This window comes from Kitasatospora sp. NBC_00458, from assembly GCF_036013975.1.
In the GTDB taxonomy this organism is placed as follows: Bacteria; Actinomycetota; Actinomycetes; order Streptomycetales; family Streptomycetaceae; genus Kitasatospora.
Genome location: NZ_CP107904.1, coordinates 344,536 through 575,221 on the forward strand (window position 1 = coordinate 344,536; position 230,686 = coordinate 575,221).

Genomic DNA, 230,686 nt, shown 5'->3' on the forward strand with positions numbered 1-230,686 from the left:
GGTGCATCGGTTTTTACGTGCAACCACGAAGGCGGGGGCGGGGAGACCGGCGGGGCGCACGCGCCCGGTGGTGCCCGAGTCGACGGGTGGCCGATGCGGCACGGCACGGTGGCGCGAAGATGGCCGCGAGCTTTCGCGGTCTTGTGGCGGACATGTCGCGCGAGCCATACTCCCAACACGGACCACATTGCGTGATCGACTCATGCCTCTTCGTGGCGACCATCGTCGGTTGTGGCGGCCCTGGACGGGCTCACCGCCGCCTGAAGTCTGGATGATCCGTGAATCCCCTTGAACCCTTTGCCGAACGATCCGTCGTGCCCGGCCGTGCACCCCGTCGACCGAAGGAGGTGGGTCGGTTCGGTGCCGCGATCTCCCGGAGGGCTTGAGACCCTCGACCCCACGCGACAACGGCAGTTCTCGGAATCCGGCTACCTGGTCCTCCCCGGCTTCCTGCCGGAACCCCTCCGGGCGAGACTCGTGCCCGAGGTGGACCACTGGGTGGACGAGGGCCTGCGCGCCCGTTCCATCGCCGCGTGCGCCGCCCCGGAGGCCGGCGGTCCGCCCCCGGTCCTGGAGCTGGAGCTGGCGGCCCACGGCGAACTCCTCACCCACCCACCGCTCCTGCGGACCCTCACGCAGCTCATGGGGCCGTCGTTCGTCTTCCACCACCTGCACAGCGACCGCCACGCCCCCGGCATCGCGGGCAAACCGTGGCACCACGACTGCGAGCCCAACGACCGGGGCGACCCGGCCCTGCGGATGATCCACGCGCTGCACTACCTCGGCGGCCTCGACGAGAAGGTCGGGAGCCTCGCGATCCTGCCCGGCTCCCACCGCCGCTCCGCCGACAAGACCGCGCTCGCCCACCTCGGCACCGGCGAAGTGCCCGGTGAGACGGTCATCGACCGGCTGCCGGCCGGTTCGACCGTGCTCCTCGACTCCGCCCTCTTCCACACCCGCAGACCGGCCCCCGACGGCCCCGGCGGTCCCCGGTACTTCATCGACGCGTCCTACTGCCAGACGGGTGCACGGTGGCGTCCGGTGAAGCCCTACTGGAGACACATGCTGGCCAGGGCCCGCGAACTGGGCCTCTCCGACAGCCGGTGGCCGGAGCTGTTCGCGGAACGGCACTTCACCGAGTACACCGGAACCGTCTGAGGAGAACCGCCGTGGAGATCGTCACCGCCGTCGCCTTCGCCGAGGTCGTCGACGCCTACCGGCGCGACCACCCGGCGGAACGCACCCACGAGGCGAACAGCAACCAGGCCGGGGAGGAGAACCTCGACCGGGCCGACCGGACCGCCGACGACTGGCGGCGGGTGCGGCTCTCCCGGGCGGACGTCCTCGGCGTGGTCCTGCCCTGGCACCTCAGCGAGGGCGGTGCGATCGAACTCGTCCCCCGGAGCGGACTGACGGTGGAGGAGGCGGTCGAGCGCGTCCGCGCGGGCGGGGCCGCGTGGGCGAACGCGAACCCCGTCTGCGCGGCGAAGCTCAGACTCCTGAGATGGGCACCGTTCACACCCGTCTACCTCAGCACCGATCCGGTCGACCACTCCGACTACACGGACCTCCGAGTCCGGGAGGGACTGATCCACCTGGACGGCCTGCACCGCATGATCGCCTGGGAACTGGCCGGACGGCTCCCCGCCCGGGCCCGGCTCGACGGGTACCTCGCGGGCGATCCACGGGCCGCCCACACCGCCCGGGTGGACGCACGGCCCACCCGGGCGGCACGGAAGGGGGACGAGCGGGCGTGACCTCCGCGACACGGCACGTCGGATCGACGCGGTCCACCGGGACCCTGCCCGGGCTGCTGTCGCGCATCGCCCGCCTCCACCCGCACCGGCCCGCCCTGGCGGACGGCGTCCGCGCGTTCGACTACCGGACGCTCGACGCCGTGACGGACCGGATCGCGGCCCGTCTGGGCCGGGCCGGAGTCGGCCGCGGCGACCGGGTGGCCCTGATCGGCCCCAGGGACGCCCGGATGCTCGCGCTGCTGCACGGCGTCCTGCGCTCGGGAGCCGCCGCGGTGATGGCCGACCCCCAGTGGTCCGCGCCCGACCTGCGCCGACGCCTCGACTCCGTCCGGGTCCGCCGGGCACTCACCACGGAGGCCCCGGTCCGCGGCCCGGGCGGCTGTCCCACCGAGTCGGTGGACGTCGACGCGCTGGCCGCCCACGGCCACCGGCCGCAGCGCACGGACCGTCCGCACCGCACGGACCGGCCGCACCGCACGGGCACCGTCGGCGCGAGCGGGGACCTGGCCTACCTCTCCTTCACCTCGGGTTCGAGCGGCGAGCCCAAGGCCGTGGCCGTCACCCACGCCAACGGCGTCCACTACGCCCGGGCACTGGCGGACCGGCTGCGGTTCACCGAGGCCGACGCCCCGCGGATCGCGCACGTCACCACGCTCGCCGCCGACCTCGGCCACACCGCCTGGCTGCTCGCGCTCGCGACCGGAGGATCGGTCCAGGTCGTGCCGGACGACGAGTCACGCGACCCGGACGCCTTCTGGGCGACCCTGAGCGGCGCCGGGGTGTCGGTGCTGAAGACGACGCCCTCCCACCTCACCGCGCTCCTGGAGGCCCGGGCGGTCACCGGCCGGCCGGCCGTACCCGCGCTGCACACCGTGCTCCTGGGCGGGGAGGCGCTGCCGCGCGCGCTCGCCGCCGACCTGCTCGACACGGGCGTCGCCGCCCGCGTGGTCAACCACTACGGCCCGACGGAGACCACCGTCGGCGCCACCTGCTTCCTCGCCACGACGACCGACCAACTGCCCCCGGACGAAGCCGCCGTCCCGATCGGCACGGCGATCGGCGAGGTGGTGCTCACGGTGGTCGACGGCGACGGGCGTCCGGCGGCCGACGGCGCCGTCGGGGAACTGCTGATCGGCGGCAAGGGGGTCACCGCCGGATACTTCGGCAGGCCCGCCGAGACCGCGCGCGGCTTCGCCCGGCACGACGGCCGGCTGATGTACCGGACGGGCGACCTGTGCCGGCGGCGACCGGACGGGAACCTCGTCTTCCTCGGCCGGTCGGACCGCCAGGTCAAGATCAGGGGATTCCGGGTCGACCTCGCGGAGGTCGAACGGGCCGTCGAGGGGTTCCCGGGGGTCCGCCGCTCGTCGGTCCTCGTCCGCGACACCGCCGTGGGCGGCCAGCTGCTCGCCGCGATCACCCTGGCCGACGGCGCCGCCCCGCACGGCGTGGCCGACCGGCTCGGCGCCCACCTGCGCGACCGGCTGCCCGGGTACTCCGTCCCGCAGCCGATCCTGGTGCTGCCGGACTTCCCCGTCGGCCCCAACGGGAAGCTCGACCGGGAGCGGCTCGGCGCCCTGGTGACCGAGGCCGTCGAGGCACGGGCCGCCGGCCCGCGAGCCCCGGCCGACGCGCGGCCCGGCGCCGTCGACGGCCGGCTCGGCGCGGTCGACGGCCGGCTCGGCGCGGTCGACGGGCGGCTCGGCGCGGTGACCCGGTCGATCACCGACTTCTGGGCGAGTGCGCTGGGCCTGCCCCTCGTCGGGCCGCACGCCGACGTGCTGAGCCTCGGCGGCGACTCGATCCTCGCCATGCGTACCATCGCGCTCCTGCGCAGGTCGGGCCTGTACGTCAGGCCCGACGAGTTCTACCGCCACCCCACCGCCACCGGGCTGGCCTCGGCCGCCACCCCCGCGCGCGCCGCCGCGACGGCCCCCGCCGCCGGCCCCGGCCGGGGCGACGACAGGGCGCTGCCGCTCGCGCCGGCCCAGCGGTGGCTGTTCCGGCAGCCCGTCGAGGACCCGCGCCACTGGAACCAGTCCGTCCTCCTGCGGTGCCGGGCGACGGTCGACCCGCCGACCCTGTCGGCCGCCGTCGCGGCCGTCCTGGCACGGCACCCGGCGCTGCGCCGGCCCGTCTCCCCGGACGGCTACGGCGACGCCCGGCCGGTGCCCGACCTCGACCCGGTGTCGTTCTCGCGGCTGCCCGGACCGGCCGGCCCCGTCGCACGGACCGTGACCGAGGTCTGCACCGAGCTCCAGCGCAGCCTGGACCCGGCCGCCGGGCGGCTGGTCCGCTTCCACCTGTTCTGCGGTCCGCCCGGCACCGACGACCGGTTGGCCCTGATCGCCCACCACCTGGTCGTCGACGGCCTCTCCTGGCGCGTCCTGCTGGACGACCTCGCCCACACCTACCGGGCGGTGCTCGACAACAAGCCGGCCGACCTCCCGCCGACCGCGGACTTCTACCAGTGGGCGGCGACGGCGCCACCGGCTCCCGCGCCCGAGCCCGCCACCGGGCACGCCGCGGATCCCGCCACCGGGGCCGCCTCGACGGCCGTGGCCGCAGCCGTGCCCCGGCCGCGGGCGGAGGCAGCGGCGACGGCCCGGACGGACGCAGGGACGGACGCAGGCGCGGCGGCGGGCCCGGACGCGCGCACCAAGGCCACCGGACGGACCCCCGCACCGGACCCGGCCGCCATCAGCTGGACGCTCGACGAGAGCGGCACCGCGGCGCTCATCGGCCGCCACGGCGCCGGTCCGGGCCTCGAAGCCTTCCTGCTGTCGGCGTTCGCCGACGCCGTGTCCGGCTGGACCGGCCGCCCCCGGCTCGCGGTCGAAGTCGAGACCCACGGCCGCGACGGCACCGCCGACACCGGTGAACACCTCGACACCGTCGGCTGGTTCACCGCCGTCAAACGACTCCAGCTCGAAGCCCCCGACGGACGGGCGGACTCCGCCGGCACCCGGGTACGGGAGGTCGGACGCCGCCTTGCGGAGTCTCCGGTGCTGCCGATGGACACGGCGGGAGTCCGCCCGGACACCGGCTTCAACTTCCTGGGCACCTTCCACCTGCCCGACGAACCCGCACTGGACTGGACCGTCGCGGACGAGCAGCCCGGTACCGCCCGCTGCGCCGGCGGCGATCCCCTGTACGCCCTGCGCCTCACCACCCGCATCGTCGAGAAGCGGCTGGTCGCCGACCTCGTCTACGCGCCGCCCGGACCGGCGCACCGGGCGGCGGAACGCATCGTCGCCTCCTTCGCCCGTACGGTGGCGGCGGCGGCCGGGACCACCGCGGCCGCACCGGTCCGGCCCCCGCTGTCCACCTCCGGCCACCTGCTCCACCGCGGCGGCCCCGCGCCCGCGGTCGGCACCACGGTCGGCCCCGCAGGCGGCACCACGGTCGGCCCCGCAGGCGGCACCGCGGTCGGCACCGCGGTCGGCCGCCTCACGGTGGCCGAACCCGCCCGGGTGCTGCTCACCGGCGCCACCGGCTACCTGGGCGGCCACCTGCTCACCGAACTCCTCCGGCGCGGCGCCCACGTCACCTGCCTGGTACGCGCGGAGGGCGACCTCGACGCGGCCCGTCGGCTCGACCGGGTCCGGCGGACCGGCGCCCGCCACGACCGGATCGAGGCCGTCGCCGGTGACATCGACCGCGAGGGGCTCGGCCTGTCCCGGGCCGGGCTCTCCCTGGCCCGAACCGCCCGGACCGTCCTGCACGCCGCGGCGGACGTCCGCCTGGTGGCCTCGCCCGCCGAGCTGGAACGGACCAACCACACCGCGGTCCGCCGACTGCTCGCCTGGATCGACGAGCACACCCCCACGGCCCGGTTCCACCACATCTCGACGCTCGCCGTCGCGGGGGGCGTCGACGGAGCCGCCCGCAGGTTCAGCGAGGCCGACCTGCGGATCGGCCAGCGCTTCCGCACCCCCTACGAACAGGCGAAGTTCCGCGCCGAGGAGGCCGTCCGCGCCTGGGCGGCGACGGGCCGCCCGTACTTCATCCACCGCAGCGGGCACATCGCGGCGCACAGCCTGACCGGGGCCTTCCAGCCGAACGTCGGGGACAACCGGATCTACCAGCTCATCCACGGCTACCTGCTGGCCGGCGCGGCGCCCCGGCGTCCGGCCGCCGGCTTCGCGTTCTCCCACGTCGACACCGTGGCCGCCGGGATCGCCGCGATCGCCGCCAACCCCTACGCCGCACCCGGCACCTACCACGTCGAGACCCCGTACGAGACGCCGCACGACGAGCTCGTCCGGTGGCTCGCCGCCCACGGCCACCCGGTCGTGCTCACCGGCGACGAGGAGTTCGCCGCCGCGATCGCCCGGGCCGAACGGAGCCACCCGACCGAGGCCGGACTGGCCGCGGCGTGGTCCCTCCAGGACGAGCGCAACGTCGTCGTCGACCGCTCCTACACGACGTCCGTGCTCGACCGGCTGGGCGTCCGGTTCACCGCTCCGACCCGGCAGTGGTGGTCCACGGCGCTCTCCTGGGCGGCCGAGGCCGGATACCTCCCGCCCGCCGGCGCCCCGACCGCACGCCCCGACCGCACGACCTGACCACCGCGACCGACCACACGACCGAACCACCGCACCGCCGCACCGCCGCACCGCCGCACCGCCGCACCGCCGCGAGTGAACGCAGCACCGCGCGACCGCACCACAGCGACCGATCGCACGGCCCGACACCGCGACCGACCGCCGCCGCATCCGCCGACAGAAGGCAGGCTCCGTGTCCCGACTCTCCCCGGTGCTCAAGCAGGCCACCCCCGTCGTCGCCACCCGCGGCGAGGGGATCCACCTCTTCGACGCCGACGGCCGACGCTACCTCGACTTCACCTCCGGCGTGGGGGTGACCGGCACCGGCCACTGCCACCCGCGCGTGGTCGAGGCGGTGCGCGACCAGGCCGGCAGGCTGCTGCACGGCCAGTACACCACCGTGCTGCACCACCCCCTGCTCGCCCTGACCGAACGGCTGGGCGAGGTGCTCCCGCCCGGCCTCGACTCGCTGTTCTACGCCACCGCCGGCACCGAGGCCGTCGAGGCCGCACTGCGGCTCGCCCGGCACGCCACCGGCCGGCAGAACGTGGTCGTCTTCGAGGGCTCCTTCCACGGGCGCACCATGGGCGCGGCCGCCCTCACCACCGCCGGTACGCGCTTCCGCGCCGGCATCGGCCCGGTGATGCCGGGCGTCGCCGTGGCCCCGTTCCCGTCCGCCTTCCGGCTCGGGCTGAGCGAGGAGGACGCGGTCGAGTACGCCCTGCGCGGGCTGGACCGGGTCCTGGCCACCGTCAGCGCACCCGCCGAGACCGCCGCGATGTTCGTCGAGCCGGTACTCGGAGAGGGCGGCTACGTACCGGCGCCGCCCGGCTTCCTGGCCGGGCTGCGGGACCGCGCGGACCGGCACGGGATCCTCCTGGTCGTCGACGAGATCCAGACCGGCTTCGGACGGACCGGCAGGTTCTGGGCCCACCAGCACGACGCCGGGACCGTGCCGGACGTCCTGATCACGGCCAAGGGGCTGGCCAGCGGTCTGCCGCTCTCAGCGATCGCCGCGCCCGCCGCGCTGATGCAGCGGGCCTGGCCGGGTTCGCAGGGCGGCACCTACGGCGGGAACCCGTTGGCCTGCGCCGCCGCGCTGGCGACGCTCGACGTCATCCGGGACGAACGGCTCGTCGAGAACGCCGCCGACCAGGGAGCGCGACTGCTCGACGGGCTCCGCGCGGTCGCGTCCGGCACCCCTGCCGTCGCCGACGTCCGGGGCCTCGGGCTGATGGCGGGCAGCGAGTTCCGTCACCCGGACGGCGCCCCGGACCCGGACACCGCCCGGCGCGCCCAGCAGGCGGCGGCCGAGCTCGGCCTGCTGCTGCTCACCTGCGGCATCGACCTGAACGTGGTCAGGATGGTCCCGCCGCTGATCGTCACGGCGGAGCAGGTCGACGAGGCACTGGCGGTCTGGTCGAAGGCCCTCGCCGTCGCCACGGACACGACGACCCGCTAGGGCGTGCTCGCGGGGTCGCGCCGGACCGGGCCGCGGCGCCGGGCGCGCGGCCTGGCGCGCGGCCTGGCGGGCGACCGGCCGGGGACGGACGCCCCGCGTCGCGGGCCAGGCGTGGCCCCGCACACGCGTCCCGGAACAGCCCGAGACAGACCGGAACAGACCGGAACAGACCGCCACAGGCCCGGCGAAGGTCCGGTGAGGACAACCGAGAACGGCCGAGGACAACGACGAAGGGAGTGGTCGCCCCATGCCGGACGACACCGTGCAGGAGATCGGCTGGAGCAGTGCGGGCCTGGCCGCACGGCGCGACACCTGGTCGCTCGCCCTCGGCGAGGACGACCGACGGCTGCTCCAGGCGGACGCGGGGGCCGGGCGGTGGGACCGGGCCGAACCGGTCCGCGCCAGGCTCCGCGCGTTCGTGCGGAGCAGCACCCGGTCCGCGGGTCTCACGCACATCGGCGGACTGCTGGACCCGACGGCACCGCTGGACGAGCTGGTGGCGGCGCTGTCGTTCACACTCGGCGACTTCGGCGAGATCGTCCCCCAGAACGGGCAGGGCGACCTGACCCAGGTGCTCCGCGACCAGGACGGCGACGGGAACACCGAACTGGGGTTCCACTGCGACACCTGCGACCTGCTCGTCCTGTTCTGCCTGCAACCCGCGGCGAGGGGCGGGGGGCTCACCAAGCTGGCGAGCGCGCGCCACGTCCGCGACATCATCGCGCGGGAGCGGCCCGACGCCCTCGCCACCCTCGGCGAGGACTGGACCTTCAACCGGACCGGCCGGGCGGGCCCGCAGGTGATCGTCTCCCCGATCCTCTTCACCCAGAAGGACGGGACCGTCGGCTGCTACTACCAGACCCGCACCGTGCGGTCCTCCCCCGAGCGGGGAGGACCGCCCCTGACGGAGCGCCAGTGGGAGGCCCTCGACGTGCTCGACGAGGTGCTCTACCGCCCCGAGATCGCCTTCGGCCTGCCGATGGCCGCCTCCGACCTGCTGATCATCCGCAACAGCCGTGTCCTGCACGGCCGTTCCCCCTACGTCGACGAGCCCGGACCGCGCTCCCGCCGCATGCTGCGGATCTGGATGAACACGGAGGACCTGTGACCGACCCCACCCCCACCGACGCCGCCACCCCCACCGCCGCCCCCGGAACAGCCCCCGCGGAGCAGCCCGGCCGGATCGCCCTCGTCACCGGTGGCGGCAGCGGCATCGGCAGGGCCAGCGCGCTCGCCCTGCTCGGCGCCGGCTGGTCGGTCGCCGTCGCCGGGCGGCGCAAGGACGCCCTGGAGGAGACCGTCGCCCTGGCCGGCGTCGAACCGTCCCGCGTGCTGGCCGTGCCGGCCGACGTCAGGGACGCCGCTCAGGTCGCCGAGCTCTTCGGGGCCGTCCGCCGCCGGTTCGGCCGGGTGGACCTGCTGTTCAACAACGCGGGAGCGGCCGCGCCGCGCCGGCCGATCGCGGACACGCCCGTCGAGGACTGGAACCTGGTGATGGACACCATCGTGACCGGCGGCTTCCTCTGCGCGAGGGAGGCGTTCCGGGTGATGGGCTCCCAGTCCCCGGCCGGCGGACGCATCATCAACAACGGTGCGCCGTCCGCCCACGTGCCCCGGCCGAACTCCGTCGCCTACACGGCCGCCAAGCACGCCCTCCTCGGTCTGACCCGGGTGCTGTCGCTGGACGGCCGCCGGCACGGCATCGCCGTCGGGCAGATCGACGTGGGCAACGTGGCTCCGCCCGACGGCCGCCCGCAGCCGGCGGCCATGCAGGCCGACGGATCGCTGGCGGTGGAGGCGACCATCCCGGTGGAGCGCTTCACCGAGGCGCTGCTGCTGATGGCCTCGATGCCGCTGGACACCAACGTCCAGTCCCTGACCGTGCTGCCGACCACCATGCCGTTCGTCGGGCGCGGCTGAGCGATGCTGGTCAGCGCCCGCTCCTTCGACGAGTACCGCGCCATGTTCGCGCTCACCGAGCACGACCTGCGGCTGGGGATCCTGGACTGCCCGGGCGGCGCCGCCGGCTTCGTCGCCGAAGCCGGACGGCGCGGCACCGACGCCGTGGCCGTCGACCCCGCCTACGCCGACGACCGGGAGGACCTCGGCGCGCTGGTCCTGCGCGAGATCCGCCACAAGCACGCGGCCCTGGTGCGGGACGCCTCCGAGTACGTCTGGACCCGGCTCGGCGGCCCCGAGCGCCTCACCCGGCTGCGCAGCCGGGCCGCCCGCGCCTTCGCCGCCGACATCGCCGCCCGCCCGGACCGCTACGTCGCCGGCTCGCTTCCCCGGCTGCCCTTCCCCGACCGGTCGTTCGACCTCGTGCTCGGCTCCCACCTGCTGTTCTCCTACGGGGCGCGGCTCGACGAGGACTTCCACCTGGCCTCCCTGCTCGACCTGGCGCGGGTCTCCCGGTGGCAGGTGCGGCTGTTCCCGGTCCTGCTGCACACCAGCAACGTCCGGTACGGCCCGCTGGACCGCGTCAGGTCCGCACTGGCCGAGCACGGCGTCCCGAGCCGGCTGGAGCGGGTCGGCTACGAGTTCCAGCCCGGCGGGGACGAGATGCTCGTGCTCTCGACCGCGGGCTACCGGCCGCCCGCCGCCGCGGCGCCACCCGTGCGCGACCCCGCGGCCGGGGCGCTCGACCCGGTGCGCTGGCGGCACCGGGAGGCGCCCGACGGCCGTGCGGGCCCGGCCCAGGCCCCGGATCCGGTCGGGGATCCGGGTCCCGGTCCGGGCCACCGGGGCGCCACCGGCCGGAGCGGTGCCTAGAAGAGCGCCTCCTGGGTGTCCGGGACCTCCGGGCGGACCCGCGAGCGCAGGGACAGGCCGGACGGCGGGCGGCCGGGCGCCGGGGAGAGCGTCCAGCCGGTGAGCAGGCGGGTGTCGAGGAGCAGCGGCTCGGACCCGTCGGCCTGGTCGAGCAGCAGGTGGCGCCCGATCGCGGGGCGCAGCAGTCCGGCGACCACCGCGCCCGGTGCGAGCGCGTCGATCTGCCGGTAGGCGGCCGGGGCGCCGCCGGTCAGGCCGTAGACCTCGACGTGGTCGGTGACCAAGTGGTCGGCCGACAGCTCCACCCCGTGGCCGTGGAGCAGCTCGTGGGCCCGGGTCCGGGCCTCGGTGAGCAGCGTGCGGCGGTGGGCGGTGTCGCCGTGCTCCCACCAGTGGTCGAGCTTGACCCGGCTGGTGAACCGTTCGCGTGCCAGTCCGGAGGCGGCGACGGTGAGTTCGGCCCGGCGGACGGCGGGGAGGCTGCCGCGTGCGGCGAAGGTCCAGGCCAGCGCGCCCTGTTCGAGCAGGCGGGTGGTGCCGCGCTGCTCGGCGGTCAGGCCGACCTTCAGCAGGCCCGGGCCGAACCAGGCGAGGTAGAGCCGGTAAGTGCGGCCGTCGTCGAGGATCTGGTCCCGGGCCAGGGCCAGGCCCCGGTCGACGCTCTGGCAGGGCGCGCACTGCACGGCGCCGCCGTCCGGGGCGATCTCGGCGTGGTGCGGGCACGGTGTGCGCTCGCTCCGGCCCGCCAGCAGGGCGCCGGTGCAGCGGCGCGGCCCGCCGAGGAGCCAGCCGACCGCCGTGCCGGGGGCCGCCTCGCGCTCGTGCACGAGGTGGCCGCGGGCGGCGCTCAGCACCGGCCGGCCGTCGCGCCACCGCAGGCCGGTGGAGATCCAGCCGGTCGCCGGGCCCGCCTGTCGTTCTGCCACGTTCACCTCTCCGCTCCGAGCAGTCGAGGCTACCCGCCGGGTCGGACAACGGGCCTCGGCGGGTCTCGCGGGCCCGGCCGGTGGGGCGCCCGCCGTGCCGTCGCACGGGCCGGGTCCGGCCCCGGCCCGGGCGACGGCACGCGCAGCAGCGGCGCCCGGTCGGTGCCGCGGCCCCGCGGCGGCCGCACCCGCAGGGCGGTGTCCGGGCGCCGGGCGCCGCCGCCCACCCGATACCGTCGCGGACATGATCACCGACACCGCCCCGCCCGGGCCCGTGACCCCCGACGACCTCGCCACCGTGCTCCGGCTCGCCGTCGCCACGCTGCGCTCCGCGCCCGCCGACGCCGACTGGTCGCGCCCCGCCGGCTCGATCAGCTGGGACTGCTGGAGCACCGTCGAGCACCTCGCGGACGACCTGCTCGCCTACGCCGCCCAGCTGGGGCCGGCGGAGCCGCCGCGCGACCGCTACGTGCCGTTCGTCTCGGTGCGCCGCTTCCCCGGCGGGCCGAACAGCTTCGTGTTCGCCGACCGCGCGGGCGGGCCGGACGCGCTGCTGCAGGTGCTGGAGGCGAGCGGCGCGCTGATGGTCTCGATCGCCCGCACCGCCTCGCCCGGGGTGCGGGCGTACCACCCGTGGGGTCTCGCCGATCCGGCCGGTTTCGGCGCGATGAGCCTGGTGGAGGCCCTGGTCCACCTGCACGACGTCGCCGAGGGGCTCGGGCTGCCCTGGCAGCCGCCGGCCGACGTCTGCCACCGCGTGCTGGCCCGGCTCTTCCCGGACGTCCCGCTCGACGGCACGGCCGGCCCGTGGCCGACCCTGCTGTGGGCCACCGGCCGGACCGACCTGCCCGGCCGGCCCCGGCGGACGGACTGGCGCTGGTACGCGGCGGTGCCCGGGGAGGCCCCGTCCGTCTGACCCCGCCCGCCCCGTCCGCTCCGTACGGCCCCGACCGCCCCCACCGGCGGTGACCGCGCCCCGCCCCGGGTGACGCCTCCTCACCCCCGGCAGCGCCGCAGGTCGCGGGCCCTTTGCACGGTCCCCCCGTCCACGTTCTATTGTGGCGGGCGCGGCGGCGGCGCGGCCGGGAGGCGGACGCAGCGCCGGACGGACGCGGAACGAAGGGGTGGACGTGGCGGGGCGGCGGAACGACGGGGTGCTGGCGGTCTGGGCGGAGGCGCAGCGACAGCAGCAGCGCCGTGAGGAGGCCCGCTGGCGGGCCCAGACCGCCGAGCAGCGCCGGCGGGAGCGGGAGGAGCGGGAGGCCCAGAAGGCGGCCGCCCGCGGCGAGCGGGAGGCGCAGCGCGCCTACCAGCAGGCCCGGGAGGCGGAGGCGGCCCGGCGGACGGCCGAACTGGACGCCCGGGTGGAGGAGTTGCGCGGTCTGCTGACGGCGGGGCTGGGGCGGGCGGCGTTCCGGGCGCAGTCCCTGCTGGCGCCGCGCCCGGTGCCGCCGTTCGAGCCGGGCCGGCTCGGTGAGCCGGTGCCGATGCCGGACCAGGCCCGCTACCAGGTGCCGCCGCCGGACCCGGTGCAGGCCCGCAACCCCGGGGTCTGGCAGCAGTACGAGCAGTACGTGGCGCAGGCCAGGGCCCGGTTCGAGCAGGACTGGTACGCGGCGCAGGCGGCCGAGGCGGACCGGCAGCGGCGCCTCGCCGACTACCACGGGCAGTACCTGGAGTGGGTGGCCCGGTTCCGCCGGGAGGACGAGCAACGGGCCTCCCGCACCGAGGAGTTGCTGCACCGGCTGCGGTCCGGTGAGGCGGAGGCGGTGCAGGAGTACTTCACCGCCGTGCTGTACGCCTCGGCGGCGTGGCCGGAGGGGTTCCCGCACCGGCTGGTGGCGGCCTGGGAGGCGTCGAGCCGTCAGCTGGTGGTGAACTGGGAGCTGCCCGGCCCGGAGGTGGTGCCGTCGGCGGGCCGGGTCCGGTACGTGAAGACCGACGACCGGGAGGCGGAGGTGGCCCGGCCGGCCACCGAGCGCAAGGCGCTGTACCGGGAGGTGCTGGCGCAGAGCGCGCTGCGGGTGGTGGCCGAGCTGTACCGGGCGGACGGGGACGGGCTGCTGGCCTCGGTGGTGCTGAACGGCTTCGTCCAGGGCATCGACCCGGCGACCGGCCGGGAGGCGGAGCGGTTCCTGACCACGGTGACGGTGGACCGGGGCGAGTTCGCCGGGCTCACGCTGGACCGGGTGGCGGCGGTGGAGTGCTTCCAGGGGCTGGGCGGTGTGCTGTCGGCCCGGCCCGAGCGGCTGGACGAGGTGCGTCCGGACCGCCTGCCGGAGACGGTCGGCGGCAGCGTCGCCGGGCAGGGCGGGGAGGACGAGCCCGACCTCTTCGAGATGGACCCGATCGAGTTCGAGGAGCTGATCGCCGAGCTGTTCCGGCTGCGCGGGTTCCGGGTGATGACCACAGCCCGCAGCGGGGACGCCGGGGTGGACGTGGTCGCCGAGGACCTCGACCCGGTGACCGGCGGGCGGATCGTGATCCAGGCGAAGCGCTACCGGTCGACGGTCTCCCCCACCGCGGTGCGCGACCTCGACTCGACGGTCCGCCACCACGGCGCGATCAAGGGGATCCTGGTGACCACGGCCGGTTTCGGGCCGGGCTCGTACGAGTACATCCGCAACAAGCCGCTGACCCTGGTGAGCGGGCCGGAGCTGGTGGAGCTGCTGGCCGAGCAGGGGCTGCGCGGCCGGCTGGGCGGCGGGAGCGGTTCGCCGGGCGGCGGCCCTGCGGGCGGTACCGCGGCGGGCGGTGCTGCGTCCGGCGGCGCGTCAGGGAACGGCACGTCAGGGGACGGCACGCCGGGGAGCGGTTCGCCGGGCGGCGGGCGGGCGGGCGGCGATCCGGCCGCGTCCGGCTCCGCCACCACGGTGGCGCTCTCCTGGCGGAGCCGGACGGCCGGCGGGGACGCGGTCGAACTCGACGTCTCGGCCTTCCTCTGCGCGGGCGGCAAGGTGCTGGACGACGAGCACTTCGTCTTCTTCAACAACCCGCAGGACCCGGACGGCGCCGTCCGTCTGCACGCCACCCGCTCGGTGCCCGGCGAGCCGGTGCGCCTGGCCGAACTCACGCTGGAGCCGGGCCGGTTGGCGCCGGGCGTGGACGAGGTGGTGGTCGCGGTGTCGACCGAGGAGGACGACCAGCCCGCACTGCCGCTCGGCTACGTGCACGGGCTGTCCGCGGCCCTGTCGTTCGGCGCGGCCGCGGCCGGGCCGGCGGCCTGGACGGCGGACACGGGCGGGGTGTCGGAGAGCGCCATGCTGGTCGGCTCCTTCCGGCGGCGCGGCGGTGTCTGGCACTTCGCGCCGGGCGGTGCGGCCGTGGCGGACGGTCTGGCCGGGCTCGCGGTGCGCTGGGGCGTGGCCATCGAGTAGCGGACGGCCGCCTCCTCAGGAGGGCCTCCTCAGGACCTCCTCCTCAGAACGGCCCCCTCCTCAGGGACGAGGTCATACCTGAGGAGGAGGAAGGCCCCCCGCGCCTACGCCGGGACGACGGGGGGCCGCCGTACCCGGGACCGACATTCCGGGCCGAACCGGTTGGGAGAATCGAACGGAACACATTCGTCCGTTTCCGTTCGCAGCCCTCAGGAGTCCCTCGTGACGATGTCCGCAACCGCCGTCCGCACCGGCCGGGCGGCCGCCCGCGCCACCGGCCTCAACAAGGTCTACGGGGAGGGCGAGACCCGCGTCGTCGCCCTGGACAACGTCAGCGTCACCTTCCCGCAGGGCGAGTTCACCGCCATCATGGGCCCCTCCGGCTCCGGCAAGTCGACCCTCATGCACTGCATGGCCGGCCTCGACACCGTCACCTCCGGCTCCTCCACCATCGGCGACACCGAACTCGTCGGCCTCAAGGACAAGCAGCTCACCCAGCTGCGCCGCGACCACATCGGCTTCATCTTCCAGGCCTTCAACCTGCTCCCCACCCTGACCGCCCTGGAGAACATCACCCTCCCGATGGACATCGCCGGCCGCAAGGCCGACAAGCAGTGGCTGGACCGCGTCGTGGACACCGTCGGCCTCTCCGGCCGCCTCTCCCACCGCCCCAGCCAGCTCTCCGGCGGCCAGCAGCAGCGCGTCGCCTGCGCCCGCGCCCTCGCGAGCAAGCCCGACATCGTCTTCGCCGACGAGCCCACCGGCAACCTCGACTCCCGCTCCGGCGCCGAGATCCTCTCCTTCCTGCGCAACTCCGTCCGCGAGCTCGGCCAGACCGTCGTCATGGTGACCCACGACCCCGTCGCCGCCGCCTACGCCGACCGCGTCGTCTTCCTCGCCGACGGCCGCATCGTCGACGAGCTCCACCAGCCCACCGCCGACACCGTCCTGGACCGCATGCGCCGCTTCGACGCCAAGGGCCGCACCAGCTGAACCGGCGCGCCGGCCGCACCGTCACGGCGGCCGAGCCACCGCACCGGCCCCGGGCCCGCCCGCCCGGCCCCGAACCGGCCCCCGTCCCCACCACCCTCCAGGACTGACACCACCCCATGTACCGCACCGCACTGCGCAACGTGCTGGCCCACAAGGCCCGCCTGCTGATGACGACGCTCGCCGTCCTCCTCGGCACCGCCTTCGTCGCCGGCACGCTCGTCTTCACCGACACGCTCGGCAACGCGCTCCGCTCCCAGAGCGCCAAGAGCTACAGCGACATCACCGTCACCGTCAGCGACCGCGAGGCCGTCAGCAAGGGCTACGACCACAACGGCGGCACGGCCGAGGCGGGCCCCACCCTCACCGAGGACACCCGCAAGGCGATCGCCGCCCTGCCCGGCACCGCCGACGCCCGCGGCGTGATCAGCGGCTTCGCCGGCATCGCCGACAAGAAGGGCGCGCTGATCGGCGACGGATTCTCCACCGCCGGCACCAACTACGTGCCCGGCGCCGACGGCACCGACCCGCGCTACCCGCTGGTCGAGGGCCGCGGCCCGCGCGGGGCCAAGGAGATCGCGCTGGACGCCAAGACCGCCGAGAAGGGCGGCTACAAGGTCGGCGACACCGTCCGCGTCGCCGTCAACGGCCCGGTCATGGAGCTCCACCTCACCGGCACCCTGCACACCAACGACCCGCGCGTGGTCTCCGGCGGCTCGCTCGCCGCCTTCGACACGGCCACCGCCCAGCAGCTCTACCTGAGCCCCGGCCGGTTCGCCGAGATCGACGTCAAGGGCAAGCCCGGCACCGACGACGGCGCCCTGCTCACCGCCGTCGAGCAGACCGTCCCCAAGGGCGACTCGATCGAGGCGCGGACCGGCCGCGCGCTCGCCGACGAGCAGGACCGGATGATCGCCGACGGCACCAAGGGGCTCTCCACCGTCCTGCTGGGCTTCGCCGCCATCGCGCTCTTCGTCGGCATCTTCATCATCGCCAACACCTTCACCATGCTGGTCGCCCAGCGCACCAAGGAGCTGGCGCTGCTGCGCGCCGTCGGCGCCAGCCGCAAGCAGATCACCCGGTCCGTCCTGATCGAGGCGCTGCTGGTCGGCCTCACCGCCTCGCTCGGCGGCCTGCTCGCCGGCATCGGCATCGCCACCGGGCTGCGCGCCGTGCTCAACGGCCCGATGGAGGCCAACCTGCCGGACGGCCCGCTGGTGATCGGCCCCTCCACGGTGCTCGGCTCCGTCGGCGTCGGCGTCGCCGTCACCGTGCTCGCCGCCTGGCTGCCCGCCCGCCGCGCCTCGCGGATCGCCCCGGTCGCCGCCATGAGCTCGGCCGAGCAGCCCGCCACCCAGAAGTCCCTGGTGGTCCGGAACGTCGTCGGCGGGCTGTTCGCCCTGGCCGGCGTGGGCGGCCTGCTCGCCGGCGCGTCCGCCCAGGAGGGCAAGCTGGTCGGCATCGGCGCGGGTGCGCTGATGATCGGTGTCTTCGTCCTCACCCCGCTGCTCTCCCGGCCGCTGATCGCCCTGTTCGCGCCGCTGCTGCGCAGGCTCTACGGCACGCCCGGCAAGCTGGCCCGCGAGAACGCCGTGCGCAACCCGCGCCGCACCGCCGCCACCGCCTCCGCACTCACCATCGGCGTCACCCTGATCACCGCCCTGACCGTCGTCGGCGCCTCGGTGAACAAGGCCGTCGACGAGGCCACCGCGAACGACCTCAAGGCCGACTACACCGTCGCCATGTCGAACTTCTCGATGCTCTCCCCCGAGGTCGCCCCGAAGATCGCCGGGATCCCCGGGCTCACCGCGATGAGCGTGGTGCGCACCGTCCCGGTCAAGGGCGCCACCGAGTACGACACCTCGTGGCTCACCACCGTGGACGCGGCCACCATCGACCGGCTGGTGGACCTGAAGGTCACCGAGGGCTCGGCCGACGCGCTCAGGCAGGGCAAGCTGCTGGTCGGCTCCGACTACGCGGAGCGGAACGGCCTCAAGGTCGGCTCGGCCCTGACCGGCACCTACCCGGACGGCACCAAGGCCGCCCTGACCGTCGGCGGCCTGGTCGAGCACAGCACCATGCTGTCCGGGCTGATCGCCCCGGACGGCGTGGCGGGCGCGCACGCCGCCCCCGGCACCGGCCTGGACAAGGTGTTCGTCAAGGGCTCCCACGGCCCGGACGCCGAGCTCAAGCAGGCACTGCGGGACGCCACCGGCGGCAACCCGCTGATCGCGGTCAAGGGCGACAAGGACATCAAGGCGGAGAACCGCCAGCTGGTGTCCGCCGTCCTGAGCATGATGTACGGGCTGCTGGGCATGTCCGTGGTGATCGCCGTCCTGGGCGTGGTCAACACCATGGCGATGTCGGTGTTCGAGCGCCGCCGGGAGATCGGCATGCTGCGGGCGATCGGCCTGGACCGGCGCGGCATCGGCCGGATGGTCCGGCTGGAGTCGCTGCTGATCGCGCTGTTCGGCGGCGTGGTCGGTGTCGTGCTCGGCATCGTCACCGCCTGGGCCGGCAACCAGGCCATCGCGAAGGCCTTCAAGAACATCACCACGGTGGTCCCGCCGGTGCAGGTCCTGGGCTTCCTGGTGGCCGCCGCGCTGATCGGCCTGCTGGCCGCGCTGTGGCCGGCCCGCCGCGCCTCCCGGCTGGACATCCTCAGCTCGATCAAGAGCGAGTAGCCGGACCGCGACCGCACGGACGGCGCCGCCCGCCGGGACTCCCTCCCGGCGGGCGGCGCCGTCGTCGGTCCTGCACCGAGCGAACGTTTCCTCAGCAGCCGGCGAGGATCGAGGAGAGCGCGCTCTTCTCGGCGCTGTCCACGGTGAGGCCGTAGTAGTACTTCACCTGCACCCAGGCGCGGGCGTAGGTGCAGCGGTAGGAGGCCTGCGGCAGCCAGTGCGCCGGGTCCTGGTCGCCCTTGCTGCGGTTGGAGCTCGCCGAGACGGCGATCAGCTGCGGGCGGGTCAGGTCGTTGGCGAAGCCCTGGCGCTGGCCGGTGGTCCAGGCCCAGGCGCCGGAGCGCCAGGCCTCGGCGAGCGGCACCAGGTGGTCGATGTCGAAGGACGAGGCGCTGGTGGTGCTCACGTTGTCGTAGACCGAGAACCAGCTGCCGCTGACGGAGGCGCAGGCGGAGTCGGTGACGACGTTGCCGCCGTCCCGCTTGAGGACCGTCTCGCGGGTGTTGCAGGTGCCGGAGACGGTGATCCAGTGCGGGAAGAGCGCCCGGTCGTAGGTGGAGGCGTGGGACTCGGCGGTCACCGCGATCGAGGCGAGGTAGCTGCGCGCGGTGGCGGCGGAGACCGGGGTCGGCAGGGCGGCCTGGGCACTGCCGGCGCCGGTCAGCAGGGTGGCGAGGGCGAGCAGCAGGGCGCCGACGGCGGCGGCCAGGGTGCGGCGGGGCGGACGCGGCACGGATATCGCGGACATGGGGGGACTCCTGTGTCGACGAGGGCAGGGAAAAGCCCCCGGGCGGAGCGGCCCGGGCTGCCGACCAGCATGCGGTCCCAGTGGTTTACGCGGGTAGAGCCGGGAGGTGAACTTTTTGACCGGGCGTCAGCACACCGCCTGTCCGGGTCGCCCGTGTCATGCGCGGAGCCCCGTCCGGCGTGCTGCCGGTCGGGGCTCCAGGTGGTGCGGTGAGGCCTGAACTCTTCGCTCTGGCGGTCGGGTCGACCGCTTCAGACGGGTCGGGTCGGCGGTCTCAGGGGGTCGGGGTGGCGGGTTTGGCGGGTTTGGCGGGGCGGTTGCCGAAGAGGCCGTAGAAGGCGGCGAGGGTCGGGGCGAGGTAGGCGGCCCAGACGGTGAGTTGGAGTGTGGTGGGGTCGGGTTGGAAGTTGAAGACGCCCTTGAGGAGGGTGCCGTACCAGCTGTCCTTGGGGATGGTGGTGCTGATGTCGAAGGCCCGGTCGTGCAGGCCGGGCAGCCAGCCGGCTTCCTGGAGGTCGTGGACGCCGTAGGCGAGGACGCCCGCGGCGACGACGACGAGCATGGCGCCGGTCCAGGTGAAGAACCGGGCGAGGTTGATCTTCAGGGCGCCGCGGTAGAACAGCCAGCCCAGCACCATCGCGGTGGCCAGGCCCAGGGCGGCGCCGATGATCGGGTTGTAGCCGTCGTCGGTGGCCTGGACCGCGGACCAGATGAACAGCGCGGTCTCCAGGCCCTCGCGGCCGACCGCGAGGAAGGAGGTGACCACGAGCGCGACCGTGCCCATGGCGACCGCGGCGTCCAGCTTCCCGTGGAGTTCGGCCTTCAGGTGCCGGGCGGTGCGGCGCATCCAGAACACCATCCAGGTGACCAGGCCCACCGCGATGACCGACAGCGTCCCGCCGAGTGCCTCCTGGGCCTCGAAGGTGAGCTGGGTGGAGCCGTACTGCAGCACCGCGCCGAACGCCATCGACAGCGCGACGGCGGCGCCGACGCCGGCCCACACGGGCGGGAGCCGGTCCCGGCGGCCGGTCTTGACCAGGTAGGCGATCAGGATGCAGACGACGAGGCTGGCTTCCAGGCCCTCGCGCAGGCCGATCAGGTAGTTGCCGAACACGGCACCTCCTCAGGGGGGTTCGCGGCAGGGGGTCGGGAGGTCAGCCGAACAGGGCCTGGCCCCACCACTCGCCGGGCTTGCGGATACCCGCCGGGCAGGCGAAGTGCGCCGAACCGACGTGCTGGATGTACTCGTTGAGCGCGTCGGACGCGGCCAGACGCTGCTGGAGCGGGACGAAACCGGTGCGGCTGTCGCGCTGGTAGGCCAGGAAGAACAGGCCCGCGTCCAGGCGGCCCAGGCCGTCGGTGCCGTCGGTGAAGGAGAACCCGCGGCGCAGGATCATCCGCCCGCCGTTGGAGTCCGGGTGGGCCAGGCGCACATGCGCGTCCGCGGGCATCGCGGCGAGGTCCGGGTCGTCGTGCTCCCGGGTCCTGCCGTAGGCCGCGCCCTCGCCCTTGGTACGGCCGAACACGTCCTCCTGCTCCTTCAGCGACGTCCGGTCCCACGTCTCGACGTGCATCCGGATCCGACGCGCGACGAGATAGGAGCCACCGGTCATCCACTCCGGACCCTCACCCGGCGCCACCCACACGTCCCGCGCCAGCCGGGCGGTGTCGCTACCCGCGATGTTGCGGGTACCGTCCTTGAAACCCATCATGTTGCGCGGCGTCTGGGCGTCGGGCGTCGTGGAGGACGTCTTGCCGAACCCCAGCTGCGACCAGCGGATGTTGACCGTCCCCATCCCGATCCGGGCCAGGTTGCGGATCGCGTGGACCGCGACCTGCGGATCGTCCGCGCACGCCTGCACACACAGGTCCCCGCCGCTGCGCTGCGGGTCGAGGTTGTCGCCCTTGAAACGGGGCAGGTCGATCAGCGCCTCGGGGCGCTTCGCCTTCAGGCCGAAACGGTCCGTGCCGTCCTTGTCGAACAGGGTCGGGCCGAAACCGATGGTCAGCGTCAGCCGGGACGCGGGCAGGCCCAACGCCTCACCGGTGTCGTCGGGCGGCGCCTCGGGCAGACCGCTCGCCGCACCGCTGCCCACCTCGCGCCCGCCCGTCATCGCGGCCGCGGCCCTCGTCCACTCCTTCAGCATCCGCGCCAGCGACTCACGCGTCGCGGACGCGGAGACGTCGAACGCCGCGAAGTGCAGACGGTCCTGGACCGGGGTCGCGATCCCCGACTGGTGCTCCCCGTAGAAGGGGACGTCCCCACCCACCGCGGCGGGCGCACCCGGGACGGGGTCGTCCCGGCGGGTCGCGGCCGCCACCGAACCGACACCCGCCGCACCCAGCGCGACACCCGCACCCGCCCACCCGATCACCACACGACGACTGAACCCACCCCCACCAACACCGGCCACATCCAAGGCCACATCCGAGGCCACATCCGAGGCCACGTCCGCGGCCACGTCCGAGGCGGCGTCCTGCTGTTCCTGCTCGGCGTCCATCGGCGACAGGCCCTTCTCTGTACTGGAACCGGGTGGTACGGGGTGGTGCGGTGGGCGGGCCCCGCCGGTGCGGTCGGCGGCCCGGTGGGGCCCGCCGACCGCACCGACGGGGCGACGACCTACTTCGGGGAGGTCTACTTCGAGAAGACCTACCTCGGGTCGGTCTACTTCGGGGAGACCGCGGCGGCGAGCTTGGACAGCGGCTCGGCCAGTGCGTTGACCGCGTCGGAGAAGGTCTTGCGCTCGGCTTCGGTGACCTTGTCGTAGGAGGTGTACGAGGCGTCGGCCTGCTTGTACTTGGCCAGCAGGCCCTCCAGCGCGGTGAACTCGGCGTCCAGGGTCTTCGCCAGCTCGGCGTCCTTCTCCGCGGCGACCGGCTTCAGCAGCTCGTACGCCTTCTTCGCGCCCTCGACGTTCGCGGCGAAGTCCGCGAGGTCGGTGTGGCTGTAGCGGTCCTCCTCACCGGTGACCTTCCCGGTGGCGACCTCGTCGAGGAGCTCCTTGGCGCCGTTGGCCATGCCGGTCGCGGTGATCTCCGCCTCGGGGATCTTCTTCTGCCAGTCCTTCAGGTCCGCGACCAGCTGGTCGGCGAGCCTCTTCTCCTCGTCGCCGATCTTCCCATCCGCCCACAGCGACTTCTCCAGGCGGTGCCAGCCCGTCCACTCCTGGCCCGGCTCCAGGCCGTCCTCGCGGGTGTCGGTCTTCGGGTCCACGTCGCCGAAGCTCTCCGCCACCGGCTCGGTGCGCTCCCAGCCGGTCCGCGAGGGCGCGAACAGCGACTTGGCCTTCTCCACGTCCCCGCCCTTGACCGCGGCGGCGAACGCCTCGACGGCCGGGATCGTGGCGTCCGCCTGCTCCTGCGCGTACGTGCGGTAGGCGCCGACCGCGGCCGTCAGACGCGGGTCGGCCGCCGCCGCGGAACCCTCCCCGCCGGTGACGGTGATCTTCTGGCGGATGCCGTCACCGACCATCCCCGGCTTGCAGGCGATCTCGTACGAACCGGCCTTGATCTCGGCGGTGATGCTCGCCTTCGTCCCCGGGCCGATGTTCTCCCGCTCGGTGACGATCTTGTCGCCCTCGGCGTAGACGTAGACCTCGGTGGTCTTCGAACCCTTGTTGGCGATGTCCAGGACGACGTGACCGGCCGGGAACGTGGTCTTCGAGACCTCGCAGGCGGTGTCGGTGGCATTGACCTTGACGGCGTCGGAGGAGGCCTTGTCGTCCTTCTTCTGCGAGCAGCCGGCCAACGCGGCGCTCGCCACAGCGAGGGTGAGCAGCATGGCTGCGGTGGAACGACGGGCGGACATGCAAGCTCCAGCGGTCAGGGCGGGGCGAATGAGGGCAGGGCTGAGCGTGGACGGGGAAAGGCACTGTCGGCCCCCCGCCCACTTAGCTTAGGCATACCTTATGGATATCGGATTTCGCCGTCCATTCCCGCGACGGTAAAGCTTAGGCAAGGTCGTCGATGCAGGTGGGAGTGGTTGCGGCACGGACTACCGGCCGGTAGGACGATCATTTTCGGCCATCGGGGCTCGCGGACGGCTCGCTCACCGGCGCGCCGAAGCGGGCAGGGGGCGCGTGCCCCGGGTGGCACGCCCGCAGCCGACGGTGCCCCCACCCCGGGCGGAGGGGGTGGGGGCACCGGACGGACGAGAGCGGAGCGGGCGGACGGCCGGGACCGGACGGGACGGTGGCCCCGCTCAGCGCCCGGGAGCCCGGCGGGCGGCGGCGCGGGCGGTCCAGCGGCCCTCGTGCCGACTGATCCGGATCGGGTGGCCGAAGGTCGCACTCACCAGCTCGGTGGTCATCGCCTCGTCGACCGGACCCGCGGCGACCGTCTCCCCCTCGCGCAGCAGCAGCGCGTGCGTGGTCGACTCCGGCAGCTCCTCCAGGTGGTGCGTCACCAGCACGCTCGCCAGGTCCGGGTGCTGGTGGCGCAGCAGGTCCAGGCTGTCCAGCAGCAGCTCGCGGGCGGTCAGGTCCAGCCCGGTGGCCGGCTCGTCGAGCAGCAGCAGGCGCGGGCTGGGCATCAGGGCACGGGCGATCAGCGCCCGCCCCCGCTCGCCCTGGGAGAGCGTGGTCCACGGCGACTCCGCCGCGGCCGCCATGCCCAGGGTGTCGATCAGGCGCTCGGCACGGTCGAGCTCCTCCGGGACCGGCTTGCGGTGCAGGTCCGGCTCGATGGTGTTGGTCAGGCCGGTGAGCACCACCTCGCGCACGGTCAGCGGCGAGCGGAGCGGGTGCCGCGGGTTGACGTGGCCGAGGTGGGCGCGCAGCTCGCGGACGTCGACCCGGCCCAGCCGGCGGCCGAGCACGTCCACCTCGCCCCGGGTGGGGTGGGAGACCGCGCCGAGCAGGGCGAGCAGTGTCGACTTGCCGGCGCCGTTGGGGCCGAGCAGCGCCCAGTGCTGGCCCGGGCGGATCTCCAGGTCGATCCCGCGCAGCAGGTGACGCCCGTCGCGTACGACGTCGACGCCGCGGGTGCGCAGCAGCGGGCCGGCGAAGGAAGGATCGGGCGTGCTCATGGCGGCGGGCCTCCGGGGGTGGGTGCCGGGCAGGGTCTCGGGCACGGCGCCGAACCGGGCGGGCGCGGCGCCGACCGTCCGCGTGCAGAGTACAACCGTCGGCCCGGGGACGGCCGGGGCGTCCGAGCGGTGGACACCGGTCACCTTCCGCACGCCCCTGTTGCAGAGCGGCAGTTGGCAGGAGGATCGGGGAACCGCGCGGGCCGGCCGAGCCGTCCCGCGAGGCAGGATCCGCACGGTGGAGGGGGCGTGGTCATGGCAGGGACGAACGAACCGGTGGAGACCGGTTCGGGGCGGGCCGGGACGCTGCACGGACGGTTCGAGGAGCACGCGCGGCGGACGCCCGACGCGGTGGCCGTCCGGTGCGCCGGGCGGGAGCTCGGCTACGCGGAGCTCGACGCCCGGGCCGACCGGCTGGCCCGCCACCTGGCCGGCCTGGGCCTCACCCCCGGCCGGCGCGCCGCCGTCGCGTTCGGCCGCGGCACCGAGGTGTACGTCGCGCTGCTCGCCGTGCTGAAGACCGGCGCCGCGTACGTGCCGCTCGAACCGAGCGCGCCCGACCCGCTGCTGCGGCACGTGCTGGCCGAGACCGACCCGGTGCTCGTCGTCACCGAGGAGAGCCACCGCCTGCGGCTCTCCGACGCGGGCGCGCGCACCGTGGTCTGCGTGGACTCGGCGGCCGCCGGGATCGCCGGACTGCCCGCCCTGCCGCGCACGGAGGGCGTCGGACCGGAGGATCCGGCGGTGGTGTTCACCACCTCGGGCACCACCGGCGAGCCGCGCTGCGTGCTGGTCGAGCACCGCAACCTGCTGGCCCTGCACCACGGGTGGTGCGAGGTGTACGGACTCTCCCCCGCCGACCGGATCCTGACGACGGCGAGCCTGGAGTTCGACGTCTTCACCGCCGACTGGATCCGCGCGCTCTGCTCCGGCGCCACGCTCGTCGTCGCCCCGCGCAACCACACCCTGGACCGCAGCGCCGAGATCACCGACCTGCCGGCGCTCGTCGCCGACGAGCGGATCACCGTGCTGGAGCTGAACGTCCGCAACGCGCGCCGCCTCGCGGCCCACCTCGCCGTGGCCGACGGGGAGCCCGGCGGCGCGAGCGGCCACCCGGACGGCGGTGCGGTCGGCGCGGTCGCCGCCGCCCGGGCCCGGGCGCGTGCCGCGAGCGGCTCCCGGCTGCCCGGCGTGCGGGTGCTCACCGTCGGCGCCGAGAAGTTCTGGCTGGACGAACACCTCGCCCTGAAGCGGCTGCTGGGCCCGGAGACCCGGGTGATCAACGTGTACGGGCTGGCCGAGGCCGCCGTCGACAGCACCTGGTACGAGCCGCCGGACGCGAACGACGTGCCGGACGGCGAACGGCTCTCGCTGGTCGGCGTGCCCTTCCCGGGCGTCAGGGTCCACGTCCTCGGCACGGACGGCTTCCCCGCCCCGCCCGGGACGGTCGGCGAGATCGCGCTCGCCGGCCCGGGGCTCGGCCGCGGCTACCTCAACCGGGCGGCCGAGACCGCGCAACGGTTCGTCCGGGCCGTCTACGACCCGGACGGCAGGGTCCTGCGCACCGGTGACTACGGCCGCCTCGGGCCCGGCGGGGTCCTGGAGTTCGTCGCCCGCGCCTCGACCGCCCTCGGGACGCCGGGCCTCGCCAGGCCCACCGCGCCGGCCGCGTCCATGGAGGCTGCGGAGGCCCTGGCCTACACCGTCGTGCGCGGGGTGGTGGCGGCGAACCGCGTCGAGGCCCTGCTGCGCGCGCATCCCGGGGTGCGGGAGGCGGTGGTCACCACGGTCCAGGTCTCGCCCACCCGGCGGGAGCGGGTGGCCTACGCGGTGACCGAGCCCGGGGCCCCCGACACCGACGGGTGGTCGCTCTCCGCCTACCTGAACGCCCGGCTCGCCGCCGAGTTCTCCGAGGGCGACGCTCCGGCGGCCGTGGTGCCGCTGCCCGAGCTGCCGCGCACGCGGGCCGGGAAGCTCGACCACGGCGCGCTGCCGCTGCCCGCCCCCGCCGACCACACCGCGCCCCGGCGCACCGTCGCGCGGAAGGGCTCGGGCGGCAAGGGCGGTGCCCGGCTGCGGGCCGCGGCCGGGCACGACGGCGCGACCGGCTGCGGCTGGCTGGCCGCGGCGCTGCCGTTCGCGGTGCTGGCGTGGGTGCTGACCGACCTGATCTGGCCGGGCTCCACGGACGTCTCCGCCGTCCCGGGGCCGTACGCCACGTACTTCCGGGTGCTGTACGTCTTCGAGTGGGGATCGTTCGGCCTCGGCATGGCCTGGCTCTTCGCGGGTCCGGTGGTGCTCGCCCGGCTGGAGCGGCCGGCGTGGCTGTCGGTGCCCGCGTACCTGGCGGTGTTCTGGCTGCTGGCCTCCTGGTGGCCGCAGGACAACACGTACCGGACCAGCGCGCCGACCGACTGGCCCCGGCAGTCGCTGCTGGTCTACCTCTTCAACGTCGCGCTGATGGTCTCGGCCGCCGTGGTGGTCCGGTTCCTGGCCTGGCGGCGTCCGAGCCCGACGAAGCCGAGGTGACGGTCCGCCCGTCGGCCGGCGGCGGGTGAACGGCCGGCCGGCGGTAGGTTCGGGGCCCGGAGCGGGTACGGCGCCGGGCGGGTGCGGGGCCCGGGCCGCCGTGCGGGTGGCTCAGCGCAGGGCCTCGAACATCCGGCCCAGCGCGTGGTGGCCCGCGCCGAGCAGTGCCTCCGCCGCGTCCAGCGCCTCGGTGCTGTGCGCGGCGAGCGCCAGGCCGACGGTCGGCTCCGGCTCGTACCCGGCCGTCACGATCAGCGGCAGGACGGTCGCGCCGAGCCGGGCGCACTGCGGGCGCAGCCGGTCCAGGTGCCGGTACAGCGCCTCCTGGGAGAGCCGGGCGCCCAGCGGCATCGCGTCCAGGGTGCGGACGAGGTGGCCCGGCCCGCGCACCCGGTCCAGCCGCTGCCGCAGCACGAACGCGACGGCCGGTCCGGTGAGCCGCAGGTTCACCTCGGTCGGGGCGGGCCGCCGCTCCCGGTCGGTCACGAAGTCCACGTCGAACCAGCCCCGGTGGCCCGCCGCGGCCAGCCGCTCGCCCACGGCCAGCCCGAACCGCTCCACGGTGGCCGCCGCTCCCGGCGGCACCACGCCCGGACCGACCGTCACCCCCTGGTACCGGGTGCCGTCCACGGCCATCTCACCGACGCCCACCGGGTGCACCCGGCCGTCCTCGCCGATCACCGCGTCGAAGGTGAGGTCGCGCAGCCGGCCGGAGCCCGCCGGTCCGCCGTCCACGTACTCCTCCAGCAGCAGGCCGCCGGCGGGCGGCAGCACCTCGTCCCGCTCCAGCCGGCGGAGCAGGGCCCGCGCCCCGCCGGCCGCGAACACCTCCTGCGGCGTGACCACCACCGTCCCGTACCCGCCCACCCCGTGCGGGCTCTTCACCACCGTGGTCAGCCCCCGGGCCGCCCGGAACGCCAGCCGGCGCGCGGCCCGGCGCGGACCGTCCGCGTGCTCCTGGCGGGGTACCCGCACGCCCGGGTGGTCGGGGGCGAGTCCGGTGAACAGTTCGTGTGCGGCCGCCTTCGACTCGTAGCGGCGCACCGCGGCCAGCTCCGGCCCCTCGCCCTGTGCCGGGGTCCGGCCCCAGAAGAGTGCCGGACCGCCGCCGTCCGCGATCCGCGCCGCCAGCGCGGGCCGCCGTTCCAGCGCCCGGGCGATCGTCTCCCGCTGCGCGACTCCGCTGTGCAGTTCGACCGGGCCCCACTCCAACTCGCGGGCCAGCCAGTCGATCCAGTCCCGCTCGACCTCCGCGGGGAGCACCAGCACCGCCGGTTCGGGGCTGTAGCAGGTCGCCATCCCCGCGTAGTGGTGGGCCTGTTGCAGCCGCCGCTCCCGCTGCTCCCGGTCCATCCGACCGTCGAGGAACTGTGCGTTGAAGTCGGCGACGTTGCCCACGTGCACGGCCCGCCGCCCGCCGGTCCAGGCCCCCACCCATCCGTCCATTCCGCGAGGGTACGGCCTGCGCGGGGGCGGTGGCGACGGGTCGGGGAGGGTGGTGCGGCGGGTGGTGCGGGCGGGTGGGCGGCGGCCCCGGGGAGCGCGGCGGCCCGGCGGGCGCGCCGGGTGCACCCACCGGCCGCGCCGGGCCCGCCCGGTGCTCAGAGGGCGAGGAGCCCCGCGTCGGTGGGCCGGAAGCCGCAGGCGCCGAAGTAGTAGGGGCGCAGGTGCGGTTCGAAGTCGACGTGGAGCCAGTCGCAGCCGGCCGCGCGGGCGCCCTCGGCGGCCGCGGCGACCAGCCGGGTGCCGATCCCGAGGCGGTGGGCCCCCGGGTCGACGGCGGTGTCGAGGAGGAAGGCGTGGACGCCGCCGTCCCAGAGCACGTTGACGAAGCCGAGCAGCGGGCCGTCGGGTGCGGGCCGGGCGCAGACCCACCCGGCGCTGTGGCGCTCCAGCCGGGCGCGCCAGGGGGTGGCGGCCGCCGCGGGGCTCCCGGGGCCGGTGGGACCGACGGGGCCGGTGAAGGCCGCGGCGTGCAGGGCGTCCAGCTCGTGGTCGGTGAAGGGACCACGCCAGACGTACTCCACAGTTCGGTGATCCTGGGGGGTTGTCATGGCGGGATCGTAGAGGAGGAGTTCACAACCGATCGATTTTGATCAGTACAGGCCACGACTTGGTCAAGAAATGACGCCTTCTCTAGCTCACCCTGACGGTCCACCGTCAATCTCGGGGCAGCTCCTTCCCTGCAGCTACCCCGACTGGAGTCAGAGTGAGCCCCACCTCCTCTTCCCGCCGCCCCCTCGCGGCCGGAGCCATAGCGGCCACCGCCGCCCTCCTCGCCGCCACCTTCACGGCCGGCACCGCCTCCGCCGCGTCCCCCTCCGACCGCGACGCGGCGATCGCCCAGGCCCGCTCCAACGTCACCCGCAACGCCGCGGTCTTCGGCTACGGCGACGGCCAGGACCTGGTCGTGAAGGACGTCGTGCTGGACGCCGACGGCAGCCGGCACGTGCGCTTCGACCGCACCTACCTCGGCCTGCCCGTCGTCGGCGGCGACCTGGTGGTGCACCAGGACGCCCGCGGCCGCCTCAAGGACTCCTCCCGCGCCGCCGCCCACGACGCCGCCGTGAGCTCGATCGTCCCCAAGGTCCCCGCCCAGCTCACCGCCGGCCGCGCACTCGAAGCCGCTCCCGGCGTCAGCGACGCCACCAGCTCCCCCGAGCTGGTCGTCTGGGCCGCCGACGGCACCCCGCGCCTCGCCTGGCGCACCACCGTCCAGGGCACCGGCGACCACGGCCAGCCCGCGGGCCGCGTCGTCGTCACCGACGCCCGCAGCGGCGAGCAGATCGAGTCCTACGACTCCGAGCACCAGGCCGCCGGCCTCGGCCACTCCGAGTACACCGGCGACGTCACCATCGACACCACCCCGCAGTCCGGCGGCTACGCCCTGATCGACCCGGTGCGCCACCACACCACCAGGGACGCGCACAACGCCGGCGCCGGCTCGCTCACCCCGACCTCGGGCACCCTCTTCACCGACGCCGACAACGTCTGGGGCGACGGGAGGAAGTTCTCCACCGACCGCGCCACCGCCGCCGTCGACGCCCACGCCAACACCGCCTGGACGTACGACTACTACAAGAACGTCTTCAACCGCAGCGGCATCAAGAACGACGGCAAGGGCGCCACCGTCTTCGTCCACGTCGGCACCAGGTGGGACAACGCCCAGTGGTCCGACACCTGCTTCTGCATGATGACCGGCGACGGCGACGGCAACGTCGACCCCGAGCAGGTCGACCTCGACACCATGGGCCACGAGATGACCCACGGCGTCACCAGCGCCACCGCCAACCTCCGCTACAGCGGCGAGTCCGGCGGCCTCAACGAGTCGACCTCCGACATCTTCGGCACCATGGTCGAGTGGTACGCCGACAACCCCGTCGACAAGCCGGACTACCTGTTCAGCGACCAGTCCACCCCGCCGTGGCTGCGCCGCTTCGACAAGCCGTCACTGGACGGCGGCTCGGCCGACTGCTGGACGAGGAAGGTCGGGCAGCTCGACGTCCACAACTCCTCGGGCGTCGGCAACCACTGGTTCTTCCTCGCCAGCGAGGGCAGCGGCGCCCGCACCGTCAACGGCGTCTCCTACAACAGCCCGACCTGCAACGGGTCCACCGTGACCGGCATCGGCAACCAGAAGGTCGCCAAGATCTGGTACCGCGCGCTGACCGTCTACATGACGTCCACCACCGACTACAAGGGCGCCCGCACCGCCTCCCTGAACGCCGCCAGGGACCTCTACGGCGCCACCGGCACCGAGTACAAGGCGGTCGCAGCCGCCTGGAGCGCCGTCTCCGTCGGCTGATCCCCGCCTCGCCGGACGTACGGCCCGTCACCCTTCCCCCGGGGGGTGGCGGGCCGTACCCGTGGCCGTGGCCGTACCCGTACCCGTGGCCGTGGCCGTGGCCGCGGCCGTGCGCCCGCCGGAGGCTCAGCCCAGCACCCGGACCGGCGCACCGGCCAGGAACGCCGCGATGTCCTCCACCGCATCGCCGTAGTACCGGCGGTAGTTGTCCTGCGACACGTACCCCAGGTGCGGCGTCGCCAGCAGCCGGGGAGCCGTCCGCACCGGGTGGCCGGCGGGCAGCGGCTCCTGGTCGAAGACGTCCACCGCCGCACCCGCGAACCGCCCCCCGGCGAGCGCCGCGAGCAGCGCCCCCTGGTCCACGATGGCCGCCCGCGAGGTGTTGACCAGGTACGCGGTCGGCTTCAGCAGCGCCAGCTCGGGCGCGCCGAGCAGCCCCCGGGTGCGGTCCCCGAGCGCCAGGTGGACGGAGACGAAGTCGCTCCCGCTCAGCAGTTCCTCCATCGACCCGGCCCGCCGCACGCCCACCCCCGCCGCCCGCTCCTCCGTCAGGTTGCGGCTCCACGCCACCACGTCCATCTCGAACGCGAGCCCCACCCGGGCCACCCGCGCACCGATCCTCCCCAGCCCCAGCAGCCCCAGCCTGCGGCCCGCCAGATCGGCCCCCACCGTGCTCTGCCACGGCCCGCCGCCGCGCAGCGCCGTGCTCTCCTCCACCAGCCCGCGCGCCAGCCCGAGGAGCAGCGCCCAGGTCAGCTCGACCGGCGGCGTCGAGGAACTCGCCGTCCCGCAGACGGTCACGCCGTGCGCGCGGGCCGCCTCGTGGTCGATCACCGAGTTCCGCATGCCCGAGGCCACCAGCAGCCGCAGCCGGGGAAGCCGGCCGAACAGCTCCGCCGGGAACGCCACCCGCTCCCGCAGCGTCACGATGATGTCGAAGTCGGCCACGGCGCGCACGAGTTCGTCCTCGGAGCCGAAGTGCTCCCGGAACGCGACCACCTCCACCCGGTCCGCGACCGGCGACCAGTCGGCGAGACTGGTGGCCACCCCTTGGAAGTCGTCGAGTACGGCGCAGCGAAGTTTCATGATCCGCACTCTTCCAGACGCCGCCCGCCGTCGTCCGCCCCCGCCCCTCCCCTCCCCTCCCTCCCCGCCCCGGCTCGCCCCGGCTCGGGCGTCAGAGGTTCGGCGCCAGGGGGTCGGTCGGAGGGATCGGTGGGAGGGGATCGGTGGGAGGGGGCGGACAAGGGACGGGGGCCGACCTAGCGCCTCGGGCCGCCGGTGGCGTAGACGGCGGTGCCCGCGACGGCGAGGAGCCCGGCCGTCCAGGTGGCGGCCGGCGTGCCGGGCGGCTGCAGCATCCAGGTCAGCACCTGCGTCGCCACACCCGTCCCACCCGTCGTGCCCGTCGCGGCCGGGGCGGCGAAGGCGAACGGCAGCCAGGCGAAGAGCGGGGTCCACGCGTACCGCTGCCCGCACCAGGCCGCCCCGACGGCGACCAGCCCCATCAGCCCCGCGCTGTTGCGCACGACGAAGGCGGGGGAGGCCGGCTCGCCGCCCACCGCCCGCACCGCCCAGAGGACGGCGGCGACGAGCACCCCGCAGAGCAGCACGTGCGCCGCCCTGCGCGGTACCCAGCGGATCGCGGCCGTCCGGTCCAGCGCGAGGTCCTGCCCGCCGAGTCCGACCGAGACCGCCGCCGCCCCCGCGGCGAGGACGAGCGTGGACAGCCGCGGATCCGCCGTCCCCCCGCCGCCGATCCCGGCGAGCGCCGCCACCGCGGCCGCGCCGGCCAGCACCGCGGCCAGCGAGGCGGGCACCTGCCGCGAGCGCGCGTACAGCGTCAGCCACCTCACCGGGACGCACCGCCCGTCAGCTCGGTGAGCAGGCCGCCCGAACAGGAGACGGCCGCGGCGTGCAGGGCACCGATCCGCCGCCGCTGCTCCGGCTGCGGCAACGCGATGAGCTGCTCCCACACCGGGCGGGCCTCGTCCGCCCAGTCCTTGGCGCCGTGCATGGTCCCTTCGAGCTGCCGGAGGTCCCCGAGGACCCAGGCGGCCGCGATGCTCTGTGCGACGGCCTCCTCCAGCGAGCCGCTCTCGACGCCGCTGCGGGCGTTGCACAACGGGACCACGCCCTGGGCGACCAGCGCCCGGGTCAGTTCCCCTCCCCCGGCCTCACCGATCGCCGCGTCGCCGAAGTCGAGGAGCAGCGCGTCGTCCGACCGCTCCGCCGGATCGAGGAGCCCCCGCAGGAGGGTTGTCTCGCGGATCCCCGTGGGCGCCTGGTCGCCCAGGGCGCCGCGCAGCAGGCGCAGCACCTCGGCACCGCGCCCCGCCAGATCGCCGAGCCGCGCCCGCTCGGCGGTCGTCACGCACACCGGGCCGTCGCACACCTGCGCCGCCGCGGCCCGGTCGACGACGTACGTGTCGCGGGGTCCGGCCGGGAGCAGGAGCAGGGCAGCGGCCCCGCCCGCCAGGAGCGGGGTGAGGGCGAGCACCCGCCCCCGCCGGGTGGCGGCGGCCAGCAGCGCCAGACCCGTCGCGGCCGCCCCGAGCAGCCAGAACGTCTGCCCGGCGTGCACGGGGGCGGAGAGCGTGAGGAGCGGCTGGCGCACCTCCGCCACCAGGGGCGACAGCAGCGCGAGACGGTTCGGCGCGCCGGAGGTCGGCACCTCGGCGTCCGTGGTCCGCCGCAGGAGGGTGACGAACAGGAAGGCGCCCACGGCCAGGGCGGGCGGGGTGAGGACGGACGGCAGGGCCCGCGCCACCCCCATGCCCAGGACCGCCCCGGCGGCCAGCGCGAGCGCCCCCACCAGCGAGATCGGGAGCCAGCCCAGGTGGGCGTACGCGGCGCCGCCGGCGAGCACCCGCACCGCGCCCACGAGGACGACCAGCGCGAAGGCCGACACCAGGGCGAAGGCCGTCGTACCCGCGAGGGCCGCCGCGCGGTGCCGGGCCGGACGCGGCGTGCTGCTCAGCAGTTCGGACATCCTCGAACGGGAGTCGCGCAGCCCCTGGAGCGCCCCGAGGCCCACCGCGAGCGGCCACAGGAAGACCAGCAGGAACCTGGTCCACAGGGCCATCGAGGTCCACTGCGCCGTCCACAGCGCCGGCCCCTTCCACCAGGCGCCGGGGACGAGGTGCAGGAACGCGAGCGCCGACACCAGGACGAGGACGCCGGCCCACGGGGCGACGGACCGCCGCAGCTCGATGCGCAGGACGCGGAGGTTCGTCCGGCCGGGGTTCGGGTTCACCAGGCCCCCCTCGTCCGGACGGGGTCGACCAGCAGCGCCGAGTAGCCGCGCTCCAGCGGGCTGTCCCCCACGTGTTCCGGACCGCCCGCCGCGGCCAGCTCGTCCGGGGTGCCCTGGAAGACCAGCCTCCCCTCGGCGAAGAGCACCACGTCGGTGCAGGCGGCGGCGACGTCCTCCACCAGGTGGGTCGAGACGACCACGCAGGTGTCCGTCCCCAGCTCCTGGAGGAGTCCCCGGAAGCGCAGCCGCTGCGCCGGGTCCAGGCCGACCGTCGGCTCGTCCAGCAGCAGCAGGGCCGGGTCGTTGACGATGGCCTGCGCGATGCCGACCCGCCGCACCATCCCGCCCGACAGCGCCTTCATCCGCTCGTCGGCCCGGTCCGCCAGGCCGACCCGCTCGACGGCGCGCTGCACCGCCCCGGGGATGTCCGCGGTGGGCACCTCCTTCAGCCAGGCCATGTACTCGACGAACTCGCGCACGGTGAAACGCCTGTAGTAGCCGAACTCCTGGGGGAGGTAGCCGATCCGGCGGCGCAGCGCGCGGTGCTCGCCCAGCCCGCCCACGGACTCCCCGAGCAGCTCCAGCTCACCCCCGGCGGGGCGCAGGACGGTGGCCAGGGCCCGGATCAGGGTGGTCTTGCCCGCTCCGTTGGGGCCCAGGAGACCGTGGACGCCGGTGCCCAGCGACAGGTCCAGTCCGTCGACGGCCATCCTCTTCCTGCCGACCCTGACCTTCAGTCCGGTCGCCCGGATCTCCCAGGCGTAGGCCGTGGGGGCGATGTCGGCCCTGCTCACTGCGGGCATCGTGCGTTCCTGTTCTTTCGGGGGACGGGGGACGGGGGACGGGGGACGCGGGTCGACGGGGCGGCCGGGGTCCGGCGGTCGGGGGACGGCGGTCGGGGGTGGGCGGCTCGACGCGGGGGGTTCGGCGGGATGCGGAGGGGCTCAGCGGTGGGCTCCCAGCACGGTGTAGGCACCCCGGCGGACGACCACGACGGCGACCCCGAGCACGAGGAGCAGCCCCCACACCGGCAGACCACCCGTCTGCAGGGCGAAGGCCGTACGGCTGGTGGCCAGCGTCGGCGCCGCCACCACCCCGGCCCATGCCGCCACCAGGACGACGGCGGCGCGGGTCACGCCGATCACCCCGCCGAGCGCCAGCGTCATCGAGGTGAAGGCCAGGCAGGGCAGCAGCCACTGCACGGCCGTCACCCCCGTCACCCATCCCCCCACCAGCAAGGCGGGGACCACCACGGCGAGCACGGAGGCGGTGCGCCGCAGCACCAGCTGGAGTCCCGCCCTCGGTGTGGAGGCCGTCAGCTCGTACGCCGGGTCCAGGCCGCGCGACCAGGAGGCCGCCACCCCGCACACCGGCAGGACCGGGGCGAGCAGCAGCAGCACGGACACCCGGCCGGGTCCGGCGCCCACCAGGTCCGGCAGCAGCGCGAGCAGCGTCACGGCCAGGAGCATGGCCGGCCACGGCAGGGCGGCGGGCGGCGCCCACACCGCCGGGCGCGCCGACCGCCACACCCTCCGGCGACGGCGCGCCGGTGCCGGGGCGGCCGCGGCCAGCTGCCGTTCGAGGTCGGACCAGACGGCCTCGGTCAGCGCCGCCAGGGCGGGCGCCCCGGCCGCGACGGCGGCCGACAGCCGGTCGCGGCAGGGCCGGCAGCCCTCCAGATGGGCCTCCAGGGCCCACACCTCGTCCGCGGCGAGGTCCGTGCCACCGCGGGCGTACCCGTCGATGAGCCGTGCCGACGCGTGTTCCACGTTCATGCCAGTGCCTCCCGCATCGCGATCCGGGCCCGGCGGGCACGGGTCTTGACCGTTCCTTCGGGCAGTCCGAGCAGCACGGCGGTCTCCCGGACGGACAGTCCGTCGAGCACCATCGCCTGCAGGACGTCCCTGAGCTCCGGCGCGAGGCGCCGCAGTGCGTCCCCGACGTCCCCGCCGACGGTCGCCACCAGTGCCTCCTCCTCGGCGGCGGGCGCCACGGGGTGCGGGGCGGCGGCGGCCGGCGGCTCCGCGTGGTGGGCCCTGCGCCGGAACGCGTCGACGAGGCGGCGGGCGGCGATCGTCCACAGCCACCCGACCGCCGTACCGCCGGTCCGGCCCCCGGCGAACGAGCCCGCCGCCCGCCACACCGCGAGGTACGTCTCCTGCATGACCTCGGCGACGATCTGCTGGTCGGCGCAGCGCCGGTTCAGGCGCACCGCCAGCCACGGCGACGTGCGCCGGTACAGCTCCTCGAAGGCGGCCCGGTCTCCCCGGGCCACCCGCCTCAGGAGGTGTTCCTCGTCCAGTTCCTGCGGCGCTGCCGCCCCAACCCGTTTCACACCTGCTAGACGCCCGGCCGGGCCTGCAGGTTTTCCCCGGGGCGTGATCCGCGTCACGCCCCGGGCGGACACCGCGAGGCGGCTCCGCGATCGGACCCCGCGTCCGGGCACCGCGGCACGGGGCGACGGGCGGGGGTGGCACCCGCCCGACTTCCGGACCACGACGTCAGCCGGCTGGCCGTCGAGGCGAACGTCAAGCGCTGGCACCTGCCCCACCAGCACTCCGACCAGAAGGACCATTTCCAGGCCGAGACCGCGAAGGCCGAGGCGAGGAGGTCGTCCCACGTCCGCTCCGCCGACGCGTTCGAGGAACCCAAGGAGGGGCACGCCGCCCTCCAGGCCCACTGTCAACAGCCGGAGGCACGGCTCCAGACCTGCGCGAACGCCCTCGATCCGCTCGCGTTGGAGAACGCCGCGCTCTCGGGCCGCGACGCGGACGCCGCGAAGGTGAGGGCGCTGCCCCGCCGGTCCCCGCACCTGTCCTGAGCACGGCAGGTGCGGGTCACGCGGCGACGCCGAGTTCGTGCCGGGTCCGGTGGACGAAGTCGCGGACGGCCGTCTCGCGGCGCCAGGGGGTGAGGGCGGCGTTGAACTCGCGGACGTAGTCCAGGGCCCGGCTGGACTGGACGCGGGCGAGGATGTCGACGGCCTGGTGACCGAGTCGCAGCCCCTGGTCGAGATCGCCGCCCTGGAGGTGAGCGGTCCCCACGATCGCCAGGCGCATGCCCACCGAGCGGGTGAACACGCCCGGTCGCATGGCCGCGGCCTGCGCGTTCCAGACGAGCGCCTCCTTCGGCTTCCGCAGGTCGCGGAACACCTCGGCAGCGTCGGCGGAGAGCCGGGCGTGGTGATAGAAGTCGATCCACGCCGGTTCCTCGCCGCCGTCGCGGGCCCGGCCGAGCAGGCTCTCGGAGGCGGTCAGCGCGGCCGAGGCCGCCCTGGCGTCGTTGTCGCGGGCATGGGCCCGCGCCTCGATGAGCTTGGTGAACGCCAGGACCCTGGGGGCGGCCTGGCCCTTGGCCCGCTCGAAGGCGCCCTGGGTCATGTCGACGGCCTCACTGGCGAAGCCCCGCAGCAGGGTCTGCATCGCCATCGTGGTGAGCACATAGCAGCCGAGCTGCACGTCACCGCCGGCCCGGGCAAGGCGGAGTGCCTGGATGAAGTGTCGCTGGGCGACCTCGTGCTGACCGACGTCGAAGGCGGTCCAGCCTGCCAGGCGGGACAGCTCCGCGGTGACCGAGAACAGCTCACGGCCCACCTCGTCGCCGAACGACCCGTTCAGCAGCGGCACCGCCCGCTCCTGCCGGCACGCCGTCACCGAGTTCGCCTTCCAGTTCCCGCCGCCGTACTTCGAGTCCCACCGCCGGGCGTCGTCGGCCGCCTCCCGCAGTTCGGCAAGGTCGACGGCGCCGACCCGGCCGCTGCCACGATGGGCGGAGGAGTCATCGGCCGGGCTCACCAGCCACCGGGTCACCGGCGTCGTGAACGAGGCAACGGCGAACCCGGATCCGGCGAGGAAGTCGCGGCGGTTCACGGAACTCCAGAACGAAGTGGCGACGCGCACGGCGTCGGCGGGGTCTCGCGGGAAATCCAACCCCGCCGCGGCGTCCGGTGTCTGCGCATCCGCCATACCGATCTCCGCCAACTGCACGGACCTGCCGAGCCGTTCGCCGATCGCCTGGGCCAACAGCTTGGGCACCGGCCAGTCGGGGACCATGCCCCGGCGGCACCAGTTCGCGACCGAGGTATGCGTGTACGTCGTGGTCAGCCCGGCCACATGGGCCAGCTGGTTCACACGATGGGCCAGCGACTTACTGATCGTTTCAGAATGACTTGGGCTCAAGGTCTTGCGCTCAGGCGATCTTGGTCGGCAGGGTGTGCGGGTGCGTGCTGATCTTGTTCCGGACGGTCTGTGGGAGCGTGTGGCTCCGCTGCTGCCACCCGCTCCCGCGCGGCGTCGGCGCTATCCCGGGCGACTGCGCGTTCCGGACCGGGCGGCGCTTGCGGGTGTGATGTACGTGCTGCGAACCGGTGTCGCCTGGCGCGACGTTCCCGCGGACGCCGTGGGCTGCTCAGGAGTGACTGCCTGGCGTCGCCTGCGGGACTGGACCGAGGCCGGCGTCTGGCCACAGCTGCACGAGGCCCTGCTGGCTGAGCTTCGGGCCAACGGCGGCCTGGACATGGACGATTGCGCGATCGACGGCTCCCACATCAGGGCGCTCAAAGGGGGGATCACGTTGGCCCCTCGCCCGTCGACCGAGGACGGCCGGGTTCAAAGCATCATGTGATCGTGGACCGCCACGGCACCCCGCTGGCCGTGTCGGTGACCGGCGGAAACCGACACGACGTCACGCAGTTGATCCCGCTCCTGGACGCGATACCCCGCATCCGGGGCCTGCGCGGAAGACCTCGCAACAGGCCCCGGCGGCTGTTTGCCGACCGCGGCTACGACTTCGACAAGTACCGCCGCCTCCTGTGGAAGCGAGGCATCAAGCCCCTGATCGCGCGCCGCGGCGTCGCCCACGGGTCCGGGCTCGGTCGCACCCGCTGGGTCGTCGAGCGGACCTTGTGCGCCACGAGGCGCTCTGTTTGTATCCCCGGCTCAGCCGGGAGGAACTCGGAAGGAGGTTCCTGGGCCGGATGACTCACCTGGATCCGAAAGGTGAAGGGGACAAGAGCATGTCAGGAAACCGGTGACCGGGCCCAGTTGCCAGGGACGGTGCAGCGGGCGGCCCGTGCGATATGGCGAAGACTGGATTGTTTGAAGCCCAATCTCCAGAAGATGCAAGTTCCCATCCGTCGGAAAGACAGCTGAAACCGACGCCGACCCTGCACCGGTTTCGATTGTTGGCCTGGTGCAACTTCCGGGGTTCGGAGCGATGTCCAGCGAGGACATTCAAGGAGATGAGTGGGACGCCTAAGTCGCGCTAGAACGTACAGACAGGGACGAACGTGGGATCGCCTACGGGACGCGAGTCCTATGGCGACGGAGGCCCCGTAGTAGTCGCCGGAGTCACGCCCGGCCGGGGAGGGCGGGAAAGCCGTCCGCAGGGCGAAGGGGGCCAGGTGATTCGGACACCCGGATATGGGGAGGTATGCGAAATGCAGAGCGCCGCAACGGTGCTGGGTGTCCTGCGTGAGCGCGGCAGGCGCCATCTGCCGTGCGACGAACTGTATCGACAGCTGTTCAACCCGCAGTTGTATCTGCTGGCCTACGGTCGCATCTACGCCAACCACGGCGCAATGACGCCCGGGGCCACGCCGGAAACCGTGGACGGCATGTCCCAGCGGAAGATCGACCGGATCATCGAGGCGATGCGCCACGAGCGCTACCGCTTCCGGCCGGTCAGGCGCGTGCACATCCCGAAGAAGAACGGGACCACGCGTCCGCTGGGGCTGCCGACCTGGTCGGACAAGCTCGTCGGGGAGGTGGTCCGCCTGCTCTTGGAGGCGTACTACGAGCCGACGTTCTCCGACCGATCTCATGGATTCCGTCCCCGACGGGGCTGCCACACCGCACTGCGGGAGGTGGCCCACACCTGGACCGGGACTTCCTGGTTCGTCGAAGGGGACATCGCCGACTGCTTCGGCAGCCTGGATCACCAGGTCCTGCTGTCGATCCTCGGCGAGAAGATCCGTGACCAGCGGTTCCTGCGGCTGGTGCGCAACATGCTGACAGCCGGATACCTGGAGGACTGGAAATGGGGTGCCACGCTCTCCGGAGCGCCGCAAGGCGGAGTGGCTTCCCCGATCCTTTCCAACATATACCTGCACCGGTTGGACGAGTTCGTTGAGAAGGTTCTGATCCCGGAGTACACCCGTGGAGAGCGCCGGGTTCGCAACCCGGCGTATTTGGAGTTGCAGAAGCTGCTGGCGAAAGCCCGCCGGCGCGGTGACCGGGTCCAGGCCCGGATACTGCGTCAGCGGATGGTGAGCCTGCCGAGTGCGGATCCCAACGACCCGTCATATCGCAGGCTTCGCTATGTCCGCTACGCAGACGACCACCTCCTCGGATTCACCGGACCGAAAGCCGAGGCCGAGCAGATCAAGCATCGCCTGGCGGAATTCCTGCGTGACGAACTCAAGCTGGAACTCTCCCGGGAGAAGACGCTGGTCACTCACGCCCGAACCCGGGCGGCGCGGTTTCTCGGCTACGAGATCACGACCCAGCACAACGACACGAAGAAGACCGGCCGCTACCGCAGGGTCAACGGTCAGATCGCCCTTCGCGTCCCCAGGGACGTGATCAAGGCCAAGTGCGAGCCCTACCTCGCCTGCGGCAAGCCCGCGAAGCGAACGGAACTGACCAACGGCAGCGATCACGCGATCGTCGCCACGTTCGGGGCCGTCTACCGGGGCATCGTCCAGTACTACCTGCTCGCCGGAGACGTCTTCCGGCTGCACCGCCTGCAATGGGTCATGGAGACATCCATGCTCAAGACCCTTGCGGCCAAGCACCGTTCGACCGTGACGAAGATGGCCGCCAAGCACAAGGCCAGAATCGACACACCCAACGGGCCCCGAGTCTGCTTCGAGGCCCACATCGAGCGGAAGAACAGGCAGCCGCTGGTGGCACGGTTCGGTGGAATCCCTCTCCAGCAGCAGCGATCGGCGAAGGTCGTCGACCGTCGGCCTGTCGGGGTGGACTATCCGCAGAAGGAGCTGATCACCAGGCTCCTGGCGGACACATGCGAGGTCTGCGGGGCCACCGGTGATGTCCAGGTGCATCACGTCCGAGCCCTTGCCGATCTCGCCCGTGCCGGATGGCCGCCGTCCGACTGGGCGCGCGTCATGCTCGACCGGCGGCGCAAGACCCTCGTGGCCTGCACTGCCTGCCATGACCGCATCCACGAAGCGCGAACGGCCCGATCACTCACGCCGTGATCACTGGAGAGCCGGATGACAGGGAAACCGTCATGTCCGGTTCGGCGGGAGGCCGCGCGGAAAAGGACCTGCCACGGGCAGGCACCTCGCCGCGCGGCCGACCCAACCGCCTGGCTCCACCAGTTCAAACGACTGCGCACCCGCTACGAACGCCGAGCCGACCTCCACCAAGGACTCCTCGAACTCGCCGCCAGCATCATCTGCCTCCGACGACTCCAGAGATCATTCTGAAACGATCAGTTATGGCTGGCGCCCTCGCACTTTTCGATCATCCGGGCCAGCGCGTCGTTCGGCGGCTTGGTCCGGCGGGTGGTCGACGCCACAGCGTCCCCTTCAATCCGTTCCCCGCCTGGGCACGGGGAGTCGTACTCGGCTGGGCACAAGAAGTCGTACGCCCGGCACCGAGGCCGGATCACCGAGGGTATTGCCTTCACTGCCAGCAGTGAACCGCATTCGCAAGTCGTGAGCCCCCCTGCGAGCCCTGCCCGCACCGGCCGCCAGACGGTTGCCTGGTGTTCCGGGCCTCCGCCGGGACCTGGGACCGACCTCCCGGCGGGGCCACCACCGATTCACGCTCGGGGGTGACAACCAGATGTGCGGAATCGCAGGACTGGCCGGCGCCGACGCCGTCCGCCACCAGACCACCGTCGCCGCGATGGGGCTCGCTCAGCACCACCGCGGACCGGACGGCACTCGGCACCTCACCTCGGCCGACGGCCGGGCGGTGCTGTCCATGAACACCCTGCTGATCGTCGACACCGCCGCCGATCCCGGCCCCTACCCGGACCCGGTCAGCGGCATCGTCCTCACCTTCAACGGCGAGATCTACAACTACCGGCAGGTTGCCGCCGCCTGGGGCATCGGCCTGGAGCCCGGCGAGACCGATGCCCACCTGGTCCTGCGGGCCTGGGCCAAGCTCGGCCCCGGTTGCCTGGGCGCCTTCGACGGCATGTTCGCCCTGGCCGCCTACGATCCACGTGAGGGCCGGCTGTTTCTGGCCCGGGACCGGCTCGGCGAGAAGCCCCTCTACTGGCGCCTGGACGGCGGGCGCCTCGCGTTCGCCTCCGAGGTCACCACTCTGACCGGCTACGGCACCGCGCCGCTGGTCGTCCGCCCGGAAATGCTCAGCATCGAGACGCCGACCGGCGTCGACACCCCGTTCCAGGGCATCCAGCTCCTCCCGCCGGCCGGGCTGCTGGCCTTCGACGTTGCCACCGGCTCGCTCGCTCAGCAGACCTGGTGGCGACTGGAGGGCTTGGAGCCCTGGCAGGGCGACTACAGCACCGCGCTCGCCCGGTTCTCGACCCTGCTGGCCGACCGGATCCCGATGCGGGCACCCGGATCGGACTTCGCGCTGCTGCTGTCGGGCGGGCTGGACTCCTCGGTGCTGGCCTACCTGATGCGGCCCCGGCTCTGCGTCACGGTCCGCTATCCCGGCCAGGACCGCCTGGACGAGTCCGCGACCGCGGCTGTCGTCGCCCGCGACATCGGCGCCGAGCTGATCGTCATCGAGCCGACAGTCCAGGACTTCACCCGCACGCTGCCCGAGATCATGCACGCGCTGGACTACCCGATGGGCAACGCGTCCACCTTCTCCGAGCACATGGCCTACCGGGCGATCGCCGAACGCGGCATCCGCGTCGTGGTCGGCGGGCTGGGGCCGGACGAGTTCTTGATGGGCTACGTCCGCCACGCCCTCGTCCTCTTCGGGCCGGAGGCGGTGCTGGGCGCCGGGCTGGAGGCCTACCGTCCGCTGGCCTCCAAGGTCCTGAACGAGGACGGCGGGCAGCTGGAGCCGGCCGAGGCGATCGTCCGCCTGGTCCTGCGCGGGCAGGATCCGGACGGACGTCTCCGCGAGCTGGTCGCCGACGCCCTCCGCCGGGCAGACGGGGACCTGGCCCGCGGGCTGACGCTGGCGGACCTGGCGACCGCCTGGCGACCGCTGGTGATGACGTCCGACAAGCTGGCCTCCGCCTTCGCGCTGGAGCGGCGCTCACCGTTCCTGGCGCGGGACCTGGTCGAGTTCTCCTACCGACTGCCCATCGAGCACAAGATCTCCGACCCGGCGGCCGGGAAGCGCATCCTGCGGGACGCGGCGAAGGGCCTCGGCCTGCCCCCGGAGGTCTGGGGCAGCAGGGACAAGCTCGGCTTCGCCTCCCCGGTCCCGAGCTGGCTGTCCGGCCCACTGGAGCCCTGGGCGACCGACCGGATCAGTTCGGCGCTGAAACGGGCGCCGCTCGGGTTGCACCCGCTGCTGGCCGGTGGCCTCAGGCCCGGCGGCCGGTTCGACCGCACCCGCATGCAGGCCCTCATGGCCGCCGCCTGGCTTGCCGACCACAGGCTGGCGGAGGCGGCATGACGAACCGCCGGCTCACTACGGTGAGCACATGGACCCCCTTCCCGAGAATCCGTCCACCGCCCAGGCTCGGGGCGCCGTCGCAATCATCACGAACTTCCGCGACAAGCTCCTGCTGCACCTGCGCGACGACGTCCCGGGCATCGCCTGGCCCGGCCACTGGAGCCTCCTCGGAGGTGGATGCGACCCCGGCGAGCCTCCCCATGTGGCGATCGACCGTGAGCTCGAAGAGGAAGCCGGCCTCGGCGTCGACGACCTCCGCCGGCTCTTCGACATCCACGACGAGCACGGATCCGGGCAGGTCATCACCTTCTTCTCCGCCTACTGGGACGGCGACGAGACCGCGCTCCCACTGGCCGAAGGCGTCAAGCTCCGGTTCTTCGCCCCCGAGCACCTGCCAGCCCTGACCATCCCGCCGTTCATCCGCGACGGCATCCACCGCTTCCTCGCCGCCGAGCCGGGCACCTGACACCTCCGACCCCAGGGGGGCGCCTGGCGGGCAGCGCCCCACCCCTTGGAAGGACACGTTCGTGAAGCTCACCGTGATCGGCTGCGGCTACCTCGGCGCGACCCACGCCGCCGCGATGGCCGAGCTCGGCCACCAGGTCCTCGGCATGGACACCGACACCGACAAGGTCGACGCGCTGAACAAGGGCCAGGCCCCGTTCGTCGAGCGCGGCCTGGACCACCTGCTCGCCAAGCACACCGCCGCAGGCGACCTGCACTTCACCGCCTCCTACGCCGAGGCCGCCGCCTTTGCCGACCTCCACTTCCTGGGCGTCGGCACCCCCCAGCAGGACGGCAGTGGCGCCTACGACCTCACTCACCTCCACAGCGCCGTCCGCCGGCTGGCCCCGCGGCTCGGCGATGGCGCGCTGATCATCGGCAAGTCCACCGTCCCGGTCGGCACCGTCGCCCGGCTGCGGCAGACCCTGGACGAGCACGTCCGCGACGGGGCAAGCGCCCGTCTGGCCTGGTCGCCGGAGTTCCTGCGCGAGTCCTTCGCTGTCCTGGACACCCTGGAGCCCGACCGGATCGTGCTCGGCGTCGAGGACGGCGACACCGGCAGCGAGGCCGCCTTCCGGACCGTCTATGCCGACATCCTGGCCGCCGGCACGCCGCTGATCGTCACCGACATCGCGACCTCCGAACTGATCAAGGGCGCCGCGAACGCCTTCCTCGCCACCAAGATCTCCTTCATCAACGCGATGGCAGAGCTCTGCGAGAAGACCGGTGCCGATGTCCGGCAGATCGCCCTCGCCCTGGGCTACGACCACCGGATCGGAGCCGAGGGCATGCGGCCCGGCCTCGGGTTCGGAGGCGGCTGCCTGCCCAAGGACCTGGCCGGCTTCACCCACCGCGCCGAGGAGCTCGGCGCCGACACCGGCCTGCTCCGCCAGGTCGCGGAGATCAACCGGCGCCGGCGCGAGCGCACCGTCGAACTCGCCCGCGAGGCGCTCGGCGGCACCTTGACCGGCAAGCGGATCGCCGTCTGGGGCGCCGCCTTCAAGCCGAACACCGACGACATCCGCGACTCCCCGGCCCTCGCGGTCGCCGAGGCCCTCCAGCGGGCCGGCGCCGAGGTCACCGTCCACGACCCCGCCGCGATGGAGAACGCCCGCAAGGCCTGCCCCCAGCTCGACTACGCCGACGACCCCACCGCGGCCACCACCGGCGCCGGGCTGCTGCTGCACCTGACCGACTGGCCCGCGTACTCCGACGCCGACCCGGCCGACCTCGCCCGGCACATCGCCGTCCCCAAGGTCATCGACGCCCGCGGCACCCTGAACGCCGAACGCTGGCGCGCGGCCGGCTGGACCGTCCGCGCCCTCGGCCGTCCCTGACCCCTTCGGCACATCCACAGGCCCCCGGCGGAGCCGAGCGCGAGGGCTCATCTCCGCCGGGGGCCGAAGCGCCTCCCGCCCGGCCGGGGCTGCTCCGTCCGTCGCCGTGCGACGACCGGTCCTGCCGGTCGTCGTGAAAGCGCGGCGGAGTCCGCGGTGGCCGGTCCGCTCCGGCAGACGGGCCGGATCCCGGGGCCGGCGACAGGGCCTGTGCACCCGCGCCCGGCCCCGCACACCTCCGCCGCGAGCGCGGCGCCGGCCGCCGCGCGGCGCGATGCCGGACGCCGGTCGGGCCCGGTAGTCGGCACGGTGACCGCGGGTCCGGGCGGCCGCGGGCAGGTGAGGCCGGGGGCGCCCCGGTCCGCCCGCCGGGGCGCAGGAACGGCGGGCGGGGGTCAGCCCCGGGTGCGGGTCAGCCCTGGCCGCCCCGGGCGGGTGCCGTGCCGTCGATCGCGCGCGCGTCGGCGGCGATCAGCCGGGCGCGGTCGGCCGGGACGGTGCGGCCGGACTGGTCCTCGGCCCACCGGGCGAGCGGCTGGTACTGGCCCTGGCCGAGCATGACGGTCAGGGTGGCGACGGCGTTGCGGTCGGCGCCCGAGGTGAGGACCAGTGCGGCCAGGCCGGTCGGCGTGGCCGAGACGGTGAACTCGGTGGTGGTCTCGGCCCGGCCGCCGGGGCCGGTCGCCTCGGCGCGCAGGGTGTGCCGGCCGAGTGCGAGCGCCGTCGTGTCGAGCGCCGTGCCCGGCGTGAGCGCGGCGCCGTCCAGGGTCAGCCGGACGGTGTCGGCCCCGCGCGACTGGACCGCGGCGACCGGCTGCTGGGCGCGGTCCAGGACGGCGCCGGCCACGGGCGAGGTGATCGCCACGGTGGGCGCGGCGGGCGGCGCGACGGTGCCGCCCTGCTGGAGGGCGGAGTTCCAGCCGGCCAGCTCGGCCGGGCGGTTGGTGATGACGCCGTCGACGCCGACGGCCTCCAGGGCCTTCCAGCGGGCGGCCGAGTCGACCGTCCAGACGTTGACCGCGACGCCGGCCGCGTGCAGGTCCTTCACGATGCCGGGCCGGTCGGCGACGGCGGCGTCCGACGGGTTGTAGGCGGTCAGGCCGAGTTCCCCGGCGATCGCCACCGGGTCGGCGTCGAGCGCGCTGCGCAGCAGACCGAGCGGCAGCTCCGGCGCCAGCTCGCGGGTGTACCGCAGGGCGTCCACCTCGAAGCTCTGGACGAAGACGCGGCCCGCCATCCCGTGGTCGCGCACCTCCTTGACGATCCGGGCGACCTCGTCACGGCTGTGCCGGCCCTTGATCTCCAGCAGCAGGCCGCCGCCCCGGGTGCGCAGGTCGTCGAGCTGCGCGGCCAGGGTCGGCACCCGGGCGCCCGCGTACGCGGGGCCGAACCAGGCCCCGGCGTCCAGCGCGTCCAGCTGGGCGGAGGTCAGGTCGCGGATCCGCCCCTTGCCGTCGGTCGTGCGGTCCACGGTGTCGTCGTGGAGGACGTACGGCACGCCGTCCTTGCTCGGCTGGACGTCGTTCTCGATCCACTCGGCGCCGCCGCGGCGGGCGACCTCGTCCGAGAGCAGGGTGTTCTCCGGCGCTGTGGAGGAGGCACCGCGGTGGGCGAAGACGGTGAGCGGCGCGCCGGCGGGCCGGATCCAGCCGTTCGGCGCGAGCGCGGTCACCTTGAGGTCGTCGAAGGACACCTTCGAGCCGTTGACCAGGAGCGCCTGGCCGCCGTCGGCGCTGCGGGCGACCCGGGTGGTGCGCAGGGCCTCCTTGCCGTCGAAGGTCCAGCGGGCGGTGGCGCCGTGCACCTCGACGGCGATCCGCACGTCGCGGCCGGTGCCGGCGGCGGTCGGGGCGGCGGCGGTGTCGGTGACGAGCCAGCTGCCGGCGGTGGTCCGCTGGGCGAACTCCAGGCCGTTGGCGGCGGTGGTGCCGGAGCGCATGGTGGCGATCGACCAGGGGGTGACGCCGCTCGCCGGGACGTCCAGGCCGAGTGCCGTCCAGCGGGCGCCGTCCACGACGGACTCGAAGCGGGCGGTGGCCTCGATGCGGAAGTCGGCGAGGTGGCGGCCGAAGGTGATCCGGCTCTGCTGGCCGGAGTTGGCGGACACGCCGACCAGCCGGCCGTTCTCCACCTTCCAGTCGCCCTCGACGGCGGCCCAGCCGGCGGGGAGGGCGGTGCCGGAGAAGCTCTCCTCGACCACGGTCTGACCGGGTGCGGGGGCGGCGGCCGTGGCGGCGGCGGCCGTGGCGGCGGCGGCCGTGGCGGCGGCGGCCGGGTCGGACGTGGCGGAGGCGATGGCGGCGGGGTCGGACGTGGCGGAGGCGATGGCGGCGGGCGGCTCGGCCGAGGAGGCGCTCGGGGCGTTCAGTGCGACGGTGCCGAGGCCCAGCGCGGACGCGACGACGGCGGCGAGCAGGCTGGTGTGCCGGCCGGCGCTCGCCCGGAGCTCGCGCCGGTGGTGGGACGAGGTCCGGGCCCCGCTCCCGGGGTTAGCGGGCTGCGAACCGGTGGACGGGCGGCCGGGGGCGGTGTGGTGACTCTGTGTCATGTCCGGCACGCTAGGGGACGGTCACCGTTCCGGAAACCGCTTCCCCGGGAACCGTTCGTGACCATTGCGTGCGCCCTCGGGCCGTGGCGGTCCGAGGGCGCGGGGCGGCCACTCCCCCGGTCCCGTGGGTGACGCCGGGTGGCGGTGCCGCAGGTCGCCCGAGGCCGACGGTGGGTGCCGACGGGAACGCCGACCACGGCTCGGAGCACGCCTCAGCCCGAGGCCGGACCGTGTCGTCGACCCTTCGACAAAATATGCAGACCGGTCTACTGTTTTCCGCATGGGAGTCAAAGGCGAGGAGACCCGTGCCCGGCTGATCGCCGGTATGCGCGGCCTGATCGAAGCACAGGGCTACTTCGGTACCGGCCTCAACCAGGTCGTGGCGGAGAGCGGCGCACCGCGCGGGTCGCTCTACTTCCACTTCCCCGAGGGCAAGGACCAGTTGGTGACCGCCGCCCTGACCCAGGCCGGCCAGGAGATCGAGGAACTGCTCGCCTCGCTCGCCCGCCAGGGCTCCGACGCGGCGACCGTCGTCGCCGGACTCGCCCGGGCCTTCGCCGACCGCCTCGCCGAGTCCGGCTACACCAAGGGCTGCCCGATCGCCACCGTCGGCCTGGAGGTCGCCGGCAGCAACGAGGCGCTCCGTCAGGTCTGCGTCGAGGTGTACGCGGGCTGGCAGCGCGTCCTCGCCGAACGCCTCACCGCCGAGGGCTTCGACCCCGCGGAGGCGGACGTCGCCGCCGGCCAGGCGCTCGCCCTGCTGGAGGGCGCGGTCCTGCTGGCCCGCGTCCGCCACTCCCCCGCGCCGCTGACCGACGCCACGCACGCCGTGCGCCACCTCCTCACCGCGAAGCCGGCCGACGCCGCCCGCGCGGGCCTCACCCCGCAGCGCGCCGGCTGACCGACGGGCCGTCCGAGCCGCGGGCGGGCGCCACCACGGCGCCCGCCCGCCGCCGTATCCGGCCACCTCACCCCCGGAGCGGCACCGGACCGTGCGCCGGACCCCGGCCGGACACCCGTGGCGGACCACGGCCGGTGCGGCACGCACCGGCACGCCCGAGCCCCCGGACGTCCTCCGGAAGCCCGGCAGCCTGACCGGACGACGGGAACCCCTCGGTTCGGACATGCCCCGAGGCTTGTCACGGCGAGGGCCGCCGCGGCACACCGGCGCCGGACCCGTCACGACCGGCCGGGTCAGCCCTCACACAGTGACGGCGCCTCCGTCCGCTGCGGCCGGGGAGAGTCACCGGGGGTCTCCGTCGGAAGTTCCCCCTGCGCAGGGCGGCCGTTCGCGTCGGCCGGGAGCGGGGCTCTTGACCCTCACGCGGCGTCAGGCCGCATAGTCGGTGCCGTGGATGATCACTGGACCGTGGGACACGTGGCCGAGCTGGCCGGCGTGAGTGTCCGCACGCTGCATCACTATGACGAGATCGGGCTCGTCCGACCGTCCGCGCGGACCGCGGCCGGATACCGGGCGTACTCGGCGGGCGACGTCGAACGGCTGAGGGAGGTGCTGGCCTACCGGCGGTTGGGCTTCGGGCTGCGGGAGGTCGCGGAGCTGGTCGGCGACCCGACCGCCGACGCGGTCGCGCACCTGCGCCGACTGCGCGGCCTGGTGCTGGAGCGGCGCGACCGCGCCGACGCCATGGTGGCCGCCATCGACAGGGAACTGGAAGCACGGGCGAAGGGACTGAAGGTGACACCGGAGGAGCAGTTGGAGATGCTCGGTGCACGGCTGTACGACGCGATCGGCGGCGCCTACACCGCGACACGCCACACCGAGCCGCGGATCGCCGCGCAGATCTGGGACGCGCTCGGCGACGCTCGGACGGTGCTGAACGTCGGGGCCGGAACCGGCTCCTACGAACCCGCCGATCGACACGTGACCGCGGTGGAACCGTCGGCGGTCATGCGGGGGCAGCGGCCCCCCGGCTCGGCGCCGTGCGTGGCCGCCGCCGCGGAGAGCCTGCCGTTCGAGGACCACTCCTTCGACGTCGCGATGGCCGTCTCCACCGTGCACCACTGGGCCGACCCGCTGGCGGGGCTGCGCGAGATGCGGCGCGTGGCCCGCCGCGTGGTGGTGCTCACGTTCGACACCGACGAGCCCGGATGGCAGGACCGGTTCTGGCTCACCCGCGACTACCTGCCCGAGTTCTCCGGCGTCCTCGCGGGATTCCCCTCGCTCGCCGGGATGGCCGACGCGATCGGCGCCCGCGCCGAGCCGGTGCCCGTCCCGTGGGACTGCGCCGACGGCCTGTTCGAGGCGTACTGGCGCCGGCCGGGGGCGTACCTGGAGGATCATGTGCGCCGGGCGATGTCGGTGTGGACGAGGGTCGGGCCGGAGGCCGAGCAGCGGGCGGTGCGAAGCCTCGCCGACGACCTCGACTCCGGTCGGTGGGCCGAGCGCAACGGCGACATCGCCGACCTCGACGCGGCGGATCTGGGCCTTCGCCTGCTCATCGCCTGAACTGGGGCTCGGCGTCGGTCCCGTGGCGGTTCCTGGACGACCGGCCGGTCGCGTACGGGCGCCAAGCGGGCACGGCGGCGCGGGGCAGGGACGGCGGCGCGGGGCAGGGACGGCGGAGCGGGGCAGGGACGGCGGAGCGGGGCAGGGACGGTGGAGCGGGGCAGGGACGGTGGCGTGACCCCGGTGGCGTGACCCGGGCACGCGCGTCCCGGCACGCTCGTCCGGGCACGCGGAGATCGGCACACGCGGGTCGGCACACGGTCGACGGGCACAGGTCGATGCGGCGAGCTTGTCCGCCGTTCCGGCGAGGCCTGTGCGCGGACCTTCGATCAACGGTCTCCGGGACGGGTGAGCCCGGCGGCGGGTCGGGGTCGGATTCCGGGTGCCGCCGGGGTGACCGGCTGCCGCCGCTGCGGGCCCGCCCGCTCTGCCGGATGCCCTGACCTGGCGCGTCCCGCCCGTTCGGGAGGCTCCGCCTGGGTTCGCCCGGCGCCGGGCGTCGGGCGTCGGTCCGACGGGCTGACGGGCTGACGGGCTGACGGCTGGACGAATGAGCGGACAGGCGCGGCCTGGTGGCTGGCGGGCGTCCGGCCCCGGCGTCCGGCCCCGGCGCCGCAGGCCGTCGTCGGAATGCCGACCGACCACGACTCCCGCCGGTCCGGCGCGCAGCGCAGTGCCGCCCGAGGGCAGCAGCCGTGACGAGTCGGGCCGGTCCGTGGTCGAGGGGGCCTCGGCCGGGTCAGCCCCAGGTGAGCGGGTCGAGGTCGAGGTAGAACCGCAGGCGGTCGTGGTCGAGGGCGACGCCGTACCTCTCGGCGAGCGCCGCGTCCGCGGCCAGTGCCCGGTCCTCGTCGGTCCACGTCTCCCGGGCGTTGGCCAGGAGCAGCGCCAGGTCGGCGTGCCGGTCCGCCCGCCCGAGGCGGCCCAGGTCGATGAAGCCCGACACGTCCAGGCTCTGCGGGTCGAGCACGATGTTGGGCAGGCACAGGTCCCGTGGCAGACGACGGCGTCCTCGGCCTCCTGGTCCCGTCGGCGGGGGACCTGCGAGGTCAGGCGGGCCAGCAGCTCGGTCGGGGGCGTGTGCTGCTGCTCGTCCGGGAGGAACTCCGGGTTCACGGCTTCACGGGCGACGACGTCGCGCGCCAGGGCGACCATGGCGTCCAGGTCCCGCTGGAACGGGCACTCCGCCACGGGCAGCTCGTGCAGACTGCGGACCGCGTCCGCGATGCCCTCCCAGGAGTTCCACAGGTCCTCGGGTGACACCCGGTCAGCGGGCACGCCGCGGACGGCACCGGTCACCAGGCAGGATCCCGCATCGCCGTCGTACCAGTCGAGTGCGCGCGGGCCCGGTACGCCCCGGTCGCCCAGCCACGCGATCCGGTCGCGTTCGGCCGTCAGGTCGGCCGCGTCCACGGCGGGTACGCACTTGGCGTACCGGGCGCCGTCCGCACTGCGGAAGACGAAGGCCCCCGACTCGCCGGTGGTGACGGCCAGCCAGTCGCCACCGAGGCCGAACAGTTCCGGCGACACGGCCTGAGGTCCCGAGTGATCGTCCACAGCGGCCACCGTACCCGGCCCGGCCGTGCCCGCATTCGCCGGGCGCCCCGCCTGCGGCCGCCGCACGGCGTGCCCCCTGCTGCCCGGCCGGTTTCAGGCGGCGGCCGTCGGGGCCGGGGGATCCGAGCCACGGGGCGGGCCTGGCAGGACAGGGTGACCAGGACGCCCACGACCAGTCGGCGCGTCCGTCGGCAAGGGGCACGGCCGGATGCCGCGTCCTCCGTCGCCATCCTCCGTCGCCACCGCAGACCTCTTGCCAAAAAATATACAGACCGGTCTACTGAATCCAGCACACAGACCACTCCTCCTTCATCCGCCCCGACCTTCCGCCATGCCCGAAAAATATGCAGACCGGTCTACAGATTTATGTAGACCGGTCCACTGAAAAGGAGCCCACCTTGGCCGGCGCCCCAAACCCGAACCCGAACCCGCCCCAGCCCCAGCAAGCAAACATCGCCCCGGCCGACCACCCGCCGCGCACCCTCGTCCTGGGGGCCACCGGCTTCCTCGGCCGCTGGCTGCTCCTCGAACTCCTCGACCGGGGCGAGCCGGTGGCCGCCGCGGTCCGCACGGGTGCCGGGTCCCCGCGCGACCGCGAGCTCCGCGGCTGGCTCCGGGTCCACGGCGCCGACGACCGCACCCTGACCACCGTCGCCGCCGACCTCACCCTCCCCGGCCTGGGCCTGACACCCGAGGACGACGCCCGCCTCGCCGGCGTCCGCGACGTCCACAACCTCGCCGCCCTCTACCGCTTCGGCCTCGACCGCGCCGAGGCCCACGCCGCCAACGTGGACGGCGCACTCACCGCACTCCACTGGGCCGCCGGTCGACCGCACCTGCGGCGGCTCGTCCACCTCTCCGGGTACCGGGTCGGCCGGGGCGGCGCACCCCGCCACCCGCTGCCGCCCGCCGAGGCCGACGCGCTCTACGCCCGGCTCGGCGCGTACGAGGCGTCGAAGCAGCTCGGCGACGCCGCCGTCCGCGTCACGGCCGCCGAACTGGGCGTGCCGCTCACCACGGTCAACCCCAGCAGTGTGATCGGACATTCGGCCACCGGCGAGGCCGGGCAGTACCTGGGCCTGGCGGAGCTGGTCCGCCAGCTGTGGTCCGGCCGCCTCCCGCTCCTGCCCGGGACGGCGCGCACCCTCCTGCCGGTGGTCGCGGTCGACCACCTGGCCCGCTTCCTGGCCGCCGTACCGGAGTTCGACGACGGACCGGCCCACGCCCACACCGTCCTCGACCCCGCCACACCGCCGCTGCCCGCGCTGATCGCCCTGATCGCCGAACACCTGGGCGTTCCGGCGCCCCGCGGACTCGTCCCCGTCGGCCTGGTCAGGCGCCTGCCGACGGCCCTCACCGGCGCCGATCCGGAGACCCTCACCTTCCTCGTCGAGGACACCTACGACACCGCCTCGGCCGACCGGCTCGCCGAGGCCGCCGGACTCCACCACCCGCCCGTCGCCGACCTGTTGCGCCGCTGGGCCACCCGTCTGGTGGCCGACGGCTTCGGCGCCGCACCCGCCTCCGCCGCACCCACCGCCGTCGGCCCCGCCTCCGCGCACACCGGGGCGGCGGGCGGGTTCGCCGACGTCGCCGGCAGTCGCACCTACCTCCATGGGGACCGCCGGACCCCCCACTACGTCCTGCTCCCCGGCCCGGCCGCGGACACGGGCGCCTGGGCGGACCCCACCGCCCACCACGACTCCCGGACACTCACCGCCGACCTCCCCGGGCTCGGACGCTCCTCCCCCACCAAGGCCCCCGAGGCCGACTGGCTCCGGGAACTGCTCGCGCCGGTTCGGTCGCGCCCCGTCCTGGTGACCCACCAGGCCACCGCCGCAGTGGCGTTGGACTATGCTGCCGCCCACCCCGACCGGGTCACCGAACTGGTCATCGTGAGCACCGACGCCGCCGACGCCACAGACACCGCAGACGGCACTGGCAGCCCCGACCCCGCTCCCGCCCCCGCGTTCCACCGCCCCGGCGCCACCCGCCGCGCGACCCGCCGCCTCCGGGAGGCCCGGCGCCCCTCCCGCCGAAGGGAGTTGAGCCTCCTGATCGACGCCGGAACCGTCCCCGTCCGGGTCATCCCGCCCGAGCGCCTCCGGGACCTTCTCAGGACAGTCCCCGCCCTGGTGGGAGGCGAGTCGACGGTCTGACGCGAGGCCAACCGGGCCGGGGTCGGCGCGGCCCCGGACGCGGCCCGGACGTGGCCCGGACGCAGCCCGGATACAGGCGCCGACGCGGACGCGCCGGTGGGTGGCGTCGCGGATGCTGCGGCTGATCCGCAGGCATCGAAGGCCCCGGGCCCGGAGCCCCGGACCGGGCACGAACGAGGGCACGGGCACGGGCACGAACGCGGGCACGGAACCGGCAGCCCACGGGGTGATTCCCGTCCCACCGGCACCGAGCTCCGACCGATCGCCCTGCCGCCCTTCGCCGTTGCGAGCACAGGAGCCAAGTCCCGGCGGACGTCGCCGTCGCCCACCGCCCGCCGCCCGCCGCCGTACGGACGGGTCCTCGTGGGGTCAGCGGGCCCGGGCGGCGGCGGCCGGGGTGAGGTGGCGGGAGAGGACCTCCAGGGCGTCCGCGACCTCCCGCATCACCGTCGGGTCCGGCCCGGCGCCGTCGGTGCCGCCGAGTGCGGCGGCGAGCGCGGCGTCGATACCGGCGGCCCGGACCTCGGCCACCCGGGCGGAGGGCTCCTCGGTGGGGCGGACGAGTCGGCGTCGCCGGTCCCCGGGGTCGGGCTCGGTCTCCACGGAACCGGCCTCCACCAAACGGGCCACCGCGGTGGACACCTGACTCTGCGGCAGGCCGGTGCGGGCCGCGATCTCGCCGACCGTCGCCCCCGGGTGCGCCACGACGTCGCCGAGCGTGACGAGCACCGAGCGGACCGACCCCCGTGCCGCCGTCTCGGCCCCCGCCTCGGCCTCCGGTCGCGGCATCGCCTGCTCGCCGATCTTCATGAGGGTGCGACCGAGGAGGAACAGCTCGACTCCGTTCATGCCGGCAAGAATACATCCGCATAGATGCATCTCAATCAATACATCTATCTTGATCCATCTATTTAGATGCTCTATCGTCATGGCGGCGGACGGAGAAGCCGACCGCCGACACATCCAGGGGGCACACCGCCATGGCCACGCTCGCGAACTCCACCGCCCGGACCCTCACCGTGCCCGGCGCCGTTCTGCACTACCAGGTCAAGGGCAGCGGTCCCGTCCTCCTCCTCGCCCAGAGCGGCGAGGGCGACGCGGACCGCACCGTCGATCTCGTCCCGCACCTGACCGACGCCTTCACCGTCGTCACCTACGACCGCCGAGGCCTCTCGCGCAGCACCCTCGACGACCCCACCGACCCCGTCACCATGGCCGACCACGCCGACGACGTCGCACGGCTGCTCGCCGAAGTCGCCCACGGTCCGGCCTCGATGGCCGGGTTCAGCATGGGCGCCGCGATCGGCCTCCAGGTCGTGGCCCGCCACCCGGGTGTACTGAGCACGCTGATCGCCCACGAGCCCGTGATGCCGAACCTCCTGCCACCGGCGGACCGCGCGGAGCACAAGGCGGAACTGGCGGCCATCCAGGCCGCGTTCGCGGCCGGGGGCACCGCGGCGGCGTTCCCGGCGATCGCCCGGCACCTCGGGATCGACCCGGCCCACGACCGCACCGAGGAGGGGCTCACCCCTCAGCCGATGACGCCCCGTCGGGTGGCCAACTTCGGGTTCTTCATCGGGACGGAGTTCACGGCCGTCACCTCGGACCGCCTCGACCCGGCCCACCTCGCCCCCGCCGCAGCCCACTCGGGGACGCGGATCGTCCCGGCCGTCGGCCGGACCACCCGGCCGACCGTCCACACCTACCGATGTGCGCTCGCCCTGGCCGAGTTGCTGGGCACCGCCCCCGTGGCCTTCCCCGGCGGGCACAACGGCAACACCGCCTTCCCCCGCGCAACCGCCCTGTCCCTCAAGGCTCTGTGCTCCCGAAGCCGCCGCGAGGTGACAAGTAGCTCTCTCGGCAGCCGATTCGGGGTGTGATCGTCCTGACTTCGGCCGTCTTCGCGCCTTCTCCGATCTGGCCCCGTCACCTTGGTGGCGTTCATGGTGATCTCGAAGGGAGTGAGCGTGCGTCAGGACTGCGAGCCGGAGGCCCCGATCGAGCTCTGGACACTGCCGGACGACGAGAAGCGCCCGCGGAGCAGGTCCGGGGCGAACCGGCCGGGATTCGCGCTGCTGCTGGAGTTCTTCGAGGTGGAGGCCCGGCACCCGGAGAGCGTCTCGGAGATCCCGACACCGGCGGTGGCGTACGCGGCTCAGCAGGTTCGGGTTCCGAGTGCATGGTGGAGCACACGCACCGAGCCCGGCTCGCGGAGTGGCCGGCCGGGGAGCTGCGCGAGGTGGTGCCGTCCGAGGAACGGTCGGCAGAGACGGTCGGCAGAGGCGGTGGCCACCCGGTGCCGCAAGGGCCGCCCGGGGCCGGGGTCCGAGCCGCACACGGGCAACCGGCTCGGCCCGGCCAAGGTGACCGTTCCGGGGCAGCCTGCGTCGCGTGACGGGCGCGCGGAGGCGACCGGAAGCGCCGAGGCGGGTCAGGCCCGCGCGGGGGCCTCCGCCGTGACGACATAGAGCGTCACCGCAGCGAAGAACGGACTCCGTACGAGCTGGTCCAGCCACCCGTCGGCCTGCCGACGGGTGAGGTAGCCGGCGGCCACGGCGCGCTCGGTGTTGCGCTGGAGACCGAGGACCTGGTCGGCGGCACGGACTTCGCGGAAGACCGAGGTGACCGGGACGACTGACGTGACGGTGAATCCTGCTTGCTCGGCGAGTCGGGGCAGTTGCCGCCCGACGACGGCATTGCGCACGATCCGGTCGGTGATATGGCGGGTGTACGCCCGGGCGACGTCCAGGTCCGGGTGGTCGACCGCGAGCGAGTCCCAGTCGGGCTCGGCCATGACGAGTCGGCCGCCTGGGCGCAGGACCCGCAGTGCCTCCGCCAGAACCCTGGGGACGTCGGCCACGTGTTGGAGCACGCGGTCGGTGCGTACCCGGTCCGCCGAGCACGGGGGGAACGGCAGCGCGTGCACGTCGGCCGTCAGCACACCGGCGTGTGGCAGGTCGATGATTCGGGTCAGCGCCTGACGGGTCATCCGAGGGTCGGAGTCGACTCCCAGAACCCTCCCTGCGGGTGCTGCCGCGCGTGCCAGCGCACCGAGGTCGGTGCCCGGGCCGCAGCCCAGGTCCAGGACGAGGTGGCCTGGCTGGACGGCCAGCGCGTCGAGTGCGGCCTGCTTGTAGGAGCGCGCGAGATCGGTCGTGGCGAGCCGATCCTGGTAGGCGGTCTTCTCGGGGACCACGGTCTCGAAGATGCGCCCCGTGACATGGGCGAGGGCCTCGATCTCGCCTTCGAGCGTCTCACGGCCGGCAACGGTCAGGCGCATCGGGCGTCGCCTGCCCTCTCCGTCCAGATACTCGATCAATCCCTTGCCGCGCAGCCGAGTCAGCGCGCTGGACAGGCTGCCGCGGCCGAGTCTCTCGCCGGTCATCCGTTCGATCGCGGTGTTGACGGCGTAGCCGTGCAGCGGACCGTCCGCCAGCACGGACAGGACGAGCATCTGGGCGTCGTTGGTACGCACTGGCACTCCCGGGCAGTGGACGGCGGGCTCCCCGATAACACGCGACGCGTGCTAATACTCCTTAGTATGCACGCTGCGGCCGGCCAGCGGCTGCCGCCCCGACCCGAAGGACTTCGATGGTGCGCGTAACCGACCCGCTCTACGCCCTGTACACCCGCCGGCTTCGCCGGCGACTCCAGGGCGGGGAGCTGCCCGGGCACATCGGACTGATCATGGACGGCAACCGCCGATGGGCGCGCCGGCAAGGCATCGGGAACCCGAGCCTCGGCCACAAGTACGGTGCCGAGCACGTGGAGAACGTGCTCTCCTGGTGCGAGGCCCTCCGGATCAGGCATGTCACCGTGTTCGTCTGCTCCGCGGAGAACCTCCAACGGCGCGGCGACGCCGAGGTCGCCTTCCTGATGCAGGTGATCGAGGAAGTCCTGACCCGGCACCTCACCAGGCCGATGCCGCGCTGGCGGGTGCACATCGCCGGAGCACTCGACACACTGCCCGACACCACCGCCCGCGCCCTCAAGGACGCGGTCGAGGCCACACGGGAGTGCCCCACCGGAGCGCACGTGACCCTCGCCGTCGGGTACGGCGGCCGCCAGGAGCTCGTCGACGCCATGCGCGATCTGCTGTACGCGCGGGCAGAGACCGACACGTCGATGCGGGACCTCGCCGCCCACCTGACCGCGGACGACATCGCCCGCCACCTGTACACCGCCGGCCAGCCGGACCCGGACCTCGTCATCCGCACCAGCGGAGAGCAGCGCATGTCGAACTTCCTGCTGTGGCAGAGCGCCTACTCCGAGCTGTACTTCAGCGAGGCGAACTGGCCGGCGTTCCGTGAAGTCGACTTCCTGCGTGCCGTGCGCGCGTACGCCGCCCGGCAGCGCCGCTACGGCGCCTGAGAAGCGGCGGCCCGCCATGACCGGTCTTGGAGGCGTCGCCAGGCAACCCGCCCCGGCACGGACCGGGCGGCTCGTGCTCCGTGAGCCCGAGCCGCCCGGGGCAGTGCGGCGTTCATCGAGCCGCCGGTGTCGCCGGAGGTGCACACCCACCTCGGCGGCCCCGACCGCGTGACGGGCTTGAGCGCGCGAGATGACCGAGGGGCCCGAGCCGTGGCCGGGGAGTGAAGTCGTCGATCTCGACGGGGCGATGATCGGCCGGATCCTGCTCAGGGGAGCGTCGGAGCACCATCGCCCGGCAGGTGCGATGCCCTGCTCGACGAGCGCGGCCCTTCGGACGCGCACCATCGCGGCGCAGCGCCGGGCCGCGGCCTCGGCTCAGAGGTCCACCCGTCAGGAGCCCCGGGCGCGGAGGATCAGGACGCGGAGGATCAGGACGCAGGGGTGCGGTGGGTGGCGCGGTAGCGGCCGGGGGCGGTGTGGAACTCGCGTTTGAAGGCCCTGGCGAAGGCGTACTCGGTGGTGTAGCCGACCTGTTCGGCGACGGTGCGCAGGAGCAGGTCGGTCTCGCGGAGGCTACGGGCGGCGAGGGTCATCCGCCACCAGGTGAGGTAGCCGAGCGGTGGACGGCCGATCGTCGCGGTGAAGCGCTGGGCGAAGGCCGTGCGGGAGAGCCCGGCGCGGTCGGCGAGGGACTGCACGGTCCACGGCGCCGCCGGTTCCCGGTGGACGGCGCGCAGGGCCGCCGCCAGGGCCGGGTCGTGAAGGGCTGCGCCCCAGCCGGTGGTGTGCTGTTCGGCCTGGCGTTCGTGCCAGGCCCGCAGGACGTAGAGCAGCAGGACGTCCAGCAGCGCGGTGAGGACGCCGGGAGCGCCCGCCCGTTGCCCGGTGGCCAGTTCGCGGCGGAGCAGGTCGACGGCGCCGCGCAGTTCCGGGGACTGCCGGTCGTCGCCCGGGAGGTGGACGAGGTCGGGCAGTTCGGCGAGCAGCGGGTGGGCGCGCGCGTGGTCCAGGCGGTAGGCACCGCACAGCATCCTCGTGGTCCGGCCCGTGCCGACCGTCTCCCGCGGGCCGGGGCCGCTCAGTGGCGTGGTCGGGGTGTCCGCGATCGCGTGCCCCAACTCCCTTGGCAGGAAGGCCACATCGCCTTCGACGAGCCGGACGGGCTCGCCGCCGGCCGGAATCAGCCAGCAGGTCCCCTCCGTGATCACGTGGAATCCGGCCCCCTGCTGCGGGTCGAAGCGGATGCCCCAGGGGGCGCGCAGCTCGGTCACCGAGGAGTGCGGGGTGCCGGTGCGCATCGCGGAGACGGCGTCGCTGATGATGTCCACCACCTCAACGTACCTCCGGTCCACGGCCGTCCGGGGACGCCGGTGGGCGTCTCCGGGTCTCCGTGCGCGTCCGGCGACGCGTCCGGCGTCGTGTCGTGTCGGGCGTCGCGTCCGGTGTCGTGGCCGTTCCGTCGACGCCGGACGAACGGACATCCGGCCCGGACGGTGGGGCATCCACCGTCGCCCCCGCCCTGCCTACGGTGGTGATCAGGTTCGAGCGGCGCACGTCGCCGCCGTGGAACAAGCTTGGGGAGATGGGAAGATGAGGATCGCCGTCCATGGCGCGACCGGATTCACCGGCGGGCTCGCCGTCGCGGAGCTGGTCCGGCGCGGGATCACGCCCGTGCTGGTGGGCCGCAGTCCGGAACGGTTGAAGGCGGTGGCCGCCGAGCGGGCCCCCGGCGCCGAGGTGCGGGTAGCCGAAGTGCGGGTAGCCGGGGCGGGCGGGAGCGGGGGCGCCGACCGGGTGGCGGACGAGGACCTGGCCGCCGCGTTCGCCGACTGCGACGCGGTGGTGAACTGCGCGGGCCCGTTCGACCTCTGGGGCGAACCGGTGGTGCGCGCGGCGATCGCCGCCGGTGCCCACTACGTCGACACCACCGGCGAGCAGCGCTACCTCCGGCGGGTGCTGGACACCTTCGGCCCGGAGGCCGGGCGTGCCGGGGTGAGCGTCGTCCCCGCGATGGCGGACGACGGCGGGCCGGGCGACCTGATCGCCCGGCTGACCGCGGACCGGCTCGGCGGACCGGTCGACGACCTGCTGGTCGCGGACCTCCGGCGGCCGGACGGCGGGGCCTCCCGGGGGACGGGCCGGTCGATGGCCGCGGCGTTCTCCGCGGGCGCGCTGGAGTACTCCGACGGCGGCTGGCACCTGCTGGACGCTCCCGTGGAGGATTCGCTGGTTCCGCCCGGCGAGGAGGACGCCGTCCCCGTGACGACGTTCGCCCTGCCCGGTGTGGTCACCGTTCCCCGGCACCTGGCCGTGCGCCGGGTGCGCAGCGCAGTCCGCACGGAGGTGGCCGGGCTGTTCTCGGCGCTGACCCCGGAGGTCGTCGCCGGCCTGCCCGAGTCCGTCCCGGAGGAACTGCGCCGGTCCGGCGTCTGGCTGATGGCCGTCCACGCCACGGGCGTCGACGGCCGCCGGGCCCGGGGGTGGGTGACGGGGACGGACGCGTACGGGCTCACCGCGGTGATCGCCGTGGAGGGAGCGCGTCGTCTCGCCACCGGGGAGGACGCCGCCCGCCCCGGTGTGCTCACCCCCGCCCAGGCCTTTCCCCCGGCGGCCTTCCTCGACTTCCTGGCCCCGTACGGCGTCGACTGGCGCGTGGAGGAGGTGGTGGGGGGCGAGGGGGACGGGGGCGCCGGCGGGCGCTGATCCCCTGCGGCGGCGCCGTCCCGGCCTCACCCCGGCCTCGCCCCGGCCTCCTCCCGGCCGCAGCGGGGTGCGGCCGGGCGCGGGCGGCGGGGTGCGGGCGGCGGGGTGCGGGAGGGTTGACGGTACGGCGGGGATCACGAACGATCGGCGGTCATGACGACAACCGGTGGAACACCGCCCGCACCCGCCGCCGCACGGCCCGTCGCGCTGGTGACGGGGGTCGGGCGCACGGTCGGGATCGGTGCCGGAATCGCCTGCCGACTCGCCGCCTCGGGCTGGGACATCGCCTTCACCTACTGGACGGCCTACGACCGGAGGATGGCCTGGGGCGCCGAGGCGGGCGCCGCCGAGGCCGTCGGGCGGGCCCTCGCCGAACGGGGTGCGGGGGCCCTCGCGATCGAGGCGGACCTGGCCGATCCGGCGGCGCCGGGGCGGGTGTTCGACGAGGTCGAGCGGCGGTTCGGCGGCACGACGGCGTTGGTGCTGTGCCACTGCGAGTCGGTCGATTCGGGTCTGCTCGACACCACGGTGGAGAGCTTCGACCGGCACTTCGCGGTCAACGCGCGGGCGAGTTGGCTGCTGGTCCGCGAGTTCGGGCGGCGGTTCGCCGGGGCGGCGGGGAGCGGTCGGATCGTCGCGCTGACCAGCGACCACACGGTGGGCAACCTGCCGTACGGGGCGAGCAAGGGGGCGCTGGACCGCATCGTGCTGGCGGCGGCGGGCGAGTTCGCCCGCCTCGGTGTCACCGCCAACGTCGTCAACCCCGGTCCGGTGGACACGGGTTGGATGACGGAGGAGGTGCGGGACGCGGTCCTGCGGCGGACCCCGCTCGGTCGGCTCGGCACCCCGCAGGACACCGCGCACCTCGTGGACTTCCTCTGCTCGCCGCAGGGGCAGTGGGTCAACGGGCAGGTGCTGATGAGCAACGGCGGCTTCGCCCCGGCCTCCGGCTGAGCAGCCCCGGCGTCCCCGGCGTGCTGCGTCCAGCGGGTACCGGGCGACGTGCGGGGCGCGGGGCGGCGCGACGTGCGGGGCGCAGCGACGACCTTCGCGCGTCAGGCCGACCCGCCCCCGGGGGCCGAGGTCCGGAGGACGAGTTCCGTCCACCGCACGTCCGTGCGGCCGTGCAGGTCGGCCCGTTCGGTGCGCAGGAGCGGGGAGAGGCCGCGGGCGCGGGCGAGTTCGACCGTCTCGTCGGCCGACACGTCGAACATCCGCCGCCCGGGCGGGACGGGACCGTGCCGCAGGGTGAGGTGGAGGTGCCCGGCCGGGGCGAGCAGCTCGGCCAGCGCGTCCAGTGCCGACGGCCGTTCGTCGGCGGCCAGGTGCATCCACACGGCCGTCAGCAGGACCAGGTCGAACCGCTCCCCCGCGGCGCGCAGCCGGGGCAGTCCGGGCAGGGCGTCGTCCACCCAGCGCACGCCGCAGCCGGCGTGCAGCCGCTCGCCGATCCGGCGCAGCTCGGGCGTCGGTTCGGCGGCGACCACCCGGTGGCCGAGGGCGGCCAGCGCGGCGGCGTCCCGTCCGGTGCCGGCGCCGACGTCGAGCACGGCAGCGGGCTCGGCGGGGAAGAGGTGCAGGGTCTCGCGGTGGACCTCGGCGAAGGTCACGGCCTCGTACTGCTCCGCGAGCCGTTCGGCCTCCTCGCCGTACCCGGCCGTGCTCGTCCGTCCGCCCATTCGCGTCTCCCCCGTGACCGGCCCGTCCTGCCCCGTATCGCCCGCCGCGGCCGTGCGGCGGAGGCGGACGGTGTGTCAACGGGCCGCAGGTCGGCGTGCGGACGTCGGGCACCGACGTCGACGGGTGGCGTCAACGGGCGGCGTCAACTGTACCGGTCGGCCGTCACGCCTCCGGGGTCAGGCCTCGCCGGGGTGCCAGGCGGGCCATTCCCAGGGGCGGTCGGTCCACCGGACGCGGACGGCGTCGTGGGGGTCGAGGTCGGGGAAGAGCTGATGGATGCGCGGTTCGAGCTCCTCCGGGCCGAGCGGTTCCCAGCCGTGGCCCTCGAAGCGGACCAGCCGGTAGCGGCTGTCCGTGCGGAACTCGGCGATCTCGACCAGGGCCTTCGTGGTGCCGGACGTGCTGTTGGTTTCCATGCCCCCCAGCATGTGGCGGACCTCCGGTGACCGCACCCGGGGTACGGCAGGCAGCGTACGACCGGGGCACCCGCGAGCCGTGAGAACCCTTCGTCCGGGTCATGTCCCGTCGTCGGTGCACTCGTTGAGTACGGCGAGCGGGTGGCCGGCGCCGTACGGGGTTCGCTCCCGTACGACCCGGCACCGGCGGGGCCACCGCTCGTCGACGGGCGGAGAAGGCTGCGACGGCAGGAGGACGAGGACATGAGCGGGCAACCGGCAGGCGGCGGGCACCCCCCAGGTGGCGGACGGCAGGCGGGCGGAGAGCGGTGGCAGTGGCCGGAGCAGGCGTGGCAGCCGCCGCCGGTCCCGGCCCCTCCGCCCGCCGGTCCCCCGGCGCCCTGGACGGTACCGGCGGCGGCGCCCGCTGCCGCGGTCCCACCGGGGCAGCGGCCGCGCTGGGTGTGGGCTGCGGGTGCCGCCGGGATCGTCGCAGGGCTGGCGGCCGTGCTGGCGATGTGCGGGCCCGGGGGCGGTGACGAGTCGTCCGGGGTGGTGGCGTTCCCGGCGACGTCGCCGGTGCCCGGTCCCTCCTCGTCGGTCCCCCCGGCGCCGGCCCTGCTGCCGGTTCCGGCCCCCTCGCCGCTGCCGTCGCCGACCGCGGCCGGGGACGGACCGCCGTCGGCCGCCGCGGGCTCCCGGCTGTCCGCGCGGTCCGGGCCGCCGGGGAGCAGCGCGTCCCCGGCGGCGGAGGACGACCACGCCGCGACGCCCCGGCCGAAGCCGGGCCGGACACCGCGCCCGGCGCCCACCCGCACCGCGAGCGCCTCGGGCAGCGCCTCCGCGCCGGCGGGGAGACCGGCGCCCGCCCCCGCCTCCACGCCCGGGCCGGGAACGAACGCCCCTCCGTTGCCCCCGGCGCCCACCGCTGCGCCGGGGTCGATCTGCGAGCAGGCGGAGCGCATCGGCCGCTGGCCGGCCGGTTCCGAGCAGGCGCGGCTCTGCCACGGCATCTACGGCTGAGGCGGCGCGGTCCCGAGGACGGGGCGCGGTGCAAGGAGCAGGGCGCAGCGGGCGGGATGCGGCAGGAACGGCGGGGTCCGCCCGGCGACCTGCTGCCGGGCGGACCCCGCCGTACGACTCGTGCCGTTGCGACTCCTGTCGTGCGACTCCTGGCGCCCGGGCCTCGCCGGCCGGAGTGCACGGGCGGGAGGGGCTGAGGGGGCCCGGCCCCGGGCGACGGCCCCGCCCGTCCAGGACCGGCCCCGGACGGACGGACACCGGCCGCCCGGGTGGGCGCCCGTCGACCGCGTACCACTGTGGCAGGGGCGGTCCGCGTGGTCGGCAGCCCAGCCGGGCCCCGTACCGGTCCGGTCATGCCCGCCCGGACGGCCCGCCACGACGGCCCCGGTCCGACCTTCACCGGCCGCGCCCCGACCGGTCTTCCTCCCCCCAGCGCTTCCCGTCAGCGCTTCCCGTCAGCCCTGCCCGGTCAGCAGCGCCTGGTCCAGACGCGGGGCGAGGACCCGGGCGAGGGTGTCGGTGATGTGCCCGGTGTCGCGGTAGAGGATCACTCCCTCCAGGACGGAGGGGCAGTCCGGACCGGTGCCGGGGCAGAGCAGCGAACCGAGGTCGAGGACGCGGACGCGGTAGCGCTCGGCGAGGCCGCCGTCGATCAGCGGGTCCCGTTCGAAGGCCGACTCACGGGGGAAGAAGCAGGCGTCCGAGCGGCCGTCGGAGGCGGCCAGGCAGGTGGGGATGTCCTTGCCGGGCATCGGCGTGTCACCCAGGTAGGCGAGCGGTGTGCCGAGCGCGGCCAGGCGGTCGAGCGTGCGGGTCCAGCCCTCGGTGCGCTCGTCCTGGCCCCCGTACCGGTTGAGGCCGGCCATCAGGACCAGGCGCGGCTTGGGACCGACGGCCAGCCGGGTGAGGGTGTTCTCGCGCCAGCGGTCGCACTCGTCGAAGGTGCGGCCGAGCACGTTGTTCCGCACCGTCAGGGTCGCCAGCGGGCAGCCGGGCTTGACCAGCACCTCCAGTGCCCAGTGCCGCTGTTCGGCCATGGCGAGGGCGGCGGAGATCCACTGGCCGGCGTGCGAGTCGCCGATCAGGACGATCCGGTCCGGGCTGGACTCGGTGCCGAACAGGCAGCGCGGGCTGTTCTCCGCGGCGAGCGGGATCTCGCAGCCCTTGCCGGGAGGGAAGTCCTCCCGGGCACGGGCGAGCGAGGGGGTGAGCGCGAGGACCCGGGTGCCCGGGGCCAGCAGGCCCGGGCCGTCGACGGCGCCGGCCGGGGCGACGGTGGGCGCGTTCGGGTCGCCGAGTGCCCGGACGGTGCCGCCGCCCAGGGTGAGTCCGGCGATCAGCGGGATGACCAGGGCGCTCGCGCCGACCGCGAGGCCGCGGCGCGGGGCCGGGCTGCTGCCGTACCGCAGCGGCTGTTCGACCAGGCGCATGGTGAGCCAGGCCGGCAGCGCCGCGGCCGCCGTGAGCAGGACCAGGGTGGTCCACGGGAGGGCGCCGTAGCGGGCCTGGGCGATGGTCAGGACCGGCCAGTGCCAGAGGTACCAGGCGTAGGAGAGCCGGCCGGCGGCGCGCAGCGGGCCGGTGGCCAGCAGTCGGCCGGCGTCCGCCGGACCGAGCGCGCGGTGGGCGGGGCCGACCAGCAGGACGACGGCGGTGCCGAGGACGGGCAGCAGGGCGGCGCTGCCGGGGAACGGCGTGTTGCGGTCGTAGCGGAAGACCGCGACCACGACGGCGGCGGCGCCCGCCCAGCCGAGGGCCCGCAGTGCCCAGCCGCCGAGGCGCGTGCCGGGGCCGCCGCGCCCGAGCCGGGCGCCGAGCGCCGGCGCGGCCAGGGCGGCGCAGGCGCCGGCGGCGAACTCCCAGAGGCGGCTCGCAGTGGAGAAGTAGCCGAGCGGCGCGGACCCGGCCGTCCAGCGGATGCAGAGGAACAGGGAGACGCCGCCGATGGCGAGGGTGGCGACGGAGATCGCGGTGGTGCGGCGGCGGCCCACCAGGTAGCGGGCGAGACCGAGCAGCAGCACGCCCCAGAGCAGGTAGAACTGGTTCTCCACACCGAGCGACCAGAAGTGCTGGAGCGGGCTCGGGTCGCGTTCGGCGGCGAGGTAGTCGGTCTGCTGGCCGACGAACCGCCAGTTGGCGAACTGTCCGGCGGAGGCGATCAGGTCGCGGGCCAGGTCGGTGCCGCGCAGCGGGTCGAGCAGCGCGCCGCCGGCGAGGGCGGTGGCGACCAGGACGACGGCCGCGGCGGGCAGGATCCGGCGGGCCCGGCGGGACGCGAAGTCCCACAGGCCGATCGGGCGGGCCAGCAGCAGGCCGGTGATCAGGAACCCGGAGATGACGAAGAAGATGTCGACGCCGACGTAGCCGCCGGTGAAGGCGGGGACGCCCGCGTGGAAGGCGAGGACGGAGAGCACGGCGACGCCGCGCAGGCCCTCGATGTCGGGGCGGAAGGCGGCCCTGGGCCGGTCGGCCGACCGGGTGGTGGCAGCTTCCGCGCTGCGGGCCGGTTCGACGGCGGACCCGGCGGTCGCGGCGCCGACGGTCGCGGCGCCGACGGTCGTCGAGGCGACGGTCGCCGTGGCGACGGCGGTGAGAGCGGCAGCGGTGGAGCCGCCGGCATCGGCGGCGGTCAGGCCGACGGCCCGGCGCAGCGCGGGGTCGGCGGGAGGGCCGGGCGTGAGGTCGACGGGGAGGAGTTCGTTGCTGGCGGCGGACGGTGACGTGGCGTCACCCTGGCGGGCGGCGGCGCGAGACGGCTCGGCGCCCGGTGGTACGGCCGTTGACACGGCGGTGCTCCTTGCAAGGGCTGGCAGCGGTGGTCGGGGCCGCCGGGCCGATGGGGCGGCCGGGCGGCGGGTCCGCGCCGGTGGGGCGACGCGCAAGGATGAGGAGATGGGGAGAAGAGGGGGAGGAAAGGGTTCTCTGACGATCAGTCAGAAGATGAGCGGGTCGGCCCAGCCGGACGCCAGCAGGCCGCAGAGCAGCAGCACGGCGGTGACGGCGACCGACTCGGCCCGGCCGAAGCGCAGTTCGGCGGCGTCGGATCCGGCGGTCCGGTCCTCCGCGGGGCGGGCGAGGTCCGCGACGGTGGCGCCGTTGCCACCCCGGAGCAGCGGCCAGAGGGCCCTGATCAGCGGAACCATGGTGTAGGTGGTCAGCGCGAGGAGCGCGGCGAGCGCCCAGTACGGCTGCCAGCCGTGCAGCGAGACGGCACGGACGAGTCCGACCGCGCCGGCCACGATGACGAGGCCGAGCCAGCCGACGCCGATCCGGGCGACCGCCCGGGCCAGCGAGGTGCCGCCGGAGACCGCGCCGGTGGGGACCCACTCGGCGCTGCGCCGGCGGAGCGCGTGCGCGATGGCGACCACGTGGCAGAGCCCGCCGAGGAGTTGGACCCGGGTGACCTCGAAGCGCCAGCGGGTGCGGGACATCGCGGGCAGCAGGACGAGCGAGACCCAGATCGGCGGCAGGAAGGGCAGGACCTGCCAGGGGGCGATCTCGTCGGGCCGGAAGAACAGCATGATCAGCGCCGGCAGCGGGACGGCGAAGACGTTCACCGCGCTGGTGAGGTAGCCGAGGATGCCGTTCCAGAAGCAGAGCCGGGCCGAGCGGGGCAGCGGGCCGCGCCGGAAGTCGGGGTCCCCGACCAGCGCGAGCGAGCCGAGGCACCAGCGGTACTGCTGGCTGATGAACGCGGGCAGGCCGGTGGGCGACATGCCCTTGGCCAGCAGGGCCGGCACGTACCGGGTGGTCCACCCGGCGCGGGCGAGCGAGAGGCCGGTGTAGAGGTCCTCGCTGTGGTCGATCTCGGCGAAGCCGCCGACGCGTTCGAGCGCGGCGCGCCGGTAGAGCGCGTTGGTGCCGCAGCAGACGGTGCCGTCCTGGGCGTCCCGGGAGGGCTGGATCCAGCGGTAGAAGATCTCCTGGGTGGCTCCGGCCGCGCGCTCCAGCCAGGACATCCCGGGGTCGGTGTCGAAGCACTGCGGGCTCTGCACGATGCCGACGTTCGGGTCGTCGAGGTACGGCACGAGGTGGTGCAGGAAGTCCGGTCGCGGGCAGAAGTCGGCGTCGAGGACGGCGATGATGTCGCCGGTCCCCTCGGCCAGGCCGTGGTTGAGGTTGCCGGCCTTCTTGAAGCGGCCCCGGTCGGGGCGGGCCCGGTACTCGAAGCCGTAGGACTCGGCGAGTTCGCGCACCTCGGGCCGGTCGGCGTCGTCGAGGACCAGGACGGTGAGCCTGCCCGGCCAGCGGACGGCCGCGGTGTGCCGGTAGGCGTTGTCCAGGACGTCGAGCGGTTCGCCCGCGGTGGGCAGCAGCAGGTCGACGCCGGGGGTGAGGGCGGGTCGCCAGGCCCGGACCAGCAGGTCGTGCGAGTCACGGGTGAAGCGGCGCGAGCGCTGGCCGTCGGCGATGGAGAGCAGCCAGGTCGCGGCGTTGAGCACGGTGAGCACCAGGAACGGCCAGAGCAGCGGCCGGCTGAGTGCGAAGAGGCCGAGCGTCGCGGTGGCGCCGGCGTAGGAGAGGGTCGCGCAGAGCAGCACCCACCGGCGCTGCGGTCCGAAGTACCAGTAGAGCTCGTGGTCGTCGGGCGGGCTGGGCAGCCGAGACGGTCCGTCGCCGGGCCGGTCGCCGGGTATTCGGCGGGCACGGCGCGGACCGGTGTCGGATGCGGACATGGCGTTGCCATGGAGTACGGGCATGCGGAAATGGCCCCCCTGGGCTGGGACGGAACGTGACCGTGCGTCGCCAGCCTCTCACAATGGCCTAGACCAATCGTGAACGAGGTATGACGTCCATGCATCGCCGCAGGTCAGGACTTTGACGACATGTCAGATTCGTGCACGTCCTGACGATATGTCACCGCTACCGGACGGTAAGCGCCTTGATCAGCTTCTCGAACCGCAGGTCGGGGCGGAGCGGGATCCCGAACCGCTCGTCGCCGTACGGGAACGGGGAGTAGACACCGGTCCGATGGAAGCCCCGGCGCTCGTACCAGGCGATCAGGTCCGACCGCTGCTCGATCACCGTCATCTCCAGCTCGGCCGCGCCCCACTCCTCGCCCGCGAACCGCTCGGCCTCCTCCAGCACCGACCGCCCGACACCGCCGCCCTGGCGGCCGGGACGCACCGAGAACATGCCGAAGTAGGCGTGCTCGCCCCGGCGCTCCAGCTGGCAGCAGGCGAGCAGCTCGCCGCCCCGCTCGGCGAGCAGCACCACACCGTCGGGGTGGGTGACGGCCGCGGTGACGCCCTCGACGTCGGTGCGCTGGCCCTCCAGCAGATCGGCTTCGGTGGTCCAACCGGCCCGGCTGGCCTCGCCCCGGTAGGCGGACTCGACCAGCTCGACCAGGGCGGCGACGTCGGCCGTGGTCGCGGGGCGGAAGGTGAGGCGGTCGGCCGCGGTCTCGGCGGCCTCTCGGGTGGTCTCGGGCACGAGGTTCCTCGTCTCACGATGGTCCGGGCGGTGGCCCGGACGGGCGGCGGCCGTTCGGGCCGATCCCTGGCATCGTGCCACAGCGCCGCCCCGCGCCCACCCGGCGCCGACCTGCGCGGAGCCCCCGGGCACCGGACCCTCGGCCGGACCCGCCGCACGGGAGCGCCGCCACCTCCCGCGAACCGCCCCGCCCCGATCCGCCGTGGCCCCTTCCTCGACCCCCACCCCGGTCCACGCCCAGGTCCACGCCCAAGTCCCCGCCCCGGTCCACGCCCCGGCCCGCCCGCCGTCCTGGTGCGCCGCACCATCCACCGCGCCGTCCGCCACGCCGTCCAGCACCCGGACGTCCACCCGACCTCCGGAGCGCCTCGGGCAGGATGACCTTGACAGCTGACCGTGACACCCGTCGGACCACCCGCACCCCGGAGGCCCCATGACCGTCGTCGAGATCCCCGGCTCCAAGTCCGTGACGGCCCGCGCGCTCTTCCTCGCGGCGGCCGCCGACGGCACCACCACCCTGCTCCGCCCGCTGGTCTCCGACGACACCGACGGCTTCGCCGAGGGCCTGCGCACCCTCGGCTACGCGCTCACCCGCGAGGCCGACCGCTGGCTGGTCGAGGGCCGCCCGCAGGGCCCCGCCGCCGACGCCGAGGTCTACTGCCGCGACGGCGCGACCACCGCCCGCTTCCTGCCCGTCCTCGCCGCCGCGGGGCGCGGCACCTTCCGGTTCGACGCCTCCGCCCAGATGCGCCGACGCCCGCTCGGCCCGCTCACCGAGGCGCTGCGCACCCTCGGCGTGGAGCTCCGGCACGAGGAGGCCGAGGGCCACCACCCGCTGCGGATCACCGCCGACGGGGTCCTGGGCGGCGAGCTCACCCTGGACGCGAGCCTCTCCTCCCAGTACCTGACCGCGCTGCTGCTGCTCGGGCCGCTCACCGACAAGGGCCTGCGGATCACCGTCACCGACCTCGTCTCGGCGCCGTACGTCGAGATCACCATCGCCATGATGCGGGCCTTCGGCGCCACCGTGACCCGCACCGGCAAGGTCTTCGAGGTCGCACCGGGCGGCTACCGGGCGACCACCTACCCGGTCGAGCCGGACGCCTCCACCGCCAGCTACTTCTTCGCCGCGGCCGCTCTCACCGGCCACCGGATCACCGTGCCGGGACTGGGCCGTGACGCGCTCCAGGGCGACCTGCGGTTCGTCGACGTACTGGCCCGGATGGGCGCGCGGGTCGACGTCAGCGCCGAGCGGGTCACCGTCGAGGGCGCGCCGGACGGCCGGCTCGGCGGCCTCACCGTCGACATGCGCGACATCTCCGACACCATGCCGACGCTGGCCGCCATCGCACCGTTCGCCTCGGCGCCGGTGCGGATCGAGAACGTCGCCAACACCCGGATCAAGGAGTGCGACCGGCTGGAGGCCTGCGCCGGGAACCTCCGCCGGCTCGGGATCGACGTCGCCACCGGCCACGACTGGATCGAGATCCGGCCGGGGACCCCGCGCGCCACCGAGCTCGCCAGCCACGGCGACCACCGGATGGTGATGTCCTTCTCCGTCACCGGCCTGCGTACTCCCGGTATCACCTTCGACGACCCGGGCTGCGTGCGGAAGACCTTCCCGGGCTTCCACGAGGCGTTCGCGCAGCTGCGCGAGGGGTGGCCCACCGCCGTCTGACCCGCACCGGGCGCGCACTCGATGCCGCCTGCCGTGCGCTCCGCACGAGCCGCACGAGCCGCACAGAGCGTGCCGCGCTGAGCGCGGCGCCCGGAGCGCGGCGCGCGAGCCCGGCGTGCGGTTCCCGGCACGCGGCGGAGCCCCGGGGAATGCGACCGGGCCGGTCAGGAGGGATTCATCCCGGGAAACCGCGGAAACGCTCCCTTCCGGCGCCCATCGGAAACCTTTTCTGCCCGCCCGCCACTTCCACCCCATCGGACCGTCCGATAATCATTTCCGGAATTGTCCGCACCGCTCGTCCGTCCACCATTTTCCCTTGACGCCCACCATTCCCGACGGGAGTATTTCCGGGGCTGCGCCCCGGCGGCGCGGCGCACACGTCGCAGCACCGTGAACGGAGGACGAGCAGTGGACCAGCTGAACGAATCCGGAATCCCCTCGAACAACCCGGGAGGGCGGCGGACCTTCCTGCGCGGCGCCCTCGGCGCCACCGCGGTGGGCCTCGCCGGAGCCATGGGCACCGCCCGGGCGAACGCCGCACCGGCCCCCGCACCGGCGAAAATCCGGAGCACGCAGAACAACTGGCGTTTCTGTCAGAAGTGCTTCGTGATGTACTTCTGGGGCTACCCGACCGACGGCGTCTGCCCCGCCGGTGGCGCCCACAGCGCCCAGGGCTACAACTTCATCCTGCCGTACGACGTTCCGGAGACATCCACCGCCCAGCGGAACTGGCGATTCTGCCAGAAATGCTTCTCCATGTACTTCTGGGGCTACCCGACCGACGGCGTCTGCCCGTCCGGCGGCGCCCACAGCGCCCAGGGCTACAACTTCGTCCTCCCGCACGACGTTCCGGAGACACCCACCGCCCAGCGGAACTGGCGATTCTGCCAGAAATGCTTCTCCATGTACTTCTGGGGCTACCCGACCGACGGCGTCTGCCCGTCCGGCGGCGCCCACAGCGCCCAGGGCTACAACTTCGTCCTCCCGCACAGCTGACGGTCCCGCACGCGGAACGGGCGCCGGCGGCAGCCGCGCGCGGCCTGAACGTCCGGCACCCGACCACCGACGCCCCACCACCGACGCCCGCCCAGCAATACCCGATACCCGATGCCCGGCGCCCCCACCCAGGGTGCCGGGCATCGGGCGTCGGGCGTCGGGGGCGGCGCCCACCGACCTTCACGGTCGCAGGGCGGGGCGGGCCGCGGAGTGCGCCCCGAGGCCTGGCGGGAGTGGCGGGGACCTGGCTACCCTGCTCCCGGCCGGGATCCCTACCGGCCGGTACCGCACTCACACGCCGTCAGCACGGACCAGAGGAGTGTTCATGCCCAGCACTTCCCGCTCCGCCCGCTCCACCGGCACCAACCGAAGCCCGAAACCCCGCAGGCTCGCCGTCCTCGCCGCCCTGGCCACTGCGGCCGCCCTGACCGCCGGAGTCTCCGCGCCGGCCCACGCGGCCGAACCGGCCCCCACCGCCGCTCCTGCCACCACCCCCGACGGCTCGGCCGGCGCGGAACGGCAGGGCGGCCTGCCCCCGATCCACCCGGAGCGCGACTTCGCCGGCTCCACCGTCGCCGCGCACGAGGGGAGAGCCGACACCCCCGCCCTCGCCTCCCTGACCGCCACCCAGACCCCGGGGCTCGACGTCGCCAGCTACCAGGGCAACGTCGACTGGGCTTCGGTGGCCGGCAACGGCGCCCGCTTCGCCTACGTGAAGGCCACCGAGGGCACCACGTACCGAAACCCGTACTTCGCCCAGCAGTACAACGGCTCCTACAACGCCGGCCTGATCCGCGGCGCCTACCACTTCGCCCTGCCCGACCGGTCGTCCGGCACCGCCCAGGCCAACTGGTTCGTCGACCACGGCGGCGGCTGGTCGCGCGACGGCAGGACCCTCCCGCCCGCGCTCGACATCGAGTACAACCCTTACGGCGCCACCTGCTTCGGCCTCTCGCAGAGCGCCATGGTCAGCTGGATCCGCGCCTTCAGCAACACCGTCCGCTCCCGCACCGGCCGCTACCCCACCATCTACACGACGACCGGCTGGTGGGCGACCTGCACCGGCAACAACTCCTCCTTCGGCGCCACCAACCCCCTCTGGATCGCCCGCTACGCCTCCGCCGTCGGTACCCTCCCGAACGGCTGGACGTACCAGACCTTCTGGCAGTACGCCGACTCGGGCACCTTCCCCGGAGACCAGAACCTCTTCAACGGCGCCTACGACCGCCTCAAGGCGCTCGCCAACGGCTGACGCGCCGGGGGCCGGGCTGAGAAGAAACGTTTCCCCTCAGCCCGGCCCCGCCAGGTCAGGCGCGCTCGGTCACCAGGTGCCGGTGATGGGGGTGTCGCCGGGGTTGCCGAACCTCACCCCGTACGCCACCGCACTCGAATCGTGCGCCGCACCGAAGAACTCAGCCGTCGCCGAACGGTAGACACCCACCTCGTCGGAGCCGTCACCGTCCCAGTCCCCCACGATCGGCTGCTCGTCATGGTTGCCGAACGCCACATAGTGATCCACGTGCGCACCCGACACCGCGTCCGTCAGATAGAAACTCGCCTCACTCGGACGGTAGACCCCGATCGTGTCCCGACCATCACCGTTCCAGTCACCCACCAACGGCACATCACCGGCCACACCCATCCGCTGAGTCCCCACCACATTCAGATTGTCATCGGTCCACGCGAAATCCTGCGTCGCCGGCTGGTACACCGCGATCGTGTCCCGACCGTCCCCGTTCCAGTCACCCACCAACGGCACATCACCCGGATTCCCCAAACCCCCCGCAACCGCCACCGAACCATTGTCGTTCGACAGGTAGAAATACGCCGAACCCGGACGATAGACACCGAACGTGTCCCGACCGTCCCCGTTCCAGTCACCCACCAACGGCACATCACCCGCCGCCCCGAACACCGACGAACCCACCGTGTTCCCCACCCGGTCCGACACCGCGAAGAACGAATCACCCGGCCGGTACACACCCACACCCGTCGGCTTCCCCGACACGGCACCGCCGAGTTGGACGTCCAGGTAGTCCTGGTCGATCTGGAGCGAGTGGCCTCCCCAGCTCTCCGTGATGTTGCCTCGGTACTGGTGGACGCGCTGGTGGTTCGCCCAGGCGCCGGCCGGTATGACCGGCTCGTCGGTGTTCGCCGCGCCGTTCCAGCGCGCGGTGAACAGGACGTCGGGGAGCGCGTAGCCGCTTCCCCGGCTGTTCACCACGTCGGCGATGCCGGAGGACGAGGAGCTGTAGACCGCCGAGCCGTAGCCCCGCTCGTGCAGCCGGGTCGTCCAGGCGGACAGGAAGGAGAGGACCCGGTCCGAGCCGGAGGTGTAGTTCTCCATGTCGTAGTAGAGCAGCGAGCCCTGGCCGAAGCCGAGTTGGGCCGCCTGGTTGACCGCGTCGTCGGCGGCGGCACGGCCCTGGCTGGTGGCGGAGGTGATCTGACCGGCCTGGAGGCCCACGTAGATGGGCAGGAAGCGCCAGCCGTTGGCCGCCTGCCGCTGCACCCAGGACGCGGTGAGGTTGGCCTGCGCGCAATAGCGGTTGCTGCCGCCGATGTAGACGCCGACCGCGCCGTAGGGCGAGTTGGCCTTCCAGGCGTCCATCAGCGCGTTGCCCGGTGCCGTGCAGGCGTCGAAGCCCTTGCCGGTGTGGTTGGTGAGGTCCGCGCCGCTCGCCGTCAGGGCCGCGGTCCGCGCGGCGGGGGCTTCGGCCGCACTCGCTGCGGGCTTCTGCGGAACCGCGCGCGGCAGGCCCGCACGGTCGAGGACGGACCGCACCAGGGCGGGGTCCTCGGCGTAGGTGGCCGTGACCTTGAGGCCGGAGAAGCGGCTGACGATCTCGTGGCTGACGTCGCGCAGTTCGGTCCCCCAGTCCGCGGGGCCGGCGGCGTCCGGCTGGACGAGCAGCGCCTCGGTCCGGCCCACCAGGCCGGTCGGGCAGTCCTGGGTCTCGCCGGGGGTGCCGAGGTAGACCGCGTGCCGGGCGAAGTGGACGCAGGCGGTCGGGTCGGCCGCCAGGTCGATGACGGGCCAGTCGGCCGGCACGTCGAACCGGTGCCCCTGGTAGGTCACGGGCTTGAGGCCCGAGGCGGAAGGCGCCGCGTGGGCGGCGGTGCCGAGGGCACCGCCGAGCAGTGCGCCGACCGCGGCGACGACGGGGAGCAGGCTCCGTCGTGCCGATCGGAAGGTCGATGACATCGCTGTGGAACTCCTTGAGGGTCGTGTTCGGTCCGGACGGACCGCGAGTGGAGCGTCTGCCGCCCGCCTCCGGTTGCGTGCGGGCGGGCGGCGGCGCCGAATGCCTCGGCGTCAGGCCGGGCGGGTGCCCCGATGCGTACGGGGCGTGGAGCCCGCAGCCGGGGTGAACCCGGCGGCGGGGTCGAACGGCGGGCAGGCGCCTCTGCGAAGTCGCCTACAACCGCGGGTGGAGCGGTGGGTCGTGTGCGGCTCCCGGCTACCAGGTGCCGGTGATGGGGGTGTCGCCGGGGTTGCCGAACCTCACCCCGTACGCCACCGCACTCGAATCGTGCGCCGCACCGAAGAACTCAGCCGTCGCCGAACGGTAGACACCCACCTCGTCGGAGCCGTCACCGTCCCAGTCCCCCACGATCGGCTGCTCGTCGTGGTTGCCGAACGCCACATAGTGATCCACGTGCGCACCCGACACCGCGTCCGTCAGATAGAAACTCGCCTCACTCGGACGGTAGACCCCGATCGTGTCCCGACCATCACCGTTCCAGTCACCCACCAACGGCACATCACCGGCCACACCCATCCGCTGAGTCCCCACCACATTCAGATTGTCATCGGTCCACGCGAAATCCTGCGTCGCCGGCTGGTACACCGCGATCGTGTCCCGACCGTCACCGTTCCAGTCACCCACCAACGGCACATCACCCGGATTCCCCAAACCCCCCGCAACCGCCACCGAACCATTGTCGTTCGACAGGTAGAAATACGCCGAACCCGGACGATAGACACCGAACGTGTCCTGACCGTCCCCGTTCCAGTCACCCACCAACGGCACATCACCCGCCGCCCCGAACACCGACGAACCCACCGTGTTCCCCACCCGGTCCGACACCGCGAAGAACGAATCACCCGGCCGGTACACACCCACACCCGTCGGCTTCCCCGACACGGCGCAGTTGCGGCTGGTGAAATCCCTTGTGGAGCCGTTGAAGCCGACTCCGTCGAAGGTGGCCTGCTGGCCGACTCCGTTCAGTGTCTCCTCGAAGTGGAGGTGCGGGCCGGTCGAGTTGCCGGTGTTGCCGAGACGGCCGACGACCTGGCCCGCGTTCACGTGCACGCCCACCGAGACGTCGAGGGCGGAGAGGTGTGCGTAGTGCGTGGTCCAGCCGCCACCGTGGTTGATCCGGACGTGTGTTCCGGCCCATGAGCTGCCTGCTTCGGCGACCTCCACGGTGCCCGCGGCGCTGGCGGTGACGGGGCGGCCGTAGTCGTCGCCCGGGTAGTGGTTGAGGTCGACCGAGCCGTTCGGGTTGTGGCCGGCGTAGGTGCTGGCGGTCCACGTCTCCCCGCAGGGGACGGGGAGTTGGAAGTCGGGCCGGCCGGCCGCATGAGCCGGCGGAACGGCGAGCAGGGACAGTGCGATCGTGGCCATCACGGTCAAGCCGGTCAATCGTGCCTTGAGCATGTGGAGCCCCCCTCGGAAGGTGCCGACTGTCGCGCGGCTCCGGACGCCGCGCGACACGGACACCGGACACGGGACGGCACGGCGCGGCGGAGGACGGCCGCGCCGCCCCCGCCATCGCTTCCGCCGCCCCCGCCGGCGGAACAAGGCCTCGCAAAAGCGTCGGAGAGGCCTCGATTTTGCGGCGATCCCCTTTGCCGCTCCTCGACAGTAGAGGATGCTCCTTCGCTTTCCAAGAGCTCCCGAGCGGGAAAGTAAGTCCCCGAACGGACCGCCGGACAAAGGAAATCATCACGGAAAATCAGACCTGACGTGCCATCAGCCCTAAGATCGCCGAATACGGTCCATGCGCCCCAGGGGCGGTCGAATGCGACGAACCCGGTTCGACCCCGAACAGACGGAACGCGGCCCCGCCCCCGGGAGGGGTAGGGGCCGCGTCGGGTTCGGGCGGGGGCGGGGCGGGTGGGACGGGCCGGTCAGGGCAGGTTGAGCGGGGCGGGCAGGCGGGGGCCGGTGGGGACGGGGCGCCACCGGAGGGTGCCGTCCCGGTCGGCGACGACGCGGCCGAAGGGCTGGTCGCCGAAGTGGAAGGCGAAGCCGAGGGTGCGCGGGGCACGGAGCTCGGCCAGGAGGGTGCGGCGGGCCCGCAGGACGGCGGCCGCGTCGGTGTCCGGGCCTGAGGGCCAGGCCGGGTTGGCGATCTGGGCCGGGGTGTGGAAGGCGTCGCCGAAGACGACCAGGCGGTGGCCTCCCGGGTCGGTGACGACGTACGAGGTGTGCCCCGGGCTGTGTCCGGGGGTGATCAGGGCGGTGACGCCGGGCCAGATCTCGGCGCCGTCGTCGAAGGGCTGGAGGACCCGGGACATCGGCACCATGAAGGAGTCCCAGGACGGCGCTCCGACCTCGATCTCGCCGCGCCAGAACGGTTCCCATTCGGCACCGGCCACCCGGTAGGCCGCGCGTGGGAACGCCTTGTGCAGGACGTGGTCGCGGCCGGGGCGGAAGCCGAGCCCGGTGTGGTCGGTGTGCAGGTGGGTGAAGGCGACGGTGTCGACGGACCCTGGGGACACCCGTAGGGCACGGAGGGTGTCCAGCAGGGCGCCGCCGCGGGAGCGGCCGAGGGCCGGGGAGAGGACGTTGGCGCCGAGGCCGACGTCGATCAGCAGGCGTCGGCCTCCGCGTTCGACGAGGACGCCGCCGGCCGACGCGGCGATCCGGCCGCCGGGGGTGAGCGCCTCGGGGTGGTCGCGCCAGTACGCGGGCGGGACGGCGGGGAGGAAGCCCGCCGGGTCGAGTTCCATGGCGCCGTCGACGACGTAGGTGACCCGGGTGTCGCCGAGGTCGAGCGAACGGACCGCGGACTGCTCGTTGAGCCGTCCGAGCCGTGGCAGGCGCGGACGGGCGGCGGCCGCGCGGGGCGCGCCCGCGGTGAGAACGCCGGCCGCGGCGGCGGCGGAGGCCGTGGCGCCGAGGGCGGTGCGCAGCAGGGTGCGGCGTGAAGTGCCTTTGGCGCGTGGGGTGTTGGCGGTCATGGTCGGGAACTCCCGTGGGGATCGGCCTGCCTGGGATCGGCCTATGTGGGGATCGGCCTGTGTGGGATCGGCGGGGCGGGGATCAGCCGGTGTTGCGCAGGCCGGCGGCGATGCCGTTGACGGTGAGGAGCAGGGCGCGGGCGAGCAGCGGGTCGGGCTCGGCGGAGGCGGCGGCCGCGGCGCGGCGTCGTTCGAGCAGGGCGACCTGGAGGTAGGAGATCGGGTCGAGGTAGGCGTCACGCAGGGCCAGGGTCTGTTTCAACCCGGGCTGATGGTCGAGGAGTTCGCATTCACCGGTGACCCGGAGCACCTCGGTGAGGGTGCGGTCGTGCTCGGTGCGGATGGTGTCGAACACGTGGGTGAGGTGCGGTGGGACCAGCGTGTCGACGTAGTGGCGGGCGATCCGCAGGTCGGTCTTGGCCAGCGTCATGGCGACGTTGGACAGGAAGTTGCGGAAGAAGTGCCACTGGCCGTACATCTCGTCCAGGACGTCGCCGAGTCCGGCCTCGCGGGCGGCGGCGAGGCCCGCGCCGACCCCGTACCAGCCGGGGACGATCTGGCGGGACTGGGTCCAGCCGAACACCCACGGGATGGCGCGCAGGCCGTCGAGCCCGGCGCCCGAGTCGGGGCGGCGGGACGGGCGCGAGCCCAGGTGGAGTTCGGCGAGCTGGTCGACCGGGGTGGCCGCGAAGAAGTACGCGGGCAGGTCGGGGTGGTCGACGAGTCGGCGGTAGGCGGCGTGGGCGGCCTCGGAGACGACCTCCATCGCGGCGTCCCAGCGGGCCAGCTGCTCGGCGGACTGGCGGGGTGCGGTGTGCAGTGCGGTCGCCTGGAGGCTTGCGGCGACGGCGAGTTCGAGGTTCTCCCTGGCGAGCGAGGGCAGCAGGTACTTGTCGGAGATGACCTCGCCCTGCTCGGTGACCTTGATCTCGCCCTCCAGGGTGCCCCAGGGCTGGGCGAGGATCGCGTCGTGGGACGGGCCGCCGCCGCGGCCGACGGTGCCGCCGCGGCCGTGGAAGAGCCGCAGCCGGACGCCGTGCCGGTGGGCGACGTCGCGCAGCCGGCGCTGGGCGCGGTGGATCTCCCACTGGGAGGTGGTGATGCCGCCGAACTTGGAGGAGTCGGAGTAGCCGAGCATGACCTCCTGGACGTCGCCGCGCAGGGCGACCAGCCGGCGGTAGGAGGGGTCGGCGAGCAGTTCCTCCAGGATGTGGCCGGCGGCGCGCAGTTCGTCGGTGGTCTCCAGCAGCGGCACGATGCCGATCCCGGCGACCCCGGCGTGCAGGTCGACCAGTCCGGCCTCGCGGGCCAGCACGGTGGCGGCGAGGACGTCGTCGGCGCCCTGGCACATGGAGACGATGTAGGACTCGACGACCTCGGGGCCGAAGGTGTCCAGGGCGCGGCGGACGGTGTGGAAGACCTCAAGGGTGCGGGTGGCGGCGGTGTCGAGGGGGGCGGGTCCGAGCAGTCGGCGTGAGGTCAACTCCTTGGCGAGCAGGCGCTGCCGGTAGTCGCGCGGCATGTCGGCGTAGCGCCAGGACTCCTCGTCGAGGCGGTCGACCAGGAGTCCGACGGCGTGGTGGTGGGCGTCGGCGTGCTCGCGGACGTCCATGGTGGCGAGTCGGAGGCCGAAGGCGGCGAGGGTCCGGATGGTGCGGGCGAGCCGGCCGTCCGCGAGCAGGGTGCCGCGGTGTTCGCGCAGCGAGTCCTGGATCAGGCGGAGGTCGGCGAGGAGGCCGGCGGTGCCGAGGTAGTCGCGGCCCTCGGTGTGCGGGGTGCCGTCGGCGAGGCGGCGTTTGGTGTTCTCCAGCTTCTGGCGGACGCAGGTCGCCTTGAGGCGGTACGGCTCCTCGGCGTTGAGGCGCCGGTAGCGGGGGCTGAGTTCGGGGAGGGCGGCGAGGTCGGCGCGGAGCGAGGCGAGCAGGTCGCCGGTGGCGCCGGTGTGCCGGACGGAGTGGGTGAGCAGGCCGCGCAGTTCGTCGACGGTCCGCAGGGCGGCGTCGATGCCGTGTTCGTGCTGGAGGAGCAGCACCTCCCAGGTGACCTCGGGGGTGACGTTGGGGTTGCCGTCGCGGTCGCCGCCGATCCAGGTGCCGAAGGTGAGCGGGCGGGTGTCGTCGGGCAGGCGGACGCCGGCCTGGTCGAGGTCGGCGGCGAGGTCCTCCAGGAGGTCGCCGACGGCGCCCGCGTGGAGTTCGTCGAGGTAGTAGACGGCGTTGCGGGCCTCGTCGGCGGGTTCGGGGCGGGCGACGCGCAGTTCGTCGGTCTGCCAGACGAGGTCGATGTGCTCGGCGAGCCGGGTGTCGAGGCGGCGGCGGTCGGCCTCGTAGGGCGGGATACCGGCGGTGTCGAGCAGGGCGGCGATCCGGCGGAGCTTGTGCAGGACGCTGCGGCGCGCGGCCTCGGTGGGGTGGGCGGTGAAGACGGGGCGGACGCTGAGGCGGGCGACGGCGTCGGCGAGGAGTTCGGGCGAGCGTTCGGCGCCCTCCCGGACGACGCGGCCGAGCGGGGACTCCCGGCGTTCCCGGGCCGCTCTCAGTTCCCGTCCCCGGTGGACCTGTTCGGTGACGTTGGCGAGGTGGAAGTAGGTGGAGAAGGCGCGGACCAGCTTGACGGCGGTCTCCAGGTCGACGTCGGCGAGGAGTTCGGCGGTGGCCTCGCCGTCGGTGCGGCTGAGCAGCCGTACCTGTTCGACCAGGCCGAGGAGTTGGGGGCCCTCCTGGCGGACCAGCGTCTCGCCCAGGAGGTCGCCCAGGCGCCGGATGTCGGCGCGCAGGGCCGCGTTCGCGATCGGGGCGTTCATGGGGTCTGGGTCTCCCTGGTGGAGCGGTTCGGGTCGGCCGGCGGCCGGGGTCGTCGGGCCGCCGGTGGGGCGCGGTGGCGGGCGGGATCGGGGGCGGGCGGTGGCGGCGGCGGGTCGGATTGCTCGGAGCTCAACGGCTCTGCCACGACGCCGCGTTGACGGGTGGGCGGCCTCGGTCCCCAGGGCGGGGGCGGCCCCGGGGCGGGGCCCGGGGCTCAGGGGGCCAGGAGCGCGGCCGGGTTCCGCCGCGTCACGGCGCCGATCTCCGCCGTGGTGAGCCCGGCGGACCGGAACCACTCCCGGTTGCGGTCCGGCCAGGCGGCCGGAACGGGCTGCTCGGGCTGGCCCAGGTCGGAGCTGAAGACGACCCGGGGGTGGGCGCGGACCAGTTCGGCGAGGTGGCCCGGGTCGCGGTGGCCGAGCAGCAGCATCAGCGCGGTGAGTTCGACGTAGAGGCCGGGCAGGTCCGCCAGCCCGGCGAGGTCGGCGGGGGTAAGGCCGGACATCGGGTGGGTGGCGTGGGTGAGCAGGAGGCGGGGCAGTTCCAGCCGGGCGGCCTCGTCGGCGACCCGGAGGGTCTCCTCGCGGTCGCAGTGGCCGGTGGCGAGGACGACCGGGAGGTCCCGGGCGGCGCGGAGCACCTCCCGCACCGGCCGGGCGAGCCGGCCGGTGCCGTCGAGGATCCGCGGGCCGCGCCACCGTTCGAGGTCGAGCAGCGGGTGGAAGGGGGCGCGCCGGAGGGGGGACGGATGGGCGGGGCCGATGTGGGTGGGCAGGTGGACGAGCAACCGGGCCGGGCTGTCGGGGCCGTGGGCGTAGACGGCCTGTTCGACGACCCGGGTCCGGACGCCGCCGGCGAGGTCGTTGAGGACGACCGTGCCGGAGACCGGCAGCCCCTCCTCGCGGGCCTCCCACGCGGCGGCGGCGGTGGAGCCCAGGTGGCTCTTGACCGCGACCCAGCCGTCGATCCCGGCGTAGGCGCGCCCGGCCCCGGCGACGGTCAGCCGGCGCCGGTAGAGGTCCGGCCCGGCGTGGTAGTGGACGTCCACCACCTGCCGGTCGGCCGGCCGGAGCCCCCCGGCCGGGGCCGGCTCCCCCGCCGGGGGCTCCGGCGGCCGGTCCCGCGCGGGTGGTTCACCCGAGGACCGCTCCCCCAGGGAGGGTGCCCCCGGAGGCCGCCCCGCCGGGGACGGCTCCGGCACGGGCCGCTCCGACGGGGGCCGCTCCCCCGCCGGACGGTCCGCCGGGCGCCGGGCGGCGTCAGGCATCGCCGGTCCCGCGGGCCGGCCCCTCCCACGGCTTGGCGTAGCCGAAGGTCCGGCGGGCCTCGTCGAGGCGCGTCCCGTCCGCGACCGCCCGGGCGATGGCGGCCTCGGTGGCCTCGACCCGCTCGGCCCGGTCGGCCACCTCGGCGGCGCGTCCGGCGGGCACGACGAGGACACCGTTGTCGTCGGCGACGACCACGTCCCCGGGCCGGATTGTGACCTCGCCGATGGTGATGTCCCGCCCCGTGGCGGCGAGTTCGACCCGGTTCTTGCCACTGACCATGGTGACGCCGGTGCTGAACAGCGGGTACCCGGCGGCCCGGATCTCGGCGATGTCGCGGGCCGAGCCGAACAGCGCGGTGCCCCGTGCGCCCCGGCTCCGCGCGACGGCGGTGAGCAGCGAGCCCCAGTTGGTGCAGTCGGTGCTGCCGCCGTTGTCGACGACGACGAAGGAGCCGGCGGGTACCTCGTCGAGGTAGTTCGCCGCGTTGCGGAAGCCGCTCCCGGTGTCCTCGACGGGCCGGTAGGTGACGGTGTAGGCGCGGCCGGCGGTGCGGGCACCGGGCACGCGGGCGGCCAGTCCGGCCAGGACGCCGGGCAGGCCGAGGCTGTCCAGCGCGTCGGAGACCGAGGCGGTGTCCAGGCGGGCCAGCCGGTCGACGACCTCGTCGGCCGCCGTCCCGCCGTCGCCCGCCGCGCCGTCGACGGACGCGGCGGCGGACCGGGCGGCCGCGTCCCGGGCGGCCGCGGCCCGGGGGGCGGCGGACCGGGGGGCCTCCGCCAGTGCACCGGCCACGGCCCCGGCGACCTCGCGGGTACCGGCCGTACCGCCGAGGTCGTAGGTGACGGTGGTCCGGGCGCGGGCGACGCCGCGGACGGCGGCGCGCAGTTCCTCGCCGGGCACCGTCAGGCCGAGGTGGTCGAGCAGTTGGGCGACGGTGAGCAGCATGGCCATCGGGTTGGCCCTGTCCTGGCCGGCCATCGAGGGGGCGGATCCGTGCACGGGCTCGAAGTAGCTGCCGTGGTCGCCGATGTTGCCGCTGGGGGCGAGGCCGAGGCCGCCCATGACGCCGGCGCCGAGGTCGGAGAGGATGTCGCCGAACATGTTCTCGGCGACGAGCACGCCGAACCGCTCGGGCCGGCGGACCATCCAGAGCGCGACGGCGTCGACGTTGAGGATCTCGGTCTCGATCCCGGGGTACTCGCCCGCGATCAGTTCGAGCCGCTCGCGCAGGTGGTTGCTGCTGTTGCGCAGCACCATCGGCTTGTCGACGAGGGTGAGCAGGCTCTTCCCGCGGGCCCGGGCGTGCTCGAAGCCGAAGCGCAGCAGCCGGTCGATGCCGAACCGGGTCTGGAGGCGCAGCGTGACGCTGGTGTGCTCGGGGCCGGAGGCGGCGGCGTTCGGGTGGTGGCGCACCGCCTCCCAGAGGGCGCCGTCGAGGCCGTGCAGGTCGAGCCCGGCGTAGAGGCCCTCGGTGTTCTCCCGGATGACGGTGAAGTCGAACCGGCCGTCGTCGAGGTCGGTGACGGGGCGGATGTTGGCGTAGAGGCCGAGCCGCTGGCGGAGTTGGATGACGGGCGAGACGTAGTGGAGGCCGGTGCCGCGCAGTTCGGGGACGAGTTCGTCCTCGGTCTCGCGGAGGGGCTTGCTGGTGATGGCGCCGAGCAGGCAGGTGTCGGTCTCCTCCAGGAGCTTCCAGGTGCGCTGGGGCACCGGGTCGCCCTCCTGCCGCCAGCAGTCCCAGCCGATGTCGCCGAAGCGCAGGTCGAGCGGGAGGTCCAGGCGCTCGACGGCGGCGAGCGCGGCGTCGACGACCTCGGGGCCGATGCCGTCGCCGGGCAGGACGGCGACGCTCTTCGTCGTGGGTGGGGTGGGCATTACCGGAGTCCCTTCTCGTGCAGGAGTGCCTCGACGAGTGCGGACACCTCTGCGGCTTGGTCGAAGTGCGGGCGCATGCCGGCTCGGGGGGCGACGTGCACCAGGTGGTGGGGGGCGGCGGCGGTGTGCCGCCGGGTGACGAGCTGGGAGCGGCCGCCGACGATCTGGAGCAGCGGGCCGGGGTGGGCGCGGACGGCGTCGGTGAGGTCGATGCCGCGGAGCAGGCGGAGCCCTCCGGCGAGCCGCCGGCCGGCCTCCGCGTCCGGCTCCGCCGCCTGCGCCGCCCCCGCACCGGCCCCGGGTGCGCCGTCCGGGAGCCGTCCGCCCAGCCGTCCGTCCAGGAGTCGTCCGTCCAGTCGTCCGTCCGGGAGCCGTCCGTCCGGCAGGACCCGGCGGTGCAGCAGGTCGAGCGCGGCGGCGGGCCGGCCGGCGGCGGCCAGGTCGGCGATCTCGCCGAGCCGCCCGTCCAGGACGGCGTCGCTGCGGGCCGGTCCGGAGACCAGCAGGGCGGCGGTGGCCGGGTCGGCGTCGGGCAGCAGTGCCTGGGCGACCGCGCCTCCCAGGGCGTTCCCGCAGAGCAGGTCGACGGGCCCGAAGGTCGGCAGCACCTCGCGCCAGCGGGCGGCCAGGCCCGCCAGCGTGGTCACCTCCTCGTCCCAGAGGGCGAGGGTGTCGGCGACGGTGACCCGCAGTCCGGCCCCGACCAGCGTGCGGATGACCGGGGTGAAGAAGGCGCCGCCGTCCCAGCCCGGGGTGACCGGGGCGAGGACCAGGGCGTGCGCCGTGCCGACGGCGGTCGGGGGGAAGAAGACCGCCGTCGGCACGACCGGTCCGGCGTGGGTGGTCACCGGGCGCCGGCGAGGGTGCGCGCGGTGGCGATGGCCTCGCCGTGCTCGCCCAGCAGCTCCTTGCGGTGCTCGACCGAGAGGTCGTAGCGGCCGAGCACGAGGTCGGGCAGGGGCAGCGACGGCCGGCCCTCGGGGATGGTGGCGAGCAGCAGTTCGGCCAGCCGCAGGACCGGGGCGAGGTCGATGTGCCCGGCCTTCTCCGGGTCGGTGCGGTCGAGGTGGGCCAGCCACTGCTCGGCGATGAGGTTGCCGGGGCCCTTGCCCATGCCCTGGACCGAGGAGTCCATCCAGGTCGCGCCGGCCGCGACGGCGCTGATGGCGTTGGCCAGCGCGAGGCCGAGGTTGTTGTGGGCGTGCAGGCCGACCGCGCCGCCCGTGACCGAACGGGTCAGGGTGGTGAGGTCGGTGGTGTCCACCGGGGAGAGGCTGCCGTTGGAGTCGGCCAGGTAGACGACCTCGGCACCGGCGTCGGTGGCGGCGGTCGCCACCTCGACCACCTCGCGGGCCGGCCACTGGCTGATCCGGGCGAAGTTGACGCCGACGGTGAAGCCGAGGTCGCGGGCCTGGCGGATGTACTCCAGGCCGGGTTCGTAGCCCTTGGCGGGCAGGATGACGCGGACCAGCCGGGCGCCGGCCGCGTACATCGCGGGCAGGTCGTCGCGGGTGATGTTCTTCGGGTGCAGGATCATCGCGACCCGGTGCGGGCCGATCTCGCGGGCGGTGGCGGCGATGAAGTCGTCACCGCCGATTCCGGTCAGGCCCAGGTCGGGGATCGGGGCGAACGAACCGTTGCGGTAGGCGATCTCGACCCAGTCGAAACCGGCCTCGACGCTCAGCCGGGCGTGCTCCAGGGCGTAGGCGAGCGGGAAGTGGAATCCGGTGCGGTACCCCCCGTCCCGGAGAGTGACGTCGATGTTGGTGATCCTCATGGCTCCTCCATCAAGCGGACGTGCGGGGTGGGTCAGGAAGGGTCGTACGGGTTCGTCGGGCGGGGCCCGGTCGGCGGGCCCGGCGCGTGCCGCGTGCTCGGCGGCCGTGGCAGGCCCCGCGGATGCCGTGCGCGGCGGCTTCGCTGCGTCCGGCGGCTTTGCTGCGTCCCACGGCCGCCGTGCGCCGTGCGCCGGCCGCTTCGCGGTGCGTCCGGTGATCGCGGAGCGGCGCGGACGGCGGGTCAGACGGACTGGGCGGCGGCCACGTGGTGCGCGGCGCGGCGGCCGAAGACCAGCGAGCGCAGCACCGAGGTGGCCGGCGGGTAGGCGTGGTAGAAGAGGCCGGTGGCCTCGCCCGCCGCGTACAGGCCGGGGATCGCCGTGCCGGACGGGGTGACCACCCGGCCGGCGAGGTCGGTGCGGACGCCGCCGTAGGTGAAGCAGATCGCGGCGGTCACCGGGATGCCGATGAACGGCGCGGTGTCCAGCGGGGTGGCCCAGTTGGACTTGGCCGGGGTGAGTCCGACGGTGTGCTTGCCGTCCAGCCGGGTGGGGTCGAACTCCCCGGGCGCGACGGCCGCGTTGAACTCGGCGACGGTCTTCTCCAGGGCCTCGGCGTCGACGCCCAGCTTGTCGGCGAGACCGGCCAGGGTGTCGGCCTGCTCCGGCGGCACGTCGGTCAGCAGGGAGTTCGCGATGCCCGGGATGGCCAGGGTCTTGGCGTCGGCGATCCAGTACGCCTCCTGGTCCTGGTTCCTCCAGATCTCGTAGCCGACGTGCTCGAAGGTGTTGTCCCAGGTGTCGCGGCCCTCGTCGAAGAAGCGCTCCAGCCGGCCGTTGACGAAGATCCCGGCTGCGAAGCCGTAGAGCACCGCGTCGGCCTTGCCGGTGCGGGTGTCGACCGGCTCGGCGTGGATGCCGTCGAACTGGCCCGCGGTGTCGGCCCCGAGCTCCAGCGCCATCCGCAGCGCGTCACCGCGGTTGGCGGCGATCCCGGGGGCGATCAGCGGCAGGTCGCAGGCGTTCCGCCCGACGTACCGGGTGAGCATCTCGGGGTTGCCCTCGAAGCCGCCGCAGGCGAGTACGACGGCGCGGCCGGCCAGCGTGCGGGTGAGGCCGTCGGGGCCGCGGACGATGACGCCGTCGACCGCGCCGTCCTCGTCGGTGGAGAGGCGCAGGGCCTCGGTCAGGTAGCGGATCTCGACCCGCGGGTCCGCCTCCAGGGCGGCGCCGAGGTGCTCGACGATGGCGGCGCCGCCGCCGCGCGGGCTGGCCGGCGGGGCCATGGACGGGGTGCCGGCCGCGAAGGTGTGCGGCAGCGGGAAGTCCTGGAAGGCGATCTCGACGCCGTGCTTCTCGACGAACGCGAGGGTGCCGGGGGTGTCGCGCTCGACGGTGCGGCAGTAGTCGAGGTCGGCGAGGCCGCCGGAGACCCGGTGGACGTGCTCGGCCCAGTCGGTGTCGAGCTGCCGCTGCCGGTCGATCCGCAGGAAGGCGCCCGTCCAGCGGGTGGCTCCGCCGCGCTCCTCCTTGCCGGAGCGCTCCAGGACCGCGATCCGGACGGGCCGGTCCCGGCCTTCCGTCGCCTCGGCGAAGGACAGGGCGGCCGAGAGGCCGGCGGCGCCGAATCCGACGACGATCAGGTCGTACGCGGGGACCGGGGCGGACGTGGCTGACATGGTTCTCCTACGCGGTGAGTGGGGTGTGAGGGGGTTGCGGGCGGCGCGGGCCCGTGGCCGGCGGCGCCGGCCGGAGCGGGGGCAGGAGCCGGCGGTCAGCGGTTGGGGGTGATGACCCGGCTGGTCCGGTACAGGCGGTACTTGGCGCCCGTCGTGGTGGTCGCGAACTCCTGGTACCGGCGGGTGAACTCGGCGTCGTCGAAGATCGCGTCGAAGCTCTTCTCGTCGGACCAGGCCGCGAGGTTGACCACGGCGTCGCCCTCGACGCTGGTCAGCAGGCGGGAGCCGCGGAAGCCCTCGGCGGTGGCGGCGACGTGCGCGACGGCCTCGGCGAGGGCGGCCACGGTGGCGGGCGCGTTCTCGGTGGTGGCCACGTTGATCAGCAGCACGCCGTCGCCCGGCTCGGGGGCGGTGACCACGCCGGGGCTGGCGAAGCCGGCGGTGAACGGGGTCCGCTCGTAGGAGGCGATGCCGAGCGTGTGCCAGGGGTCGCTCTCGATCAGCTCGGTGACGGTGGCTTCGTCGAGGTCGGCGGTGACGATGACGGCGCCGCCGTCCGGCCGGGGGCCGCTGAGCAGGATGCGGCCGCGGTCCGCGTGGTCGCGCAGCCAGGCCTTGTGCTCGGGCAGGTGGGCGGTGACGGTCTCACGGGGCTTCAGGTAGGTGAGCGTGAGGACGTGGATCACGGTGGTCTCCGGTGCGGTGGGAGGGTGGGAACAGGGGAACCGGTCGGTGCGGGCGCCGCTGGACGGGTTTCCGCCGTGGCCGGTGGCCGGTGGGCGGGCGCGGGGTCGGGGCGGGGCGGGCGCGGGGCGGGGGCGGCCGGTGTCAGCGGCCGATGCGCGCCGCCAGGTCGCGCAGGACGGTCTCCGCCTCGGCGACGGTGTCCTCGACGATCGCGGCGGCCGGGCGGACGTCCTTGACCAGGTCGAGGACCTCGCCCGCGAACAGGGCGCGCTGGCTGACGTCGTCGCGGGCGACCGCGGCCGCCCACGCGGGCTCGACCTCGGCGCGCCGCGCGGCGAGGTCCTCGTCGCGGCCGGTCCACTCGCGGGTGAAGGCGTTGCTCACCGAGCGGGCCCGGTAGACCTCGTCCCAGGGGATGCCGCGGACCACGTCGAAGGACCGGGTGTCGACGGTGTCGGTGGTGCCGGCGGCGGTCAGCGAGGTCTTGAAGCCGGCGGTCGCGATCGACTCCACGGTGAGCGCGAAGCGGGTGCCCATCATCACGCCGTCGGCGCCGAGGGCCAGCGCCGCGGCCAGCCCGCGGCCGTCCGCGAAGCCGCCCGCCGCGACCACCGGGACGGCGCCCCGGACGAGGTCGAGCACGGCGGGGACCAGCGGGAGGGTGGCCTGGGTCTTGTGGTGGCCGCCGGCCTCGGCGCCCTGGACGACCAGCACCGACGCGCCGGCCTGCAGGGCCACCAGGGCCTGCTCGGTGTCGTGCACCTGCACCACCACCCGGGCGCCGCGCTCGGCGGCCGAGGACACGTAGCGGCCCACCTGGTCGGCGTCGCCGAAGGAGAGGGCGATGACGGGCGGCGCGTAGCCGAGCACCTTGTCCCAGAGGCCGGGGCGCTCGTCGAAGGTGAACATCACGCAGCCGGCGCCCCAGACGCCGCCGGCCTCGGCGGCCTGCGGCAGGTGCTCGTCGATGAACGCGGCGTCGCCGTAGCTGACGCCGACGAGGCCCAGGCCTCCGGCCCGGGTGACGGCGGCGGCCAGTCGCCCGCCGGAGACGCCGCCCATCGGCGCGCTGACGATCGGATGGTCGATTCCCAGCAATTCTGTCAACTTGGTCGAGATCACGACTTCCCCGGCTCCCAGCTCGAATATCGGAATGACGGAACGATGAACGATGAACGATCGGATTGACGCGGAACCTGCCACCGGGGATTCTTCGGGACGGCGGACCGCGGACGGCTCCCGGGGCTTTTCGACCCCGGGACCGGCCTGGCCGGTTTCGCACTCAAACCATAGTTCGACCGGCGTCTCGGCGACTAAGACAGAAAATGCGTGGAAGCCATAGGACCGGACCTATGGGCGGCACCCGCGGAAGTGACGCTCCGGGACCGGAGGTGAACTTTCCGTACCCGGGGGGCAAAAAAGAATCACCCGGTCCGGGGAAATCATTCTCCGGACCGGGTGATCGGGTGGGGGTCGAGGCGGATCGCGGACCGCCCCGACCGTGCGGGGAGGTCTCAGGCGAGGTACGGCCAGCCTCTCCGGGCGGCGGCCTGGGCGAGCAGCCGGGCCGCCCGGCCGCCGGCCGGCGCGGTGACCGCCAGCCGTTCACGCGGCGGCGCGCTGGTGGGCAGCGGGCGCCAGTGGAGCTGCGCCTCTCCCTGCACCGCGAGCCTCGGGCGCAGCGCCACCAGGTCGCCGGCGGTCTGCAGGGTGTGCACGAAGAGCGCCTGCTGGTCGTCGACGGGATGCAGTTCGGCCCGCCAGCCGAGCGCGGAGAGCTGGGCCGGGACCGTCTCGGCGTACCCCGGCGCGCACCCCTCGACGTACCAGAGCAGCCGCTGGGTGGCGAGGTCGTCCCAGGTCAGAGTGGGTCGGGCGGCCAGCTCGTGGTCGGGGCGCATGACCACGCCGAGCGGCTCGTCCCAGACCACCGCGCCGACCAGCCCGGGCGTGGTGACGGGGAGCCGGACGATCCCGAACGCCAGCTCGCCGTGGTGCAGGAGCTCCGGCTGGTCCGCCGCGCCGACGTGCCGCATGCGCAGCTCGGCGCCGGTCCGGCCGGGCCCGTCGGGGTGCTCCCCGGCCAGTCCGCTCTGCACCTCGGCAAGGACCTCGGTCGGTACTCCGCCGCAGACCCCGACCGGCCAGACCCGGGGCGTCGGCGCGGCCGCCGCGATCGCCGACCGGAGCTGTCCGGGAATGGACTGGATTTCCCGCAGGAAAGCCCGGCCGCTCGCCGTCAGCTCGACGCCGCGTGAACTCCGGATGAATAGCGGTGCACCGACCCTGCTTTCCAGTCTCTTGATCTGCTGGCTGAGGCTCGGCTGGGATATCCGCAGTTCCTGGGCGGCCGCCGAGACGGTTCCCGCCCGGACCACGGTGAGGAAATAGCGAAGGTGTCGCATGTCGAAGTCGTCGACGTGCTCGGCGTGGCCCGCCGCGCGCCGGGCGGCAGCCCGCATCGAATCCTCCAGGGCGTGACCGAATTCCGTTTGGTACAGGGCGGACGATCCGATCCTTTCGTTCAGCACACTCATGACACCCCTCCGTCACATCGTCTCGGTTCGCGACCCGCCACCGGTCTGTCCGCCGCCGGGTGGTGGCTGTCCCGGACGTCCGGGACAGCCACATCCTCCCTGAACATACCTTCGAGAGGGTATGTTCAGCGGTTCCGTAACGGAACCCTCATACGGCCCGTGGATCCGGGCACAGGCCGCACATCTCCGGGTCCGGGCGCCCGCCGTCCGGGGGCCCGTCCTCCGGGCCCCGGCCGACCGCGGTCCGGCCGTGCCCGGCGCCTCCGTACCCGGCGCCTCCGTGCGTGGCCCCCTCGTGCGCGCCCCCTCCGCTGGCGACCGCGTCACCGAGGCCACCGGGTCCACCGAGGCCACCGGGTCCACCGAGGCCACCGGGTCCGCCGGGGCCGCCGGACCCCACCGCCCCGCCGGCCAGCGACTCCAGCAGCACCCGCCACGCCGCCTCGTAGGCGCCGGGGGACCCGCAGGCCCCCGGCGACCCGAACGGCACGTGCGGCGCGCCGTGCATCACGGCCAGGAGGAGCTGGGCGACCAGTTCGGGCGGCCGGGGGGCCATGCTCCCCTCCCCCTGGGCCCGCCGGATCAGGTCGACCAGCCCGCGCTGCACGTCCTCGAAGATGCCCGGCACCATCTGCGCCAGGTTCGGGCAGTCGGTGGCCAGCCGCAGCGCGGCCCGCAGCCGGACGTCCTCCTTCAGCCGGTGCGCCAGGTCCAGGACGAGCGATTCCAGGACCGCGCCGGCCCCCGCGCCGGGGACGTCCCGGGCCAGCCGCATCTCCTCCCAGACCTTGCGGGACTGCAGCAGCAGCGCCCCCGCCAGCACCCGCTTGGAGGCGAAGTGCCCGTACAGGGCCCCCTTGGTCATCCCGGTCCGCTGCGCCACCGCGTTGAGCGTGGCCCTGCTGTACCCCTGGGCGGAGAACTCCTCGGCGGCGGCGTCCAGCACCTTCTCCCGCGTTCGCCGTGCTCGCTCCTGTTTGATCATGCGGGCGCCCTCCCTGTTCAAGAACATACCTTCCTAAAGGAATGTTCTCAGGACAGGGGGCACGCCCGCCCGGCTGTCCGCACATCAGACGGAAACCGATCGGTGCCCGACCGCGGTGCGGGCCGCCGGACGCTCCGGCAGGCGCGGTCCGCGACGTCCGTCGAGCACCGGCCAGCCGGCCCGCACGGCCTCCGCGACCAGCCCCGGCGAGCCGTTCACCACCACCGGGCGGCCGACCGACCGCAGCATCGCGAGGTCGCTCTCGTGGTCGCCGTACGCGAAGCAGTCCGCCGGCCGGACGCCCCGCGCCCGCAGCAGCGCCACCACCGCGTCGGCCTTGGCCCGGCCGATCATCGGTCGGTCCACCTCCCCGGTCAGCACTCCCCCGGCCGACACCGTCTGCTCGGCGCAGCACACGCCGTCGGCGCCCAGGTCCTCGGCGACCGCCTCCAGCAGCGGCCGCAGCGAGCCGGACACCAGCACCACCGCGTGCCCGAGGTCCCGGTGGCGGGCCACCGCGTCGAGGCCCGCCGTGACGAACGCCTCCGCGCCGCGGCGGTACCCGTCGTACCACCGGCGCGCCGAGGACCGCAGCGCGGCGGCGGGCACACCGGCGAACCGGCGGTAGTACATCCGGTTCAGCTCCTCGCGGGGGACGCCGGCCGCCATCGCGGCCCGGAGGTCGACGGCGGCGGGCGGAGCCGCCCCGGGCGCCTCGCCCCGCGGCCCGTGCGAAGGCCGGTACGAGGGGTCGTGCGGGTGGCCGTGCGAAGGCCGGTACGAGGACCCGTACGAGGACCCGTGCGAGGGGCCGTTCGCGTGCGCGTGGGCGTGCGCCGCCCTGGCGGGGTCCGCCGTCCAGTGGTCCCAGAACGCGAGCATCCCCTTGGCCGCGATCAGCGTCTCGTCGACGTCGAAGAAGGCGATCGGGGCGGGCGCCGGGCCGTTCACGCGGGACCACCCCCCGTACCGAGGACCGCCTCCGCGTAGCCGCGGGCCGCCGCGTCCGGGTCGAGGGTGCGGTGCACCGCCAGCGCCGCCGCGTCCCGCCAGGCGCGCTGCAGGACCGAGCCCGGCGTCTGCGCCCCGATGCCCGAGGCGAGGAACAGCGCGTCCACCGCCTCCCGGCAGAGCACGGCGGCCGTCGCCGCGTCACGGCGGTTCTCGGCCACCGCCAGCGCGCCGACCTCCCCCCGGTCGGCGCGGTCGGCCGCCCCGTCGAGCAGCAGTCCGGCCGTGTGGATCCTGGCCGAGGCCTGCGACAGCACGGTGTGCGCGGCCGGGTGCGGGTTCGCCGCCCGCCGTGCCCCGGCGGTCCACTCCCGCAGCGCCGCCCGGGCGATGCCCGCCAGCGGAGCGGCGAAGACCAGCGCGGCGACCATCGGGTACGGGACGGTGTGGCAGCGGGCGGCGTCCCGCTGCGGCACGAGCAGGGTGTCCAGCGTGAGCGTGCGGTGGTCGGGGACGTGGACCGCCTCGGCGGCCACCGAGGTGCTGCCGCTGCCGCGCAGCCCGGCCGAATGCCAGGTGTCCAGCACCGTCAACTCGGCCCGGGGCACGGCGAAGACCCGGTGCTCGCGGCCGGCGGCGCCCTCGGTCCAGGAGGCGAGCAGGATCCAGTCCGCGTGGTCGGCCCCGCTCGCCGGCCGCCACTCGCCGTCGAGCCGCCAGCCGTCGCCCTGCCGCTCGGCCCGGCCCTGGGGCGGGACGACCGCCGCAGAGATCCGGACGTCCGGTCCCCCGGCCCAGAGGTCGCGCTGCCCCTCCGGCGGGAGGTAGGCGGCCAGCCGGCCGTGCGCGGCGTACAGGGCGGCGCACCAGGCCGCGCCCGCGCAGGACTCGGCCACCGCGGCGGTCCCGGTCACCAGCGCGCCGAACCCGCCCGCGGTGCCGCCCCACCGGCGGGGCACGAAGTGGCGGGGGAAGCCGGCCAGGGTGATCCCGGCGGCGACCTCGTCGGTCAGCCGGCGCAGTTCCTCCGCCCGCGCGGCGTCCCGGCGGGCGGTCTCGGCGAGTGCGCCGACCGCCCGCGCCGTGAGCCCCTCGCTCCGCGTCCCGCCCCGAACCCCACCCCGCCCGTCGGCCCGGGTGTCGTTCCCGGCCTCGCTCAGCATGCCGTTCCCTCCGTTCCGTGCGGGCCCGCTCCGTACGGGCCCGTTCCCTGTCCGCCCACCGCACCCGGTGCCGTTCGCTCCGTTCCCAGGCCCCCGGCCCTGACGGCCCGACCGGCGGACGCCGGATCCGCGACACCCCGACCGGCGGACGCCGGATCCGCGGCGGCCGTCCGGCGCACCCGGGCGAAGGCGACCGGCCGGCCGTCCTGCACCGCCGTCAGCCGGACCGTCCCGGCCGGGTCGGCCGGACCGCCCGCGCCGGTCACGCCCGCCGGACCGGTCACACCCGCCGCACCGCCGTCCGCCGGCTCCACGACGATCGCGACCGGCGTCGGGAGTTCACCGAACGCGGTGAACCCGGTGGCTATCCCCCGGAGTTCGGCGATCGCGTCCGCCGGCCCGAACACGGCCGCGGAGGCCGCGGCCCCGGGTGCCGTGCCGGTTGCGAACGCGGCGGCGGCCGCCTGCCGGAAGGCCTCCATCAGGACCATCCCGGGCACGTGGTCCACCGGGTGGTCGAACAGCACCGGGTGGTCCTCGAACGGCCGCAGCCACCAGCGGTCGGGGCGGGCCGGGTCGGCGGCGACCAGCACGTCGCGGTCGGCCGTCTGCCCCACCCGCCGGGGGTCCACCGGCACGAACACGTCCGGCGCCGCCTCCGGATCCGCCGCGGCCCCGGCCGACCGCCGCCTGATCAGCTCGTAGCGGTCGGCTTCCAGCACCTCCCAGCGCATCCGGACCCGGCCCACCGGCCGGTGTCCGGCCCAGGCCACGCCCTCCATCGCGAACCGCTCGCGGCCCGGTCGGGCCGCGGCGGGCGGGCAGCGCAGGTCGAGGCCGACGTCGAGGCCGTCCGGACCGGTCGGCGGCAGGGCCTCGTCGAGGTCGACGGCGAGGTCGCTGAGCACGAAGGGGTTCCCGTAGGTGCTGCCGTGGAACCGGTGGGCCAGGTGGATCGCGGTCTGCCGCACGGTCTCGGCCAGCATCACCGGGTCGGACGCCGGTCCCCCGCGGCGGCCGAGGTGGTGGTCGCGGAGCCAGAGCGCGGCGACGGCGAAGCGCTCCTCCTCCAGCCGGACGGCGTCCGTGAGGAGCACCTCGGAGTCGGCGTGCTTGTGGACCGCCTCACGCGGCAGGTGCCGGTCGAATCGCAGGCCGTTCCAGCCCTCCCGGAGCAGCGGACGGCGCCGTCCGGGCACGACTGATGACAGGACGTTCATGATTTCTTCCTCCCCCATGTCGCGGTGACGGCGGCAGGCCCGCTATCTTTCGGTGCCTACCGGAGCGACAGCTCAGGAACATACCTTCTGGAAGGTTTACCGTCGAGGCGGAATTTTGCGCCACTCTGTCCAAATCGCCCCCGCCCTGACGGTCCGGCACCACCGTTGACCCCACCATCAGAGGAGCCGTCCATGCCCGAGCCGCAGACCACGTCCCCGTTCCCTGTGCGCAGAATCACCACCAGGCGGGGTCCCGACCCCAAGCAGGACCGCGCCGCCCGGACCAAGATGCTGGTTCTGACCGCCGCCGCCGAGCTGTTCTCGACGCAGGGTTTCCGCCACACCTCGGTCAAGGACGTCGCCGACCGGGTGGAGATGACCAAGGGGGCGGTCTACTTCCACTACCCGACGAAGGAGGCGCTCGCCGTCGCGGTGGTGGAGCAGCACTACGCGCGGTGGCCGATGCTCCTGGAGGAGGTCACCGCCGAGGGGCGGGGGCCGCTGGAGACCGCCGCACGGCTGCTGGAGGGCGCGGCGGCGGCGTTCCGGGACGACATCGTGGTCCAGGCGGGCGCCCGGCTGCAGATCGAACGGCCGCAGATAGACGCGGAACTGCCCACCCCGTACGTGGACTGGACCGAGCTGCTGACCGCGCTGCTGATCAGCGCCCGGACGGCGGGCGAGCTGCGCGAGGAGGTCTCGCCGAACGCGGCGGCCCGGTCGCTGGTGGCCGCGTTCTTCGGCACCCAGCACATCTCGGACGTCCTGCACGAGCGGGCGGACGTGGTGGAACGCTGGGCCGAGACCGCCGAGTTGCTGTTCCGGGCGATCCGCGCCCGGTAGCGGCGGGAGCCGACGGGATCCGGCGGCCTACCGGCTCCGGCGGGATCGGGCGGGATCCGGGATCCGGCGGCCGGCGGGCCGGCGGGGCAGCCGGGCGGGCCGCCCGACCGGGCAGCCGGCGGGGCAGCCGGGCGGGTGGACGATCGGGCAGACATCCGGCCGGGCCCGGACATGCGGAAGCGCACCGCGGGCATCGCCGCGGTGCGCTTCGCAAGGGTCCGGACGACCCGCCCGTACGGGGGGACGGTCGGGGCGCCGGACCGGTCAGGTGTTCTCCGGCAGCCGCCCCCGGCTGGCGGAGACGATCAGCCCGCCCGCGATGGCCAGCACCATCAGGACGATGCCGAAGACCGTCGCCCCGTCGGTCAGCCCGACGGAGTCGCTGAGGTAGCCGGCCGAGACCGGCAGGATCCCGGCCGGCACGTAACCACCCACGTTGAGCGCGGCGTTGGCCTCGGCAAGGCGCCGCGGCGGGACGGCGGAGTTGAGCAGCGAGAGGCCGCCGAGCTGGCCCATGCCCTGACCGGCTCCGGCCAGCAGGGCCGAGGCGACCAGCACCGGGACGGCGGAGGCGTGCACCGCGGCGATCAGCGTCACCATCGCCAGGGTGGTGGAGACCGCACCCGCCATCAGGATGGTGCGCCGGCGCAGCTTCTGGACGGCGAACTGCACGCCGGTGGCGGTCAGGAACATCACGAAGGCCATCGCCCCGGCCACGATCCGGCTGGTGGTGCCGAGCAGTCCGGAGAGCAGCGACGGGCCGAGCGAGAGGACGAACGAGGTGGCGGTGATGCCGGGGGCGAACACCGCGATGCCGAGGACGAGTTGCAGGCCGTTGCCGCGCGGGACGCCCGGGACCCGGATCCAGGCGCCCTTCGCCGGGGCGGCGGGCCGGCGGACCGGCATCCGCAGCACCGCGAACACGGCGGTGGCCAGCAGGACGGCCTCGACCACGAAGACGGTCACGGTCGGGCCGGGCGCCGTCTCGGAGAGCACCCCGGCGAGCAGCGGGCCGAGGCCGGCTCCGAAGACCATCGCGCAGGAGGCGAGCAGGGCGGCGAGGCGCTTGCGGGCCGGGCCGGCCACGTCGGTCACGGCCGCCATGCCGGCGGAGACCACGGCGCCCACCGCGATGCCGGTGAACAGCCGGGCCACGATCAGCGCGGCGACCGACGAGGCGGTGGCGAAGATCGCGCAGGCGGCCACCGCGAGCCCCAGGGCGGGCAGCAGCACGGGCTTGCGTCCGATCCGGTCGGAGACCACTCCGGAGACCAGCAGCGAGCCGAGCAGTCCGACGATGTAGAACGCGAACACGACGGTCAGGGTGCCCTTGGAGAACCCGATGTCCCGCTGCCAGACCACGTACAGCGGGGTCGCCGCGTTGGACAGGACGAACACCGCGGTCACCGGCCACGCGGCCAGCCACACCCACCAGGTGGGCGTCCCCGCGGTGACCGCCCCCTGTTCCTTCTCCGGCACCGGCAGGTCCGCCTCGGCGACCTCCTGCACCGACACCGTCCGACTCTCCGACATGGTCGCTCCCTCCGCCAGACGCAGTACGAGTTAAGTCGAACATAGCATGCAGTACGATGAGAGTCGTACAGGAGAGTCCGAAGTCCTTTCGGCCCACGAGGAGTCGCCCATGCCTTCGACGCTGCGCCCGGCCCCGCCCTTCGTCGTCCTGCCGGAGCCGGCCGACCTGCCGGAAGCACTGCCCGAGCCGGCCGTCGAGGAGCTCAGGCTGGAGCTCGTGCTCGGCGCGCTGAGCGACCCGCTGCGGCTCACCATCGTGCGCAAGCTCCTCCTGGAGCGGGAGCGCTTCGACCACCCCTGCGGCTGGTTCGGCCTGGACCGCCCCAAGTCCTCGCTCACCCACCACTTCAAGGCGCTCCGCCAGGCGGGCGTCATCCGCCAGCGCCAGTACGGGCTGGAGCGCCGCAGCCACGTCCGGATCGACGACCTGGACGCCCGCTTCCCCGGCCTGCTCGGCCTCGTCGCCGACTGGACCCCCGACAGCCCCTGATCCCCACGGGGGACCGCACCCCGATCCGACGGGGCCGAGCCCCCGCCCCGAACGGCCCCGGGTCCCCCCGTGCCCGGGGTCCCGCCGCCCCCACCCGCACCGGGGGCGGCGCGCCGCGACGGGGCGGGCCGCCGGCACCGCCGACGGCCCGCCCTTCGTCGCCCCCTCGACCCACCCGGCCCCGCCGCCCCCGCACCCACGCCCCGGCGTCCGCCGCGGGAGCGCCCCGGGATCGGCTCCGGGGCCAGGCCGGGGCCGGACCACCGCCCGTCCGGCCGCACCGGAACGGCGCCCGCCCCGGCCCGTCGGTAGCGTGGCCGGGACGGAAACAGCGCCGAACAGCGGAAGGCCGGGCGGGTGCGATGGTCAGCGACATCGGCGGCGAACTCGATCTCACCGGACTGCGGCGCGTCTACGGACGGCCCGGCCACCGGCTCTTCTACGCGCTGGTCTGCCGCAACGCCCGGCACTGGGGCTGGACCGAGCCCGGCCAGTCCAAGTGGCGCTGCTGGCGGGCGCAGCGCCGGCTGGAGGGCGTCCTCGGCCGCAAGCTCGCCCTGAAGTCCGGCTCACGGGTCCTGGACGCCGGATCAGGGTCCGGCGTGGTGGCCCGCCAGCTCGCCGCCCGCTTCGGCCTGCGGATCACCGGAGTCGACGTCCTGGACTTCCACGTCCGCGAGGCGCGCCGGCTGAGCGCGCTGGCCGCGCTGGAGGACCGTACCGACTTCTTCTGGGGCGACTACCACGAACTCGACTACCCGGACGGCTCGTTCGACGGCATCTACTCGATGGAGACGCTCTGCCACGCCTACGACCCGGCCCGCGCGCTGGCCGAGTTCCACCGGCTGCTGCGCCCGGGCGGGCGGCTGGTCCTGCTGGGCCCCGTCGCGCTGCCCCCGTCGGAGATGCCCGCGGAGAAGCGGGCGCTGCTGGACCCGTACCTGGACGCGATGGCGCTCGTGGGCGCGAAGCGCTACGACTCCGGCTCCCTCGGCGGGCTGATCACCGGGGCCGGATTCCGGATCGAGGAGGAGCTGGACGCGAGCGCCTACTACCGGCCCACCACCGAGGCGCTGTACGCCTACTTCCGGCTCCCGTACGCCGTGCTGCGGCGGTTCGGGCGGACCGAGCAGTGGCTGGGGCTGCGCTCGACCGTCGAGATGTACCAGCTCCGGGACCACATCGCCTGGCTGGTGCACACCGCCGTCAAGCCGTGACCCGGCGCGCGCACCCCGCGGGCCGACGTCCCACCGGCCGACGTCCCACCGGCCGTTGCCCCGGAGGCCGTTGCCCCACCGGCCGACGTCCTACCGGCCGTTGCCCCGGCGGTCCGCCCCCGGCGGGTGCGCGCCCAGCATCCTGAGCACCAACTCCCCGTAGCGGCGGCCCAGTTCCTCGGGCGTCTCGCTGCTCCGGTCGGTGTACCAGCGGGACACGTCGATGCCGAGCGAGGTGACCGCGCGGGCGGCCGTCCGCACCTCGGCGACCTCGAAGACCCCCGCCGCCAGGCCCGACTCGATCAGCGCGGTGACCTCCCGCTCGATGTCCAGCCGGAGCTCGGCGACCACCGCGTAGGCGTCCTCGGGGAGCGCGTGCAGCTCGTAGTTGACCACCCGGCCGACCGTCCGGGCGCGGGCGTGCCAGGCGGTGAACTCCTCGACCAGCCGCCGCATCCGGGCCACCTGGTCCCCCTCGCCGGCCACCGCCGCCCGGACCAGCGCGAGGGTGGCGGCGTGGCCCGCCTGGCTGATCTCGGCCAGCAGCGCGGCCTTGGACGGGTAGTGGATGTACAGCGCGGCCGGGCTCATCCCGGCGCCGGTGGCGATGTCCCGGGTCGTGGTGGCGTGGAAGCCGCGCTCGGCGAAGGACTCCACGGCGGCCCGGAGCAGCCGGTGCGCCGCCTCGGGGCGGGTGTCGGCGCCACCGGGCAGGGCGGGCCAGGCGGGCCAGAGCTCGGCGGTGGGCTTGCTGGTCATGGCGCCATCCTCGCAGATCGGTCGTACGGGCTTTCGCCCCGAGCGGGCCGGACGGGCTGAGCGGAACGGGGTGGACCGGGGTGGAACGGCGCCGGTCGACCAGGGCGGACCGGCCCCGGCCGGGCAGTGCGCACCGGGCCGGGTGCGCCGGGCCGGGTGGAGCGACCGGGGACGCCCTCGTCCGGACCGGCGGAACGGCCGCCCGGACGCGCCCCGGCGGCCCGCCCGTCCGGCCCGGCGGGCTGTTGACAGGGTCCCCCGCCGACACCATGCTAAGCAAGCGCTTAGTCACCGCCGCCGCGCCGAGGCGCGCCCAGGACCGACCCCGCCGAGAGGACCCCCGTGGTGCACTCCTTCAAGGGCCAGGTGGCCCTCGTCACCGGATCGAGCCGGGGCATCGGCCTCGGCATCGCACGCGAGCTGGTCGCCCGGGGGGCGAGGGTCTGCCTGACCGCCCGCACCCCCGAGCCGCTCGCCGAGGCGGTCCGTGACCTGGGCGGCCCCGACGTCGCCGTCGGCATCCCCGGCAAGGCCGACGACCCCGCCCACCAGGAGGAGGCCGTCGCCCGCACGCTGGAGGCCTTCGGCCGGCTCGACCACCTGGTCAACAACACCGGCATCAACCCCGTCTACGGCCCGGTGCTGGCCACCGACGAGGCCGCCGCGGCCAAGATCCTCGCCGTCAACGTGCTCGCCCCGCTCGCCTGGACCCGCCGCGCCCACGCCGCCTGGATGGGCGAGCACGGCGGCTCGGTGGTCAACGTCGCCTCCGTGGCGGGCATCCGCGCCTCGCTCGGCATCGGTATGTACGGCGTCTCCAAGGCCGCGCTGATCCGGCTCACCGCCGAGCTCGGCGCCGAGCTCGGCGGACAGGGCATCCGGGTGAACGCGGTCGCCCCCGCCGTCGTCAAGACCCGCTTCGCCGAGGCGCTGTACGACGGCCGGGAGGACGAGGTCGCCGCCGCCTACCCGCTGGGCCGGCTCGGCGTCCCGCAGGACGTCGCGGGCGCCGTCGCCTTCCTGCTCTCCTCGGACGCGGCCTGGATCACCGGTCAGACCCTGGTGGTGGACGGCGGCGTCACGCTCGGCGGCGGCCTGTGAGCCCGCTCGCCGACCAGCAGGAGGGCGGGCTCCCCGGCGGGCCCCCGTACGCCGGCCGGGGCGTGGTGGTCACCGGCGCCGGACGGGGCATCGGCGCCGCCGTGGCGCGCGCCTTCGCCGCAGCGGGCGCCCACGTCGTGGTGAACGACCTGGACGCCGCGGCCGCCCGCGCGGTCGCCGCCGACTGCGCCGGAACCGCCGCCCCCGGCGACGCCGCCACCGCCGACGGGCTGGCCGCCCTGGTCGGCGCGGCCCGCACCGCACTCGCCGGACGCGGCGCCGAGATCGACGTCTGGTGCGCCAACGCGGGCGTCGCCCCGACCGGCGGCGCCGACGCACCGCCCGCCGCCTGGGCCGCCGCCTGGGAGGTCAACGTGCTCGCCCATGTCCGGGCCGCCGAACTCCTCCTCCCCCGCTGGCTGGAGAGGGGCTCCGGACGCTTCGTCGCCACCGTCTCGGCCGCCGGGCTGCTCACCATGCTGGGCTCGGCCCCGTACGCCGTCTCCAAGCACGGCGCGCTCGCCTTCGCCGAGTGGCTGTCCGCCACCTACCGGCACCGCGGCCTGCGGGTGCACGCGCTCTGCCCGCAGGGCGTGCGCACCGCGATGCTGGACGGCACCGGACCGGTCGGCGAGGCACTGCTCGGCCCCACCGCGCTGGACGCCGAGGACGTCGCCGAGGCACTGCTGGACGGGCTCGCGGCCGACCGCTTCCTCGTCCTGCCGCATCCCGAGGTCGCGGAGTACGCCGCCGTCCGGGCGGGCGACCCGGACCGCTGGCTGGCCGGGATGAACCGGCTCCAGCAAGGACTCGAAGGGAACGGGGCACTGTGAGGGCCTGGCAGGTCACCGAGCCGGGCGAACCGCGCGATGTGCTGCGGCTCGCCGAGGACGTACCGAGGCCGGTCCCCGGCCCGGGGCAGCTGCTGGTCCGGGTGCGGGCGGCGGCCGTCAACTTCCCGGACGCGCTGATGGCCCGCGGCCAGTACCAGGTGCGGCCGCCGCTGCCGTTCACGCCCGGGGTGGAGCTGTGCGGCGAGGTCGTCGACGGCGCCGGTCCGTGGCGCCCCGGCGAGCGGGTGATCGGCACCCCGCTGCTGCCGCACGGCGCGTTCGCCGAGTACGCCCTGCTGGACGCGGCCGCCGCCTTCCCGGCACCCGCGGCGCTGGACGACGCCGAGGCGGCCGCCCTGCACATCGGGCACCAGACCGCCTGGTTCGCGCTGCACCGGCGGGCCGCGCTGCGCCCCGGCGAGACGCTGCTGGTGCACGCGGCGGCCGGCGGGGTCGGCAGCGCCGCCGTCCAGCTCGGACGGGCGGCCGGCGCACGGGTGATCGCCGTGGTCGGCGGCCCCGGGAAGGCCGCCGCCGCCCGCGGGTCCGGCGCCGACCTGGTGATCGACCGGACCGCCGAGGACTTCGTCGCCGCCGTCAAGGAGGCCACCGGGGGCCGCGGCGCCGACGTGGTCTTCGACCCCGTCGGCGGCGAGGCGTACACCGGCTCGACCCGCTGCGTCGCCTTCGAGGGCCGGATCGTGGTGGTCGGGTTCGCCGGCGGCCGGATCCCGGAACCCCCGCTCAGCCACGCGCTGGTGAAGAACTACACCATCCTCGGCCTGCACTGGGGCCTCTACAACACCCACGACCCGCAGGCCGTCCGCGCCGCCCACGAGGAGCTGACCGCGCTCGCCGCCGACGGTGCGGTCCGGCCCGTGGTCAGCGCCCGACTGCCGCTCACGGCGGCGGCCGAGGCCGTCCAGCGGGTCGCCGACGGCACCACGACCGGACGCCTGGTGGTGGTGCCCTGAGCAGCCCGCCCGCCCCGCCCGCAGCTCGGCCGACCGCACCTCACCGACCCGCGCCGCCGCCGACCGCACCTCACCGACCCGCGCCGCCGCCGACCGCACCTCACCGGGCGGCAGCGGCCGCGATCACCTCCAGCGCCGGGCGGGGACGGCGGCCGAGCAGCTCCGCGAGGTCCCCGGGGCCGCCCGGCCCCTCCAGGAAGCCGTGCGCGACGGCCGAGTACGTGCCGGCCATCATCGGCACCTGGAACGCCTCCGCCCCCGAGGCCGCGGCCACCGCCCGCACCTCGGCGAGGGTCCCCGGCCGGTACTCGACCGGGCGGCCCCCGGCACGGCTCAGCTCCGCCGCGACGTCCGCACCGCCCACCGCCTCCTCGCCGACCAGCTCGTAGACCCGCCCCGCGTGCCCGGCGGGCGCCAGTGCCACCGTCACCGCGACCTCGGCCAGGTCCTCCCGCGCCACCGCCGCCAGCCGCCCGTCGCCGAACGGGGCGGTGATCACCCCGTCGGCGTCCGGCGCCGCCAGGGCGCCCAACAGCTCGGCGTAGAGGCCGTTGCGCAGGATCGTCCAGCGCAGGGTCTCCGACGCGCGCAGCCGACGCTCGGTCCAGCGGTGGGCCAGCGCGTAGGCGAGGTGGTCGCCGTCACCGGCGAGGCTGGTGTACACGACGTGCTCGACGCCGGCCCGCTCGGCCGCCTCGATCGCCGCCCGGTGCCGGGCGATCACCACGTCGTCCTCCCCGTACCCGGCCGAGATCAGCAGCAGCGTCCGCACACCGGTGAAGGCCTCCGCCAGGGTCTCCGGCCGGTCGAAGTCCACCGTGCGGACCGGGACTCCCAGCGCGGGCACCCGCTCCGGGTCCCGGCTCCCGGCGACCACTCCGGCCACCGCACCGTCCGGGCCGACCGCACCGCCGGCCGACGACCCGGCCAGGCGCTCCAGCACCAGCGAGCCCAGGCCGCCGTTGACACCGGTGACGAGAAGCATGATTCCTCCACACGCGAGAAGCCGTCGGCGGACGCCGTCGGTCCGCCCGGGGCCGGCGGTCCGCCGCCGTGCCCTGCACTGCCTCCATCCTCGATAGCCTGGGCGTTCGACATAAGGAGGCACTTGCATGTCAGTGGGGCACACCGCGGTAACCACCCCGACCCCGGCCACGTCCCGTCCGGTGGTCTGGTGCGAGGACGGCGTGGACTGCGGCATCCGCGGTCTGCTGGACCGGCTCGGCGACAAGTGGTCGGTCCTGGTCGTCGTCGAACTCGCCCAGGGCGTCCGGCGGTTCCGCGAACTCCAGCGCGCCGTGCCGGGAATCTCCCAGCGGATGCTGACCCTGACGGTCCGCCGGCTGGAGCGGGACGGCCTGGTGTCGCGGACCGTCCACCCCACCGTCCCCCCGCAGGTGGACTACGAGCTCACCCCGACCGGCCACAGCCTGACCCACCTGATCCGGGCCATGGCGGACTGGTCCTACGACCACCACGACTCGATCGTCGAGTCACGCCGCGAGTGGGACACCGCCAACCCGGACTCGGAGATCCGCTAGGGCGTGCCGGCAGGGTCGCGGCCCCGGCGGGACTTCGCCGGCACGCCCTCGGGCCCGCCTCGGAAGTGGATCAAGGTCTGCGAGGATCACGCTCCGTGGCTCGGGGAGATCCGGCAGACGCACAGAGGGCGGTGCTGGAACCGCTGCCGCCGACGGGTGTCCAGCCCGGTCGGCCGCCGGTCCACGCCGAGCGACAGCCATTCGACCGGACGGTGCCGGTCGCCGCGATCGGCGAACGGCTCTGACCGGCGCCGCCGTACACGGCAGCTACGGCCAGGAACGGATGTGCCACCGTTGCGCGTTGGGCCGGCATGGTGATGATGGCGGGTCTGCTCTTCATGGCAGTGCTGGTGATCGTGCCCTTCACGCTGGCCTCGATCCGGCATCTCGTGGTGCGATCCGGCCGTCCGGGATGGCTGTCCAGCCGCCTGGCCGCTCGAACGCGAAGCGGCGGGCTCGGCCTTGGCGCCACCGCGACCGAGGAGTTGCACGCCTTCTTCAATGCCAACAAGCGCGTGCAGATCGAGCAGCGGCGGACTCAACTGGTCATGCGGGACGACGACCACTCCGGCGCCCCGCCTCACATGGGTATCGACTTGGACGGCGGCACCGCGGTCGTTCAACAGTAGCGGCGGCCGCGCCGTACCATGCGCGATCCCCTCACTGCAGGATCCGCCTCCGAAGTGGACCCCAGGTCGCCGGGCGGGTGCGCGGGGGTCAGCGCGCGTACTCCATCTCCGGGAACCGCGGCGAGGGCCCGTCCAACAGGTGGTCGTCGTGGCCGCGCAGCCAGCGGTCGAGGAACGAGGCGACGTACGCGCGGGTGGCGAGCACCGCGCGCTCCGGACGGACCTCGCCCACGTCGCCCCGCACGGCGTCCGCGGAGACCGCCCCCTGGCGGGCGAGCTGCGGCAGCAGGGACTGCGCGTCGGTGTAGGAGCCGTGCCGGGAACCGGTCAGCGTGACGTCGGCCTTCCAGCCGCGGGTGTGCTGCCAGAACGAGGCCCAGCCGGGCTGGTTCCGGTAGTCCCCGGAGTCCGGGCTTCCGGTGCCCATCAGCAGGAACGGGCGGTCGAGGCCGTCCTCGGCGACGCTGCTCAGGTGCACCCCCGTGCCGTCCGGGCCGGGGAAGTGCAGCTGGCCGTCCATGTTCACGCCGGCCCTGATCCGGGGGTCGTCGTGCATGGTCTGGGCCGCGGTGAACCCGCCGGCCGAGTGGCCCACCATGCCGACCCGGTTCAGGTCCAGCGAGCCGGCGAGGGCGGCCGGCAGACGGCCGTCGGTGCGCAGCGCGCCGAGCTCGTCCAGGACGAAGCGGGTGTCGTCGACCCGGGCCTGCAGCGCCTTGCGGAGCAGCGCGCCGATGTCCAGGCCGGGCTGGCCGCTCAGTCCGGGGAGGACGGAGGCGGCCAGGCCGCCGTCCGGGAAGGCCACCTCGGAGGCGTCGTAGGTGTGGTCGACGGTGACCACGACGTAGCCGCGCGAGGCGAGGTCCTCGACCAGGCCGGTACCCCAGGTCCGGGGGTCGCCGAGCCCGGCCGAGTAGAGGACCACCGGGCGCGGCCCGGCTCCGGGCAGCGCGGGCGCGTCCTGCCGGGCGTGCGTGCGGACCCCGGCCCAGTCGGTGCGGCCCGGCTCCGTCCCGTAGTTGAAGACCGAGGCGCCTGCCGTGCTCCCGAAGTGCTCGGCGGCGCGCGGCTCCATGTAGCGGGCCGGCCGCTCGCCGGCGGACACCGGGCGGGTGGCCGGGTACCAGAGGCTGATCATCAGCTCGCGGACCCGGTCCGGCTGCCACGGGTCCTGCCGTCCGACGTCGGTGAGGCGCAGCGAGGTGGTCCCGACCGCGTACGGTCCGGTGGGCTGCGGGAGCCAGGCGCGGGCCTGGCGTTCCGTCACGGCGGGCGCCGCCACCGCGGCCGACGCCGTCACCCCCGCGCCCAGGACGGCCGTCGCCGCCGTCGCCACCAGTACGGCGGCGATCCCCGTCCGCGTGCCCCGGCCCCGGCCCTGTCCCTGCCCCGGCCCCTGTCCCCGTGTGCGCATGGTCGTCCGCTCTCCCCGTCGGTGTGCCCGCCGCCCGCCGGCCGGCCCGTACCGGTGACAGTACGGGCCGGACGGTGCGTGGACGTCATACCGCGGTGCCAACCCGCCGGGTGCTACCCGGGTATGACACCGGGTGGACCCGGCGAGTGCCGGCGGACCCCGCCCGGGGCGGCGTCGCGCGAACGCGCGCGCGGGCCGTCGTACCGCTTCGGCCGTACTGCTTCGCCGTACTGCTTCGGCCGCATCGCTTCAGCGGTACTGCTTCAGCGGTACCGCTTCAGCTCCCGGCGGGCCAGCGAGCGCTTGTGCACCTCGTCCGGCCCGTCCGCCAGGCGGAGCGCGCGGTTGCCGGCCCAGAGCTGGGCGAGCGGGGTGTCCTGGCCGACGCCCGCCGCGCCGTGCGCCTGGACCGCCTTGTCGAGGATCCACCCGACGGTGCGCGGCGTGGCGATCTTGATGGCCTGGATCTCGGTGTGCGCACCACGGTTGCCGACGGTGTCCATCAGCCAGGCGGTCTTGAGTACCAGCAGCCTCAACTGCTCGATGCGGACGCGGGATTCGGCGATCCAGTCCTGGATCACGCCCTGCTCGGCGAGCGGCCGGCCGAAGGCCTCCCGGTCGAGGGTGCGTCGGCACATGAGCTCGACGGCGCGCTCGGCCATGCCGATCGCACGCATGCAGTGGTGGATCCGGCCGGGCCCGAGCCGGGCCTGGGCGATGGCGAAGCCGGAGCCCTCCTCGCCGATCAGGTTGGCGGCGGGGACGCGGACGTCCTCGAAGTCGATCTCGGCGTGCCCGCCGTGGTCGGCGTCGTCGTAGCCGAAGACGGTCATGCCGCGCCGGACGGTGACGCCCGGGGTGTCGCGCGGCACCAGGATCATGCTCTGCCGGCGGTGCGGCTCGGCGTCCGGGTCGGTCCTGCCCATCACGACGAGGATCCGGCACTCGGGGTTCATCGCACCGGTGATGTACCACTTGCGGCCGTTGACCACGTAGTGGTCGCCGTCGCGTTCGATCCGGGTGGCGATGTTGGCGGCGTCGGAGGAGGCGACGTCGGGCTCGGTCATCGCGAAGGCCGAGCGGATCCCGGCGTCGAGCAGCGGTTCGAGCCAGCGTTCGCGCTGCTCGGGGGTGCCGAACTGGGCGAGCAGCTCCATGTTGCCCGTGTCGGGCGCGGCGCAGTTCAGGGCGGGCGGGGCGAGCTGGGGGCTGCGGCCGGTGATCTCGGCGAGCGGGGCGTACTGGAGGTTGGTGAGTCCCGCGCCGCGCTCGCCCGGGAAGAAGAGGTTCCACAGGCCCTGCTTCCGCGCCTCGGCCTGCAGCCCGGCGACGACCGGCGGGACGGCCCAGGCGGGGCGGGCCGGGTCGGCCAGCTGGGCGGCCAGCACGGGCTCGGCCGGGTACACCTGGCCGTCCATGAACTCCGTGAGCCGATCGATGAGTCCGAGAGTGCGGGCGTCGTGGGCGAAGTCCATCGTTCAGCGCTCCTGGGGGGCTTCGAGGGTGGTGAGGCCGTGCTCGACGAGGACGGGCGCCATGGTCGCGGCCCGCTCGAACCCGGCCCCGAGGGTGCCGCCCTGCCGGAACCGGAAGTGGATGCCCTCGGCGACGACCGCGAGCTTGTACGAGGCGAAGGCGACGTACCAGTCGAGGTCGGCGGCGTCCCGGCCGGTCGCGGCGGCGTACCGGGCGGCCAGTTCACCCGCGGGCGGGAAGCCGGGGGCGGTGGCGGCGGCGGGGATCAGGCCGCCGCCGGCACCGGCGAGCTGGGTGTACATCACCAGCAGGCCGACGTCGGTGAGCGGGTCGCCGAGGGTGGACATCTCCCAGTCGAGGACGGCCGCGATCCGGTCCCCGCCGTCGATCAGCACGTTGTCCAGACGGTAGTCCCCGTGGACGAGCGCCGGGGGCGGCGAGAGGGGCCGCCGGGCGGCCAGCAGGTCGTGCAGCCGGTCGATGCCGGGCAGTTCGCGGCTGCGCGACGCGTCCAGCTGGGTGGACCAGCGGCGCAACTGGCGTTCCAGGTAGCCGTCCGGGCGTCCGAAGTCGGCCAGCCCGACGGCCGCCGGGTCGATCCGGTGCAGCACGGCGAGGGTGTCCACGAGGGCCGCGCCGATGCCGCGGACGCGGCCCTCGCCGAGGGCCGCGAGCGGCGCGGCGTCCCGGTGCGCGGTCCCGGGCACGTACGCCATCAGGTACCAGGGCGCGCCGAGCACCTCCGTCCCGGTGTCGAGGTGGAGGGTGGCGGGCACCGGCACGCCGGTGTCGCGCAGGGCGCTCATCACCCGGTGCTCGCGTCCCATGTCGTGCGCGGTGGCGAGGACGTGCCCGAGCGGCGGCCTGCGCAGCACCCAGTCGGAGGCGCCGTCGGTGAGCCGGTAGGTGAGGTTGGAGCGGCCGCCCTCGATCAGCCCGGCGCGCAGCGGGCCGTCCACGGCGCCCGGGAGCACCCGGTCGAGGTGGGCGCGCAGCCGGGCGAGGTCGAGCCCGGGCGGGTCGGCGGGGGTCTCGGGCACGGGCACTCTCCTCGATGGCTGTCGTCGGGTTGCCGTCCGTCGGGCGCACTGCCCGTCGGGTTGTCGTTTCGCCGGATCGCCGTCCGTCGGGCAGCCGCCGCCGTCGACCTGGACGCCCTTCCCGTACGCTGACTAAGCGCTTGCTTAGCATTCAGCCGACCGCGCCGACCTGTCAATCCCACCCGCCCGTCACAATGAGCCCCATGAGGTTGATCCACACCGTCGCCGGCGTGCTGCTCCTGCTGCTCACCATCGGCAGCATCCTGCGCACGCTGGTCGTCCCGCGCGGCCTGTACTCCGCCCTCGTACACCGCCTCTGGCGGGTCCTGCGGACCGTTCTGCGCCTGATCGCGACCCCGTTCGGCACCTACCGGGCGCAGGACCGGGTGCAGACCTGGCTCGCGCCGCTGATGCTGCTCGGCATGCTCGGGGTGTGGCTCGGCGCCATGCTGACCGCCTACACGCTGATACTGCACGGCACCTCGCAGCTGGACTGGTCCGTCTCCTTCCGGGAGGCCGGCTCCAGCCTGCTCACGCTCGGCTTCGCCAGCGGCGACCGGCTCCACCTCTCCGCCATCGACTTCCTCGCCGCCGCCAGCGGCCCCCTGACCATCGCCCTGCTGATCGCCTACCTGCCCACCCTCTACTCCGCCTACAACCGGCGCGAACTGGAGGTGACGCTCCTCCAGTCCCGGGCCGGCGAGCCCGCCTGGGGCCCCGAACTGCTCGCCCGTCAGTCGCTGGTCGACACCGAGACCGCCCTCCCCCAGCTCTACCGCGACTGGGAACGCCTCGCCGCCGACCTCGGCGAGAGCCACTCCAACTACCCCGTGCTCATCTCGTTCCGCTCTCCGCAGCCCGAGCGCAGCTGGGTCGTCGGCCTGACCGCCGTCATGGACGCCGCCGCCATCCACCTCGCCGTGGCCCCGCGCAGCGCCCCGCCGGAGGCCCGGCTCGTGCTGCGGGCGGGTTTCACCGCGATGCGCGACATCGGCCGCTCCCTGCGCATCGGCTTCGACCCCGACCCGTCCCCCGAGGCGCCGATCCGCCTGGGCTTCACCGAGTTCGACGCCGCCGTGGCCATGATCGTCGCCGCCGGGTTCCCGCACGAGCGACCCGCCGCCGAGGCCTGGCCGCACTTCCACGGATGGCGCGTCAACTACGAGCAGCTCGCCTACGAACTCGCCCGCCGCAGCGACGCCGTCCCCGCCCTGTGGACCGGCCCCCGCGACTTCCGCGCCCCGTCCGTCCCCCCGGCCCGCCCCGCCGACCGCCGTCCGGACAGAGCCTGACGGACAGAGCCTGACGGACCGGGGGCACTGGTCTCCGGCTCCGGCCCGCCCGCCCGCCCGTCAGCCCGTCAGCCCGTCAGCCCGTCAGTGCGGATCCCGCCCGGGGCCGGCCCGGACCCGCCCGCGCTATTCGCCCGCGCTTCCGGCGCGCGTGCGGCGCAGGTGGAAGCGGATGTCGCCCAACCCGTCGAGGGCCCGCCCGTCCACGTCCGCCGGGTCCGCCTCCGCTCGTGCCGCCAGCGCCTCGGCCAGCGCGACCGAACGGTCGTCGAGACGCCCGAACCTGCGGGCGGTGTGCCCCAGGCAGAGACCGGCCAGCCCCAGCAGCCCGCTCCCCGCCACCGCCCGCGTCCCCACCTCCAGGCAGCAGCGCTCGACGAAGGCCCGGTCCTCGTCCGCGAGCGCGATTCCGACCAGCGGCTCCCCCGGGCCCGCCTCCGTCGGCGACCATGTCCGCATGGACAGCCGGTCCGATCAGGACGAGACCCGTGACAGCAGCACTCCACCGCAGGGACGGAGCAGCCAGGAGGAGGTGGAACTCCGGACCGTGGACGCGGACGGTCGGGTCCGGCCCGTCACCATCCTCATCGGCGGCGACTCGTCCGCCACGCGCATCGCACTCCTCGACGCCGGCTCGCTCACCGAGTTCAGCGGCACCGACCACCTCGACTGTCTCGTCCAGGTCCGGCGGCAGTTGGAACGGGAAGGCCGGCTGCTGTGCTGCCAGGGAGCCCGCCCCGACGTCCACCCGTCCGGCCAGTTGCGCCAGTTCACCCACGGGCGGGAGGCGTACGTCCGTCCCCCGGAGGGCCGGGGCGAGATCCGGGAGACCGTCGACGTCTTCGCCCCGGCGGCACCGGCGGAGGTCGTGAGCCTCGAAGAGCAGCGGGCCGCGATCCTCGGCGCCTTCCACGCACGGCACCCGGCGGACCGGATCTGAACCCGCCCGGTCCTCGGTGGCACGGCTCGGCGTCCCCGCGCCCTGCCCCGTACGCCGCGAGCGCCGACCGCTGGTGCGGTTCGGCGCTCGCGGCGCGGGAGACGGGCCACCGGCCCGGCGGTCAGACCCGGACCGTGCCGCCCTCGGCGAGGGAGCGTTCGGCGGCGGCGAGGATCTCCACCGTCCGCAGGCCGAACGCCGCGGAGCAGGGGTGCGGCTCGCCGGTGCGGGCGGCCCCGGCGAGGGCGTCGAGGGCGCGGTGGAACGCCGCCACCGGCCCCTCGCCGCGCTCCGGGAGGTGGACGGTACCGGCCTCGCCGCGCAGCTCCATCCCGGTGCCGCCGCCCGCCACGGGCGCGGTGAGGCTGAGCGCCAGCGTGCTGGAGGCGCCGCCGACGTGGCGCAGCACGAGGTGGACGGTGTCCAGCGGGCCGGCCACGGCGGTCACCGAGGTGACGTCCCCGAGGACCGGGAGCAGCACCGAGAGCGCGTGCGGGCCGACGTCCCACAGCGCGCCCTTCTCCTTGCGCCACGCGGAGGCCGCGTACGGGCTGGTGGAGTCCGGGGCGAAGACCGAGCCGAGCCAGTCGGAGCGTCCGGTGAACCAGCCGCCGGTGGCCGCCTGCTCCTCGATCCACGGCATCTGGTCGCCGCCGAAGCGGACGGTGAAGAACACCACCGACGCGACGCCGTTGCGCCCGGCCGCCTCGACCACCCGGAGGGCGTCGGGGACGGTGAGCGCCACGGGCTTGTCGAGCAGCAGGTGGCAGCCGGCCTCGGCGGCGCGGACCGCGAGGTCGGCCTGCACGGTCGGGGGGAGTGCGATGGAGACGGCGTCGACCTCGGCGAGCAGCCGGTCGAGGTCGGCGTGGGCGGGTACGCCGTGCTGCGCGCCGAGGGCGGCGGCGGCTTCGGGGCGGCGGCCCCAGACGCCCGCGAACTCGAAGTCGGGGTGCGCCGCCAGGACGGGTGCGTGTACCCGCTCCGCCCAGGGGCCGGTGCCCAGCAGTCCGATGCGCATGGTGGTCTCGCTCCTCGGTGGTGCGTCGGTGCTCTGTCGTGCTCTGTGCCGTGCAGCTGTGTGACTGTGCAGCTCTGTGCCGCTCCGTACGCTGCCATCCTGCCCGGACGCGCGAAGGCCGCCGCCGCCCGGGTGGGGCGACGGCGGCCCTGACCGTCGGTTCAGTCCGCGGCAGGTGCGGCCGGGGCGGGCGCGGCAGCGGTGGTCGGCACCCCGCCGTTCCCGGTCGTGGCGTCCGCAGTGGTGTCCGCGGTCGCGTCCCCGGTCTCAGCCGTGGCGTTCGCGGCGTCCTCCTCCCGACGGGCCTGCGCGGCCTTGGCGGCGCGGCGCTTCATCAGCCAGGCCGAGAAGGCGCCGCCGAGGGCGGCCAGCAGCAGTCCGATCCAGGAGAACTTCGACAGCCACTGCTCGGCGACCTTGCCGACCTGGTAGACCAGCAGGGTCGTCCCGCCGGCCCAGACGATGCCGCCGAGGACGTTGGCGATCAGGAACTTCCAGTACGGCATCTTGAGCGCGCCGGCGAGCGGCCCGGCGAAGATCCGCAGCAGGGCGATGAAGCGGCCGAAGAAGACCGCCCACATGCCCCACTTCTGGAAGGAGCGCTCGGCACTGGCCAGGTGGTCCGGCCCGAAGTGCTTGGGGAACCTGCGTCCGAGCTTCTCGAAGAGCGGCTTGCCGCCCTTGCGTCCGATCGAGTAGCCGATCGAGTCGCCGATGATCGCACCGAGGATCGCGCAGACCGCCACCCAGACCGGGCTGACCACGCCGCGGGCGGCGAGCAGTGCGGAGGACACCAGGGCGATCTCGCCGGGGAGCGGGATGCCCAGCGACTCCAGCCCGATGATCAGACCGACGAGGGCGTACACCGCGCCCGGTGGCACGCCCTCGATCCAGGCGTCGATGTGCAGCAAGGCCAGTACCTCCGTGGCAGGACGAGACCCACGGCGGGCCCGGTCAGGTTTCCGCAGCCCGCGCGCCGGTCTCGACAGTCGTCCGAATGGCGGCACCAGGCCGCTCCCCGAGAAGGCAGCCTAACGTGCCGGGCGGCCCGTCCCCCCGGCCGATCACCCCAGGTTACGACGCATGGCGGCCCACAGCGGTTCCGCCGCCCCCGCCACCTGACCCCCCAGGGCAGGCCCCGCACAGGGCGCCCTCGCACGGCCACCGGCGAGTCGCCCACGACATTGCCGTCGGCGACTGCCATCAGGCATGGAGAAGCCCCGTCGAGTCCGAACTCAACGGGGCTCCCCTTCGATCCGCAAGGGTCAAATTCCAGGCGTTATCGCCTAAATCGATCCCGGGCGGTCGGTCAAACTATCGAGCAGCTCGCGCGCAACTGAAGCCACGGCGGCGTCAGGGTCTCGCGCAAGCGACGCGATGATTCCCTTCGATGCCGCTACAGCCGCCCTGGAATCCTCCTCCCAGGAGATTTTCTCCTCGTAGGCTGCACGATACTGCGGTGCGGCAGCAGCCGCAGCATCAGCCCATTGCCGAGTGGAGTTCACGGCAGTGATCAACTCCAGGATTTCAGCCCGGCAATTCGCCTCCGGAATTTCCGCCAATTCCATAAGAAATGGAATCGTGCTAGCGGTTGCCTCCGTGAGAACAAATCCCAGTGCACAGATCCGACTCGCCAGCTCATCAATGGCAATACGGGCATCGCTCTCGCCGGCCCACGCCAACTTGGAAAGCAGTGCCGGCAGTTCGACCGCTGGACCACTGGCGTCAGAGAGCTCGCCCCATCGAACGGTGGTCAGTCGCTTGAGCGGCCTTCCCATTGCATCACCCTTGGAATAGGTCAGTTACCTGGAGCCTGGACATCACAGCCTGGCATTGCGGGCAAGCTGGCAGCAAGTCTCGGTACCGGGCATGATCGAACGGCTTTCGGAGCACGGCCAGGCTACTGCTTCCGCGGACCAGGTCACCGGCGGCCATCGCCTGGGCAATGCAACCGATTTCGGCGCACCCGCCGTGGTGACCGGTTTGATTGATCACTCGACGCAGTGGCAGCGGGAGAACCTGCAAGGCCTCCCCCTGCCTGCGGGTGCTGATGTCGAAGTAAGTATTCCCTGAAGGCGTCAAGAGGACGCTCGCTGCACCCTCGTTCTTCCCAGGGCCGAGCCTGGCCAGATCCGCGTACGCCCGGAGATCACACTCCAGAGGGCCCGTGTTGTGGACGAGGACCGGAGTGGCCCCCGCCAGTACGTAGTAGGTGTGGAGGTCGCTGACGGTGAGGTTGTTGACCCGCTGGTGGGCGGTGTGGGAGCGGATGCTGCTGATCTGGACCCAGGTGCCGGCGGAGGTCTCCAGCCACTGGCCGGGCTGGAGCTTGTCGGCGGTGAGCCACTCGCGGGTCTGGGGGAGCCAGAACGGGTGTCCGTCGGTGGCGGTCAGGGTCTGGGACTCGGTGACGTCGACGGTGTAGGTCGCCGCGGCCTTGACGGTGTCGTCGGCGGGGTGGGCGACCTGCGGGGTCTGGGTCGTGGTGGCGGGGTCGACGGTGATCTCGTAGAGGTTCTTGTCGCCCTCGCCGGTGATGGTGGCGGTGACCTGCTTGGCCTCGACGCGTCCGGTGGCGGGGTCGGCCGCCAGGACGCTCTCGCCGACCGTGATCCGGTCGATCGGCTTGGTGGTGCCGTCGGCCATCAGGACGAGGGCGTCGGGGACGAAGCTGTTGCAGCCCGGGGCGGCCCGGCCGCCGGCGTTGCTGCTACCCCCCTTGGGCTTCGAGCCGCCTCCGGCGGCCTTTCCGCCACCACCGCTGCTGCCGGCCTTGCCGCCACCGCCTGAGGAGGCCTTGCTGCCTCCTCCGCCGGCGGACGACTTGCCGCCGCCGGCTTTGCCTGCTCCGGGGGCGGGGCCGGCCTTGCCGCCGCTGCCGCCGGAGGCTCCGGCGCGGGGGCGGGACGGGGAGGACGGGACGGACTTGGAGGCGCCGCGGGCGGCGCCGCTGCCGCGCTCGATGGCCTTGGCCGCGTCGGTGACGGTGTCGACGGCGTTGGCGACCTTGGAGGCGATGCGGGCCGCGGTGGCCGCGCTGCCGATCACCGGGACGACCGCGACGAGGGAGAGTGCGGCGTTCTTCCAGTCGCCCTCGGCCGCGTACCAGACGCCGTTGACGATGTCGCAGGCGTCGCCGATGACGGGGATCATGCCGGCCACGTCGAGGACGGTGTGGCCGATGTTGGAGATGGTGTTGTAGTTCTCCTTGACCACGTCGACGGTCTTGCTGACCGCGTTGGCGGCCTTCTTGACGATGCTGGAGCCCCACCACAGCCCGGACGGGTCGGTGAACGTGAGCGGGCTGTTGTTGGCGTACAGGTAGCCCTGGAGCTGCTGCGGGTCGCTGGCGTCGATGACCGGGTCGACCGACAGGAAGCGTCCGGTCTTCGGGTCGTACTCACGCGCGCCCAGGTGGGTCAGGCCGGTGGCCTTGTCCTGGGTGCCGCCGACGAAGCCCTTCTCACCGAGCCACGAACCGGGCGCCGGCTGGGTGCCGCGCTCCTCGCCGAAGGGCTTGAACGCGCGGCGGGTGGCCTGGAGGGTGCCGGCGTCGATCGCCGTCGTCCCGGTGCCGTGGTGGTCGGCGGCGACGTAGCTGAGCCGTCCGTCCGAGGTCCGCACGATGGTCGGACCGCCGGCGGTCGGGTAGTACCGGGTGCCGGAGACCTCGCCGGTGGCGGTGTTCAGGCTGAGTTCGGTGCCGCCGAGGTAGAGGGTGGTGCGGCCGGGGTCGCGGCGCAGGAGGCGGTTGCCGTCGGCGTCGTAGACGTAGCCGGAGGTGCCGCCGCTGGTGGCGGCGGTGGCGAGGTGGCCGTCCGGGTCCCAGGTCATCGTCTGGGTGTTGCCGGCCTCGTCGGGGCGGGTGAGGGTGTTGCCGGTCTGGTCGTAGGTGTAGCCGGTGGTGACGGTCGGGCCGTTGCCGGTCTTGGTCTGCGTGCTGCTGGGGGCGTGCGGCCGGGCCTGGCCGGGCGCGGGGTAGGTGTGGGTGGCGGTGACGTCGTTGGCGGTGTTGCCGGCGGGGTCGTGGTCGACCGTGCCGGTGCGGTTGCCGGTGACGTCGTAGGTGAAGGACTGCCGGTAAGGGGCGGGGCCGCCGAGGGCGGCGGGGTTGGGCGTGGTGTTGGTGCAGCCGCCGATGCCGGGCACCGACGGGCCGGGCCGGGTGGTGGTGCCGCCGGTGTCGGTCCACGCCTGGGTCAGGCGCTTGAGGTGGTCGTAGGTGAAGCACTGGGTGTCGGTCTGGCCGTCGTTGCGCCAGGCGGACACGGAGGTGACGTCACCGGCCGGGCTGTAGGTGTAGTCGGTGATGTCGACCGAGGTCCGGCCGTCCTCCTTGTCGAGGAACGAGCGCAGCAGCCGGCCGGTGCCGGGCTGGTAGGTGTGGGTGAGGGCGACCTGCTTGGGGACGTCCCCGAAGGTGATCCGCTGGAGCTGGCCGAGCTCGTCGTAGTTGGTGAAGTTGACGTAGTCGTCGAGGCCGCCGAGCGAGACCGGCAGGCCGTTGAGGTTGCGGCCGATGTTGACGGTCTCGGCGGGGAGGCCGCCCGCGTCGGGCAGGTCGGTCTGGAACGGCAGGCCGGAGATCGGGTCGTAGTAGGTGTTGGTGGTGTAGGTGCCGCTCAGGGCGCCTTCGCCGTCCGGGACGGTGACCTTGGTGCCGACCGCGTTGTAGGCGGTGTCGTACTCGGTGACCTCCTGGCGGTAGGGCTTGCCGTCGGACCAGCCGGTCGCGGCGGTGGGAAGGCCGGGCAGGAGGGTGTCGTACTCGTAGGTGGCCAGCGGGGTGCCGGTGGTGCTGCCGAGGTTGCGCGACAGCGGGCGGCCGAGGATGTCGTAGCTGACGGCGACGGTGACGCCCCGGGCGTCGGTCGTGGAGACCGGGCGGTCGGCGGCGTCGTAGGCCGTGGTGATGACGCCCTTGTCCGGGTCCTCGGAGCGGGTCTGGCGCCCGTGGACGTCGTAGCCGTACTTCCAGGCGTTGCCGGCCGCGTCGGTGACCTGGCTGAGCTTGCCCTCGATGTCGTAGACGTACTTCGTCGCGTCGTAGCCGCCCTGCGGCGAACCGCCGTGGTACTGGCGCAGTTCGGTGGAGCGGCCGCGCGCGTCGACGAATCCGGTGGTGGCGATGCCGCCCTGGGGCGGGGTCGCGTCGGTGCGGTCCACGCCCGGGTAGGAGACGGTGGAGCGCCACTGCTCGATGGCCTTGGACGAGAACGTCTGGACCACCGGGCGGCCGAGGCCGTCGTAGAACGAGGCGCTCTGGCCGGGGATCTCGTTGTCGTTGGCGACGAACCGGGTCGTGCTCGGCTCGCCGGTGCTGTTGATGTACGGCTGGTTGGTCTTCACCACCTGGCCGTGGCTGTCGTAGAAGGTGTCGCTGACGACCCTGGCGCCGGCGGCGGCGTTCGCCGCGGAGGACTGGGTCTGGACCGGCTCGCCGAAGGTGTTGAGGATCGTGACGGCGACGGTGTAGGTCTTGCCGCCCTCGCGCAGGCTCCTGGTGGTGACGGAGGGGGTGCCGGTGCCGGTCAGCCGGTACTCGACGAGGCTGTCGGCCAGGTCGGTGCCGGGGGTGCGGCCGGGCTGCCAGGCGGCGGTGGTGCGCCCGAGGGCGTCGACGGTCTGCTGCGAGGTGCGGCCGTTGTGGTCGACCGACTTGACCGGCACCTCACGGGTCGGGTGGAAGGTGGTGCTGCTGGTCCAGCCCTTCGCGTTGGTCACCTTCACCGTCGCCGGCTGGACGTTGACGGCCGGCTCGTAGGCGGTCGTCGTGGTCGCCCCGGCGGCGTCGGTGCTGGTGGTGACGCGGCCGTAGGCGTCGTAGCCCACGGTGGAGACCAGCGAGAACACCGGCTGGCCGCCGGAGAACCCGTCGAGCTCCTCGGTGCGGGTCACCGCGCCCGGGCCGTTGAGCACCCCGAACGCCTGGCCGTCGAAGAACGCCCGGCTACGGCCCAGTGTGCCCGCCTCGGACGCCACGAGGTCCGAGCCGCTGACCGTCGCGCAGCCGTCCTTGGTCTGGACGGTCTCGGCGACGCGGTCGAGGGTCCAGGTGGTGGTGTTGCGGGCGTAGCGGGTGGCGGCGCACAGGTCGGGCAGGCCGTCGGCGCGGTCGACGACCTGGACGGGCATGCCGTAGCCGTCGAAGGCCGCGGTCTTGGAGGTGGACTGCCAGGTGCCGTCGGAGCGCAGGGCGGTGTCCTTGCCGGAGCCGTTGCGCAGCATCTGTGCGGTCTGGGCGGGCAGGGCGGTGCCGCGGTTGTGGGTGGCGGTGGCGGCGGACAGCCAGGGGTCGGACTTGGAGACCGCGACCAGGGCGCCGCCGTCGGAGGCGTAGGTCTGGCGTTCGCGCAGCGACCCGGCGAGCGGGTTGGCGTCCTTGGCGCTCGCGCCGTTGATGTCGGTGTAGGTGACGGAGCGTTTGCCGCCGTCGGCCTTGAAGTCGCCGTCCATGCCGCGCAGGTAGTACCCGACGGCCTTGCCGATCGGGTCGGGGGCGGCGCCGCTGCGGGTGACGACCTGCTCGTAGCCGCGGAACTGGTTCCAGGTACGGCGATTGGTCTCGGTGTACTCGTCGTCGTCACGGTGCCAGGCCGCCGCACCCACGTACTCGTACGTGGTGGTGCGCGCCGGCGAGCCGCCGAACGGGTCGCGTTCGTTGACCTGGGAGACCACGTACTTGTGGAACCAGTCCAGGGTCGGGGGCAGCGGGCTCTTGTCGTCCGGGTTCCAGTACACCGGGTAGCAGCGCTTGCCGTTGGTGTCCTGGGCGGCCGGAAGGGCACCGGGCGCGCAGTCGGGTTCGGCGTAGACGGCTTCGGTGATCTTGCCGGTCTCCGCGGTCACGCCGATGACGCGCCGCCGGTTCAGCGGCGGCTTGTTGTCGGTGGTGGAGTCGACGCGGTTGTTGAGGAACTTGCCGGTGAAGGTGATGGCCGGCTGCTCGATCTTGTTCGCGCCGTCGTGGCCCGAGTGGGTGATCGAGTTCAGCCACAGGGCCGGGGCGGTGTGGTCCTTGGGGTCCGGGTACTCGTGCGCCAGCACGTAGGAGTCGACGTCGGCGTAGGAGCCGGCGTTGAGGACCTGGGTGGTGATCTTCGTCAGGCGCTTGGTGGACCAGAACGTCGCCTGGTAGTTCTCGCAAGGGCCGGTGGCGGCGCAGTTCTGGTCGAACGGCACGTCCGGCCACTTGCCCGCGTTGGCGGCGTTCAGCTTGTTCGGCGCGCAGTCGAACGAGGCGTCGGGCAGGCAGCGCTCCGCGACGTCGAACACGACCTGCCCGGTGGGCTTCACACTGTCGGCGTCGGTGAGCTTGGAGCCGTAGGTGATCCGCGCCAGGTTCCCGCCGCGCACGTACGCGGTCCGGGTCCCGGACGGGTTCTGCGCGGAGACGCCCCGCTGGTAGTGGTTGGTCTCCTTGTCGTACCAGTGGGAGATCAGCCCGCCGCGCGGGTCCACCACGAAGTCGAGCATCCACCGCCACGCCTGGTCGCACCAGGACGCGTCGAACGTCGACTTGTTGCACTCCTCGCCGGAGTTGTTGCCGTAGACCGGCGTCGTCCACGCCGAGTTGGTGGCCGGTGCGCCCGCTCCGGCGCCGGGCTTGCGGCCCAGGCCGAAGTAGTACTGGGTGCCGTCGGCGGTGGTGACCTTCCAGTGCTCACCGTTGTTGTCGCCGTTGGAGGCGCCGGTCAGCAGCTCGACCCGGGAGGCGTCGTCGCCCTCCAGGCGCCACGTGCCGGTCGCGTCGTCGCGCACCAGCGTCGAGGAGCGGCCGTTCAGCGAGATCGTGGCGTTCCAGCCCGCCAGGCACTGCTCGCCCGATCCGGCCTGGCCGTCCTTCGCGCACGGCTTGAAACGCCGCTCGACGAACCCGGGCGTGTACTCCCAGCCCTCACCGATCCACGACGACTGGTTGTTCGTCGCCGCCGTCCGGCCGTCGACCGACTGCGAGCTGTAGGACAGGGACACGTTCGGCTTCGAGCCGCCCAGCCCCTCCGGCACCGCCACCGGGTACGACCAGTTGAAACCACCGGTGTTCCCGCCGACGCTCCACGTCCCCGACGGCGCCAGGCCGGTCGCGGCGAACGTCCCCGCCGAACCGCCCGGAGCGGCCGACGCGGCCAGGACCATGCCACCCGACGGGGCTGCCGACAGGGCCCGGGCACCGGACTCCCCGGCGGCGGGGGCCGCCTGTGCGGCCCCGCCCGCGAGCTCGACGTCGGTGCTCAGCAGACCGGGACGGGCCGGGGTGCGACGCGTCTCGACCGGGCTCTGGGTCCGGCACTCGGCCCGCTCGGGCGTGGTGAGCGCACACTCGGGCAGCGCCACCAGGCGTGCCCGGGACAGCCAGTCACCACCGAACGCACCCTCGATCGAGGACACGTCCACGTCCACCTTGACGGGGGAGCCCGGGCCGCCGGCGGCCGTCGGACGCACCGCCAGCAGCAGGCCGTTGACGCCCGCCTTCTCGGCGGCGGGCCGGTCGGCGACCGTGACCCGGACCTTGTGCGAGGCGGGCGTGGTCCGCTCGCTGCGCAGGGCCTCCGGCGCGGCGGCGACGGCGGCCACGGCCGGCGAGCTCACCCACACCGGCGCGGCACCCGCCTGGCCACCGGCCGGCACGGCCGCCGGGGCCGCGGCGAAGGCGGACTCCTTCAGGCTCTTCGGGGTCGTGGACTTGGGCGCGAGGTCCACCTCGGCGTCCACCGCCCCCGGCCACGCCACCGCACCGGCCTTCCAGGCCGGCGCGCCGTCGCCCTTCGGCGGGACGGCCTTGACCGGGGCGGCGTCCTTGCCGCCCACCGCCGGGGTCCGGTCGAGGTCGCGCGGCGACCAGAGGGTGGGATTGCGGGGCTTCCAGGCCGCCGCGTGCGCGGGTCCCACGCCCGCCAGCATCGACAGGACGAGGACCGCGGCGGTAGTCAGCCGCCGTCTTCCCCGTGACCGCCGTTTGGCGTGGAAACCGCCTGATGATTCCGACACGACTTGCCCCCTGGCATGCCGAAGCGGGCCTTCCGCCGGAAGGCCTGCTGAACCGAGATTTTGAGGCGGAGCCTAACGTCCGTTCGCGAACGTGATCCATCAGAAACCGTGCCTTGACCCGGATATGACGAACGGGGGGGAATCAAAGGTCACACCCGGCCTCACGCAGCGTGCGAGGAGAGGGGGCGTTTTGCCCTTCTTTACCGAGCGGAGTTCCTAATGCGCCATGACGGATCGTGGGCACTCCGCTGCCCCGACCAGGGCTTCGACTACGGAGAGCTCCCGGCTGTGAGCTGCCTCACAGCATTGGCGACCGGTCGTCAGTTAAGACGTCGCACACGGGTGTTAGGTTCCCGTTCGCCGATATCCGCACGGCAATCACCAACTGACGAGAGGTTTTGCACTTATGGGGTCGATATCCCCCCATCGGAGCCGTCGACGCAGATCGATACTGGCCGCATCGGTCGGCATCGTACTGACTGTTGGCATGCTCAGTTCCACCGCTCCCGCCCTTGCCGCCGACGGGACTTCCCCGGCTTCTCCGACCACCCCGGCTTCCCCGACCGCCCCGGCTTCTCTTACCGCCCCGGCTTCTCTTACCGCCCCGGCTTCCCCGACCGCCTCGGTGGCCGGAGCTCCGGCCACCGAGGCTCCGCCCGTGCCGGGTACGGCCGCCGAGACCGCGCAGCGGGCCGCCGAGGCCGTGGCGCTGGCGGAGGCCCGGCGCACCGGCAAGCCGGTCGAGATCCCGGCGCTGACCACCGAGACCGACACGGTGGTGGCGAACCCGAACGGCACGCTCGGCCTGCGGCGTACGGTCGCTCCCGCGCGGGCCCGGCAGGACGGGGTCTGGAAGGACCTCGACGCGACGCTCGTCCGGGCGTCGGACGGTTCGCTGCGGCCGAAGGTGACGAGCAACCGGCTGACGCTGTCGGGCGGCGGGTCCGGGCCGCTGGCCACCCTCGACCAGGACGGCCGCAAGCTCACGCTGAGCTGGCCCGGTGCGCTGCCGGCGCCCGTCCTGGACGGCGAGAGCGCCACCTACGCCGAGGTCGCGCCCGGCGTCGACCTGAAGCTCACCGCCAACCAGGCGGGCGGGTTCACGCAGGTCCTGGTGGTCAAGACCCCGGCCGCCGCGCAGGACCCGAAGGTGAAGGCCCTCACCCTCGGCCTGAAGACCGAGGGCGTCTCGGTGAGCGCCGACGCCGGTGGCAACCTCAACGCCACCGACGCCGACGGCCGGGTGGTCTTCCGCGCACCCGCTCCCACCATGTGGGACTCCAGCACGGCCCCCGCCAGCCCCGCCGCCCCCGTGGCCGCCAAGTCCGGTGCCCGGGCGGCCCGTTCCGCCGCGGACGCGCCGGCCGCACCGGCCGCAGGCCCCGACACGGCAACCGCCCCCGACACGGCGACCGGGCCCGCCGACGCCGAGGGCCTCAAGGTGACCTCGGACGCGGACGGCCCCGGCCTCGGGGCCAACGTCTCGCAGCTGTCGGCGGCTCCGGCCGCCACCTCGATAGCGGTCACGCCCGACAGCGCCTTCCTGAACGCCCCGACCACCACCTACCCGGTCTACATCGACCCGGCCTGGACGCCCACCAACCGCGGTACGCAGAACTGGACCTGGGTCCAGGAGGCCTACCCGGACAAGACCCACTACAACGACTACAGCGACCAGTACGACCCGGGCGTCGGCTACCAGCAGTGGGAGACCGTGAAGGGGCTGGAGCGCTACTACTTCGAGCTCGACAGCGGCGACCTCGGTGACAAGGTCATCAAGAAGGCCACCGTGGTCGCCACCCAGTCCTACGGCGCGGCGAACACCTGCTCCGCCACGTTCGGCGTCACGCTGCACCCCACGCACCCCATCGACGGCACCACCCGCTGGAACAAGCAGCCCTGGGACTGGGGGCCGCTGGGGACGTCCGTGCTCAACAGCGCCGGGGGCCACGGCTGCCCCGGCGCCACCACGACCGGCGAGTGGGACGTCCGCCAGCACGTGATCGACAACAACTGGCGCGGCCGGCTGACCTTCGGCCTGTTCGCGGCCGACGAGTCCAAGCGCGACGGCGACAAGGGCAACATCGGCTTCAAGCGCTTCACCCGCACGCCCGCCAAGCTGCCCTTCCTGTACGTCGAGTACAACCGCGCCCCGTACGCGCCGTGGGACCTGCGGATGGAACCGACCCCGCAGAACGCCAACGGCAACGGCTGCGGCTGGATCGGCGCGACCAACGCCGCCACCGGCATCCGCCTGTACTCCTGGGTCGGCGACCCGGACGGCAACCAGATCGACGCCCGCTTCGAGGTCCGCGACCTCGCCACCGCCGACGAGCCGCTGGCCTGGGACAGCGGCTGGGGCAACCTCGGCAACAGCAACCACGCGGCCGCCGTCACAGTCGGCAACCTCCAGGACGGCCACACCTACTACTGGCGCGTGCAGACCGGCGACGGTGAGATCCCCTCAAGCTGGTCGGCCGGCTGCATGTTCAGCCTGGACCTCACCCCGCCGGCGGTGCCGACCGTCACCTCCGAGGACTACCCCGAGTCCGGCTCCCTGCCCGGCTCGGCCAAGCACATCGGCGAGTCCGGCGCGTTCACCGTCAGCGCGGCCGACAGCGCCAGCGGCGTGCTGTACTACGAGTACGCCTTCAACTCGGCCATCCCGGTGGGCGGCGCCAGCCGGGTCGACGCCTCCGGCAACGGCTCCGCGGTCATCAACCTGACTCCCACCATGTGGGGCACCAACCTGCTCCGGGTCCAGGCCGTCGACCGGGCCGGCAACCGCTCGCAGGAGAAGACCTACAGCTTCTTCGCGCCGTCCGACCCGAACGCCAAGACCGTCCTCGGCGACATCACCAAGGACGAGAAGGTGGACCTCGTCCTCCCGGACAACAACGGCAACCTGATGCTGTACCCGGCCGGCATCGAGCCGAGCTTCGGCGGGCCGATGGCCTCCGACAAGGCCAACAGCCCGGGCGGCGCGGGCTGGGACAAGGCGCTGGTCACCCACCGCGGCGGCAACGGCATCCGGGTCGACGACCTGATCGTCTACGCCGACTCGACTCTGTACTCCTACCGGAACTCCCTCTGGGCGAGCAGCCTGGCGACGGAGGGCAACCTCTACTTCACCAGCAAGAACGTCCTCATCTCCCGGCGGCCCCTCGCCTGCAGCACCGCCGGTGTGTCCGGCGCCACCTGCACCGGTTACCACAAAGCCGACTGGAGCCGGGTCAAGGGGCTCCTGGCGATCGGTGACATCGACACCATCGGCATCCCCGAACCGGGCGCCGACAAGCGCCGCTACGACATCCTGACCCAGGAGGACGACGGCGCCGGCCACGTCGGGCTCTGGCTCTTCCGCAGCTCCACCGCGACCGGCGTCTACTCCTCCGGGACACCGCTCAGCACCGCCGACTGGTCGAACCGCACGCTGATCGCCCCCGGCGACGCCACCGGAGACGGCCTGATCGACCTCTGGGTGCGGGAGAACGGCACCGGCAACGTCTACCAGTACCCGAGCCGCAAGCTCCCCGACGGCAAGCCCGACATCACCGCGCTCGCCGACGACAGCACGCGGACGCTGATCGGCCACGCCTCGGCGGCGGACTTCCCGAAGCTGACCTCCTCCGGCGACGTCAGCGGCGACGGCGTCCCCGACCTGTGGACGCGCGACACCAGCGGGGTCCTCAACGTCTGGAGCGGCATCACCGCCACCGGCAAGGCCGACGCCCCGGTGACCGGCTTCGTCTCGGCGGCCGCGCTCGGCTACCCCGGCGGCACCATCAGCCTCCACGCCGGCGCCAACACCAACAAGTGCATGGACGCCAACGGCAGTGCGGACGGCAGCCGGCTCCAGCTGTACAACTGCTGGAACGGCGACAACCAGCACTTCACCTTCCGCACCGACGGCACGCTGCGCACCCTCGACAAGTGCGTGACGGCGGACAACACCTACAACGGCGCCTCCGTCAACCTGCGCGACTGCGTGCCGGACGCCCCCGGCCAGAAGTGGACGCTGCGTACGGACAGCACCCTGTACAACCCGGGGTCCGGGCGGTGCATCGACGACATGACCGCGGGCGGCGGTGACGGCGTCCAGCTGTGGCTGTGGGACTGCCACTCGTACGCCAACCAGAAGTGGATCAGCACCGCCAACCGGCCGGTCAACCTCCACTCCGGTGCGAACAACGGCAAGTGCATGGACGCCAACGGTCCGGACGAGGGCTCGCAGATCCAGCTGTACGACTGCTGGAACGGCCTCAACCAGCGCTACGACCTGCGCACGGACAGGACCGTCCGGGTGTACGAGAAGTGCGTGACGGCCGACGGCACCGCCAACGGGAGCCCGGTGACGGTGCGCAGCTGCACCGGCGCCGACAACCAGAAGTGGGAGCTCCGGGGCGACGGCACCCTGTACAACCCGGCCTCCGACCGCTGCGTCGACGACCCGGCGGCGGGGAACCAGAACATGGTCGCGCTCTGGATGTGGAGCTGCCACACCTACGCGAACCAGCGCTGGACCACCGCCTGACCCCTCCTCCCCCGGCCCCGGCCCCGGCTCTCCCGCTTCGGCGGGCAGGCCCGGGGCCGGGGCCCTGCCCGTTCACCGGGCCTGCCCGCCGAGGCGTCGGTACCGGGCCACCCGGTACGGCCCCCGCTACGACCGCTCGGCGAAGTCCAGCACGGTGACCGAGGGGCGGTGCGCGGCCAGGGGCGGGACGGACAGCGCGAGCGGCAGCAGGGCGCCGACCAGGCCGCGGGCGCCGGCCGGGCGGACGTCGCGGACGGAGGCCACGGCCGGGGAGGCGGTGCGCAGCTTGGCGCGCTCGCCCGCGTCCATCGCCCACGGCATCGGGGGCGCCTGGTAGCCGCGGGTGCGCATCCTGCCGCTGGTGGTCAGCCGGGCGAACCAGCGCGGCACGGCGTCCAGGACCAGCGAACCGCCCGGGAACCGTTCGGCGCAGCCCGCGATCAGGGCCCGCACCCGGTCCGGCGGGAGGTACATCAGCAGGCCCTGCGCGGTGATCAGGACCCCGCGGTCGCGGTCGACCTCCCCGGTCCAGGCGAGGTCGGTGGCGTCGGCGGCCAGGTAGCGCTGGCGCGGTCCGGGGGGCAGGAGCCGCTCGCGCAGCGCCACCGCCTCGGGCAGGTCGACGGTGAGCCAGCGGGCCCGCCCGTTGTCGACCCGCCAGTACTGGGTCTCCAGCCCCTCCCCCAGGCACACCACGGTGCCGCGCGGCTCCCGGGCCAGGAAGTCCGCCACCTCGCGGTCGAAGCAGGCCACCCGGAGGGCCTGCAGCTGGGCCTGGACACCGCTGGTGCCGAAGCGGTCGGCGAACGGGTAGTCGATCCGGTCCACCAGCTCGACCGCCTTGGGGTCGTGCAGCACGGCGTCCGGACGGCGGGCCTCGGCGGCGCGCCGGTGGAGCGTCCACAGGGCCGTCTCGGGGATCGCCGTCAGGTCCGGCCGTTCCACGGTGTTCATCACTCGGTCGTTCCTCTGCATCCTCGCCCCTGGACGGACCCGCCGATTCTGACACTGCCGGGTGCGCGGACCGGGCGTGCGGCGCCCCGGCGCGCCGGGCGGCGGGCCTCCACGCGCCCGCGGTCAGCCGACACTGAACGCCCCGGCCGGGGGCGGCGGGGAGTCGGTGGCGGTGGCGTCGGTCACCGCGGCGGTGCGCGCGGTGAACGCGGCGAGGTCCGCGCCGTCGGTCAGCCGGGCCGGGAAGACGTCGCCCGCCAGCCGCCGGCTGAGGTCCGCGACCGGCAGCGGCCCCGCCGAGCCGACGAGCAGGATGTTGCCGTACCGCCGCCCGCGCAGCACCGGCGGCTCCGCGATCAGACAGACCTCCGGGAAGACCGCGCGCACCGTCGCCGCCTGGGCCCGGGCGAAGGCGAGCGGCGGGCCGTCCGCCAGGTTGGCCGCGTAGCAGCCGCCCGGGCGCAGCGCGGCCGCGGCCAGCCGGAGGAACTCCACCGTGGTGAGGTGCGCGGGGGTCCGCGAGCCGTGGAAGACGTCGGCGACGACGAGGTCCAGCGAACCGGGCGCGGCCTGCGCGAGCGCCGCCCGGGCGTCGCCGACCACGGTCGTGATGTCGGCGCCGGGCCCGTCCCACGGCAGGTGCTCCTCGACCATCGCGAGCAGCGGGCCGTCCACCTCGGCCACGTGCTGCCGGGAGCCGGGGCGGGTGGCGGCCAGGTAGCGGGGGACGGTCAGCGCGCCGCCCCCGAGGTGGAGCGCGTCGAGCGGCCGGCCCGCCGGGGCGAGCGCGTCGACCAGGTGGCCGAGGCGCCGGGTGTACTCGAACTCCAGGTGGGTGGGGTCGCCGAGGTCGACGTAGGACTGCGGGGTGTCGTCGAGGGTGAGCAGCCAGCCACCGTCGTGGTCGATGTCGGGCAGCAGCTTCGCCTGCCCGAGGTCGGTCCGCCACACGACCGGCACGGGGTCGTCGTCGGGCGGTCTGGGCGTGTCGGGCATCTCGGGCATGACGGCAGCATAGGCGGCCCGTCCGAGTCGCCGTCACGCCCGAGGCTACCGGCCGGTATCGTCGGTGCTCCGGGGCGGCGACACCGCAGCGACCCGCAGCGATACCGAGCAGAGATTGGGTGCGACTGGACATGGAGTTCCGCGAAGACATCCTGGGTGCCCCCTACGAAGCGGTCGAGCTCCCGCTCCGCCCGGACGAGGAGGGCGAGGTCTCCGCCACCCTCGTCCGGCGGCTGGTCCCCGGTTCGGACCAGGCCGTCCTCTACATCCACGGCTACAACGACTACTGGTTCCAGACCCACCTCGCGGACCACTACGCGGCCGCCGGCTTCTCCTTCTACGCGCTCGACCTGCGCAAGTACGGCCGCTCGCTGCGCGCCCACCACTCGCCGAACTTCGTCCGCGACCTCGCCACCTACGACGAGGAGCTGGACGAGGCGGTCAGGATCATCCGGGAACTGGACGGCCACACCCGGCTGCTGGTCAACGGCCACTCCACCGGCGGGCTGATCGCCGCCCTCTGGGCGGGCCGCCGCGCCGGGCGCGGGGTGGTCGACGGGCTGTTCCTCAACAGTCCGTTCCTGTCGATGCCGGCCGCGCCCGCCGTGCGCACCCTCGGCGCACCCGCCCTGGACGCGCTCGGCCGCTTCGCCCCCACCCGGGTGCTGCCGTCCGCCCTCAACCCGCACTACGTGCACAGCCTGCACCGCGACCACCGCGGCGAGTGGGACTTCGACCTGCGCCTCAAGCCGGCCGAGGGCGTCCCGCTGTTCGCCGGCTGGCTCGCCGCCATCCAGCGCGGCCACCGCGAGGTCCGGCGCGGCGCCGGGGTCGACGTCCCGATCCTGCTGATGGCCTCCACCGCCTCGATCTCCACGACCCGCTGGCACAACGCCCTCCACCACGCGGACGCCATCCTGCGCGCCGACGACATCGCCGCCGCCGGGCCCCACCTGGGCCGCCACGTCACCATCGTCCGCATCAAGGGCGGCATGCACGACCTCGTCCTGTCCGGCGAGACCGCCCGCACCCAGGTGTTCGCCGAACTCGACCGCTGGCTCGGCGCCTACTTCCCCCTCCCCGTGCACTGACCCGCTGTGCGCTGACCGGGCCCCGGGCACGGGTCGGCCCCCGCCCGGTCGCCGGGCGACGGGCGCTGGCCGACGGCACGCCCCGGCCCACGCCGTGCGGCCGCTCCGGGCGCGCGCCGAAACGGTCCGTGCGCCGGTCCCCCGCGGTCCGCCGACCCGGGACGTCCCCGCCGCCCCCGCCCGGGCGGCGGGCCGGTCGGCGGACCGCGGCCGTCCGGATGACGGAGCCCGGGCCGCGGGATTGACCCCCGCCTGCTCCCCCGTGCGCCTGCTGTGCGCCCGTGATTCTGTGGAAGGCTACCCGGGCCCCTGTCACTTCCCTTGCCGAGAAGGCGAGTTGAGGAGCCAGCATGCCGCATGGACACGGCCCGCAGGACGACCACCAGGACGGGCACAGCGACCCCTCCCTCTACCGCACGCCTGCGGAGGCGATCGCCGCGCCGCCCGAGAAGCTCGCGTACGTCGCCGGATTCGACCGGTCGGCCCAGCAGCCGGACGCGCTGATCACCGTCGACACCGACCCGGAATCGCCGAGCTACGGGCGGGTCCTCAACTTCACCCCGATGCCGGGGGTCGGCGACGAGCTGCACCACTTCGGGTGGAACGCCTGCTCCAGCGCGCTCGCGCACGCCTGCCACGAGAACCCGGAGCGGCGCTACCTGCTGCTGCCGGGGCTGCGGTCGTCGCAGCTGCACGTGCTGGACACCCGGCCGGACCCGGTGCGGCCGCGACTGGTGAAGACGGTCGCCGCGGAGGAGCTGGCGGCGAGAGCGGGCTACTCCCGCCCGCACACGCTGCACTGCGGGCCGGACGGCGTGTTCCTCTCCTGCCTCGGTGCGGCGGAGGGCGCGGACGGGCCGGGCGGGGTGGCACTGCTCGACCACACCACCTTCGACGTGCTGCGCCCCTGGGAGACCGAGCGCGGTCCGCAGAACTTCGCCTACGACGTGTGGTGGCACCTCGGCACCAACGTCGGCATCACCAGCGAGTGGGGCACGCCGTGGATGGTCGAGGACGGCATCGTGCCGGAGCTGCTGCTGGGCCGCAAGTACGGGCACGCGCTGCACTTCTGGGAGCTCGACTCGGGGCGGCACCTGCAGCGGATCGACTTCGGCGACCAGTACCAGATGGTCCTGGAGCTGCGTCCGGCGCACGACCCGCAGGCGGAGTGGGGCTTCGCCGGAGTGGTCACCAACGTCGAGGACCTCTCCGCCTCGGTCTGGCTCTGGTACCGGCAGGGTGAGGCGTTCACCGCGCGGAAGGTGATCGAGATACCCGCCGAGGAGGCGAAGGCCGAGGACCTGCCGCCGGCGCTCCAGCCGTTCGGCGCGGTGCCGCCGCTCATCACGGACATCAACCTGTCGGTCGACGACCGCTGGCTGTACGTCTCGGCCTGGGGCACCGGCGAGCTGTTCCAGTACGACGTGTCGGACCCGTTCCACCCGAGGCTCACCGCCTCGGTCCGGCTCGGCGGGGTGGCGGCCCGCACCCCGCACCCGGCCGAGCCCGGCCGCCCGCTGAGCGGGGCGCCGCAGATGGTGGAGATCAGCCGGGACGGCCGGCGGCTCTACGTCACCAACTCGCTGTACGGGGCGTGGGACGACCAGTTCTACCCGGACGGCATCGAGCCGTGGATCGTCAAGCTGGACGCCGATCCGGAGGCGGGCGGGCTGACCGTGGACCAGCGGTTCTTCCCGCACGGCGAGGAGTTCCGCGGGCTGCGGGTGCACCAGACGCACCTGGCGGGCGGGGACGCCTCCTCCGACTCGTACTGCTACCGGTAACGGCGGCGGGCGGTCCGGCGGCGGAGGCGGCGGGCGGTCCGGCGGCACGGGCCGGCGGCGGGTCGTCCGGCTCCGGGTCGTCCGGCTGCGGCACCGGCAGGCGCCGGGTGGCGGTCAGACCCGGCCGAGGACCGGCTCGTGGTGGATCCGCCCCGTCGGCAGCCCGTCGGCGGCCAGCCTGCTGCGGACCTCGTCGACCAGGCCGGCCGGGCCGCTGACGCAGGCCAGGTGCTCGGACCAGTCGCCGGCCCGGCCGACCGCCTCGGCGAGCCGGCGGCCCGGGCCGCCGCCGGTGCGCCCGCCAAGCTCGTCGTCGGCGACCGGGATCAGCTCCAACCACGGCTTGCGGCCGCCGAGTTCGGCGAGGGAAGGCCAGTCGTAGAGGTCGGCCCGCGCCCGGGCGCCGACGAACAGGTGGACCCGGCGGCCGCGCGGGCGGTGTTCGACCAACTGCTCGACGATCGCCTTCATCGGGGCGAGTCCGGTGCCGCCGGCCACCAGGAGCAGGTCCCGGCTGTCGTCCTCGGGCATCAGGGTGCCGCGCGGCGGCCCGAGCCGCAGCCGGTCGCCGACGGCCGTGCACTCGACCAGCGCCTCGCTGACGCCGCCCGGCCCGGTGCGGCGCACGTGGAACTCCAACTCGTTGTCCTCGCGCGGCGCGCAGCCCATCGAGTACTGCCGCCAGGTGTGCGGCAGCAGCGGGTGCTCCACCGTCCCGTACTGCCCGGCCCGGTACGGGTACGGCTCGCCGGTGCGGACGCGCAGCACGGCGAGGTCGGGGCGGCGGCGCTCGTGGCCGACCACCACGGCGTGCCAGTACGGGGGTTCGGTGAGCGCGGACTCGGCGCCGGCCACCATCGCATCGACCGCGAACCGCAGCATCCCCACCCAGGCGGCCTCCAGTCCCGGGCTCCAGCAGGATCCGGCCCGCTGCCGGATCGCCTCGCAGAGCGCCTCCTCGAAGGCCTGGTAGTGCACCGGCCGGACGCCCAGTTTCCGGTGGTCCCGGCCGAGTTGGGTGAGTGTGGCGGCGAGCTGGGCGGGGCGGTGCAGATTCTCGACCAGGTAGTCGAACATCCGCTCCAGGTGGGCCTGCTGGAACTCCATCGAGTCCGGGAAGAGCGCCCGGAGGTAGGGGCGGCGGCGGAACATGGACGCGTAGAGGCGGTCGATCAGGTCGGCGAACGGGCTGACCAGGCCGAGGCTCTGCACGATCAGCCGCTGGTCGGCGGCACCGTCGTACTCCCCGGCCGCTCCGGCCGCCCCGCCCGCCCCGGGGTGCCGGGCGTCCGGTGCCGCGGTGCCGGCGCGGGGGCCCGTGCCGGCGTCGGGGAAGGAGTCCAGGGGGGACGGCGCCGGCGCGAGGATCTGCCGGCGGAGGCGCATGGCGTGGTGGCGCGCGATCAACCGGTCGTACTCGGTGGTGGTGCTGCTGATCTCCATGGCCGGAAGCCTAACTACTCGTCAGTCACCTGACGGATCCCGTCCGTTCACCTCCCAGCGGGCGCCCTGGGGCCTCCGACCCGCCCCGGCCCGAATCCGGGCAGGCGGCGGCCCGGGTCGGCGTCCGGTCCAGTAGACGACGGGGCCCGGGGTGCGGGACAGGGCCGGTGGTCCCCGCCCACCCGGGACCACCGACCCCACCGCCCCGCCGCAAAGGGGACTCCCGGCCCACTCCGGCCGCCCCGGCCATGACGGCCGCGCCGGGCGCGACCCCGACCCCCGGCCCCCGGCCCGCCGAGGTCGTCCCCACCACTCAACGCGGCGCCCTCCCCGGGCTCCTCGCCCCGTACCTCACCGGGCGTCTCCTCGACGCCGCGGACGCGCCCGGCACGGGCTACCGCACCGCCTTCCTCGTCGCCGCGCTCGTGATGACGGTGGCGGGGGCGCTCGCCGCCCTCGCCATCCGCCCCGAACACGACGCCCGGCGTCTGGGGCTTGCGGGCGAGCCGGCGGCGGCCGGGCCGGGGGCGGGCGTGGGATCGGAGGCGCAGCCGGGAACGAGGCCCGGTCCGCAGTCGAAACGGCGCCCGTGACCGAGGGGCGGGAGCGGACCGCACGAACGCCTCACGCCCGGCGCCCGCACGCTCCTACGACTACGACGAGGCCGAGGGCCCGTCCGGCCGCCGGTCACCGGCCCGTCGTACGGGGACGCCGCGGGCCGCGCCGAGGCGGCGGGGTTCGACCTCTCGGAGCCCGGCGACTGAGAGCCCGACGGCTCGGCGGCCGACGGAGACTGCCGGGACGGGCCGGTCGCGGTCCAACTGGCCAGCAGGCGGAGCGACTCGGCCGAGGACGAGCCGGGATCCGCGTGGTAGGCGACCAGCACCTGGTCCGCGTCCCCGGCCGGGCGGAGCGTCTCGTAGCGCAGCGTGAGCCGGCCGACCACGGGGTGGTGGAGCTCCTTGGTGCCGTGGCCCTTCTCCCGGATGTCGTGCGCTGCCCAGAGGCGACGGAAGTCGCCGCTCTTGAGGGAGAGTTCGCCGATCAGCGAGGTCAGCCGGGGATCGTCCGGGTCACGGCCGGCGTCGAGCCGGAGGATGCCGACCACGTCGGCCGCCTTGCCCTCCCAGTCCAGGTACAGCTCGCGGGCGGCCGGGTCGAGGAAGACCTGCCAGGCCATGTTCCGGTGGTCCGGCGGCAGCGCGGCGAAGTCCCCGGCCAGGGCGCTGCCGAGCCGGTTCCAGGCGATCACGTCGAGCCGGCGCCCGATGACGTAGGCGGGGACGTTCTCCATCGCGTCCAGCAGCTGCTGGAACTCCGGACGGACGGGCTGCGGACGGGCGGGCCGTCCGCGTCCCGGGCGGCGCCGGACCGGCTTGGTGATGCGGCGCAGGTGCTCGCGCTCGGCGTGGGTGAGCCGCAGGGCGCGGGCGATCGCGTCCAGGACGGCCTCCGAGACGTTCTCGCCGTGCCCCTGCTCCAGCCGGACGTAGTACGCCGTGCTCACCCCGGCCAGCTGCGCCAGCTCCTCCCGGCGCAGCCCGGGGACCCTCCGCCGGCCGCCGTAGTCGGGCAGGCCGACGTCGGAAGGCTGAAGCCGGGCACGCCGGGAGCGGAGGAATTCGCTGAGTTCGGTGCGCTGGTCCACCCCTGCAGTATGCGGGCGTCCGGCGGCCCGGCGGGCGGCGGAGGGTGATACTGCCGTTGATAGGAACGCCGGGCGTACGATAACCGCTGGTCTGTTTCGGCCGGGCCGCCGGGCCGAGCCTTGAGGCATGACGAACACGACGGTCACGGACACCACCGACACGAACACCGTGGTCACCGGCACCGAAGCCGACGCCGCAGCAGGCACCGCGGCACGCACCACGGCCGACACCGCCACCGGCACCACGGCCGGCTCCGCGGCGGGCACGATCGCCGCCTACGCCGCCCCCGCCCCGAAGGCCCCCCTGGAGCGGACGACCGTCCGCCGCCGGGCGCTGGGCACCCACGACATCCTGATCGACATCGCCTACGCGGGCATCTGCCACTCCGACCTCCACCAGGTGGCCGAGGACTGGGGTCCCGGGATCTTCCCCATGGTCCCCGGCCACGAGATCGCCGGCGTGGTCGCCGAGGTCGGCCCGGAGGTCACCCGCTGGGCGGTCGGCGACCGGGTCGGGGTCGGCTGCTTCGTCGACTCCTGCCGGGAGTGCGACAACTGCCTGGCCGGGCTCCAGCAGTACTGCACCGGCGAGGGCGGCGCGGTCTTCACGTACAACGCCGTCGGCCGGGACGGCTCGCCCACCCACGGCGGCTACGCGAAGCAGCTGGTGGTGGACGAGGGCTACGCGCTGCGGATCCCCGACGCCCTGCCGCTGGACGTCGCCGCGCCGCTGCTCTGCGCGGGCATCACCCTGTACTCGCCGCTGACCCGCTGGGGCGCCGGTCCGGGCCGCAAGGTCGCGATCGTCGGCCTGGGCGGGCTCGGCCACCTGGGTGTGAAGATCGCCCGGGCCAAGGGGGCGGAGGTCACCGTGCTGAGCCAGTCGCTGCGCAAGCGCGAGGACGGGCTGAAGCTCGGCGCCCACGACTACCGGGCCACCTCCGACCCGGCCACCTTCACGGAGCTGGCCGGCACCTTCGACCTGATCGTCAACACCGTCTCGGCCGACCTCGACCTGAGCGGCTACCTCGGCCTGCTGCGGACCGACGGCACCCTGGTGCAGGTCGGGGCCCCCGAGAAGCCGGTCTCGGTGAACGCGCACGCACTGCTGACAGGGCGCCGGTCGCTGGCCGGTTCGATGATCGGCGGCCTGCCGGAGACCCAGGAGATGCTGGACTTCTGCGCCGAGCACGGGATCGGCGCCGAGATCGAGCTGATCCGTGCGGAGCAGATCAACGAGGCGTACGCGCGGGTGCTGGCGAGCGACGTGCGGTACCGGTTCGTGATCGACACCGCCACGATCTGACGCCGCCGGTCCGGCGGCCCCGACGCCTGGCCGCCACGACCGCGGCCCCGCCCCCGGTGCTCTCCCTTCACCGGGGGCGGGGCGCGGGCCCGGCGTCCCTCTCTTCTCAGGCTCCGGCCGGGCGGGCCGCCTTGCGGCGGGCGGTGCCCCGGCGCAGCCTGCGGCGGCGCGGGGGCTGGTCGGGCAGCCAGCCGAAGGTGAGGCAGCTGCCGACCACGCCGAACAGCATGCCGATCAGGAACCCGCCCAGGTTGGACGTGAGCCAGCTGCCCAGCGACGCCAGCACGGCGAGGATCGAGTAGAACAGCCGCTGGGCCGGGTTGAAGAGGATCAGCAGGCCGCAGAGCGTCATGACCGCCGGGACGAGGTAGCCGGCCATCCCCTGGAGCCCGATGTGGAGGACGACGGGCAGCGGGGCACGGAGGGTGAAGAGGATCTCGGCACCGCCCAGCAGGACCAGCAGTCCTCCCCAGAACGGCCGTCGGCCCCGCCAGCCCCGCCACCCCGGGCGGGCGGCGGGTCCGGCGGCGGGTCCGGCGGCGGGTCCGGCGGCGGGCCGGTCGGCGGCGCTCCCGGCCGATTCCCCGGCCGTCCGGTCGGCGGTGTGGCCGGTACCCGGTCCGGTACCCCCTTCGGCCGTCCGTCCGGCCGTCCGTCCGGCACCCTGGTCGTCCGTCCGGTCGGCGGTCGGACGGGCGGTCCGCTCCGCGGCGGGTTCGGGCTCGGCCACCGTCAGCAGCCCTCCGAGCTGAAGCTCAGCCGGAGGTGGGGCAGCTTGAACGCCCCGGCCGTGGTCGCGTAGTTGTGCTGCCGCAGATTGTTGATCTTGACGGTGTCGGCCTGCTGGCCGAAGACGCCCGGCAGGCCCTGGACACCGGCCTTGGTGTAGGTGCTGGCATCTCCGCCGATCTCGATGTTCTTGAACTCCGCGTCGCCCGAGAGCAGATCGGAGTCGGTGGTGAGGTCGGTGGCGGTGACGGGCGTCCCGGCGTCGCCCGCCTTGATCAGCAGGTTGATGCCGCCCAGGTCGACGCTCTGGCAGAGCTTGGTGAGCGAGGCCTCCTTGATCGCGGAGACGGCGACCAGCACCTGACCGCCGGTGTCGCCCTCGTTGGGGCTGTTCTCGATCATGTGGTCCAGGCTGCCGAACTGCTCGAAACCGATGCCGTCCAGGCTGTCGGCCGTGACGGTGAACGGCATGCCGGAGATGGCGAACTGGGCGGCGAGCACGCCCTGGGCGGTCAGGGCCATCAGCAGGCCGCCTGCGACGACGGCGGGAACGGCCATCAGCGCGGTGCGCCTCAGCCGGACCCGGCCTCTCGACTCGGCGGGCGCTCCGGTGGCCCCGGTGCTCTCGGTGGTGCGGGCGGCGTCCTCGGACGTGGCCATGTGTGCTCCCTGGAATGGTGGGGCGGGCAGGCACTGGCACGTTGCCCTGGCGCGGACAGCGTTCTGCGGACCGGCCGGGTCGACCGCCTCTCGGCAGCGGGGCGGGCCGTCGGATCCGCAGTGGGTAACTGGGAAGCTACTGCCCGGTATTCGGCGGGTCAATACGGGTGCACGAAGGATCATCGACCGCTCCGGCACGGCCGGGCACCGCCCCGCGCGACCCGGCGGACGGACCTCCGGAGCCGGGGCGGCCGCGCCCGGGACCGCTGGTCACACCGCGTCCGGCGAGCGCCCGCACGGTTGCCGCCGATCCGCTCACCGCCTGCCCGTCGACCGCCTGCCCGTCGACCGCCCGCACGGTTACCGCAGGCCGGTCACACCGCCTCCGATCACCGCCCGCACGGTTACCGCACACCCGGCCACCGCCTCCGGTCACCGCGCACCCGGCCACCGGCGCCCCGGCCACCGGCTACCGCCCGCCCGGCTCCTCCGTGCCCGGCTCCACCGCTTCCGCCGGACCGGGGACCGGAGCCAGCCGCCGCGCCGCCTCCTCCGGCCCGAGGAAGGGCGCCAGGCAGAACAGGCTCAACGTCGGCAGGAGCCGCGGCAGTTCCTCCGTCCGACCGGCCCCGATGCAGCGCTGCAGGGTGTTGTACACACCGCCGACCACCGCGTCGACCATCGTCTCCGCCAGCACCCCGGACGGGAGTTGCGGCACCTCGGCGAAGAAGGCCCGGAAGCGGGTGAGGAGTTGGTCCCGTTCGCGACGCCCGGCCGGACCGACCGCGTCCAGTTCGATGACCGCCATGGTGGCGAAGGCCGGTACTCCGGCGAGCAGTTCGAGCATCGCCCGGAGCGCCTCACGGATCCCGGTGCACCAGTCCGGCGCCGCCGCGAAGGCCGCCGCCATCCGCCGGATCACCACCCCCGTGCCGTGCCGGTGGGCGGCCAGGAAGGCGTCCTCCTTGCCGGTGAACAGCTCGTAGAAGACCGGCCTGGTCACCCCGGCCGCGCGGCAGATGTCGCTCACCGTGGCGTGCTGGTACCCGTGTTGCGCCACCGTGTGCACCAACCCGTCGAGCAGGCGCTCCCGCTGGGTGGCGGCGACCACGTCGGGGGGCAGCCGGCTCGGACCTCTTTTGATCGACCGGGCGGGGTCGCGACCAGTGCGCGCGCCGGGCAGGAGCACCACGTCCACACTTCGAGCAGACTCCGGTTTCATCGCCAACTCCTGTGTTCTGTCTTGACATTGACGCGACGTCCGGTTTACAACACTGACGGGTTTCCAATCTGCGGCCAGGCCGCCGGAGACCCGCACGCGTTCCGACTGCCCAGTATGGCGAACGCATGCCCGGCGGTGGCAGCCGCCGACGTGCACCCGGCACGCCCTAGCACCCGTCCCACCCCGGGCGTGCCATCCGCACCACCCGTACCCCCGCCGTACCTCGCCGTACTCCGCCGTACCCCCGCCGCGTCCCGGCGTACCGCCCGGTCCCCCGCCCCACCCATGGCGTCGGACCGCGCCGCACCCCGACGCGCCGCGGCGTACGGGCGGGCCCGTGGCGCCGGGCCCGCCGAGTCATCGTCCGCGGTGCCACGTCACCCGCACATCCGCACCACCCCGTCACGGTCGCTCCCGGCCGGCCACCGCCGTACGCCACCCCCACGCGACCCCGCGGGCTCCCCCACCCGACTCCGTCCGGAGAGGCACACCCTCATGCGCATCCGCCGTACCCTCGGTACCGCCGCCCTCGCCGCCGCCGCGGTGCTGGCCGCCGGCACCGTCACCCCCGCCCAGGCCGCCGGCCCCGCCGTGCTGACCCACACCGCTCCCGGCGGCCCGAACGTCGCCGTCGGCGACGTCCTCACCGCCAACCTGGTGGCCGGCGGCTTCGCCACCTTCTACTCCAGCGCGACCGGCACGAGCGGCATCAAGTGCGCCACCTCGTCCTTCTCCGCGACCGTCACCGGCAACCCGGCCGCCCCGGGCGTGGCCACCGAGCAGCTCAACAGCCACATCTTCGGCTCCTGCACCGCCAACGTCGTCGGCGTCACCAGCGTGCAGAGCATCACGGTCAACAACCTGCCCTACACCAACTCGGTCAGCGACGCGGCCGGCAACCCCGTCAGCCTCAGCCCGACCGCGGCCGGACCGCTGCAGACCACCGTCGTGCTGAAGACCATCCTCGGCACCATCACCTGCGTCTACCGCGCGCCCGGCAGCATCGCCGGCACCACCAGCAACGTCGGCCAGACCATCGGCTTCGCCTCCCAGGCCTTCCCGAAGGTCTCCGGCCCGAGCACCTGCTTCCCGACCGGCTACTTCAGCGCGACCTACGGGCCGGTGACCGACAGCTCGGTGCCCGGCAACCCGCACATCTACATCAACTGACCCTCCGGGCAGGGCCCTCGGCACCTGCGCGCGGCGTGCGGCGACCCCGGTCACCGCACGCCGTCCGGCGCCCGGCCCCTCCCGGGAGCGCACCCCTTCCGTGGACCGGCACCCCTCCCGGTCCACGGGCCCTCCTCCGCCACCCGGCCCGGCCCCGGCCCGCCGGCCCGCCAGCCCGAGGGAGCCCGAGGAGCCCGGCGGGCGAACCGCGGCGGCTCCCGGGACAGCGAAGTGACCCACCGGTAGGGTGCTGGCGACAGGCACCGTGATCGACGGGAATGGGGCACGCATGGACCGCGAGGGCACGGGGTTCTTCGAGTCGGTGGCCGACACGGCCGCGCGGCTCGCCGAGGCCGGCTACCTGGCCTCGACCGAGGTCGCCACCACCGTCTTCCTCGCCGACCGGCTCGGCAAGCCGCTCCTGGTCGAGGGCCCCGCGGGTGTCGGGAAGACCGAACTCGCCAAGGCCGTCGCCGCGATCGGCCGCGCCCGACTGGTCCGGCTCCAGTGCTACGAGGGCATCGACGAGGCCCGCGCGCTCTACGAGTGGAACCACGCCAAGCAGCTGCTCCGGATCACCGCCGGGCGGGAGGAGGGCTGGGACCAGGCCCGCACCGACATCTTCGGCGAGGAGTTCCTGCTCACCCGCCCCCTCCTGACCGCCATCCGCGGCGACGAGCCGACCGTGCTGCTGATCGACGAGATGGACAAGGCCGACGTCGAGGTGGAGGCGCTCCTGCTCGAAGTCCTCAGCGACTTCCAGGTCACCGTGCCGGAGCTGGGCACCATCACCGCCCGCCGGCGCCCGTTCGTGCTGCTCACCTCCAACGCCACCCGGGAGCTCTCGGAGGCACTGCGCCGCCGCTGCCTCTTCCTCCACCTCGGCTACCCGGAGGCCGAGCTGGAGCGCCGCATCGTCCGCTCCAGGGTGCCCGGGCTGGACGCCGCGCTGGCCGACTCGCTGGTCCGGGTGGTCGGTGCGCTGCGGGCCATGGAGCTGCGCAAGGCCCCGTCCGTGGCCGAGACCGTCGACTGGGCCCGCACCCTGCTCGCGCTCGGCGCCGGCACCCTCGACGAGGCCCTGGTCCGCTCCACCCTCGGGGTGGTCCTCAAGCACCAGGACGACGTGCTGAAGGCCGCACAGAAGCTCACCCCGGCATGATCCCCGGCCCGACGCCGGCGGCCACCGGGGGCACGGACCCCGCGCCGCCCGGCACCGCCGACCTCGCCGCCCGGCTCACCGGCTTCGTCCGGGCCCTGCGCGGCCACGGCCTGCGGATCGGACCGGCCGAGACGGTGGACGCCGCCGCCGTGCTCGACGTCCTCGGCCTCGCCGACCGGGACCAGGTCCGGGCCGGCCTGGCCGCCGCACTGCTGCGGACCGACGGGCAGCGGCCGGTCTTCGACGCCGCCTTCGACCTGTTCTTCCCGCTCGGCGTCGGGACGCCGGAGGCCGTCCGGCAGCGCACCGGCCGGGACGCGTCCGGCGCACCGGACGCCGCCGATCCGCCGTCACCGGACCCCTGGCCCCCGCACGCCGCCTCCCCGGACCACCCCGCCCCGGACCCGGCGGCGCTCCGGGAGGACCTCCGGGCCCGGCTGGCGGCCGCGCTCGCCGCCGACGACCGGGCCGCCCAGGTCCGACTCGCCGGCGAGGTGGTGGCCGCCTTCGGCCGGTACGGCAGCGGCGGGGCCTCCGGCACGCCCGGGGCGAACGGCTGGTCCGCCCACCAGGCGCTCGGCCGCCTCGCACCCGAAACCCTGCTGGCCCGCATCCTCGCGGCGCTGCGCGCGGGCGCCGACGGCTCCGGCCCGTCGGGCCCGGACGGCGCTTCCGGCGCCTCCGGCATTCCGGGCGCGGACGTCGCCGACCAGGTGCTCCCCGACGAGATCCGCCGCCGCATCCAGGCGTTCCGCGCGATGGTCGCCACCGAGGCCCGCCGCCGCGCGGCCGAACTGCGCGGCACCGAGCAGGTCGCCGCACGGGCCGTCGCCCCCACCGCCGACCGGATCGACTTCCTCGCCGCCGGCCGCGACCAGCTCGCCGAACTCCGGCGGACCGTCCACCCCCTGGCCCGGAAGCTGGCCACCCGGCTGGCCGCGCGGCGGCGCCGGGCCGCGCGCGGCCGGATCGACCTGCGCCGCACGCTGCGCCGTTCGCTCTCCACCGGCGGGGTCCCGCTGCGCCCCGCGTACCGGCTGCGGCGGCCGGCCCGCCCCGAGCTGGTGCTGCTCTGCGACGTCTCCGGGTCGGTGGCGGGCTTCGCCGACTTCACCATGCTGCTCGTCCAGGCGATGCGCGACCAGTTCAGCCGGGTCCGGGTGTTCGCCTTCGTCAACCGCACCGCCGAGGTGACCGGCCTGCTCACCAGGGGCGGCGGCGACCCCGCCGGCCTGGCCCGACGGATCCTCACCGAGGCCGCGGTGATGGGCTACCACGGCAACAGCGACTACGGCTCGGCCCTCGGCGGGTTCGCCGAGCACCACCTGGACGCCGTCGGCCCGCGGACCAGCGTGCTCGTCCTCGGCGACGCCCGGAACAACCACCGGGACCCCAACCTCCCCGCCCTCCGCCTGATCGCCGGGCGGGCCCGCCGCGTCTACTGGCTCAACCCCGAGCAGCCCTCCCTCTGGGGCACCGGCGACTCCGCCGCCCCCGCCTACGCCGGTGTCGTGGAGATGCACTCCTGCCGCAACGCCCGCCGCCTGGGCGAGTTCATCGCCCGCCTGCTGCCGGTCTGACGGACCGCGCGACGGGACGCCCGCGAGGCCTCCCCCGACGGGAGCGGCCCCCGGCGGTCGCGGCCCCCGGGCGTCGCGGCCGTCCTCAGCCGTCGAGGTGCCGGAGGAAGTCGAGCAGCGCCGCCGTCACCTCGGCCGGCCGCTCCTGCTGGGTCCAGTGCCCGGCGCCCGGGAGCGTGACGCGGCGGTGCAGCTTGGGCACCATGGTGTCGAGCAGCTTGCCCAGTGCCTCCTCGGAGATCATCGCCGACACCAGGTCCCGGTCGCCGGCGACGTAGAGGGCCGGCACCTCGACCACGCGGCCGACGAGTCCGGCGAGCAGTTCGTTGTTGCGGTCGATGTTGCGGTACCAGTTGAGGCCGCCGGTGAAGGCGTGCTCGCCGTGTTCCGCGTAGTCGGCGACGAAGGCCTCGATGTCGGCCTCGGAGAGCCAGTCGGGCAGCTTCTCGGGCTCGGGGACGGTGTCGCGGAACGTCCGGCCCTCGGGCACCGTCCAGGTCTCGGGCCGTTCCGCGCCGGGGCGGTCGCCGGAGCCGCCGAAGAGCATGCGGCGGAAGGTGGAGTGCAGGTCCTCCGCGAGTTCCGCGTCGGCGACGCCGGGGCGCTGGAAGTAGATCTGGTAGAAGCCCTCGCCGTAGAGTTCGCGGGCCTGCGCCAGCGGCGGCGGGCCGAACGTCGGGAGCGGCGGGACGCTCAGCCCCGCCACCCCGCGGACCAGGTCGGGGCGGAGCGTGGCGGTGGTCCAGGCGACGGGGGCGCCCCAGTCGTGGCCGACCAGAACGGCGCGCTCCTCGCCGAGGGCGCCGATCAGGGCACTGGCGTCACCCACCAGGTGGAGCAGGGTGTAGGCGTCGACGGACGCGGGCTGCTCGCTGCGGGCGTACCCGCGCTGGTCCACGGCGACCACGCGGTAGCCCGCCTCGGCGAGCGGGGCGAACTGGTGCCGCCAGGAGTACCAGCTCTCCGGGAACCCGTGCAGCAGCAGGACCAGCGGCCCCTCCCCCTGCTCCGCGACGTGCAGCCGGACTCCGTTCACCTCGACGTGGCGGTGTGCGATCTTCCCGTACGCCTGCAGGGTCATGCGGCCTCCCTGGTAGCGGTTCGTCACCGGGTCGGACGGACGGTGTCCGACCGTTCGTCCCCACCCTGCCCACCGGGGCACCCCCGGAATCCCCGGCCGCGCCCGCCGACCAGGTGGCGGCGGAGCACGCGGACCGCCGGGCCTCTGCCCCGCCGCCGTGCGCACCCCCCTGCGTTCCGACCGGGCGGACGACCGGACGGGCCCCGCGCCCCCGGCCGTCCCGGGCCGCCCGGGCCGCCTTGGCCGCGAGCACGACGCGGCCGGGCCCGGGCTGCGCGGTGCAGCCCGGGCCCGGCCCACGGCCCGTCAGGCCCGCGCCCCGCCGGCCCCGGGCTCGGTGGCCCGGACGGGGAGGGGCGGGGCGGTGCCGGTCGGTGTCAGTTGTTGCCGCCCCCGCCGTTGCCGCCGCCGTTGTTGCCGCCGCCTCCACCGGTGGCGGGGGGCTGGATGATCAGGTCGAGCAGGCCGCCCAGGATGTTCGGGCTGTAGACGTTCGTGTTGCCGCAGATGTTCGCCACCCCCGCGTCCCCTCCGACGGCGCAGCCGACCACGGGCTTCTGGTCGTGGCCGCCGTGGCCGTGGTACGCCCCGGATCCTGCGGCGGCACCGCCCGCTCCCGCGAGCACGAGGCCGCCGACGAGGGCGGAGACAGCAGTGATCTTCTTGATCATATTTACACCTCATTCGTTGAGATCCCCGCTTGATAGTGCGAGCGCGGAAGAGCCGCCGGCGCCAGGCAGGGCCGCGGAACGGGCGTCCACGAACGAGGTTCACTCCCCTCGCCCAACCGGGACGAGGGGAGTTCCGTCAGTCCTCGCGCCCCGCGCGGTCCAGGTAGGCGGCGCAGACCGCGAGGAGGCCGCCCAGCACGATCATGACCAGGTAGCCCGCCGTCTGGTGTCCGGCGGGGACCAGGTACCGCACGAAGCCGAAGACGCGCAGGCCCCACAGGTGGTCCGAGACGAGACCGCTGATGCCTCCGACGACGAGGACGAAGCTCACGAATCCGAGCAGGTTCTTCATGCCCCCAGACGCTAGAGCGCCGGTCCGGTGCCCGAATCCGACTTTCGGAGCGGCCGTCCGCCACCAAAGTCGCGCACACGAACGGGCAGCACCCGGAACGCTCCACGGAACAGCGCCCCGGAGAGCAGCGGCGCGGCGGCGAGCGCCGGGGCCGCGGCCAGCACGAAGCAGAGGGAGAGCGGCAGCTGACCGACCGCCAGGCCGACGGTGGCGGCGCCACCGGCCGACCCCGCGTTGAACGCGGTGTTCACCCAGGCACCGGCCCGGGTGCGGGCCTCGGGTGCGACGGCCTCGTCCGCCACCAGGTAGGCCGTGGTGACGGTGGGTGAGACGAAGAGCCCGGCGAGCGCGGCGGCGGCGCCCAGCAGGGGAAGGTTCGGTGCGAACCCGGCCGCGGCGAGCACCACCCCGAGGCCCGCGGTCAGCAGCGGCAGCCGGGCGGTGTTCGGCAGCGGCCGGTCGAGTGCGCCGAGCGCGAGACCGCCGACGGCGCTGCCCGCCGAGAGCGCGGCCAGCACCCACCCGACCGCCTCCGGGCGGCCCCGCTCCTCGGCGAAGGCGACCACCATCAGGTCGAGTGCCCCGAGCGCGAGGCCGGTCGCCGCCGCCGCGAGCACCGCGCGGCGCAGCAGTCCCCGGCCGCCCCGGGGGCCGTCTCCTCCGGCCGCCTCACCGGCGGCCACCGGCTCCCCGGGAGCGGGCGCGGCCGCCGCCACCGGTACGGCCCGAGCGGCCGGAGTGGCGACCAGCAGCAGCGTTCCGGTGAGGACCAGCCCCGCCCCCACCGCCACGGCGCCCGCCGGGCCGGTGACCGGGAGGAGCAGGCCGACCAGCAGCGGGCCGGTGACGAAGAGCAGTTCCTCCGCGACGCCGTCCAGGCTGTAGGCGCGGCGGAGGAGCGCCGGGTCGGGCAGCAGCCCGCGCCAGAGCGTCCGCATGACCGGACCGAGCGGCGGGGTGCAGGCGCCGGCGGCGGCCACCAGCGCCCCGAGGGTCAGCGGGCCCGCCCCCGGCCGCGCGGTGGCGGCGGCCGTGGCGAGGAGCAGCACCGCGTACAGCCCGGCCATCGGCGGCAGGGTGCGACGGGGACCGTGGCGGTCGACCAGGCCGGCACGGGCGGGCGAGAGGAGGACGCTGGTCAGGGCGAACAGGGCCATGGCCGCACCGGCCGCGGAGAAGGAGCCGGTGGTGTCGCGGACGGCGAGCAGCAGCGCCAGCGGGACCATCCCGTAGGAGAGCCGGCCGAGCAGGGCGGCGGCGAAGGTGCGGCGGGCGTACGGGACGCCGAGCACGGCGCGGTAGGAGGGACGGCGGGAAGGGCCGTCGGACGGGGCGTGCGGGGGCACGGTGGCGGAGGTGGACACGGGAACGTTCCTCGGGATGACCGGGCGGGGCGCGACGGCCCTCGGCCCGGGTGCGTACGGGGACACCGGAGCGCCGCGCCGGTCGGTGGGGCGCGGTCGCGGCGGGTCGGTTACGCACGAGGAGCGGACATGGTCCCGAACGGTACCAGCCCCGCCGGGGAGCGCGAAGACCCCGGACGGATCCCCGGACGGATCCCCGGACGGAAGCCCGGACGGAAGCCCGGCGGGGGCGCGACGGGATCCCCGGCGGGGGCCCGGACGGAGCAGCGGGCAGGGCGGGGCGGCGGGCGCCCGGGTACGTTCGCGGTGTGCAGCAGAGGTCACTCCACGTCAGCAGAGGTGCCCGTGCCGGGAGACCGGTGGCAGCGGGCGCCGTCGCCGCGCTGGTCCTCGCCGCCGGATCGTCGGCCGTGGCGCCCGCGGCCTTCGCGGCGCCCGCGACGGCACCCGCCGCGGCGACGCCCACCCCGTCGGCGCGCGCCACCGCGACGCGCACGACGTCGCCCGCCACGACGGCGCCCGCCACGACCGCGCGCGCCACCGCGGCGCCCTCCGCGGCGGCGCCCGACAGGACGTCACCCGCGACGGCACCGCCCGTCGCCCCGACCGCGCCCGCGTCACCCACCGCCCCGACCGCCCCGGTCCCCGGCGGCGCCGCCACCCCCGCCGCCTCCGGCGCGGCCCGGGCCGCCGGAGCCGGTACCGCGCAGGACGCGACGGCCGTGGTCGGCGGCGAGCGGCTGAGCCGCACCGCCGTCCAGGTCGCCCCGCGCAGCGGCGCGCCCGCGCTGCCCGCCGAGCTGACCGGGCGGTCCTGGCTGATCGCCGACGCGGCCACCGGCGAGGTGCTCGCCGCCCGCAACGCGCACCTGCCGCTGCCGCCCGCCAGCACGCTCAAGATGCTCTTCGCCGACACCGTGCTGCCCAGGTTCGACCGTTCCCTGGAGCACCGGGTCGCGCCGGCCGAGCTGGCGGAGCTCGGTGCGGGCAGCAGCCTGGTCGGGATCAAGGAGAACCTGCCGTACCGGGTCGAGGACCTCTGGCGGGGCGTCTTCCTCGCCTCCGGCAACGACGCCGTCCACGTGCTCGCCCACATGAACGGCGGAATCGCCAGGACCGTCACCCAGATGCAGGACCGGGCCCTGGCCCTCCAGGCCCGCGACACCCGGGTGGTCTCGCCGGACGGCTACGACCAGGAGGGGCAGGTCTCCTCGGCGTACGACCTCACGCTCTTCGCCCGGGCCGGGCTGCGCCTTCCCGACTTCCGCGCGTACTGCTCGACCCGCACCGCCCGCTTCCCCGGCGGGGTCGACAGGACGACCGGCCTGCGCGGCTCCTTCGACATCGCCAACACCGACCGGCTGCTCGGCAGGTACCCGGGTCTGATCGGGGTGAAGAACGGCTACACCACCAACGCCGGTGCCACCTTCACCGGTGCCGCCGAACGCGGCGGGCGGACCCTGCTCGTGACGGTGATGCACCCGGAGCAGCAGAGCAAGGTGTACGACGAGGCGGCGGCCCTGCTGGACTGGGGGTTCGCGGCGGCGGGCAAGGTCGAGCCGGTCGGGTACCTCGTCGAGGAGGCGGGGGCCTCCGCCCCCGCCGAGGCCCCCGGCGACCCCGGCGCGGCCGAGGCACCGGCCGCCGGTGTGCTGCCGCAGGCCATCCGGCAGGCCGACCACGCGCTGGGCCCGGCCGGGTGGACGGCGGTCACGCTGTGCGGGGCGCTGGCGCTCTGGGCGGCGGCACGGGTCCGGTCCCGGCGGCGGCTGCACGCGAGGCCCGTCGCGGGTCCGGCGGGCACGGCCCCCGCCCTGCCCCCGGTCCCGGCCCCGGTCCCGGCGGCGTTCACCGGGCACCCCGGGTACGACCGGTGGACGGCGCTCCCCGGCCCGGACACGGCCCGCGGCCCCGTCGTCCCCTACCCCCCGGGCACGCCCGCCCGCCCCGCCACCGCTCCACTGGTCCCTCCCCTCGTCGCCGCGCCCGGCCGCCCGGCCCGCACGGGTGCCACGGCGGTGGGCGCGCGGGCGACCGGCGCGACGGCGGTCGGCGGCCGCGGGCGTCGCCGGCTCGCCCGCCGGGCCCGGGGGCTGGCGGTGTCGGCCAGGGCCCGGCTCGCCCCGGCCCGCGGCCGGCGGTAGCCCGGGTCGGCGGGGGCCGGAACCCCGTCGCCCGAACGGCCGAACGGCCCCGTCCGGTCCGGGCGGCCCCACGGGCGTACGGTCCACGGGCGTACCGTCCCCGGCACCGGACCGGGCCTCCCGCCGGGAGGAAGCCGCCCTGTGCCCCACCCCGTACCCCGCTCGGCGACCCGGGCGGACGGCCGCCGGCCACCCGCCGCACGGGACGCCCGACCGGCGTGCGGCTCCCCCCGCCGGGTGTTCTGATGGCCCAGAGCCCGGCCCGGCCCCGCAGTGCCCGGTACGGCACTGCCCGGCACGGCCCCGCCCGAGGGCCCCGCCCCGCCCGACGGAGCGCGATGAACGGAGCGACGGATGACCGACCTGCCCTTCGACGACACCACCGACTTCGAGAACGCCGACCGGGGCTTCCTCGGCGCCCTGTCCCCGGGCGTGGTCAAGGCCGCCGACGGCCGCGTGGTCTGGGACGGCGACGCCTACGACTTCCTCCGGGCCGACTGCCCGGACACCGTCCACCCGAGCCTCTGGCGGCAGTCCCGGCTGACCGCCCGGCAGGGGCTGTACGAGGTCACCGACCGGGTCTACCAGGTGCGCGGCCTGGACCTCTCCAACATGACGCTGGTCGAGGGCGAGCGCGGCGTCGTCGTGATCGACCCGCTGATCTCCGCCGAGACGGCCGCCGCCGCCCTCGCGCTCTACCGCACGCACCGCGGCGACCGCCCGGTCACCGGCCTGGTCTACACCCACTCGCACGGCGACCACTTCGGCGGTGCGCGCGGGGTCCTGCCGCACGGCACCGAGGACGGCGTGCCGGTCATCGCGCCGGCCGGCTTCCTGGAGCACGCGGTCAGCGAGAACGTCTACGCGGGCAACGCGATGCTCCGCCGGGCCGGCTACATGTACGGCGACCACCTGCCGCGCGGCCCGGAGGGGCAGGTCGGCATCGGCCTCGGCTCGGCGACGTCCACGGGCACCATCACGCTCATCCCGCCGACCGTGGACATCACCCGGACCGGCCAGGAGGAGACCGTCGACGGCGTGCGGATCGTCTTCCAGCTCACCCCCGGCACCGAGGCGCCGGCCGAGATGAACTTCCTCTTCCCCGAACTGCGCGCGCTCTGCCTGGCCGAGAACGCCACCCACAACCTGCACAACATCCTGACGCTGCGCGGCGCCGTGGTCCGCGACGCCCGGATCTGGGCGCGGTACCTGGACGAGGCGATCGAGTACTTCCACGGGCGGTACGACGTCGCCTTCGCCTCCCACCACTGGCCCACCTGGGGCCACGACGAGGTGGTCCTCTTCCTCTCCCGGCAGCGCGACCTCTACGCCTACCTGCACGACCAGACGCTGCGCCGGCTCAACGACGGCCTGACCGGCCCGGAGATCGCCGAGGAGCTCCGGCTGCCGCCCGACCTGGAGCGCAGCTGGCACGCCCGCGGCTACTACGGCTCGCTCAGCCACAACGTGAAGGCGGTCTACCAGCGCTACCTGGGCTGGTACGACGGCAACCCGGCGCACCTGTGGGAGCACCCGCCGGTCGAACTGGCCAAGCGGTACGTCGAGGCGGTGGGCGGCGCGGCCGTCGCGCTCGCCAAGGCCCGCGGCTACGCCGAGGCCGGGGACCTCCGGTTCGCGGCCACGCTGCTCAACCACGTGGTCTTCGCCGAGCCGGACGACACCGCCGCCAAGGAGGAGCTGGCGGCCGTCTACACCGTGCTCGGGCGCGGCGCGGAGAACGGCACCTGGCGGAACTTCTACCTCACGGCCGCGCTCGAACTGCGCGAGGGGACCGGCCGCGCGCCGTTCGACACGAGCAATCCCGAGATGCTGTCAGCGCTCACCGTGGAGATGCTCATCGACTCGGTGGCCCTGCGGATCGACGGCCCGCGCGCCTGGGACGAGCGGCTGACCGTGGACCTGGTGCTCACCGACGAACAGCGCCGGTACCGGCTGACCCTGCAGAACGGCGTGCTCACCCACCGCGCCGCGCCGCTCGACCGGGCGCCGAGGACGCCCGCCGGACTCACCCTCACCCTCACCAGGCCGCAGTTGCTCGGTGTGCTGGCGGGCGGGAGCCCGGACGGGATCGCCGCCGAGGGCGACCCGGCGCTGATCGGCCGGCTGCTCGGGCTGACCACCAGGCCGGACCCGGGGTTCCCGATCGTCACGCCCTGAGCGGGGCACGGGCGGGAGGCGGCGGCCCGGCGGCCGGACCGGCGGCCGGACCGGCGGCCGGAACCGCCGCCCCGGGCCACCCCCGGCCACCACCGGCCACCACCCGCCGCCTCCCCGCCCCGACCGGCCGTCACCGCCTCGACGCCGGTCCCGCCCGGCCGGCGCCCTAGAATTCCCGCCATGAGCGCCCCCACCCCGCCGACCGGCCCGAACGACCCGCAGGACCCGGCCGCCCCGCAGGAGCCGAACGCCCCTCGGGAACCCGCCGACCACCGGCAGCGGCGGCTCGAACGCCTGGTCCGGCTCTCCTCCGGGAGCTACCTCCTGGTCACCACGTACAAGAAGGACGGCACCACCGTGCCGACCCCGGTCTGGGTGGTGCGGGACGGCGAGGCGCTCGGCGTCTGGACGGTCACGGACTCCTGGAAGGTCAAGCGGATCCGCAACCGCGCCGACGTTCTGGTCGGCTCCTGCGACGTGCGCGGCAACCCGACCGGTGAGCAGTACCCGGCCACCGCCGAGATCCTCGGCCCCGAGCGCACCGCCGCCTACCGGACGCTGCTGCGGCAGAAGTACGGCCTGCTCGGTGTCGTCACCGTGCTGGGGAGCCGGCTGCGGCGCGGCGACCGCGGGACGACGGGCATCCGGATCACGATCGCCGACTGACGCCGGCCCAGGCGGCCGGGCGGGCACCCAGGCGGGCAGCTGGGAGCTGGGCGTCCGGGAGCTGGGCGTCCGGGAGCCGGGCGTCCGGGAGCCGGGCGTCCGGGAGCCGGGCGTCCGGGAGCCGGGCGTCCGGGAGCCGGTGCGTCCGGCCGCTCACAGCCGCCCCGCCCCCGTCGCCTCCCGCCCGTCGACGAAGGTCGCCACCACGTCGATGCCGCCGATCCGGGAGGGCTCGACGCGCCGCGGGTCGTCCCCCAGCACGACCAGATCGGCGCGCTTCCCCGGGGTGAGGCTGCCTACGCTCTCCTCCCACCGGCAGGCGTACGCCCCGGCGACCGTGTAGGCGTGGAGCGCCTCCTCCACGGTGACCGCCTCGGCCGGGCCGACGGCCCGGCCGGAGCCGGAGGCGCGCTCGACCATGAACTGGACGGCCCGCAGCGGCGCCCCGTCCGCGACGGGCCGGTCCGAACTGCCGACGAGCGTCACCCCGTGGTCCAGGAACCCCCGGCCCCGGTACATCCAGGCCGCCCGCTCCGCGCCCATCACGTCCGCGTAGTCGTCGCCGAAGGCGTGCAGGAAGGTCGGCTGGACGACCGCGCTGACGCCGAGCCGCGCGAACCGCGGGAGCTGGTCGGGGCGGACCAGCCCGGCGTGCTCGATCCGGTGGCGGGCGTCCGGCCGGGGCCGCAGCCGCTGCGCCCGCTCCAGTGCGTCGAGCGCGAGGTCGACGGCGCGGTCGCCGATGGCGTGGACGGCGAGCTGCCAGCCGGCGAGGTGGCCGTCCACCACGAGCTGCGCCAGGAGTCCGGGGTCGTCCTGCAACCGACCCGTCTCGTGGGTGCCCTCGTACGGGGCGGTGAGTGCGGCGGTGCGGGCCATCATGCCGCCGTCGGTGTAGATCTTGAGCGCGCCGAGCGAGAGCCAGTCGTCGCCGAAGCCGGTGCGCATGCCCAGGTCCAGGGCGCGCGGCAGGCCGTCCTCCCGGTGGGCGTCGCGCGGGCGCAGCGTGTCGCCGGCGGCCATGAGCTGCACCCGCAGGGGCAGCCTCCCCTGGTCGCGCAGCAGCTGGTAGGCGCCCAGTTCGACCGGACTGTGGCCGAGCAGGCCGCCGCCGATGCCCGCCTCGGCGACGGCGGTGACGCCTTCGGCGAGGCAGGTCCGGGCCGCCCTCGCGACGGCGTCGGCGATCTCGGCCTGGGCGTAGGGCAGCCGGTGCCGCCTCGCCGCGGTCATGGCGCCCTCGGCCAGGAAGCCGTCCTGGTGCCGCACGCCGGCGGGGAGGAGGTCCAGGACCGCGCTGTTGACGACGCATCCGTGGCCCGAGTCGTGCATCAGGAACACCTTGCGCCCGTGGCTGACGGTGTCCAGTTCGGCGGCGGTCAGGTGGCGGCCCAGGGCCCGCTGGTCGTAGCCCATGACGTCGACCCAGTCGCCGGGCGCGCCCGTGCGCGAGGCCGCTCCGGCGACGACCGCGAGCACCTCCTCGGCCCGCTCGCACGGGGCGACGCTCGGGGCGACCTGCTTCAGCCCGGTCCACGCCAGGTGGACGTGGGCGTCGATGAACCCGGGGAGCACGGTGGCGCCCTGGAGGTCGACGACCTCGCGGGCGGGCAGCGAGGTCACGGCCTCGTCCAGGCCGACGATCCGGCCCCGCCAGATGCCCAGGTCGCGGGCGACCGGGTGGTCCGGGTCCATGGTCACGATGGTGGCGTTCGTCAACCTCGAACACAGCACGGGGAGTCCGTCCGCAGGGAAGCGGGCCGAGCCGAACCCTTAGGTTAGGCTCTCCTTATCACAGGGACCCTAACGTTTCCCCTTCCCCCTCACAAGGAGGCAGCGATGCGTGCGACCGAACGGGCCCGCACCGGGGGCGGCCCGGGCGCCGGACCCGGCGCGTTCCACCGGCTCCCGGGCGGCCGCCGGGGAGTGCGGGCATGACCGGCGCGGCTCCCGGCTCCCCCGCCGGCCCGGGGAGTCCCTTCGCCCGGTTCGGCCTGCCCGGCGCACCCGGCGGCGAGGAGTTCTGGGCGACGGCGGCTCCCCTCTCCGTGCCCTCCGGCGACGGCGGTTGGGTCGCCCTGTTCCGGTGGCGCGGCGGCCCGGCGGTCGTCGAGTTCGAGAGCTGGTCGGAGCCGGTTCCGCTGGTCCGGTGGCGCGACACGGACTGCTGGTACGCCGAGGTGCGCATGCCCCCGCGGCTCCGGGTGACCTACCGGTTCCGCACGGGTGACGGCTCGTACGCCGACCCGCTCAACCCCGTCGGGGCCGGGGGCGAGCGCTCGATCGCCGCCACCCCGGACGCCCCGCCCCAGCCGCACTGGCCGGCCGTCGGCGCCGACGACGTGCTGCCGCTGCCGCGCACCCGGGTCCGCTGGACCGGCGGGCGACTCGGCGGACGCCGCACCGTACGGGTCCACCCGGTGGCGGGCGGCGGGCCGGTGGTCCTGCTGCTCGACGGCGACGACTGGCTGCACCTGCACCCGGCGGTGACCGCGTTCGACGCGGCGGCGGCGGCCGGTGGGATGCCCCCGGTCACGCTGGTCTTCGTGCCCGCCAGGGACCGGGCCGCCGAGTTCGGGTGCCGGCCGGAGCTGTGGGAGGCGGTGCGGGACGAGCTGCTCCCGCTGGTCGCGGCCACCGGGGTACCGGCGGACCCCGGCCGGCTGGTGGTCGCCGGCCAGAGCCTCGGCGGGCTGAGCGCGGTGTACGCGGCGCTGGAGTTCCCGGAGCTGGTGTCCCGCGTCGCCTGCCAGTCGGGGTCGTTCTGGTGGACGCCGGAGGCCGCGGGCCTGCCGGACCCGCTGGGCGGCCCGGTCGGCGGCGCGATCGCCGCGCGGCTGCGGGAGCGGCCCGCCCCGGCGGGGCTGCGGATCGCCTTCGACCTCGGGGAGCACGAGACGCGGATGCGTCCGCACTGCGAGCTGGTCGAGTCCCTCGCCGGGAAGGCCGGTGCGACCGTGCGGAGTTCGAGGTCGGCGTCGGACCACGACCGGGCGGGCTGGCGGCAGGCGCTGCTCAGGGACGTCGCCTGGGCGCTGGCCTGACGGGCAGGACGGGCAGGGCTGGGCGGGGCGGGGCTGGGCGGGGCGGGGCGGGGCGGGCGAAGGGGGCCGGGCGATCCGCCCGGCCCCCTTCGCCACCCCGGTCACCGGTCACCGGCCCGCAGCACCCTCAGGTCACCGCGTCACCGCGTCACCGCGAGGCCGTACGCCGGGTCGGTGTCCAACAGCCCCCGGTGGGTGCCTTCCGCCGTGACCACGCCGCCGTCCAGGACGAGCACCCGGTCCGCGGCGTCCAGCAGGGCCGGACTGCTGGTGATCACCACGGTGGTGCGGCCCCGCCTCAGCTTCGCGATGTTGCGCGCGACGAGCTGCTCGGTGACGGCGTCCACGGCCGTCGTCGGGTCCCGCAGGACGAGCACGTCGGTGTCGGCGGCCAGCGCCCGGGCCAGCGACAGCCGCTGGCGCTGGCCCCCGGAGAGGTTCGAACCGCGGTCGCGGACCTCGTAGTCGAGTCCCTGCCGGTGCAGGGCCACGACATCGGTCAGCATGGACGCCTCCACCGCCTCGGGAACCAGCGGGCTCGTCCCCGAGGGGTCGATGTTCGAGCGGAGCGTGCCGGCGAAGATCTCCGCGTCGTAGGGGTTGACCAGGATCCGCTCGCGGAGCGACTCGACCGACAGCTCCGCGAACGGACGGCCGCCGACCCGCACCACTCCCCCGTAGGAGTCCGGCGGGACGGACACCGCGAAGACCGAGGCGAGGTCGGCCGCCACCCGCGGCTGGTAGGCCGCGATCGCCGTGAACTCACCGGCCGGGACATGGAACTTCAGCCCCTGCAGCGACCCGTACCGGACGCAGTCGACCTCCACGTCCCCGCCCGGGGCCGGGCTCTCCGGCCCCGGGGCCGCCGCCTGCGGGGCGGACAGCACCAGGGCCATCCGCTCCGCCGACGCGCGCGCCGTCATCACGTACTTCGGCATGTCGGAGAAGAGCCTGAGCGGCTCCATGATGAACTGCGCCAGGCCCACGGCCATGACGAGCGCCCCGATGCCGATCTGCCCGTCGAAGGCCAGCCAGCCGGCCGTCAGGGTCACCGAGGCCGCGAGGGTGGCGTTCAGTGCCAGCGCGGCGCCCGCGTAGGCGCCGTTCACCCGGGCCACGGTGACCGCCTGCTCCCTGGCCTCCGTGCTGACCTTCCGGTAGGACCGGAACGCCGCGTGGTTGCCGCCGAAGCCGTGCAGCGGGCGCAGGCCGGTGATCAGGTCGGCGACCTTCGCACCCGCGCGGGCCACCCGGGCCTGCTGCTCCTTGGTGCTGCTGCCGATCCGCCGGGACATCACGCTCAGGACCGAGAGGATGGCGACGGTCCCCGCCATGACCAGCAGCCCGAGCCACGGGTTCGCCGTGCCCAGCGCGACCGCCGCGACCAGCACCGCGACCGTGGAGCTGATCAGCATCGGCACCACCTCGACGATGTCGGCGGTCTGGTCGGCGTCCTCGGTGGCGATGGTGAGCACCTCCCCGGACTTGAGGCCGGTGTCCCGGGCCACCGGCTGGAGGCCGCAGGCCGCGACCCGCACCCGCCAGCGGTGGGCCTCGGTGGTGTTGGCCTTCTGCAGGATGCGCATGCCGAAGCGCCAGGACAGCGACACGGTCGTCATGATCGCGGCCAGGGCCGCGACCGACAGGGCGAGCGCTCCCGGGCTCCGCTCCCGCATGGTGTGCTCGACGATCAGGCCGAGCGCGATCGGGAAGGCGGTCTCGCCGGCCTGGTAGAGGCCCATGAGGACGGTGCCCCAGGCCATGGCGCCGGTGTTGCGGCGGACGGCCGTCCGCAGGATGTCGGATCCCGGGCGGCGGGATCGCTGGGGGTCAGGAGTTGTCATCGAGATGGCGGGCAATCGCTTCCGGGGTTCGCAGGGTGAGGAGGTCGCGGATCGTGATCACGGGGCCGAACTCCCGGCGCAGGAGTCCGACCAGGCGTACGGCCAGCATGGAGTGTCCCCCGAGGGACAGGAAGTCGCCCACCGCGCTCACCTCGTCGTCGTCCAGGTCCAGGGTCTCCGCGAAGTACTCGCAGACCACGGCCTCGGTCTCGGTCTCCGGGCCGCGCTCACCCGAAGTGGTCAGCGCTCCCAGGGGTTTGGGCTCGGGGAGGGCCTTGGTGTCAGCCTTCCCGTTCACCGTCAGGGGGATGCCGTCGACCTGAGCGTAGTGCGTGGGCCGCAGGAAGTCCGGCAGCCCGGCGCCCACCTCGGCGGCGACCGCCGCCAGTTCGGCGCCGTCCAGCACGAGGTACGCGGCGAGCCGGTGGGCGCCGTCGGCCTGCGGGTCGGGCTGGGCGACCGCGGCGGCGAACCGCACCGCCGGGTGCGCGGTGAACGCGGCCTCCACCTCGCCCGGTTCGACCCGGTGTCCGCGGATCTTGACCTGCTGGTCGGTGCGGCCGAGGTACGCCAGGTTGCCGTCGGGCCGCCGGAGCACGAGGTCGCCGGTCCGGTACATCCGCCCGCCGGGCTCGCCGAACGGGTTCGCCACGAACCGTTCCGCGGTCCGGGCCGGCTGCCCGAGGTAGCCCCGGGCGATGCCGACGCCCGAGACGTAGAGCTCGCCGGGGACGCCGTCCGGCAGCGGCCGCAGCCACGGGTCGAGCACGTACACCTCGGTGTTGTCGATGGCCACGCCCACCACCGGGTCCTGGCACTCGAAGGTGCCGACGCCCAGCGTGTTGATGGTGTACTCGGTGGGTCCGTACAGGTTGTAGCCGACCGTCCCCGAGGTCCCGGCGAGCCGCCGCCACAGGGTCGGGGTGACCGCCTCGCCGCCCAGCAGGACCAGCGCGGGGCGCCGGTCCGGGTCGTCGAGGAGGCCCTCGGCCACCAGCTGCTGCGCGTACGTCGGGGTCACGTTGACGACGTCGATCCCGTGCTCGCGGCAGTACTCGACCAGGGCGGGCGCGTCGCGGCGCAGCTCCTCGTCGCAGACGTGCACCTCGTGGCCGTCGGCGAGCCAGAGCAGTTCCTCCCACGACATGTCGAAGGCGAAGGACACGGTGTGGGCGATCCGGAACGTCCGGTGGCCGTGCTGCGCCAGCACCGGTTCGAAGATCCGGCGCCGGTGGTTGACCAGCATGTTGGTGAGGCCCGCGTACTCGGTGACGACGCCCTTGGGCCTCCCGGTCGAGCCGGAGGTGTAGATCACGTACGCGGGGTGGCGCAGCCGCTGCGGGTCGCCGGGCGCGAAGGTGGTGAACGGCGCGGCGTCCGGCAGGGGGCCGTCCACTTCGATCAGGTCGCCGGTCAGCCGCCGCGACACGGCGCCGACGGTGAGGACCACGTCCGGGCGGGCGTCCGCGACGATCGCGGCGATCCGCTCGTCCGGGTGGTCCAGCTCCAGCGGCACGTACGCGGCTCCGGTGCGCAGCACGGCGAACAGCGCCACGATCGAGTCCGGCGACCGCGGGACGGCGAGCCCCACGGTCCGTTCGGGGCCGATGCCGCGCGCGGCGAGCACGCCCGCCAGCGCGCGGCTGCGGTCCCGGAGTTCGGCGAAGGTCAGGCTGGTGCCGTGCGAGACGAGCGCCGTCCGCTCCGGGGTGCGGTCGGCCGCCAGGTCGAACCGGTCGACCACGGTGTCGGTGCCGATGCCGGTGCGGACGGCCGGCCCGGGCACCGGTCCGAGGCCCGGAAGCGCGCCCACCGGTCCGGTCGAGCCGGCGAGGCCGTCCAGCACGTCCAGGTAGTCGTCGAGGAGGCGGCGGGCCGCGGCGGCGTCGCCGTGGCGGTGCTCCAGCTTGACGGTGAGCCGGTCGCCGGGCGTGACGACCCAGGTGAACGGGTAGTGGGTGGAGTCGTCGGCCTGCACCGCGGTGATTCCGTGGCGGGCGTTCATCTCGGCGAACGCGTCCAGGTCCAGGAAGTTCTGGAGCACGAACAGGTTGTCGAACAGGGCGTCGTGGCCGCCGGCCCGCTGGATCTCGCCGAGCCCGAGGTGCTCGTGCTCCATGGCCTCGACCCTGGCCGCCTGGACCGCGGACAGGTAGTCCCGGACGGAGTCGCCCGGCCGGGCCCGCGTCCACATCGGCACGGTGTTGAGCAGCACGCCGACGACCTCGGACAGGCCCTCGCCCTCGCGGCCGGAGACGGTCACGCCGAACACCGCGTCGCTGCGGCCCGTGCGGGCGCCGAGGAGGAGTCCGAACGCGCCGGTCAGGACGGAGTTCAGGGTGACGCCGTGCGCCCTGGCCGCGTCCCGCAGCCGCTCCGACCGCTCGGCGGAGAGGGTGTGGACGAGCACCGGCGGCAGGCCCTCCGAGAGGGACGGCGCCGGGCCGGCGAGCAGGGTCGGGCCCGGGAGCCCGGCCAGGTGCTCCGCCCAGAAGCGCTCCGAGGCGGCAAGGTCCCTGGCGGCGAGCGCCCGGGCGTGGTCCTCGAAGCCGGGCGCGGCCGGGCGGGTGTCCGGCCGCTCGCCGGCGAGGACGGCCTCGTACGCGGCGAAGAGGTCGCGCAGCACGATCTCGCGGGACCAGCCGTCCCACAGCAGCAGGTGGTAGCTGAGGAGCAGTCCGTCGCGGCCGTCGGGCCGCCGGACCACGGTCAGCCGAACCAGTGGCGGCTCGGCCGGGTCGAAGCCCGTGGCGCGGTCCCGGGCGCGCAGGTCGTCCACCTCGGCGTCGGTGGACAGTTCGACCGTGCGGACGCCGATCCGCCGGCCCGCCCCGAGCACCTGGACCGGGTCGCCGTCGTCGTCGGTGGAGAACCCCGCGCCGACGACGGGGTGCCTGGCCGTCACCGAGGCCATGGCCTCGGCCAGCGCGTCGGTGTCCAGCCGCCGGTCGAAGGCGAAGTAGCTCTGCGCGACGTAGTGCCCGGCCGGACCGGCCAGCTGGGCCTGGAAGTACAGGCCGCGCTGGAGCGGGGTGACCGGCGCCGTGCGTTCGGCCGCCTCGGCGGCGTCGGCGACGGCCTCCAGGGCGCGCAGCCAGTGGTCGGTGATCGCGTCGGGGATCTCCTCGGCGAGGGTGAAGACGGCGTGCAGGCTGCCGGTGGCCGCGTCGGTCCAGGCGTTGACCTCCACCGCGTACGGGCTGCCCTGCTCGGCACCGGTGATGTGCGGGGCGCGGGACTCGTCGCCCCGGCCGAGGTAGTTGAACAGCACCTGGGGGCGGCCGGTCAGCAGCGGCGCCGTCTGCGGGTTGAGGTAGCGCAGCAGGCCGTAGCCGAGGTGCCCGGCCTCGTCGGGCTGCCGCTCGGCGAGTTCGCGGGCCGCCGCGACGGGGTCGGTGTGCGCGGTGAGCCGGACGGGCGCGATCGCGGTGAACCAGCCGACCGTGCGGGTGTAGTCGTGGTGCTCCGCCGCCGGGACCCGGCCGTGCCGTTCCAGGTCGACCGCGAGATCGGTGGGTACGGCCTGCACCTCGGTCAGGGCGGTGCGCAGGGCTCCGCAGAGCAGCTCGGTCAGCGCGACGCCGAGCGCGGCGGGCGCGGTGCGCGTCACCCGGTCGCTGGTGGCGGGCGCGAGGACCGCGGTGGTGTCGCGCAGCGCGCCGGGCGCGGGCAGCAGCGGGGGCGCCTGGAGGGTGTCGGCCCAGTGTCCGAGGTCGCCGGTGACGGTCTCGGTCTCGGTCTCGGTGGCGGTGGCGGTGGCGGTGGCGGTGGCGGTGGCGGCCCGCAGGGTGAGGGCCTCGGCGTACTCGGCGTAGGAGGTGGTGGCCGGTGCGAGGGGCTCCCCGCGCAGGGCGGCCGCCAGGTCGTCGAGCAGGATCAGCCAGGACACCGCGTCGACGGCGAGGTGGTGCACGGTGATCACCAGGGTGCCGGTCGCGGCGAGGCGGGTGAACGCGACGAGGTCCCCGGTCCCGGGGTCGAGCCGGCCGGCGGCCTCGTCGGCGGCGGCCGAGGGGTCGGCCGTGTCCGCGGTGACGACGGCGGCCGCGCGGGCGGGTCCGGTCCGCAGGGTCCACACCCCGTGCCCGGTGTCCAGCCGCATCCGCAGGGCCGGGTGGGCGGCCAGCAGCGCGGTCGCGGCGCGCTCGACGTCGGCGGGGGTGGTGCCCGCGGGCGGCTCCAGCGTCCGCGCCTGGGCGAACCGGGCGAGGGAGCCGCCCAGTTCCCGCCGGCGCAGCATGATCGGGGTGGGCGGGACGGGGCCGTCCGCGCGCCGCGCGGGGGCGGGGGCGGACTGCGGGGGCTGCGGCGCACGGGTGGCGACGAGTTCGGCGAGGGCTCGCGGCGTCCGGCGCAGGAACACGTCGCGGGGTGCGATCCGCAGGCCGAGCGCCCTGGCCCGGTTGACCACGGTGATGGCGACGATGCTGTCGCCGCCGCCGACGAAGAAGTCGGTGTCGGCGTGCGTGCCGGGGTCGTTCAGGGTGTCGGCGAAGATGCCGACGAGCGAGGACAGCGCGGTGCCGGTGACGGCCGCCGGGGTGTCGTCCTGTGCGGCGCGGGCGATCAGGGCCCTGCGGTCCAGCTTGCCGTTGACGGTCAGCGGCAGGGCGTCCACGCTCAGGAACCGGCCCGGCACCATGTGCGCGGGCAGCTTCGCGGCGAGGAGGGCGGCGGGGTCGCCGGACACCCGGCCCACGAGGTGGGCGACCAGGTGGTCGCCGGTGTCCGCGACGGTCACGGCGGCGTCGACCACGCCTTCGAGCTCCCGGAGCGCGGACTCGACCTCGCCGGGCTCGATGCGGAAGCCCTTGAGCTGGACCTGGTCGTCGGCCCGGCCGGTGAACTCCAGGCCGCCGTCGAGGCCGCGGCGGGCGAGGTCGCCGGTGTGGTACATCCGCTCGCCGGGCGCGCCGAACGGGTTCGCCACGAACCGGCCCGCGGTGAGGCCGGGCCGGCCCAGGTAGCCGAGGGACACCTGGTCGCCGGCCACGTAGATGGCCCCCACCCGGCCCGGCGGCACCGGCCGCAGCCGTTCGTCCAGCAGGTGGGCGACCAGGCCGGGGACGGGGCGGCCGACGGGGCTGGCGCCGCCGGCGAGGTCGCGGCCGGGGGCGAAGTCGTCGTCGTCCAGCACCCGGTGGGTCACGTGGACGGTGGTCTCGGTGATGCCGTACATGTTGACCAGCTCGGGCGAGGCGGTGCCGTGCCGCTCGACCCAGCCGCGCAGCCGCCCGAGGTCCAGCGCCTCGCCGCCGAAGATGACGCGGCGCAGGGCGGTGAGGGGTGCGCCGGCGTGCCGGTCGGCCTCGGCGAACCGGTGGAAGGCCGACGGGGTCTGGTTGAGCACGGTCACCCCGCGCTCGCGGACCAGCCGGTGGAAGTCCACCGGCGAGCGGGTCAGTCCGTAGTCCGGGACGAGCAGTTCGCCGCCGTGCACCAGCGCGCCCCACAGCTCCCAGACCGCGAAGTCGAAGGAGTAGGAGTGGAACTGGACCCACACGTCGGACGGGCCGAAGTCCATCTCCGGCCGGGTGTTGGCGAGCAGCGCCACCACGCCGGAGTGCGGGACGACCACGCCCTTGGGCCTGCCGGTCGAGCCGGAGGTGTAGATCACGTACGCGGGGTCGTGCCAGTCCGCGGCGGGTACGGCGGCCTGCCCGGCGGCCTGCGCGGCGTCCTGCGCGGCGTCCTGCGGCGGTGCTTCGCCCTGCACGAGGACGCGGGCCCGGACCCCGGCGCGGTCCAGCAGCGCCGTGAAGCGCTCCCGCTGCCCCGGGCCGACGAGGACGACCTGCGGCGCGGCGTCGGCGAGGACGTACTCCAGCCGGTCGTCCGGGTAGGCGGTGTCCAGCGGTACGTACGCCCCGCCCGCGCTGACGACCGCGACCAGGGCGACGACCTGCTCGACGGTGCGCGGGACGGCGACGGCCACCAGTCGGCCCGGGCGGACTCCGGCCGCGCGCAGGGTGGCCGCCAACTCGTCTTTGGCCCGGGCCAGTTCACCGTAGGTCAGCGACCGCGTGGTGCCGTCGAGAGCGCACTGGGTGACGGCGGTGGCGGCCGGGTCCCGCTCCGCCGCGGCGTCGAAAAGGCCGCCCAGGGTGGCGGGGGTGATCCGCGCCGGGCTCCGGCTCCCCTCCGCCACCAGCTCGCCGACCGGGGCGTCCGGCCGGGTGAGCAGGCCGGTGAGGGTGCGCGTGAACCGGCGCAGGAGGTCCTGGGCCCCGGCCTCCCGCAGCAGGCCGGCGTCGTGGATCAGGGTGAAGCGCGGGCTCCCGTCGAGGGTGCGCTCCGCGACCAGGGTCAGCGGGTAGTGCGGGGCGCCCTCGTTGACGATGCCGGTGACGGCGAGCGTGTCGCCGGGCCTGCGCAGGGCGGCGACGTCGGTCGCGACGTCGAACACCACCAGGGTGTCGAAGAGGGTGCCGAATCCGGCCCGGCGGCCGATCCGGGCCAGCGAGACGTGCTGGTGCGGCAGGACCGCGCCCTGGTGTGCGCGCACCGAGGACAGCAGTTCGCGCGCGGTGCTGCCGGCGGTCCACCGGGCCCGCAGCGGAACGGTGTTGATGAACAGGCCGACCATGTCCGCGATGCCGGGCACGTCCGCGTCGCGGCCGGAGACGGTCGAGCCGAACACCACGTCCCCGGAGTCCCCGGTCCGCAGGATGCCGCCCAGGGTCAGCGCCCAGGCGCTGTGCACGGCCACGCTCAGCGTCACACCGGCCGCCCGGGCGGCCGCGTCGAGGTCGCCGCCCGGCTCCACGGAGGTGTCGGCGAACCGGCCGGACGGGGTGTGCTCCCCGGCCACCAGCGAGGGGCCGGGGAGTCCGGCGAGCTCGGCGTCCCACACGCGGTCGCTCTCGTCGGTGTCGCGCCCGGCGAGCCAGCCGACGTAGTCGGGGAAGCCGCCCGCCGGGTACCCGGTCCCCGGCGCGTGGTACTCGGCGAGCAGCGCGCGCAGCATCGGCGGCACCGACCAGCCGTCGGCGATGATGTGGTGCACGGTCTGCACCAGGACGTTCCGGCCGGCCTCCGGGTCGCGGAACAGCGTGAACCGCATGAGCGGGCCGGTGGCCAGGTCGAACCCGGCCCGGCGGTCCCGCTCGGCGTGCTCGCGGATCTCCTCGTCGGTGACGCCGGGCCGGTCGACCGTGGTGAACGGCGCCCGCGTGCCGCTCTCCAGGACGGCGACGATCCGGCCGTCGGCGAGGGCCGCGCACCGGGCGGCCAGGTTCGGGTACAGGGTGAGCAGCCGGGTCGCCGCCGCCGCGAGCCGGTCGGCGTCGGGCTCGCCCTCCAGCGTCAGCACCTGCTGTTCGACGTAGCTGCCCGCGGAGTCGTCGTCGAAGACCGAGTGGAAGTACAGCCCCTCCTGGAGCGGGGTCAGCGGCAGAACGTCCCGCAGGTCGGGGCCGTCCAGGGCGTCGACGTCGGCCTGGGTCAGCCGCGCCAGCGGGAAGTCGCTCGGCGAGTGGCCGCCACGGTCGAGTGCGGCGAGCCCGGCGAGGGCGTCCAGGAAGTAGCCGCCGAGCGCCTCGACGTCCTCGTCCTCCAGCACCCCGTCAGGCCAGGAGACGGTGGTGGCCAGCTCGTACCCGCCGCCGGCGGCGGGTTCGGCGATCGCGTTGAACTCCAGGACGCGCGGCAGGCGCATCCCGGGGTCGCGCCGCTCGCCCAGCTGCCCGGTGGTCCCGGCGAGCCGCCAGTCCCCGGAGGCGCCCGCGTCGAAGCGGCCCAGGTAGTTGAACAGGACCTGCGGTGCGGGGGCGGTGGGCGGGGAGCCGGCCAGGTACCGCAGGGCGCCGTAGGAGACGCCGTTGCCCGGGACGCGGGCGAGGTCCTCCTTGACGGCCTTGAGCGCGGCGGCGAGGTACCCGGGGTCGGTGAAGTCGACCGCCGCGCCCGTGGCACCCGGGTCGCCCGCGACACCCGCGACACCCGCGACACCTGCGACACCTGCGACACCTGCGGCACCCGGGTCGCCCGGGTCGCCCGGGTCGACGGTCACCGGGAAGAGGGTGGTGAACCAGCCGACGGTCCGTGAGAGGTCCGGCTCGGTGCCGGTGGCGCCCGCCACGTGGCGCCCCTCGCGTCCGTGGCCCTCCAGCTCGATGTGCGCGAAGGTCTGGTCCTGGCCGTGGTCGCGGCGGCGGCGGGCGAGGGCGACGGCGAGCGCGGTCAGCAGCACGTCGTTGACGCGCGCGTGGAACCTCGCCGGGACCTCGCCCAGCAGCGCGGCCGTGGGGCCGGGGCCGACCGTGAAGGTCCGGTGCCGCTCCCGCTCGACCGTGTCGGCCGCGGACAGCGCCCGCCGGCCCAGCGGCGCGTCCGGTCCCGGCAGGGGGCGTCGGTAGCAGGCGCGGTCCGCGTCGAACGCCGCGCCCTCCAGCAGCTGCGTCCAGCGCCGGAACGACGTGCCCACCGCGGGCAGGTCGATCGCCGCGCCCGCGGAGCACTGGCGCCACGCGGTGGCCAGGTCCTCCATCAGGACGCGCCACGACACCCCGTCGATCACCACGTGGTGGACGACGACGACCAGTTGGCGCGCCCCGCGGCGCCAGACGGCCCGCAGCATCACGCCGCCGTCCGGGTCCAGCGCCCCGGTGGCGAGGGCCACGCACTCGTCGAGCGGCCGGTCGCTCTCCTGCCAGCCGGCCGCCGTCCCGTCGTCCTCCGGCACGTCGAAGCCCCAGCGGTCGCCGCGGACCAGCCGGGCGCGCAGCATGTCGTGCCGGGCCACCACGGCGGTGAGCACGGCGTCGAGGGTGTCGGCGGTGAGCCCGGCCGGGGTGTTCAGCACGACCGACTGGACGAAGCCGTCGACGGCGTCCGTGGTCTCGCCGAGCCACCGGAGGACGGGCGACCCGGTGACGGGGCCGGTGGCGACGTCGTCGCGGTCGGCCCGCGCCACGCCGTCGCGGCCCGCCACCGCCGCCAGTGCCCCCAGCACGCTGTTGGCGAAGACCTGCCCCGCGGTCACGTGGAGGCCCGCCTCGCGCAGCGCGCTCAGCAGCGAGATCGCGAGGATGCTGTCGCCGCCGAGCTGGAAGAAGTCCTGGTCGACGCCGACCTCCTCCAGTCGCAGCACCGCCGCGGCGGCCGCGCACACGGCCCGCTCCTCCTCGGTGGAGGGCCGCACGGACGGGACCGTCACGATCTCGGGCTCGGGCAGGGCGCGCCGGTCCAGCTTGCCGTTCGCCGTCAGCGGGAACTCCCGCAGCACGACGACGTGGGCGGGCACCATGTACTCCACCATGTGCCCGGCGGCCCAGGCCCTGACCTCGTCGGCCCGCAGGTCCCCGCCGGCGGCCGGGATCACGTACCCGACCAGGTAGGTGCCGCCCGCGCTGTTGGTCCTCGCGACGACGCAGGTGTGCCGGACCCCGGGGTGCTCGGCGAGACCGGCCTCGACGTCCTCCAGTTCGAGCCTCATGCCGCGGATCTTGACCTGGTTGTCGACCCGGCCCAGGAAGTCCAGCGATCCGTCCGGGACGAACCGGGCGAGGTCGCCGGTGCGGTACAGCCGCGACCCGTCGCGGGCGAAGGGGTTGGCGACGAACCGGGAGGCGGTCAGGGCGGGCGCGCCCGCGTACCCGCGGCCCAGCAGCAGGCCGCCCACGTAGAGTTCGCCGCCGACCCCGACCGGGACGGGGCGCAGCTCGTCGTCCAGGACGTACAGCTGGGTGTTGGGGTTGGCCCGGCCGATCGAGGTCGACAGGCGTTCCGCCTCGCCCCGGTAGACGACGTGGGAGACGCCGATGGTGGTCTCGGCCGGTCCGTAGCCGTGGTACATCGGGATGCCGAGCCGACTGCGGAACCGCTCGTACAACTCCGGGGTGAGCACCTCGCCGCCGCACCAGACGTGCCGCAGGCTGTCGAGCCGCGCGGAGTCGCCGGCGATCTCCAGCAGGACGTCCAGCATGGACGACACCAGGTAGGTGAAGGTGACGCGCTGCTCGGCGATCACGCCCAGCATGTGGTGCGGGTCGCGCTCGCCGCCCGGCCGCAGGACCACCAGCCGGGCGCCGCAGACCAGCGGCAGGAAGACCTCGTTGACGGATATGTCGAAGGACAGCGGCGCTTTGAAGAGCGAGGCGTCGTCGTGGCCGAAGCCCAGGACCTCGTCCACCTGCCACAGCAGGCGCTCGCTGATCGCCTCGTGACGGATCATCGCGCCCTTGGGCCGGCCGGTCGAGCCGGAGGTGAAGATCACGTAGGCGAGGGAGTCGCCGTGCACGGTGACCCCGGTGTCCTCGACGGGGTGGGCACCGTACGCCCAGTCGCCGAGGTCGACGGCGGCGGCGGGCGGTTCGGCGGGGTCGTGCCGACCGGTGGCGTTGAGCTGCAGCACGACCCGGGCGTCCTCGACGACGACGGCGCGGCGCTCGGCGGGCCACTGCGGGTCGAGCGGCACGAACGCGCAGCCGGCCTGGAGCACGCCGAGCAGGCCGACCACCAGGTCGGCCGAGCGGGCCAGTGAGACGCCGACGACCTGCTCGGCGGTGAGCCCGCGTGCGATCAGGTGGTGGGCCAGCTGGGACGACAGCTCCGCCGTCTCGCGGTAGGTCAGCGACCGGTGTTCGTCGACGACGGCGACCGCGTCCGGCCTGAGCCGGGCCTGTTCGCGGAACAGCTCCACGACGGTCGGCCGGATCCGGTCCGCCCCGGTGTCGTTCCACTCGGCCAGGGTCCTGAGCCGGTCCGCCACGTCGGACGGGCCGATGGTGCCGACGGGCCGGTCCGGGAAGTCCGCCAGGTCGTCCAGCGCGCGTTGCGCCCCGGCGGGCAGCAGGCCTTCGGGGGCGGTGATGCGCAGCCCGTCCGGGGCGGCCGCGCCGACCTGCCAGCCCTTCGGCGCGCCGCCGCCCCCGTCGACCCAGGCGAGGACGTCGGCGAAGCGGGTGGCGGGGAGGAGGTCGAGGCCGTCCGGGCTCCGGCCGGTCGCCCAGTACGACAGTCCGACGGCGCACGACTCGGCGATGGTCCGGTCGGAGAAGCCGCCGGAGCGGCGGCGTACACCGGCGAGGCGCGCGGGGGACAACTGCAGGGGACGAGCGCTCGGTTCCGTCATCGAAGACTCGACATCCTTTCAGGGAACTAAGGCGAGCCTGACCTAAGTGATGCTTCCCCGGTCCTCGCCTCTCCAGGCCCGCCAGAGCCGCGCGTAGCGGCCGCCCAGGGCCACCAACTCCCCGTGCGTGCCCTGCTCCACGACGCGCCCCGCGTCCAGCACGGCGATCCGGTCGGCCGCCATCGCCTGGGTCAGCCGGTGGGCCACGAACAGCGTGGTCCGACCGGCGCAGGCGGCCTGGACGGCCCGCTCCAGCTCGGCGGCGCCCTCGCTGCCCGCCTCCGCGGTCGACTCGTCGAGCACCACCACCGGCGCCCGGCCCAGCACCAGCCGGGCCAGGGCGACATGGGCGACCTTGGTGCCGTCCAGCCGCTCACCGCCCTCGCCGACCGCCGTGTACAGCCCGTCGGGCAGCGCCTCGACCCACTCCCCGGCGCCCACCGTGCGCAGCGCGGCCGCCAATTCGGCGTCGGTGGCCCCCGGCGCGGCCAGCCGCAGGTCGTCGGCGAGCGGCCCGGAGAACACGTGCGTCTCCTGGGTCAGGAAGCTCACCAGCGCCCTCGCCCCGACCTCGTCCAGATCGGCGAGGTCGGCCGGTCCGACGCGCACCGAGCCGGACTGCGGGGACTCGATGCCCGCGACGAGCGCGGCCAGGGTCGTCTTGCCGGCGCCCGTCGCGCCCACCAGGGCCAGCGAACCCCCCGCCGGGATCACCAGGCTGACGTCCCGCAGGACCGGCTCCTCCGCACCCGGGTAGGTGAACGTCAGCCCCTCCACCGTCACCGGGTACGCCGTACCGTCCCGCCGTGCGGCGGTCGGCGCGGTGGTGGTCTGCGCGGTGGTGGTCGGCGCGGTGCCGTCCTGCGCCGTGCCGTCCTGCGCCGTACCGTCCGGCCGCGTGCCGTCCGGCGCCGTGGCGGTCGGGTCGCCCACCAGCCGCTCCGCCGTGGACTCCGTCAGCACCCCGACCAGCCGGGTCAGGCTCGCGCCCGACTTCTGCGCCTCGTCGAAGGTGAACATGATGGCGCCCAGCGGCGTGAACAGGCGGTGGAACACCAGCGGGGCCGCCGACACGTCACCGAGGCTGGCGGAGCCGGTCTCCAGCAGGGCGTAGCCCACCACGAGGATCAGGACCAGGCCGATGAACTCCGCGCGGTTCTCCCTGCCGACGAACCGGCCGAAGAAGCGGAACACCTCGATGCCGTAGTCCCGCACCCGCTGCGAGTCGTCGGCGACCCGGCCGCGGAACTTCTCCTCCAGGCGGTAGGCCCGCACCGTCTCGATGCCGTTCAGACCGCTGATCAGTGCCTGCGCGCGGTCGGCCTGGGCGGCCCGCTGCTTCCGGTAGAGCGGCGCGGACCGGGGAAGGTACCAGCGCAGCGCCAGGGCGTACGCGGGCAGCGCGCACGCCCCCGCCAGGCCGAGCCGCCAGTCGAGCCCGAACATGCCGATGGTGGCGACGGCCACCAGCACGCCGGCGGAGAACACCGTGGGGATGGCCGAGCGGATGCCCCTGGACAGGAGGGCGACGTCGTCGCCGACCCGGGACAGGACGTCGCCGCGGCCCACCTGTTCGACCCGGGCGACCGGCATGCCCAGCACGGCCCGGACGGCGCCCTCGCGCAGGTGCGCGAGCAGGTCGGCGCCCAGACGCCCGATCAGGTAGGTCGACAGCGCGGTGGCCGCCGCACCGAGCAGTGCGGCGACCACCATCAGCGCGCCGACGGAGACCAGGGCCGAACGCGGCTCGCCCCCGGCCACGCCGTCGACCACGCGGCCGAGCAGGAGCACCGGGAGCATCTGGAGCGCCGCCCCGGCCACCGTGCTGACCACGGTGGCCGCCGTCAGCCACGGCGTGGCGCGGCAGTGGGCCGCGACCCAGCGGGCCGCCTCGCGGCCGCTCGTCGTGCGCAGGGCGGCCGGGGCGACGCGTGTCTCCGTGGTGCTCACACCTGGGTCCTCTCTTTCGGATCAGTGCGCGGCGTGATCCGGGGAAGCGGACCCGGGCCCGTCTCCCGGCCCCCGCCCGGATCCGGCAGGGCCCCTGGGAACGGCCCCTAGCCGACCGACTTGACGAGCTCGTCGATGGCGAACGGCAGGGAGAGCAGGGTCGCCTGCGACATCGCCGCCCCGACCGCCGGACCCTCACTGTCCAGCAGGTACGACACCTTGCCGGCCTTCGACACCTTCAGGTTGGTGAAGAGGTCGAACTTCTTCAGCGCGTCCGTGTCGGCCTTGTCGTTGATGACGAAGACGCGGTCGACGTCGACGAGGTCCATGCGCTCCGGGGAGAGCTGCGTGGAGAACCCGCTCCCCGCGATCCTGTCGATCTCGGTCTGGCCCTTGAAGCCCATCCCGGTGAGGAGCTGCCCGCGCACGTCGGTGGTGGTGAAGGGCGTGACCGAGTCCTTGTACCAGGAGAGCGCGACGGCGGTCTGGCCGGCGAACTCCGGGTGAGCCGTCTTGACCGCGGCGAGCTTGTCCTGGATGCCCTGGACCAGCTGCTTGCCCTCGTCGGCCTTGCCCAGCGCCTTGGCGATGTGGAGGGCGTTGTCCTGCCACGGAGCGCTGAACGGCTCCTTCTCGGCCTTCGTGCGGCCGACCGTCGGCGCGATCTTGGAGAGCTTGTCGTAGGCGGCCTGGTCGATCTCGGAGTAGACCGCGATGATCAGGTCGGGCCGCAGGGCGGCGATCTTCTCGAAGTTGGGGCCGGCGTCGCCGTTGTTCAGCACGACCTCGGGACGGGCGTCGCCCCACTTGTCCTTCACCCAGGGCCACTGCGTGTTGATGTCGGGGCTCTGGCCCGCCGGGTTCGGGTACTGGTCGACCATGCCGACCGGCTTGACGCCGAACGCGAGGATGGTCTGGTCGTCGGTGTAGCCGACGGACACGACCCGCTTGGGGGCCTTGTCCACCTTGGTGGTTCCGAACGCGTGCTCGACGGTGACCGGGAACGCACCGGAGGCGGCCGGGGCACCGGCGGCGTCGCTCCCGCCCTTGGCCGCCGAGTCGGAGCCGCACCCCGCGAGGAGGCCTGCGCCGAGGGCCGCGACGGACACCGCCGCCGCCAGCCGCCGCCAGGGCTTTGTGCGTGTCATTCGATCGAGGAGCATCCGGGATCCCTTGCTGTCGCGCCACACTGCCGCCGCCCCGCATTAGGGCAGGCAACCTTACCTTGGGGCAATGAGGTAAGCCTAGCCTAAGTTGCAGGACTGACCTGCCGTCCCTTTCCGCCCCGGACATGGGTCCGGCCTATCGGCACGACGAGCGGCCGGTCGCCCACCGGGTCGTCGATCACCTCGGCGCGCAGGCCGAACGCCTCCAGCAGCAGCTCCGGGGTCACCACGTCGCGCGGATGACCCTGCGCCAGGACCGAACCCGCCTTCATCACGATCAGGTTGTCGCTGTAACGGGCCGCCAGGTTGAGGTCGTGCAGCACCATGACCACGGTGCACCCCGACTCGTGCAGGTCGTCCACCAGGTCGAGCACGTCGATCGCGTGCGCCAGGTCCAGATAGGTGGTGGGCTCGTCGAGCAGCAGCAGATCGGTGCCCTGAGCAAGCGTCATCGAGATCCACACGCGCTGCCGCTGGCCCCCGGAGAGCGCGTCCACGGGCCGGTCGGCCAGGTCGGACACCCCGGTCATGGCCAGCGCGTGCTCCACCACCGAGGCGTCGTCGGAGGACCACTGCCGCAGCCAGCTCTGGTGCGGATGCCGGCCCCGGGCCACCAGGTCGGCGACGGTCAGGCCCTCCGGGGCGACCGGCGACTGCGGCAGCAGGCCGAGCTTCTTCGCGACGTCCCTGGTCCTCAGCTTGGCGATGTCGTCGCCGTCCAGCACCACCGCCCCCCGGGTCGGCTTGAGCAGCCGCGACAGGGTCCGCAGCAGGGTGGACTTCCCGCACCCGTTGGGGCCGATGATCGTGGTCACCACCCCCGGAGGGATCGTGACGTCCAGTGCGTCGATGACCGTCCGGTCGCCGTACCCGACCGTGACGCCCCTGGCCGCGAGCCGCGGGACGCCACCGGCTCCGGACCCCGCCCCGGATACGGTCCCGGGCGCGGGCCCGGGCTCCGCCCCGGCCCCGGAGCCGATCTCCGCCTCGGTTCCGACGATGTGCTCAGCGACCATAGGGCTCCCTCTATTTAGGCTTGCCTAACCTTTCTACCATCTAGCGGCGATTCGCCCGCACCAGGAGGTAGACGAGGAAGGGACCGCCGATCGCGGCGGTGACCACGCCCACCGGCAGGGTGACCGGCAGCGCCGTCCGGGCGACCAGGTCCGAGCCGATCAGCAGCAGCGCGCCCACCGCGCCGGAGGCCACCACGGGCGGTGTCGGGTACCTCGTCAGACGCATCGCCACCTGAGGCGCCACCATGGCGACGAACGGCACCGGCCCCGCCGCGCTCACCGCGAAGCCGGCCAGGAGCACCGCGCACAGCAGCAGCACCGCCCGCACCAGCGCGTACCGGACCCCCAGCCCCGCGGCCACGTCGTCGCCGAAGTGCAGCGGCTTGAACTGGAAGGCGACGCAGGCCACCACGGCCAGGACGGCCAGCGTGCCCCAGAGCGCCACCCACACCTCGTCCCACGAACGGTTGTCCAGCGAGCCGACCAGCCACGCCTGGGCCCGGGCCACGTCCCTGATGTCGGCCGTGGCCAGCAGCCAGGTCGTGACCGCCTCCATCACGGCGCTCACCGAGATGCCGATGAGGATGAGCCGGAACCCGTCGACCCCCCGCCGCCACGCCAGGAAGTACACCAGCAGCCCCGTACCGAGACCGCCCGCGAGCGCCGCCCCCGAGAGGCCCACCGAGCTCACGACCGCGGCGGCCGACCCGCCCGACACCGTCACCAGGAACACCGTCACCGCGCTGGCGCCCCCGGTGATCCCGAGGATGTCCGGGCTCGCCAGCGGATTGCGGGCGATGGACTGGGTGAGCGCCCCGGACACCCCCAGGGCGGTCCCCACGACGAGACCGGCCAGCGCCCGCGGCATCCGCAGGTCCATGATCACGAACTCGTCGACCCGCTCACCGGCGCCGAAGAGCGTCGCCACCACCTGCGGCAGGCCGATGGGGAAGTCCCCCACCCCGATGGACAGGCAGAACAGCAGGAAGGCCGCCGCCAGGAGCAGCAGCGTGACCAGCACGATCCTGGGCCGCCACACGAAGGACAGGCCGCCGAACCTCACGCCCGGCGCCGCCACCCGCTTCACCACGGTCACGTTCATGCGCTCTTGAACTTCCCTCGCCACACCAGACCCGCGAAGAACGGGGCGCCGAGCAGGGCGACGAGGACGCCCACGTCCAGCTCGCCCGGCCGCACCACCACGCGCCCCACGATGTCGCAGACCAGCAGGACGACCGCGCCGAGGAGACCCGCGTACGGCACCAGCCAGCGGTAGTCGGGCCCCGCGAGGTACCGGGCCACGTGCGCGACCATGAGTCCGAGGAACGCGACGGGACCGCACGCCGCCGTCGCCGCACCCGCCATGAGCGTGATGGCGACGATGCCGACCGTCCGAATCAGCGCGATGTTCACCCCCAGGCCCCGTGCCACGTCGTCACCCAGGTTGAGCAGGTTGACGGAGGGCAGGGTGACCAGGGCCAGCACCAGCCCGACCGCGATGAAGGCGGTCACCGGCCAGATGACCCGGAACGGGACACCCGCCACCGAGCCGGCGTTCCAGAACCGCAGCGCGTTCAGCGCCGCCTTGTCAGACAGCGCGATCGCCGTCGTCATCGCCGCGAGGAACACCGCCACCCCCTGCCCCGCCAGGGCGAGCGTCAGCGGATTGCCCGCGCCCCGGCCGATGCTCGACAGTCCGAACACGACCACCCCCGCGAGCGCGGCCCCCAGGAAGGCGAACCAGACGTACTGGAACGGGTCGGTGAACCCGAACAGGGAGATCGCCGACACCACCGCGAACGAGGCGCCGGTGTTCACCCCCAACAGGCCGGTGTCCGCGATGGGGTTGCGGGTGAACCCCTGGATCAGCGCCCCGCCGACGCCCAGCGCGATGCCCGCCACGATCGCGAGCACCGTCCGGGGCACCCGCACGGTCTGCACGATGAGCCTGATCTCCGTGCTCCTCTGGTCGGGGTCCGGCCCCGCGAACAGCCCGTGCCAGACCTCGGCGGGACTCAACGCGCGGGCACCGACGGCGACCGAGACCACCGCGGCGACGACCAGGACCGCAGCGACCGCGCCCAGACCGACGATCCGCCGCCGACGGGCCGCCGCCACCTCGGACCGCGCCGGGCGCTCCACTGAAATCGTGCCCATGGCGACGTAGGCTATCCCGGCGCGGACGTCGGGCCGCCCGGCCGTCCCGTACTCGCCGTCGGGCGGGCCGCCGGCGCGGCGGCGGGTACCAGGTGGCACGGACGTTCCTCTCTCATGCGTACTGCGTACTGCGTGGCGCGTGGTGCGTGGTGCGGTGGTGCTTCTCGTGTCTTGCCTGTTGCCGCTTGCGCGTTGCCACTTTCCTTTTGCTGCTTGCCTGTTGCCGCTTGCCTGTTGCCGCTTGCCTGTTGCCGCTTGCGCGTTGCGCCCGTCCCTGAGTCCTGCGCGCCGCCGGGCCGTACGGAGCGGGCCGTACGGAGCGGACCGGGCCGACTACCGGGCCGGCCGGCGGACGGCGCCGGCTCCCCCGTTGAGCCGCGGGCTCACGACGGCCGGGCGCTCGACGGGCGGGCTCACGACGGCCGGGGCCCCGACGGGCGGGCGTTCGAGGCCGCGGCCGAGGATCGCTTCCAGGATCTCGCCGACGCGCACCGCCGTGTTGGACAACAGGGAGGAGCTGATGCCGTGGGTGTGCTCGGTGCCGCCCTGGAGGTAGATGCCGCAGCGCAGTTCGGGGTCGGTCGCCACCCGGTAGTCGCGCTCGACCCGGACCCGGCCGAGCTCGTCGCGGTGGCAGAGGTCGGCGACCGCTCCGAGCAGGCCCAGGCCGTCGGCCTGCGTGTACCCGGTGGCGCAGACGACGACGTCGGCGTCCACCGGGACGGTCTCGCCGGTGACCAGGTACTCGACGGTGGCGCGGACCCCGCCGGGCGTCTCCTCGACGCCCCTGAGGCGCGAGACGTTCAGGAACCGCAGCCGCTCGGTGCCGAGCACCTTCTCCCGGTACGCCTGCCGGTACAGCTCGTCGATGAGGTCGATGTCCACCACCGAGTAGTTGGTGTTCCCGTGGTACTCCATCAGCCGGCGCTTCACGTCCTCCGGCGCCGTGAAGTACTCGTCGACGGCCCGGGGGTCGAAGATGCGGTTGGCGAAGCCGCTGTCGTCCGCCGGGCTGTAGCCGTAGCGGGAGAAGACCGCGCAGACCTCCGCCCCCGCGAAGCGGCGGTGCAGGTAGGCGACGGTCTCCGCGGCGCTCTGGCCGGCCCCGACGACGACGAAGCGGGTGGGCCCGCGCCCTTCCAGGGCGTCGACCTTCCGCAGCAGGTCGGAGTTGTGCCAGACCCGGTCGGTCCGCTCGACGCCCTCCGGCATGGCCGGGCGCAGCCCGGTGCCGATGACGAGGTTGCGGGCGCGGTGGACGACGACCTCGTCGCCGGACCGGGCCGTCACGTCGAGGTACTCCACCACGCCGTCGCGCACGACGGGTTCGACGGCGACGACCCGGTGGCCGTAGGAGACCATGTCGTCGACCTTCGCCGCGGCCCACTCGAAGTAGTCGTGGAACTCGACCCGGAGCGGGAACAGGCTCTTGTGGTTGACGAAGTCGACCAGGCGTCCCCTGCTCTGCAGGTAGCAGAGGAAGCTGTACTCGCTCGCCGGGTTCCGCATCGTCACCAGGTCCTTCATGAAGGACACCTGCATCGTCGCGTCGTCGATGAGCATGCCGCGGTGCCACCCGAACCCGGGCTGCTGCTCGAAGAAGTGGGCGGTGACCGTGTCGCGCCTTCCGACGCGCGCGTTGTGCTCGCTCAGCGCGATCGCCATGGCGACGTTCGACGGACCGAAGCCGATACCGATCAGGTCGTGGATCAGTGCTGCGTCGCCGGGAAGGGCTCGTGACATGTCACTCCCGTTCGTGCGGGACGGCCGCCTGCCAGGCGTCCTGTCGAGGTGGGGGCATGGGGGGAGTCCGGGCACACCCGTGACGGCATCCCGGTGGAACTTAGGTAAAGCTAACCTGATCCTGGCATGCTGTCGACCGGACAAGAGCGGGCAAATTTCGCCCCGGCCGGTCAATTAGGCCCAAATTATGCACCGTTGCACCGTTAGGTAAGCCTTGCTTTACTGACCGTGTCATCTCGCTTCTTCCGAGGAGGAACACCGATGCGCGTCGTCATGTTCGGCTACCAGACCTGGGGCCACCGCACCCTCAAGGCGCTCCTGGACTCCGAGCACGATGTCGCGCTGGTCGTGACGCACCCCAGGAGCGAGCACGCCTACGAGAAGATCTGGAGCGACTCGGTCGCCGAGCTCGCCGAGGAGCACGGCGTCCCGGTCGTCATCCGCAACCGCCCCGACGACGAGGAACTGTTCCGGCGCCTGGAGGAGGCCGCCCCGGACATCATCGTCGCCAACAACTGGCGCACCTGGATCCCGCCCCGCATCTACACCCTGCCGAAGCACGGCACCCTCAACGTCCACGACTCGCTGCTGCCCCAGTACGCCGGCTTCTCACCGCTCATCTGGGCCCTCATCAACGGCGAGACCGAGGTCGGCGTCACCGCCCACATCATGGACGAGGTGCTCGACGCCGGCGACATCGTGCGGCAGCAGGCCGTCGCCGTCGGGCCCACGGACACCGCCACCGACCTCTTCCACAAGACGGTCGACCTCATCGCCCCGGTCACCCTCGGCGCCCTCGACCTGATCGCCTCCGGCCGGACCGACTTCACCAAGCAGGACCGGTCCCGGGCCAGCTTCTTCCACAAGCGGGCCGAGGAGGACGTCCGGATCGACTGGGACTGGCCCGCCGAGGTCCTGGAACGCCTGGTCCGCGCCCAGTCCGCCCCGTACCCGGCCGCCTTCACCTACCACCGGGGCCGGCGTCTGGAGGTGCTCTCCGCCGTCGTGTCCGAGGGCGTCTACGGCGGCACCCCCGGCCGCGTCTTCTACCGCGAGGGCGACGGCGTCGTGATCGTCGCCGGGGCCGACGCCCGCACGGGCCGCAACCACGGCCTGGCCATCACCCGGGTACGCACCGAGGACGGCCGGGAGCTGCCCGCGACGGACTACTTCACGTCCATGGGCGGTTACCTCACCGATCGCCCCTGACCACCCGCGCCCCGCCACGGGTCCCCTGCCACCGGCGCCCCGCCACGGGTCCCCTGCCACCGGCGCCCCGCCACGGGTCCCCTGCCACGGGTGCCTCCCGCCTCGGGCGCCCCCACCCACCGGGGGACGCCCGGTGGGCAACTGTTCTCCCCTCGTACGTCCGGCCGTCCACCACGGCGCGCGGTACGGCACGGGTGACGCTGCTAAGGCTTGTCCGACAGGCAAGCCCCTGAACGCACAGCGCCAGCCCAACACCCGCTCGCTCGTCAGGAGGACGCCCATGCGGCGAACCGATCGAGTCCGGCCCCGCGCACTGGCGGCGGCATCCGCCGCCGCCGTCGTGGGAGCGCTCCTCGCACTCCCCGCCGGCCCCGCGCAGGCGGTGTCCGCGGACATCGTGATCAGCCAGGTGTACGGCGGTGGCGGCAACTCCGGCGCCCAGTACGCCAACGACTACATCGAGCTGTACAACCGGGGCACCGCACCGGTCTCCGTCACCGGCTGGACCGTCCAGTACGCCTCCGCGGCCGGGTCCTCGTGGGCCAGGACGACGCTGACCGGCACCATCGCGCCCGGCAAGTACCACCTCGTCCAGGAGGCGGCGGGCGCCGGCGCCGGGGCCGCCCTGCCGGCGCCGGACACGACCGGCACGCTGGCCCTGAGCGCCACCACGGGCAAGGTCGCACTGGTCACCAACGGGACCGCGCTCACCTGCTCCTCGGGCTGCGCCGCCCAGCCGGGCGTGAAGGACTTCGTCGGCTACGGTTCGAGCGCCAGTTCCGCCGAGGGCTCACCGACCGGCAACCTGGCGAACACCACCGCCGCGCTGCGGGCCGGCGGCGGCGCCACCGACACCGACAGCAACGCGTCCGACTTCGCCGTCACCGCCCCCGCCCCGCGCAACTCCTCCTCCGGCGGCGGCACCGGCGGCACCCGGATACGCGACGTCCAGGGCGCCGCCCGCACCTCCCCGAAGGCCGGACAGGCGGTCAGCGCCGTCCCCGGCGTCGTCACCGCCGTCGGCCCGAGCGGCTTCTGGTACCAGGACCCGCAGCCGGACGCCGACCCGGCCACCAGCGAGGCCGTCTACGTCTACACCGCCGGTGCGCCGGCCGTCGCCGTCGGCGACTCGGTGACGGTCGGCGGCACGGTGAGCGAGTTCCGCCCGGGCGGCACCGGCGGCACCACCAACCTCACCGTCACCGAACTGACCGCGCCGAGCGTCACCGTCCTCGCCCACAACGCCGCACTGCCCGCCGCCACCCTGGTCGGCGCCGGCGGCCGGGTGCCGCCGGCCGCGGTGATCTCCAGCGTCACCACCGGCAACGCCGAGACCGCGGGCGGCTTCCAGCCGGCCACCGACGGCCTCGACTTCTGGGAGTCGCTGGAGGGCATGCGGGTCAGGATCGACAACGCCGCCGTGGTCGGCCCGACCAGCGCGTTCGGCGAGATCCCGGTCGTCCCGCAGGGCTCCACCACCCGCACCGGCCGGGGCGGCATCCTCCTCCAGGCCGCCGACGGCAACCCCGAGCGGGTCATCCTCGACGACGTGCTCGCCCCCTCGCCGGCCGCCCGGGTCGGTGACACCCTCTCCGGCGCCACCGTCGGCGTCCTCGACTACTCCTTCGGCAACTTCAAGCTGCTGGCGACCGCGACCCCGACGGTCTCCCCCGGCGGCCTCACCGCGGAGACCACCGCGGCGCCGGCCGCCGGCGAGCTGGCCACCGCGACCTTCAACGTCGAGAACCTCTCCCCCGACGACCCGCAGAGCAAGTTCGACGGCCTGGCCGCGGCCGTCGTCGGCAACCTCCGCTCGCCCGACCTGGTCGCCCTGGAGGAGATCCAGGACAACAACGGCGCCACCGACAACGGCACCGTCGCCGCCGACCAGACCCTCGCGCGGCTGACCGCCGCCATCACCGCGGCGGGCGGCCCGTCCTACTCCTACCGCCAGATCGACCCGGTGAACGACCAGGACGGCGGCGAACCCGGCGGCAACATCCGCCAGGTCTTCCTCTACCGCACCGACCGGGGCCTGAGCTTCACCGACCGTCCGGGAGCCGGCTCCACCACCGCCGACTCGGTGGTCAACAGCGGCGGCGTCCCGGCCCTCACCTACTCCCCCGGCCGGATCGCCCCGGGCAACTCCGCCTTCAACGCCAGCCGCAAGCCGCTGGCCGGCGAGTTCCGCTGGAACGGCCGCCCGGTCTTCGTGATCGCCAACCACTTCAACTCCAAGGGCGGCGACCAGCCCCTGTTCGGCCGCTACCAGCAGCCGACCCGCCCCTCCGAGACCCAGCGGCACGCCCAGGCCGCCGTGGTGAAGGCGTTCACCGACCAGATCCTCGCCGTCGACCCGAACGCCGCGGTGATCGTCCTCGGCGACCTCAACGACTTCGAGTTCTCCCAGACCACCGACCTCCTCACCGCCGGCGGCTCCCTGGTCGACCTCCCCCGCACCCTCCCCCTCGCCGAGCGCTACACCTACGTCTACGAGGGCAACTCCCAGGTGCTCGACCACATCCTGGTCTCCCCCTACCTCGCCGCCAGGGCCTACAGCTACGACATCGTCCACCTCAACAGCGAGTTCCCCACCCAGCTCAGCGACCACGACCCCCAGGTCGTCCGCATCCCCCTGCCCTGACACCCCGCCCCTCCGGCCGCACTGCCCGGCCGTCCCGCACCAGCACACCGCACGCCCCCGCTGCCCCGGCACCGCACCCCGGCGCCGGGGCAGCGCCGTCCGCTCCGGGGTCCGCCGCTGGGCCGGCGACGGGGTCCGCGCCGAAGCCGGCACCAGGTGAAGAGGTGTGATCCCGGTCGATTAGGGGTGTACGGGAACTGATCGGGCCGGGCGGACGACTGGTGGGGAGTGAGTGGGATGTCGCCGGGTAGCCGGCCGTTGAGCGTACTGGCGGGGTTCGCCCTGCTGCTGGTGCTGGTGTTCGTGGTGGCCTTCGCGGCCGGACGGGGGGCCGGGCCCGTGACACCCGGGCTGACCCCCGGCGGGGGCGGCGGGGGCAAACCCGGGATGGGGCACGACATGGGAGCGGGCCGGTGAAGGCCGTCACGGAGAACCCCGGCAGCGGGGAGACCGGCGGCGGGGACGCCGGTGCGCCGGTGAGCACCGACCTGGCCGTCGGCGGGATGACCTGCGCGGCCTGCGTGAGCCGGGTGGAGAAGCGGCTGGCCCGCATCGAGGGCGTGACCGCCGGGGTCAATCTGGCCACCGGGCGGGCACGGGTGCTGCACCCGGCCGGGGTCGGCGTCGACGAGCTGGTGGCGGCGGTCGAACGGGCCGGCTACACGGCCGAGTTGGCGCCGATCGGACTCTCGGCGGCGGGACCGGACCAGGACGACTCCGGCGAGCGGTGGCGGCTGCTGGTGACGGCGCTGCTGGCCGTGCCGGTCGTGCTGCTGTCGATGGTGCCGTCGCTCCAGTTCGCCGCCTGGCAGTGGGTCTGCTTCGGCCTGGCCCTGCCGGTGGTGACCTGGGGGTCGGCCGCGTTCCACCGGCGGGCCTGGCAGGGACTGCGGCACGCGGCGGCGACCATGGACACGCTGGTGAGCCTCGGGGTGGTGGCGTCGTTCGGCTGGTCCGCGTACGCGCTGCTGTTCGGCGGGGCGGGCGAGATCGGCATGCGGATGCCGTTCTCGCTCACCGCGGACGGCGGCGGCACCGCGCACGTCTACCTGGAGGCGGCCGTCGGCGTGCCGCTGTTCGTGCTGGCCGGGCGCCTGCTGGAGGGGCGGGTGCGGCGGCGCACCGGCTCGGCGCTGCGGGCCCTGGCCGAGCTCGGGGCCAAGGAGGTGTGCGTCCGTGACCCCGAGACCGGCGAGGAGCAGCTGCTGCCGATCGAACACCTGCTTCCCGGGCGGGAGTTCGTGGTCCGACCGGGCGAGCGGGTGGCCACCGACGGCGTGGTGGTGGAGGGCAGCTCGGCACTGGACCTGAGCCTGCTGACCGGCGAGTCGGTCCCGGTGGAGGTCGGCCCCGGCGACCAGGTGGCGGGTGCCACCGTGAACGTCGGCGGCGCGCTGGTGGTGCGGGCGACGGCGGTCGGCGCGGACACCCAACTCGCCCGGATCACCGCGCTGGTGGCGGACGCGCAGGCCGGAAAGGCGCGGGCCCAGCGGCTGGCCGACACGGTCGCCGGGGTGTTCGTCCCGTGCGTGCTGACGGTGGCGGTCTGCGTCCTCGGCTTCTGGCTGGGCGCCGGGGCCGACCCGCAGGCGGCCGTGACGGCGGCGGTGGCCGTCCTCGTCGTGGCCTGCCCGTGCGCGCTGGGCCTGGCCACGCCGACCGCGCTGCTGGCCGCGACCGGCCGGGGCGCCGAACTCGGCGTGCTGGTGCGCGGTCCCGAGGTGCTGGAGAGCCTGCGGCGGATCGACACCGTGGTGCTGGACAAGACGGGCACCCTGACCACCGGCCGGATGGAGCTCGCGGCGGTGGCCGTGGCCCCGGACGCGGGGGTCGACGAGGACCAGGTGCTCCGGCTCGCAGGAGCCGTCGAGCACCGGTCGGAGCACCCGATCGGCCGGGCTGTCGTGGGGGCGGCCCGCGAGCGGTGTGGCTCCGAACCCCTCCCGGCGGTGGCCGAGTTCACGGCCACCGCCGGAGTGGGCGTGACCGGCACGGTGGAGGGCCGGGTGGTCCGGGTGGTCCGCCCGGACGACGCGGCCGGCCCGCTGCCGGCCGTACTGGCGACGGCGCTGGAGGAGGCCGCGGCCGCCGGCCGGACGCCGGTGGTGGTGGAGCTGGACGGGCGCCCGGTGGCCGTCCTCGCGGTCGGCGACACGCTGCGCTCGGGCAGTTGGCGCGCGCTGCACCGGCTGCGCGGGATGGGCCTGGAACCGGTCCTGCTGACCGGCGACGGCCCCGGGGCCGCCCACGCGGTGGCGGGCGAACTCGGCATCCAGCAGGTGCACTTCTCGGCCTCGCCGGAGCGAAAGGCCGAGGTGGTGGCCGAGTTGCGGGCCGCCGGTCGGACGACGGCGGTGGTCGGCGACGGCGTCAACGACGCGGTCGCGCTCGCCTCCGCGGACCTCGGGGTGGCGCTCGCCTCGGGGAGCGACGCGGCGATCGGCGCGGCCGGGCTGACCCTGGTCCGCGGCGACATCGAGGCGGTGGTGGACGCCGTCCGGCTGGCCCGGCGCACCCTGGGCACGATCCGGGTCAACCTGCTCTGGGCGTTCGGGTACAACGTGGTGCTGATCCCGCTGGCCGCGGTCGGGCTGCTGAACCCGATGCTGGCGGCGGTGGCGATGTCGCTGAGTTCGCTGCTGGTGGTGGGGAACAGCCTGCGACTGCGGACCTGGCGCCCCGGCCGCGGCGGCTCGGACGCACGCGGCGGCTCCGCCCCGGGCGGCGGGCGGCGCCCGGGCCGCTCCGCACGCACGGGGCGCTCGGCACGGGCCGGCGCGGGGACGGGCGCGGGGACGGGGACGGGGACGGGGACGGGGACGGGGGTCGCACGATGAACGGTGCTGCGATGGACGGCGGTTCGGTGAACGCATCACGGCCGGGGCGGCTGGCGGAACGGCTGGGACGCGCCCCCGAGCGGCTGAAGGTGGCCGGCCCGCCCGTCGCGGCGGCCGCGGTGGCACTGGCGCTGCTCTCCGGATGGACGGCGGTCGGCGGAGCCGGGCGGCCGCAGCCCGTGGAGGCCGGCCCGGGCTGGCTGCTGCTCCCGACCGCCGGTGGGGCGACGGCCACCGCCGCGTTCTTCACCGTCCGCAACCCCGGCGACATACCCGACCAACTCACCGGCGCCAGCTGGCAGTTCGGCGGCAAGGTCACCCTGAAACAGCACCGGCACCAGGGCGCCTCCGGCCGATGGGAGCCGGTCGCCGCACTGCCCGTACCGGAGCGCGGCGAGCTGGTGATGTCGCCGGAGGACGCCGACCTGATGATCCTCAACCCACCGCCTCTCACCGTCGGCCAGTGGGTGGAGTTCACGCTCACCTTCCGCAACAGCCCCGAGCTACGGGTGAAGGCCGAGGTCGTCAGGCCCGGCGGCCGACGCAGCAGCTGAGCCCGATCAGCCGGTCGGCCGCGGGCCAGGAGTCGCCCTCCGAGCCGATCAGGCGGTGAAGGACCACGCCGGACGCGGCTCGTCGCCACGAGCTCTCGAACGCCTCGTGAGCGGTACGGCTCGCCACAGCCCCGCCCCGCCTCGGGGACGCCAGACCGGCCACAGCCGGTGAACGGGATCGCGTGGAAGCCGCGCTCCGGCACGTCCCGGCAGGACGTGCCGGAGCCCCACGGCTCGCGGCAGCCCCTGCACACACGCCCCGCGCACGGGGGGACAGCCGGACTGCCCGCCGTGCGGGTGCTGCACCGAGGCGGCCACCCCGTGCAGGCGGAGGGCAGCCGGCCGGGCACCCGTATGCCCTCCAGTACCAGCGGCGAGCTCCGGTGGTCCTGCCCGGATCCTGCCCGGGTCCTGCCCGGGTCCTGTACGTCCGGGCCCGTCCGCCCGACGGCGTCAGGCGCTCAGCACGTCCAGGGACAGACGTCTGGCGCGGTCCAAATCGGTATCGTCGCCGAAGAGTTGGTAGCGGGTGTTGGCAGCGCGCAGGTAGGCGTCGATGCGGAAGGCGTCGTCCTCCGGGAAGCGGCTGCCGGCGGCGGAGAGTTCGGACTCCAGCAGGTGCAGCCACTCGCGGGCGAGGTCGCGGACCGCGTCGGCGACGGGGCCTTCGCGGTGGCCGTATTCGACCGAGGTCTTGGTGATGAAGCACCCGCCGGGGAAGACGCCGTCGCGCAGATAGGCGACCCAGTGGTCGAGCAGGGCGCAGAGCCGGGGCCGCCCCGGGACGGCGGGCCACGACGGCTCGACGACGTGCCGCAGGTACAGGGCGCGGGCTTCGGCGACGGCGGCGATCTGGATGGCCTCCCGGTTGGCGAACACCGTGAGGATGCCGCTCTTGCTGTGCCCGGTCCGGGCGGCGAGCGTGCCGACGGTGATGGCGTCCAGCCCGTGCACGGTCGCGGACATGGCCGCCTGCCGGGCGACTTCGTGCCGCGTCCGGTCGCCGCGGGCGCGGCGGCCGTCGGTGCGCGGCGCAGGGGAATCCGCGGCGGAGTCGGGGAGGTCCGGGGTCATGCGGCGATTGTATGCGATCGGTCGGTCGTGTAGTGTGCCGCAATAATGACGACCGGTCGGTCGTGAAGTGGAGGTGCAGGTCATGGGTGTCGACGGCGGCGCCGGACTGGACGGCTTTGCGAAACGCGTGTTCTCGCTGTCCGGGGGCGAGAAGACCGTCCACGTGGCCGGCAGCGGGCCTGCGGTGGTCGTGATGCCTGAAATGCCGGGCATCAGCCCCGATGTAGTGCGCTTCGCCGGGTGGGTGCGCGATGCGGGGTTCACCGTCTACGTGCCCTCGCTCTTCGGTGTCGACGGGGCGTATCCCACCGTCGAGCTCGCCGAGCCGATCCTCAAACGGGCTTGCGTCAGTGAGGAGTTCAGGGCGTTCGCGGGCGGTGGCACGAGTCCGGTGGCGGTGTGGCTGCGCGCGCTGGCCAGGACCGCTCACGACGAGTGCGGCGGACCGGGCGTCGGCGCGGTGGGGATGTGCTTCACCGGCAACTTCGCGCTGAGCATGACGCTGGAACCGGCCGTCATCGCCCCGGTCCTCGGCCAGCCCTCGTTGCCGCTGGACGACCCGGCCGCCCTGGAGCTGTCACCCGAGGACGGGGCCGCCATCCGCGAGCGGTTCGAGCGCGACGGACTCACCGCACTCGGCCTGCGCTTCGACACCGACAAGTGGTGTACCGGCCAACGCTTCGCCGCCTACGCACAACTGCTCGGCGACCGCTTCGACGGCCGCGTCCTCCCCGGCGAGCACGCGAACCCCGAACCACCGCCGTTCTTCCGCGACCTGGTCCAGACGCCCCACAGCGTGCTCACCGCGCACCTCGTCGACGAGGAAGGCCACCCCACCGTGCAAGCCCGCGACGAAGTCCTCGCATTCCTGCGCACCCGCCTGCTTCCCGACCACACCACGGCCTGACGGTCGGAAAGGGCCCACCCCTGCGCACCCGGGGCCGGCCCTCCCCGCCCCTGCGGGGCCAGCCGTGCTTTGACCGCTTCCCGTCCGCAAGGTGATCGTTTCCGGGTCCGGTTGTCAGTACCGTCTGCCATGCTGCCGGTCAGCATGCGATGACGGCATCGGGCGTGAGGAAGGGCTGAGTGCGATGGGCTTCGAGGGCCAGGTCTGGCGTCTGGTCCGCCAGGACGACTCGGTGGGTGAGATCGTCGTGGAGGAGGCCGACTTCCCGTGGCTGTACGGGCGCTTCATACCGGGAACGGCGTTTCCTGATGTCGAGCCGCTCTTCACCCGGTCCCTCGCGCTGTCCGAGGCGGAGGCCTGGGAGGCGTTCGACGACGTGCACGAAGAGATCACCAAGGCTGTGTCGCTGATTTCGCCCTCGGGCCCGGTCGCCGAGTTCCTGCTGCACATCCAGGGCGACACGGCGTGGTTCCGCTGGAGCGACGAGCCGTTCGAGGGCTGACAGGGCGATCATGAGACTGCGGGGCAGGCCCTGAGAGCCGGACTCACCTCTCGTCGGCGAAACCCAAGGTCCACACGGCCGGCCGCTCGTCCTCCCCATGCAGGCGGGGATCGATCGGTGCCCGGCAGTCGCGTCCAGCACCATGGCGCCACCGTCGGGCAGAACGTCCAGAACTACCTGACCTGCAGAGCGGGTCTCCGGAAAGACGACCATCCGGCACGACAGAATCCACCCGATATGGCCGAGTCAACGAAACCTGCACAGAACCAGCTTCCCCGACCCTAGAGTCGCTGCTCAGAGACTGCTCCCCGCGCATGCGGGGGTGATCCCGGGTATGCCGTCACGTCCATCCGCACGCACGCCTGCTCCCCGCGCATGCGGGGATGCCAAGCGCAGGTCGGTATCCCCGCAGGCTCTCCGCCCCGAGCCCGCCTTGTCGGAGCTCGGTGGCATGCTCGGCGACCATGGATGCCCAGCAGTTCTGGAAGCTGATCGAGGAAGCCCGCTCGCAGGTGCCGGTCTCGGACGACGGCGGCACTGTCGCGCGTCGGGCCGCTGCGCTGCTCGCGCTTCGCCCGGTCAAGGAGATCGTCGCCGCCCAGCAGATCCTGTCGAGCCTGATGGCCGACTCATACCGGTCCCCGCTCTGGGGCGCCGCCTACATGATCAACGGCGGGTGCTCCGACGACGGATTCGACTACTTCCGTGGCTGGCTGATCACACAAGGCCGGGCGGCCTTCGAGCTTGCCATCACCGATCCCGACAGGCTCGCGGGGCTCCCGGCCGTGCGCGCATTCGCCGCCGACGGGATCGACATCGAGTGCGAGGAAGCTCTGGCGATCGCCTGGAACGCCCACCGGGAAGCCACCGGGGAAGAACTCCCCGATGATGCATCCACCCTCCAGTACCCGGCTCTGGACCCGGATTGGGGATTCGACTTCGACGACGGCGATGAGCTGAGCCGACGACTGCCGCGCCTGGCGGAGTTGTACTCCGACTGACAGCTCACAACCGGCCGGGCCACGACGACTGACCCCGGGCTTCCTCGACCACCACCGCCTTCACGCGCCTGGTGACCGGCAGTATGGAGCCGGTCCTGGCCGGTCAGCGGGTTGACCACGCTTCCACGGCGGTTGTCACTACGCCGTCCTCCCCGCAAGGGCGGGGGGTCGGCCGAGCGCTCGCTAGGGGACCGAGCGGTGGTCGGCGTTCTCCTCGCGTCCGTCCGCATGGACGTCCCGTGTGTGTCGGAGTCGGCTGGAACACTGCGGTCATGATCAACAACGCATCGATCGAGCCTTCCGGTGCTCCGGCGGTGTCCCTGCCGGCTCCCGTCCCGGCCGAGCTCACCGGCATCGACTGGGGTGGGCTGCCGCACTTCTGCAGCGGCCTGCACAACGTGCCGGACACACCCGACATCCTCATCGGGCTGCTCGACGCCGATCACGCGCTCCGGGCGCGGGCGGTCTGGGACCTGTACCGGCTGCTCCTCAACGATGAGCGCGTGTTCCCGGCGACCGCCCCGGCGGCTCTGGTGGTGGCCGCTCTGCTCGACGATCCGCGCACGCTCGCCGCGGGCGAGTGGGAGCGGAGGGCCGGCAGGCGTCCGCTGCGCGCGGAGCTGCTGAACTGGCTGGCCTCGTTCGCCGATGTCGCCCGCCTGGACCCCGAGGACGGGGTCGGCGCACCGCAGGACCTGGCCGCCGCCCGTGCCGCACGGCCGGCGCTCCACGCGCGGGTCGCCGTCTTCTGCGAGGACGGCGATCCGCAGGTGAGGGAGGCCGCCATCGCGGCCACCGCCCTTCTGCTGGCGGACCCCGCCCTCGCCGTGTCCGTCCCGCAGCACGTGCCCGCCGTCCGCGACGTGCTGGGCCGAAGTGCGGACTCCTACTACCGGTGGATCGCGCGGGAGCGGCTGGAGAGCTGGGGTGAGGACATCACGGCCCTCATCGCTGCGGCGGAGGAACGCCGCGCCGCCTTGGCCTGGGCACGCACGCCGCCCGAGGACCCCTTCGACGAGAGCCGGGAGCGGTGGCTGGCCGAGCAGCCCCAGGACACCGCCGCCTTGGAGCCCCCCGGTCGTTGGCACCCGGACTGGACGACGCCGGGGCAGGCGGTCCCGCACGGGTCGGCAACCGAACCGCCCGCAGCCGTCCGGGGAAGCGAACCGGGGTACCAGGGGCTGTGGCGGATCGCCAGGGACGAGGAGCGCGAGGAGTGGACGTTCACGCCGTACGTCGGAGTCGGACCGCTGCACTTCGGAATGACCTTGGAGGAGATCACCGCCGCCCTCGGCGAGGAGGGATCCGTCTCGTTCCACTACACCCGTGACAGCGGCGAGCGTCGGCTCGACCACGCCGACTTCCGCACCACAGGGGTCAGGGCCCTCTTCCGGGCGGACCGTCTGGAGTGCTTGGCCGTGAACGCGCTCACCGGCCCCCAGGTGCGGTTGGACGGAGCCCCGCTGACCGGCTGCCCGCCGTCCCGGTTGGAGGACTGGCTCATCCACCGCACAGCGCACGGCCGGCTGTTGTACAGCCCCAACGCGGACCCCGTCTTCCCCGACCTCGGCCTGGCGATCCGCGCTCAACGCGCGGGCGACGTCAACCTGACCCGACCGCTCTTCCTGCTGCACGACTGGCTCGACCTCTGGCACTCACTGCCCAGCGGGGAGTGGAACTGCCGCTAGGGCCCGCACCGGTGCGGTCCGGGCCCGGCGCGTCTACGGCCGCCGCCAGAGCGGACGACGCCGAGCGGGCGGCCCCGGCCGGAGGAGCCCGGAGGAGCCCGGAGGAGCCCGGAGGAGCCCGGAGGAGCCCGGAGGAGCCCGGAGGAGCCCGGAGGAGCCCGGAGGAGCCCGGAGGAGCCCGGAGGAGCCCGGAGGAGCCCGGAGGAGCCCGGAGGAGCCCGGAGGAGCCCGGTGGCCGGTGCCGCTCAGCCGGTCGGCGTGTCGAGGATGTCCTCCAGGGGCCGACGCGGTGTGGCCGCGCCGGGCGGGCCGTAGCCGATCCGCATCACCAGCTGGACGTGTCCGGGCCCCTCGGCCGGGTCGCGCAGGCCCCAGCGGAGGTCGGGCCACTCGACGGGCTGGTGCCAGACCGTCAGCCGCAGGCCGTGCACGGTGGCGAGCAGCCAGACGCGTTCCAGCGCCTGTCCGGCGCGCAGCCAGTCGGCCGGACCGTCCCCCGGGGTCGTGAGCGTGCACAGCTGGGGCAGCGCCTCGAAGCGCTGGGACGGCTGCGGCGGCCCGTCCTGGTAGGGCGGCCGACCCGCGAACTCGCGCATCGGGACGCGGGCGTCGTGGTCCTGCGGGCCCAGCGCGGAGTACGGGATGCCGTCGACGGCGGGGTCCGCCGAGCCCGGTGCGGGATCGGGCCGGAGCCAGGAGCGGGTCTCCGCGCGCCGGGCCGGGTCGTGGGCGATCCGGTCCTCGGCCTCGGCGGTGAGTTCCAGGACCTGGCGCACCCCGGCCTCCTCCAGGGCGGCGAACGCCACGCCCTCGGCGCGGGCGCCGGCGACGAGCTCGGCCAGGACCGCCTCGGGCACGTCCCGGTTGGTGAACGGCTGACGGCTGGAGTGGCGTTCGGTGATCGCGGGGTAGAGGTCGCGCCCGAACGGCACGGCGGCGGCACCGGCGGCGACACCGGCGGTGTCCGCTGCTCCAGGCGCGGCGGGAACGGCGGCCGCGGCCGGGCCGGCGAGGTCCAGTACGGCCAGCAGGTGCGGGTCCGCCGGGTCGGGGAGCAGCCGGACGACAGGGTCGCGGCCCAGCCGGACGGCGGCGACCCGCAGGTTGAACAGGGCCGCGCCGACCCCGACGTACAGCGCCGAGCCGTTGGCGTCGGCGAGCGGGACCGCGCGGGCGGGGTCGGCGTGCACCTCGACGCCGCTCCCGTCCGGGGTCGGGCGGAACCGCCACGGCTGGCTGTTGTGCAGCGAGGGGGCCGCGCCGCCGGCGGCGGCGAGCAACCGCAGGTCGGCCGGGGTGAGAGCGGACTCGGTCATGGTGATCCTCTCCTTGCCTCGTCGCCGCGCCCCGGCGGAGCCGCCGCGCGGGCGGGCGGTCGGGACGGCTGCTAATCCGAGCGTGCGCCCGGACACCCTCCGGACGGCAGGGTCGAACGGCCCGGGTGCGCCCCGGCCGCGAGCGGGCCCGGGCCCGCTCGCGAGCGCGGGCCCGGCGCCGTGGCACGTCAGTCGTGCGGTACCACGGCGACCGGCGCGTGGGCGTGGTGCAGCACGGCGTGCGCGACCCGTCCGAGCCGGGGGCCGAAGTCGTGCGGGCGGCGCCGGCGGCCGACCACCACCAGGCCGGCCCCGGCCGACTCCTCCACCAGGGTGCGGGCGGCGCCGAGCCTGACCTGTTCGACGACCTCGGTCTCCGGGTGCCGTTCCCGGTGCGCCGCCAGGGCGGCGGCCAGGGCCTTCTGCTCCCCGGCCTGGAGCTGCGCCATCTCGGTGCCGGACGGCAGGAACCCGACCACCGCGAACGCGGGCGGGAGGTCCCAGCCGTGCACCGCGCGGACCCGGGCGCCGCGCAGCCCGGCCTCGCGGAAGGCGAACGCGAGCACCGCGTCGCTGGGCGCACCCGCGTCCACGCCGACCACCACCTCGGACACGGCGCCGGCACCGGCACCCTCACCGGCACCCGTCCCCGTCCCCGTCCCCGGATGCGCGGCCGCGGCCGCGGCGGTCCCGGTCCCGGACGGGCCCGCCGCCCGGACGACCACCACCGGCGCGGCCGCCCGGGCCGCGACCGCCATGCTCACCGAGCCGACCAGCAGCCCCGCGAAGCCGCCCAGTCCGCGCGAGCCGACGACCAGCAGGCCCGCGCCCTCGGCGGCGGCCACCAGGCCGTCCACCGCGGCGTCGAGCACCACATCGGTGTGGACGTGCACCCCGGGGTGACGCTCCCGGACCTCGTCCGCCGTCCCCGCGAGCATCCGCTGGGCGGCGACCGGCAGGTCGTCCGGGTCGGCGAACGAGGCCCGTCCGTCGGTGAGCCACGGCCAGGCGTGCACCAGCCGCAGCGGGGCGCCGCGCCGCAGGGCCTCCTCGGCGGCCCAGTGGGCGGCCGCGGTGCTCTCGGGCGATCCGTCGACTCCGGCCAGAACAGGGGGCGTCATGGGAGGTTCCTCTCCGCACGTCGTCCCGCCGCGTCCTCCCGGCGGGGGTCCGGTCCCGGTCCCCCGCAGGTCGGCTGCGGGTCGGCGTGCCGCTGGTGCCGTACGGTGGCCGACCTGCTGCCGGACGGTCGCCGGGCGGTACGGTCTGACGCACCGTCCGCCGTCTCCCACCCTGGTCGAGCGGCCGGCCGGCGGGCCAGGGGCCGCAGGGCCCGCGGTGGGGGGGCCGTAAGTCCCTGGGCTGGGCCGGAGGCGTGTGCACGACCACCCCGGGGTGCCGCACGGGTGGTGGTGGGCACTAACGTGAATCCGACAATCCGCCCGGTCCGGCGGTCGGCGACCGACGGTCGGTGACCGGCGACCGGCGGCGGAACAGGACCGGGCTGGACGGAACGACGAGGAGGACGCCGGTGGACGGCGCGGAGGGTACGCGGACGGGCACCGGCGGAGACGACACCGCACCCCCGGTGGCGTGCGGCCGGGACGGCGCCGCCGCCCCCGCCCTCCCCACCACCCTCCCGCCCGCCGTCCCCGCCACGGCCGCCGCCACCGCCGCCGCCACCGAAGGTCCGCGTCCGCGCGGCGCCGGCGCACGGATGCCGCAGCTGCGCCTGGACGAGCTGCTGGAGGAGCTCCAGTGGCGGATCGACGCCGCGCGCGGCACCCGCGACCGGGTGCACAGCCTGCTGGAGGCGGTCCTCGAAGTCGGCCGCGAGCTGGACCTCTCCCAGGCCCTGCACCGGATCGTCGAGGCCGCCGCCGACCTGGTCGACGCCCGGTACGCGGCGCTCGGCGTGATCGGCGCCGACGGGCACTCGCTGTCCCAGTTCCTGACGGTCGGCCTGACCGCGGAGGAGATCGAGGCGATCGGCCCGCTGCCGTCCGGGCGCGGCATCCTGGGCGAGCTGATCCGCGATCCGCAGCCGCTGCGCTGCCCGGTGCTCTCCGACCACCCGGCCTCGGTCGGCTTCCCGCCCGGCCACCCGCCGATGCACACCTTCCTCGGGGTGCCGGTGCGGGTGCGCGGCGAGGTGTTCGGCAACCTGTACCTCACCGACAAGCGCGGCGGCCTGGACTTCGACGCCGACGACGAGGCGGTGATCTCGACCCTGGCGGTCGCCGCCGGTGTGGCCATCGACAACGCCCGGCTGTACGAGGAGGCGCAGCGCCAGCAGCGCTGGCTGCGGGCGAGCGCGGAGATCACCCGCAGCCTGCTCTCCGGCGCGCCGCGGCTGGAGGTCGTGGAACTCATCGCGCGCCGGGCCCGGGAGATCGCCGGCGCCGAGCTGGCCGACGTCTCGGTGGCGCTCGCCGGACCGGGCGAGCGCGCGGCCGAGCTGACCGTCGAGGTCGCGCTGGGCGGGCGGCCGCAGGCCCGGCTCGGGGTGACCGTTCCGGTGGACGGCACGCTCTCCGGTGCCGCGTACGCCTCCGGCTCACCGGTGACCAGCGACGACCTGGAGCACGACGGACGGTTCCCGGCCGGTCCGGCCGGGCGGTTCACCGGGCTCGGACCGGCCGTCGCGGTGCCGCTGGGCACCGGCGAGGGGTTCGGGCGCGGTGTGCTGCTGCTGGCGCGGGAGAGCGGGCGGGCACCGTTCACCGCCGAGGAGACCGGCCCGCTGCTGGGCTTCGCCGACCAGGCCGCCCTGGCCCTGGAGCTGGCCGAACGGCGGCGTGACGCCGAACAGTTGACGCTGCTGGAGGACCGCGACCGGATCGCCCGGGACCTCCACGACCTGGCCATCCAGCGGCTGTTCGCCACCGGCATGACGCTGCAGAGCGCCGGCCGCCTGATCGAGAGCCAGAGCGCGGCCGACCGGGTCAGCCGGGCGGTCGCGGACCTGGACGAGACGATCAAGATCATCCGCTCCACCATCTTCGGCCTGCGCGCCCACAGCGAGCCGGACCGGGGCCTGCGCGCCCGCGCCACCCGCGCCGTCGGCGAGGCCCAGGCCACCCTCGGCTTCGCCCCGCGGCTCAGCATGGAGGGCCTGCTCGACACCGACGTGCCGCAGGAGCTGGCCGAGCACGTCATGGCCGTCCTCGGCGAGGCCCTCAGCAACGCCGCCCGGCATGCCCGCGCGAGCCGGGTCGAGGTCGCGCTGCGCGCGCTCGGCGGCCGGGTCTCGCTCACCGTCGGCGACGACGGCATGGGCGTCCCGCCCGGGGGCCGGCGCAGCGGCCTGCGCAACCTCGCCGAACGCGCCGAACGGGTCGGCGGCACCTTCGAGCTGTGCCCGGCGGAGGGCGGCGGGACGGTGCTGCGCTGGGAGGCCCCGCTCGGGCTGTAGGGCTCGTCCGACGGTCTCCGCCGCACGCTGAGGCGACGCGGGTCGTGCGACGCGGATCGTCGGACGGGCCCCGGGCGGGCCCCTGCCGATCAGACCGGGTCGGCGGTCAGGCTCCGGCCGACGACCAGCTCGGGGCCGATCCTGATCTCCACCCGGCCCGCGTCCGGCTCGCGCCCCGGGTGGCGGGCCTCGGCGCGGCGGACCTCCGCGCGCCCCAGTACGGTGACGCACCACCCGGTGCCGTCGGCGCCGTCCACCTCGTCCGCCTCGAACGCGATCACCGCACCGTCCACCGCCCGCGCCAGCTCGGAGCCGGCCGGCGCCGACAGCAGCACTCCGCCGGCCGCGTCCAGCCTGAACCGCACCGGCAGGACGGCGGGCAGCGCACCGACGGTGTAGACGACGCGCCCCACCCCGGTTCCGCCCAGCAGCTCCAGCGCGCGTGCCTCGTCGAGCTCCCGAGAGCCGCGCACCCGCGGCCCGCCGGACGGTTCGACCTGCACGGACGGGGCTTCTCGATCGGCGTTCATGCGAGCGATGGTCACTCGCCGGGCACGGGCGGGTCGAGGGCCGATGGTCCCGTCGAGGGTCCCCTCCCGCGCCCCGGCCAACGTCCCCGGCCCCGCGCCCCGCGCCCCGCGCCCCGCGCCCCGCGCCCCGCGCCCCGGCGAACGTCCCGGGGCCCGATGCGACGTCCCGGGCGCCGACCTGCCGTGCCACACACACGACCCCGCGCACCCCGCCCTCGACGGGCCCCGCCCCCCGGCAAGCGCCGTCGCCCCGGCAGGCGCCCCGCCGGACACCCCCCGCCGCCTACCCCTCGAACGCCAGCCGGACGTCCACGACGTACTCACCCCCGTCGCCGCGGAGGACGGGCAGCGTCACCGTCACGGCCCCGGCCGTCCGCCCCGCCCGGTCCCGGAGCGCGAGGAGCTCGGTCCGGTCGAGGACCAGCCGCACGACGCCGAGCGAGTCGTCCGCCGACAGGTCGTCGACCTCCCTGCCCCCGACGCTCAGCGACAACCGTTCCCCGGGGTCCGCCAGGCGTAGCGGTGCGAGCTCGAAGCGGTGCACGCTCCCGGCCGCCACCCCGTCCACCACGGGCGGGGCCTGGGACGCCGCCTCGCCCCGGCCGCCCTTCGCCGTCAGCCGGAACTCCACCTCGTCGTCCCCCGGGCCGCTCGTCGTCCGCAGGCACGTGAAACGCTCCAGCGTGACGGCCACGGCCCCGAGCGGACCGTCGGCGGGGAACAGCTGCGTCGTCGTGTCGACCGACACCAGGACCCCGTAGTGGTCGGACATGTCGCGTCCCGGCGCCCACTGCCGGACCAGGACCTCCGCCCGCTCGACGTGCTGGACCAGCAGGGCTCCGGGGAAGCCGAGGACGTAGTCGAGCCGCTCGGTCGTCGGGCCGAAGCGCGCCCGGTCGTCGGCGGGACGGGCGGGGTGGTCGGGCGGGAACGACGAGACGGTGCCGCCGTCCGACTCGCTGGTGCCCGTCGGCCGGGCGGCTCCCGCGGTGGCCGTCACCGCGCCCGGGTCCTCGGGGCCGCCGAGCTCGCCCAGCAGGCGGGCGTACAGCTCCGGGTGGGCGAACTGGTCGATGTTGAGGTCGCCCAGGAGGACGGCCGGTGCCGCCGCGTCCCGGCTCGCGCGGATGAAGGCCGCGAGGTGCCGGATCTGTGCCTCGACCGCCTTCCCGGCGCCCGCGGCCGTCCCCCCGACCGTCGGGTGCGCCGCCTGGGTGTGCGTGAGGAACACGTCGACGGGGCCGGGGCTCCCCCGCCGCTCCACGCGGGCGTGCAGGACGCCCTTGGCGGCCAGGCAGTCGTCCCCCGAGCAGTGCCGGTAGACGGTCGACGCGCCGGCGGTGATCCGGTGCCGGCTCAGCAGGAGGAGTCCCCCGCCCATCGGCTCGACGTCGGCGACCAGCAGGTCGACCGGGTCGTGCGGGCCTTCGGCGGTGTACGGGTAGAGGTCCGCGACCGCGTCGACGACGCGTTCGCGGTCGCCCGCCGTCCACATCTCGCTCAGCCCGACGACGTCCGGCCGGGTCTCGCGCAGCAGCCGGATCAGCTCGCCGACGGCGCCGTCCCGGTCGGCGCCCTTGTAGAGCGGCCGGGGCAGCAGCGCCGTGTTCTGCGCGAGGAACGTGAGCGGCGTCTCGTGGACGAGCCCGGTCAGGGCGCCGCCGAGGACCCGGGTGCCCCGGACGACGTCGTGGACGACGGAGTGCCCGCCGTACTGGATGGCGTACCGGTCCTGCTGCCAGGCGATCCTGGCGGCGGGGCTCCGGTGCCGCGGGTACCCGTCCTCCTGGAGGGGCGTCCCGCCGTACCGGGATCCGTGGTCGTAGTGCAGCTCCAGCCGTTCCCCGAAGGGCACGTCGTAGCTGCACTGGAGTTCCGCGGAGGTGTGCAGCCCCGACACGTGCACCCGCGCCGTGCCGACCCTGGCGACGAACCGTTCGAAGGAGCCGAAGTCGGACCGGGCACCGATCTGGGTGATGAAGACGTTGGTGGGGCCGGCGACGCGGATCTCCTTGTCCCGCCAGGGTCCGCGGTCGGTCCAGGTGGTCTCCAGGGCGCTGAACAGGCCCACGTAGCTGTCGCCCGTCCGCCCGAAGAACCAGCGGGCCGAGTCGTGGTTGCAGCGCGCGCTCGTCGGACCGACCACCTCGTCGAAGCGGTTCTTCGGGAACCAGGCGTGGGTCCGCTCCCCGAAGAGCAGCCGCTGCAGTTCCTTGGCGTCGTAGGCCGTGATGGCCGCGGTGCCCTCCTGGACGACCCGCGGCTGAACGGCGTTGCCCGTCCACCAGTTCGGACCGTCGTGGCCGGCGGGGAAGATCTTGGCGTGGTCGACCCGGATGGCTCCGAAGAGCAGGCTGAGGTCGAGGTACGACCCCGCCGAGGGGTAGCCCGTCCACACCATGGCGCCGTTCTCCAGGGCCGCGACGCACGGCATCGCCTGGAAGTTGAGCTGGCCGCGCCGGAAGTTCTGCACGCTGGCGAGCGTGGCGCCGCCCGAGCGGTGGACGTAGAGGTTCCCCCGGCTCAGCACGGAGCCCTCGGTGAGCACCGAGAACCGGTCCGCGGCGTCCACCTCGGTGAAGTCGGGCACGGAGGCGCCCGCGACCGCGCCGCCCACCCCGCCGACGACGGCCCCGACCGGTCCGCCGATCGCGAAGCCCGCGACGGCCCCGCCGATGCCGCCCAGGATCCCGGCCCCGACGTCCTCGGCCGTGTCGATGGCGTCCGCCACCGACGTGATCACCGGGAGGATGTCGCTGAACGGCGGGGTGGCGAGCAGCCCGTACTCGGTGGCGACCGCACGCGAAGCGAGGATCGTCTGCTTGGTCGCGTACGCCGCCCGGCTCCACCAGAACTCCATGTCGTCGGCGGTGCTCACGCCGACGCCGTGCTCCCCCGCCTCGTCGAAGTCGATGGAGACCCGGCTCCTCGCGGTCATGACCGGCGGCCCCTTCCGCCCCAGCTCGACCAGCGCGTCGGGCGGACGGTAGGAGGGCGACGTGGCCAGGGCGACCGCGGCGAAACTCGACTCGCTGAAGTGCCCGAGCCGGCCGAAGAGCAGCTCGCCCGGGTTGCGGACCGCCTGTTCCCAGACGCAGTTCTTGCCGTCGAAGTAGACGCGCCCCGCCGATCCCGCCATGGCGCCCGTGGGCGAGTTGACGGCGAGGTCGAACACCAGCAGGTCCATCACCATGGCGGCGCGCGTGCGGATCTCCGGGTCGACCGCGAAGTCCACGAGGTTGAGCAGCGGCATGATGTCGTAGACGTAGTACCCCGGCGAGTTCCACTCCGCGAAGCCGAGGCGCAGCCGCTCGTCGAGCCAGCGCAGCACCCGCCTGCGGGCGTGCGCCATGTGCTCGCGCCCGGTCATGTCGCCCTTCCGCAGCGGGCCTCCCGGCCCCTCCCGCCGGTAGGCGCGCATCGAGACGAACTGCTCGTCCGGCCAGAACTGGCCCGCCAGGTACTCGGCCGTGGCGAAGAGGATGCGGTGGTTCTCCGACCAGTACGTCATGTCCCGGCCGTGCTCCATCCCCTCGTGGCCGTTGCGGTCCTTCGCCCCGCGGAAGGCCTCCGTGTCGCCGGTGAACTCGTCGCACCGGAAGGGGTCGTCGAACCAGTACTTGAAGCTCGTGAACGACTCCCGGACGGCCGCCGAGACGGTCTCAGGCAGGATGGGGTCGCGTCCGGGGGCGCCGTCGTCGCGCCACCGGAGCGAGGCGTCGAGCAGGTGCTCGGGGGTGGCGTCCAGCAGGTAGAGCAGGCGGATGACCTCGTTCGCCCCGAAGTCCGCCGTCTCCAGCAGGACCTTCATGTGGACGGTGGGCACCTCCAGTCGCGCCCAGTACTCCTCCGGGGTGACACCGGCCCGCTCCCAGCCGAAGAGCTCGTCCCGGCGCGACGGCTCGGCGCGCACGAGCAGCGCCCGGGCCAGCGCCGTCTGGCGGTCGTCGTGCAGCAGCAGGTCCCGTTGGCGCGCGTCCCGTTCGGCGTCGGGCAGCCGGTCGAGCTCCGCGGTGACGAACTCCAGCCCGGGGTCGAGCCGTTCGACCCCGAGGTCGTGGACGGCGTCGCACAGCGTGGCGTCGCCCGCCTCGTACGGGGACTTGACGGTGACCTTGCCCTTGTCGTCGACCTCCCTGACCGGGGCGCGCCGGCGCTCGGACTCGTTCCACGCGGTGAAGCGGCTCCCCTTGAGGAAGGCGCGGACGGGCAGGCACTCCAGGTAGCGCAGCCGGCGCCGGTCGTACGCGAGCTGCGCTCCGCTCAGCCCGAACGCGGGCTCGCCGAAGGGTTGCATCCGGTTCCGGCCCGCCTCAGGTGTCGCTGTCGGGCTGCTCGAACCAGCCGGGGCCGGCCGGCGTCCACTTCGGCAACAGGTCGTCCCGGCGGGCCCGTACGAGGTCGGAGGCGATCCGGAACTCCCACGAGTCCCCGCGCACGGCTTCCTCGTCCTTCTGGGCCCCCTGCTCCTGCAGCTGGGTCATCAGGGACACCCACAGCGGGCCTCCGACGTCGAGCAGCTGGTCGGTGGTGGGGATCTCGCCGGTGTTGAGGAACCGCTCGAAGGCCGCCTCGTACCCCGGCCTGACCGGCAGCACCACCCGGGCCGCGCCCGACCCCAGGAACGCGGCGAACCGGGGTTCCCGCTCCAGGCCGAGCAGTTTGCCCACCCAGGACGTGCGCGCGCCCCAGAAGTACGGCAGGAAGGCGTACTCCAGGTGCTCCCACTCGACGGCCTGCTCGAAGAAGCGGATGTACGCCGACAGCGCCCCCGTCGCGGCCGCGTCCGGGTACGGGAAGCCGAGGGAGTCCGTCCTCATCGCGTTGAAGCCGCTGAAGTTCTGGCCGGTCAGCACGGCCAGTGCCGTCCGCTTGACCTCGTTCCGGACGAGCTCCTGCTTCTGGGCCGGGGTGAGGGCCTGCAGTCGGAGGCGCGCCTGGGCGTCCCGTTCGGCGACGCGTTCCTCGTGGTCGGCGAAGCGCTGCCGGTTCGCGGCGAGGATCAGCCCGTGCGTCCTGGTCTGCCACGCGGCGACGGTGGCGGCGGTGGGGACGCAGAGGATCTCCACCCCCACGGCGAGCGTGGCGAGCCCCGGACTCCGGCCGTCCCCGTCCGCGATGAGTCCCACCGGAACCGTCTCGGTCTCGCCGTCCAGCTTGCCGCTGAACAGCCTCGACGACCAGTCGTCGATGTAGACGACCTTCGAGCCGACCAGGACGCGCAGCTCGTACGGGACCCACCCGCTGGCCAGCGCGACCACCCGGTACGAGGCGGCCTGGTACCCCTTGGGGATCGCGGTCCTGCGGCACTCGCCGATCTCCAGGCTGCTGGCGCCGAGCTCGCCGCTGAAGGGGTCCGGCGCCCGCTGGCCGAAGTTCTCGGTGACGCACACCTGCGCCTGCGGGGGTGCGTCCACACCGGTCGCCCGGTGGCCCGTGGCGTAGTAGGACCAGTTCTCGGCCGAAAGCTGGTCCGCGGGCACCGTGAAGGCGGCCGGCCCGGGCGGAAGGGGGCCCCGGCCGCGCGGACGGGCCAGGGCCTCCCGGAACAGCGCGGCCGGCTCGGGAACGACGAGGTCGTACAGCAGGCGGGAGCCGTAGCTGAACACCTGCGCCTGGTAGACCTTGTCGAGCCACTGGTAGACGCCGAACCGCGCGGCGGCGTCCGGGGTGCTGCCGAGCACGTGCTCGACGGACTCCTCGGCGCGGTGGAGCCGGCGCAGGACGGAGGCGCTGCGGGTCCGGGTCGTGGAGCTGGAGGAGACGGCGTCCGTCACCGACCTGGCGAAGGTCTCCGGGCCGTCGGTGGTGAGCGGCCCGCGCCCGCCGCCGGACTGGGCGGAGGTCTTGCCGGCGTTCTGATCCGCCGCCGTCCGGGCGAGCGACTCCAGGCTCGTCCGCTCGGCCTCGGTGGTCTCGGTCGACTCGCTCTCGTCCACCTCGCTCGTCCTGTGGGTGAGCCGCTCGCCCGGGAGGACGCTCTCCAGGCGGGCCACCTCGCCCCGCTCGTACCGCCTGAGGTGGGTGCGGACGACGCACAGGTCGGCGACACCGAGGGGGCGCACGTCCGTGTGGGTGGCCGGCGGGGCCGAGGCGACCGGCTCCTCCTGCCCGGGGTCGTCGATCGGATCCAGCCGGTGGCGGCCGAGGAGCTCGCCGATCTGCGCGGCGAGCCGGTCGCCCCCGATCAGCCGGACCTTCGACAGCTCCGCCACCACGGTGTGCAGTTGCCGAGTCGATCGCTCCTGTTCCGAGACCAGCCTCGCCTGGATGTCGCGGACGGACGCGGCGGCCGGATCGATGCCGTACTGGCTCAAGGCCCGCAGGGCGGGCTCGGAGAGGAGGCGGAGCGCGGTCTCCGACAGCACGACGTTCGAGCGCTGGGCGGCCCGCCGGAGCGGTGAGGTGCTGACGGGGTCGTCGTCGCGCGTCTTGCGCCCCTCCTGCCGCCGGCCCTCGGCGGGCGGCCGCGCGGTCCGGTAGAGCGCCGCGAGCGACTGCTCCCGGTCGAGCTCCCGCAGCACGAGCTCGTCCTCGTCGTGCGCGGCCACCTGTGCGACGGCCTCCGTGACACGGGCCAGGTCGTCACGGAGCGAACCGAACCTCTCCATCAACCGCTCGGCCACGGCGTCGGGGGGTTCCGGTTCCGGCACGGCCGCGCCCGGACGACGCCGGCCGACCAGGACGTCCGGCAGCAGGAGCGGCGCGTGGGCGATCCCGTCGACGGCCCTCGCGGACACCGGCCCGGCCAGGACGGCGCCCGCGAGGGTCAGCGCCCGGACGATCTTCACCGCCACCGCCGCGTCGAGCTCCTCCGGTCCCAGGACGTACGCAGCGACCACCGTGTCCCGCGCGCGTTGCAGGTCGACCGCCCAGTCCTCGGGCGAGGCGTCCCCGACGACCCGGCGGACGGCCTGTCCGACCTCCTCGGGGGTGCCCGCCTCCCCGCTGGAGACGAGGTCGCTCAGGGCGACCAGCCCGGCTCCGAGCCGGACCGTGTCGGGGGACACCACCGGAGCGCCCCCGGCCACGAACGCCCTGGCCGCGACCACCCGCTCCTCGGGGAGCGCGGCGTCGCCGAGCGCGCGCTGGAACTCCGACTCACCGGAGAGCTCGGCCACCGGCGGGGCCTGCCGGGGAGGCCTCTGGAGGGACACGAACGTGAGAATGCGGTCCATCACTACTCCTCGTGCGACCGGCGCCCCGTGCGACGGGCGCCCCGCCGGGGCGGCGTGGCCCGCCCCGGATCCCACCCCCCACCAGGGTCGCCCCCTGACGCGGTCGTCACCACTCCGGCCGCGGGTCCTTCACCCGGCGACCGGTCCGCGCGGCCCCGTCTCCTCGTGCGACGTGCGACTCCGTCACGCCGTGCGTCGGCAGGCCGGTCCGCGCGCTCCGTTCCGCAGCCAACCGAAGTCTTCCCCACCGGGTCGGGGCCGCACAGCGCGTGCGAAGGGGCGTGCGGAGGCTTCGGGGCGCGCGCTCCGGGCAGGCCACGCCCGATCCTGCCGCCTGCGCCGGGTGCGCCGGTTCACCGCGGCCGGTCCCCCCCGCGCAACCCTCGCCGCACAACTCTCAGCAACGGGCCGTCACGCGGACGGGACCGGTCCGGCGACGGCGGCCGAACGATCCGGCCGGGCCGGGTCAGCCGCGCAGGCCGCCGCCGTGGACGCGCGCGTGGTGGGCCGACTGGGCGGCGGCGGACTGCCGCAGCTCGGTGGCGATCAGGGCGGCCTGCACGCGCCGCTCCACACCGAGTTTGGCGAGCAGGCGCGAGACGTGGTTCTTCACCGTCTTCTCGGCCAGGTAGAGCCGCTCGCCGATCTGCCGGTTGGTGAGCCCCTCGCCGATCAGTGCCAGCACCTCCTGCTCGCGCACGGTCAGCTCCGGTCCCCCGGTGGACGGCTGGGCCGGCTCGGCCTCGCTGCGGAGGCGGTTCAGCAGGCGGGTGGCGGCCCCCGGGTCGAGCATCGACCGGCCGGAGGCCACGGTCCGGACGGCGGCCACCAGGTCGGTCCCGCTGATCTGCTTCAGCACGTACCCGGCGGCGCCCGCCATGACGGCGTCGAGGAGCGCCTCCTCGTCGTCGAAGGAGGTGAGCATCAGGCAGGCCAGGTCGGGCATCCGGGAACGCAGTTCGCGGCAGACGGCCACGCCGTCCCCGTCGCCGAGGCGGACGTCCAGCACGGCGACGTCGGGACGCAGCGCGGGGACGCGGACGAGGGCCTGCTCGGCGGTGGCGGCCTCGCCGACCACCTCCAGGTCCGGTTCGCAGTCCAGCAGGTCGTGCACGCCGCGGCGCACCACCTCGTGGTCGTCCAGCAGGAACACCCTGACCGGCGCCGGCGTCTCGGCACCGGTCGTCTCGCTCGCCATCTCGCGGCTCCACCTTCTCCACGCCCGGCACACCACACGCCGGGTCCACCGCATCATGCCCCGGTGCCCCGCGGCCGCCCAGGGTCGAACGACCCCATTTCCCGGGCCGTCGGGCCGCCGGACCGGGCGACCCGGTGGCCGGGCACCCCGGCGGGCGGGCGGAGCCCGGGTCACGCACGCCAGCGCAGCGTCTCCGGCGGCGGGGTCGGCACGGAGGTCCGCCCGGAAGTCCTCGCCGGACGCGCGCACGCCGGCCTCCGAGACCTCCAGCGGGGCAGGGGTCAACTCACTCAATCCCGCCGCCCGCAGGCAGGTCTCGTAGGCCGTGCGAGCGGCGGGTCGATCGCACGGCCGGAGACGGTCCCCGAACTCCCGCTCCGCCGGTGCCCGTTGTGCGGGCACGGCCGCCCGGGCGAGCGAGCCGTGGGTGCCTAGCCGGCGGCTATCGCGGCGAGCAGCCGTTCCGCGGCGCCGAAGGCGATCGCGCTGTCGAGCGGGTTGGAGTAGCTGCGCGACCAGGTGATCAGTCCGTCCCGGACCCGGGCGAACATCACCATGTCGAACGCGAACGTCTTCCCGGTGGCCAGGACGTGGCCGTGGATCCGGTACTCGACGACGACGAGTTCGGGATCGCCCGTCTCGTGGACGGTCACGCGGTCCGCGCTCTCGAACTTCTGCACCCCGGCGCCGCGTTGCAGGTGGAGCCGGAAGGCCTCCCGGCCGGGCTGCTGGTCGGGGACCCCCGGCATCAGGTAGGGCAGCTCGAAGGGGGCGTCCGCGGTGAACAGGTCGGCAGCCGCCGGGTCGGGGCCGTCGGCCATCAACCGGACGAAGTCTTCGAGGACTTCGCGCGGTGCGGCAGTGGTCATGGGACACCCCTCTCGACACGACCGGGGCGAATCCCCCGGTGTCGCGCCCGAACATACGGGGCGACGGCTCCGCATTTCAACGTCCGCTCGCCCAAGTGGACTTGATGATCCGTCCGGTGTTCCGCACAGGACCGGAGACCCTGCGCGCAACCAGGCCCGGCACCTCCTCAGGGGCGGCGCCTGCGGGCGTTGCCGAGGCCGATGAGCAGGAAGGCCGTCGAGACGGCGAGCGCACTGCCCGTGGCGGCGGCCAGTCGCGGGGCGAGCGGGCCGTCACCGGACAGCAGGATGGAGGCGGCGCCGAGCGAGGCGACCGCCAGGCCGACGACCAGCCATCCGAGCAGCGCACGGGCGGCCGCGCGGGGGCACACCGGCGTCCGGCCCGGGTCCGGGTCCGGGTCCGGGTCGAGCAGGGCCCAGCGGAGGGTGTCCTCGCGCTGCTCCGCCCGACTCTGCAGGTGGGCCCGGACCCGGAGGAGGACGCCGGCGACCAGGCCCGCCAGCCCGATCCGGGCCGCGGGCTGCCAGTCGGGGACGGCGAGCAGCAGGACGCCCGCCAGGGCCAGCCCGGCCCACCAGACCACGCAGGCGGCAGCGGCGGTGCGGGCCGAACGGGGGCGGTCGTCGCCCGCCTGCAGGTCGGCGATGGCGGGCAGGTACCAGACGCAGCCGGACGCAGTGGTCGCGGCGGTGCCGATGGCCAGAACGGTGTGGGACATGGTGCCGTGCGCTCCTCAGCCGATGGGGCTCGACGCGGTGTCGGGATGACGTGGGACGTGAACGCGGGACGTAGAAGTGGGGCGTAGAGGTGGGGCGGGGACACCGGACGGACGTCGCGGGACCCGCCGGCGCCGGGCGAAGGGGGCCAGGCGAAGGGGGGCCGCTCCCGCCCGCCCGGGGGCAGCGACACGGGCGGGAGCGGCGTTCGGGGGGGCGGGCCGTCAGCCTCCGGCGCCCGGAGCGCCGTCGTCGGGCGCTCCGCCGGGCCCTCCCGCTCCGCCCGACGCGGCGAGCGCGCGGCCGCGGCGCGTCGTCGGGGCGTCGTACGCGGCCGGGGTGACGCCGGCCAGGTGCTTGGCGGGCTCGCCGTTGTGGTCCAGGAAGTCGCGGGCCGCGATCTCCGGGTGGTGCAGGTCGAAGGCCGGGGACTCCGAGCGGATCCGGGGCAGGGTCACGAAGTTGTGCCGGGGCGGCGGGCAGGAGGTCGCCCACTCCAGCGAACGGCCGTAGCCCCACGGGTCGTCGACCTCGACCTTCTCGCCGTACTTGGCCGTCTTCCAGACGTTGTAGAGGAACGGCAGGAGCGAGAGTCCGAGCAGGAACGACCCGATCGTGGACACCGTGTTGAGCGCGGTGAAGCCGTCGGAGGCCAGGTAGTCGGCGTAACGGCGGGGCATGCCCTCGGCGCCCAGCCAGTGCTGGACGAGGAAGGTGGAGTGGAATCCGATGGTGAGCGTCCAGAAGCAGATCCGCCCGAGCCTCTCGTCGAGCATCCTGCCGGTCATCTTGGGCCACCAGAAGTGGAAGCCGGCCATCATCGCGTACACCACGGTGCCGAACAGCGTGTAGTGGAAGTGCGCCACGACGAAGTACGAGTCGGACACGTGGAAGTCGATGGGCGGGGCCGCCAGCAGCACGCCCGTCAGTCCGCCGAACAGGAAGGTGACCAGGAAGCCGACCGTCCAGAGCATCGGCGTCTCGAAGCTGAGCGAGCCCTTCCACATGGTGCCGACCCAGTTGAAGAACTTCACACCGGTCGGCACCGCGATCAGGAAGGTCATGAACGAGAAGAACGGCAGCAGGACTTGGCCGGTGACGTACATGTGGTGCGCCCACACGGTGACCGAGAGGCCCGCGATGGCCACGGTGGCGGCGATCAGGCCCGCGTAGCCGAACATCGGCTTGCGGCTGAACACCGGGATGACCTCCGAGACGATGCCGAAGAACGGCAGGGCCAGGATGTACACCTCGGGGTGGCCGAAGAACCAGAACAGGTGCTGCCAGAGCATCGCCCCGCCGCTGGCCGGGTCGAAGACGTGCGAGCCGAACTTGCGGTCGCACTCCAGGGCGAGCAGCGCGGCGGCCAGCACCGGGAAGACCAGCAGGACCAGGACCGAGGTCAGCAGCACGTTCCAGCAGAAGATGGACATCCGGAACATCGTCATGCCGGGGGCGCGCATGCAGATGATCGTGGTGATGAAGTTGACCGCGCCGAGGATGGAGCCGAATCCGGAGAGCGTCACGCCCATGATCCACATATCGGCGCCGACACCGGGCGAGTGGACCGCGTCGGAGAGCGGCGCGTAGAGGAACCAGCCGAAGTCGGCGGCGCCCTGCGGGGTCGCGAAGCCCGCGGCGGCGATCAGCGAGCCGAACAGGAACAGCCAGAACGCGAGCATGTTCAGCCGCGGGAAGGCGACGTCGGGGGCGCCGATCTGCAGCGGCATGATCCAGTTGGCGAAGCCGGTGAACAGCGGCATCGCGAAGAGCAGCAGCATCACCGAACCGTGCATGGTGAAGGCCTGGTTGAACTGCTCGTTGGAGAGGATCTGCGTCCCCGGCCGGGCGAGTTCGGCCCGCATGACCAGGGCGAGGATGCCGCCGATCAGGAAGAACCCGAACGAGGACACCAGGTACATGGTGCCGATCGTCTTGTGGTCGGTGGTCGTCAGCAGCCGGACCAGGGCCGAGCCGGGGCGCTCGGCCCGGACTCCTTCCGGCCGGGCTGCGGACGGCGGCGGCGCGCTGTCGCCCCGTGCCTCGATGGCGCTCAAGGACGCACTCCTTCGAATACTGCTGCGGATGGGTGGCGATCCATGATCGGAACGCGACACCCGTGCGCCCTAGGGCCGTTGGGCCCGGCGGACCGGGGCCGGTGGGCCCCGGTTCCGGCCCGCCGGCCGGGACCACCGGCGGCGGCCCGGGACGTCGGACCCCGGACACCGCCCCGAACCCGAACACGGGCCCCGGACCCGGACGCCGGACACGCCGAAGCACCGGCGCGGCCAGGGGAATCGGGTTCCCCACGGCCGCGCCGGTGCACCCGGAGACCACACCGGGACATCGGCGAGGATTCGCCGACGATCGGTCAACAGTGCTACGGAAGAGCGTCGTTCGGTTCCGCCGACCGACGGGCGACCGCAGCCGACGGCGACGACGGGACGCCCGCGCCGACCGCGGCGGACGGACGCATCAGGACGCCGCGGCGGCTCCCGTGGTGAGCCGGTAGCCGGTCACCAGATCGGGCCGGATGGCCACCGTGTGGTCCATCGACGCGCTCACCCACGGGCTCAACATCCCCCGGTAGCGGGCCAGTAGGGCCGGGTCGGTGACCGGCCGGGCGAAGCCGGTGACCACGACGCTCCAGCCGAGCCGGGTCGACGGGTCGATCGCGTCGGCCTCGTACGCGACCACCACCCCCGCGTCGTCCCCGCCCTGGGAGGCGGTGGTCAGCGCCGCGCCGTCATGGGTCCGGATCACGATGGTGTCGTCCACCAGGAGGTGGTTGACCGGGCGGATCGCCGGCAGCGCGGACACGGTGAACACGATCCGGCCGAACGGCGCGCTCCCCAACAGCCTCAGCGCCTCGGCCCGTTCGAGCGGCACCAGCTCACGCGGCGGGACGTCGGCGGGCGTCCGGGACCGGGGATGGACGGACGGCGGCAGCCCTTCGGGCCTGCGCAGCGCCCGCAGTCGGCGGCGGACGGACTCGTCGCTCATGTGGCGGCCGCGATCAGGCCGAGCCGGCCGTCGAACCGCCGGTAGAGCACCCGTCCGCGTCGCGAGCCGGGCTGGGCGAAGAACAGGTACGGCAGCTCGGCGGCGGCCAGTCGCCTGACGGCTTGGTCCTCCGTCAGCTCCGGTGCACCGCAAGGGCTCAGGGTGAGCGGGGCGACCGTCCGGGCGGGCGGCCCGGCGGCGGTCGTACGGGCCAGCCGGTAGCCGGTCGGGCCGACCCGGTAGACCACGGCGTCGGTCTCGGTGGCGGGGTCCGTGAAGAGATGGATGTCGTAGTCCATCGCGTCCATGGTCAGGGCGGCCGCGTCGGGCGAGCACCACACCAGGTGGGCCTGCTTGCGCCGGACGATGTCCTGCGGCCCTGCGGTGCGGGGGAGTTCGGCGCGCGGGCGCTCGGCGCGGACCCGCGCGACCGGAGCCGCCGGGGCCGGAGCCGCCGGGAGCCCGTGCGCCCTGGTCCGGCGCGGCCACGGCCTGGGCGCCCACCCCGAGGCCACGGCGGCCATCCGGCTCCGCAGGCCGTCGACCACCTTGTCCAGAGCCTCGCCCAGATCGGCCGCGGCCTCCTGGACGCGGACCCGCCGCCCGTCCACTTCGGCGTTGACCTGGGCCAGCACGCCGGCCGGACCGACCGTCCCGACCCGGACCCGCAGCTGCTCGACCAGGGCGTCCGCCCCGCTCACCGCGGCTGCGACCCGGGCTCTGGCGTCGACCGCGAAGCCCCGCGAAATCCCCTCACACACCCGCACCGTGACCAACTCGCCCACCTCAGGCCTCTTCCCGTTCCACCGCGATCTCGTCATGCCGCGCCACCCGCCTCCGACGGGCCCGCACACACCGGCGCAGCGATCACCCTCCCGCCCCGGCGAGGCCGTCACAAGGGCCGAACGGCCCCATCGGCGGCCACCGTTCGGCCCGGAACGACGGGGAGGTCGGACGGACGGCGGCGTCCGCGGCGGCGCGGAGGCCGGGGACGCGCCGCCGGGCCCGGGGCGGCCCGGCCCGCCACAGGCCGGCGCGTGACATGATCGGGCCGTGTCCACCCCTGACGACCAGTCCGCGTACTGGAACTCCACCGGAACCGGCAAGACCTTCGCCCACCCGTTGCGCACCGACTGGACCCTCGGGATCGACCGCGGTGCCGCCCTCCTGGACTACGGCTGCGGCTACGGCCGGCTCGCCGGCGACCTCGCCGCCCTGGGCTTCACGGACGTCGAAGGCGTCGACGTGGCACCGGAGTCGATCGCCCGCGCGCGGGCCGAGCAACCCGCCGCCCGCTTCGAGGTGCTGACCGACCCGCCCCGGCTCGACCGGCCGGACGCCTGCTACGACGCGGCCTTCCTGTTCGCCGTGCTGACCTGCGTGCCGGACGACGAGGCCCAGCGCGCGCTCGTCGGCGAACTCCACCGGGTGCTGCGCCCGGGCGGGCTGCTCCAGGTCAGCGACTACTGCCTCCAGCCGGACGACCGCAACCGCGCGCGCTACCGGCTGTTCGAGGCGAGGTACGGCCGGCTCGGCGTGTTCGAGACCGGCGACGGCGCGGTCTGCCGCCACCACACCCGCGCCCGGCTGGACGAGCTGTTCACCGCCTTCGAGCCGGTGGCCGAGCACGAGCTCCCGGTGCTCACCATGAACGGCCGCCCCGCCGTCGCCACCCAGCTCCTGCTCGCCAGGCGTTAGGCCCCGCCCGCTGCCCCGCAGGACCCGACCCGCCGGACCCCGCCGGACCCGCCCGCCCGGCCGTAAGCGGGATCATGCGGGCCGCCCGTCACAAAGATGGGGGCCCGCCCCCCATGCACCGGTGGCCGCGCCGACGCCAGGATCGGGACCGAGGGCGGCGCCTTCGACGGCAGCGCGGCCCTCTCCCGGCATCGGAGGTGCGGTGGTGGCAGGGGTGAACGCCGTGCGCAGCACGCGCCTCGACGGAGGCGCCGGACCGGTTCAGGGCCCGGTCGCACCGGCGGTCCCCCCGGCCACACCATTCCCGCACTCTCCGGTGCCCGGTGACGCCCCTTCGCCCGACGGGACGGCCCGCCGCGCCGCCCCGGCACCGAACGGCACGGGCACCCTGCCCGGGTCCCCGTCCGAGTCCACCCCCGGACCCGCACCCAGGTCCACGTCCGAACAGGAGTCCACGTCCGCGCCCCCGTCCGAGCCCGAACCCGAGGCGGAACCCGTGCCCGATGCCGGAGCAGCGACCGACCCACCGTGCGGCGGCCCGTCGTGTTCCGACGCGCCGCACCCCGGCCCGCCCCACCCGGTTCCACCGCACCCGACCCCGGCCGAGGCGGACCCGCCGCACCCAGGCGTGCCGCACCCGGACCTTCCGGCCCCGGCCCCGGGCCTCCGCCCCCACCGCGCCCGCCTCCGGTCGGCCCGCCCCGGCGGTTCCCCCTGGTGGGAGCGGGGTCTGACCCCGGGCCGGCCCGTTCCCGCCGCCCGCCCGGACTGGGCCGCGTTCACCGAGGCGGCCGTCGCCGCCGCCCCGCTCCGTCCGGTCGTGCCGCGCGCCGCGTACCCGGGGCTGTCCGGGTTCGCGCTCGTCCTCCAGCCGTTCGCCGACCGCGCACAGGTCCGGCTGCTCACCGCCCTCTCCCCCGCCGTGCGCACCGCCGAGCAACTGGGCCGGATCGACCTGGCCGCCCTGCGCGCCGGGTTCACCGCCCGCCTGACCGAGCGGCTCGCCAGGATCGCCGCCCGCACGCTGGTCCTGGAGCTCAACGTGGCCCGGGTCGCCGGCCGGCTCGCCGGCGGCAGCCCGCACGAGCGGTTCCGCTCGTTCCTCGCCCTCACCGCCCGCCGCGAGGGCCTCGCCGCGCTGCTGCGCGAGTACCCGGTGCTGGCCCGGTTGCTGGCCCGCGCCTGCCTGGACGCCGCCGACGCGTACGCCGAGCTGCTGGACCGCTTCGCCACCGACCGTCCGCTGCTGGTCGCCGGCCTGCTGCGCGGCCGGGACCCGGGGGCGCTGGTCGCCGTGGCCTCCGACGCGGGCGACCGCCACCGCCGCGGCCGCGCCGTCGCCGTGCTGCACTTCGCCGACGGCGCCGCCGTCGTCCACCGGCCCCGCCCGCCGGCCGCGCACCGGCACTTCAACGCCCTGCTCGGCTGGTACACCGACCAGCCCGGGGTGCCGCGGCTGCGCGCGCTCGGCCTGCTCGACCGGGGCGGCCACGGCTGGACCGAGTACGCCGAGGCGCGCCCCTGCCTCACCGGCTACGAGGTCGAGCGCTTCTACCGGCGGCAGGGCGCGCTGCTCGCACTGCTGCACGTCCTGGACGGCACCGACCTGCACTTCGAGAACCTGATCGCGTGCGGCGAGCACCCGGTGCTGGTGGACGTCGAGACGCTGTTCCACCCGCCCGCCAGGAGCGGGCCCGCCGAGGACCCGGCGTCCCGCGCCCTGGAGGACTCGGTGCACCGGGTCGGCCTGCTGCCGCAACTGCTGGTCGGCGACGACGGCGCGGTGGACGTGTCCGGGATCGGCGGGGGCGGCGCGGGCCGGCTCGCCTCGCCGGTCGAGGGCGTGGACTGGGCGGGCGCCGGTACCGACGAGATGCGGCTGGTCCGGCGCCCGCGCCCGTTCGGCGAGGCCCACAACCGCCCCCGGCTGGGCGGCGCCCCGGTCGACCCGGCCGGCCACATCGAGGCGCTGCTCGACGGCTTCCGCGCCGGGTACGCCGCGCTCTCCGCCGGGCGCGACCGGCTCGTCGGCCCGCGCGGCCTGCTGCGCTCGTTCGCCGAGGCCGAGGTCCGCGTGGTGCCCCGGGCCACCCGGGTCTACGCGCGGCTGCTCGACGAGTCCACCCACCCGGACGTGCTGCGCGACGCCGCGGCCCGTCACGCCGTGCTGGCCCTGCTGCGCACCGACGCGGTCGACGACCCCGGCCGGCCGGAGCTCGCCGACCACGAGATCGCCGACCTCTGGGCGGGCGACGTCCCGCTGTTCACCGCCCGCCCCGGCGCCCGCGACCTGTGGACCTCCGGCGGACGCCGGCTGCCCGGGGAACTCGCCGAGGCCGGACTGGCCCGGGCGGAGGCCAAGCTCGCCGCGCTCGGCGGGGTCGACCGCAAGGACCAGGAGTGGATCATCCGCGCGGCCATGGCGGGCGCCGCCGGGACGCCCGCGCACCGGCCGGGACGGCCCGTCCCCGAGAACGTCTGGGCCACCGCGCCCGAGCCGGAGCGGCTGCTCACCGCGGCCCGGGGCATCGGCGACCAGCTGGTCGCCTCGGCGTACCGGGCGCGGTCCCGCACCAACTGGCTCGGCCTGGAGCTGCTCGCCGACCGCTACTGGCGGGTCCGGCCGCTCGGCGCCGACCTGGCGGGCGGCTACACCGGCGCCGCGCTCTTCCTCGCCCAGCTCGCCGCGCTCACCGGCTCCGACCGCTACGCCGAGGTGGCCCGCCGGGCGCTGGCCCCCGTCCCCGGGCTGCTCGACGCGCTCGCCGCCCACCCCGACCTCCCGGCCGCCGTCGGCTCCGGCGCCTTCGCCGGTCTCGGCGGCATCGCCTACGCGATCGCCGAGATCGCCCGGACCCTCGACGACCCGCTGATCGGGCAGTGGACCGAGCCCGCGGTGGCCCTCGCCGCCGCCGCGGCCGAGCAGGAGGCCGACCCCGGTGTGCACAGCGGCACCGCCGGCGGTGTCGCCGCCCTGCTCGCGGTGCACACCGCCGCGGCACACGCGACAGCCGTTCGCACCGCACGCGCCGCTTCCGCCCGACCCGCCGGACCCACCCGACCCGCCGGTCGCGACGACCACCCCGACGCCCCCCGCACCCCCGCCCTCGGCACGCCCGACGCACCCGCCGAACCCGACGCGCCCGGCACGTCCGGCACGTCCGGCGCCGCGGACGCCCTCGGCGGTGCCGCCCTGCGCGCCGCCGCCGTCGGGGCCCGGCGGCTCGCGGACCGGCCCGCCCCGGCCGCCACCGGCTTCGCCCACGGCTCGGCCGGCACCGGCTGGGCGCTGCTGCGGTACGCCGAGGCCACCGGCGAACCGGCCGACGGCCCGCACCACCGGGCCGGTCTGGCCGCCCTGCACGCCGCCACCGCCGCCCGCTCCCGGGAGGGCTCCTGGTGCCGCGGCCGCCCCGGCATCGCGCTCGCGGTGATCGACAGCCCGCTCGCGCTCGCCGACCGGCGACTCGCCGACTGGGCGCAGCGCGCCGTCCGGAACACCGCCCGCGCCGCACCGATCGGCGACCACAGCCTCTGCCACGGCGAGCTGGGCGTCCTGGAACTGCTCGGCCGGCACGGCCCCGCCTCCGGCCGGACCCCGTGGGTCCGGCGGGCCGGGGCGCTCCTCGCCGGCATCGACCACGACGGGCCACGCTGCGGCAGCCCCGACCACGTCCCGCACCCCGGCCTGCTCACCGGCCTGGCCGGGATCGGCCACGGGCTGCTCCGCCTCGGCTTCCCCGACCGGGTGCCGCCCGCACTGCTGCTCCGCCCCGGCACCCCTCCACCGCCGTACTGACCTCCCGCTCTCCCCGGCCCGCCCCCCGAAGCCTCCGTCCGCACCGCACGTCCTCGGGCCGCACCGCGTGTGCGGCCGGAGGACCGCACCACCCCGTCCCGTCCGTCCGGCGGATCCGTCCGCCGCCATCGAACCGGCGCCACCCACCGCACCGTCCGTACCGCTCACGAAGGAGTACCGACCGATGCACGAGAACAACCAGCAGCTGACCTGGAAGCAGCCGACCGCCCACCCCGGCCAGGCGGCCGACCATCCGGCCGGTGAGATCCGGCTGCGGGCCGGCGGCGGCCTGGGCCTGCGCTCGCAGCTGCTCGCCGGCACCGGCGGCGCCGTCCCGCCGATCGTCGAGTTCCCGACCATGACCACGCCGTTCTGACCGGCCCTCACCGGACCTGAACGGACCTGACCGTCCGCCGCCGGGGAACGGGCAGCCCCCGGCGGCGGGCACAGCGGCGGCCCGGCGGCGGGGGCTGCCGGTTCGCCGCTCGGCCCGCCCCGGCCCGGACACCCGGGCTGCCCGCACCACCCCCGCGCGCCCGCACCGCCCCCACCGGCGCCCGCACCCGCGCCGGCTGCCGGGGACGCCCCCGCAGCCGAGCGCCGGCCCGCCGCCCGAGGGGCGCGCGCGGCCCGGCGGGGGCGTGCCCGCCGTGCGGTGCCGACAGCCCTCCCCGGCCCGCCGCCCACCGGCCCGGACAGCCGTGCGCCCCGTCCGCACCGCCGCGCGCCCCTGAATTCAGCGCCACGCGCCCTCCGACCGCCGTCGCACACCGGCGCGGCGTGCTCCTGTGCGCCCCACCTGCCCCATCCGGCAGCCCAGCCACCCGAACCACCCCGCGTCGCCCCCGGAGGGCCCCCCGGAGACCCCTTCCGTACACCCCGGAAGGCCCCACCAGTCCCATTGATCACAACCGCCACATCCGCCACCCCAGCGGACGGCCTCCCCACCCATGTGGTCGTACCGTAACCATCCCGTGCTGACACCGTGTCTGCTTCGTGGCCGATTCGCCTCCCTTCAGAACAGATGGCCCGTCAAGTAGCCTGCGGCCATGCGGACCACGTCGTCGATCACCGTCGGCCGAGCAGCCGAGATCGAGCTGCTCGGCGATGTGCTGTCCGCCGCCCGGCAGCGGGCCGGCGGGGCGGTCTTCCTGCTCGGCGAAGCCGGCATCGGCAAGTCCCGGCTGGCCGGCGAATGCGCCTACCAGGCGTACGGCCTGGGCCTGCCGGTGCTGCGCGGCCGGGGCAGTTCGACCGGCACGGTGACGCCGTTCCGCCCGCTGATCGAGGCGCTCTCCTCCCGCTTCCGGGCCGCCGGCCCACCCGCCGACCCCGAACTCGCCCCCTACCGGCCGGCGCTCGCCCGGCTGGTGCCGGAATGGCGCGACGGCTCGTCTGCGGCCGGTGCGGGCGCCTACCCGGAGACGGTCGTCGAACTGGCCGAGGCACTGCTGCGGCTGCTCGCGGTGCTCGGCCGCGACCAGGGCTGCGTACTCCTGCTGGAGGACCTGCACGACACCGACGCGGAGACCGTCGCCGTGCTGGAGTACCTGGTCGACAACCTGGACGGGCTGCCGGTCCTGCTGCTCGGCACGCTGCGCGCCGAACCGGGCCCGGCCCTGGACCTGGTCCGGGCCGCCGAGCGCCGGCGCGCCGCCACCGTCGCCGAACTGCGGCCGCTGCCGCCGGCCGAGGTCGCCGCCCTGGCCGCGGCGATCCTGGAGAGCGAGGCCGCCGAGGTGCCGGCGGCCGTGCTCGACCAGCTGGCCGCCCGCGGCGACGGCTGCCCCTACCTGGTCGAGGAACTGCTCGCCGACATGCTGGACTCCGGCGCGCTGCGCCGCGACGAGAACGGCCGCTGGACGCTGCCGGGCGGGCCCCGGACCGGCGTACCCAGCACCATCGTCCGCAGCTGGAGCCGACGGATCGACCAACTCGACCCGCAGGTAAGGGAGCTGCTGCTGACAGCCGCCACCCTGGGCAGCCGGTTCTCGGTGACCACCGTCCAGCTGATCACGGGGTACGACGACCGGACCCTCTTCAGCCACCTGCGCTCGGCCTCCGAGGCCAACATGATCGTGCCGGACGGCGCCACCCCGGACCGCTACGCGTTCCGGCACGCGCTGACCGCGGACGCGGTGACCGCCGCCCTCGCCCCCGCCGAACGCGCCGCGCTGGCCCGCCGGGCGGCCCGCGCGATCGTCCGCGCCGATCCCGAACTCGCCGACGAGAGGCGCCAGCTGGTCGCCTCCCTGCTGCTCGCCGGCGGCGACCGGGCGGGCGCCGCCGTGCACTTCGCGGAGGCCGGACGGCGGATGCTGGAGGCGGGCGCGGCCAGCTCGGCGGTGGTGCTGCTGGAACGCGCGCACGAACTCGCCGGGGACGCCGAACGGACCGCCGTCACCGAACGGCTGCTGCCCGCGCTCGCCGAGGCAGGCCAGCTGGACCGGGCCTTCGAACTCGTCCGGACCCTGCCCCCGGTCCACCCCGACCGCAGCCCGGCCAGGACCCCCGCCGTCGAGCGCCGGATCGACCTGCACACCCGCCTCGCCTGGGCGGCGGTCATGGCCGAACGCGGCCCGGACGCGGTGGCCCAGGTCGCCGCCGTGCGCACGCTCTCGGCCGACCACCCGCGCCCCGAACAGGACGCCGCACTGGCCGTCGTCGAAGGACACCTCGCCCTCCTCCCGGTCCACCACCCGCAGGACCGGACCGACACCGCCACCCGGCTCGCCGAGGCCGAACTGCGCGCCCGCCACGCCGCCGAGGTCGCCGAGCGGGCCGGCCTGCCGGTGGTCGCCTGCCAGGCCTGGCAGCTGCTCGCCCTGTTCGCCCGCGAACGCGGCTTCGACGCCGCCGACGCCTGCCTCGAACGCATGCTGGCCGTCGCCGAGGCCAACGCCCTGCCGGTCTGGCGGGTCGAGGCACTGCTGCGGCTCGGCGCCAACGCGTTCATGCGCACCGGCGACGGCACCCGCCTGGAACGCGCCCGCGAGGCGGCCGCCGGGCTCGGCGCGATCATGCTCACCCAGACCCTGGACGGGCTGCTCGCGATGAACGCCGTCCTGCGCGGCGAGTGGGACACCGCCCGGGAGATCGTCGACCGCTGCCTGGACGCCACCGCCCGGCTGCGCAACCTCGCCGCCCACCGCTACCTGCTGCTCTGTTCCGCCACCCTGGCCGCGCACCGCGGCCGCGGCCGGGAGACCGAACGCGAACTGGCCCGCTTCCGGCAGGCCGGCGGCGAGGAGTCCTTCCTGATGCCCCTGCGCTACGGGCTCTGCCGGGCCGTCGGCGCCCTGCTCGCCGAGGACCGGACCGGGGCCGCCGACGAGCTCGCGGCGGGCCTGGCCTGGGAACAGGAGCACCCCAGCGTCTTCTACCTGGCGGGCCGGCACGGCCTGCACCCGCTGCTGGAGGTGGCCGACGGCCGCTGGGGGCGGGCCGAACTCGACCGGGCCACCGGCTCGCCGGCCGCCGAACTCGCCTGGAACCGCCAGTTCCTGGGATTCGCCGAAGCCGTCCTGCTGGGCCGTGAGGGCCGCCCGGCGGAGGCCGCCCGCGCGGTCGCGGAAGCCCGGCGGACGGCCGCGCCGTTCCCGCTGGCCCACCACCTCGCCCTGCGGCTGACCGCGGAGGCGGCGCTGGCCGACGGCTGGGGCGATCCGGTGACCTGGCTGCGCACCGCCGAGGAGTACTTCCACCAGGCGGAGGTGCAGCCCGTCGCCGCCGCCTGCCGGACCCTGCTGAGGCGGGCGGGCGCCAGCGTCGCCCAGCACCGGGGCGGCCGCGACGCCGTCCCGACCCGGCTGCGGACCTGCGGGGTGACGGTCCGCGAGTACGAGGTCTTCGTGCTGCTGGCCGCCCGCCCGGGCAACCAGGAGCTGGCCCGGAAGCTGTCGATCTCGCCGCGCACGGTCGAGAAGCACATGGCCAACCTGCTCGCCAAGACCGGGCACGCCGACCGGGCCGCCCTCTGCGACCTGGCCGCCGAGCTCGGCGGGCAGGACTGACCGGGGAGCCCCGCCCCCGCCGGGCCGCCCGCCCCCCAGGCCCGCCCGCTCCCGGCCCGGAGCCCGGCCGGGAGCCCGACCGGGCGGTCCTTCCACCACCTCAGGCCTCCACCGCCTCAGGCCCTTCCGGCCCGCCCGGGCCCCTCCGGCACCGGCACCGCGGCGGCCGCGACCGGCGCGCCCTCCGCGGCCGCCACCACCACCTCGGCGGGTTCCGGCAGCCCGCGCGCGATCCACCACGAGACCGCGCACAGGAGCGCCAGCGGCGCGAGCGCGGCCCGCAGCCCCACGTGGTCGGCGAGCAGCCCGATCACCGGCCCGGCGACCCCGCCGACGCTCACGGCCAGGCCGAGCGTGACACCGCTGGCGGTCCCGATCCGGCTCGGCAGGTAGTCCTGACCGAGGGTCACCTGGAGCGAGAACGGCACGTACAGGGCGAGCGAGACGGCCGCGGCGAAGCCGTACAGCGCCGGACCGGGCACCAGCAGCAGCCCGGCGACGGCCGGGACGGCCGCCGCGTACGCCCACCGGACGGTGCGCACCCGGCCCCAGCGCCCGGCCAGCCACCCGCCGAGGACGGTGCCGACCGCGCCGCCCGCGAACAGGGCGAACAGCGCCGCCGTCCCCGCGCCGGAGCCCCCGCCCGCCCCGCCGCCGAACCGCTGCCCGGCGAAGAGGGCGACGAAGGCGCTCAGTCCGACGAAGACCACCGAGCGGCAGCCGATCACCGCGGAGAGCCGCAGGAAGGCCGGCCAGTCGTCGCGTCCTGCACCGTCGCGTCCGGCACCCGCCCGGGCGGCGGCCTGCGCGGCCGCGGTCCGGGCCGCCAGGCTCCGGACGACCGGGGCGGTCAGCACGGCCGCGGCGAGCGCGGGCAGGACGAGCCAGGGCGTCGCGGCGAGCCCGCCGGCCGCCAGCACCGGGCCGGTCAGCAGCGGGGCCAGCGCGAAGCCGATGTTGCCGCCGAGCGAGTACCAGCCCATCCGGGTGTGCCCGGCGCCGCTCGCGGCCCGGGCCAGCCGGGCGGACTCCGGGTGGTAGGCGGCCACCCCGATCCCGGAGAGCGCGACCGCCGCACAGACCAGCGGGTACGACCCGAAGAGCCCGGCGGCGCCGACCCCGGCGCCGGCCACCACGGTCGCGGCCGGGATCAGCCACGGCATGGCCCACCGATCGGTCAGCGCGCCGAACAGCGGCTGCACGATCGAGGAGAGCAGCGTCGCGGCGAGCATCACGCCGGAGGCGGCGAGGTAGCCCAGGCCGTGTCCGGCGACGAGGAAGGGGATCAGCGCGGGGACGACGCCCTGGTAGAGGTCGACGGCCGCGTGGCCGACGGCGAGCGCGGCGACCGGCCCGGCGCCTCCGGCCGGGTCGGAGGCGCGGGAGGCCCGGCCGGGGGCGAGCGGAGCCCGGAAGGCCCGGGACGGCGTACGGGAGGTCTGCGAGGTCACCAGCCGATCCTCCGGGACCGCCCCGCTGGCGCACTTCCGATAAAGTGCCGACCGATGCCGAATTCACGCCGCCCGGATCCCCGGCAACCGGATCCCCGGCACGACCCGCCCGCCGAGCCGCCCGCCGAGCCGTCCGCCGAACCGCCCCCGGACGTGACGGACGACCGTCCGACCACCACCCGTCCGCTGCCCGCGGGTTCCGAGGTGGCCGCCCACCGGCACGAGGTGCACCAGATCGTGTACGCGGGGCGCGGTGTGCTCGCGGTGACCACCGACGCCGGCACCTGGGTGGCCCCGGCCACCAGGGCGCTCTGGATCCCGGCCGGGACGGTCCACCGGCACCGCGCGTACGGGCGGACGGTGCTGCACACGATCGGCCTGCCCCTGGAGCACAACCCGCTCGGGCTGACCCGCCCGGCCGTGCTGGCGGTGGGCCCGCTGCTGCGGGAACTGGTGATCGCCTACAGCAGCCCGGGCACCGCAAGCACCGCGGAGGGAGGACGCCTCCTGGCCGTCCTGCTGGACCGGTTGCGGCACGCCCCCGAGCAGCCGCTGCACCTGCCCGTCCCGCGCGACCCGCGGCTCGCCGCGGTCGCGGCCCTCCTCGACGAGGACCCGGCCGACCGGCGCACCCTCGCCGGACTCGGCCGGGCCGCCGGCGCCGGGGCGCGCACCCTCAGCCGGCTCTGCCACGACGAGCTGGGCATGACGTTCCCGCAGTGGCGGACCCAGCTCCGGCTGCACCACGCGCTGCGGCTGCTCGCCGACGGCCTGCCGGTGACGACGGTCGCGCACCGCTGCGGCTGGGCGTCGGCCAGCGCGTTCATCGACGTCTTCCGCCGGGTCTTCGGCCACACACCGGCCGCCCACCACCGCCGGACGGACCCCCCGCCCTGACCGCCGACCGCCCCACCGGGGCCGGTGACTGTCACAGGCGCTTGCTACCGTCGTCGGCTTGCGAAGGTCCTTGACTCAGGGGGTTGTTGTGGGCGACGACGAGATGCGCACGTTCGGTACCGGCCTGTTCGACCGGTGGACGGCGCTGTGGAACGGCGAGCTCGGTCTCGCCGACGAGATCATGGCGCCCGATTTCGTGCTGCGCTACGCACAGGCGGGCACCGACGCCTTCGACGAGATCCGCACCCCGCAGCAGCTCGCCCGGATCGTCGCCGGCTGGCACGAGTCCCACGCCGGGCTCCGCTTCGCGGCGGAGGGGACCGCCGTCGTCGATCTCACGCCCGCCGACGGCGCACCGACCGGACTCGTCGCGCGCCCCTACCACGCGAGCTTCGCGGCCGACGGCGCCGGGAAGGTCGCCAGGAGCGGCGTCGACATCCTCAGGGTCTCCGACGGGTTGATCGTCGAGGTCTGGTCGGTCTCGTCCGGCGCCGCCGGCCGGACCTTCTACCGCTGAACACGCCCCGGCAGGCGGCGGCCCGCACCGCGCGGGGTGCGGGCCGCCGCCCACCGGTACGACACGCCCGGCTAGCCGGTGACGCGGACGATCTCCCCGATCTCCAGCGCCGCGTACACCGCGCCGTCCGCACCGACGGCGATGCCGTGCGGCTCGGCGCCCGCCACCGGCAGCTCGTGGCCGCGGTAGGCGCCCCCGGCGTCGAACGAGCCGATCCGTCCGGCGCCCCACTCGGTGAACCAGACCCGGCCGTCCCGGCCCGCGGTGACGGCGTGCGGACGGGCGGCGCGGTCGGGCAGCGGGTACTCGGTGACCTCGCCGTCCACCGTGATCCGGCCGACCAGTCCGGCGCCGATGCCGACGTACCAGAGGGCGCCGTCGCCGCCCCGCGCGATGCCGACCGGGGCGGTGCCGGTGGTCGGCAGCGGGTGGACGGTCACCTCGCCGTCGACGGTGATCCGGCCGACCGCGTCGGCCTGGTTGAGGGTGAACCAGAGCGCGCCGTCCGGCCCGGCGGTGATCATCGACGGGAAGCCGCCGGTGACCGGCAGCGGATACTCCGTCACCTCGCCGTCCACGGTGATCCGGCCGATCCGGTCGGCGTTCAGCTCGGTGAACCAGAGCGCGCCGTCCGGACCGGCGGCGATCCCGTACGGCCCGGGGCCCTCGCCCGGGAGCGCGAAGGAGCGCGCCGTCCCGTCGGTCCCGATCCGCCCGATCCGGTGGTCGCGCATCCGGGTGAACCAGAGCGCGCCGTCCGGACCGGCGGTGATCACCGACGGTCCGCTCTCCGGTGCGTCCAGCCCGTACGTCGTCACCGTGCCGTCCGCCGCCAGCCGGCCGACCTCCCCGGCGTGCACCAGCGTGAACCAGACCGCGCCGTCCGGACCGGCCGTGACCCCGTACGGGCCGGACCGGGCGTCCGGGACCTCGAACCGTTCGACCGCCATCAGCAACCCCACCCCTCACTCCTGACACCGCGGCAGACCGCCGCCACACCCGGCACTCTCCACTACTCGGCACACGCACGGCAACCGGATTCCGGGGGCCCGGGGCGGCCGGCTACTCCGGATCCGCACCCCCGGCCGCACCCGAACCGGCCGTACCCGAACCGCCTGCACCCGCCGCTGCCGCCGCGCCCTCGTCGGCGGCCGTGCCGTTCCGGCGACCGCCGCGCGGACGGCGCCCCGGGTCGCCGCGCAGGACGGAGACGACACCGAGGCCGGCGGCGGCGATCGGGACGGCGAGCAGCGCGCCGAGGATGCCGGCGATCCCCGCACCGGCCACCACGGCGACCATGATGGTGGCCGGGTGCAGCTCCACGGTGCGGCTCTGGATCAGGGGCTGGAGGATGTTCCCCTCGATGACCTGGACGGCGAGGACGACGCCGAGCGTCCAGAGTGCCGTCCCGAAGCCGCCGTCGGCGAGCGCGACCAGGACGGCGACCGCGCCGGAGAGGAAGGCCCCGACGAAGGGGATGTAGGCACCCATGAAGACCAGTGCGCCGAGGCCCGGCGCGCCGGGGACGCTCAGCACCAGCAGGCCGACGGTGATGAAGAAGGCGTCGATCAGGGCGATCAGGGTCGTGCCGCGCATGAACCCGGCCATCGCCTCGAAGGCCCGCTCGGCGCAGGCGACCAGGGTCTCGCCACCCCGGCCGGGCAGGTAGGAGCGGATGGCGTCGCCGGTGCGGTGGCCGTCGCGGAGGAAGAAGAAGACCAGGGCGAGCGCCAGGACGGCGCCGGTGACGATCTGGGTGGCCAGCCCGAGGCCGGAGAGGACGCCGTTGGTGACGGTCGAGACGAGCGAGCTGGTCTCGCCCTGGGCGTTGTCGAGGGCGTGCCGGATCTTCTCGCCGAGCGGACCGAGCCATTCGGCGATCCGGTCGCCGGCCTCCTGGAGCGCGTCGGCGATCTGCGGGGCGCTGTGCACCAGGGAGTTGACCAGCAGGGTGATCACCCCGCTGACGGCGGCCACCAGCACCGCGCAGGTCAGCCCGGCCGCGACCGAGCGGCTGACGCCGCGCCGGACCATCCAGGGCATCACGGGGTAGAGCAGCGAGGTGCCGAGCAGCGCCAGGATGACCGGGACGGTGGCGGCGCGCAGCTCGACGAGCGCATAGACCACCAGCGAGGCCACCGTGATGAGCAGGATGACCGCCGCCGACCAGGCGGCCGCGGCGCGGATCGGGGGCGGCAGCATCAGGTACGGGCGGCGGTGGTCCGTGTACCGCGGTTCCGGCTGAAGGGGCGGGCCCGGCCGCTCCACCCCGCCTCGCCCCGACCCGTCCTGCCCCGACCCTCGCTGCGCCCCGCCTCGCTCCGCCCCGTACCGCTCCGCCCCGTACCGCTCCGCCGGCTTGCCGTCACCGGACGGGGACTCCCCCGGCTCCCCCGACATCCGTGCCTCCGTCCGGTCGATCGGTCCAGGTCTGCCCCATCTCAGCAGATGATCCGATCGATTGCGCGTTTTGTCCCCCCTCGGGCGCGCCCAGGCCGGCCGTGGCGGAGCCGGCCCCGGACGCCCCGCGGGTCACTCGTGGAAGGCGAACGACCAGGCCTGCGCCTGGTCGGCGACATCCAGCGGCCGCAGCGCGGTACGCGGCGGGAAGATGTGCAGCACGCTGAGGTCCAGCGCCAGCTCCTCGCCCCCGTAGACCGGCCCGCCGGGGACGACGACGTGGAAGGACTGCGGCTCGGCGGCCTGGTAGAGCACCCACTCGAAGGCCTCGGTCGCGCCGACGACCTGCTGGTTCTCCTCCGGCGGACCCTGCAGGCCGAGGTAGCTGCCGTGCCGGAGGTTCTTGATGACGACGTAGCCGTTGCTCTGCCCCTCGACCTCCCACTCCTGCTCACCGGGCTGGCCGGTCGGCGGAAGGACGACCACACTCTCCTTCGACTCCTGCAGGGTGAGCAGTTGCTCCTCCGGCCTGCCGATGGCGTAGACGCCGTTGGGTACAGGTGCTGCCATGACCCGACTCCACTTCCCTGGGGCGGCACCGCACGGGGCACCGCCGTCCGACGAGTGGGTCGATTCAAGCCAGGCCGACCGCTTTGTGCACGGATCACCCGCCGGGGACCACTCGAACGAGTCGCCGCCCCCGAACACCTGCTCCCGGGTCGAACGCCCGCACCGGGACCCGCTCCCCGTCGAGGACCGGTGCCTGCCCCCGCCCGACCGCCGGGAGCCGACACGCCCTATGCCGGGTCCTCGAAGCGGACCGACCCGCCCCCGCCTGCGAAGGCGAGCACCCGCTCGGCCTCCTCCCCCGCCGCCCGCCGGTCGGCCCGGGCCGTCGGCGCGAACGGACGGACCGTCACCGCCCACCCGCCGCCCCGCTCCTCGGACAGCTCCCAGGCCCCGGCCACCAGTCCGTCGACCAGCAGACTGCCGAACACGATGCCGTTCTGCGTCATCACCCGCTTCCGGTACTCCTCCGGCAGCACCCGGGTGCGGTCGGCGTGGGAGAGGAGCAGGTTGTCGAACGGGGCGATCAGCCGGACCGGCGCCGGGGTGTCCGGGTCGGGCCGGGGCGCGTCGGGCAGGTCGTACAGCAGCCGGCCCTGCTCGTCGCGGAAGGTCACCAGACCGGGCGCGAGGCGCTTCAGGACCGGGGCGAGCCGGGTCAGGCCGCACCACTTCTGCAGGTCGGCGGCGGTGGCCGGGCCGAACGCGGCCAGGTAGCGCAGGGCGAGGTCGTCGAGCGAGGGCGCGGGGTCGAGCGGCCTTCCGAGCCAGGCCTCGGCGGTGGTGTGCGCGGCGGGCCCGCCACGGCCCCAGAGGCCGCGCGGCGGGACCTGCACCAGCGGCAGCAGGCAGCGCGCGGCCTGGGCGAGCGCGGCGGGGTCCCGGCCGGGGCGGGTGGCGGCCAGGTCGGCGCCGAGCCGCTGGAAGGTCCGGGGCTCCTCCTCGACCAGGGTGCGGGCCTCGGCGGCCAGCGCGTCGAGGTCGAGACCGGTCAGCCACTTGCCGAAGTTGGACCGCAGCGCCTGGTCCAGCACCGGCTGGAGCAGCGGGCGCAGCGTCCGGCAGTCCTCGGCCGTGACGAGGTGGATGGTGCCGCGCTGGAGGGCGATCCGGACCACCTGCCGGCCCTCGATCAATTCGCCGAGCGCGTCCGGCGCGAAGCCGTCCAGCCGGGCGAGCAGTCCGAGGTAGGGCGGCTGCGGGGCCGCCTGGGCCTGGAGGCCGCCGAGGTGTCGGATCATCGCGGCCGGGGTGGCGGTGGTGCGGGTCAGCAGGTGCTGGCGGGCGAGCAGCGCGCGGCTCAGTGCGCGACGCCCCAGCACCTCCTCCCCGCTCATCGACGGCCCTCCGGCGCGGGGCGGCCGCCGAGGAGGTGGCGCCCGAGGTCGCGCCCGGACAGGGCGCGGCGTCCGGCCGCGGCCGGGCCGCCGTCCCGGGCCGCGCGCCCGTCGAGGACGGAGCACAGGACGGCGATCCGGTTGCTGGTGATCGAGTCGACGCCGACGGCGCGCAGCCTGCGCATGGTGCGGCGCAGGTCGGCGGTCCAGGTGGAGACGGCGAGCCCGGCGTGGTGGGCGGCCGCGGTGAACTCGGGGGTGGCCAGGCCGAACGGCGGGTTGAGGTAGCGCGGGCGCAGGTCGTCGAGCAGGGCGCGGGCGGGCAGCCGCGGCTGCTTCCAGGTGAGCGCGATCTCCGCGCCGGGGGCCAGCTCGCGGACGGCGAGCATCGCGGTGGCGGGGCCGCAGAACGCGACCCGCTGCTCAGCGCCGAGTCCGGTGACCGCCTCCCACGCGGCCGCCGCGGGCGTCGGGTCGTCGAGGTCGATGAGCAGCCTGGCCGCCGGGGCCGCGGCCGCGGTCTTGAGCGCCTCGGCGAGGGTGGGGACGGCGTACCCGCCGTCACGCACCTCGTCGAGCTGCTCGACGGTGACCCGGTCGAGCCGGCGCGGGTCGCCCCAGAGCCGCTCAAGGGTCGCGTCGTGCAGCAGGACCGGGACGCGGTCCCGGGTGAGCCGGACGTCGACCTCGACGGCGTCGGCCCCGGCGGCGAGCGCCGACTCGATCGAGGGGAGGGTGTTCTCACGGTGGCGGTACGGGTCGCCGCGGTGGGCGACGGCGAGCACCGGACGGGGGGCGGGGGCCTGCGGGCGGGCGAGGTCGGTCATCGGTCCGTTCATCGGTTCACTCATCGGTGCTCGCGCCGGCTCGTTCGCCGGGGGCGGTCATCGGTTCGGTCATCGGGTCATCGGTGCGTACGGGCTTCGAGGCTTCGAGGCGTCGAGGCGTCGAGGCGTCGAGGCGTCAGGTCATCATCGGGCCGTCAGGTCATCCGGTCATCGGTGGTGGTGCGTCACGTCGTCGGCCGGCGGGACATCTCCGCGAGCCACGGGGTGAGGTTCAGCAGGGTGACGGCTTCGCGGTAGGACGGCTCACCCGGCACGGTGACGATCAGGGTGCAGGACGGTGGGAAGGCCCGCTGCCGGAGGTGGACCAGGCCGGACCAGACGGAGTTCAGGAAGGCCGGCACGCTGTCGCGCGGCACGTCGAACGGGATCTCGTCGACCGTGACCACGGCCTCGTCGTGGACGAAGAGGCGGACGGTGACCTCGGGCCGGCCGGCGATCTCCACCAGGGCCTCGTGCGGTATCGCGGACAGTTCGTCACCACCGCCGTCGGCGCCGACCAGCCCGGCGAAGGTCCGGTCGCGGCCGATGTCGTGACCGGTGCTCACCTGGCGGCCGTGCCGGGCCGCCATCGCCTCGATCGCGAAGACGGCGCTCTGGGTGGACGGCAGCGGGGGGTGGGGCATCGGGCGGTCCTCTCTGGACGGGTCGTCGATCCGGGTTCAGCGCCGTTCGATCATCACATTGGTGGACTTGATGACGGCCGTCGCGGGTGCCCCGGGGACGAGCTCCAGTTCCTCCGCGGACTCCCGGCTGATCAGCGAGACCACCCGGAACGGCCCGGCCTGGATCTCCACCTGGGCGGCGACGTCACCGAGCACCACGTTGGTGACGATCCCCGGGAACCGGTTGCGCGCGGAGGAGGGCCGGCCCTCGGCGGCGTTCTCCGGGCGGGCCAGCTCACGGGCGAAGGCGGCCAGCTCGGCCCCGGGGATGATCCGGTGGCCGTGCTCGTCGCGCTCGGCGACGACCCGGCCGGCGTCCACCCAGCGCCGCATGGTGTCGGCGCTCACGCCGAGCAGGGCCGCGGCCTCGCCGATGCGGTACGGGTTGACCGGTGCCCCGGAGTGGCCCATGGTTGCGCTCCTGACGGTGGTTCGGGTGCGGGTGCGCGTGCCGGTACACCCGGTGGCACGCGCGCCGGTACGGGTGCGACGGGCCCGGTCGGGGCCCCGCGGCCATCCTGCCGTACCAGGCGCTCGCCCGGCCAAGCGGCGCCCGGCCCGGGTGACCCGTCGCCGCCGGCCGTGGCCGGGACCGCCCCGCGGGCCGACCGCGACGAGGCCTACGGCTCCCCGAAGAGGTCGCGGCGCACGGCGTCCCCGGCGGTCAGGACGGCCCCGCCGAGCACCGCGCCGCCGCCCGCCTCGCCGGCCCGGACCTCGGTGCGCAGCGGGGAGAGCAGGGCGAGCCGGGCCTCCACCCGGGCGGCCAGCTCGGCGCCGCCGGCCCGGCCGGTCTCACCGCCGAGGACGACGCAGCCCGGGTCGAGCACGACGCAGACCGCCGAGACGCCGACGGCGATCCGCTCGGCCAGCTCGTCGAGGAACGGTCCGCCCGGCCGCCCGTCGCCCAGGGCGTCCAGGGCGGCCCGGACGGCGGCCTCGGCGGCGGGGGCGTCGTCGGCGGGGTCGGCGGGCAGGCCGTGCGCGCGGGCCAGGGCGCAGACCGCGGCGCTGCCGGCCAGGCTGTGGAATCCGCCCTCGCAGCCGGTGGCGCTGGGCAGGCTGGCGGTTCCGGGCACCGGCAGGAAGCAGATCTCGCCGGTGCCGCCGTGCGCGCCGCGGCGGAGTCTGCCGTCGATGACGACGGCGGCGCCGACGCTGTGGCCGAGCCAGACGAGCACGAAGTCGTCCCGGTCGCGGGCGGCGCCGGTCCGGTACTCGGCGCGGCCGGCCAGGTTGACCTCGTTCTCCAGGATCACGTCGGTGCCGGGGAGCTCACGCAGGGCGGTCAGCAGCTCGGCGTGCCAGGCGGGCAGTTCGCCGGTGGACTGGAGGCGGCCGGTGGCGGGGTCGACCAGGCCGGGGGCGCCGACGGCGATGGTGTGCAGGTGGTCGGCGCCGGCCCGGCGGGCCGTGTCGAGCAGCGTGCGGACGATCCGGGCGGCGGTGTCCCGGTCCTCGGTGTCCCTGTCCCCGTCTGCGGTGTCCCTGTCTGCGGTGTCGCGGTCGGCGGTGTCGCGGTCGCTCTTGGGACCGTCCGCCGCGGGGCCGTCCGCATCCTCCCCGCTCGCACGCGGCCCGCCGGTGTCCGCGCCGCCCGCGTCCGGGCCCTCACCGGGCGCGTCGACCGGGAGGTCCGCGGAGGCGAGGACCTGGCCGGCGAGGTCGGCGACGACCAGCGAGACACCGCCGGAGCGGACGTCGACGGCGGCGAGGTGCGCACGGGAGGCGACCAGCGCGTAGAGGCGGGCGTTGGGGCCGCGCCGCTGTTCGCCGCGTTCGCCGACGACGGCGACCAGCCCGGTGCGCTGCAGCCGTTCGAGCAGGTCGGCGACGGTCGGCCGGGAAAGGCCGGTGAGGTCGCGCAGCTCGGTCGCGGTGAGGGGTCCCTGGTCCAGGAGCAGGTTGAGCGCCAGCCGGTCGTTGATCGCCCGGGCAGTGCTCGGAGTGGCCGTACGCACGGTGGTCATGGGCGGACATCCTTCCAGAGTCTTTCTATCAGGGTCCCTTCCTGATAATTTATCGAACCGTCGCCGGCGCACACCGGCGGCCCTGCGCGGGCACATGTCGACAGGAACCACCCACGCGCCAGGAAAGATCACCCCAGGGCACCGCCGCGTCCCCACGCGGCCGGGAGGGACGAACCGGATGACCAGCACCGCGACCGCAGGACCACCCCTCGACGCACTCGACTCCCCGCGCCGGGCCAGGGCCGCCATCGCCCTCGTGTTCGCCGTGCACGGCGCCGTCAGCGGCACCTTCGTCAGCCGGATCCCCTGGATCCAGGACCGGCTCGACCTCTCCCCCGGCCAGCTCGGCCTGGCCCTCGTGATGCCCGCCGTCGGCTCGTCCCTCGCCATGCCGCTGGCCGGCCGGTTCGTCCACCGGTACGGCGGCCGGGCGGCGGTCCGCGGCCTGCTCTCGCTCTGGTGCCTGGTGCTCGTGCTGCCGCCCGTCGCCCCCTCGCTGCCGGTGCTCTGCCTGGCCCTGCTGGTCTACGGGGCCAGCGCCGGCATGGCCGACGTGGCCATGAACGCCCAGGGCGTGGAGATCGAACAGCGGCTGGGCCGGTCGATCATGTCCGGACTGCACGGCATGTGGAGCGCCGGCGGGCTGCTGGCCGCCGGGTTCGGCATCCTCGCCGCCCACCAGGACCTCGACGCCCGGCTCCAGCTCGGCGTCACCGCCCTCGTCCTGCTGGCCGTCGCCCAGCCGGTCTGCCGCTCGCTGCCCGACCTGCGGGCACCGGAGGAGACCGAGGCGCCGCCGCGGTTCGCGCTGCCGCCGCGCAGCTCGCTGGTGATCGGGCTGGTCGGATTCTGCGCGGTGTTCGCCGAGGGCGCCTCGATGGACTGGAGCGGCGTCTACCTCAAGGACGTCACCGGCGCCTCGTCCACCGTGGCCGCCGCCGCGTACACCGCCTTCGCCCTGACCATGGCGGTCAGCCGGCTCGCGGGCGACGCGGCGATCCGGCGGCTCGGAGCCGTCCGGGCCACCAGGATCAGCGGCGCGATCGCCACCGCCGGCGGCCTGCTGGTCGTCTTCGCCGACCGCCCGGCACTGGCCGTCCCGGGGTTCGCCCTGATCGGGGTCGGCGTCGCGGTGGTGGTGCCGCTGGCCTTCGCGGCCGCCGCCCGGATCGGCGGCAACCCGAGCCAGGCCATCGCGGGCGTCGCGACCGTCACCTACACCTCCGGCCTGATCGCCCCCGCGATCGTCGGCGGACTCGCGCAGGCCACCTCGCTGCCCGTCTCGTTCGGGGTGGTCACCACGCTCGCCTTCGCCCTGCTGCTGAGCGCGGGCGCGCTGCGCCGGGCGGAACCGGACCCGGCCGCCGGATCCCCGAAGGGCGTCGCCGCGGCGGCACCGGAGAGCCCCTCCGGGGCTGCCCTGACGAAGATGTGACGCGGGCTCGGCGGCGGATCCCCGCCGAAGCCACGGACCCACGAACCCACGAACACCGCGGAGCCGCGGGGCCCACCCGTTCGCGCCCCGCGGCTCCGCGGTGCCGCCGGACGCCCCCGGACACGCCCCCGCGCGAGCGAATGAGTGCACGGATCCACGAAATCTCCCCTCTTCCCGCACAACCATCCCGGCCCCGGCGCCGTCGAACACCTCGTCGCACCCCGGACGTTCCGGCGGCGACCGCCCGGTCCCACACCGGGTGAACCGAACACGGCACCGAGAGGGCACCATGACCACCACCGACCACCTTCCCGCCCAGCGAACCCGCCGCACCGTCCTCGGACGCGCCGCCGCGTCCGCGGTGGCCGCCGCCGCACTGGCCGTCACCGTCCAGTCCTCCCCCGCCCACGCGGCCGACTCCGCGCAGTTCCGGATCACCAACCTCGCCGTGGGCAAGTGCCTGGAGGTCGCCGACTGGCGCATCGACGACGGCGCCCCCATCCGGATGTGGTCCTGCACCAGCGGCAACAACCAGGACTGGTACTGGACCGACCGCGACGAGCTGGTGAACGTCCGCAGCGGCAAGTGCCTGGACATCCCCGGGCTGAGCACCGACCAGGGCGTCCAGGCCGTCCTGTGGACCTGCAACGGAGGACGCAACCAGGCTTGGAGCGACGCCAACCGCCTGCACAGCGGCAGCCGCACTATCGTCAACCTCAACAGCGGCCTCAACCTCGACGTCAAGGGTGCCAACCCCGCCGACGGCACTGCCGTCATCCAGTGGGCCCCCAACAACGGCTACAACCAGGCCTGGGCGTACTCGCCGTTCCCGCCCGGCCCGCACAACTGACCGACGGCCGCCCTCCCCCACTCGCGCAACCACCCCCACCGCAGGAGGAACCATGGGCACCACCCGCCGCGTCCTCGCCGCCCGTCTCGGATCCGCCGCCGTCCTGGCCGGGGCACTCGCCCTGGCCGTGCCGGCGGCGCCCGCCGGGGCGGCGGACACCACCCCCTTCGACCTCGACTCCGCCGCCACCGGCAAGTGCCTGGAGGTCGCCGACTGGCGCACCGACAACGGCGCCCCGGTGCGGCAGTGGACCTGCACCGGCGGCGCCAACCAGAAGTGGGTCAGGACCGACCGCGGCGAGTTCGTCAACGTGAACAGCGGCAAGTGCCTGGAGATCCCCGGGTACGGCACCGCCTGGGGCATCCGGGCCGCCCTGTGGACCTGCAACGGCGGGCTCAACCAGACCTGGACCGAGACCGTCGTCCACCACAGTGGCATCCGCACCCTGACCAACGGTCACAGCGGCCTGCTGCTCGACCTCGTGGGCTCCAGCGCGGCCGACGGGACCCCGGTGGTCCAGTGGGGGAAGAACGACGGCCTCAACCAGGTCTGGTTCTACACCCCGTGGCCCGCCGGCAGCGTCCGCTGACGCTCACCGACAACCGACCACCGACAACCAACAACCGACAACCGGCCGCCCGCACGGCCGCCCGCACGGCCGGGCGGCCCCGCGGACGGGCGGACGGCACCCCCCGCGCCCCGGCGGACCCCGCCTCCCGGGAGCCCGGAACCGACGGCGGCCCCGGCCGCCGCGGCCGGGCCGGGGGCACCGGTCTACCGGGCGGGGCGGCGGCCCCGACCCGGGCGGGAGGCGGGCGAACCCACCTCCCGGGCCGGTCGCGCACCCGGTTAGGCTCGGAGCGTGCCCGCACCCGTGACACCCCCGCCACCCTCCGACCCGGCCGAGCCCGGCCCCGCGCCGTCCGCCCCGGCACCGACGGACGCCGCACCGACCGCTCCCGTACCGACCGAACCCGCACCGACCACCCCCGTACCGACCGAACCCGCGCCGACGGGCCGGCCGGCGCGCTCGGCCTGGCTGCGGCTGGCGCTGCTGCTGGCGGTCCTCGCCGCGGCGGCCGGCTCGCTGCTGCTGTGGAGCCCGACCGCACTGCTCGACGGCGGACTCCCGGCCGGGGTCCCGGGGTACTGGCTGGCCCCCGCGTTCGTCGGGGTGTACGCACTGGCCACGGTGGCGTTCTTCCCCCGGCCCGCCCTGAACGCGGCCGCCGGCCTGCTGCTCGGCGTCCAGCAGGGCGTCCTGCTCGCCGTGCTCGGCACCACGCTCGGCGCGGCGGCGGCGTTCGGACTGGCCCGCCTGCTCGGGCGCGACGCGCTCCGCCCCTACCTGCGCGGCAAGCTGCTGCTCGCCCTCGACCGGCGCTTCACCGACCAGGGGTTCCGCAGCGTGTTCCTGCTCCGGCTCTTCCCCGGGCTGCCGTTCCAGGCGGCCAACTACGGCGCCGCGTTCTCCGCGGTCCGGTTCCTGCCGTTCATCTCCGCCACCGCCCTCGGGGTCACGCCGATCACCGCGGTCTACGTCACGGCCGCCGCCTCCTCCCGCGAGCCGGGATCGGCGGCGTTCCTGCTCTCGGCCGGGGCGATCGGGGTGCTCTGCCTGGTGAGCGGGGTCACGCTGGGCCGGGCGGCCCTCCGGAGGCGGCGCTCGGCCGCGGTCTGAGCGCCCGGCGCCCGACCCGCCGCGCCGGGCGCGCCGGACGAACCGATCCGCTCGGCCGCCCGGGGGGCACTGTCGGTGGTGTGTGAAATCGTTCCCGCATTGTTGACAGAAGGTCAATTACGCGGTGACCGAGACCGATATGGTCTACGCGCGCAACCGTACGCCGGGCCCCGGCGTCGCAACTGGTGCCCGGGTCCGCCCGGGCACCCGGCGCGGCACGACTCGTACGGCGGTCGCGAGCGGGCACGGTACCGGTGATCAGTGCGATACTCGGACAGTTCCGACGAGTGGATGACGTGTCAAAAGGACACGCGCACCGGGGGACCTGTACGGAACGAGGCAGGGAGGCGCGGCATGGGAGCACTTCGCGACGAGCACCACAACGGGTGGCTGATGCCCTCCGGGAACTACCCGGCCGCGGTGTACGACGACGAGTGGGTCGAGCAGGAGACGGTGCCGTCCTCCCCCGCCCCCACGAAGATCGTCTCCCTGCGGCCGACCGGATTCGAGGCCGCACGCACGGTCGGCGAGCACATCCGGGCCAGTATCCCGGTGGTCATGGACCTCACCGAGATGGACGAGGCGGAGGCCAAGCGCATGGTCGACTTCGCCTCCGGTCTGATCTTCGGCACCCGCGGTGGCATCGAGCGGATCGCCCGCCGGGTGTTCCTGCTGACCCCGGCGGACGTCGAGGTGATGGTGATCGACCGGCCGCTGGACGAGACCGGCTTCTACAACCAGAGCTGACCGCAGCAGCACCGGGACCGGGGACGGCGAGCGCCGTCCCCGGTTTTTTGCTGCCTCCGGCCCGACGCTCCGCGCCTCATCTGCATCACCGAAAGATATTATGAGACATCCATGTCTCATTCGGAGTACACTCGCTCCATGGCCACCGATCGTGACTCCGTTCTCGAAGCCGCCGTCGGCGTACTCTCCCGCCGCCCGACCGCCCACCTCGACGAGATCGCCCGCGGCGCGGGGATCAGCCGCGCCACCCTGCACCGGCTCTTCCCCGGCCGTGACGCGCTGATCCGCGAGGTCGGCCTGCTCGGGCTCCGCCGGTTCGGCGCCGCGCTCGACACCGCCGCCGTCGACGAGGGCGACGCCCAGGCCGCGCTGCGCCGCCTGGTCGACGCGGTCGTCCCCGACGCCGCGCTCTGCGCCTTCCTGGCCGGCGAGAACCAGCTCTACGACGACGCCGACATCAACGACCTCTGGGACGCCCAGATCGACCGGATGCACACGCTCTTCCTGCGCGGGCAGCAGCAGGGCGTCTTCCGGATCGAGCTCTCCGCGGCGTGGCTGAGCGAGGCCTTCTTCGACCTGGTGGCCGGCATCGGCTGGGCCATCCAGGACGGCCGGCTCGCCCCGCGCGACGCCGCGTTCTCCCTCACCGAGCTGTTCCTCGGCGGCGCGCTCCGCAGCCCGCGCCCGCACTGATCCCCACCTTCCACGCACCTCGGACCGGAAACCGGACACCGATACCCATGAGCAGTACCGTCCACCTCCGCCCCCGCCAGCGCTGGACCGGCCTCGCCGTCCTCGTCCTGGCCGTCACCCTGGTCGCCGTCGACGCGACCGTCCTCTCCCTCGCCATCCCCTCGATCAGCGAGACCCTGCGGCCCAGCGGCACCCAGCTGCTC

General features: G+C 74.7%; 162 protein-coding genes and 5 pseudogenes (1 of these 167 cut by a window edge). 74 read left to right on the top strand and 93 right to left on the bottom strand.

Annotation, left to right across the window (positions count from 1 at the left end):
- The first annotated feature begins 360 nt into the window (after nucleotides 1-360).
- The 7 genes from OG550_RS01555 to OG550_RS01585 all read left to right on the top strand — a co-directional run bounded on the left by OG550_RS01555 (nucleotide 361) and on the right by OG550_RS01585 (nucleotide 10,538).
- Entirely contained in the window at nucleotides 361-1,158 is a 798-nt protein-coding gene (locus tag OG550_RS01555) for a phytanoyl-CoA dioxygenase family protein (protein ID WP_327673660.1), read from the top strand.
- 11 nt (nucleotides 1,159-1,169) lie between these two features.
- Nucleotides 1,170-1,757, top strand: coding sequence for a DUF6309 family protein (locus tag OG550_RS01560; RefSeq protein ID WP_327673662.1), 588 nt, complete (start codon nucleotides 1,170-1,172; stop codon nucleotides 1,755-1,757).
- Entirely contained in the window at nucleotides 1,754-6,325 is a 4,572-nt protein-coding gene (locus OG550_RS01565; protein WP_327673665.1) for a non-ribosomal peptide synthetase, read from the top strand. The genes OG550_RS01560 and OG550_RS01565 overlap by 4 nt, the downstream gene beginning before the upstream one ends.
- Nucleotides 6,326-6,497: 172 nt before the next feature.
- The gene (locus OG550_RS01570) at nucleotides 6,498-7,766 is read left to right on the top strand and encodes an aspartate aminotransferase family protein (protein WP_327673667.1); all 1,269 of its coding nucleotides are present in this window, start codon (nucleotides 6,498-6,500) and stop codon (nucleotides 7,764-7,766) included.
- 247 nt (nucleotides 7,767-8,013) lie between these two features.
- The gene (locus OG550_RS01575; protein WP_327673669.1) at nucleotides 8,014-8,874 is read left to right on the top strand and encodes a TauD/TfdA family dioxygenase; all 861 of its coding nucleotides are present in this window, start codon (nucleotides 8,014-8,016) and stop codon (nucleotides 8,872-8,874) included.
- Nucleotides 8,871-9,686 (top strand): SDR family oxidoreductase, encoded by an 816-nt coding sequence (locus tag OG550_RS01580; protein ID WP_327673671.1) that lies wholly within the window; start codon nucleotides 8,871-8,873, stop codon nucleotides 9,684-9,686. The genes OG550_RS01575 and OG550_RS01580 overlap by 4 nt, the downstream gene beginning before the upstream one ends.
- Before the next feature lie 3 nt (nucleotides 9,687-9,689).
- Entirely contained in the window at nucleotides 9,690-10,538 is an 849-nt protein-coding gene (locus tag OG550_RS01585) for a hypothetical protein (RefSeq protein ID WP_327673673.1), read from the top strand.
- Here the strand turns inward: OG550_RS01585 and OG550_RS01590 are convergent.
- On the bottom strand, nucleotides 10,535-11,464 hold the full coding sequence (locus tag OG550_RS01590; protein WP_327673675.1) for a DUF2797 domain-containing protein: 930 nt from the start codon (nucleotides 11,462-11,464) through the stop codon (nucleotides 10,535-10,537). The genes OG550_RS01585 and OG550_RS01590 overlap by 4 nt on opposite strands.
- A 244-nt stretch (nucleotides 11,465-11,708) precedes the next feature.
- On the opposite strand from OG550_RS01590, the gene OG550_RS01595 reads away from it, so the two are divergent.
- From OG550_RS01595 to OG550_RS01610, 4 genes are all read left to right on the top strand, one after another.
- Nucleotides 11,709-12,380: a maleylpyruvate isomerase N-terminal domain-containing protein gene (locus OG550_RS01595; protein WP_327673677.1), complete on the top strand. Its 672-nt coding sequence runs from the start codon at nucleotides 11,709-11,711 to the stop codon at nucleotides 12,378-12,380.
- A 214-nt stretch (nucleotides 12,381-12,594) separates the two neighbouring features.
- Nucleotides 12,595-14,841, top strand: a complete 2,247-nt coding sequence (locus OG550_RS01600; RefSeq protein ID WP_327673679.1) for a restriction endonuclease — start codon at nucleotides 12,595-12,597, stop codon at nucleotides 14,839-14,841.
- Nucleotides 14,842-15,063: 222 nt separating this feature from the next.
- Nucleotides 15,064-15,834 carry an ABC transporter ATP-binding protein gene (locus OG550_RS01605; RefSeq protein WP_327673681.1) on the top strand — a complete coding sequence of 257 codons (771 nt, stop codon included), beginning with the start codon at nucleotides 15,064-15,066 and terminating at the stop codon, nucleotides 15,832-15,834.
- 116 nt (nucleotides 15,835-15,950) lie between these two features.
- Nucleotides 15,951-18,515, top strand: a complete 2,565-nt coding sequence (locus OG550_RS01610) for an ABC transporter permease (RefSeq protein ID WP_327673683.1) — start codon at nucleotides 15,951-15,953, stop codon at nucleotides 18,513-18,515.
- 91 nt (nucleotides 18,516-18,606) lie between these two features.
- Here OG550_RS01610 and OG550_RS01615 read toward each other — a convergent pair whose 3' ends face one another.
- The 5 genes from OG550_RS01615 to OG550_RS01635 all read right to left on the bottom strand — a co-directional run bounded on the left by OG550_RS01615 (nucleotide 18,607) and on the right by OG550_RS01635 (nucleotide 24,289).
- Nucleotides 18,607-19,263, bottom strand: coding sequence for an HNH endonuclease family protein (locus OG550_RS01615; protein ID WP_327673685.1), 657 nt, complete (start codon nucleotides 19,261-19,263; stop codon nucleotides 18,607-18,609).
- Nucleotides 19,264-19,537: 274 nt separating this feature from the next.
- The gene (efeU, locus tag OG550_RS01620; protein WP_327673686.1) at nucleotides 19,538-20,377 is read right to left on the bottom strand and encodes an iron uptake transporter permease EfeU; all 840 of its coding nucleotides are present in this window, start codon (nucleotides 20,375-20,377) and stop codon (nucleotides 19,538-19,540) included.
- Nucleotides 20,378-20,417: 40 nt separating this feature from the next.
- Complete coding sequence (gene efeB, locus OG550_RS01625) at nucleotides 20,418-21,764, bottom strand: iron uptake transporter deferrochelatase/peroxidase subunit (RefSeq protein ID WP_327673688.1); 1,347 nt, start codon at nucleotides 21,762-21,764, stop codon at nucleotides 20,418-20,420.
- A gap of 164 nt (nucleotides 21,765-21,928) precedes the next feature.
- A complete protein-coding gene (efeO, locus tag OG550_RS01630; protein ID WP_327673690.1) occupies nucleotides 21,929-23,071 on the bottom strand; it encodes an iron uptake system protein EfeO in 1,143 nt (380 codons plus the stop codon).
- Between the two features lie 393 nt (nucleotides 23,072-23,464).
- Entirely contained in the window at nucleotides 23,465-24,289 is an 825-nt protein-coding gene (locus tag OG550_RS01635) for an ABC transporter ATP-binding protein (RefSeq protein ID WP_327683635.1), read from the bottom strand.
- 255 nt (nucleotides 24,290-24,544) lie between these two features.
- Here OG550_RS01635 and OG550_RS01640 point away from each other — a divergent pair, with 255 nt between their 5' ends.
- Nucleotides 24,545-26,818 carry an AMP-binding protein gene (locus OG550_RS01640; RefSeq protein ID WP_327673692.1) on the top strand — a complete coding sequence of 758 codons (2,274 nt, stop codon included), beginning with the start codon at nucleotides 24,545-24,547 and terminating at the stop codon, nucleotides 26,816-26,818.
- Between the two features lie 111 nt (nucleotides 26,819-26,929).
- Here OG550_RS01640 and OG550_RS01645 read toward each other — a convergent pair whose 3' ends face one another.
- Together OG550_RS01645 and OG550_RS01650 are read right to left on the bottom strand one after the other, a co-directional pair.
- Nucleotides 26,930-28,264, bottom strand: coding sequence for a hypothetical protein (locus tag OG550_RS01645; protein WP_327673694.1), 1,335 nt, complete (start codon nucleotides 28,262-28,264; stop codon nucleotides 26,930-26,932).
- A gap of 155 nt (nucleotides 28,265-28,419) precedes the next feature.
- Nucleotides 28,420-28,872 carry a GNAT family N-acetyltransferase gene (locus OG550_RS01650; RefSeq protein ID WP_327673696.1) on the bottom strand — a complete coding sequence of 151 codons (453 nt, stop codon included), beginning with the start codon at nucleotides 28,870-28,872 and terminating at the stop codon, nucleotides 28,420-28,422.
- Between the two features lie 155 nt (nucleotides 28,873-29,027).
- On the opposite strand from OG550_RS01650, the gene OG550_RS01655 reads away from it, so the two are divergent.
- A complete protein-coding gene (locus OG550_RS01655) occupies nucleotides 29,028-30,623 on the top strand; it encodes a M4 family metallopeptidase (RefSeq protein WP_327673698.1) in 1,596 nt (531 codons plus the stop codon).
- A gap of 126 nt (nucleotides 30,624-30,749) precedes the next feature.
- Here OG550_RS01655 and OG550_RS01660 read toward each other — a convergent pair whose 3' ends face one another.
- From OG550_RS01660 to OG550_RS01685, 6 genes are all read right to left on the bottom strand, one after another.
- Nucleotides 30,750-31,709 (bottom strand): D-2-hydroxyacid dehydrogenase family protein, encoded by a 960-nt coding sequence (locus OG550_RS01660; protein ID WP_327673700.1) that lies wholly within the window; start codon nucleotides 31,707-31,709, stop codon nucleotides 30,750-30,752.
- Nucleotides 31,710-31,885: 176 nt separating this feature from the next.
- On the bottom strand, nucleotides 31,886-32,479 hold the full coding sequence (locus tag OG550_RS01665) for a hypothetical protein (protein ID WP_327673702.1): 594 nt from the start codon (nucleotides 32,477-32,479) through the stop codon (nucleotides 31,886-31,888).
- Nucleotides 32,476-33,879, bottom strand: coding sequence for a hypothetical protein (locus OG550_RS01670; RefSeq protein WP_327673704.1), 1,404 nt, complete (start codon nucleotides 33,877-33,879; stop codon nucleotides 32,476-32,478). The genes OG550_RS01665 and OG550_RS01670 overlap by 4 nt, the downstream gene beginning before the upstream one ends.
- Nucleotides 33,876-34,682: an ABC transporter ATP-binding protein gene (locus OG550_RS01675; protein ID WP_327673706.1), complete on the bottom strand. Its 807-nt coding sequence runs from the start codon at nucleotides 34,680-34,682 to the stop codon at nucleotides 33,876-33,878. The genes OG550_RS01670 and OG550_RS01675 overlap by 4 nt, the downstream gene beginning before the upstream one ends.
- Nucleotides 34,683-34,823: 141 nt before the next feature.
- The gene (locus OG550_RS01680) at nucleotides 34,824-35,654 is read right to left on the bottom strand and encodes a zf-HC2 domain-containing protein (RefSeq protein ID WP_327673708.1); all 831 of its coding nucleotides are present in this window, start codon (nucleotides 35,652-35,654) and stop codon (nucleotides 34,824-34,826) included.
- Nucleotides 35,651-36,154, bottom strand: a complete 504-nt coding sequence (locus tag OG550_RS01685) for an RNA polymerase sigma factor (protein ID WP_327673710.1) — start codon at nucleotides 36,152-36,154, stop codon at nucleotides 35,651-35,653. The genes OG550_RS01680 and OG550_RS01685 overlap by 4 nt, the downstream gene beginning before the upstream one ends.
- 195 nt (nucleotides 36,155-36,349) lie before the next feature.
- Between OG550_RS01685 and OG550_RS01690 the strand changes: the two genes are divergently transcribed.
- Nucleotides 36,350-36,700 carry a hypothetical protein gene (locus OG550_RS01690; protein WP_327673712.1) on the top strand — a complete coding sequence of 117 codons (351 nt, stop codon included), beginning with the start codon at nucleotides 36,350-36,352 and terminating at the stop codon, nucleotides 36,698-36,700.
- A gap of 16 nt (nucleotides 36,701-36,716) precedes the next feature.
- On the opposite strand, the gene OG550_RS01695 is transcribed toward OG550_RS01690, so the two are convergent.
- A complete protein-coding gene (locus tag OG550_RS01695) occupies nucleotides 36,717-38,009 on the bottom strand; it encodes a sporulation protein (RefSeq protein WP_327673714.1) in 1,293 nt (430 codons plus the stop codon).
- Between the two features lie 88 nt (nucleotides 38,010-38,097).
- On the opposite strand from OG550_RS01695, the pseudogene OG550_RS01700 reads away from it, so the two are divergent.
- From OG550_RS01700 to OG550_RS01725, 6 genes and pseudogenes are all read left to right on the top strand, one after another.
- Nucleotides 38,098-38,780, top strand: a pseudogene (locus OG550_RS01700) (IS5 family transposase); the annotation flags it as partial.
- A gap of 536 nt (nucleotides 38,781-39,316) precedes the next feature.
- Complete coding sequence (locus OG550_RS01705) at nucleotides 39,317-41,098, top strand: reverse transcriptase/maturase family protein (protein ID WP_327673716.1); 1,782 nt, start codon at nucleotides 39,317-39,319, stop codon at nucleotides 41,096-41,098.
- A gap of 108 nt (nucleotides 41,099-41,206) precedes the next feature.
- Nucleotides 41,207-41,329 (top strand): annotated as a pseudogene (locus OG550_RS01710) (IS5/IS1182 family transposase); the annotation flags it as partial.
- Between the two features lie 361 nt (nucleotides 41,330-41,690).
- On the top strand, nucleotides 41,691-43,457 hold the full coding sequence (locus OG550_RS01715) for an asparagine synthetase B family protein (RefSeq protein ID WP_327673718.1): 1,767 nt from the start codon (nucleotides 41,691-41,693) through the stop codon (nucleotides 43,455-43,457).
- A 28-nt stretch (nucleotides 43,458-43,485) separates the two neighbouring features.
- Entirely contained in the window at nucleotides 43,486-43,923 is a 438-nt protein-coding gene (locus tag OG550_RS01720) for an NUDIX domain-containing protein (RefSeq protein WP_327673720.1), read from the top strand.
- 61 nt (nucleotides 43,924-43,984) lie between these two features.
- Nucleotides 43,985-45,298 carry a UDP-glucose dehydrogenase family protein gene (locus tag OG550_RS01725; RefSeq protein WP_327673721.1) on the top strand — a complete coding sequence of 438 codons (1,314 nt, stop codon included), beginning with the start codon at nucleotides 43,985-43,987 and terminating at the stop codon, nucleotides 45,296-45,298.
- Nucleotides 45,299-45,710: 412 nt separating this feature from the next.
- Here the strand turns inward: OG550_RS01725 and OG550_RS01730 are convergent, their stop codons facing one another.
- Entirely contained in the window at nucleotides 45,711-47,846 is a 2,136-nt protein-coding gene (locus OG550_RS01730; protein ID WP_327673723.1) for a glycerophosphodiester phosphodiesterase, read from the bottom strand.
- Nucleotides 47,847-48,126: 280 nt separating this feature from the next.
- Between OG550_RS01730 and OG550_RS01735 the strand changes: the two genes are divergently transcribed.
- Both OG550_RS01735 and OG550_RS01740 read left to right on the top strand, forming a co-directional pair.
- Entirely contained in the window at nucleotides 48,127-48,747 is a 621-nt protein-coding gene (locus OG550_RS01735) for a TetR/AcrR family transcriptional regulator (RefSeq protein ID WP_327673725.1), read from the top strand.
- Nucleotides 48,748-49,215: 468 nt separating this feature from the next.
- The gene (locus OG550_RS01740) at nucleotides 49,216-50,313 is read left to right on the top strand and encodes a MerR family transcriptional regulator (protein ID WP_327683637.1); all 1,098 of its coding nucleotides are present in this window, start codon (nucleotides 49,216-49,218) and stop codon (nucleotides 50,311-50,313) included.
- A gap of 739 nt (nucleotides 50,314-51,052) precedes the next feature.
- Here the strand turns inward: OG550_RS01740 and OG550_RS01745 are convergent.
- Nucleotides 51,053-51,870, bottom strand: a pseudogene (locus tag OG550_RS01745) (APH(3'') family aminoglycoside O-phosphotransferase).
- Nucleotides 51,871-52,268: 398 nt separating this feature from the next.
- On the opposite strand from OG550_RS01745, the gene OG550_RS01750 reads away from it, so the two are divergent.
- Nucleotides 52,269-54,029, top strand: coding sequence for an SDR family oxidoreductase (locus OG550_RS01750; protein WP_327673726.1), 1,761 nt, complete (start codon nucleotides 52,269-52,271; stop codon nucleotides 54,027-54,029).
- A 369-nt stretch (nucleotides 54,030-54,398) separates the two neighbouring features.
- Here the strand turns inward: OG550_RS01750 and OG550_RS01755 are convergent, their stop codons facing one another.
- Nucleotides 54,399-54,878, bottom strand: a complete 480-nt coding sequence (locus tag OG550_RS01755) for a MarR family winged helix-turn-helix transcriptional regulator (protein ID WP_327683638.1) — start codon at nucleotides 54,876-54,878, stop codon at nucleotides 54,399-54,401.
- A gap of 131 nt (nucleotides 54,879-55,009) precedes the next feature.
- On the opposite strand from OG550_RS01755, the gene OG550_RS01760 reads away from it, so the two are divergent.
- Entirely contained in the window at nucleotides 55,010-55,909 is a 900-nt protein-coding gene (locus OG550_RS01760) for an alpha/beta fold hydrolase (RefSeq protein WP_327673728.1), read from the top strand.
- Between the two features lie 551 nt (nucleotides 55,910-56,460).
- Here OG550_RS01760 and OG550_RS01765 read toward each other — a convergent pair.
- Entirely contained in the window at nucleotides 56,461-57,504 is a 1,044-nt protein-coding gene (locus OG550_RS01765; RefSeq protein ID WP_327673730.1) for a methyltransferase domain-containing protein, read from the bottom strand.
- Nucleotides 57,505-57,623: 119 nt separating this feature from the next.
- Here OG550_RS01765 and uppS point away from each other — a divergent pair, with 119 nt between their 5' ends.
- Entirely contained in the window at nucleotides 57,624-58,400 is a 777-nt protein-coding gene (gene uppS / locus OG550_RS01770) for a polyprenyl diphosphate synthase (protein WP_327683640.1), read from the top strand.
- 428 nt (nucleotides 58,401-58,828) lie between these two features.
- Here uppS and OG550_RS01775 read toward each other — a convergent pair whose 3' ends face one another.
- Complete coding sequence (locus tag OG550_RS01775; RefSeq protein WP_327673732.1) at nucleotides 58,829-59,728, bottom strand: AraC family transcriptional regulator; 900 nt, start codon at nucleotides 59,726-59,728, stop codon at nucleotides 58,829-58,831.
- Nucleotides 59,729-59,990: 262 nt separating this feature from the next.
- On the opposite strand from OG550_RS01775, the gene OG550_RS01780 reads away from it, so the two are divergent.
- The gene (locus OG550_RS01780; protein ID WP_327673734.1) at nucleotides 59,991-61,103 is read left to right on the top strand and encodes a saccharopine dehydrogenase family protein; all 1,113 of its coding nucleotides are present in this window, start codon (nucleotides 59,991-59,993) and stop codon (nucleotides 61,101-61,103) included.
- Between the two features lie 153 nt (nucleotides 61,104-61,256).
- Nucleotides 61,257-62,057, top strand: coding sequence for an SDR family oxidoreductase (locus tag OG550_RS01785; RefSeq protein ID WP_327673736.1), 801 nt, complete (start codon nucleotides 61,257-61,259; stop codon nucleotides 62,055-62,057).
- Between the two features lie 101 nt (nucleotides 62,058-62,158).
- On the opposite strand, the gene OG550_RS01790 is transcribed toward OG550_RS01785, so the two are convergent.
- The 5 genes from OG550_RS01790 to OG550_RS01810 all read right to left on the bottom strand — a co-directional run bounded on the left by OG550_RS01790 (nucleotide 62,159) and on the right by OG550_RS01810 (nucleotide 69,634).
- Nucleotides 62,159-62,782, bottom strand: a complete 624-nt coding sequence (locus OG550_RS01790; RefSeq protein ID WP_327673738.1) for a class I SAM-dependent methyltransferase — start codon at nucleotides 62,780-62,782, stop codon at nucleotides 62,159-62,161.
- Between the two features lie 177 nt (nucleotides 62,783-62,959).
- Entirely contained in the window at nucleotides 62,960-63,199 is a 240-nt protein-coding gene (locus OG550_RS01795) for a hypothetical protein (RefSeq protein WP_327673740.1), read from the bottom strand.
- A 1,457-nt stretch (nucleotides 63,200-64,656) separates the two neighbouring features.
- A complete protein-coding gene (locus tag OG550_RS01800) occupies nucleotides 64,657-66,987 on the bottom strand; it encodes an acyltransferase family protein (protein WP_327673742.1) in 2,331 nt (776 codons plus the stop codon).
- Nucleotides 66,988-67,134: 147 nt separating this feature from the next.
- Nucleotides 67,135-68,877: a glycosyltransferase family 2 protein gene (locus OG550_RS01805; RefSeq protein WP_327673744.1), complete on the bottom strand. Its 1,743-nt coding sequence runs from the start codon at nucleotides 68,875-68,877 to the stop codon at nucleotides 67,135-67,137.
- A gap of 187 nt (nucleotides 68,878-69,064) precedes the next feature.
- Nucleotides 69,065-69,634, bottom strand: coding sequence for a GNAT family N-acetyltransferase (locus tag OG550_RS01810; RefSeq protein WP_327673746.1), 570 nt, complete (start codon nucleotides 69,632-69,634; stop codon nucleotides 69,065-69,067).
- Nucleotides 69,635-70,067: 433 nt separating this feature from the next.
- Between OG550_RS01810 and aroA the strand changes: the two genes are divergently transcribed.
- The 3 genes from aroA (at nucleotide 70,068) to OG550_RS01825 (ending at nucleotide 73,560) form a co-directional block, all read left to right on the top strand.
- Entirely contained in the window at nucleotides 70,068-71,312 is a 1,245-nt protein-coding gene (gene aroA / locus OG550_RS01815) for a 3-phosphoshikimate 1-carboxyvinyltransferase (protein WP_327673748.1), read from the top strand.
- Nucleotides 71,313-71,720: 408 nt separating this feature from the next.
- On the top strand, nucleotides 71,721-72,308 hold the full coding sequence (locus tag OG550_RS01820) for a hypothetical protein (protein WP_327673750.1): 588 nt from the start codon (nucleotides 71,721-71,723) through the stop codon (nucleotides 72,306-72,308).
- 325 nt (nucleotides 72,309-72,633) lie between these two features.
- The gene (locus OG550_RS01825; protein ID WP_327673752.1) at nucleotides 72,634-73,560 is read left to right on the top strand and encodes a lysozyme; all 927 of its coding nucleotides are present in this window, start codon (nucleotides 72,634-72,636) and stop codon (nucleotides 73,558-73,560) included.
- A gap of 69 nt (nucleotides 73,561-73,629) precedes the next feature.
- Here OG550_RS01825 and OG550_RS01830 read toward each other — a convergent pair whose 3' ends face one another.
- The 16 genes from OG550_RS01830 to OG550_RS01905 form a co-directional block, all read right to left on the bottom strand.
- Nucleotides 73,630-75,513, bottom strand: coding sequence for a DUF1906 domain-containing protein (locus OG550_RS01830; protein WP_327673754.1), 1,884 nt, complete (start codon nucleotides 75,511-75,513; stop codon nucleotides 73,630-73,632).
- A gap of 256 nt (nucleotides 75,514-75,769) precedes the next feature.
- Nucleotides 75,770-77,029, bottom strand: a complete 1,260-nt coding sequence (locus OG550_RS01835; protein ID WP_327673756.1) for a M23 family metallopeptidase — start codon at nucleotides 77,027-77,029, stop codon at nucleotides 75,770-75,772.
- A 416-nt stretch (nucleotides 77,030-77,445) separates the two neighbouring features.
- Nucleotides 77,446-78,501, bottom strand: a complete 1,056-nt coding sequence (locus OG550_RS01840; RefSeq protein ID WP_327673758.1) for an MBL fold metallo-hydrolase — start codon at nucleotides 78,499-78,501, stop codon at nucleotides 77,446-77,448.
- A gap of 82 nt (nucleotides 78,502-78,583) precedes the next feature.
- Complete coding sequence (gene ppc / locus OG550_RS01845) at nucleotides 78,584-81,304, bottom strand: phosphoenolpyruvate carboxylase (RefSeq protein ID WP_327673760.1); 2,721 nt, start codon at nucleotides 81,302-81,304, stop codon at nucleotides 78,584-78,586.
- A gap of 215 nt (nucleotides 81,305-81,519) precedes the next feature.
- Nucleotides 81,520-82,353 (bottom strand): DUF6282 family protein, encoded by an 834-nt coding sequence (locus OG550_RS01850; protein WP_327673762.1) that lies wholly within the window; start codon nucleotides 82,351-82,353, stop codon nucleotides 81,520-81,522.
- 211 nt (nucleotides 82,354-82,564) lie between these two features.
- Complete coding sequence (locus OG550_RS01855; protein WP_327673763.1) at nucleotides 82,565-84,448, bottom strand: isocitrate/isopropylmalate family dehydrogenase; 1,884 nt, start codon at nucleotides 84,446-84,448, stop codon at nucleotides 82,565-82,567.
- Nucleotides 84,448-85,296: an alpha/beta fold hydrolase gene (locus OG550_RS01860; RefSeq protein WP_327673765.1), complete on the bottom strand. Its 849-nt coding sequence runs from the start codon at nucleotides 85,294-85,296 to the stop codon at nucleotides 84,448-84,450. Before OG550_RS01860 ends, OG550_RS01855 begins: the two co-directional genes overlap by 1 nt.
- A complete protein-coding gene (locus tag OG550_RS01865; RefSeq protein ID WP_327673767.1) occupies nucleotides 85,293-86,225 on the bottom strand; it encodes a hypothetical protein in 933 nt (310 codons plus the stop codon). Before OG550_RS01865 ends, OG550_RS01860 begins: the two co-directional genes overlap by 4 nt.
- A gap of 242 nt (nucleotides 86,226-86,467) precedes the next feature.
- Nucleotides 86,468-87,904 carry an FAD-binding protein gene (locus OG550_RS01870; protein WP_327673769.1) on the bottom strand — a complete coding sequence of 479 codons (1,437 nt, stop codon included), beginning with the start codon at nucleotides 87,902-87,904 and terminating at the stop codon, nucleotides 86,468-86,470.
- 95 nt (nucleotides 87,905-87,999) lie between these two features.
- A complete protein-coding gene (locus OG550_RS01875) occupies nucleotides 88,000-88,590 on the bottom strand; it encodes a YciI family protein (protein ID WP_327673771.1) in 591 nt (196 codons plus the stop codon).
- A gap of 142 nt (nucleotides 88,591-88,732) precedes the next feature.
- Complete coding sequence (locus tag OG550_RS01880; protein WP_327673773.1) at nucleotides 88,733-89,713, bottom strand: NAD(P)H-dependent flavin oxidoreductase; 981 nt, start codon at nucleotides 89,711-89,713, stop codon at nucleotides 88,733-88,735.
- Between the two features lie 392 nt (nucleotides 89,714-90,105).
- Entirely contained in the window at nucleotides 90,106-91,053 is a 948-nt protein-coding gene (locus OG550_RS01885; RefSeq protein WP_327673776.1) for a LysR family transcriptional regulator, read from the bottom strand.
- A gap of 223 nt (nucleotides 91,054-91,276) precedes the next feature.
- Nucleotides 91,277-92,113: a TetR/AcrR family transcriptional regulator gene (locus OG550_RS01890; protein WP_327673778.1), complete on the bottom strand. Its 837-nt coding sequence runs from the start codon at nucleotides 92,111-92,113 to the stop codon at nucleotides 91,277-91,279.
- 84 nt (nucleotides 92,114-92,197) lie between these two features.
- Nucleotides 92,198-93,064, bottom strand: a complete 867-nt coding sequence (locus OG550_RS01895; protein ID WP_327673780.1) for an HAD family hydrolase — start codon at nucleotides 93,062-93,064, stop codon at nucleotides 92,198-92,200.
- Nucleotides 93,061-94,227, bottom strand: a complete 1,167-nt coding sequence (locus tag OG550_RS01900; RefSeq protein WP_327673782.1) for an oxidoreductase — start codon at nucleotides 94,225-94,227, stop codon at nucleotides 93,061-93,063. Before OG550_RS01900 ends, OG550_RS01895 begins: the two co-directional genes overlap by 4 nt.
- The gene (locus OG550_RS01905; protein ID WP_327673784.1) at nucleotides 94,221-95,447 is read right to left on the bottom strand and encodes a ScbA/BarX family gamma-butyrolactone biosynthesis protein; all 1,227 of its coding nucleotides are present in this window, start codon (nucleotides 95,445-95,447) and stop codon (nucleotides 94,221-94,223) included. The genes OG550_RS01900 and OG550_RS01905 overlap by 7 nt, the downstream gene beginning before the upstream one ends.
- 192 nt (nucleotides 95,448-95,639) lie before the next feature.
- On the opposite strand from OG550_RS01905, the gene OG550_RS01910 reads away from it, so the two are divergent.
- On the top strand, nucleotides 95,640-96,290 hold the full coding sequence (locus OG550_RS01910; protein ID WP_327673786.1) for a ScbR family autoregulator-binding transcription factor: 651 nt from the start codon (nucleotides 95,640-95,642) through the stop codon (nucleotides 96,288-96,290).
- A gap of 264 nt (nucleotides 96,291-96,554) precedes the next feature.
- On the opposite strand, the gene OG550_RS01915 is transcribed toward OG550_RS01910, so the two are convergent.
- Nucleotides 96,555-97,823 (bottom strand): MFS transporter, encoded by a 1,269-nt coding sequence (locus tag OG550_RS01915; RefSeq protein WP_327673788.1) that lies wholly within the window; start codon nucleotides 97,821-97,823, stop codon nucleotides 96,555-96,557.
- Between the two features lie 109 nt (nucleotides 97,824-97,932).
- Here OG550_RS01915 and OG550_RS01920 point away from each other — a divergent pair, with 109 nt between their 5' ends.
- A complete protein-coding gene (locus OG550_RS01920) occupies nucleotides 97,933-98,313 on the top strand; it encodes an ArsR/SmtB family transcription factor (RefSeq protein WP_327673790.1) in 381 nt (126 codons plus the stop codon).
- A gap of 362 nt (nucleotides 98,314-98,675) precedes the next feature.
- Nucleotides 98,676-99,530 (top strand): methyltransferase domain-containing protein, encoded by an 855-nt coding sequence (locus OG550_RS01925; RefSeq protein WP_327673792.1) that lies wholly within the window; start codon nucleotides 98,676-98,678, stop codon nucleotides 99,528-99,530.
- 90 nt (nucleotides 99,531-99,620) lie between these two features.
- Here the strand turns inward: OG550_RS01925 and OG550_RS01930 are convergent, their stop codons facing one another.
- Entirely contained in the window at nucleotides 99,621-100,289 is a 669-nt protein-coding gene (locus tag OG550_RS01930; protein ID WP_327673794.1) for a TetR/AcrR family transcriptional regulator, read from the bottom strand.
- Between the two features lie 342 nt (nucleotides 100,290-100,631).
- Here OG550_RS01930 and OG550_RS01935 point away from each other — a divergent pair, with 342 nt between their 5' ends.
- From OG550_RS01935 to OG550_RS01945, 3 genes are read left to right on the top strand one after another with little or no spacing between them, the layout of a single operon-like run.
- Complete coding sequence (locus OG550_RS01935) at nucleotides 100,632-101,390, top strand: SDR family oxidoreductase (protein WP_327673796.1); 759 nt, start codon at nucleotides 100,632-100,634, stop codon at nucleotides 101,388-101,390.
- Complete coding sequence (locus OG550_RS01940; protein WP_327673798.1) at nucleotides 101,387-102,223, top strand: SDR family NAD(P)-dependent oxidoreductase; 837 nt, start codon at nucleotides 101,387-101,389, stop codon at nucleotides 102,221-102,223. The genes OG550_RS01935 and OG550_RS01940 overlap by 4 nt, the downstream gene beginning before the upstream one ends.
- A complete protein-coding gene (locus OG550_RS01945) occupies nucleotides 102,220-103,197 on the top strand; it encodes an NADPH:quinone oxidoreductase family protein (protein ID WP_327673799.1) in 978 nt (325 codons plus the stop codon). Before OG550_RS01940 ends, OG550_RS01945 begins: the two co-directional genes overlap by 4 nt.
- Nucleotides 103,198-103,297: 100 nt before the next feature.
- Here the strand turns inward: OG550_RS01945 and OG550_RS01950 are convergent, their stop codons facing one another.
- Nucleotides 103,298-104,182, bottom strand: coding sequence for an NAD(P)H-binding protein (locus OG550_RS01950; protein WP_327673801.1), 885 nt, complete (start codon nucleotides 104,180-104,182; stop codon nucleotides 103,298-103,300).
- Nucleotides 104,183-104,309: 127 nt separating this feature from the next.
- On the opposite strand from OG550_RS01950, the gene OG550_RS01955 reads away from it, so the two are divergent.
- Together OG550_RS01955 and OG550_RS01960 are read left to right on the top strand one after the other, a co-directional pair.
- On the top strand, nucleotides 104,310-104,738 hold the full coding sequence (locus OG550_RS01955; protein WP_327673803.1) for a winged helix-turn-helix transcriptional regulator: 429 nt from the start codon (nucleotides 104,310-104,312) through the stop codon (nucleotides 104,736-104,738).
- 311 nt (nucleotides 104,739-105,049) lie between these two features.
- Nucleotides 105,050-105,367, top strand: a complete 318-nt coding sequence (locus OG550_RS01960) for a DUF6191 domain-containing protein (protein ID WP_327673805.1) — start codon at nucleotides 105,050-105,052, stop codon at nucleotides 105,365-105,367.
- A gap of 88 nt (nucleotides 105,368-105,455) precedes the next feature.
- On the opposite strand, the gene OG550_RS01965 is transcribed toward OG550_RS01960, so the two are convergent.
- The 3 genes from OG550_RS01965 to OG550_RS01975 all read right to left on the bottom strand — a co-directional run bounded on the left by OG550_RS01965 (nucleotide 105,456) and on the right by OG550_RS01975 (nucleotide 109,303).
- The gene (locus OG550_RS01965; protein WP_327673807.1) at nucleotides 105,456-106,781 is read right to left on the bottom strand and encodes an alpha/beta hydrolase family protein; all 1,326 of its coding nucleotides are present in this window, start codon (nucleotides 106,779-106,781) and stop codon (nucleotides 105,456-105,458) included.
- Nucleotides 106,782-107,044: 263 nt separating this feature from the next.
- Entirely contained in the window at nucleotides 107,045-108,256 is a 1,212-nt protein-coding gene (locus OG550_RS01970; protein WP_327673809.1) for an acyl-CoA dehydrogenase family protein, read from the bottom strand.
- A 3-nt stretch (nucleotides 108,257-108,259) separates the two neighbouring features.
- Nucleotides 108,260-109,303 (bottom strand): phosphotransferase family protein, encoded by a 1,044-nt coding sequence (locus tag OG550_RS01975; protein ID WP_442905914.1) that lies wholly within the window; start codon nucleotides 109,301-109,303, stop codon nucleotides 108,260-108,262.
- Between the two features lie 197 nt (nucleotides 109,304-109,500).
- Here OG550_RS01975 and OG550_RS01980 point away from each other — a divergent pair, with 197 nt between their 5' ends.
- Complete coding sequence (locus OG550_RS01980) at nucleotides 109,501-110,589, top strand: hypothetical protein (RefSeq protein ID WP_327673814.1); 1,089 nt, start codon at nucleotides 109,501-109,503, stop codon at nucleotides 110,587-110,589.
- 126 nt (nucleotides 110,590-110,715) lie between these two features.
- Here the strand turns inward: OG550_RS01980 and OG550_RS01985 are convergent, their stop codons facing one another.
- A complete protein-coding gene (locus tag OG550_RS01985) occupies nucleotides 110,716-111,048 on the bottom strand; it encodes a hypothetical protein (protein ID WP_327673816.1) in 333 nt (110 codons plus the stop codon).
- Here OG550_RS01985 and OG550_RS01990 point away from each other — a divergent pair.
- Nucleotides 111,047-111,529, top strand: coding sequence for a hypothetical protein (locus OG550_RS01990; RefSeq protein WP_327673818.1), 483 nt, complete (start codon nucleotides 111,047-111,049; stop codon nucleotides 111,527-111,529). The genes OG550_RS01985 and OG550_RS01990 overlap by 2 nt on opposite strands.
- 121 nt (nucleotides 111,530-111,650) lie before the next feature.
- Here OG550_RS01990 and OG550_RS01995 read toward each other — a convergent pair whose 3' ends face one another.
- The 4 genes from OG550_RS01995 to OG550_RS02010 all read right to left on the bottom strand — a co-directional run bounded on the left by OG550_RS01995 (nucleotide 111,651) and on the right by OG550_RS02010 (nucleotide 121,439).
- Nucleotides 111,651-112,550 carry a Gfo/Idh/MocA family protein gene (locus tag OG550_RS01995; RefSeq protein WP_327673820.1) on the bottom strand — a complete coding sequence of 300 codons (900 nt, stop codon included), beginning with the start codon at nucleotides 112,548-112,550 and terminating at the stop codon, nucleotides 111,651-111,653.
- A gap of 161 nt (nucleotides 112,551-112,711) precedes the next feature.
- Entirely contained in the window at nucleotides 112,712-113,458 is a 747-nt protein-coding gene (locus tag OG550_RS02000; RefSeq protein ID WP_327683642.1) for a DedA family protein, read from the bottom strand.
- A gap of 378 nt (nucleotides 113,459-113,836) precedes the next feature.
- Entirely contained in the window at nucleotides 113,837-114,328 is a 492-nt protein-coding gene (locus OG550_RS02005) for a hypothetical protein (protein WP_327673821.1), read from the bottom strand.
- 4 nt (nucleotides 114,329-114,332) lie between these two features.
- Nucleotides 114,333-121,439, bottom strand: coding sequence for an RHS repeat-associated core domain-containing protein (locus tag OG550_RS02010; RefSeq protein WP_327673823.1), 7,107 nt, complete (start codon nucleotides 121,437-121,439; stop codon nucleotides 114,333-114,335).
- A 757-nt stretch (nucleotides 121,440-122,196) separates the two neighbouring features.
- On the opposite strand from OG550_RS02010, the gene OG550_RS02015 reads away from it, so the two are divergent.
- Nucleotides 122,197-126,072, top strand: a complete 3,876-nt coding sequence (locus OG550_RS02015; protein WP_327673825.1) for an RICIN domain-containing protein — start codon at nucleotides 122,197-122,199, stop codon at nucleotides 126,070-126,072.
- Nucleotides 126,073-126,198: 126 nt separating this feature from the next.
- On the opposite strand, the gene OG550_RS02020 is transcribed toward OG550_RS02015, so the two are convergent.
- Both OG550_RS02020 and OG550_RS02025 read right to left on the bottom strand, forming a co-directional pair.
- Nucleotides 126,199-127,026: a class I SAM-dependent methyltransferase gene (locus OG550_RS02020; RefSeq protein WP_327673827.1), complete on the bottom strand. Its 828-nt coding sequence runs from the start codon at nucleotides 127,024-127,026 to the stop codon at nucleotides 126,199-126,201.
- Between the two features lie 123 nt (nucleotides 127,027-127,149).
- Nucleotides 127,150-128,022 (bottom strand): spermidine synthase, encoded by an 873-nt coding sequence (locus OG550_RS02025; protein ID WP_327683644.1) that lies wholly within the window; start codon nucleotides 128,020-128,022, stop codon nucleotides 127,150-127,152.
- 140 nt (nucleotides 128,023-128,162) lie between these two features.
- On the opposite strand from OG550_RS02025, the gene OG550_RS02030 reads away from it, so the two are divergent.
- Both OG550_RS02030 and OG550_RS02035 read left to right on the top strand, forming a co-directional pair.
- Nucleotides 128,163-129,122 (top strand): alpha/beta hydrolase, encoded by a 960-nt coding sequence (locus OG550_RS02030; RefSeq protein WP_327673829.1) that lies wholly within the window; start codon nucleotides 128,163-128,165, stop codon nucleotides 129,120-129,122.
- Between the two features lie 350 nt (nucleotides 129,123-129,472).
- Entirely contained in the window at nucleotides 129,473-130,906 is a 1,434-nt protein-coding gene (locus tag OG550_RS02035; protein ID WP_327673832.1) for a selenium-binding protein SBP56-related protein, read from the top strand.
- Nucleotides 130,907-131,020: 114 nt separating this feature from the next.
- Here OG550_RS02035 and OG550_RS02040 read toward each other — a convergent pair whose 3' ends face one another.
- Both OG550_RS02040 and OG550_RS02045 read right to left on the bottom strand, forming a co-directional pair.
- Complete coding sequence (locus tag OG550_RS02040; protein ID WP_327673834.1) at nucleotides 131,021-132,349, bottom strand: globin domain-containing protein; 1,329 nt, start codon at nucleotides 132,347-132,349, stop codon at nucleotides 131,021-131,023.
- Nucleotides 132,350-133,148: 799 nt separating this feature from the next.
- Nucleotides 133,149-133,997, bottom strand: a pseudogene (locus OG550_RS02045) (helix-turn-helix domain-containing protein); the annotation flags it as partial.
- 127 nt (nucleotides 133,998-134,124) lie between these two features.
- Here OG550_RS02045 and OG550_RS02050 point away from each other — a divergent pair.
- Nucleotides 134,125-135,303 carry an NAD(P)-dependent alcohol dehydrogenase gene (locus OG550_RS02050; RefSeq protein WP_327673836.1) on the top strand — a complete coding sequence of 393 codons (1,179 nt, stop codon included), beginning with the start codon at nucleotides 134,125-134,127 and terminating at the stop codon, nucleotides 135,301-135,303.
- 106 nt (nucleotides 135,304-135,409) lie between these two features.
- On the opposite strand, the pseudogene OG550_RS02055 reads toward OG550_RS02050, so the two are convergent.
- The 3 genes and pseudogenes from OG550_RS02055 to OG550_RS02065 form a co-directional block, all read right to left on the bottom strand.
- Nucleotides 135,410-135,814: pseudogene (locus OG550_RS02055) on the bottom strand (DUF6114 domain-containing protein); the annotation flags it as partial.
- A gap of 221 nt (nucleotides 135,815-136,035) precedes the next feature.
- Nucleotides 136,036-136,692 (bottom strand): DUF6230 family protein, encoded by a 657-nt coding sequence (locus tag OG550_RS02060; protein WP_327673838.1) that lies wholly within the window; start codon nucleotides 136,690-136,692, stop codon nucleotides 136,036-136,038.
- A 469-nt stretch (nucleotides 136,693-137,161) separates the two neighbouring features.
- Nucleotides 137,162-137,914 carry a TetR/AcrR family transcriptional regulator gene (locus OG550_RS02065; RefSeq protein WP_327673840.1) on the bottom strand — a complete coding sequence of 251 codons (753 nt, stop codon included), beginning with the start codon at nucleotides 137,912-137,914 and terminating at the stop codon, nucleotides 137,162-137,164.
- Between the two features lie 495 nt (nucleotides 137,915-138,409).
- On the opposite strand from OG550_RS02065, the gene OG550_RS02070 reads away from it, so the two are divergent.
- The 3 genes from OG550_RS02070 to OG550_RS02080 all read left to right on the top strand — a co-directional run bounded on the left by OG550_RS02070 (nucleotide 138,410) and on the right by OG550_RS02080 (nucleotide 141,826).
- Nucleotides 138,410-139,084, top strand: a complete 675-nt coding sequence (locus OG550_RS02070; protein ID WP_327673842.1) for a Tat pathway signal sequence domain protein — start codon at nucleotides 138,410-138,412, stop codon at nucleotides 139,082-139,084.
- A 289-nt stretch (nucleotides 139,085-139,373) separates the two neighbouring features.
- Entirely contained in the window at nucleotides 139,374-140,246 is an 873-nt protein-coding gene (locus OG550_RS02075; RefSeq protein WP_327673844.1) for an AAA family ATPase, read from the top strand.
- Nucleotides 140,243-141,826, top strand: a complete 1,584-nt coding sequence (locus OG550_RS02080) for a vWA domain-containing protein (protein ID WP_327673846.1) — start codon at nucleotides 140,243-140,245, stop codon at nucleotides 141,824-141,826. The genes OG550_RS02075 and OG550_RS02080 overlap by 4 nt, the downstream gene beginning before the upstream one ends.
- Before the next feature lie 85 nt (nucleotides 141,827-141,911).
- On the opposite strand, the gene OG550_RS02085 is transcribed toward OG550_RS02080, so the two are convergent.
- From OG550_RS02085 to OG550_RS02100, 4 genes are all read right to left on the bottom strand, one after another.
- A complete protein-coding gene (locus tag OG550_RS02085; protein ID WP_327673848.1) occupies nucleotides 141,912-142,907 on the bottom strand; it encodes an alpha/beta fold hydrolase in 996 nt (331 codons plus the stop codon).
- Nucleotides 142,908-143,284: 377 nt separating this feature from the next.
- Complete coding sequence (locus OG550_RS02090; RefSeq protein ID WP_327673849.1) at nucleotides 143,285-143,578, bottom strand: hypothetical protein; 294 nt, start codon at nucleotides 143,576-143,578, stop codon at nucleotides 143,285-143,287.
- 136 nt (nucleotides 143,579-143,714) lie between these two features.
- Nucleotides 143,715-143,930: a hypothetical protein gene (locus OG550_RS02095; RefSeq protein WP_327673851.1), complete on the bottom strand. Its 216-nt coding sequence runs from the start codon at nucleotides 143,928-143,930 to the stop codon at nucleotides 143,715-143,717.
- An 11-nt stretch (nucleotides 143,931-143,941) separates the two neighbouring features.
- Nucleotides 143,942-145,294, bottom strand: a complete 1,353-nt coding sequence (locus OG550_RS02100) for an MFS transporter (protein WP_327673853.1) — start codon at nucleotides 145,292-145,294, stop codon at nucleotides 143,942-143,944.
- A 359-nt stretch (nucleotides 145,295-145,653) separates the two neighbouring features.
- Here OG550_RS02100 and OG550_RS02105 point away from each other — a divergent pair, with 359 nt between their 5' ends.
- The 3 genes from OG550_RS02105 to OG550_RS02115 all read left to right on the top strand — a co-directional run bounded on the left by OG550_RS02105 (nucleotide 145,654) and on the right by OG550_RS02115 (nucleotide 150,282).
- Complete coding sequence (locus OG550_RS02105) at nucleotides 145,654-147,438, top strand: D-alanyl-D-alanine carboxypeptidase family protein (protein WP_327673855.1); 1,785 nt, start codon at nucleotides 145,654-145,656, stop codon at nucleotides 147,436-147,438.
- Between the two features lie 354 nt (nucleotides 147,439-147,792).
- Nucleotides 147,793-149,616, top strand: coding sequence for an alkyl/aryl-sulfatase (locus OG550_RS02110; protein WP_327673856.1), 1,824 nt, complete (start codon nucleotides 147,793-147,795; stop codon nucleotides 149,614-149,616).
- A 294-nt stretch (nucleotides 149,617-149,910) separates the two neighbouring features.
- On the top strand, nucleotides 149,911-150,282 hold the full coding sequence (locus tag OG550_RS02115; protein ID WP_327683646.1) for a PPOX class F420-dependent oxidoreductase: 372 nt from the start codon (nucleotides 149,911-149,913) through the stop codon (nucleotides 150,280-150,282).
- Nucleotides 150,283-150,435: 153 nt separating this feature from the next.
- On the opposite strand, the gene OG550_RS02120 is transcribed toward OG550_RS02115, so the two are convergent.
- Complete coding sequence (locus OG550_RS02120; RefSeq protein ID WP_327673858.1) at nucleotides 150,436-152,016, bottom strand: amidohydrolase; 1,581 nt, start codon at nucleotides 152,014-152,016, stop codon at nucleotides 150,436-150,438.
- Nucleotides 152,017-152,216: 200 nt separating this feature from the next.
- Between OG550_RS02120 and OG550_RS02125 the strand changes: the two genes are divergently transcribed.
- Entirely contained in the window at nucleotides 152,217-153,326 is a 1,110-nt protein-coding gene (locus OG550_RS02125; protein WP_327673859.1) for an alpha/beta fold hydrolase, read from the top strand.
- Nucleotides 153,327-153,466: 140 nt separating this feature from the next.
- Here OG550_RS02125 and OG550_RS02130 read toward each other — a convergent pair whose 3' ends face one another.
- The 8 genes from OG550_RS02130 to OG550_RS02165 all read right to left on the bottom strand — a co-directional run bounded on the left by OG550_RS02130 (nucleotide 153,467) and on the right by OG550_RS02165 (nucleotide 174,276).
- Complete coding sequence (locus tag OG550_RS02130) at nucleotides 153,467-155,170, bottom strand: ABC transporter ATP-binding protein (protein ID WP_327673861.1); 1,704 nt, start codon at nucleotides 155,168-155,170, stop codon at nucleotides 153,467-153,469.
- Nucleotides 155,157-166,244 carry a non-ribosomal peptide synthetase gene (locus OG550_RS02135; RefSeq protein WP_327673863.1) on the bottom strand — a complete coding sequence of 3,696 codons (11,088 nt, stop codon included), beginning with the start codon at nucleotides 166,242-166,244 and terminating at the stop codon, nucleotides 155,157-155,159. Before OG550_RS02135 ends, OG550_RS02130 begins: the two co-directional genes overlap by 14 nt.
- A 42-nt stretch (nucleotides 166,245-166,286) precedes the next feature.
- Entirely contained in the window at nucleotides 166,287-168,194 is a 1,908-nt protein-coding gene (locus tag OG550_RS02140) for an ABC transporter ATP-binding protein (RefSeq protein ID WP_327673865.1), read from the bottom strand.
- Between the two features lie 107 nt (nucleotides 168,195-168,301).
- Nucleotides 168,302-169,357, bottom strand: a complete 1,056-nt coding sequence (locus OG550_RS02145; protein ID WP_327673867.1) for an iron-siderophore ABC transporter substrate-binding protein — start codon at nucleotides 169,355-169,357, stop codon at nucleotides 168,302-168,304.
- 86 nt (nucleotides 169,358-169,443) lie between these two features.
- Nucleotides 169,444-170,376 carry an ABC transporter ATP-binding protein gene (locus tag OG550_RS02150; RefSeq protein WP_327673868.1) on the bottom strand — a complete coding sequence of 311 codons (933 nt, stop codon included), beginning with the start codon at nucleotides 170,374-170,376 and terminating at the stop codon, nucleotides 169,444-169,446.
- Nucleotides 170,377-170,416: 40 nt separating this feature from the next.
- A complete protein-coding gene (locus tag OG550_RS02155) occupies nucleotides 170,417-171,478 on the bottom strand; it encodes a FecCD family ABC transporter permease (RefSeq protein WP_327673870.1) in 1,062 nt (353 codons plus the stop codon).
- Nucleotides 171,475-172,533 (bottom strand): FecCD family ABC transporter permease, encoded by a 1,059-nt coding sequence (locus tag OG550_RS02160; protein WP_327673872.1) that lies wholly within the window; start codon nucleotides 172,531-172,533, stop codon nucleotides 171,475-171,477. Before OG550_RS02160 ends, OG550_RS02155 begins: the two co-directional genes overlap by 4 nt.
- A 333-nt stretch (nucleotides 172,534-172,866) precedes the next feature.
- Entirely contained in the window at nucleotides 172,867-174,276 is a 1,410-nt protein-coding gene (locus tag OG550_RS02165; RefSeq protein WP_327673874.1) for a lysine N(6)-hydroxylase/L-ornithine N(5)-oxygenase family protein, read from the bottom strand.
- A 261-nt stretch (nucleotides 174,277-174,537) separates the two neighbouring features.
- On the opposite strand from OG550_RS02165, the gene OG550_RS02170 reads away from it, so the two are divergent.
- The 5 genes from OG550_RS02170 (at nucleotide 174,538) to OG550_RS02190 (ending at nucleotide 181,520) form a co-directional block, all read left to right on the top strand.
- Complete coding sequence (locus OG550_RS02170; RefSeq protein WP_327673876.1) at nucleotides 174,538-175,485, top strand: methionyl-tRNA formyltransferase; 948 nt, start codon at nucleotides 174,538-174,540, stop codon at nucleotides 175,483-175,485.
- A gap of 280 nt (nucleotides 175,486-175,765) precedes the next feature.
- Complete coding sequence (locus OG550_RS02175; RefSeq protein ID WP_327673878.1) at nucleotides 175,766-178,129, top strand: lamin tail domain-containing protein; 2,364 nt, start codon at nucleotides 175,766-175,768, stop codon at nucleotides 178,127-178,129.
- A 237-nt stretch (nucleotides 178,130-178,366) separates the two neighbouring features.
- Nucleotides 178,367-178,546: a hypothetical protein gene (locus tag OG550_RS02180; protein WP_327673880.1), complete on the top strand. Its 180-nt coding sequence runs from the start codon at nucleotides 178,367-178,369 to the stop codon at nucleotides 178,544-178,546.
- An 86-nt stretch (nucleotides 178,547-178,632) separates the two neighbouring features.
- Nucleotides 178,633-180,966, top strand: coding sequence for a heavy metal translocating P-type ATPase (locus OG550_RS02185; RefSeq protein WP_442906123.1), 2,334 nt, complete (start codon nucleotides 178,633-178,635; stop codon nucleotides 180,964-180,966).
- A gap of 26 nt (nucleotides 180,967-180,992) precedes the next feature.
- On the top strand, nucleotides 180,993-181,520 hold the full coding sequence (locus OG550_RS02190; RefSeq protein ID WP_327673882.1) for a copper chaperone PCu(A)C: 528 nt from the start codon (nucleotides 180,993-180,995) through the stop codon (nucleotides 181,518-181,520).
- A 453-nt stretch (nucleotides 181,521-181,973) separates the two neighbouring features.
- Here OG550_RS02190 and OG550_RS02195 read toward each other — a convergent pair whose 3' ends face one another.
- The gene (locus OG550_RS02195; protein WP_327673884.1) at nucleotides 181,974-182,594 is read right to left on the bottom strand and encodes a TetR/AcrR family transcriptional regulator; all 621 of its coding nucleotides are present in this window, start codon (nucleotides 182,592-182,594) and stop codon (nucleotides 181,974-181,976) included.
- An 82-nt stretch (nucleotides 182,595-182,676) separates the two neighbouring features.
- Here OG550_RS02195 and OG550_RS02200 point away from each other — a divergent pair, with 82 nt between their 5' ends.
- The 4 genes from OG550_RS02200 to OG550_RS02215 all read left to right on the top strand — a co-directional run bounded on the left by OG550_RS02200 (nucleotide 182,677) and on the right by OG550_RS02215 (nucleotide 186,692).
- Nucleotides 182,677-183,501, top strand: coding sequence for a dienelactone hydrolase family protein (locus OG550_RS02200; RefSeq protein ID WP_327673886.1), 825 nt, complete (start codon nucleotides 182,677-182,679; stop codon nucleotides 183,499-183,501).
- Nucleotides 183,502-183,685: 184 nt separating this feature from the next.
- Nucleotides 183,686-184,003: a hypothetical protein gene (locus OG550_RS02205; RefSeq protein ID WP_327673888.1), complete on the top strand. Its 318-nt coding sequence runs from the start codon at nucleotides 183,686-183,688 to the stop codon at nucleotides 184,001-184,003.
- Between the two features lie 464 nt (nucleotides 184,004-184,467).
- A complete protein-coding gene (locus OG550_RS02210) occupies nucleotides 184,468-185,004 on the top strand; it encodes a DUF4240 domain-containing protein (protein WP_327673890.1) in 537 nt (178 codons plus the stop codon).
- Between the two features lie 272 nt (nucleotides 185,005-185,276).
- Nucleotides 185,277-186,692 (top strand): hypothetical protein, encoded by a 1,416-nt coding sequence (locus OG550_RS02215; RefSeq protein ID WP_327673892.1) that lies wholly within the window; start codon nucleotides 185,277-185,279, stop codon nucleotides 186,690-186,692.
- Between the two features lie 245 nt (nucleotides 186,693-186,937).
- Here OG550_RS02215 and OG550_RS02220 read toward each other — a convergent pair whose 3' ends face one another.
- A complete protein-coding gene (locus tag OG550_RS02220; RefSeq protein WP_327673894.1) occupies nucleotides 186,938-188,008 on the bottom strand; it encodes an Acg family FMN-binding oxidoreductase in 1,071 nt (356 codons plus the stop codon).
- Between the two features lie 188 nt (nucleotides 188,009-188,196).
- Nucleotides 188,197-189,129: a universal stress protein gene (locus tag OG550_RS02225; protein WP_327673896.1), complete on the bottom strand. Its 933-nt coding sequence runs from the start codon at nucleotides 189,127-189,129 to the stop codon at nucleotides 188,197-188,199.
- Nucleotides 189,130-189,725: 596 nt separating this feature from the next.
- On the opposite strand from OG550_RS02225, the gene OG550_RS02230 reads away from it, so the two are divergent.
- Nucleotides 189,726-191,423, top strand: a complete 1,698-nt coding sequence (locus tag OG550_RS02230) for a sensor histidine kinase (protein ID WP_327683650.1) — start codon at nucleotides 189,726-189,728, stop codon at nucleotides 191,421-191,423.
- An 89-nt stretch (nucleotides 191,424-191,512) separates the two neighbouring features.
- On the opposite strand, the gene OG550_RS02235 is transcribed toward OG550_RS02230, so the two are convergent.
- The 9 genes from OG550_RS02235 to OG550_RS02275 all read right to left on the bottom strand — a co-directional run bounded on the left by OG550_RS02235 (nucleotide 191,513) and on the right by OG550_RS02275 (nucleotide 205,703).
- Nucleotides 191,513-191,953: a pyridoxamine 5'-phosphate oxidase family protein gene (locus OG550_RS02235; RefSeq protein ID WP_327673898.1), complete on the bottom strand. Its 441-nt coding sequence runs from the start codon at nucleotides 191,951-191,953 to the stop codon at nucleotides 191,513-191,515.
- Nucleotides 191,954-192,236: 283 nt separating this feature from the next.
- Complete coding sequence (locus OG550_RS02240; RefSeq protein WP_327673900.1) at nucleotides 192,237-196,250, bottom strand: endonuclease/exonuclease/phosphatase family protein; 4,014 nt, start codon at nucleotides 196,248-196,250, stop codon at nucleotides 192,237-192,239.
- A 16-nt stretch (nucleotides 196,251-196,266) separates the two neighbouring features.
- Nucleotides 196,267-199,131, bottom strand: coding sequence for a hypothetical protein (locus OG550_RS02245; protein ID WP_327673902.1), 2,865 nt, complete (start codon nucleotides 199,129-199,131; stop codon nucleotides 196,267-196,269).
- Nucleotides 199,132-199,597: 466 nt separating this feature from the next.
- On the bottom strand, nucleotides 199,598-200,329 hold the full coding sequence (locus OG550_RS02250) for a response regulator transcription factor (RefSeq protein ID WP_327673904.1): 732 nt from the start codon (nucleotides 200,327-200,329) through the stop codon (nucleotides 199,598-199,600).
- A gap of 431 nt (nucleotides 200,330-200,760) precedes the next feature.
- Nucleotides 200,761-201,198, bottom strand: coding sequence for a nuclear transport factor 2 family protein (locus tag OG550_RS02255; protein ID WP_327673907.1), 438 nt, complete (start codon nucleotides 201,196-201,198; stop codon nucleotides 200,761-200,763).
- 167 nt (nucleotides 201,199-201,365) lie between these two features.
- Nucleotides 201,366-201,917 (bottom strand): hypothetical protein, encoded by a 552-nt coding sequence (locus OG550_RS02260; protein WP_327673909.1) that lies wholly within the window; start codon nucleotides 201,915-201,917, stop codon nucleotides 201,366-201,368.
- Nucleotides 201,918-202,139: 222 nt separating this feature from the next.
- Nucleotides 202,140-203,963, bottom strand: coding sequence for an aa3-type cytochrome oxidase subunit I (gene ctaD, locus OG550_RS02265; protein ID WP_442906124.1), 1,824 nt, complete (start codon nucleotides 203,961-203,963; stop codon nucleotides 202,140-202,142).
- A 427-nt stretch (nucleotides 203,964-204,390) separates the two neighbouring features.
- Nucleotides 204,391-204,918, bottom strand: coding sequence for a pyridoxamine 5'-phosphate oxidase family protein (locus tag OG550_RS02270; RefSeq protein WP_327673911.1), 528 nt, complete (start codon nucleotides 204,916-204,918; stop codon nucleotides 204,391-204,393).
- Nucleotides 204,915-205,703 carry a sigma 54 modulation/S30EA ribosomal C-terminal domain-containing protein gene (locus tag OG550_RS02275; RefSeq protein ID WP_327673912.1) on the bottom strand — a complete coding sequence of 263 codons (789 nt, stop codon included), beginning with the start codon at nucleotides 205,701-205,703 and terminating at the stop codon, nucleotides 204,915-204,917. The genes OG550_RS02270 and OG550_RS02275 overlap by 4 nt, the downstream gene beginning before the upstream one ends.
- A 268-nt stretch (nucleotides 205,704-205,971) precedes the next feature.
- Here OG550_RS02275 and OG550_RS02280 point away from each other — a divergent pair, with 268 nt between their 5' ends.
- The 4 genes from OG550_RS02280 to OG550_RS02295 all read left to right on the top strand — a co-directional run bounded on the left by OG550_RS02280 (nucleotide 205,972) and on the right by OG550_RS02295 (nucleotide 214,428).
- Nucleotides 205,972-206,616 carry a class I SAM-dependent methyltransferase gene (locus OG550_RS02280; RefSeq protein ID WP_327673914.1) on the top strand — a complete coding sequence of 215 codons (645 nt, stop codon included), beginning with the start codon at nucleotides 205,972-205,974 and terminating at the stop codon, nucleotides 206,614-206,616.
- Nucleotides 206,617-207,244: 628 nt separating this feature from the next.
- Nucleotides 207,245-210,415 carry a type 2 lanthipeptide synthetase LanM family protein gene (locus OG550_RS02285; protein ID WP_327673916.1) on the top strand — a complete coding sequence of 1,057 codons (3,171 nt, stop codon included), beginning with the start codon at nucleotides 207,245-207,247 and terminating at the stop codon, nucleotides 210,413-210,415.
- 184 nt (nucleotides 210,416-210,599) lie between these two features.
- On the top strand, nucleotides 210,600-210,791 hold the full coding sequence (locus OG550_RS02290) for a hypothetical protein (protein WP_327673918.1): 192 nt from the start codon (nucleotides 210,600-210,602) through the stop codon (nucleotides 210,789-210,791).
- Between the two features lie 673 nt (nucleotides 210,792-211,464).
- A complete protein-coding gene (locus OG550_RS02295; RefSeq protein ID WP_327673920.1) occupies nucleotides 211,465-214,428 on the top strand; it encodes a helix-turn-helix transcriptional regulator in 2,964 nt (987 codons plus the stop codon).
- A gap of 116 nt (nucleotides 214,429-214,544) precedes the next feature.
- Here OG550_RS02295 and OG550_RS02300 read toward each other — a convergent pair whose 3' ends face one another.
- A complete protein-coding gene (locus OG550_RS02300) occupies nucleotides 214,545-215,879 on the bottom strand; it encodes an MFS transporter (protein ID WP_327673922.1) in 1,335 nt (444 codons plus the stop codon).
- Nucleotides 215,880-215,933: 54 nt separating this feature from the next.
- On the opposite strand from OG550_RS02300, the gene OG550_RS02305 reads away from it, so the two are divergent.
- Entirely contained in the window at nucleotides 215,934-216,776 is an 843-nt protein-coding gene (locus OG550_RS02305; protein ID WP_327673924.1) for an AraC family transcriptional regulator, read from the top strand.
- Nucleotides 216,777-216,864: 88 nt separating this feature from the next.
- The gene (locus tag OG550_RS02310; RefSeq protein WP_327673926.1) at nucleotides 216,865-217,293 is read left to right on the top strand and encodes a nuclear transport factor 2 family protein; all 429 of its coding nucleotides are present in this window, start codon (nucleotides 216,865-216,867) and stop codon (nucleotides 217,291-217,293) included.
- A 71-nt stretch (nucleotides 217,294-217,364) separates the two neighbouring features.
- On the opposite strand, the gene OG550_RS02315 is transcribed toward OG550_RS02310, so the two are convergent.
- The 8 genes from OG550_RS02315 to OG550_RS02350 all read right to left on the bottom strand — a co-directional run bounded on the left by OG550_RS02315 (nucleotide 217,365) and on the right by OG550_RS02350 (nucleotide 225,077).
- Nucleotides 217,365-218,243, bottom strand: a complete 879-nt coding sequence (locus OG550_RS02315; protein ID WP_327683654.1) for a Vgb family protein — start codon at nucleotides 218,241-218,243, stop codon at nucleotides 217,365-217,367.
- A gap of 112 nt (nucleotides 218,244-218,355) precedes the next feature.
- Entirely contained in the window at nucleotides 218,356-219,495 is a 1,140-nt protein-coding gene (locus OG550_RS02320; RefSeq protein ID WP_327673928.1) for an AI-2E family transporter, read from the bottom strand.
- A 330-nt stretch (nucleotides 219,496-219,825) separates the two neighbouring features.
- Complete coding sequence (locus OG550_RS02325; RefSeq protein WP_327673930.1) at nucleotides 219,826-220,263, bottom strand: hypothetical protein; 438 nt, start codon at nucleotides 220,261-220,263, stop codon at nucleotides 219,826-219,828.
- Nucleotides 220,264-220,490: 227 nt separating this feature from the next.
- A complete protein-coding gene (locus OG550_RS02330; protein WP_327673932.1) occupies nucleotides 220,491-221,597 on the bottom strand; it encodes a winged helix DNA-binding domain-containing protein in 1,107 nt (368 codons plus the stop codon).
- Nucleotides 221,594-222,436, bottom strand: coding sequence for a glycerophosphodiester phosphodiesterase (locus OG550_RS02335; protein WP_327673934.1), 843 nt, complete (start codon nucleotides 222,434-222,436; stop codon nucleotides 221,594-221,596). The genes OG550_RS02330 and OG550_RS02335 overlap by 4 nt, the downstream gene beginning before the upstream one ends.
- A 173-nt stretch (nucleotides 222,437-222,609) precedes the next feature.
- The gene (locus OG550_RS02340) at nucleotides 222,610-223,068 is read right to left on the bottom strand and encodes a hypothetical protein (RefSeq protein WP_327673936.1); all 459 of its coding nucleotides are present in this window, start codon (nucleotides 223,066-223,068) and stop codon (nucleotides 222,610-222,612) included.
- Nucleotides 223,069-223,104: 36 nt separating this feature from the next.
- Nucleotides 223,105-223,518 (bottom strand): TOBE domain-containing protein, encoded by a 414-nt coding sequence (locus tag OG550_RS02345; RefSeq protein ID WP_327673938.1) that lies wholly within the window; start codon nucleotides 223,516-223,518, stop codon nucleotides 223,105-223,107.
- A gap of 209 nt (nucleotides 223,519-223,727) precedes the next feature.
- Nucleotides 223,728-225,077 (bottom strand): ROK family transcriptional regulator, encoded by a 1,350-nt coding sequence (locus OG550_RS02350; RefSeq protein ID WP_327673940.1) that lies wholly within the window; start codon nucleotides 225,075-225,077, stop codon nucleotides 223,728-223,730.
- A 178-nt stretch (nucleotides 225,078-225,255) separates the two neighbouring features.
- Here OG550_RS02350 and OG550_RS02355 point away from each other — a divergent pair, with 178 nt between their 5' ends.
- From OG550_RS02355 to OG550_RS02385, 7 genes are all read left to right on the top strand, one after another.
- Nucleotides 225,256-226,512, top strand: coding sequence for an MFS transporter (locus tag OG550_RS02355; protein WP_327673942.1), 1,257 nt, complete (start codon nucleotides 225,256-225,258; stop codon nucleotides 226,510-226,512).
- A gap of 289 nt (nucleotides 226,513-226,801) precedes the next feature.
- Complete coding sequence (locus OG550_RS02360; protein WP_327673944.1) at nucleotides 226,802-227,362, top strand: RICIN domain-containing protein; 561 nt, start codon at nucleotides 226,802-226,804, stop codon at nucleotides 227,360-227,362.
- A 52-nt stretch (nucleotides 227,363-227,414) separates the two neighbouring features.
- Entirely contained in the window at nucleotides 227,415-227,951 is a 537-nt protein-coding gene (locus OG550_RS02365) for an RICIN domain-containing protein (RefSeq protein ID WP_327673946.1), read from the top strand.
- A 273-nt stretch (nucleotides 227,952-228,224) separates the two neighbouring features.
- Complete coding sequence (locus OG550_RS02370) at nucleotides 228,225-229,043, top strand: TVP38/TMEM64 family protein (protein WP_327673948.1); 819 nt, start codon at nucleotides 228,225-228,227, stop codon at nucleotides 229,041-229,043.
- A 354-nt stretch (nucleotides 229,044-229,397) separates the two neighbouring features.
- The gene (locus tag OG550_RS02375; protein ID WP_327673950.1) at nucleotides 229,398-229,790 is read left to right on the top strand and encodes a cell division protein SepF; all 393 of its coding nucleotides are present in this window, start codon (nucleotides 229,398-229,400) and stop codon (nucleotides 229,788-229,790) included.
- A 138-nt stretch (nucleotides 229,791-229,928) separates the two neighbouring features.
- Nucleotides 229,929-230,483 carry a TetR/AcrR family transcriptional regulator gene (locus OG550_RS02380; protein ID WP_327673952.1) on the top strand — a complete coding sequence of 185 codons (555 nt, stop codon included), beginning with the start codon at nucleotides 229,929-229,931 and terminating at the stop codon, nucleotides 230,481-230,483.
- A gap of 47 nt (nucleotides 230,484-230,530) precedes the next feature.
- A protein-coding gene (locus tag OG550_RS02385) for an MFS transporter (protein WP_327673955.1) crosses the window boundary here: on the top strand, nucleotides 230,531-230,686 show its 5' end (the start). The gene runs 1,431 nt beyond the window's last position; only the first 156 of its 1,587 coding nucleotides appear in the window; it begins with the start codon at nucleotides 230,531-230,533; its stop codon lies off the right edge, out of view.

Bases quoted from the DNA above. Each gene is read 5' to 3' on its own strand.
- OG550_RS01575 (WP_327673669.1), top strand. From the start codon at position 8,014: ATGCCGGACGACACCGTGCAGGAGATCGGCTGGAGCAGTGCGGGCCTG.
- OG550_RS01585 (WP_327673673.1), top strand. From the start codon at position 9,690: ATGCTGGTCAGCGCCCGCTCCTTCGACGAGTACCGCGCCATGTTCGCG.
- OG550_RS01595 (WP_327673677.1), top strand. From the start codon at position 11,709: ATGATCACCGACACCGCCCCGCCCGGGCCCGTGACCCCCGACGACCTC.
- OG550_RS01610 (WP_327673683.1), top strand. From the start codon at position 15,951: ATGTACCGCACCGCACTGCGCAACGTGCTGGCCCACAAGGCCCGCCTG.
- OG550_RS01615 (WP_327673685.1), bottom strand. From the start codon at position 19,263: ATGTCCGCGATATCCGTGCCGCGTCCGCCCCGCCGCACCCTGGCCGCC.
- efeB (WP_327673688.1), bottom strand. From the start codon at position 21,764: ATGGACGCCGAGCAGGAACAGCAGGACGCCGCCTCGGACGTGGCCGCG.
- efeO (WP_327673690.1), bottom strand. From the start codon at position 23,071: ATGTCCGCCCGTCGTTCCACCGCAGCCATGCTGCTCACCCTCGCTGTG.
- OG550_RS01635 (WP_327683635.1), bottom strand. From the start codon at position 24,289: ATGAGCACGCCCGATCCTTCCTTCGCCGGCCCGCTGCTGCGCACCCGC.
- OG550_RS01640 (WP_327673692.1), top strand. From the start codon at position 24,545: ATGGCAGGGACGAACGAACCGGTGGAGACCGGTTCGGGGCGGGCCGGG.
- OG550_RS01645 (WP_327673694.1), bottom strand. From the start codon at position 28,264: ATGGACGGATGGGTGGGGGCCTGGACCGGCGGGCGGCGGGCCGTGCAC.
- OG550_RS01650 (WP_327673696.1), bottom strand. From the start codon at position 28,872: ATGACAACCCCCCAGGATCACCGAACTGTGGAGTACGTCTGGCGTGGT.
- OG550_RS01660 (WP_327673700.1), bottom strand. From the start codon at position 31,709: ATGAAACTTCGCTGCGCCGTACTCGACGACTTCCAAGGGGTGGCCACC.
- OG550_RS01675 (WP_327673706.1), bottom strand. From the start codon at position 34,682: ATGCCCGCAGTGAGCAGGGCCGACATCGCCCCCACGGCCTACGCCTGG.
- OG550_RS01680 (WP_327673708.1), bottom strand. From the start codon at position 35,654: ATGAACGTGGAACACGCGTCGGCACGGCTCATCGACGGGTACGCCCGC.
- OG550_RS01705 (WP_327673716.1), top strand. From the start codon at position 39,317: ATGCAGAGCGCCGCAACGGTGCTGGGTGTCCTGCGTGAGCGCGGCAGG.
- OG550_RS01715 (WP_327673718.1), top strand. From the start codon at position 41,691: ATGTGCGGAATCGCAGGACTGGCCGGCGCCGACGCCGTCCGCCACCAG.
- OG550_RS01720 (WP_327673720.1), top strand. From the start codon at position 43,486: ATGGACCCCCTTCCCGAGAATCCGTCCACCGCCCAGGCTCGGGGCGCC.
- OG550_RS01730 (WP_327673723.1), bottom strand. From the start codon at position 47,846: ATGACACAGAGTCACCACACCGCCCCCGGCCGCCCGTCCACCGGTTCG.
- OG550_RS01735 (WP_327673725.1), top strand. From the start codon at position 48,127: ATGGGAGTCAAAGGCGAGGAGACCCGTGCCCGGCTGATCGCCGGTATG.
- OG550_RS01755 (WP_327683638.1), bottom strand. From the start codon at position 54,878: ATGAACGGAGTCGAGCTGTTCCTCCTCGGTCGCACCCTCATGAAGATC.
- OG550_RS01760 (WP_327673728.1), top strand. From the start codon at position 55,010: ATGGCCACGCTCGCGAACTCCACCGCCCGGACCCTCACCGTGCCCGGC.
- OG550_RS01780 (WP_327673734.1), top strand. From the start codon at position 59,991: ATGAGGATCGCCGTCCATGGCGCGACCGGATTCACCGGCGGGCTCGCC.
- OG550_RS01785 (WP_327673736.1), top strand. From the start codon at position 61,257: ATGACGACAACCGGTGGAACACCGCCCGCACCCGCCGCCGCACGGCCC.
- OG550_RS01790 (WP_327673738.1), bottom strand. From the start codon at position 62,782: ATGGGCGGACGGACGAGCACGGCCGGGTACGGCGAGGAGGCCGAACGG.
- OG550_RS01795 (WP_327673740.1), bottom strand. From the start codon at position 63,199: ATGGAAACCAACAGCACGTCCGGCACCACGAAGGCCCTGGTCGAGATC.
- OG550_RS01805 (WP_327673744.1), bottom strand. From the start codon at position 68,877: ATGTCCGCATCCGACACCGGTCCGCGCCGTGCCCGCCGAATACCCGGC.
- aroA (WP_327673748.1), top strand. From the start codon at position 70,068: ATGACCGTCGTCGAGATCCCCGGCTCCAAGTCCGTGACGGCCCGCGCG.
- OG550_RS01825 (WP_327673752.1), top strand. From the start codon at position 72,634: ATGCCCAGCACTTCCCGCTCCGCCCGCTCCACCGGCACCAACCGAAGC.
- OG550_RS01830 (WP_327673754.1), bottom strand. From the start codon at position 75,513: ATGTCATCGACCTTCCGATCGGCACGACGGAGCCTGCTCCCCGTCGTC.
- OG550_RS01840 (WP_327673758.1), bottom strand. From the start codon at position 78,501: ATGACCGCCAACACCCCACGCGCCAAAGGCACTTCACGCCGCACCCTG.
- ppc (WP_327673760.1), bottom strand. From the start codon at position 81,304: ATGAACGCCCCGATCGCGAACGCGGCCCTGCGCGCCGACATCCGGCGC.
- OG550_RS01855 (WP_327673763.1), bottom strand. From the start codon at position 84,448: ATGCCCACCCCACCCACGACGAAGAGCGTCGCCGTCCTGCCCGGCGAC.
- OG550_RS01865 (WP_327673767.1), bottom strand. From the start codon at position 86,225: ATGAGGATCACCAACATCGACGTCACTCTCCGGGACGGGGGGTACCGC.
- OG550_RS01870 (WP_327673769.1), bottom strand. From the start codon at position 87,904: ATGTCAGCCACGTCCGCCCCGGTCCCCGCGTACGACCTGATCGTCGTC.
- OG550_RS01885 (WP_327673776.1), bottom strand. From the start codon at position 91,053: ATGCGGGCTGCCGCCCGGCGCGCGGCGGGCCACGCCGAGCACGTCGAC.
- OG550_RS01890 (WP_327673778.1), bottom strand. From the start codon at position 92,113: ATGATCAAACAGGAGCGAGCACGGCGAACGCGGGAGAAGGTGCTGGAC.
- OG550_RS01900 (WP_327673782.1), bottom strand. From the start codon at position 94,227: ATGCTGAGCGAGGCCGGGAACGACACCCGGGCCGACGGGCGGGGTGGG.
- OG550_RS01905 (WP_327673784.1), bottom strand. From the start codon at position 95,447: ATGAACGTCCTGTCATCAGTCGTGCCCGGACGGCGCCGTCCGCTGCTC.
- OG550_RS01910 (WP_327673786.1), top strand. From the start codon at position 95,640: ATGCCCGAGCCGCAGACCACGTCCCCGTTCCCTGTGCGCAGAATCACC.
- OG550_RS01915 (WP_327673788.1), bottom strand. From the start codon at position 97,823: ATGTCGGAGAGTCGGACGGTGTCGGTGCAGGAGGTCGCCGAGGCGGAC.
- OG550_RS01920 (WP_327673790.1), top strand. From the start codon at position 97,933: ATGCCTTCGACGCTGCGCCCGGCCCCGCCCTTCGTCGTCCTGCCGGAG.
- OG550_RS01925 (WP_327673792.1), top strand. From the start codon at position 98,676: ATGGTCAGCGACATCGGCGGCGAACTCGATCTCACCGGACTGCGGCGC.
- OG550_RS01930 (WP_327673794.1), bottom strand. From the start codon at position 100,289: ATGACCAGCAAGCCCACCGCCGAGCTCTGGCCCGCCTGGCCCGCCCTG.
- OG550_RS01950 (WP_327673801.1), bottom strand. From the start codon at position 104,182: ATGCTTCTCGTCACCGGTGTCAACGGCGGCCTGGGCTCGCTGGTGCTG.
- OG550_RS01955 (WP_327673803.1), top strand. From the start codon at position 104,310: ATGTCAGTGGGGCACACCGCGGTAACCACCCCGACCCCGGCCACGTCC.
- OG550_RS01960 (WP_327673805.1), top strand. From the start codon at position 105,050: ATGGTGATGATGGCGGGTCTGCTCTTCATGGCAGTGCTGGTGATCGTG.
- OG550_RS01965 (WP_327673807.1), bottom strand. From the start codon at position 106,781: ATGCGCACACGGGGACAGGGGCCGGGGCAGGGACAGGGCCGGGGCCGG.
- OG550_RS01970 (WP_327673809.1), bottom strand. From the start codon at position 108,256: ATGGACTTCGCCCACGACGCCCGCACTCTCGGACTCATCGATCGGCTC.
- OG550_RS01980 (WP_327673814.1), top strand. From the start codon at position 109,501: ATGAGGTTGATCCACACCGTCGCCGGCGTGCTGCTCCTGCTGCTCACC.
- OG550_RS01990 (WP_327673818.1), top strand. From the start codon at position 111,047: ATGGACAGCCGGTCCGATCAGGACGAGACCCGTGACAGCAGCACTCCA.
- OG550_RS01985 (WP_327673816.1), bottom strand. From the start codon at position 111,048: ATGCGGACATGGTCGCCGACGGAGGCGGGCCCGGGGGAGCCGCTGGTC.
- OG550_RS01995 (WP_327673820.1), bottom strand. From the start codon at position 112,550: ATGCGCATCGGACTGCTGGGCACCGGCCCCTGGGCGGAGCGGGTACAC.
- OG550_RS02005 (WP_327673821.1), bottom strand. From the start codon at position 114,328: ATGGGAAGGCCGCTCAAGCGACTGACCACCGTTCGATGGGGCGAGCTC.
- OG550_RS02020 (WP_327673827.1), bottom strand. From the start codon at position 127,026: ATGAACACCGTGGAACGGCCGGACCTGACGGCGATCCCCGAGACGGCC.
- OG550_RS02025 (WP_327683644.1), bottom strand. From the start codon at position 128,022: ATGCCCGACACGCCCAGACCGCCCGACGACGACCCCGTGCCGGTCGTG.
- OG550_RS02030 (WP_327673829.1), top strand. From the start codon at position 128,163: ATGGAGTTCCGCGAAGACATCCTGGGTGCCCCCTACGAAGCGGTCGAG.
- OG550_RS02035 (WP_327673832.1), top strand. From the start codon at position 129,473: ATGCCGCATGGACACGGCCCGCAGGACGACCACCAGGACGGGCACAGC.
- OG550_RS02040 (WP_327673834.1), bottom strand. From the start codon at position 132,349: ATGGAGATCAGCAGCACCACCACCGAGTACGACCGGTTGATCGCGCGC.
- OG550_RS02050 (WP_327673836.1), top strand. From the start codon at position 134,125: ATGACGAACACGACGGTCACGGACACCACCGACACGAACACCGTGGTC.
- OG550_RS02060 (WP_327673838.1), bottom strand. From the start codon at position 136,692: ATGGCCACGTCCGAGGACGCCGCCCGCACCACCGAGAGCACCGGGGCC.
- OG550_RS02065 (WP_327673840.1), bottom strand. From the start codon at position 137,914: ATGAAACCGGAGTCTGCTCGAAGTGTGGACGTGGTGCTCCTGCCCGGC.
- OG550_RS02070 (WP_327673842.1), top strand. From the start codon at position 138,410: ATGCGCATCCGCCGTACCCTCGGTACCGCCGCCCTCGCCGCCGCCGCG.
- OG550_RS02075 (WP_327673844.1), top strand. From the start codon at position 139,374: ATGGACCGCGAGGGCACGGGGTTCTTCGAGTCGGTGGCCGACACGGCC.
- OG550_RS02080 (WP_327673846.1), top strand. From the start codon at position 140,243: ATGATCCCCGGCCCGACGCCGGCGGCCACCGGGGGCACGGACCCCGCG.
- OG550_RS02085 (WP_327673848.1), bottom strand. From the start codon at position 142,907: ATGACCCTGCAGGCGTACGGGAAGATCGCACACCGCCACGTCGAGGTG.
- OG550_RS02090 (WP_327673849.1), bottom strand. From the start codon at position 143,578: ATGATCAAGAAGATCACTGCTGTCTCCGCCCTCGTCGGCGGCCTCGTG.
- OG550_RS02095 (WP_327673851.1), bottom strand. From the start codon at position 143,930: ATGAAGAACCTGCTCGGATTCGTGAGCTTCGTCCTCGTCGTCGGAGGC.
- OG550_RS02110 (WP_327673856.1), top strand. From the start codon at position 147,793: ATGACCGACCTGCCCTTCGACGACACCACCGACTTCGAGAACGCCGAC.
- OG550_RS02125 (WP_327673859.1), top strand. From the start codon at position 152,217: ATGACCGGCGCGGCTCCCGGCTCCCCCGCCGGCCCGGGGAGTCCCTTC.
- OG550_RS02130 (WP_327673861.1), bottom strand. From the start codon at position 155,170: ATGACAACTCCTGACCCCCAGCGATCCCGCCGCCCGGGATCCGACATC.
- OG550_RS02135 (WP_327673863.1), bottom strand. From the start codon at position 166,244: ATGACGGAACCGAGCGCTCGTCCCCTGCAGTTGTCCCCCGCGCGCCTC.
- OG550_RS02145 (WP_327673867.1), bottom strand. From the start codon at position 169,357: ATGCTCCTCGATCGAATGACACGCACAAAGCCCTGGCGGCGGCTGGCG.
- OG550_RS02150 (WP_327673868.1), bottom strand. From the start codon at position 170,376: ATGGTCGCTGAGCACATCGTCGGAACCGAGGCGGAGATCGGCTCCGGG.
- OG550_RS02155 (WP_327673870.1), bottom strand. From the start codon at position 171,478: ATGAACGTGACCGTGGTGAAGCGGGTGGCGGCGCCGGGCGTGAGGTTC.
- OG550_RS02160 (WP_327673872.1), bottom strand. From the start codon at position 172,533: ATGGGCACGATTTCAGTGGAGCGCCCGGCGCGGTCCGAGGTGGCGGCG.
- OG550_RS02165 (WP_327673874.1), bottom strand. From the start codon at position 174,276: ATGTCACGAGCCCTTCCCGGCGACGCAGCACTGATCCACGACCTGATC.
- OG550_RS02170 (WP_327673876.1), top strand. From the start codon at position 174,538: ATGCGCGTCGTCATGTTCGGCTACCAGACCTGGGGCCACCGCACCCTC.
- OG550_RS02175 (WP_327673878.1), top strand. From the start codon at position 175,766: ATGCGGCGAACCGATCGAGTCCGGCCCCGCGCACTGGCGGCGGCATCC.
- OG550_RS02180 (WP_327673880.1), top strand. From the start codon at position 178,367: ATGTCGCCGGGTAGCCGGCCGTTGAGCGTACTGGCGGGGTTCGCCCTG.
- OG550_RS02185 (WP_442906123.1), top strand. From the start codon at position 178,633: ATGACCTGCGCGGCCTGCGTGAGCCGGGTGGAGAAGCGGCTGGCCCGC.
- OG550_RS02195 (WP_327673884.1), bottom strand. From the start codon at position 182,594: ATGACCCCGGACCTCCCCGACTCCGCCGCGGATTCCCCTGCGCCGCGC.
- OG550_RS02200 (WP_327673886.1), top strand. From the start codon at position 182,677: ATGGGTGTCGACGGCGGCGCCGGACTGGACGGCTTTGCGAAACGCGTG.
- OG550_RS02205 (WP_327673888.1), top strand. From the start codon at position 183,686: ATGGGCTTCGAGGGCCAGGTCTGGCGTCTGGTCCGCCAGGACGACTCG.
- OG550_RS02210 (WP_327673890.1), top strand. From the start codon at position 184,468: ATGGATGCCCAGCAGTTCTGGAAGCTGATCGAGGAAGCCCGCTCGCAG.
- OG550_RS02215 (WP_327673892.1), top strand. From the start codon at position 185,277: ATGATCAACAACGCATCGATCGAGCCTTCCGGTGCTCCGGCGGTGTCC.
- OG550_RS02220 (WP_327673894.1), bottom strand. From the start codon at position 188,008: ATGACCGAGTCCGCTCTCACCCCGGCCGACCTGCGGTTGCTCGCCGCC.
- OG550_RS02225 (WP_327673896.1), bottom strand. From the start codon at position 189,129: ATGACGCCCCCTGTTCTGGCCGGAGTCGACGGATCGCCCGAGAGCACC.
- OG550_RS02230 (WP_327683650.1), top strand. From the start codon at position 189,726: ATGCCGCAGCTGCGCCTGGACGAGCTGCTGGAGGAGCTCCAGTGGCGG.
- OG550_RS02235 (WP_327673898.1), bottom strand. From the start codon at position 191,953: ATGAACGCCGATCGAGAAGCCCCGTCCGTGCAGGTCGAACCGTCCGGC.
- OG550_RS02240 (WP_327673900.1), bottom strand. From the start codon at position 196,250: ATGCAACCCTTCGGCGAGCCCGCGTTCGGGCTGAGCGGAGCGCAGCTC.
- OG550_RS02245 (WP_327673902.1), bottom strand. From the start codon at position 199,131: ATGGACCGCATTCTCACGTTCGTGTCCCTCCAGAGGCCTCCCCGGCAG.
- OG550_RS02250 (WP_327673904.1), bottom strand. From the start codon at position 200,329: ATGGCGAGCGAGACGACCGGTGCCGAGACGCCGGCGCCGGTCAGGGTG.
- OG550_RS02255 (WP_327673907.1), bottom strand. From the start codon at position 201,198: ATGACCACTGCCGCACCGCGCGAAGTCCTCGAAGACTTCGTCCGGTTG.
- OG550_RS02260 (WP_327673909.1), bottom strand. From the start codon at position 201,917: ATGTCCCACACCGTTCTGGCCATCGGCACCGCCGCGACCACTGCGTCC.
- OG550_RS02270 (WP_327673911.1), bottom strand. From the start codon at position 204,918: ATGAGCGACGAGTCCGTCCGCCGCCGACTGCGGGCGCTGCGCAGGCCC.
- OG550_RS02290 (WP_327673918.1), top strand. From the start codon at position 210,600: ATGCACGAGAACAACCAGCAGCTGACCTGGAAGCAGCCGACCGCCCAC.
- OG550_RS02295 (WP_327673920.1), top strand. From the start codon at position 211,465: ATGCGGACCACGTCGTCGATCACCGTCGGCCGAGCAGCCGAGATCGAG.
- OG550_RS02305 (WP_327673924.1), top strand. From the start codon at position 215,934: ATGCCGAATTCACGCCGCCCGGATCCCCGGCAACCGGATCCCCGGCAC.
- OG550_RS02315 (WP_327683654.1), bottom strand. From the start codon at position 218,243: ATGGCGGTCGAACGGTTCGAGGTCCCGGACGCCCGGTCCGGCCCGTAC.
- OG550_RS02320 (WP_327673928.1), bottom strand. From the start codon at position 219,495: ATGCTGCCGCCCCCGATCCGCGCCGCGGCCGCCTGGTCGGCGGCGGTC.
- OG550_RS02325 (WP_327673930.1), bottom strand. From the start codon at position 220,263: ATGGCAGCACCTGTACCCAACGGCGTCTACGCCATCGGCAGGCCGGAG.
- OG550_RS02330 (WP_327673932.1), bottom strand. From the start codon at position 221,597: ATGAGCGGGGAGGAGGTGCTGGGGCGTCGCGCACTGAGCCGCGCGCTG.
- OG550_RS02335 (WP_327673934.1), bottom strand. From the start codon at position 222,436: ATGAACGGACCGATGACCGACCTCGCCCGCCCGCAGGCCCCCGCCCCC.
- OG550_RS02340 (WP_327673936.1), bottom strand. From the start codon at position 223,068: ATGCCCCACCCCCCGCTGCCGTCCACCCAGAGCGCCGTCTTCGCGATC.
- OG550_RS02345 (WP_327673938.1), bottom strand. From the start codon at position 223,518: ATGGGCCACTCCGGGGCACCGGTCAACCCGTACCGCATCGGCGAGGCC.
- OG550_RS02350 (WP_327673940.1), bottom strand. From the start codon at position 225,077: ATGACCACCGTGCGTACGGCCACTCCGAGCACTGCCCGGGCGATCAAC.
- OG550_RS02355 (WP_327673942.1), top strand. From the start codon at position 225,256: ATGACCAGCACCGCGACCGCAGGACCACCCCTCGACGCACTCGACTCC.
- OG550_RS02360 (WP_327673944.1), top strand. From the start codon at position 226,802: ATGACCACCACCGACCACCTTCCCGCCCAGCGAACCCGCCGCACCGTC.
- OG550_RS02365 (WP_327673946.1), top strand. From the start codon at position 227,415: ATGGGCACCACCCGCCGCGTCCTCGCCGCCCGTCTCGGATCCGCCGCC.
- OG550_RS02375 (WP_327673950.1), top strand. From the start codon at position 229,398: ATGGGAGCACTTCGCGACGAGCACCACAACGGGTGGCTGATGCCCTCC.
- OG550_RS02380 (WP_327673952.1), top strand. From the start codon at position 229,929: ATGGCCACCGATCGTGACTCCGTTCTCGAAGCCGCCGTCGGCGTACTC.